Here is a 211005-nt window from a genome sequence, read left to right as displayed (position 1 = left end):
TATTCAAAGATATCTGCCTCCCTATCGCAAACAGAAATCACATCAAACATTTTAGAACCCAGACGGTTCTCTAACTCTCGGGTATTCCTTTCCCATTTATAACTTTCTTTCTCTGTATATAACCTTATTGCGGAACACAAATTTTAAAACCAGGAAGGTAGCAAATGAGGGTGTAAGTGCAATTTCGCTTTAGATTTTGCACGTAGCTCCCGAAGAAGTCCCGAAGTGGGTTTCTAGGGGTTTAAGGTATCAAGTGTAACTGATTGATTTTACTGGCTTTAATTGGTGGGCCCACTAGGACTTGAACCTAGGACCAACGGATTATGAGTCCGCTGCTCTGACCAACTGAGCTATGGGCCCGAAGAGGGTGTCATTTTAAACTTAATTTACTTAATGTGCCAGTTTTTTTTTATTTTTTTTAGAAATTCACATCCTAATATTGAAAATGAGGATAAGAGATTTAAGTTGTCTTTATCCTCATTTTCAATTTATGAGTTTATCCTTCATCACCTTCGAGAAAACTTCTTAGTTTTTCTGAGCGTGAAGGGTGACGTAATTTACGTAATGCCTTAGCTTCAATTTGACGAATGCGCTCACGAGTTACGTCAAATTGTTTTCCTACTTCTTCCAGAGTATGGTCAGTATTCATTTCGATACCAAAACGCATACGAAGTACTTTAGCTTCTCGTGGTGTCAGCGTTTCCAGGATTTCCAGGGTAGCTTCGCGTAGTCCTTCCGCAGTAGCCATGTCGATAGGCGATTCTATGTTATTGTCTTCAATAAAATCACCTAGGTGTGAATCATCATCATCGCCAACTGGAGTTTCCATCGAAATGGGTTCTTTAGCGATTTTTAAGACTTTACGAATTTTGTCTTCGCTTAATTCCATTTTTTCGGCGAGTTCTTCTGGAGTTGCTTCACGCCCCGTCTCTTGAAGAATTTGTCGGGAAATTCGATTGAGTTTGTTAATGGTCTCAATCATATGAACCGGTATACGAATAGTACGTGCTTGATCAGCAATAGATCGGGTAATAGCCTGCCTAATCCACCAAGTCGCATATGTAGAGAATTTATAGCCACGTCGGTACTCAAATTTATCTACGGCTTTCATTAAACCTATATTTCCTTCTTGAATTAAATCAAGAAATTGCAAGCCACGGTTGGTGTATTTTTTAGCTATTGAAATCACCAGCCGTAAATTTGCTTCGACCATTTCTTTTTTGGCACGGCGTGCTTTCGCTTCACCAATAGACATTTTACGGTTAATTTCTTTAATTTCTGAAATTGATAAGCCGTATTCTAATTCGAACGCAACTAATCGAGATTGGATGCGTAAAATTTCCTCGGTGTTTTCCTGAATACGATTCATGTCAAGTTTTTTGCTATATTTCGCAATAATGGTGTTGAGCCACTCAAGATCGGTTTCTTGGCCGGGGAAGGTATCTATAAATAACTTTCTTGGAATACGTGCTTTTTCAATGCAAAGACGCATGATACCGCGCTCATGTTCTCTGATGTGATTGCGTAATTGACGAAAATGGCGGGTTAAACGATCTACTTGTCTTGACGTGAGCTTAAGCTTTAAAAATGACTCCGACATTATTTCTAATGCTTTAGTGGTCTTGGCATGAGTTCTGCCGTGTTCTTTTAATGCAACTATTGCTGCTTCATAAGTTTCACGTAAATCATCAAAATAAATTTTCGCTTGCTCGGGGTTAGGGCCATCATCAACCTCAACCATGCCTCCTTCACCATCTTCATCTTCCTCATCAGATAAAAGAATTTCTTCTTCCTGTTGCTGATCTTCGTCAAGCATAGAGCCAATGCTTGAAGCAGGGGCTATTTCATCTTCAACATCAGCAAAGCCGCTAATAATTTCATTAAGACGAATTTCTTGTGCATTGAAGCGTTCATAATCATCAAGAACGAGTTGTACTGTTTCTGGATAATGAGCTAAAGACTTCAGTACTTGGTAAATGCCTTCTTCAATGCGTTTAGCAATACGAATCTCACCCTCGCGAGTTAATAATTCGACTGTACCCATCTCACGCATATACATACGTACAGGATCTGTAGTGCGGCCAGTTTCCTTGTCCACTGAAGCGAGTACCATTGCCGCTTCTTCAATATCAGGTACTTCTTCGGTATTCAGCAGGAGCGCTAGTTCATCATCACCAGGCGGTAACTCAAACACCTTGATATTCATGCCTTCTAGCATGCTAATAATGACATCAAAATGTTCCGTATCAACTATATTCGGCAGTAAGTCATTGATTTGACTGTAAGTCAAATAACCCTGCTCTTTTCCTAGGCTAATGACTTTGGTTATCTGTGAGCTTTGCTGTTCTTGATCGTTTATGGTCATAGGCACTTCTCTAGGCACAATTGGAAAAAATCCTAAAAAAACAATTCAATCCTTAGCATTAAAGCTAAGGATTGAATTTTGATTGTTTTTTTAGGATTACAAAATCCTATAATTATAAACCGGGTAGAAGCAACATACCAGTAATTTTTCATTGCTTTTTTGGAGTTTTCGTAATTTTGTGTAATTAATTTCGTATAAAGATAACTCAATCAAGTATGTCTTTCTTTTAACATTTCTTGTAATTTGAATTTTTCTGCTTCATTTAATCCATGTTGGCGTGATTTATTAATAAGCTGGCGTATGGTTAATTCCCGATTCTGCTTTTGTAAAAAGAACATGATATCAATAAATTCTTTAACTAGTTCTGGCTCAGGTACTTGATGCTCCCATGCTGCTAATTTATTGATAAAATCGAAATAGGGGTGGTTGCGCCATGCTTCAATTAGCGTTGCAGTATTTGCTTTTGGATTTGAGGCCAATTGATTCAACAATTTGAGCAGTATTTCATGTTCTTGGGCATCGAAAAGTTCAGGTTTCATTTGCAGCATACTTTGTGTATAAATTTCCGGATGCTGAAGTAAAAGTGCTACGGCAATACGCATGGGGGTGCGTGTAAGAGTCATCATGGGTTCTGGAGAAGGATTTTTCGTTTGATCTGTAATGAGTTGATTGAGCCTATGGGGCTCAATATGCGTCAAGCGTGCAAGATCTCCTATGAGTAATTGTTTGTATGATCCTTCACTCATCTTTTGTAAAAAAGGTTTGGCTAGATTAATAAGTTGGGTTTTACCTGCTGGTCTAAGCAAATTCAGATCTTTGCTCAAACTGTCAAAGAAAAAGCGATTTAGGGGAATAGCTTGTTTTATTTGATTTAAGAAATGTTCCTTGCCCTCTTTTCTGACCAGACTATCCGGATCGTGGCCGTCAGGTAAAAACATAAAACTAACATCCAAACCTAGATTTAAATGAGGTAAGCTGCTTTCCAGTCCTCGCCATGCAGCCTGTTTTCCTGCATTATCTCCATCGAAGCAGAAAATTAGCGATTTAGCATGTTTGCTCAGTAACTGAATATGATAAGTGCTCGTTGCTGTGCCCAATGTGGCTACTACATTTATAATTTCATGCTGAGCCAGGGCGATGACATCCATATAGCCTTCAACAATAATTATAGAATCTATTGATTTTTGCTGGCTTAAAACTTGATGCAACCCATACAATTCTCGGCTTTTTTGAAAAATTACTGTTTCTGGAGAGTTAAGGTATTTGGGTTTTTGTTCTGAATCTAAGACGCGTCCACCAAAACCAATAATACGTCCATGGCGATCATGAATAGGGAACATAATCCGATTACGATAGCGATCATAAATTTTTCCATCTTCATTTTTAATGAGCATGCCTGTTGCAATCAGTTCACGTTGATTGCGAGGAAATGCTTTTTCCAGGTTATGCCATCCTTCGGTTGCAAAGCCTAATTGATAAAGTTTGGCTACTTCTCCACTCAGACCTCGCTCGCGTAAATAATTAATGGCAGGTTGTCCTTCATGCTTTAATTTTTTTCGATAATGAAGACTGACTGCTGACAGCAGTTTATAAAGATCACGCGATGTATTCTCTTTTTCAGTTTGTTTTTCCCGGGGGATGGTTAAGCCAATACGTGTAGCAAGGGTTTCAATGGCATCAACAAATCCCTGATTGAAGTACTTCATTACAAAACTAATAGCATTTCCCGAAGCGCCGCAACCAAAACAATGATAAAACTGTTTTTTGGCAACAACATTAAAGGAGGGGGATTTTTCATTATGAAAAGGACAACATGCGACATGACTGTTCCCTCTTTTTTTTAAGGGAACATAACTGTCAATAAGTTCAACCAAATCCGTGCGTTGTAGGAGATCATCAATGAATGGCTGAGGGATTAAGCCAGACATGGTGCTCCTTAATTTAATTTAGCCTTAATCAATGCGCTAACCTGTGCCATATCAGCACGCCCTTGTAAATTTGGTTTTAATAAAGCCATGACTTTACCCATATCAGCCATTTTTGTGGCACCAGTTTCTGTAATGGCAGTATTGATCATTTTTTCGATTTCAACAGCAGATAATGGTTCAGGCAAATAGTTTTTTAAGACATCTAGCTCAAATTGTTCTTGTGCTACTAAATCATCTCGATTAGCTTTTTCATATTGTGCTATCGACTCTTTACGTTGTTTGCTCATTTTATCCAAAATCACCAACATACGTTCGTCATCTACTTCAATGCGCTCATCGACCTCAACTTGTTTCACTGCGGCAGTGATTAAACGTAAGGTAGTAAGTAATTCTTTTTCCTTGGCACGCATAGCTTCTTTGATATCATTATTAAGGCGTTCTTTAATAGTCATTTTTTTATTCCTTAAAAAAGAAAAAGGCCACATTCGATGCGACACCTTAGTCAATTTATATGTGACCACGCGCAGTATATGTGACCTTAGTAATAATACAGGACAGAGAAAAATCCTATTTACGTCGGCGTTTTGAACCTTGTTGTCTCGCAGAAGCGTCTCGAGAAATTTTCTTTAAATGACGTTTTACTGCAGCAGCTTGTTTGCGCTTGCGCTCAGCAGTTGGTTTTTCATAAAATTCACGACGGCGTAATTCGGTTAAAATACCGGCTTTTTCACAAGAGCGCTTAAATCGGCGCAATGCATATTCTGGGTTTTCGCCTTCTTTGACGCGAACGGTAGGCATTAAACTGATCCTCTGGTTATTTGACTTATTAGGTGGGCAATTCTAGTGCTAGTTGAAGCACTCGTCAAGTTTTAAATAGATAAATTTATTAACGCTTAGTCTATCCTAAGATATACATAATTACAAAAGTCATTTTTTAATTCTCAAAGAGAGTTAGAAGTCTTCTTGGCAAATTAATGTGTTACAATGATAAGTTTTATTTAGACTTTACCTTTGGATTAGGCTGTTTATGTTTGTTTTAGGCATTGAATCTTCTTGTGATGAAACTGGTGTAGCTCTATATGATTCAAATACTGGTTTGTTAGCACATGCTTTGCATTCACAAATTGAAACCCATCGAGTTTATGGAGGCGTTGTACCTGAACTTGCTTCACGTGATCATATCAATTATTTGATTCCCTTGGTCGATGAGGTTCTTCTTCGAGCTGGGCTTGATAAGAAATCTTTAGATGGGATTGCCTATACAGCGGGCCCCGGTTTAATTGGTGCCTTACTGGTAGGTTCTTGTTTTGCAAAAAGTTTAGCTTATGCTTTACAGATTCCTGCATTGGGCATTCATCATTTGGAAGCACACGTATTGGCTGCAAAAATGGAAACGCCTTCTCTTGAATTTCCTTTTATTGCTCTTTTGGTATCAGGTGGCCATTGTCAATTAATTGAAGCCAAAGGCTTAGGTGTTTATCGGCTGCTTGGAGATACCATGGACGATGCTGTAGGTGAAGCCTTTGACAAAACGGCGAAACTTATGGGAATTCCTTATCCAGGAGGGCCTGTATTGGCAGCACTTGCAGATCAGTGTGAATCAACTCCTTATCGTTTTCCACGGCCTATGACAGACAGGCCCGGGCTTGATTTTAGCTTCAGTGGATTAAAAACATATGCATTAAATACGTGGAATCAAAGTACAAAAGATGAGCGTGCACGTTCGGAAATTGCTAAAGCATTTCAACAAGCTGTTGTAGATACTTTAATGATTAAATGTAAAAGAGCACTACAAGAGTCCTCACACAAACAATTAGTGGTTGCAGGTGGTGTCGGAGCGAATAAGTCATTACGTTTAGGCTTGCAGGAATGGATTCAAAGTATAGGTGGAACAATTTATTTTCCAGCCCTGGAATATTGTACTGACAATGGGGCTATGATTGCTTATGCAGGGTGCTTACGGATGCTACGAGGGGAAAGGGACTTAAATTCAGGAGTAGAAGTTAGGGCAAGATGGCCATTGGCATGATTTAAAATGTCTTACCCTATCACTATAATCATTCTTCTTTTTGTTTCTTTAGTTTAGGTTTTGATGGAACAGTTTTTTGGGCTTTTTTTGTTTTCTTTTCGGATGTATCCGCTGGTTTATTCTTTAGTTTAGGTGGTGTTCCTACTTTAGTTGGTTTCGGTTCTTCGACTATAGTTTCTGTAATGACCACAGTTTCTATTTCGATGTCTATTTCTGGGGGAGGAGTTGGCTGGTGTGCCCTATGTGTTGGTTTATGTTCCTCTTCCATGATTTCTTCAATAACATTTTGTTTTAGTTTGATTTTAGATTCCGTTCCATCTATTAAGCGATTAATGTTATCTTTGTGTTTATAAAGGATCAGTAAAGCTATGGCAAAGATGGGTAGAAAAACGCTCAGTTGCTGGATAAGTAAAAGTGAGTATAAAGGAGCTAAACCAACAGAAGTTATTGATGCTAATGAAGAATAACGAGAAAATTTAGCGACTAATAGCCAGGTTGCAGCAACAAGGACTCCAACAAGAAAATACAAACCTAGTAATGAACCTATTGCGGTTGCAACCCCCTTGCCTCCTTTAAATCCAAAAAAAATGGGGTACATATGTCCAACTACTGCTGCTAAAGCAGTAAAACTTACTGTTGCTGGATCGGCATCCAAAATTTTAGCGATTAAAACTGGAATAGTACCTTTGAGAAGATCTGCTGCCATAACTAATGCGGCATATTGCTTACCTGCCAATCGTAATACATTGGTCGCCCCTGGATTTTTTGAGCCTTCCGTGCGTGGGTCGGGAAGAGAACACGCTTTGCAGATAATAACCGCAGAGCAAATAGACCCCATTAAATAGCCAAGAACCACCAAAAATATAGGTAACATCACTGTTCGCTCCTTTTTCGGAAAGTATTTTTAATTATTAATTAATCCTTATTTACAAGCAAGTAAAGTAACTTCACTTTATAACTATGAAAACATATTCATGTTTACTATAAGTATAATGCTTGTAAATCATTTGTGTAACGTCTTCCTAAAGGCGTGACTTGCCAGTATGTTTCTGCCAAAGTAATTAAATTTTTCTTTTCAGCCATTCTAAGCTTGGGAAGTAGCTCTTTTAGTTCCAGTCCGGTGGTTTGTGTAAATAATTCTAAGGGTATGATTTGTTCAAGACGTGTTGTATTGAGCATAAATTCAAAAAGAAGATCCTTTGTATTTACGGTTTCCATGTGTGCTAAAAAAGGTTTCTGGGTGTCTAAATATTCTTTGGGTTGACGATGTTTCCGTGTTCTTATGATTCCATTTTTAGTGGTTATCTTTCCATGCGCTCCTGCACCTATGCCTAAGTAATCACCAAATAACCAATAATTTAAATTATGTCGAGAACGATGATTTGGTTGAGCAAAAGCAGAAATTTCATATCGTTCAAACCCGGATGTTTTGAGTAATGACAATCCTTCTTCTTCCAGAAGACAAGATTCATCCTCAGAGGGTAATGCAGGTTTTTTTTTATAAAATAGGGTATTAGGCTCCAAGGTTAATTGATACCAAGATAAATGCTCTGGTTGATGGGCTAATGCAGAACGTAAATCTTCCATTCCTTGGATAATACTTTGTTGGGGCAAGCCGTGCATAATGTCTAAATTTAGGTTGGTAAAACCTGCATTTCGTGCTGATTCAATGGCTCGGTGTGCTTGCTGACCGTCATGAATGCGGCCCAATGCACGCAAATGGTCGTGATTAAAGCTTTGAATACCTAAGGAAAGACGATTAATGCCTAATTGTCGGTAATCCGTGAAACGCTGTTGTTCCACGGTTCCTGGATTCGCTTCCATTGTGATCTCTATGTCTTGGGACAAGGGCAGTATGCATTGGAGTTCAGTGAATAAAGTTTCATAGGCTTGCGCAGAAAGCAAGCTGGGAGTGCCCCCGCCAATAAAAATAGAGCCAATTTCCCGTATTTCAAAACGCTCTAAATCAGCTTTAAGGTCTGCAATCAGTGCTTGAATATAACTTTGCTCCGGCAAAATATCCGGGCTTTTATGTGAATTAAAATCACAGTAAGGGCATTTACGAATGCACCATGGAATATGAATGTACAACGATAACGGAATCATTATTTTTTTTGGCTGGCTTGTTTGAACCTGCAATAGTATACTTCGCCCAGCTCCAATTTGAAGTTTTTCTCAATAGTAATTAAACAAAAACTTCAAATTGGAGCTGGGCGAAGTATATCATACTTGCGAGCTTTATCACAAAAATTATAATTATTCATTTTACTTTTCTTATAAATAGAATAAAAATTTGAGATGTTATACCTAATAAAAAAGGAAATCACATGGCGAATAAACGAGTAAGAGTTGCTGTTACTGGAGCAGCAGGACAAATTGGTTATGCTTTATTATTTCGAATTGCTTCTGGGCAAATGTTTGGTGCAAATACAGAAGTAGAATTGAATTTACTTGAACTTGAAGCTGCTCTTCCTTCTTTGGAAGGGGTTGCTATGGAACTTGACGATTGTGCTTTTCCCTTATTAAAGCGAGTGGTTTGTACTGCAGATATGAATAAAGCGATGGATGGGGTAAATTGGGCTTTGCTAGTGGGCTCCGTTCCTCGTAAACAAGGAATGGAACGCTCTGATTTATTGCAAATTAATGGCGGAATATTTACCAAACAAGGCTTGGCAATTAATGAACATGCAAGTGATGATGTGCGTGTATTTGTAGTTGGTAATCCTTGTAATACAAACTGCTTGATTGCCATGCATCATGCTAAAGATGTGCCCAACGATCGCTTTTATGCGATGACTACATTGGATGAATTAAGATCACGCACCCAATTAGCTAAAAAAGCAGGTGTTGATGTTACTGCTGTGACTCAAATGACTATTTGGGGTAACCATTCTTCTACTCAATATCCTGATTTTTATAATGCAAAAGTAAATGGTGTCTCTGCGGCGCAAGTTATTGATGAGGCTTGGCTAAAAGACACTTTTGTTTCTACAGTACAACAACGCGGTGCTGCGGTAATTAAAGCTCGTGGCTCTTCTTCTGCTGCTTCTGCTGCAAATGCGATTGTTACTGGAGTGAATCATTTAGTTAACGATACTCCAGCCGGAGAATCATTCTCTATGTGCCGTTGTTCAGAAGGTGAATATGGTGTTGATGAAGGTTTGATTTTTTCATTCCCTTGTCGTCGTGAGCAAAGCCAATTAAAAGTTGTTGAAGGTTTAACCTTTAATGATTATGGTCGCGATATGTTTAACAAAACTCTGGATGAGTTGAGACAAGAGCGTGATACCGTTAAATCTTTAGGTTTATTAGATTAAGAATTATTTCTAATTTCGAGCTTTGCATGAATGGCAAGCGTGAATTAAATGAGGTTATTTGACTCTTATTTCTATATCCTGTGGCTTGTACACGGGATGTAGGATTTCATCAAGGCATCAAAGCCTGCGTATGGATGTGCGAAGCATCAAGTTGGATTTATAATTTAGGCTTTAAATGTTCCTCTTCGGCTGTGAATATAGGGTGGGTCTGTCGATTTTTGTATTCATCTGTTTGATAGATACAAAAAAATTCAGAACGTTCTAAAATAGATTTGGCTTCCGTATTACGCAAAAGAGTAGAAATGGAGCGCCCGTTAGATAATATTTCATTGACCTTATCTACTAATTGTTCTACTTGCATGAATGTATCTGGGTGTTCTTGGAGCAAATTAGGTAAGTATCTAATTATTGCGCTAGCTATCTGTTCATCAGTTAAATAAAGAATCAGGCGCGTATTTGCAATTTTGATGAAATCACTTTCTGATTTCATAATCAAACGGAATAAAAATTCTGGATCTTTTTCCAAGTGTGCTCTTAATTTCTGGCTAAAGCCAAGATGTTCTCTATGAGCAATTAAGATAAGAGTTTGTTCACTGGATGCGAATTGAGTGAACACTTTTCCTGATTGAGTGTTTAGCCAGGGGATAAGTTCCGCATCTTGCTGCTTGACAGCCTGAGCATTAAAGGTAAATCTAGTTGAAGTCCTGGAATGAGGCAGAAATTTATCCCAATTAACTCGGGGCATTTGGTGCGTTGCTGCCATGAGATCAATCGAGGTTTTTACAGATTCGAAATTAACCCTTAACTTTTCAAAATGAGGTAATGCTGCTCCAATTGCTTTTACCAAATGAATAAATGTTGTTTTTTTTCCTATATTGTAATTGACACAGGCTTCTTTTAAATGCTGGATTTCAGGATAAGTAAATTTACCGTTTCTCGTTGGTACGGAATGGAATGCGGATTCTAATGCTGCTTTTAGCGCATGAAAAGGGTCATCCATCAAATTATCCTCTGTAGGCCCTTATTTAAAAGTAGTTTATAAAAAGCGTAAATGCCAAAAATTTTGCAAATTGATCGCTGGCGGGCTTCGTGTTTAAAAAAGCCGCTTATGATTATCACTTAGATTGAAATTCCTCTGTTTATCATTATAAGGATTGTATATTAAGTGCGTTATTTAGATGAGATAACAACGTTTATTGAAAATTCTGCTAAAATAAGAGCATTTATTTAGTACGGATGTAAACAATGCAGTCTTTGAAAGTGGTTCTAGTTGTTATTATTGTGATTGTCTTGTGGGCTTCGGCATTTATTGGGATACGAATAGGATTAGCTGATTATTCCCCTGGAGCACTTGCACTCTTGCGATTTATGATTGCATCACTTTGTCTTTTAATTATTTATTATAGTCTAGGCATTAAAAAACAGGTTGCATGGAAAGATCGTATCCAGTTGCTTATTGCGGGAATGGCTGGAATAGGTATTTATAATATTTGTTTAAATTATGGTGAGCTTAGTGTTTCTGCGGGGATAGCCAGTTTTGTAATTGGTTTTATGCCTGTGATGACTGTAGTGCTGTCACTTATCTTTTTACAAGAAAAACTAAAACCCAGTGTTTGGTATGGTATCTTGATTAGCATACTAGGTCTGATGCTGTTGATGCTTGGTGAACAGTCTGTTCCAGGAATGCAGCAGGGTGTTTTAGCGATTTTAATTTCTGCTTTAATGGGAGCTATTTTAACAATTGTACAAAAGCAATTTGTACGTGTTTATCATCCAGTGGCAATTATTGCTTGGGTAATGTGGGGTGGGACATTATTGTTGGTTGTTTTTCTACCTGATTTACTAAGGCAAATTAAGATTGCCAGTATTCAGACAACCATGGCTGTTGTTTACATGGGAATTTTTCCTGCAGCACTTGCTTATCTGGCCTGGGGATATGCATTGAAATATTTATCTGCTTCCAAAGCGTCAATTACGTTATATGCACTTCCAATTGTATCAACATTAATGGGATTTTTATTATTAAATGAACAACCTTCTCTTCTTTCATTGATTGGATGTAGTATTACTTTGTTTGGTGCTTTTATTGCCAGTCGCTCTCAAGTAGGTGCTTCTTTACCTTATAAGGAACCTCTAAAAATTGAATAGTTTTCTCTATAACTTTAAAGATGTTAATTAATTCTCTGTAAAAAGCTTCAAACTGGGTTTATACTTTTTATTTTGAAGTTTTTGGCGAAATGCTCATGGAATTGAGAATTGATAATACTCCGTTTAAAGCCCTATTCCAACCTTTGGATTTAGGTTTTACACAATTAAAAAATCGTTTATTAATGGGATCGATGCATACTGGTCTTGAAGAAGATAAAGACAGTTTAAATCGTTTGGCCCAATTTTACAGAGAAAGAGCCCTTGGAGGTGTAGGATTAATAACTACGGGTGGTTTTGCACCGGATCGAGTAGGTCGTTTGGCTCCTTTTTCTGCTAAATTGACGAACAGTAAAGAACAACAACGCCATGAATTAATCACCCATACGGTGCATGAGGCTGGAGGTAAAATTATTCTGCAGGCCTTACATGCCGGACGTTATGGTTTTCACCCTTTTATTGTCGCGCCTAGCGGAATCAAATCGCCCATTAGTCCATTTAAACCCTGGGTGATGAGTCAATATCGAATTAAAAAAACCATCAAGCATTTTGCCCGGTGTGCCCGCCTAGCCCAATTAGCAGGTTATGATGGGATTGAAATTATGGGAAGTGAGGGTTATTTAATCAACCAGTTCATTGTTACTCATACCAATCAACGTCAAGATGAATGGGGGGGGCATTATAGTAATCGTATCCGTTTTCCTATTGAAATAGTACGGAGTGTCCGTGAAGCAGTTGGCGAAAAATTCATTATAGTTTTTCGTTTGTCCATGCTTGATTTAATTACTGATGGTAGTAATTGGGAGGAAATCGTTATCCTCGCTAAAGCTCTCGAAGAGGCCGGTGCAACTTTAATCAATACGGGTATTGGCTGGCATGAAGCACGGGTTCCAACTATTGCCACTATGGTTCCTGAAGCCGCTTTTACCCATTTGACGCAGCATTTAAAGCCAGAGGTCAAAATACCTGTAATTACTTCAAATCGTATTAATACCCCTGAATTAGCCAATCAATTGATTGAGTCGGGTGTTGCTGATATGGTCTCTATGGCTAGACCTTTTTTAGCAGATCCTTTGTTTGCTGAAAAAGCCAAAAAAGGTGAGAGTGAAGCCATCAATGTTTGCATTGCATGCAATCAGGCATGTCTTGATAGGGTTTTCGTGAATAAAACTGCCTCTTGTTTGGTGAACCCCCGAGCGTGCAATGAAACCGAGCTGGTTTATGAAGTGACTGCAGAACCCAAATCAATTGCTGTCGTAGGCTCTGGGCCCGCGGGGTTAGCTTTTGCTGCAGTTGCTGCTGAGCGTGGACATAAAGTGACATTATTTGAAAGAAATAACCAACTGGGTGGGCAATTCAATTTAGCAAAAAAAATTCCAGGAAAAGAAATCTTTCAATACACTCTGGATTATTTTACCTATCAATTACAGAAATTTAAGGTAACAATTCACTTAAATACAGAAGCAACTGTGGAACATTTGCTGGATTTTGATGAAGTAGTTTTGGCGAGTGGCATTAAACCGCGAGTTCCAGATATTCCAGGCATCGATCACCCCAAAGTTGCCAGTTATATTGATGTAATCACTGGAAAAAAAGAAGTAGGTAAACGAGTTGCAATCGTTGGTGCAGGTGGCATTGGTTTTGATGTGGCTGAATTTTTAACCCATGAACATCATGCTTCCAAAGAGCAGTTTTATAATGAATGGGGTATTGATGTATATGGCAAATATCGAGGTGGGATTAAGCCTCCTGAAAGTACGCCCAGCCCGCGTGAGGTTTATTTATTACAGCGCAAAAAAGAAAAAATGGGTAAACGTTTAGGAAAAACGACAGGCTGGATTCATCGAGCGAGTCTAAAACACAAACAGGTTAAAATGATTTCTGGGGTGGGTTATGATGCTATTGATGATCAAGGGTTACACGTACGAATAGATGAAACACCCCAGGTTATAGCGGTCGATACCGTGGTGATTTGTGCAGGGCAAGTTGAATTAACCGAATTATTTGCTCCATTAAAAGAAGCCAAAAAGATGGTCCATTTAGTAGGTGGAGCGTATAAAGCATTGGAGTTGGATGCACGCCACGCTATTGATCAAGCATGTCGCTTAGCAGCGCTGATTTGAGGTAATTGGTTAATACTTATCAAAGAACAGAGGTTTTTTATGGATTCATCAGATTCTCATGTTCTCATTTAAAAATTGGTTTTTTTCAAACTAATGTATTTTAGGGCGTGTTGACACGCCTAAGTCACTACGTACCATTTCTTTCTTAAATCTCTAGAATGCGCTCTGGGTCAAAAATGTTTTTTTGGATCCAATTTAGCCCCACTCCTATAATTTACCATAAACCACGATTCACAAGGCATTTTTTGCATAAGATTATGTATCAGCTGAATACCCTGAAATTATAGAATTTTTAAAGAAAAACCAACAATGGAAGGATCTCATTAGAGATAATGGAGATATATTATCTACTTTATCTTCTGAATACGCCTCAAAATAAGTTTATAAATTTATGCTTGATTCAGGGGCAGTATACACACAAAAATGGTTGGCTTGGGAGCTTCAAGAAAAACCGGGCAGTAAATATACTGCCATTTATATTGATTTTTTATGTGACAAGCAAAAAAGATAATTAATGAAACATCGGGGGCAATCAATAAGATACAAAATGTCTCTTTGTTATTTGACTCGCTAAGCAAGAGATTCGATCAACTTAAGAATAAACCTAAAGGGGATGACAAGCTGGAATTGCAGGTAGTAAAAACTTGTTTATGTTACTTAATGGGCGCTATAAGTGAAAAAAAATTTAATAAAATTATTAAAGAGATTAACAACGATGAGAAAAATTATGCTTGGCCTTTTAAAGTGAAACAATTAACATCTTCCACATTTAAAGAATTTCAACAATTAGATGATAATAAAAAGCTTGATATGAAACTCTAAGAGTGAATTTTCAGTTTTTATATAATAATACCATTGTAAGCGATGAGTAGCTAAGGTAAGGAAAATCTTAGCTACTCTTGTGCTTTATAAAAATGCTATTTTATTTACTAAACTCATCAAATGCTTCTAATGCTTCAGCTGCATACATTAAAGATGGCCCGCCTCCCATATAAACAGCCATTCCCAAAGTTTCTAACAGTTCTTCGCGAGTAGCTTGCAGCTTGATTAAAGTTTGAGAGTGAAAACCAATGCAGCCTGGACATTGCTTTGCAACAGCCAAAGCCATGGCGATTAGCTCTTTAGTTTTTTTATCTAAAGTACCATCCTTAGTTGCAGCTTGAGCTAGAGCTGAAAATCCAGACATTACTTCTGGCATTTCTTTGCGCATTTTAGCTAATTGTGTGCTGATATCTTTAGTAATATGAGTAAATTTATCTGACATTAGAAAGGGCTCCTTTTTTGAATTACTGATTTTTATGGATTATCCAACCTTGTAAGTTCGAGTAATTATTTTAAATGTAACGCCAAAGAGGCGTTTCTAATTTAACTCATAACATGATTTAGAAAAAGATCTTAATGATTGTTCTATAAAAACAACTGAATTTATTTCTAGGATGATAACGCGCGATTTAAAGTTTCTTTTGCTAAAGTTAAACGCCGCTCGACCTCTCCTAATTCAGATTTTAAATTCAAAAGTGCGTTAGAATCTTGTCGACGCTGTAATTGCGCCAAGCTTTTTATCATCGCTTGCTGTTGGCTTGATAAAGCTCCAATTTCTATCTCAAGATCATTTATCCATTGTTGTCGGGTACTTAACGTTTTGATACCAAAATAATTTTTTCCATCCGGTTTATTTTTCTTATGTTGTATTTGACATAAGATTACTAAAACATTGATCTTTTGACGGATACGTTCCGCTAAGTAAAAGGCACTACGTTTGTTAGTTTGTTTGGATAATGCATGTATGTCCGTTTTAATTTCTGCAATAAATTGGGTAGTAGTTGACTCTGAAGTAGTACGGAATAATCCTTTAGGTAGGCTATGATTTAAAAAAGATATACCCAAGCCATTTATCTTCCATTCTAACTCAGGTAATCGAGCAATTAATTTATTGAGCAACTCATCGGGTTCACGTACCATAGCAATAAAGCCCCTCATTAATCCAAAACGGGCTCCATTTCTGTTGTTTTCCCTTGCATCCATGAACTTATAAACGGCGGTAGGCACATTAAAATTAACCCCCCAATTAGGGTCAGTTCATAACGTACTAAACTACCTACATCAATACCATCTGGGGGAATAAAACTCACTCCTAAAGTAGCACATACACCAATAATGCCTATGCCTGCAACAAATAACATTCCTGCCAATCCACCAGGAATTTTAAAGGGGCGATGATGTTGTGGTTCTGACAGACGTAATTTAATTGCGGCTATAAACATAATAAAATACATTAACATATACAGTTGTGCCGCTAATGCAGTTAGTAGCCAATAAGATCCATTCACACTAGGCATAAACAAAAATAAACCAGAGAGTACAGTGACAATGGTGGCTTGGGTATATAACATAACCGATGGTGCTCCCTTTGCATTGGTGCGCTGAAAATAATCGGGTAAGTTTCCATCTTCAGCAGCAACCAATAATCCTTTTGTAGGTGCAATAATCCAGTTGCTTACCCCTCCAAGTCCACCTAAAACTAACATGACTGCTACCACAGGCATCATCCAGGACATGTGGTAGCTTGAGAAAAATGCTTCAAATGCCTGCATAATCCCTGCTACTAAGTTAATGTCTTTTCCAGGCAAAACAATAGCAATTGCTAACGAACCTAGAATTAGGGTACTTAAAATAATAACTACTGAATAAATTAAAACTTTTGGAAAGGCATGTTGTGGATTTTTTACATCATTTGCATGAACAGTAGCGATTTCTATACCGCAGAAGGACATAATAATTGCAGTTAGAGATACCCACATGGATTTATCCTCTACATGTGGAACAATACTCGGAATATCAAATTGAATCTGTAACGGGTTGCCTTGAGTCATCCAAACCAAACCTAGGCCAATAATTAACGACATAGGCAATAGCAACCCAGCAAGAGAACATAAATTACTAAACGCTGCAGAAGATTTCATACCTCGCAGGTTTAGTATCGTAGTCCCCCAAAAGGAACTGACAATGACAGCCCATAGAAAATAGGGATTACTCGTCAGCGCCGGGTTAATTAAATAGCCAATTGTTCCTGCAACAAAAGATAAAATCGTTGGGTACCAAATAACATTTTCTATCCATTGTAACCAAATGGCTAAAAAGCCCATTTTCTTTCCAAATGCTTGTTTCACCCAAATATAAATTCCTCCTTGCTTTGCCCATCCTGAGGCTAATTCAGCTGAAACCAAGGCAGTAGGAATTAGAAAAAATAACGCGCCTAGAAAAAAGTAAAAGATTAATTGACTACCAAATAAGGCTGTTGCAGGCAAATTACGTATGCTATCCACAGATCCAACTGTAATCATAGTCAAACTGAAAATTGTTAGTGAATGTTTTTTCTCAATCATCGCAGTCCTTCAGTGCAGTTTTTTGGGGCGTGCAGAAGCTTTATTATATAAAAATAAGCTTAAGGAACCCTTAATAATAGGCTAATAAATAAACAAAATGCTCCTAATTTTTGTTTATCATGAAACCTTCATATCGATTGTATGGTAAAATAGCATGATTTAATCAGAAAATCTCTGCATTTTTTCTTAACGTTATGCTAATCAATAGGACTGGTACTTATAAAAAAATGAGTTGTTTTCTTGCACTGTTTCTTTGATTATGAAGGTCTGTCTGTAGTACCCACGAGTAGGGTAGAAGCGACGATATGCAGGGATTTAAAATATTGACCTTGCAAAGAGAGCTGGATAAAAACAGTATTTGCCAGTTTCATACCATAGCCTCTCTATGCTATAGTGGATATTTTTTTGGGCGTACATTATGTTTGAAACCTTAACGGAACGTTTAACCCGTACCTTTAAAAATTTACGAGGGTTAGGGCGATTAACTGAAGAGAATGTACAACACGCTTTGCGTGAAGTCAGACTTTCTCTGCTTGAAGCAGATGTTGCCTTACCTGTTATTAAAGAATTTATAGAGCAAGTAAAGCAAAAGGCTTTAGGACAAGAAGTTTTAACTCATTTAAATCCTGATCAAGCTTTTGTGAAAATTGTACATGACGAATTAATTCATGTCATGGGCGATGAACGTGCCGAACTCAACTTCAAGACTCAACCTCCAGCAATATTTTTAATGGCAGGGTTACAAGGATCAGGTAAAACTACCAGCACTGCAAAACTCGCGCGCTATTTGAAAGAATCTGAAAATAAAAAAGTAATGGTCGTTAGTGTTGACGTTTATCGACCTGCCGCGATCCAGCAGCTTAAAGTATTAGCTGAGCAAATAGGAGTTGGTTTCTTCCCTGCAGAAGTCAGTGAACAACCCTTAACAATTGCTCGTAAAGCCCTGGATGCTGCAAAAAAGCAATATATGGATGTATTGATCATTGATACTGCAGGCCGTTTGCACATTGATGCCGACATGATGGCCGAAATCAAAGAGCTGCATCAGGCAGTAAATCCAATTGAAACTCTATTTGTAGTAGACAGCATGACTGGACAAGATGCCGCGAATACTGCAAAAGCATTTCATGAGGCGCTTCCCTTGACAGGGGTTATCTTAACAAAGACAGATGGTGATGCCCGCGGTGGCGCAGCCCTTTCTGTAAAACAAATTACCGGGCAACCCATTAAATTCATTGGTAGCGGTGAAAAAGTAGATGCACTAGAACCATTTCATCCCGAGCGTGTTGCTTCGAGAATTCTCGGTATGGGTGATATTCTGACCTTAATTGAAGAGGTTGAGCGTAAGGCAGATAAGCAAGCCAGTGAAAAACTTGCTAAAAAATTAAAAAAAGGGAAAAGTTTTGATTTAGAAGATTTCAAGCAACAACTGCTGCAAATGAATAATATGGGTGGTATCTCTGGAATGATGAGTAAGTTACCTGGTGTGAGCCAAATGATGCCCCAGCAAGCAATGAAGCAAGTCAGTGAAAAGGCTATGGCACAAACTATTGCCATTATCAATTCGATGACTCCAAAGGAACGCCGTATTCCTAAAATTATTGTTGGTTCGCGTAAAAAGAGAATTGCTCAGGGCTCAGGAACACAGATACAGGATGTAAATAAGTTATTGAAGCAATTTGAACAAATGCAAAAAATGATGAAAAAATTTACTAAACCTGGTGGAATGCAAAAAATGATGCGTGGAATTGGTGGTATACCTAGATTAAAAGGTATATTACCAGACGATTTTAAATAATTCGCAAGAATTACTTCACATGACGAATTAATTTTCGTACAATACACGGCATTTTTATGCTTAGTGCGATTACTAAGTATGTGTAACCACTCTCAAATAGAGGAAAATAATGGTCGTTATACGTTTATCTAGAGGCGGCGCAAAAAAGCGTCCTTTTTATCACATGGTCGTTACTGACAGTCGCAAACGTCGCGATGGCAGTTATATTGAGCGTATTGGTTATTTTAACCCTATAGCGCGTGGGCAAGAAGTACGTCTGCATATTGATGCAGAAAAATTAAGCCACTGGCAAAAAGTAGGGGCAAAGTTATCTGATCGAGTTTCTGCTTTGGTCAAAGAGTTTAATAAAAAAGGCGAAGCAGCTTAAATAACGTGGATAATCAGAGTTGGATAATAATTGCCCGATTTGGGCGGCCTCATGGTGTTAAAGGTTTTGTTACGGTACACTCTTTTACAGAGCCCCGTGATAATGTTCTGAAATATACAAATTGGCATGCCTTTATTAATAACAAGTGGCAACCTATTAAATTAATGCGGGCTGAAGTACAAAGCAAATCAATTATTGTCCAAATTGAAGGTTATTCTGAGCGTGAATTAGTAGCTCATCTTACTAATATAGAAATTGCAGTTCACCGAGATCAACTGGAAAAATTGAATCCTGGTGAGTATTACTGGCATCAGCTTATAGGTATGAATGTGATTAACCAACAAGGTGAAACTTTTGGAAAAGTCACTGAAATAATTCCTACAGGTGCTAATGATGTGCTGGTTGTAGAAGGTAATAAAAGACATTTAATCCCTTACTTGCCTGGCCAATTTATATTAGATATTGATCCCAACCAGGAGTTAATTACTGTTAATTGGGATGTGGATTTTTAAGTGGTGCTTCATCTTGGAGTCATTACCCTAATACCTGAGATACTTAATGCCTTGAATTATGGCGTATCAGGTAGGGCAATAGATCAAGGGTTAGTAAAAATTGATTTCTGGAATCCAAGAGATTGGTCCTCCAGACCTTATAGACAAGTAGATGATAAACCTTATGGCGGTGGCCCCGGGATGGTCATGATGTATGAACCATTGCGTAGTGCCATTGTGCAGGCACGAAGCCAAATGCCAAGCCATTGTAAGACGATTTATCTAAGCCCCCAAGGAAAGGTAATTCGGCAAAATGACTTAAATCAGGTGGCAAGTGAGAAACAACCCCTGCTGCTTATTGCAGGAAGATATGAAGGAATTGATGAGCGCATTCTTCATCAATATGTAGATGAAGAATGGTCTTTAGGAGATTTTGTTTTAAGTGGTGGTGAGCTGGCAGCCACGGTATTTATCGATGCAATTATTCGCTTAATACCAGGAAGCCTTGGGCATCTCTGTTCAGCAGAACAAGATTCATTCATGAATGGTTTACTGGATTGCCCCCACTACACTCGACCGGCAGAGGTTGATGGATTAGGTGTTCCGCCTGTTTTATTAGGTGGTAACCACAGAGATATTGAACTGTGGCGAAGAAAACAGTCTCTAGGTAAAACCTGGCTTAAGCGGCCGGATTTACTTGAAAAAATACAGTTAAGTGAAGCAGACAAGCAATTGCTTGTTGAGTTTAAGTTTGAGCACGGTGAATCCTAGAAGATGAACCAATTTGAGGAGTAGTCCATGACTAATATTATTGACCAACTGAATGCTGAGCAAATGCAAGGTAAGGAAATCCCTGAGTTTAATCCTGGTGATACTGTTTTGGTTCAAGTGAAAGTAATTGAGGGTAACCGTGAACGCTTACAGGCTTTTGAAGGTGTAGTTATTGCCAAGCGTAATCGTGGTTTGAATTCTGCTTTTACTGTTCGTAAAATTTCTCATGGCGTTGGTGTTGAGCGTGTGTTTCAAACCTACAGCCCAATTGTTGATAGCATTACTGTAAAAAGACGTGGTGATGTGCGTCGTGCTAAGCTTTATTACCTGCGCAACCTGGCTGGTCGTGCTGCACGTATTAAAGAAAAATTACCTGGCAAAAAGGAAGGCTAAGGATTTTATTCTTTGGCTCGAAATTTTGTTAAAAATCATTCATAATCCCCACATTGTGGGGATTATCATTTATGTTCTAAATAAAAATCTTGATTTTCTAAGCTTTTCATCAATCACAACAATATCACCATCTGCTGCTTTTGTGTCGCTTAGATACAGCGTGTAAAGCAATGGGTAAACTGTTTAGTATACCGCTTTCTCATCACGAGTCATCGTATCATCAACGGGCATGCCATTTTTATAAGTTAGAAACTGCTTTAACCACTCGATCTTAAGTAAACCGAAATCTCTAATTGTTCCAGCCTTCACATCCATAAATTGTAGCACTAATAATAAAAACATAATTTTAATTAGCAGATAGCGCTTCATTTTGTAACACCTCATTAGGTTACCTGATTGGATAGAATATGTACCTTATGCTATATATTTATTAAGACTGTATATTAAATGAGGTGTGATATGCAAGATAAGCAAGATAAGCAACAAGGGTATAAATTTGAGAATCCTAAATTATTTTTTACTCTTCCATTCTCAATTATTACGTCAGCGTTAACGGGTGTGAAACCGCCGCAGGATTTTGATTGTCCACATAGAAAAGCATTACATGAGCATTGTTCAAAGGTGCAGGGATTCGATAGTTTTACGGTTCCACCAGTAAATGTTGAGTTGCATCATGAAAAAACACCTTTGACTAAAGAGTCATTTCAGGCTTTAAAAGATGATATGGAGCATACGGCATCGTGGAAACCAACATTTTCAGATAAAGAGCGCGTTCAATTTTATAGGGAACAATCGGAACATCAGACCAAAATTAGTAAAAGCTTTTTTGAAGCCGGTGAACATGAAGGAGCGTTCATGCATGCTCGATTGTCCGATTTTTTTTCATGTAAAGCAAAAACAGTTGATTTTGGGATCCGACTTGGTCAGCAAATAGATCAGGAGATGTCAGGGAAAACACCACCGATAATAACTTCAAGTTGGTAATTATATAAATAGGGGGAATTTATGATACCTAAGGATACAATAATGGGCCGTCAAGGTCCGAGTTCAGGTGTGCACACAAAGGATTGTGCACTTCTTTCTTTAACTCCTAAAGAACAATTTTTTCCGTACATAGTAGATATTGCTGAAGATATGCTTGATTTACCGGAGGAGGAAACGAAAAGATTAGTTGATCCTTCTCTTCTTGAAAGTCATACAGTTCCCGTTTGTATTCCCCTGCTTACTAATCCTAATGATTTACTTTTGTTTATTAAAAATAACAGCAAGATATTATTTGATTTAATGTTAACTGCTTGGCCATTTAAAAACGCGCAATGGGGTTTTACTAATAAAAATAGTGAATTAATTGAAAATCTTGTTGCTATTAAATATTTCCCAATAGTGTATAAAGCGATTACAAAACGGGTTAAAAATACGTTAGATTTATCAGTAACGTTCGTTGGTCCGACTAAGGCTTTGATTGATTATATTATAGAGAGATTGGCCTCAAAAAAAATGACTCGAAATGAAGAGGAATTAAGAGCTTTGCAGTTTATCCTATCGACTGGAATTGCTATTGTCACCAATACATTAGAAAAATCACCAAGTCAGAGTACAGAGGATTATCTTTTGGCAATAAATGATTCGAAAAATTATCTAGGTGCTCTTAAAGATAAGAAATTAGAAACTCTTTTAAATTTTTATTTTAAGAGCAAAGATGAATATCCTCCAAACAGTAGTGATGAATTTTTGCATGTTTGGTTTGATACAAAAACCTATCAGGGAATGTATATGTTTCCTGAACCTTCAATTGCAAAAAAATATGCGTAAAGTGAGAGTGCTTATTGGATCGCGTGGTATGTTAAATTCAGATATGATTAGGCCTTTTTCGATAAAAGTGTTATAAATGTTATAGAGATTACAGAAATCTCTATAACATTTATAAATTCAAACTCAACCTATTCCAAGTTTAAATGATGTGTCTTCATCAAGAGAGTAGCGTTTTTTGAGATATTCCATCATTTCTGGAATAAGTTCATCACATGGTTTCACTCTCTCCCCACCATTAAGGTTTGCATCAAAGAAGCGACATTTTGATGCACTTTGTTTTCCAAGGTATACCTGATGATATTTATCTTTTTGACTTAATTCAAATGTCATTAACATATGGTCTTTATCTTCTAAAGTTTTACTGACTTTTTCCGGGGTTAAACTTTTAAGAGAATGCTGTTCGTCTCGATGCTCGACCTTATTTTTATGAAAAGCATGATGCTCATCTTCGCCTGGATTTTGGGCTCTAAAATCAATCTCTTGATTTTCTTCAATTATCGATTTCTTTAAAAATTGCTTGCCATCTTGTAATTCTTGGGTTGGATCTTGTTTATTTAGTAGTAAATCTAAATAGTGATTGGACATTGGTTGACACATCCCAACAGCCTCACCATCATCGTTAATGGCTTGCCCACTTTCCATTAACATATCAAATTGATTCGTGAATGGCTTGATACCTTGCAGTCTTTTAAATAATTTTTCTAGCATGTAAAACTCCATATTAGTGAGCAACAAATAATGTTGCACGTAATTAATACTGAAACAGACAACACTTATTATACAGAGTTGTACAATATTAAGTCAAATTTATTTCTATTACTACAACAATTACTTCGTGATGACTTTATATGAGACCTCTTCGTAAACGTGTATTCATGTATGCGTTTTGTGAAAACTCCTTAACAAGGAGCATCATGAAGTATGAAAGAATAAAAGAACTGGAAAACGAAGAATTTCATATCTTTCTAACCCTTAATTACCTAAAGAAAGGACAAATAAAAGAAGATAAAGGTAAAAACCTCGAGTTATCAAACCCACGTGTATTAAATGAAAATATCATTTATGCTTACTGACACAGCAGTCGAAAAAAAACAGGCATGAAAATATGCTTACGTTCCCATGCATGTTATTTGAAACCTTAGAAAATAGTACAGTTCATGCTATTTTGGTTTTGGCCTTCTTGTAAATCAACAGATGGCATTTTTAGTCCCAGTTCATTAGGTTGTATTAACGAAACCAGTTCTAAATGTTTAGCAGAAATTTTACCGTTCTCATCTATAAGATCACTTTTTGCATTTAATAGAACTTCGGCTTTAATAATTACAGGGGTATGCCAAACGGGATCACTACCGTCAATACTATCTACAGAGGACTGATAGGTAAAGTTTAAGTCTGAATGTCGTTTAGAAATTGTTAACGCATATTCTTGAGCCTCTTTTTCAGAGCCAAATATCTTAACTTTTTCACTTTTTTTAGGCAGCGAATTAATAATATCCTTTGCGGGATCCTCATTATAAAGGTATTTAACTCCCCTTAATATTCCTCCTGAGATATTATGCATTTCTACAATCCTGTTACTCACGACATAAACGGGACTTTTTCCTAAACCTGCTTCCTCTAAGATCTTTATTTTAATAAATTTAGAAGGCTGAGCGTCTTTACTAATAGCTTTTTTAATGGCCATTAATGCAGTTAATGTCGCGTTGTTTCTCGCAAAAATATCTTCTTTAGCTCTCATGCTAATCTCCTGTGGTTATGCTAAAAAAGGTTTTTAAAACGAAGGGAATACGGGATCGTATGTTTCCTTGGTTTTAAAACCAGAAAATCACGATATACCCGTTTAATGAAAGCGATTAAACTAAACACCCGCAGTATGATGCCAGTCCTCTGACTTGCTCAGAGAAGATATTATCATTTTTTATCACAAAATTAAGCGCAATAATGCCACAACAAATACAAAAGTCAATCTGTATGTATAATATTGTGTCTAAGCGTGAGTGATAGCTCATTGTGTGATCAGCATCTATGTTAGACGACTTTGCTTCTTGCAAATGCCTAGATGAGGTAGATTTACCAGAACAAATAGACAGTGGAACCAAAATATCAATAGACGCTAATGGAACGCTTTTATCTTACTAAACAGAAGGAATTAATCACATAAATAATAGGTAGGAGAAAAACGGATAGAATTAAACTTGAGGAGTCTCTGATTGCCCTGAAATCAACTCCCCAATAGATTTCTTATGCAATACCAAGTTAAAAAAACTTATTCCTATTCCCGTTACCCAACGCCAGGTATTATCCAATGCTGATGGTGGTGAAAGGGCATCTAAACGTTCTTCTTCCCATTTACCAGGGTGAAGTTGACGCAATGCACTCACATATTTCGTAATTTCATCGGCTACTTTGGGAGTAAATTCGAGCTGCTCGTAGATATAGGTAAGAAAACGCTTTGCCAAGCTTAATCTAGCCGTGTAAAGCTCATCTTGTTCTTTCTTTGAGTGATCCAAGTGTAAAATATAATCTTCAAGAAGATATCTGAGTCGAGTAATTGCGTAAATTTTATCAAAAATGAGAGTTACTTCATGTTTATCGCTATTATCTACCCACTGAAAAAAATCGGTTTGTACCTCAACTAAGCTACTTCTGTAAAGGGAAGGAGAAAGCCGTTTACCGATTTGTTCTATTAGTTGATTGATTTCTCGACAAGTTATATTGGGAGAATCAGAGTGCAGACATAAATTATGTTTATGAAAAACCATGCAGAGAAATAAAGCTACAATAATAGTTTTGAATGCATAATCTAATTTTCCTTGTAACGGTTTTAATTCTAAATCATATACTGCATGTAAGCGAGCCAAGTTTTTGGCATCTTCTTCTGAGAAACCATTATTTAACCATTCGAAAATCAAAGAATTTGTTGTATCGTCTGCATCTAAAATATACCCATCATGAGTATATTTTTTTGTAATAAAATCAACCCATTCTAAAAAAAGAAGATACTTTCCCTCACGAAGTGCTTTAAGATATTCAGAACTGGATGAAAGCATGAGTGTCCTTGGCTACTTTTTCTCAATCATATCCTATAATTAAAAAACATAAACATGGAAATGGTGCACACTATGAAAAGGAAATGGTATGTGACTGTTGCTTTATCTCTTTTGCCCCTTCATTTATCCTTCGCGGTTAATTGTGATATAACACATTTTCGTTGGGAATGTGATTTACCTATTCATGTTAAACCTAAACCTAGAGTTTCATCACTTGTATATTGTGGCAACTCTTACGGGTATATAACAAAACAAGAATATGACATACTCGCACGTTACCAACGCGCTAATGTCAATATGGTTTTAGATATCAATGGTGAATATATAGACAGTCCTTGTATTGGTGCACAAAGATAGTAAAATAGGCAATGAATTAACGTGAGCTTCGGGAAAAAATCTATTTAGATTCTGTCTCCATTTCGAACCGTTAGGGCTGATACAGCGTTATGAGCTGTTTTAGCCCTAACGGTTTGAAGTAAAAACACGTTCTCTTTTAAGTCGCGCGCTCTTGTTTTATTTCGCGGTACATCAACTTAAACACGACGAATAATATGATCATTGAATTGGACGGCATTTCTATTGAAATAACGCGTAAACAAGTTAAAAACATGCATTTGCGTATTTATCCTCCCGATGGTTTGGTTAAGGTAAGTGTACCTCTTAAATTTAGTGAGCAGTTAATTCGGCAAACACTGCAAACGAAAGGGGCATGGATTCATCAACAACGTGAACGCATTCGTAGCCGCTCAGTTATTGAAAGTTCTGAGTTAGAAACAGGAGCTACTGTCGTTTTTAAAGGTAAACAATACTTACTCATTGTTGAAGAGCATCACGGTCCGGAGCAAATTAAGATAAATGATGAGTTAATGTACTGCTATACCCAACCCAATAGTTCCCATGAACAAAAGCAAAAACTTCTTGATAATTGGTATCGATATCAAATGCAAATCTTATTGCCTGATTTAATTCGGTATTGGGAGAGTGTTGTTGGTGTAAAAGTGTCTCAGTGGGGAATAAAAAAAATGAAAACACGCTGGGGCTCATGTAATACTAAAGTAGCTCGCATATGGTTAAATCTTAATCTTATAAAAAAACCACAAATCTGTATGGAATATGTACTTGTACATGAATTAGTACATTTGCTTGAGCCCAGCCATAATAAACGTTTTTATCAATTAATGAGTAAATTTATGCCTGAGTGGCGCCAATATGAATTTCTACTGGAAGGACGTGCACCTTGAACGATTCTGATTTACTTATCCACAATCTTTGTACTCAAGGATTCCATATCATCGAAGATTTTCTTGAGCTTGATCAATGCCAGCTCATTCAAGAAACAGCTCAAGAAATGTATGCACAAGGGTTATTTCGTGGAGCAAAAATTGGTCTCAATTTGGGGTCTCATAAAAATAAGACTATTCGCGCTGATGAAATTTTTTGGTTGGATGAACATGAAGAAAATTCAGCAATACAAAGTTATTTAAAACGAATTCAGCAATTAGCTCAGCTCCTGAATCAAGAACTCTATTTAGGTTTACACGAATTTGAAACTCATCTTGCAGCCTATCAACCTGGCTCTTATTATAAAAAACATGTAGACCAGTTTGCTACAAAAAAAAATAGAAAAATTTCTTGTGTCTATTATTTAAATAAAGACTGGAGTGCTGCATCAGGTGGGGAATTAAAACTTTATACTCAAGAGGACCAACTCATTCAAGTTATATTACCACAAGAAAATCGTTTCATATGTTTTAATAGTGATTTGCCCCATGAAGTATGCCTTACTCATCAACCTCGATACAGTATTGCTGGATGGTTGAAGACTCGTTCTGAGTTCATGTGTTAAAGAATCAATTTGATTTTTTAAGATAAAAAATAATCTAACTTTCAATTTAATCAATATGTTAAATGCGGATTGCTGCTACTTGTAAATGAGGCGGCATAATTTGTAGAGTCTGTGCTAAAATAGGGCTATTTTTAAATTTAATTATCTAGGTATAGGGGAGCAATTGTGAAATCTCGTCAAGAGAAACATGATTTTTTAGAACGGCTATTAACAAACCAGAGTCTGAAATTGAGAAAAAAGTTCAATTAATAAGTAGCTCTATAAATAATACTCAGCATGAGATTAATATAATCCAAGAGAACATAGATAAATCACAAATTGGAATAAAATTGTTACAATTATATGATCAAATACAAATTAATGAACAAACTTTAAAATTAGCGATAGAGGAAAAAAAAGAAGGATTGCAAGCTTTAGCCCAGGAATCACTTAATATACATAAGAGCGAATATAAAATTCTTGAAGAGCAATTGACGAAGCTTGACAATCAACTTAATGGATCAAAAAAGTTATTGGAGGAACTGGATCAACAATTAAAAGAAGTGTTGCAATCCGCTGTGAACATTAAACCATTATAAGAAGCAATAAAATCAGGGATCTTCTTAAACAAGGTGGAACATTTTTTCAGGATAAATCTGAGCGTGTGGCTTCATTTTTCATGATGGATTAAGTTTTAAAAATCTTCGCAATTTACCAGACGGGAGGTATTCAAACTCGGATACCTCTATCAATTTAACTTGAGGTTTGACAATACCCAGGTTGCTTAATTGATCACAAATATGGTTCTTTAATTGGATCTTATCCACATAACCGGTGGTTAAGACTTTAATGTCTACTCCATTTTTTGTTTGAATTACTTGATACTCACGAACATTTTTTTCATGTAAAAGTGGGGTTACAAAAATTAAATGATGTACAAAAATATTTCCAGGATAAATGAAATCAAACTCTGGACGGCCTTGGGGTTCGGCAATAAGTTGATGCTGGATTCCACAAGTGCATTTTTTATCCAGGAAAAATAATTGATCAGATACTTCATAACGAATAATGGGTAATGTATAGTTATATAAATTAGTAAAATAAAGTCTATAAGGTATAACTTCCTTCCGCACTGGCCTATTCAATTCATCAACAGGCTCAACAATGCACGCATCATCGTTTAAGTGCATGACTTCACTATCTGCACAACAATTCATTCCAAATAGCCCTTCAGATGTTCCATAAGTATTAAAAATAAAGACATTAGGCCAGACTTTTTTGATTAGTTCGCGGATTGGCTTATATAAAGGTTCTCCTCCAACACAAATAACCTTGGGTTGAATGCGGAGATGCTCTTTAAGCGCTTCGAGGCATAATTTATGGATGGTGCTTGGTGTACCTTGCAAAATATCCGCTTGGGTTGTATTGAGATGGGCAATAATTTGATTAAGTGGTAATGTAATTGGAAAATAATGAGTTTTTATATTATCAAATTTGTAAGTTAACGAAAGTGAATATATGGCATAAACGGTATTAGTAACAATAACTTGAGCAATTGTAGTTTTTTGTGCAGGATCAATTAAAATTTGACTGCGATCATGATTATAAAGGGGATGACGTATAATATATAAGTAATATTTATTCCATTCTTCCCAATCATAGATAAAAACCCCTCTTGTCCCAGTAGAGCCACCACTCGCCAATACATGATAACGATCGTGAAGATATAACAGGTTATTGTGACGCCTCATTTTTGCAATATGCTTTTCAACCAGCGCTAATGAAAGTTTCCGATCAGTAACAATTGAATCCCAGTTTTTCATGAAAGTCATTTTATCCATGATGGGAATTTCACTTAACCGTTCTTCTGTGAAATTCTCAACATTAATATGCGCCAATGCTTTTTGATACCATGGAGAATTTAATTTTGCATGGATGAGTAATTTCCTAAGTTGTTCGTCTCGCATTTGTTGTAGTTTTTCGGGGGAACAAAAAAGCGCATTCTGGTACTCTTGGTATTTTGCAAGCATATCGCTTGTTTGCTGAATGGTCATTCGCTCGGTATCTTGGTGTCTATATAAAATCGGATTTCGAGTAAGTGTTCGATTTAAGCGATGTATAAAATCAAATAAAGACACATTTCACTCCTGTATCAATGTTTTCTCTTACGTGTCAATTCCTGCTTAATTATTTCCAAAAGATCATCCATGCTTTCAAATGTTATATCAGGATATACATAAAATAGGGGTTGCTCCTTATTGATGAACTTATTTCCATTACCCGGTTGCTTTGCAAACCCTTCCCCAGAGGATAGTTGCTGTGTCGGCATTGTGTTTACTACCTGTGTATGCATCCGCGCTTCGTGCCCTGAATTTCCTTGCGCTTCTGTAGCAAGTTTTCGAAGAATGCTATTTTCCATGATGACAGGGATCGCGTTACTTCCTTCCAATGCTAAGACTGGTAGTGTATATAATTTGATTTTATTATTTTTAGTACGCATAAACACCCCTACCCCATGCCATGGTTGAACAGGGTCACCAAATGCTGTAGTTGTTAATACGGCCAATTGCCCAGGTTTAGCATGAATGGTCCACCTGATATGCTCAGGAAAACAGGTACTAATTGGTTCTTGGGGTAAATCTCTATCACTGCGAACCTCTGCCAAATAACATATAGTAGCGTTCCATGCTTCCTGAATCATGGATTGTCGTAGATATTCAAAATGTTTTTCCTGAGGTATTTCAAATGCTTGAGGATTTGTAATTAATGTTTCAACTTGCTTAAAATCCAATGCAGTTAATCGAGTATAAGGCTCAAATAGATGTTTGGTCAGCTCAACATAAAGTGCTTCATAATTTTTCTTATGAGTATGAGCATAATTTGAAAGAGTTGCATAATTAATCGTATAAATCATTGACTTGAATAAAGGGATATACCTACCTTCAGGATTGCATAATTCAGGCTCAGGATCAGCCTCAATCGCTTTATAAAGTACGTGGTGCATGTCATAGGGATCTAATAATGGCTGCATTAAATTAAAATAAAAATCCCGTACATGTGTTCTAATCGTTGCTTTCTCTAATTGCATTCCGGATGGAAGAAAATCCAAAATAACATCTTGATAATCAATTATTTCTATATAATTTGCGATATTTAATTTTTTTATCCACCAACGTAGCTGAGTTTGATAAAGATCAATTATATTTTCAGGTTCATTTAAAAAATGATTAAAACGTCTGCCATCACAAATAATTGTAAATAAAGACAGTGTTCTATTCATATCAATTACTTCTTGACGGTAAATTGAATCAATGGTTTTGGCAATTTCATATAAACCAAGTAAAAAATTGATTTCAGACAAATCAGGTAAAGGTCCCCTGGATTTAAGCGGAGAGGAAGACTTATAAGGCAAGGCAGGAATCACCATTTTTATGGGCTTGTTCTCATTCACTAAGGTCCTTATTTTTTGAGCTAAAATGATTCGTGAAGAATTTGCTTTTGAACCTTTTAAAAATTGACGATCAAACATGACTTCAGTTATTTCTTCGCAAATACTTATATTGTTTGGAGACTGTAAACCATAGTCTTTATAGTTCTTTTTAGCTCTTATTTGGGCAGCAGAAACCCGATCTAAAATAAATTTCTCCGATTCCTGTAAAAGTATAGGCAGTAGATGTTCAAAAAATAGATCTTCACTTATGGGAACAGCCCTCTGATCAAATTCTTGGGAGCTATAAAGTTGAAAATGGGACTTATGATTTATTTCGTGCATAAAATGAGCACTGATAACAGCCTCACGTTTTTTATTTAAACCAATCTTATAGACTGATTCAGTGTCGTCAACAGTTTCGTTTTTCATAAATTTACTAATCATTTCACTTCAGTATTTACAGATATATTGATTTAAATCCCTCATTTCTTGAAGGGTACGACAACCTGTTAATTTCATTACGGCTTCAAATTCTTCGCGCAATAAAGTCAGCATAGAGTGAACACCCTGTTCTCCATCAACAGCTAATGCCCAGAGAACGGCTCTACCGAGTAATAAGGCATCTGCGCCTAATGCGAGAGCTTTGAACATATCTGTTCCTCTTTGAATCCCACCATCCATCAATACAAGTGTGCGTCCAGCAACCACTTTGACAATATCAGGTAATACAGTAATTGTAGCCTGGGCAGTATCAAGTTGGCGGCCTCCATGATTGGATACAACCAGGCCTGAAACTTTTAACTGGCAGGCTTTATCTGCATCCAAAGGATTAAGAATTCCTTTTAGAATAACAGGTAGCCTGGTTAGTGATTGGACCCACTCGATATCGTTCCAGGTGACAGAGGGATCAAGCTCATGGGCAGTAAAGTTATAAAGTACTTGATCGCTTACTGCGCTTTTAAAATTACCAGTGGTCAGATGACTAGGAAGTACGAATTGGTTACGAACATCCCTGTCTCTTTTCCCTGTAATTGGAGCACCTACAGTAATAAGTATGGCTTTATAATTTGCATTTTCCGCACGTTGAATTAACTCTTGTGTTAATGCTCTATTTTTAAAAATATAAATTTGTAACCAAAGACTCTCATTATTTGAGTAAGTTGCGATGTCTTCAAGGGCTACATTTGACATGGAACTTACAATCATGGGAATGCCACATGATTTAGCAGCCTTCGCGGTACTTACCTCACCTCGTTGATCTACTAATTGATGGAATGCTGTTGGCGCAATGAGTAATGGGATGCTTAATTCATCATTTAATATTTTAGTCGACAAATCAACAGTTGAAACATCCCGCAAACACAATGGTCTTAAACTAATATTATCAAAAGCCTTTCGATTGTTTCGCTTTGTTATTTCATCACAAGCACCTGCATCAATGAAGTCAAAAGTTTTTTGAGGAAGTTTTTGTTTTGCTAACAATCTGTAATCAGATAATTTTACAGGATTCATTGTGATACTCGTTATAGGTTGAGTGGACTCTAATAGGGGCATTTCGTTGTTATCCAATTTGTTTCTCTTTAAATGGAAAATAGCTCTAATAGGGAACTTAGCATGGATTATCTCCTTATCCAAAGAATAGCGTTTCTTATTGTTTTTTCCACTTTAATCGCACGGATTAAATCCTTATGAAATTAGATTGCAATGAGACTAAAAGCCTTTATCAGATTGAAATTATGAAATAATTTTTAAAAGTTACACTGCTTACACCATATATTTTTTGTAATTTACAGAGAAATTTGATACAAATTTATTGAATTTTAACCGCAATCAATATTAAATGGACTTGTATGCCTCCAAGGAGAGGGAGAATTAACATGGCAATTAGTAAAGAATTTTTTAGAATATATGGCCATTTTGTTATGAATTACAAACAAAATGGCACTCCGGCATTTTACAATTGGGCTAAAGAACATAATCACAGCATAATTAGCCTTTTCTTAGAAGAAATTCTTTCTCTTGTGACTTTAAATCAGGATACGCTGCATGATGCAAGTATTATTGAGAACTTGAGTATTACCATCCTTCTGTCTGCTAAAAGCAATCCCTATTTACTGAATTGTTGGGTAAATTTTCTTGATGAATATAATAGTGCAGCAAAACAATATGCTCCAATAGGGACTATAGAAATGAGTATTGGTCCTTCTGGAGTTCCTTCTGAAAATTTGATCCGTAATCTCAAAGACGCATTAATTGCGCAGCAAACAGCATTGGTTTCAACTCAAAAAATACATCAAGCTGAAATAGAACAACTAAAGAAACAAATTTCAGATCTACAACAATCAAATTATCAATTAATGTTACAAAATGATCAATTAAAGATTCTAGTGGGTGATCGAAAGGCTGTAGAAGAAATGCATGATCAAATAATAACCGCTTAAAAGCAATTATTATCTGTATCTCAGTTACTTGGCACACTTTTTGATACTACAAAACAAAAGCCAGTGATTGAAATTCTTTCTCCTTTACTAACTACTTCGATTATGCAAAGTCCCCAAACTCCAGAAATAGGACAATTAACTCAAGCTCCTCTACCTAAAACTATCGAAAGAGATATGGCTATGCAAAATGAAATAAGCATTATCCCTTCTCAAATAGAAGTGTTCGCTCAAAAAGATCAACTCCAACCAAAAATTCCACCAGCCCCCCAAATTCCTCTTCCTCCAGAAAAACCACCAATACAACCAACATCTGCAAAGGAAACTAAAACAGCGGCAAAACCAATTTTGGCCAATCAATCATTTTTTACACCGTTAAGCAATAATGATCTCCTTGATGGAATAAATGGTGCCCTGGAAAAAATGAAAAAGAGGAAGGAAGCACAAGTGTCACAAATAAATGATGAAGAAAAAAAAAAATTATCCACCCAGTGATAGTGGGCCGCCTGAACTAGTGGCTCTTTTTAAAAAATTACGAGAAATTAGAAGTGCAATAGAAAATGAAGATTCATCACCAGAAAACTCGGCCGTGGAATCAGATTGGTGATGTCCCAATTTCGAATAAATATGATTATTGTGTATAATGATATTTTTATTTTCACTTAGTCCTTATGCACGCTATAGAGATTAAACAGCTATCCAAAACTTATGCTAATGGTGTTCAAGCGTTGAAAGGCATTGATTTAACCATTAATACAGGTGATTTTTTTGCTTTGCTGGGAGCCAATGGTGCGGGAAAGTCAACAACCATAGGTTTGTTAACTACGTTACTCAAAAAAACATCTGGTAGCATCTGTATTTATGGTTATGATTTAGAAACTGAGCCCGAAAAAGCAAAATCCTGTATAGGACTTGTACCCCAGGAAATCAACCTTAATATTTTTGAAACCTGTGAACAAATCTTATTGAACCAAGCGGGTTATTATGGAATTTCCCGAAAAAATGCGCGCCCCCAAGTTGAATCATTATTGCATCAATTAGGCCTTTGGGATAAACGGTTTTCTATAGCACGCCATTTGTCTGGGGGTATGAAACGTCGACTTATGATCGCCAGGGCTTTAGTGCATCAGCCTAAGGTATTGATTCTTGATGAACCCACGGCTGGCGTAGATATAGAAATCAGGCACAGTATGTGGGAGTTTTTAACGCGCACTAATATGGAAGGAACAACAATTATTCTTACGACCCATTACCTTGAAGAGGCAGAACAATTGTGTAAGAACATTGCCATCATTGATAAAGGAGAAATCATCAAAAATACCTCGATGAAAGCTTTATTACAGACATTGAGGCATCAAACTTTTATTTTTAATACAGAAGCTCGCATTACAACTTTGCCTGATTTGCATCCTTTCAAACCATCACTCATTGATAGTACTACTATAGAACTAAGAGTAGATAATCACTTAAATTTAAATGACGCATTTGCTCTCTTCTCCAAGCAAGGAATAAGGATTCATAGTATGCGCAATAAAACCAATCGCTTGGAAGAGCTTTTTTTGGATCTCATAAAAAATGGCCATTAGAAAACAACTTATTGCACTTTATACGTTGGTTAGGCGGGAACTTGTTCGTATGTTTCGTATTGCGTCGCAAGTATTTTTGCCTCCGGTAATCACAACCACACTTTATTTTCTCATTTTTGGGAGCTTAATTGGACCTCGGATTGGTAACATTGAAGGAGTGAGCTATCCCATGTTCATTGCTCCAGGGCTAATTATGATGTCAGTGATAGTTAATTCTTATGGCAATGTATCCTCTTCATTATATAGTGTTCGTTTTCAAAGAAGTATTGATGAAATGCTTGTTAGTCCTATGCATCATGGTCTTTTACTTTTAGGCTATGTTTTAGGTGGAGTATTTAGAGGGTTAATTGTCGCCATTTTAGTCTTTCTTGTCGCCAGTTTTTTCCTAACCATTGAATTAAGTCATTTACCTATGACCCTGCTAGTAGTTTTATTGGTTGCTGCAATATTTGCATCAGCTGGTTTCACTAATGCCATGTTAGCTCGCAATTTTGATGACATTATGCTGATTCCAACATTTGTTTTGACGCCACTTACTTATCTGGGGGGGGTATTTTATAGTATTACTATGTTACCTGAACCCTGGCAAAAGATATCCTGGTTTAATCCTATTTTATACATGGTTAATGCACTGAGACATGCAATGATAGGCCAAAGTGAAGTAAGCATTTCTTTGGCTATAGGCATTATTTTGATTATGTTAGTTTCAATTACAATTCTCAACATGATTCTATTGAAAAAAGGAATAGGATTACGTGAATAATCTCATTAGATTATGACCTGAGCACATGCTCATCCCTGGGTTGAAAATATTGGTAGGTATACATAAAATTCGGGGATGCTTCTTGAAACTCTGGGAGTTTCATCATCCATCCATTGATAAAGGTAAAAAGAAGCTGTCGAGTGTATTTGTAATCTGGTTCTATCTCGGGTATTTCTATTGCCAAATACTTCTTCTTATTATTTCCGAACATTTTTTGCCTTATTGCAAGTTCTTGCTTCACTAAACCGTGATCAAATTGTCCTATAATATCAAAAATGGGCACGTTTATTTCAGGCTTTTTATTTATAGTTAGTTGTGTATGGTAGGCTGAAAGTAGAATCAATCCCTCTATTTTTGGTACTTGCGGTTTGCCAAAATAATCTAGAGTCTGCTGTAATTGATCCCCATAATGCAACACCACGATTTTCATGAACTTTTTCTGTCTCAACGTCACAATTGCCGAAGGAAGCTGTTTTATCCATGGTATGGCATTATTTTTATCATCCTGAAGTAAAGTTACCATCCATCCATTTTCAGCTAATCGGTGCACTAAATCATCCAATACAGTTGAGGATCGAACGTCACTTCCGCCAGCAACAAGAAGTACAGCTCCAAGCTGTTTTTTTTGAGAAAACCAACAAGGGACGTGAATATGCTTACCATCAACATTAATTTCAAGCATATTTGTATAGGCAGCCGAGGCTATACAACACCAAAGCAACATTATCCTTATTGTGTATTTCATATCATCCTAACAGATTGCGATTGGAATAAATTTATAGAAATTGACAACTTTAGTACGCGTAGCCCGGATTAGGCTTAGCCGTAACCGGGCAATTGAGATAGCTTAAATTTAATCTGAAAATACTATACCCTGTTGATCTAACATCAACCTTGCTTTGTCTGCTAGAATTTTATGCGCTAATCCTGTGGGATGTACCAAATCAAAAAATAAATAACCTGTACAAGCATCCTCTTTCATCTGGGGTTTAGCTGCAGCAGTCATTTTTAAGACTGATGTTTTGGTTATATTTTCATCAAATTGAACACAGGTTTCCGTTATATTAGTAAAGCCATAGTCTTGTGGACGGTTTATAACTTCTTCAAAAGCTTGATGCAGATCATAATAGAGCCATTCTACATCCGGATAGGTCTGTTTAAGATTATCAATTGATTGACTTAATATACTATTGTGTTGTTTTGCAAAGTAGGTCATCTCATCTATAGTACCAAATTCAATCGCAGCTGGAGTTCGCCCCAAATCTGGCAAATTCACGACCAGAATATGTTTTGCACCTTTTTTCACTAAACGATGTAAACTATTTCTAATTCCAAGATTAACATCCTCGAGTGTTTTTTCAACTTCAGAAGGCAATCCAAGATAATTATTAGCACCTATCCATATCACAAAAAGGCTGTCTTCTCTGGCTTTATCATCATGTGCCAATAAATAATTATTAATTTCCCTTCTTAATGTAAACAATACTTCATCATCTTCTTCCTCTTCAGAAACACCAGCGCCTCCGAAAGCATAATCCAATAAATGAGCGTCAGGATTTTCAGGAAAATAAGAGGCGATCACATGTTCTATCCAGACAGGACCATTGGTAAATCGACCTTCGTAATAGGGGGGAGATTGCGGAATTTGTTTTTTCATAAATTCATACAAATTACCATTATCAGATAAACTATCTCCAAATATAACGATATTATGAAGTGGTGTTGCTGAAATAATCCCGGAAAATAAAAAAGCACTTATAGTTGCTAACAGTCTCATGAATACCCTTAATCTTAATCCTAAAAAAGCAGTAGTCTTTTATCACTATGACAGACTTTCTGCACTGAATTTGAAGAGTTTATTTGATTGTTTAAAAACAAAAACATCGGCATTATAGTATGAAAAATCATGGATTAGCAATTTTTATTACCTCAATAAGTGCAATGATATTTTTAATTAATTATCATAATGTTATGTTTATTTGCTTGTTATGTAGGTTACTAAAGAAGATAAAATTATGCTTATTTGATGGACAAACTCAATAAAATAACTCTCTATAGAAAATGAAGTTATTCCGATGTGAGACACTATATAGAAAGAGATAATTAGAAAAAAGTCGGCATTTGTAAAAACAGCTGATTACTCTACGCATCTCAATAAAACAGTTTTGCTCTATTTTTTGACTTTATGTGGCATATCAGCACGATTCAGGCGTGCGGCATAAAACACCGGATGCCACAGGCAAGCTACAGAACATCAATAGTGAGGCAAAAAGGAAGGATACGATAGGGTAAATTTTTGAGAAAGCTTTGTTGCTCCCAAAACCCTGCTCTACATAGATAATACTCTCCCTAACGTCACCCCCCGCAAGGTGGAGGGGCTAAAAAGCAGCAATCCTTGCTGGAAATTTCATCTTGATGAGCTTGCTGACCAACTAAATTAAGCATTACTACTGATTAAAGTTAATTTTAACTGACGTCCACATACCCAGGCTTTGGTTAATCCACTCATGATTTCTTTAGGCATGCCTTTGGGAAGGCGTACAATAGAATGGTCATCAAGAATTTTAAGACCGGTAATGTGCTTACTTTGTAGACCTGCTTCATTAGCAATAGCACCAACAATATTCCCTGGTTTAACTCCATGAACTTTACCCACATCAAGACGGAATAAATCTTGTTCTACGTCTCCAAATTTTTTACGGTTATCTTTGGGGCTTTTCTTATCTGAATTAAAACTTTTTCTTTCGTCGAAACGAGAAAACGAACGCTCAAATTTACCATTACGTTCTGGACGGTTTTCTTTTATTGAACGTGATTCTTTAGGTAAAGCTTGTTCTTTTTGCCATGGCATATCTTTATGCAATAATAAGGCAAGCGCAGCAGCAACATCGACCGCGGAAGCATCATTTTCTTTGATGTACTCCTCAATAATCCGTTTGTAAGAAATTATGTGTTCATGTTCCAGGCGTGCGGTAATATTTGCCATGAAACGTTGTTGACGTGTCACATGGATCATGTGGTCTGTGGGCACAGCTACCTTAGTAATACGCTGACGGGTATGTCGCTCGATACTTGTAATGAGTCGACCTTCCTTAGGTGTTACAAAGAGTATAGCAACTCCAGAACGCCCGGCTCTTCCTGTTCTTCCAATCCGATGAACATAAGTTTCATTATCATGGGGTAAGTCATAATTGATTACGTGAGTGACTCGCTCTACATCTAAACCACGTGCGGCAACATCTGTAGCAACCAAAATATCAATTGCTCCTTGTCTGAATTGAGCAATAATTCGTTCACGTAACGCTTGGGTAATATCACCATGTATGGCCATAGCGCGCAGTCCTTGTTGTTGCAATATTTCTGCTACTTCTTCGGTACTGCTTTTAGTTCGCACAAATACAATAACACCCTGGTAGTCTTCCACTGCTAGTACGCGTAATAATGCATCATACTTTTGATGTCCTGATGCAAATAGGAAGCGTTGTTCAATACTTTTGACAGTGGCGGTTTCTGCGCGTATTTCAATCGCTGCAGGATTATGTAAATAAGTATTCGCAATTTGTCGTATGCGATGAGGCATAGTTGCAGAAAATAAACCTATTTGCTTTTTTTCGGGTAATTTGGACATGATGGTTTCAATATCCTCAATAAACCCCATACGCAACATTTCATCTGCTTCATCAAGAATAAAAGTACGTAAATTATCTAAAAGCAAAGTTCCTTTATCGAGATGATCCAGAATACGTCCTGGAGTCCCAACTACTATCTGAGCGCCAGCTCGTAATTGTTTTAATTGACGTCCATATTCCTGGCCACCACATAAAACTGCAACTGTGATGCTGCGTTGATTTGCACTTAATAATTCGAATTGCTCTGCAACTTGAATCGCTAATTCTCGCGTAGGTGCTAAAATTAAAGCCTGGGTGCCGTGCACAGACGAGGATAAATTTTGCAAAATTGGTAATGCAAATGCAGCGGTTTTACCTGTTCCTGTTTGCGCAAGAGCAATCGCATCTCGTCCTTCTAACAGTAAAGGAATCGTTTGTGCTTGAATTGGTGAAGGAGTAGTAAACTTCATATCCTCTAATGCTCTATTTAAGGCATCAGAAAAATTAAAGGCAGCGAAGCTGGTGATTTCTTGAGACATAAAAATCCTGATTGAGTAAAACGTAGCCTATAAAGGCAAGGTGATATAAAATTTGAACATTATAATAACAAAATAAACAGGAAAAAGCACTATTTTTTTAGCTAATGAAGTTATTTGGCCAATAATGTAGTGTTGCTCAGAAAAGAATTTTCCGTGAAACGCCCCGAGTTTTGCTACCCTAATCCAGAACTAAAGCTGTAAATTTATAGCTGCTAGGACTGTCCAAGTGCTGCAGATACATGAGCCATTTCATTTTTAGCTGCAGTGTTTGGTTGACATGGATAACTTTTGCTTGCGCCTAGCCAAGCGACCTGTGATACAGTCATCGAATCTTTATCACTTTGTTGACTTGATATTTCTTTATAAGTTTGTTGCAATAATTGACACAGTGTGGTTGCATTAAGCTGAACATTTGTAGGAAGACAAAAAATAGGATTACCTTGGTTTTTAGCAATTTCGTTTGCTTGAAGCATTGTTTCTGCAATATTTTCACAGGTTATGGTTAGAACATGTCGCGCTGAACGAGCCCAAGCTTGAGCTTGTGGATCTGCTTTAATTTCCATCTGAGGGATATTATCGGCAATTTTCATGTAATTTTTTATGGTGTCTGCATGAAGGCAGTGACAAAAAAATATAAAACTGATGAATAATATACGCATAATAAATCCTTATTTAAATGCCATGGGGTTTAATTAATCCCAGTTTAAAAGCAATTAATAAAAATATAAATAAACTAACAGAAATACTTATTCTAATGGTCAATGCCCTAACAGCGCGTTTAGAGTTTCCAGAGTCACGAATGAGGAAAATAAGACCGCTTGCTAATGAGCCGGCGATAATAATCATGGCCAAGATGATGATAATTTTAGTGATCATTTGTTATACTCCTGAAAATTGCCGTCAGATTATGGCCAACATTTAAACAATTGATGAACCATGCCTAGTGTAACCTGTTTTAAATTTCGTTTCACCCCAAGTTGGATGATGCTAATGCTCACCATTATATTTTTTTCATTATTTGTGCGTCTAGGTTTTTGGCAAATTCAACGTGCAGATGAAAAAAGAAAAATGATTGTGGCACAAAAAAACCAAGAACAGCAAAAACCTTTTTTTTGGACTAACAGTCAAAAACTTCCCTTACAATACGAGCGAATTATACTTGAAGGAACGTTTTTGCCGCAGATATTTTTATTAGATAATCAGCATCACCAACATCAATTTGGCTATGATGTCCTGTCCCCTTTGGAACTTCCTGATGGTACAGTTATTATGATTGACAGGGGGTGGGTCCCGGGGGAGTTAAGCCGCCGAATTTTTCCTAACATTATAATTCCCGATGAATTTGTGACATTACAGGGCTCTGCATATTTTCCAAGTAAAAATCAATGGGTTTTAGGACCTTCTCTAGAAAAGAAGGGAAATAAATTAGTTATCCTGGAACGGTTGGATACACAATTGATGAGCCAAGTTTTGCAAAAAGCGGTCTCTCCGTTTATTATTCGCCTCGACAAACAAGATGCAAATGGATTTGTGCGTGAATGGGCGACTGTATCTATGCCTCCACAGCGGCATTTAGCCTATGCTTTGCAGTGGTTTGTTATGGCATTGGTTGTCCTGATTATATTTGTAGCATTAAATCTGAAGAAAAAAAATGAAAAAACAAATTTCTAAGTATTACATTTTATTATTGCTCGTTCTAATATTCGCTACTCCTGGAATTGCTGCTTTGATGTTTTATAAACATCCGTCCTGGTTAGGAACAGCAAAAATTAATAGAGGAACTTTACTAAATCCACCTGTAGCATTGAATTCTCTCAAGGAGTCTGCAAAGTGGCGTATCATTTTTTGGAGCCCAGGCGTCTGTGATAAAACATGCATGCAACAACTGGAGGTTTTAGCTAAGGTACGTTTGGCTTTGGGGCGTAAATTGTATCAGGTTGATCAATGGTTAATTCTTGGTAATAATTCACCTGCATTGTCTCAAGAACAACAATCCCTGTTAAGTGAAATTGATTTTAAGGTGACGGAATTATCTGCCTCCGAAATCAATGCCAATCGAGTATTGTTTTCAAAGGCAAAAATTTTTTTAGCGGATCCCAATAATTATTTGATTCTGAGTTATTCACCACAGCTTAATCCTGATGATGTATATAAGGATTTAAAGTTGTTGCTCAATACAACAGAAAAAAAGGGTGATAAATCTAATGCAAAATAAATTATTACGCTACGCAGTAACCTGCGCTGTCCTTTTATCTTTATTTGTCGTTATGTTAGGCGCTTATACGCGACTTACGGATGCAGGTTTAGGTTGCCCAGATTGGCCTGGTTGCTATGGACAGATTGTTCTTCCCAGTGCTCAGGAGAAATTACAGGCTGCACAAACCCAATACCCCCAAATTCCTATTGAGACCAGGAAAGCATGGACTGAGATGGCTCATCGCTATGTTGCAGGCACATTGGCGTTATTGATTTTTTTTGTAGGTTTTTATGTCTTACGTAAACGTTCCCAAGGTAGCCATTTACCTTGGCACTTGCCTATCGCTTTATTATTCTTAGTCGTTTTTCAAGCCGCTTTGGGTATGTGGACTGTCACTTTAAAGCTCTTACCCGTTGTAGTGATGGGTCATCTTCTCGGGGGTATATTAATTGTTGCTTGTTTATTTAGATTTCGTTTTCAAATCAGCGCATTAACTGGCCAGGATTTACCGCAATGGCGTCCATGGTTACGTTTAGGAGTCATTATTGTTCTGATACAAATTGCTCTGGGTGGATGGGTTAGTGCTAATTATGCAGGAATTTCATGCATTGGTTTTCCGACATGTAATGGAGCTTGGTGGCCTGATTTGCATTTTGCACAGGGCTTTAATTTATTTTCTCCAGTGGGAGCGAATTATCAAGGTGGACTACTGGAACATGAAGTGCGAGCAACTATCCAATTTATTCATCGATTGGGCGCAATGATAACTGCTGTTTATGTGGTGACGCTTTCTTTGTTTATCCTATTAAAAAGCCATTTTAATTATCTTAAAACAGCGGCGGTAGTGATGTTTTTTCTGGTATTAATTCAGTTTACTTTAGGGATTCTCAATGTGATTTATTTACTTCCAATTACGGTAGCTGTAGCTCATAATGGGATTGCTGCTTTATTGCTGGCTGCTGTATTTAGCACATTGCACTTTACGCGTAAGGGGCAGAATGATGCATGTTGATCCTATAGCGCAACCAACATCATCCGTTTGGCGTAATTATATTGAGTTATGTAAACCTCGTGTTGTGTTATTGATGCTCTTGACCGTTGTAGTTGGGATGTATCTTGCAACTCCAGGATGGGTGAATTTATTTCTATTGAGTGCTTCGTTGCTAGGTATTGGGCTATGTGCAGGCAGTGCTGCGGCAATTAATCACCTTGTTGATAAACGAATCGATGCGATTATGGCCAGAACGAAAAAAAGGCCTGTAGCAAGTGGCCAGGTTTCAGTGCGCCAAGCCTTATGGTTCGCTTTAATCATGGGGACAATTGGACTAACAGTTTTAGCTGTTTTTGTAAATGGATTAACTGCATTACTCACTTTTATTACTTTAATTGGGTATGCTGGCATTTATACCGGTTATTTAAAACGAGCAACCCCGCAGAATATAGTAATAGGTGGATTGGCAGGCGCAGCCCCTCCATTGTTAGGTTGGACCTCCGTAACCAATCAATTGGATCCACAAGCATTGTTGTTGGTGTTAATTATATTTATTTGGACACCGCCTCATTTTTGGGCTTTAGCGATTTATCGCTATGAAGAGTATCAACATGCGCAAATTCCTATGCTGCCTGTAACTCATGGTATCCAATTTACTAAGTTAAATATTTATTTATATACGATTTTATTAGTGGTGGCTAGCGTATTACCTTTTGTTATTGGGATGAGTGGCTTATTTTATCTGATAGGTGCTTTAGTCCTTGGTGCGCGATTTTTATTCTGGGCGTATCAATTATATCATAATGATAAACCAGTTATTGCAATGCAAACATTCAGATTTTCAATAGTTTATTTGATGTTGCTGTTTGTCTTTTTATTGATTGATCATTACTTATAATAATTATGTATGAGATAAGTTTCATTATAGGGTGTTGAATTTTTGTCAGGTAACTTATTTCATTCATGTTCCTTTAAAGGGGGAAATATGAGTTTAAAAACTAAGGGTGTGACTTTTACTGTAGTTATGTTGTTGGCGCTTGCTGGGTTGTTTTCAGGAATATTTGTAGGTCAACATATTCATTTTAAAAAGAAAATAGATACTAGCAAGTTCAACGGCACTTATCTTGAGCATCCACGGCCTGTCAATAAATTTAATCTGACAGGAATTGATAACAATACTTTTGATAATAATAGCTTGCAAGGTAAATGGACTTTAATATTTTTTGGTTTCACTAATTGTGGCTATGTTTGTCCAACAACTATGGCTGAATTGGCTAAGATGTACCGTATCCTTGAAGAAAAAGGAGTTAAGGATTTACCTAGGATAGTCATGATATCTATTGATCCGGAGCGCGATACCCAACAAAAATTGGGCAATTATGTAACCTCCTTCCATCCTGATTTTTATGGGGCTCGAGGAGACGAAGAATCGATTAAGTCGATGACTCGAGAAATGGGGATTGCGTATACAAAAATAATTGAAGTGAATAATGATTCAAAAAATTACGACATGCAGCATAGTGGCGCATTGATGTTATTTAATCCTCAAGGAGAACTTAATGCATTTTTTACTACACCCCACCATGCTGATCTTTTAGCAAAAGATTATTTGTTATTGGTATCTTAGTTAAGAATTTTTAAATGAAAATTTTTTATTAAATCTCAATGTGGTTTTAAATTTTTTAGACTAGGCTTTATTTATATGAATCATTTATAAAGAAATGTTTTGACTCATCAAGAGCGTTTAAAATAAAAAAAATAAGAAATAGTTATATTTAAGGAATGCGTGTTACATGAAAATTGCGATATTGGCTACGAACCCACATTTGTATTCTCATAAGCGTCTTAAAGCTGAGGGTGAAGCTGCTGGCCATGAGATAAGCTTTATAAATCCATTATATTGTTATATGAATGTTGCTGCTTCCTGTCCAAAAGTTCATTACAGGGGAGGAGCACCTTTACCCCATTTTGATGCTGTAATTCCACGAATTGGTGCATCAAATACGTATTATGGTACGGCGGTGTTGCGCCATATGGAAACTATGGGTATGTATACTTTAAATGAGTCCATTGCCATTTCTCGTTCTCGAGATAAACTTCGTTCCCTCCAGTTATTGGCGCGTAAAGGAATCCCAATGCCTTTGACTAGTTTTGCGCAGTCTCCTGATGATACAGAAGATTTGGTTCGGATGGTTGGTGGTGCGCCTTTAGTGATTAAATTGTTAGAGGGAACTCAAGGGAAAGGAGTAATTTTAGCAGACAGCCATCAATCCGCGGTGAGCATTATTAATGCTTTTAAAGAAATGCGTGCCAACATTCTAGTACAAGAATTTATTGAGGAATCGCGTGGCGTTGATATTCGTTGTTTTGTTGTGGGCGAGAAGATTGTTGCTGCTGTAAAGCGACAAGCAAAAGAGGGTGAATTTAGGGCAAATGTGCATCAGGGAGGCACTGCAGTTAAAGTGAAATTATCTCCTGAAGAAAGAACCATTGCTATTAGAGCTGCAAAAACCATGGGCTTAAAAGTGGCAGGTGTTGATTTAATTCGTTCTAATCATGGCCCCCTGGTTTTAGAAATTAATTCGTCACCAGGTCTTGAAGGTGTAGAAAAGGCCACGGGGATTAATATTGCTGGAAAAATTATTGAGTACATCGCGAAGCATGCAAGACCCATTAGTGCAAACGATCGATTTCATGGTTAAGCAAACTATTATCTCTACAGGTAATAAATCATATGTATGTAATTTGATTAAATCTATTTCGATAAGTGTAATTCCTTATATATTAAGTTGAGCTGGTTTTTATTTTCTAAGGCGTGTTGCCCCATTTATCCCAACCCGCTACGTGCCGCGACTTGTTCGCGGCATCCATGCGCTCTTAATCAAAGGCAGATTTTTTCATCTAGATTACGCCATTCTGGATTAAGTTCCTCAACTTCATTTAACTTCCATTGCCTGCACCAATTTTTTAGCTCTGTTGATGCGCCCCAACGATACGGCCCTCAATAAATTCCCATTCAAGATAAGGATCATGTATGAGATCTTTAAGAATCTTCATCAATTTGGTTTTGAGGACCAACGATTAAATTGTTGCTAGCATAGAATTCCAGAATCCAAATTCTAGGGGTAGATCTCGCGAATGACAGCGAATACGCATACGCGATAACATTGCTTCAACAATCATACGAAGATTAGGCATGTCATAAATCTCAAGTTGTATCAAGATCTCCTGCAGGTTTAACTACAGTTCATCATTGAGCATCATTCTGGCTATAGAAAACTCATTTTATTGTTGACATTAAAATCGTGCTATTATGAGGTTACACTTATGAATCAATCGATTAGAGTAATCTATTGGGTTCATTAAATAGGACTATCTCCGGGATACGCGAACAAGTCGCGGCACGTAAGCCGTGGAGACGAATTGGCAACACGCCTTAATTAGAATGTGGTACTAAAATTAGCTTCAACTTCCTTCCCATCTTTAAAATATTAAATAATTTGATATCCCATATTAGTATAATCAATTTGATTTGTAAGTTCATGTGCGTTTAAATTTTACACATTGATTCCTGGTTTTTTACACCTTGAATCTGAAGTTGGCTCTATGAAACTTAATTTAATGGAGCTCGATGTAAAATGGCTTAGAACGTCCATTTGTGCGAATAAACGTAGATTATCAATAAATCTTATTTTACGTGGGATGGGCATATTCGAGCTGCCGTTAATTAAACATTTCACATGTTTGCAGATTTTCTCTTAGGGGGTATATTTACTATGAAAGACAAGACAGAGATAACAGATAGAACAGATAGAACAGATCATTATTTAGTAAAGCTCTGTGAAACAATTAAGAACGCCCAAGAAAAAATAAAATTAGAAAAAGATAATGAGCAGTTAGAGTCAGTATCCGCAATAATAGCGCAGGTTGAGCAAACACAAGATACCGCAATACAAAAAAGGCTAATTAGCACGGCTCATATCCAAGCTAAAAATTTTCAATTAGTTCTAATTGATTTGATGATTGCAAGTTTTAGCAAGTTATCAAAAAGCGAAGAGTTCGAGAATCACCCTGTACAAGAATTAAAGGATAATCAACAAGATGTAACCCCCTTACTAAATAAATTATGGGGTAATATTCAAGATTCAATCAATACGTTTTCCAAAACGATGGACTATTTTTCTACACAATTCAATGAAGATGTTATTTTTATTAAACGCCTTGAAGAAGCAAAAAATTCGCTGGAAAACAGTGATCCGGACCAGGAAATTGAATTGGCTGATTTTAATGATCTTATTAATACTTATGCAATAATACTTGAAAAGAAAAATGGGAGCTTTTCAGCTGCAAAAGCAACAGATTTCTCCTCAGGCGATAATATCAATCAATCCAATGAACGTAAAAAAAACCTAACTGAACTTACATCTGAATTAGCTGAGTACTCGAAGCAATATGTGTTCCAGGTCAACGAAATTAGGGCACTTTATCAGGGATTCGAAGAAAAGATCGCGTTGGTAAAGAGTGAGCTCGACAAACAAGTATTATTGAGCCCATATAATTCTCTACTACAACAAGCAGAAGAGGTTATTGGTGAAAGAGAGAAAGAATTTATGGATGAAGCCCCTCATTCCATTGAGCAAGTCAATATACAAATTGCCATTACACAAAATGCACAAGCAACATTAAAGCAAATACATCAAAAATTGAATGAATTTTTAGAGAGTACACTTAATCCTGCCATTGTTTCAGCAGAAAGGAAAAGAGTTGAGTACTCATCATCTGCTCTGCAGTCTACACAGAATGCACTTATGAATTTTAAGAAGCTACTAGAGCTGTGTGAGAGGGATAATCAACTGAAAAAGCCTTTGAAAAATTATGAGAATGATATAGAAACAGCACTGAAGAACACTCATTCTGCAATAGATGAATTGTCGACAAAAAAATTAACTACAGAACAGATTGAAGCAAAGTGCTGGGAAACTATAACGAGCCTTAATCGAACTAAACAGTTATTAGAGGGACAAATATCCAAAATAAATCGATTTAGGGAGACAAAAGCTAGTTTGGAAGAACAACTAAATGCCTTAGAAGAAGAATTGCAAACATCTCCTCTTGTTGAAATGTGTAGGGATAACATTAACGCCCTCTATCAGATAAAAAAACGCTTGCAAGAGGAAAAAGATATTTATTTTGGGATACCGGCAGACATTCCCAATGGAATTGTAGGTATTAAAACTAAATATAATAATTTAAAAAATGAGTATAATTTAAGGAGTAGTTCAAACGAAGTGATTCAACTTAACCAGTTACTCTCTGCTATTGATATCCTTCAAAGATCTAATAATACCCCTGATTGGGTAAAAACATTAAAATCTGAGTTAGAGGAAATTAAATTAAAGTATTTGGCATCTAAAATTAATCGAGAACAGTTCAAATTTCATTCTGCTCAAGCAATAGCCACTAATGTTACTGATACAGAAGTAAGACAATTGACTAACAAGCATGAGAGTGCAACCCACTTCGGAAATTTCTTTCGCGCCCTGGCAGAATTCATCGTTGCGATTGGTTATTCCATTAAAGGACAAGAAAAACCTCTTTATAGGCCGCAGTTTTTTGCTTCACATCAAGAGAAAGAAATTGCTGGTAAACTCAATGAGACCTATAAGCTTTTAAATAATATAGAGGACCCTGAAAATCAGCTATCGAAATCAATGTTAAATAATTAGCTTTTAAGTGTATCTCAGTTTTTTAACGGTATCCCCGTATATAGTACCACGTATTTTACGGGGAGCATTTTTTGAGCTTGCTACACAAAAATTAGGTGAAATTAAGTACTTTCCCCTTCATTTTGTTACATTAATGAGAAGACTCATCACTCTTGCCTACTAACCAATCAGCGCTTACCTCAAATTCTTGGGCCAGGGCATTGAGTAAATCTTGGTCAGGATTAGTTGCCCCGTTAAGTAATGCTTCTGCTTTAAATTTAGGAATTTTTACTAATTTTGACAATACCTCGATTCGCTCTGCGCTTGATTCTGGCACACCAATATTATCCAATTCTTTATTCAGTCTTTCTGAAAATCTTTTATTAAGCATCAGATTCTCCTAATAATAATTTAGGGTTTAGGTAAATTAGAGTGTTCACATTCTTCGATCATTCTACGCCAAACTACGAGTAGCAGGCGGAAGTAAATAAGTACCTTAATATTTCATATAGCATAAAAATTAATTTTTGCAATAATACCTTCGAATATTCAGGGTGTTAAACAGTTAGAATAAAACAGTGAGCTTTTTTGGAGATAAGCGGGATTTAAGTTGATCTGTGCTATCTTTCAATTTAGTATTTAACCCTCAAAATATGATTGAGTTTAGGATAAAACATGATCGAAGAAGTCGCTGCAACATATCCTTGTGATTTAATTCTGTTTGGTGCCTTGGGAGACCTGTCTTGTCGCAAGTTGATTCCTGCATTGTACCAGCTTGAATGTTCAAACTTACTTCATGCAAATACCCGTATCATCAGTTGCGCCCGGGAACCATTAACGCTTACCGCGTATCTTGAGTTTGCAAAAACAAAAACTCAAATGTTTACAGGCAAAAATATTGATGAAAAAATTTGGTCACGTTTTGTTGAAAAAATCCTTTATTGCCGACTTGATTTGACACAGCTTGAAGATTATAAGCAATTAACTGATCTTGTCGCTCCTGATGAGCGAGTAACTATTTCTTATTTGGCGATTCCACCTTCTTTGTACGCGCAAGCATGCCAAGGGCTTTCAAGTATAGGTTTAACAAAACAACCTTCCCGTATTGTCCTGGAAAAACCAATTGGTCATGATTTACCTTCATCCATCGCAATTAATAATGAAGTTTCCCATTTCTTTGCTGAAAATCAAATTTATCGAATTGATCATTATTTGGGTAAAGAAACCGTATTAAATCTTTTGGTACTTCGCTTTGCTAATGCCATTTTTTCTTCAAATTGGGATAATCAGTCAATTGATAAAGTAGAAATTACTGTTGCAGAAGAAGTTGGGGTAGAAGGACGCTGGGCATATTATGATAAATCCGGCCAAGTAAGAGATATGTTGCAAAATCATTTATTACAAATATTGTCTTTATTGGCAATGGAACCTCCCATCAGCTTGTCTGCAGAGTGTATACGGAGCGAAAAACTTAAGGTATTAAAGTCATTACGTCCGATCAGTGATCTTCAGGTGCATGAACATACAATTCGCGCTCAATATGTGGAAAATGTAATCAATGGTCAGAACGTATTGGGTTACCTGGATGAAGAAGGGGCACATCGAAGCTCTACTACAGAAACATTTGTTGCAATTAAAGCTTATATTGATAATTGGCGTTGGTCCGGTGTTCCTTTTTATCTACTGACAGGTAAGAGGTTATCAAAAAAACAAAGTGAGGTGGTTATTTACTTTAAGCCACAACCTTACAATATTTTTAAACCCCTAAAACAAAAATTATCTCCTAACCAGCTTATTATAAGGTTGCAACCTGATGAAGGTGTAGAATTGCGCATGATGAATAAAATTCCAGGTTTGAGTGATTGCATGCAATTGCGCGACAGTAAATTGAATTTAAATTTTAACCATTTGTCTAATTCTCAAAGAATTGCAGATGCTTATGAGCGATTATTACTAGAGGTCATGTTGGGGAACCAGTACTTATTTGTCAGTCGTGAAGAAGTAGAACAAGCTTGGAAATGGATTGACGATATAAAACAGGCTTGGGAAAAACAAGATACGCCACTTTATACTTATCCTTCAGGAACATGGGGCCCCTTGGAAGTAATTCGTTTATACAACGGCAAAGCACATGTATGGGGTGAACAAAATGCAGTTACATAGTTTTAGTGAGGCACATTTATTAACCGAAGATTTGGCTGAACAATTAAAGCATATTCTTTGCAGGGCTATTGCCAAACGCGGCCATGCCTATATGGTGGTTTCGGGAGGGAAAACGCCTGTTGATTTATTCAAAAGCCTCGCAAAGATTGATCTTCCCTGGAATAAAGTTACTGTAACATTAGCTGATGAACGTTGTGTTCCACCAGATAACCCAGATCGAAATGAACGCCTGGTTCGACACTACTTATTGCAGCATCAAGCGGCGACAGCCCGTTTTATAAGCTTGTATCAGGAAGGATATTCCGTAGAAGAAACAGCAAAAATGATCGCATCTTTACCGACTTTCGATGCGGTAGTTTTAGGTATGGGGGAAGATGGACATACGGCGTCTTTGTTTCCTTGCGCACATGAGCTTGCTTTGGGATTAGATGATAATGCTGCTGCAGTATTGCAAATTACTCCTAAAAACGCGCCATATCAACGAGTGAGCTTGTCGAAACGGAGATTATTAAATAGTCGTGTGATTTTTTTTCATTTAGTCGGCCATAAAAAATTGGCAGTATTGCATCAAGCAATGGCACAGCATGATCCTACAGTTATGCCCGTTAGTGCTTTTTTAAACAATCTTGATGCAAATGTTCAGGTGATGTATGCACCTTAAGGAAAGAGAATGCATCCTGTTGTAGCTAGAGTTACAGAGCGTATTCGCAAACGAAGTTTGCATAGTAGGGCTTCCTATTTAAATGATATGGAGCGGGCACGAAGCAAAGGACCTCAACGTGGTTCACTTCATTGTGGAAATTTAGCACATGGTTTTGCGGCTTGTCCGAAACAGGATAAGATAAATCTAAGTGGCATGACTAAAGCAAATATTGCAATTGTTTCTGCATATAACGATATGCTTTCTGCTCATCAGCCTTATCTTACATACCCTTCTTTAATCAAAGAGGCTGTTTCTGCTGCAGGCGGGGTAGCTCAATTTGCAGCAGGTGTACCTGCAATGTGCGATGGAATTACTCAAGGTCAGCCAGGAATGGAGCTGAGCTTATTGAGCCGTGATGTTATTGCTATGTCTGCATCAATTGGTTTGTCCCATAATATGTTTGATGGCGGCCTGATGTTAGGGATTTGCGATAAAATTGTTCCTGGTTTATTGATGGCTGCTTTAAGATTTGGGCATTTGCCTTTTATTTTTATTCCAGCTGGCCCTATGCCTTCAGGAATATCAAATCAGGAAAAAGCGCGTATTCGGCAGTTATATGCTGAAAGAAAAGTTGATAAAAGTGCTTTACTTGAAGTTGAAACTGCTTCATACCATTCTCCAGGTACTTGTACTTTTTATGGCACTGCCAATTCGAACCAATTAATTATAGAAGTTATGGGCTTGCAACTTCCAGGCTCATCATTCATTCATCCGGGCACCTTATTACGAGATGCATTAACTAAATTTGCCGCTCAGCAGGTTTTGTCTTTAACATCTTTAGGCAAACAATACATGCCCATTGGGCAGATGATGGATGCAAAAAATATTGTTAATGGGATTGTCGCATTATTGGCTTCTGGTGGCTCCACGAATCACACCATGCATCTTATCGCTATTGCTTCAATGGCTGGTTATTTAGTGAATTGGGATGATTTTGCTGATTTATCTGCCGTGACTCCTTTGATTGCCAAAATTTACCCCAATGGCTATGCTGACATCAATCATTTCCAGCAAGCTGGTGGCATGGCTTATTTTATTCATACTCTTTTAGAGTCTCAGTTATTACATGAAGAGGTACATACGGTTATGGGTTATGGCCTGCATCGATATACCCAACAGCCATTATTGGATAATGAGCAATTGGTATGGGTGGCTGGTCCTTCAGCTTCAAAGGATGAACAAATAGTCACCTCTGCAAAAAAACCCTTTAAAGCCCAAGGTGGTTTACAAGTTTTAAGTGGAAATATAGGACGGGCAATTATTAAAACTTCAGGTCTTTCTGTTGAGAAAACCAAGATTAAAGCTCCAGCAGTAGTTTGTTCGAGCCAGGAAGAATTTAATCAACTTTTCGAGGCAGGAGTATTAGAACAAGATTGTATCGTTGTGGTGCGTTACCAAGGGCCAAAGGCATGTGGTATGCCTGAGTTACATCAGTTAACCCCCAAACTTGGGGTGCTTATGGATAAAGGGTATCAAGTTGCATTAGTCACAGATGGACGTATGTCAGGCGCATCCGGTAAAGTTCCCGCAGCAATTCATGTTACTCCTGAGGCAATCGATAATGAAGTTCTTTCCCGCATTGAAACTGGGGATATGATTTTGATAGATGCAGAAGAAGGTGTATTACAGTTATTGGTTACTGAAGAGGTGCTGGGACGAAGAAACAAAGCACAGCACAATGATCATGGGCTTTATCAAGGTAGTGGTCGTGAACTATTTGCTAGTTTAAGGTCACAATTTTCAGGCGCGGAGCAAGGGGCTTGCAGTTTGTTTCAAGGGAAAGAGTCTTGTTATGAGTCTTGATGCTTTGCAATCATACGCTATTGTTGCGGATATAGGTGGAACTTTTGCACGTTTTGCTTGTGTCCATTTAGATAAATTAACCATAGAAAACATTGAAATTTATACTTGCGCCACGTTTGATAGTTTGGAATCCGTATTATCAACCTATCAAGAGCACTATAAATTACAAGAGATAAAGCAGGTGGTTATTGCTATTGCTTGCCCAGTATTTGACGATATGATTTATATGACTAATACTCCCTGGCGGTTTTCTATTAATGCATTAAAACAAAAATTGAACTTAAATGAGCTTAGAGTTTTAAATGATTTTAATGCTATAGCAATGAGTTTACCTGTTTTATCTGATCAGCAACTTTTTCAAGTAGGAAACGGGAACACTGACAGAGACGGTGTAAAAGTAGTTGTAGGGGCCGGGACCGGGTTAGGTGTGGCTTATTTAATATCTAACGAACAAGGTTACTCTGCCCATGCTGGTGAAGGAGGTCATGTCAGTTGGGGTGCAAAAACGGAACAAGAATGGTTTATTTATCGTTATCTAAAGAAACGATACGCTCATATATCTTATGAGCGCTTATTATCTGGCCATGGCTTGGAAAATTTATATCAAGCATTAGCCGCTTTAAATCAAAAAGATGATACTCCTATCCCGGCAGCTCAAATCATTGCTATGGCATTAGCAAATCAAAGTGCAATTGCACAGGCTGCAGTAGCACAGTTTTTGGCAATTTTAGGTTCTTATGCGGGAGATTTAGCGTTAACATTTGCAGCTTTTGGCGGTATTTATATAGCTGGCGGCATCGTGCCCCGCTTTATTTCACTACTTCATCATAGTAATTTTAGAGTTAATTTTGAAGAAAAGGGTCGGTTTAGCGAATTTAATAAGCAAATTCCGACTTTTATTGTTACTGCCGAACAACCAGGAATATTGGGGGCTGCAGTTTATTTAAAACAATCGCTGGCTAGAATTAAAGAAGCAGAATACCCAATGATATAAATCTGGGGTTCGCTTCAAATTGACTACAGTGGACTATAAGGAGAAGTTCATGACATTTCCTAATTGGATGGTGCAGCCGGAATCCGTATTTTGTACATCACCTGTGATTCCAGTTCTTGTTATTAAAGAACTGGAGCATGCAGTACCTTTGGCTACAGCACTATTTGCAGGAGGTATTCACATACTTGAAGTAACATTACGAACATCAGTAGCTTTAGATGCGGTAAAATTACTTACAAAAACCTTCCCAGAAGCTTTAATTGGTGTAGGAACCATAACTACACCAGAGCAATTACATCAGGCAGCGAGTATAGGCGCAAAATTTGCTTTAAGTCCGGGAAAAACCCAAGCCTTATTAGAAGCTGGTTGTTATGCTTCTATCCCTTTAATTCCAGGTATATCTAGTGTTTCAGAATTAATGGAAGGATTAGCGTTGGGATATACGCATTTTAAATTTTTCCCCGCAGTTGCTGCTGGAGGAATCAATATGTTAAGGGCAATTCATGGCCCTTTTCCTCAAGCAAAGTTTTGTCCAACAGGAGGTATTAACGAAACTAATTTTGCTGATTATTTGAACCTCCCCAATGTTTCTTGTGTAGGAGGCTCATGGATTGTCCCTGAAGAAGCAATTAAAAATGAAAATTGGCCACTCATTACTGATTTATGCTTTTCTGTACGTCAATTTATAAGAGGGTGGGATTAAGGATTACTTAGAGTTCAAGGAGTTGAGTATGACATGGGTTGTTGCCATTATTGGTTCAGTTGCTGGTTTTTTATTTGGATATGATGAAGGGATTATTGCTGGTTCATTGGAGTTAGTCAAAAATCATTTTGACCTTTCTGCAACTCATATTGGTGTAATGGCTTCTGCACTACCTTTTGGCGCTTTGTTAGGGTCGATGTTGATTGGCGCAATTACGGCATCAAAAGGAGTCAAACGTTTTGGTCGCAGGACGTTACTATCTTTTTCAGGAATGTTATTCTTTTTGGGGGCATTGGGAGCAGGATTTGCTGACTCTATTACGGTTCTTATTATTTCTCGTTTAATACTTGGTTTGGCGATAGGGGTTGCATCAGTAATGGCCCCATTGTATCTCGCAGAAACCGCAACTTATGAAAAACGAGGTGCTGTGGTTGCTATCTATCAATTAGCCATGACGGTAGGAATTGTCTGCTCCTATTCAGTAAATTATTTGCTCCTTGAAAATCATGATTGGCGAGCGATGTTTGCTTCAAGTGCTTTCCCAGCGTTGGTTTTAAGCCTGGGTATTTTACTGATGCCAGAGTCACCTAGATGGTTGTGTAGTGTAGGTCGACGTGATGCAGCGTCCAAAGCTTTGAGAAAGTTACGTAAAAGCGATTCTATTGAACATGAGTTAATTGATATTGAAGCAACTTTAGGGAATGAACCCAAAAAAGGGAGTTGGCTGTTATTGTTCAGAAATCCTTTATTGCCTGTATTGTTGTTGGGTACAGCTTTGTTTTGCTTACAACAGTTAAGTGGGATTAATGTAATTATTTATTTTGCTCCCGAAATTTTTAAAAATTTAGGTTTAAATAGTACTACAGGCCAAATACTGGCAACTATCGGTATTGGTATGGTTAATTTGCTGGTGACGATTATTGCAATACTTAGTGTGGATAAGATAGGGCGTCGCAAACTGTTGTTATTTGGTTTTTCCGGGATGTTCATTAGCCTGTTGGCTTTGTGTCTGTTCTCCTTAAATCAAGTAGTCTGGCTCCCTTATTTGTCTGTTGCTTGCTTAATTCTTTATATTTTTTCTTTTGCTGTAAGTGTAGGACCAATACCCCATATTGCCATGGCAGAAATTTTTCCTTTACACGTCCGCGGTGCGGGAATGGGGTTGTCTGCTATGAGCAACTGGACTTTTAACACAGTGGTTATTTTTAGTTTCCCACTTTTAGAAAAAATGATGGGTATCGAGTATACATTTGCCCTATATGCGGTGATTTGTCTTGCGGGGTTAGTCTATTCTTACTTTTACATGCCGGAGACAAAAAATATGAGCCTGGAGCAGATTGAAAATTATATAATATCAGGTAAACCCTTACGTCTGTTGGGACGTGAAAGAGAACGTCCAGTTGAGGAAATTAGGAAAGCAAAATCTACTTACATTACTTCGACCTAATAGTAAGCTGGTTGGGGATGATAATCTTCAACTTTCTTTTAAAAAAAAGCACTTGTAGCGACTTCTTTTTTCCTTAAATGTAGAAAATAGATAACTAATTCAGATTTTCCCGAAAAGGATGCATCATCTTTAGTGGTGTATCCTAAAATCGCATTTACACATATCTTGGGATTTAAAGTGCCAGAGGCCCATTTTATGCCCTTATAAAGTTTATAGTAATTCGAAGTCTTGAAAAAATTTCGAGACACGGCTGTTACTCCGCCTCCGGTTTGCTGCGTTAATTTAAGAGATACATGCTCAATTGATGTCCCGCAGTTTATCTGCGGGAGCCAATGATGGTGAAAATTTATGGATCTTTACTGCTTTATATTTTGACCCTGTCTCAGGACATGTCGAAGTGCATAACTCGTTGAGGCCAATTGTCAAAATACTTTAATTGGAATTTAATTTATTTATTAATTTATCTCTATAATCAATCGCATGTAAAACGGCCACATAACTCCAGGTAAGCGATGATGCTCCTTGTTGTGCTCCAGTATTTAAGTTAATTTGTTCGCTCAATTGCATATCTGGCGCATATTTTTTTATGAGTTTCAAATAATTATCACCGGCTTTAATGTATTCTGCTATTTGGGATTGATTTTCCTCGATCATCGATAAGTTACTGGCCAGTGTATAATAATATTCGGCCATTGTTGCCGTTAAAATAAACCAGGGATTGCCTATACTGTTCGTTTGATAACCGTCATAAGTATCCCCTGGATAACGGCCAAATAAAATAGCACCAGGATTATTCTGGTTAATCGGAAACATTAAATTGAACTGTTCATGTAAGGCTTGAACTGTATTTTGAACATAGAAGCTGTTAGGCGAGAAGTCCCCATTTTTTTGTGGATTAAATAAGACGCCAAGAATCACTGCAGAGTCCAGTTCCAATGTTTTTTGAGGGCCTGGATGAGGTAAAAGAGTTGCTTGAATGATTTGATGATTCTTATCCAGGTGTTGGCGAAGACGGGAATCTATTTGTTGTGCTTGTTGTTCATAATAGACCGCAGCACCATTATCATTAAGGCGGCGTGCAAGAGTTGCTCCTTCAAGAAGTGCTTTTTGTTGTAGCATTGCAGTAAAAAAATGATCTCCATAGACTTCTTCCCAAAGATCATAGTTGGGGTCTGGCCAATGATGTGATATATATTCCAAATCCATTTTAATCACACCCATGGTATGGGGATCCATAGTGTTACTATATAAACGGGTTTTAACATATTCTGTTTCATGATTGTCTAGTAACTGTTGTGCAAAATGAATCAATACAGAGGCTCTTAAAGCGGGGCCATCATTTTGAGGCCTTCCCCATTGTTCATTAAAAGGGTAACCATTAACATAAAATTTAGGTTCCCCTAATATATCGTATCCATGATTTGGATTATCTTGGTGTTGAAGTATTTGCGTCCAATCTACATAATGAAACAAACGCTCTTTATATCCATAAGCATGAGTTGACTCGTACCATGTTTCAATTAAATTCATAGCAATTGCGGAATCTCTTATCCAATCGTAATAATAATTAGGATTTTGTTTTGAGGGTGAAGCTACTATTGCGCCGTTAGGCTGAATGTTAGAAAAAAAGTGCTGCTTTAACTTTTGTACCTCTTCGAGGCTAAATACAGAACTTATTGCTTGGGAAACAAATAAAAATAACATTAAAAAACAGATCCTTTTCAACATAATCTCCTATATGTAAAGACAAACTTTTTCATAGTACATTAAATTAATTAAGGAGAGTAGGCAATTTTAAAAAGAGGCATATATACGCTTTAATTGTACAAAAATAGGGGGCTTTTATCCGATTAGGAGCAAAATTTTTGTTAATTTAACCTGTTTACTTTTTAATTTCTCGAAGTTAGCATTGGCAATGCTTTGTGAAATCATAAAATAAACGGTAGGAAGCACAAATAGAGTAAATAATGTACCAATGCATAAACCACCTATGAGCACTATACCTATGGCATGTCTTGCTTCTGATCCCGCGTCATGTGAAAGTACCAAGGGAATGGCACCAAATACCATGGCTCCAGTGGTCATAAGAATAGGACGCAACCTTAACGCACAGGATTTTTTAATTGCATCTGTCAAGGCGAACCCTTCTTTTTGTAATTGATTGGCAAATTCTACTATTAAAATACCATGCTTACTGATTAAGCCGACTAAAGTCACTAAGCCAACTTGCGTATAAATATTTAATGACTGACCTAAAAGATACGCAAATAATAAAGCACCAAAACAAGCTAAAGGTACTGTGAACAGAATGATTAATGGATAAATAAAATTTTCAAATTGAGCAGCTAAAATGGCATATATAAAGAGTAATGATAAAACGAATAACAGGAGCATGGTTTGTGATGATTCATTATACGCTTTAGCGGATCCTGACCAACTCAGTTTATATTGGCTGGGAAGATTCTCTTTTGCTGATTTTAAAAGCTTGTCCATTCCGTTTTTAAAGGACTGTCTTTCAGGTAATTGGGCATATAGAGTTGTGGAGCGCATTTGATTCACATGCTCTAACGCAGTGGGCTGGGCACGTCTTTTCATTTGGGCTACGGAACTCAAGGAAATTCGCTTTCCTGAGGGGGTAGTCAGATACAGCTCATCTAACGTCCAAGGTTTGGATGAGCCTTGTAATGAGAGGTTATAAGAGATTCCATCTTTTTGAAATGATAAAGATTTATCACCACTGAAAAATACCTCTATGGTTTTAGCAACTTGGGCAGGGGTTAAATCTAATTGTGCCAAGGCATTTTTATCTATATTTATGGAATATCCCATAGCGTCTAGCCGTAAATCATATCGAGTTGAGGCAAACTCTTTGTTTTGATCCAGAATTTTTTTAAAATGCTCAGTAGCTTCAAATAATTGTCGAAAATTTTCAGTAGTTGAGATGACGAGCTCGAGTTCAGAATTATTACGGGTATCATCGATTCCAGGTAATCCAGAATCCCAACTCCAGACGGAGGCATCTATGGAGGGTAATTGCTCTACCTTGGGTTTTAAGGTGTGAATAATTTGTTCGGCTGAGCGCTCTCTTTGCTGATGGGATTTTAAAGGGATTACAATACTACTGCCCCAGTCCCCTAAGAAGGTTAATGTATTTTGAGCCTCAGGTATTTTACCTATGGATTGCTGTACCCGTTTGGTATTTTGCTCCATAGTATCTAAATTATCCCCGGATATAGGTGGTGTATAGACGCCTATTAACCCCCGATCTTCTTTTGGGGCTGTTTCACCAGGCATTATTTTATAAAATAATAAGCTGGAACTAAATGAAAGCACCAGTATAAAAAGAATCGTTTTTTTTCGATAAATGATTATGTTGAGTATTTTATAGTAATACTGAGATAAATGGCCCAGGGCACTATCGATTATTGGCCATAACTGTTTCGTATTTTTATGGAGGAATGTCGCACACATTAAAGGAGATAGCGTCAATGCGACTACACCGGAGATAAAAACACTTCCTGCTAAGGCCACTGCAAATTCTATAAACAATTGGCCAAGTAAGCCATCAATAAAACCTATAGGCGCATAAACACTGGTTAATGTGAGTGTCATTGCAATAATGGCAAAACCTATTTGCTTTGCTCCTTGCGATGCGGCATTCATTGGGGAAAGACCTTCTTCAATATGGCGCCAAATATTTTCAAGAACAATAATTGCATCATCAACTACTAGCCCTACAGCTAATACCATGGCAAGAAGGGTCATTTGATTAATACTAAAACCAGCAATTTTCAAAAATAATAAAGAACCACATAATGAAATTGGGATAGCAATTAACGGAATAATAGTGGCTCGTAGATTCCTTAAAAAAATGAAAATAATTGCTAAGACTAAAAAAATAGATTCTAAAATTGTAGATTGAATGTTTTTAAGAGAAGCCTGGATAAACTCAGATTGATCAATAATAATATTGATTTTAAGATCCTCAGGTAAGTTTTTTTCCAGGGCTTTTAATTCTTTACGTACATTTTGTGATACATCAATAGGATTTGCATCATTAGAGCGATTAATTGCAAGTACTAAGCCGGAATGGCCATTAACTTTAACGCGAAATTGATTATTATCCGTTGTTAATTGGACTTGAGCGAGTGACTTAAGAAAAACAGGATGGTGATTTTGGGTCTTAATTACTAAATTTTCATAATCTTCTGGAGTTTTCAACTCAAAATCAAGCGTGGTTGGAATTTTATTTTGATAATTTCCTGCGGGTAAAGACAAGCGATTATTGGCAATTGCATGGGCTACTTCATCAACATTAATACCATATGCATGCAATTTTCTTTGATCAAACTTAATCGTATAAGTAAAAGGTTGCCCCCATACCTCCACTGATGAGACGCCTTTAAGGCTACGAAAAACATTTTTTAAATTCAGATTTGCATAATGGGTCAGTTCACCAAAATTTAAGGAAGAGGACTCTAAAGCAATTCCTATAAACGGTAAGCCATCAGAATGCTTTTGACGTTCAATTACAGGTGCTTTTACAGCCGCTGGAAGTTGGGCTTGGGCTAATCTTGCCGCCTCATGAGTGGCATTAAGTGCTTTTTCCATAGGCATTCCAGGACGAAAGCGTAGCGTGATGTAAGAGTTTCCTGTATTCGAGCGCGATGTTATTGATTCCAACCCTTCAACACCTGCAAGTTGTTCTTCTAATGGATTGGTTACTACTGATTCTACTAATTCGGGGCTGGCATTAGGATAGTTAGTACTGATGGTAATTACTGGAAAACTGATATTAGGATACTCCCTAAGAGGTAAAGAATTAAAGCAAAGTATTCCTAAAAGTAGAATCATGCAATTTAGAATAATTGCAATAACAGGATGTTTTAGGAAATAACTCGTAAATTTCATGATAGGTGTTTAGCCTTTGTAAATTGAGACGTTCATTCCTGGATATAATCGTTCTGGATTTTTGCTTACTATTTGGTCACCCGATTTTAAACCTGAAATAATTTCTACTTTTTCCTTTTCCTGTAAGCCTGTTTTGACCGCAACAAGTTCTACTTTATTCTTAATCACTTTATAAACATGTGTCTTGCCTTTCTTTAAAAATAAAGCCTGTGTAGGAATAACTAGCACATCTATTTTTTTACTCACTACAAGATGTCCAGTTACATTGGTTCCTATCAAACAATGAGGGCATTGGATTTCTGCATCTGCAGGACACATGTGTGTTTCATCATCTATCATTTTCTGTACATGGTTTAAATGATAAAGCCGGTTCAATATATAAATGGGTTGATTAGCTTCAATAGAATTGTTATGAGTGCATGGAATATCCATTTCAACAATTAAAGAGTTTGGATCGTAAATGGTTACTACTGCTGCACCTTCGGTGACTTGAGCACCTTCTTTGATTTTAAAAGCACCAATTACACCGTTAAAAGGAGCATAAAAGCGCATGTTTTTGAGCTCAATTTTAGTTTTGGCTTTTTCCTTTTGAGAATCAATCCAGGCTCTCTTTTTCTCCTCTACTTCACGGGCACTAACGAACCCGCTTTTCTGTAAGCTTTTGAGGCGTTGATATTGAATGCTTTCTAATTGTTCTGTCTCTTTGGAAAGTTGATAACTTTTTTCAATATCTGGATTAGTAATTTTTGCTATTAAGTCACCCTTTTGAACATTTTGACCTGAAGTCATGAGTGTATCCAGCATTCCAGAACCTTTGGCAATCAAAATGGTTGCATGTTTTGGACGAATAGTTCCTATAAGTTTTATTGTTTTTTCGATAGTAGCAGGAGACACAGTGGTGATCTCAACTACTTTAAGAGAGGGGGGATGAGGTTTGGGTTTTGGATAGTAGAAAAGAAAATAAACACCTAGGATGATAAGTACCGTACTGAGCAACCCCATGAGTTTTAGTTTTGAAGAGAAGGTGTTAGGAATTAATCGTAGATTCACAAGATGCTCCTATACGGGAATCAGGTTGCATGTGCGTTATTTCAACAATAGCCTTTACCCATAATGGATTCGTATTCATGGATGGAATGACAATCAACTCTTCCCCTCCCAGGTCCAGCCATTGTTGTTTGGCTTTGATCCCTATTTCTTCTAGGGTTTCCAAGCAATCAGCCACAAAGGAGGGACAAACGACAATGAGCTTTTTGATACCTTCAGCACTTAGTTTAGCGATAGTTTCATCAGTATAAGGTTGAATCCAAGGGGTTTTTCCAAGCCTTGATTGAAATGCTGTGCTGTAATTTTCGGTAGATAGCGCTAATTCTTTGGCTAACAATCGACTGGTGTGATAACAGTGTGCCCTATAGCATTCTTGAATCTGTTCTTTAGAAGTAGAGCATGGCGTGCTGCAAATCATTTTACAACTGTTTTTAGTGATTTGTCGTTCAGGAATCCCATGATAACTAAAAAGAATGTGGGCCGTGCCATCAAAATGGTCTTTAATAATTTGTGTTTGGGCTTTAATGTACGCTGAATGCTGGAAAAAATCTCGAATAATTGTAATTGAGGGAATTAGATCCCATGAGTTGATAATCCGGAAAACTTCGGCAATTGCTGAACCACTGGCTGCTGAGGAGTATTGGGGGTACAACGGCAAAATTGTGATGGATTCACAATCTTTTAATCGATTTAATGCATCCCTAATAGAGGGTGATCCATAGCGCATTCCCAAGGCAACTTTACTGTCTGCTCCAACAGCATCTTGTACTTGTAACATTAAATTTTGACTATGAAATAATAAGGGCGAACCTTGTTCAGTCCAAATCGACTGATAAGCAAGAGCGGAACGTTTTGAGCGAAACGGTAAGATAAAAGCGTAAACTAATATGTAACGAAGCAAAGCAGGTATATCGATTACACGCCTATCAGTCAGAAATTCGCATAGGTATCTCCTGACAGATGATACATCTGTACTTTTAGGAGTGCCTAGGTTGATAAGTAATAAACCACGTTTCACAATTTATCTGGCTTTTAAATGAATTTAAGCGATCATACATGAAGAAGATTCTTAATGCATTAACATGCAAGCTTTAAATAAATTGCAACTAATGGACGCAGCACCATAGGATACTGCGTTAACTTAATTAAGCCATTTCAACTTCGACGCTTTCATTAAGTACAATAACATTAGCAGCATGCAGACCTTTGTCACCTTGTTCTACGTCGTAGTTGACTATTTGTCCTGGGGCTAATGTTTTGTAGCCTGTACCATGAATTGATGAAAAATGCACAAAAATATCATCACCCTCATTTTCTGGGATAATAAAGCCCCAACCCTTGGCATTATTAAACCACTTCACTTCACCTCTAGCCATATTTTCTCCTTAACTAAAGCTCTATTACATAGAGACTTGGTAGTTTCTCAATTGCTCTGGTCTTTATTTAGAGCTTTTGTCTAAACCGTATCATTTGCTTGGTAACTGCCTTGTCGCTATTTATACGTTGCATTTAGTCGGTATAAATTTCTATTATCCTTGCAACAGCATCATGTTCTAAAGCAAATATCTACAGGTTAGGCAAGAGCCCCATTGTGAGCTGAGCAATTGCATTCGTCCATAAATGACAATTGAACCTATTTTTTATAGGTTGTTTTAACATAGCGAAAATAAACTGACTACTCAATAGTATTTTTTATAAAAATATTTAATTATCTTAATAATTCCTTAAGTTGTTTGTGTTAATTTATAGTGATAGATGCGATAAGAGGAGTTTAGATGAGTAAAAACAGCACTTCTACGATGTTAGGAAAACTCGCTGTTGGACAGAACGAGCCTCGTACTGAGGTGGTTTTGGATCAAAAGTCAGAAGATGTGGGAGAGGTTTTTGCTGTCCCTCAATTAAAGCCATCTAAGCAGCCTAAAATGGAAGAGGTTCTTACAAATATATTAGGAGCGTCTTTTTCTAAAGGCTATTCTCCGATGGATAAAAAATAATTATTATTTCTATTACGCAGTCATCCACAGGCAGTCATCAGTAAAAATATAAAGCCCTTTCTAAAACAATGGAAAGGGCAAAAATCCTAATGTCAAGAAATTTTATCAACAACACAAGTTATTGCAACATTAAACTTTTTTCAGATTGAATATACCCCATTAAATCAATTATATTACTGAAATTGAGGTGCGAATCCCTTTTTTTAGGTATATACTTTTTTTAAAGGATAACAATTTTTTTGAGGCATTAAGTATGGCAGGGGGCTTTGCTGAAACAGCACATTGGAGAGATTCTGCACGAAGTGCTCGATTCTTTATAGTTGATGCGCGCGCGGCGTTTCCTTTATTTTTATTTCTAATGCATATCAGAATTTGGACAGGTATATTTGTTTTGGTTTCTGCGGTATTGTTCGGTATTATTGAACATTATGGCTTCACAGTGCCCGTTTTTTTACGATGGATAAGAAGCTTCCTGGCAGGTTCTCTCAAATCTTCACAACCTTGGTGGCGATAGTTAGGTATGGAAAGGGATATTAGTAAATGTATGGCAGTAATTGCTGCAAGTTTAAATGCTAAATTTTATCTTAATGATCGATTTGTTAGTTTTGAAGAGGTTTTTGCAGATACAGGGTTATTACCAGCAATCGCGAAGCGTGCCGATCAACTATGCTCTTTATGCCTGGGTTATGGCTTGGGGGCTACATTTGACGAAGCGGAAGGAGCATTGTTGGGGTTGAGGGTTGTTTTTGATGAAGTGACACCAAATGTTTTACGCTTGTTGTGTATGACTGATGTAGTAAATGAATTAATTCAGGGGGGGCCAAGTCGTGATTATACCCCCTTAGATGAATTAATGTACGACTAGATATTTATTTGTGCATCTATTTTTAAATATTATTGTAAAGAAATCGAAAGAAATCTTAGTTTTAAATTTATGTGTAATTTTTTTTGTTATTCTTGGATCAAAATAAGAGTTATGTGTTGAGGGGGTAGTAGTATGGCATATGCGAAAGGTTTTTTTAGCGTGTCTTCAAGTTCTGCGAATGAAACAAGTGATGAGAAGGCCACTACCGAAGATGCCGCATTTTTGGCCAATACTCTTGAAGCATTGGAAAAGCGAATCACTCAAATAATGAAAGTGAAAATACAAACCCAAAATACTGCAGAAGTTGCTGATTGTGAGAGCGCAATTCAACAATTAGAAAAGTGTCGCCAAGAAGTTGTATCTCATGCTCAGATAAGTCATTCGCCACGTCCTTGGTAGGCGCAAGAACGATTTTCATCATTTCTTATATTTTTGCGTAGCAAAAATTAATTTCTTATGATTTTCTCTTTTTAAAACAATAAATAATAATTTGCTGTTATAATTTTACAATGATTCATAAGTTAGAGGTTATGTTTGATGTATGAAAGATATACTCAATGATGAGCAAAATAAAGCCATTCTTGAAGCATTAGATGAGGCAATTAAAAATGGACCTTGGGATAAATCTAATTTTCTACGGGCCATAGGTAAGAATTTAAATGAAATCCGTGATGATTTTGTAAAGAAAGCCAATGCGCGAAGTAGAGAACAAGTTAAAACGGATATTTATTTAGCAAGCCGGCTTGCTTTAAGAAGCAATCAGCAAGAGATTTTTGTTTCTTTATATTCTGCAGATGGTTCCAATCTTCAATCTTGGGAAAGGATCATTGTTAATTTACCGCGCCAAATGATTTCCAGGCCAATATATGCAGAAGAAGAGCAAGTGAAAGCATTGTTAAAAACCAAAGAAAATAAGCAAAATGAAGCTTATGTAGCCATCTATATTAATTCTACAGATATTATTCCCCCTCATCCCGATAAAGCAATTGTTGACAAACTAGGTAATACTTTATTGACCCTCAAAGACAAAACATTGCATCTGGAAAACATTAGCCGTTTTGTTCATATAAGTGGTGTTTACCAGTTTTCACGTGGTCGTTTGATTAAAGAGCAGTGATATTGTTCTAATGTTCCATTTTTTTTGTTCCTTAAGCAGATAAACGTTTGTCAATCTCTCGCAAAATTAGCCTAGAGCAGTATATACTTAAAATAAGTGAACTTTTAAAGTAACTATTAATGGCACAACAAGGTGGTCAACAATCAGGTTCCGATAATTCCATGGCTCCAATATGGATCATGGTGCTCGTGTTTATAACTGGATATATGATTTGGAAAATGGGGCATAAATATATTGTAATATTTGTTTTCCAAGTGAATATCTTGCAAGCAAAATTAGTTAACCTTTTTGTTCATAATGAGCAGTTATCTAATCTGATTTATCTGATGCAAACAGTAGACCCTAATGCTGTGGATTGGGGGCAGTTAATGGCCACAACACAGGAAGTTGGCGATTTTATGCGTTATCCAGTCGTTGTTCTACTTCTTACTTTAGCTGTTGTTCTTTACCGCTCTAATATTACTTTAAAGTTTCGAAAAGTTTATAATATGAAAAAACTATGTGAACAAGAACAGTTCAATTGGCCTGCAATTATGCCTATTGTTAAGGAAGACTTAGTAAGCCAGGATGTGAATAAAGGTCCTTGGGCTATGGCTATGACTCCAATGGAATTTGCCCGTAAATACAATTTACTCAAAAAAGAAGATGCCTTGTTGGATAGTCCAGTTCCTGGGCAAGAAATGACAGCAGGTGTTCGTAGAGGGGATGCAAAACGTGTCTTTACGCTCCAGTTGGGACCGTATTGGGATGGTTTTGAGCATTGCTCGCCACAGGCGTATGCATTAGCTGCTGTATTTATTGCCAGAATAAACCGTGATAGAGATGCTGCTAATAATATTTTAGCAACTATAGACAGAACTTATGTTGCTGGTAAGCCTGACTTTTTTGTTGCAAGACCAGTAATAGAAAAATATAAAAATACTGAATTAGTGCAGGAAGTCACTTCAAAACATGCCTATACTTTAACTGTAATAGCTTCATTACTCGAGAAAGCACGGCTGGATGGTGTTGTGCCGGCTTCAGAGTTTTTGTGGTTAAAACCTATTGATAGACGTTTATGGTATATGCTTAATTGCGTCGGTAGACAAACTCCCTACGCAGAAGTTGCGGGGGCTTTCGCTCATTGGAAAGCTGAGAAAGAAATGGGACGACGTTCTTTGGTACCGATGATTGATGAAGCAATAAAAGCATTGGAAGTTGCCATAAAAGAAGTTAAGTTAACACCTCGTCAAATGGAGGAATTAGAGCCATGATGCGCGGTATTGAATCACGTCATGAATTAGACCCTACCCAGTTACTCAGGGATACACGAACTCTGACCCAACGCCTGTCAGATTTTTTTGGTGATCCCACAAATATCTCGATTGTACTTTTTACATTATCGGCGATGTCCTATTATTTTTCGGAAGCAGCAACCCTTTTGATGCTTGTAGGAGGGGCGTGTTTTCTTTACAGTTATACGCGCAAACAAGGCTTACCATTTCGTCTTCCCCAGGTTTCTCGCGTAAAAGATTACAATGATATGAAACCCGGTATTAATCAGCCCAATACCGCACGTGGAATAACTTTTTTTGGTAATGACCGTAAAACAGGCCACGAATTATGGTTTGCTAATGATGATATGCGTACTCATGCATTAATTTTTGGCTCTACAGGTAGTGGTAAAACAGAATGTTTGGTTTCTATTGCTTTTAATGCCTTGGTACAAGCCAGTGGTTTTATTTATGTGGATGGTAAAGGCGATAACTCTCTTTACGCTAAAGTTTTTTCTATGGTCAGAAGCATGGGGCGTGAGGATGATTTACTTTTGATTAATTTCATGACGGGTGCGCGAGATATTATAGGTCCACAAGAGAAAAGACTTTCTAATACTTTTAATCCTTTTTCCCAAGGTTCTTCCAGTATGTTGACTCAGCTTGTAGTAAGTTTGATGGGAGATTCTAAAGGAGGTGGCGACGGGGATATGTGGAAAGGCCGTGCGATTGCTTTCGTCGAAGCATTGATGCGTCTTTTGGTATATATGCGTGATGAGGGAGCAATACTTCTCGATGCGGATACTATTCGTAACTATTTTGATTTAGTGCGATTAGAAACTATAGTAGTTGATAAAATCTTTCCCCGAGATAATCAGGAAAGCGTTAACATTGAATCGATTCCTAAATTAGTTACAGACCCCTTGCGTAACTATTTAGGTACCCTGCCAGGTTATAATAAGGAAAAAAAAGGAAAGCAAGTATCGCAGGTTTTGGAGCAGCATGGTTTTATCACGATGCAGTTGGTAAGGGCGTTTTCATCCCTGGCAGATACCTATGGCCATATTGTCCGCACTAACCTGGCCGAAGTGGATTTTAAAGACGTAGTATTGAATCGAAGAATTTTAGTCGTACTCTTGCCTGCATTGGAAAAATCTCCTGATGAGTTGTCCAACTTAGGTAAAATTATTGTTTCCTCATTAAAGGCCATGATGGCAGCAGGTTTGGGAGAGGATGTTGAGGGGGATTATCGTGATGTAATTTTAAGAAAGCCAACAAATGCTCCAACCCCTTATATGTGTATTCTAGACGAGTACGGGTATTATGCAGTTCAAGGTTTTGCGGTTGTGCCTGCACAAGCGCGTTCACTTGGGTTTTCGGCAATTTTTGCAGGACAAGATTTACCTGCTTTTCAAAAAGCATCTAAAGAAGAGGCTGCATCAATTGGTGCAAACACAAACATTAAAATATGTATGAAATTGGAAGATCCTACAGAAACATGGGATTTCTTTACAAAGACGGCTGGTGAGGCTTATGTAACTAAAGTAGATTCATTCCAGGCGAAAGATTCCAGTATGGCAAATACTTATATGGATAGCAAAAGTTCTTCGTTTGAAAAAAGAGCTCGTGTTGACCTATTAGATCTTAAAGAACAAACAGAAGGTGAGTCGCATATATTCTTCAAATCAAAAATTGTGCGGGCTCGAATGTTTTATGCGAATCCCAAACCAGTCAAGCAATTAAAAATTAATCAATTTTTAAAAGTAGAAGCGCCCCCTGATGACTACTTAATGAAATTACAAAAGCAATTAGCTTCTTTTCAGGAAATTTTGGATAGTGGTGATTTGTCGATCGATAAGCCTGTTGAAAATGAGGAAATAACGCTCATAAGTAAATTATTAAGAGAGTCAGTGGTTGAAGAGCCCATTGAGCGTGGTGTGGCTGCTTTAATTGCTTTCCATAACTATAACGAGCCTGAGCCAGTTGAAGACTTGGTTGAAGAAGAAATTGAGGGAATATTAACCATCTTTAGTCCATTGCGATTTAATCCAAATGATCCCCCAATTTTGGTCAGTGATAAGGCTGCATTTTCCGAATCCTTACTACCTATTAACGAAACACGTAATCAGATGATGAACATTGAGCGTTTAGCTGGAGCTAAAGATAAATATGCTGGTACAGTTTCCAATGAATTGATTAAAGATTTTCAATTAGCAACCAGTTATCCACCAGAAGAACGAGACTTTATTGCACCAGATGAATTAACGGATATAGTTAAAGCATTAACTGAAAAAATAGTGAGCGAGCGTCACAGAGCAAATCAAAATTCTGAAGAATATTCTTAATGCTCTATTTTTTGTTATAAAATTTAAGGCGTGTTGACTATTCATCCCCGACTCCTGCATGTTCGGAATGAATAGTCAACACGCCTGAGTTTAGCCATATTTTTCATGGCTAAAACTTTTCTTTCTCAAGCTTTCTGCAAATGAGAATTCTTTGTAATATTATAAAAGTGTTTATCCACCGCATTAAGAGCCAACACTCTTTTCTCCCTTAAATTTAGAAAGTTTCTCGTTTGTTTGAATTCACATCATCCAATAATTTTAAGGATGAAATGAATTTAAAATGAATGGGGCAATGGATTTTTGAAAAAAAACAAACCCGAGTGGCTTGTTTTTTTTCAAAAAATGATAAACCAATAAATAAATTTTTAAAAAAATAGATATTTTCTTGAATTCATTGTAACGTAATGATTTATAGAATTTTCTAAAAGATAAAAATGCAATAAAACTACAGTCAGAATCTATGGTTATTATTTTGAAATATGAGGATAACGAGTGAGAGTGGTGCGGATTAATCTAATTCGGGCTGTTGGATTGGCTGCCTTATTAATGGTAACTTCCTGTAGTCGTGATCATTGGGCTCTTGATAAAGAGGAGCCGAAATACCCCTGCAAAGTTTTAGGGGCTTGTGATGCTACTATTATGAAGCTCGCAAAGAACTTAAATAGAAAAGGGGTAAAAGTAATCACTATTGGCCAAGATTACATGATTAGTATTCCCGCAAGTTATTTATTTGAGTCAGAAACCCCTCATTTAAAATGGAAGTCATATGCATTGTTAAATGAAATAGCTGTATTCCTGAAGCAATTTCGCAAAATAGCAATTAATATAGCGAGTTATAGCAGCAAATATATCTCACCACAAAGAGAGCACGCGTTGACGTTAGCTCGCTCACGAGTAGTCAGCGAATATCTTTGGTCACAAGGCGTCGATAGCCGATTTATATTTACGCAAGGGTTAGGGAGTGATAAACCTATAATTGCATACACAGAAGGTGGTGATAGTTCAGTAAATGCTCGAGTAGAAATTACCTTTAGACGTGCTGTAGCATAGGGGATGCGATGAGTCGTGAAACCTGGAATTTGATCAAGAAAAGTAAAAGGTTTGATGTTAATGTATATAGACGCGGGCTAGTTGCATTGATTTGTTCTTTAATACTGAGTTGTATTTTTTGCCTTTCATTGTTTTATATATATTTGACGGAGCCCGAACGGGATTTTTATGCAACGAGTGGAGTAGCACCACCTATTAAGTTAAAACCAATGCTATCTCCAAATTATTCAGCACAAGCATTACTTCCTCCTGATCCTGTATCGGATAGTGAGGATAAATTAATACCGGAATAAGCGATATACGAGGATATTATGGCTCAAGATGCCTTGACAACTGTTGCATTAAGAAACACCTTTTATAAGGATAGTCAGCGTAAGGTAATCCTTGCGTTGCTAATTGCTCTTCTAGTAAATATCATAATGGCATTTATGCTGGTGTATATGATTACACATCCTCCAGCCCCTAAATATTTTGCTACAAGCATCAATGGTCGAATTACACCACTTTTCCCTTTAAATGAACCTAACCAGTCAGACTCTGCAGTTTTGCAATGGGCCAATCAGGCTGCAATCGCAGCATTTACATATAATTTCGTCAATTATAGAGATGAGTTGCAAGCTTCTTCCGGTTTTTTTACTCCAGAAGGTTGGGACCAATTTCTAAATGCTTTGCAACAATCAAACAATCTGGATGCAGTAAAAGCTAAAAAACTTATTGTGTCTGCAGTTGCTACACGAGCGCCTATTATTTTGCAAAAAGGGGTCTTAAATGGAAATTATTCGTGGCGTGTTCAAATGCCTATATTAGTAACCTATCAAAGTGCTAGTGAATTTACCCAACAAAATAATGTGGTAACTATGTTAATTACACGCGTTTCTACTTTAAATTCGCCTAGAGGAATTGGTATATCACAATTTGTAGTCGGGCCTGCCGCTGGTGGGGTATCCTAATGAACAAATTGAATTGGTTTGTAAAGTTTTGTTTTCTCTGTGGAACTTACTCCATGACTGGTTTAGCTTTTGCACAGGATGATAGTGCACAACAAGCGTTACAGCAGTTACGGTTGTTGCAACAACGCTTGTCACAAAATCAACCGGCAGGACCAAATCAGGCAGCTCAAGGAGGCCAGAGTTCGGCTATAACGCCAAATCCCGCACCTGCTCAAGACCAAAATAATAATATTCCTATTCCATTAGCGAATGAAATATATAAGGCTCCCAAAGCAAAACCAGTGCCCCAACCTACTCTTCCTCCTGCCGCCACGAATCAGCAGGTGGTGACCCAGAGTGATGAAGAGGTAATCAACAATAAAGCGTTTAGAGATATGACAAAAAGTTTGTATCCACTGAATACAGAACAAGTGGTGCAATTAAAGCAAATGAATGACACGATGGAATATGCTAAGGCTTCGCCCGCAGGGACACCTCCAAAGCCTACAGCAACTTCCCAATTCGTTAACTTATCACCAGGTTCAACTCCACCTGTCATTCGTTTGGCACAAGGTTTTGTTTCTTCGTTAGTATTTCTTGATTCTTCAGGTGCTCCTTGGCCGATTGGGGCATATGATTTAGGCGATCCCAGTGCTTTTAATATTGTATGGGATAAAACGAGTAATACGCTTATGATTCAAGCAACGAAGGCCTACAATTATGGCAACTTGGCTGTTCGATTAAGAGGCTTAAATACTCCAGTGATGCTTACCTTAATACCTGGTCAAAAGGCAGTAGATTATCGAGTGGATTTACGTGTCCAAGGTTATGGGCCTAATGCTAAAACAATGCCTTTAGAGACGGGAATTCCTCCATCAGCAAGTGAGTTGCTTCTTCATGTCTTAGATGGAGTGCCACCTCCTGCAAGCAAGCGTTTGGTAGTTACAGGAGGGGATGCTCGCGCTTGGTTAGCCAACGACAGAATGTATGTTAGAACCAATCTTACTATATTGTCACCGGGCTGGTTAGCAAGTATGACTAGCGCAGATGGGACGCATGCATATGAAATGCAAAAATCTCCGGTATTATTAGTTTCCTGGCATGGGAAGGTCATGCAGCTCAAGGTAGAAGGGTTATAAATGGCTGGAAAAAAAGAAAATTTAAAGTCGCTTTTTTCGAATACGCGTACTCGGGTTATTATTATATTTACATTATCCTTACTAATTGTAGCGGTAGTTATAGGATATATAAAATTAAAAGGGGCTGGTTCTGGGCCATCAGCTACAGCAACGCTTAGCCATGCTCCAGGAGCTATTCAATCAATTCCTGGCGTCCTTAATCCCACAGCACAATATGCTCGATTGCAGGAAGAGCAAAATGTAAGCCAGGCACAAAAAGCAGAGAAAACTGGTGGGAGTGCTATTCCAACAATCATCAGAACCCAGGCACTGGGTGAAGGTGTTGGTGTGATTGGTTCTCAAGGCGGCCAAACTGGTGTTGGATTTGTAAGTTTAGCCAGAGAATATGATGAGGGCGCTCAAAAAAGTCTTTGGTTGCAAGCATTACAAAATGGAGGATGCTCTAAATCCGCTGTGTCTCAGGTTGTAAGTCAAGGAGCTCAATTAAGTGATTTAAAGGCCGCGTGCAGTTGTGCACAGCTAAAAGATAATGGTTATGGTTTGAAAGATTTAGGCCAAGTGTGTCCCTGTAAAGAGTTGAAAGCGGCAGGATACAATGCAAGACAACTTAAAGATGCAGGTTATAGTGCTTCTCGATTAAAGGATTGCGGTTTTAATGCTTGTGAATTACGTAATGCAGGATTCACAGCCCAAGAACTCAAGGATGCTGGTTTTTCTGACGATGAACTTAAGGGGGCAGGATATTCTCCAGAGGAAATCGCTAAAGCCAGTGGTTTACCTACCGGAGTGAGTGCTGATGATGTTTTAAAAGCAGGATGCAGTGTTGATGCTTTAACTAAATTACGTAAGTCAGGTGTAACTGCCTCAGCTATACGCCGGATTAGTGGGTGTAGTGCAGCACAATTAAAAGCGGCAGGCTTTACTGCAAAAGAGTTACGTAATGCAGGATTTAGTGCAGCAGATCTAAAAAGAGCGGGTTTTTCACCTGAAGAACTAAAAGCAGCAGGGTATTCTGCTAGAGATCTATTGAACGCAGGATTTACTCCGGATGATCTTGCAAACTTAGGCTATTCTCCATCAGATATAAAAGCAGCAGAAACAGAGTTGCCTCCTGGAATTACCCCTGACGATGTTAAAAAAGCTGGCTGTGATGTTGATTCATTAAAAAAAGAAAGGGCGGCAGGAGTTAGTGCTGCGCTTATTAAGCAATATGCGGGATGTAGTGCCGCAGCATTAAAGGCAGCAGGTTTTACTGCAAATGATTTGAAGAATGCTGGTTTCAGTCCTAAAAATTTAAAAGATGCAGGATTTAGTCCAGCAGATTTGAAGGCAGCAGGATTTAGCGCAGCCGACTTGAAAGAGGCGGGGTTTAGTGCTCAGGCTTTAAAAAACGCAGGATTTAATCCAGCTGACCTAAGAGCAGCAGGATTTAGTGCAAGGGATCTAAAGAATGCGGGATATACGGGTGATGCATTACAGGCTGCAGGGTTTTCTCCAGCAGATATCAATGCAGCGCAAGGTTTGCTACCTCCAGGAATTACGCCTGATGACATAAAGAAGGCAGGGTGTGATGTTGAAGCCTTGAAAAAGGAAAGAGCAGCAGGAGTTAGTGCGGCGCTTATCAGACAATATGCAGGATGCAGCGCAGCACAATTAAAAGCAGCAGGATTTACCGCAGCTGATTTAAAAGATGCAGGTTTTACTGCTGCTGAATTAAAAGCAGCAGGGTTCAGTGCAGCAGATCTAAAAGCAGCTGGGTTTAGTGCAGCGGATCTAAAAGCAGCAGGGTTTAGCCCAGCTGATTTAAAAAATGCAGGTTTTAGTGCTGCTGATTTAAAAAATGCAGGTTTTAGTGCTGCTGATTTAAAAGCTTTAGGATTTACAGCTGCAGATTTGAAAAATGCTGGATTTAGTGGAAGAGATCTGAAAAATGCGGGCTTTATCCCTGCGGAATTAAAGGCAGCAGGATTTACTGCCAGAGATCTATTAAATTCTGGTTTTACGCCAGAGGAACTTACTAGGACAGGTTATTCTCCAGCAGATATCAATGCTGCACAAGGACAATTACCACCAGGCATCACACCTGATGATATAAAGAAAGCGGGATGTGATGTAGATGCTTTAAGAAGAGAAAAAGCCGCAGGAGTTAGCGCCGAACTCATTACTCGGTATGCAGGGTGTAGCGCAGCGCAGTTAAAAGCAGCAGGATTTACTGCTGCAGATTTAAAAAATGCAGGGTTTAGTGCGACAGATTTGAAAAATGCGGGATTTAGTGCTGCAGACTTAAAAAATGCGGGATTTAGTGCCTCTGATTTAAAAAATGCAGGATTTAGTGTTAAGGATCTGAAAAATGCAGGCTTTACTCCCGCAGAGCTAAAGGCGGCAGGGTATACTGCTAAAGATTTGTTAAATGCTGGTTTTACACCGCAAACTATTGCTAACGCTGGTTACTCTCCAGCAGATATCAATGCGGCACAGGGTCCATTGGCCTCAGTATTTTCTCCTGACGCTATTAAGAAGGCAGGTTGTGATGTTGCGGTGCTACAAAGAGAAAGAGCGGCTGGAGTCAGTGCGGCACTTATTAGACAAAATGCAGGGTGCAGTGCTGAACAGTTAAAAGCAGCAGGGTTTAGTGCGGAAGATTTGAAAAATGCAGGATTTAATGCAGAAGATTTAAGAGGCGCGGGATTTAGCGCTGCTGAATTAAAAAATGCTGGATTTAGTGCAGCTGATTTAAAAAATGCCGGATTTACAGCATCAGATTTAAAAAATGCAGGGTTTACTGCCAAGGATTTGAAGGATGTTGGGTTTACTGCCGCAGATTTGAAAAATGCGGGATTTGGCGCTCAATCTTTGCTTGATGCCGGTTTTACGCCCTCTCAGCTACTTTCTGGTGGATACACGAATAAGGACTTGGCAAATGCGGGACTTACCCCGGCAGATACTATCGCTGCTGGACGTGTGGCAGATTGCAGTGTTGAATCTTTGAAAAAAGCAAGAGCGGCTGGTGTTAGTGCTTTGGCAATAAAGAAAACTCTAGGGTGTTCTGCCAAGGCATTAAAGGATGCCGGTTATACAGCTAAAGAGCTCAGAGAGGCAGGTTTTACTGCAGCTGAATTAAAAAATGCTGGCTTTACCGCGAAAGATTTGAAAGATGCTGGCTTTAGCGCGAAAGAATTAAAAGACGCGGGATTCAGTGCAAAAGAATTAAAAGATGCGGGATTTAGTGCAAAAGATTTAAAAGATGCGGGATTCAGTGCTACAGATTTAAAAAATGCGGGTTTTAGTGCTAAAGAACTGAAAGATGCAGGTTATAGTGCTAAAGAATTGAGAGATGCAGGTTTTAGTGCTGCTCAATTAAAAGCTGCGGGTTTTAGTGCCAAAGAACTAAAAGACGCGGGTTATAGTGCTAAAGAGCTAAAGGATGCTGGATTTAGTGCTGCTGAATTAAAAGATGCAGGTTTTAGTGCTAAGGATTTGAAAGATGCAGGATTTAGTGCAACACAGCTAAGAGCTGCGGGTTTTGGAGCTAAAGATTTGGTTGATGCTGGATATAGTGCGGACGAATTAAAAAATGCGGGGTTAAGTGCTTCTCAAATACAAAGTGCTGGATATAATCCAATGTCATCAGAAGTAGCTGGATTAGGTAATCCAAATCTGCAGCAAGGGGCATTTAATCTCAATGGTATACCAACTGTAGGGCAGGGAGCCGCAGCTGAGACAACTCAAGGCGCTGCCGCCAATAACAGTAATCAGCAGTTACAAGCAATATTAAATAAACAGAACCAGCTCGCTGCAGAACAAAAATACCAACAAAAAATAGCACAAAAAAGCAATGATATGTTAAACGCAGCAAATGCATTGTTAAACGAATGGAAAGGTGTGGCTACGCAATCTTATAGTGAAGGAAATAATACAGAAAAAGCTGTAGCTGTTGCTGCAACAGGCGCTGTTGCATCAGAAGGTACTACTACTCAGACCACAACAACTGTGGTATCAAATAATGATGTAAATATGATTAAAACCGGTGATGTTCTCTTTGCCGTAATTGATACTTCAGTCAATAGTGATGAGCCAGGACCAATTCTTGCTACTATCATTTCAGGAAGACTTAAAGGTACTAAGTTAATTGGCAGCTTTAATTTGCCTTCAAACGCGAACAAAATGGTTATTACATTTAATACAATGTCAATTCCAGGTGCACCAAAAACAATTTCCATTTCTGCCTATGCAATTGATCCAAATACGGCAAGAACAGCTCTTTCAAGTAAAACCAATAATCATTATCTAATGCGTTATGGTTCTTTATTTGCGTCCTCATTTTTAGAGGGATTTGGAAATGCATTCCAGTCCGCGAATACAACAGTAACTATTGGTGGTACAGGTACGGGGAATAATGTGACCATTGCAAATGGCGTTGGTCGCTCTACCTTGGAAAATGCGGTAATTGCGCTGGCAGATGTTGGTAAGACATGGGGACAACAGGCCCAGGTATTATTTAATACACCTCCCACCGTCGAGGTTTATTCAGGAACTCCCGTAGGGGTTTTATTTACTCAGGACGTAAAAACTATTTAATGGCGGGTAAAAATGGCAGATAATGATCAAAATGATGAATATAAATTCGCTGAATTAGATTCTCTCGAAAATGATTCCATTGAGAATCCGGAATACAGCCCCAAAAGTACTACTTCTATGGGGCAAGGCGGAGCAGAGCCGAGAAAGAACATTAAGCGTAATGCCTTGATAGCTGTAGGTTTTGTTGTATTCATTATGTTAATGTATAAATTTGTTGGAGGGATGTTTTTTGGAAAATCCACTAAAGTTCCTACAGAAGAGAGTATCACTCCTGCTCCTGTAGCTGAAATAACTCCATCTCCTCAGCCTCAGCAGCCTCCTCAAACGGAGATTCCACAAGAGCCCATACAACAACCGCAAGTACAGGCAATTCAACCACGCATTGTTGAAGAGAGCAGAGAATTGAAACAGAAAGTAGCCTCTATTGAAGCGACACAACAAACAGTTCAAACAGAGGTTAGTTCAGTGAATCAGCAAGTGGGTAATGTTAACAATAATGTCAATGCCCTAAGCGCGCAAATAGCTAAACTTAATCAGGTAATTAGTGATTTGAGCAATCAAGTAGCAAAACAATCTGAAGAAATTAATGTGCTGATGGAACGTACAAAACCTAAATTAATCAAAAGGATAATTCATGTTCAACCACCAGCACCCCAAATAAATTACTATATTAATGCAGTAATTCCTGGTCGAGCTTGGCTAATTGGCACAAATGGTTCTACACTTACAGTAAGAGAAGGATCAAAAATCGAAGGATATGGGGTAGTTAAACTAATCGATTCTTTACAGGGTCGCGTGTTAACAAGCTCTGGTCGAGTAATTAGGTTTAGTCAAGACGATAGTTGAGGTTTAGTATGGCTGATACATGTACAGGCGGAACAGCGGCGTGTTGGTTATCAAGTGAAATAAATATTCTAGTGAATGTTGCAAATAATTTAATACCTGTAGAGCGTTTAATTACAGGGGGAGCTTATCTAATTGGTTGTGCTTTTTTGTTTAAGGCGATTTATAGTTTAAAGGTATATGGTGAAGCACGAACAATGATGTCGAGTAATTCGAGTATCAAAGAGCCTATAATTTATTTGTTTGTTGGCGCGTTATTTATTTATTTTCCATCTGCATTTGAAACAATGATGCAAACGACGTTCGGTTATACAAATGTTCTTCAGTATGCACCAACAGGCGGTAGCAACCCAACGCTAGACACGCTTTTTGGTACTTCAAGTCCAGTTGGAAGATCTCTAACGATTATTATTCAAGTCATTGGCTTAGTTGCCTTTGTAAGGGGGTGGGTGTTGATTGCACGTTCTGCTTCACAGGGACAACCACCAGGGGGGACTGGAAAGGGCTTAGTCCATGTTTTTGGAGGAATATTAGCAATTAATATAGTAGGTACTATTCAAATGATTAATAATACCTTGTATGGTTCTTAATTGTACAGATTGTTTTGGTTTAAATTTAAAATTGGGGAGAAATATGGTGAAAAGTAAAGTCATGAGTAAATCAGGTTATAAATATTGGTTATCCAGTATGGTTTGTTTGGGCATATTGGCTTTAGTCAGCCAGGATGCAGCAGCAGGTGGTATGAGTGTAGGTGCCATGGCATCACAGATTACATCATCATTTACAAACTTAACCAAATTAATCACTGCTGGTTCTTATCTAGCTGGTCTGGGGTTTTCCATTGGTGCGATTATGAAATTTAAACAGCACAAAGATAACCCAACCCAAATTCCAATAGGAACACCGATTGCTTTAGTGTTTATCGCAGCTGCATTATTGTTCCTGCCTTCTATCTTAAGCGTTACCGGATCAACAATGTTCGGTTCAAGCGGTGGTACAACAGCTGGTCCTACTGGTACCGTTTATACTAGTGGCTAGAAATGGCTTCCTTGTATCATAATGGGATTGGTTTCAAATATCCTCTCTCAAACGAGAGAGGATGTTTTAATAAAAAGACAGCGAATAATTGCCAGTAAAATAAAGCATTCATGTGAGCCTAAATATGGCGGTTAATCAAGAAAAATTCAAATTAAAATTAATGGCTACACCAGGTTCATGGCGTTTATATTCAGCCAGAAAGGTTGATGAGCGCTTTAAAGCTTTTGAACAAAAGATATTTCAAAGAGATAGGTATACCTGTAAGTTTTGTGGATTTCAGGCTCGATTATTTCAAGAGATAGTTAATCTTGATAATAATTACACAAACAATAAAATTGATAATTTAGTGACAGCATGCTGCTTTTGTGCGCAATGCTTTTTTATTGAGTCAGTAGGTGTTGGTGGTTATGGTGGAGGAACTCTAGTTTATCTTCCAGAACTTAGCCAAGCTGAATTAAACAGTTTATGTCATGTATTATTTTGTGCTATTACCAATGACACAGGTTATAAATCTAGTGCACAAAATATATATCGTGGATTTAAATTTAGATCCCAAATAGTTGAAGAAAAATTTGGTGAGGGAACAAGTGATCCAGCTATATTCGGGCAACTGCTAATTGATGCCGGTATACAAGATGAAGAACGAAGATCCAGGTTATTTAAAAACATACTTCTATTGCCTTCCAGAGCAAAATTTCGTAAACAAATTGAAAAATGGGCTGCTAGTGCTTTAGAAGAAATTTCAAGTTAAATGTGAGGAACACAATGGCGCATTGGTCAGAATCTTTTTTCGAGGGAGTAGATACTTTCTTTGCCTGGCTAAGTACTTCGCTTAAGCAAACAACAGAATCATACATCGATTTAGAAACAGCCGACAGTCCGACAGTATTAGTAAATCATGACGGCTCTTTATTATCGGTGTTAAAAATAGAAGGTATATCAGCACTTGCAGGAAGTGCAGAATTCGAACACTTGATTGCAGGGTTAACAAATGCTTTTCAAGCTGCAATGGGACGCCCAGGACATTCTTTACAAGTTTATTTTAGTCATGATAAACAAAATATAAAAAAGCTAATTACTGATACTTATGAGCCAGCTGTTGCAACAGCTAAGCGACTCGAATTGAATTTAACAGATTTATTTGAGGAGCGGGTCAACTATATGTCGTTGTATTGTGCGGAAGAGCGTACTTATTTTGTGCTCATTACACGACCATTTAATTTAACTTCAGAGCAATTAAAAGCAGCGAATAAAGCTAAAGCACAGATGATTAAGGAGCGCAAGGCTCCTCCATTCAAGAATACACAAACCATCTATGCAGCGATACCGGAGTTGCGTGATACTCATGATGCCTACGTGCGTTCTATCATGAATGATCTAGAGTCGTTGCATATTTTTGCAAAATTAATGGAAGTCCATGATGCAATACATGCAATTCGCATGACTGCTGATCCAGATTATACTGCTGATGATTGGCGCGCTAGTTTGCCTGGCGACAAAGTTACAATTAGAGAAATTAATGAATTTGAAGGGGATCCTTCTGACTTATTATGGCCTTCTTTAGCAAAGCAGGTTTTCCCCCGTGATGCAGAAGTATTAGATCTACGCACAGTTCGAGTTGGCGATAAAATTTACTCCTCAACATTTATTGATCTCTTTCCCAAGGATGTAAGACCTTTTATTCATCTATTTGCACGTATATTACCTTCACATGTTCCATGGAGAATTTCATTTCTAATTGAGAGTGAAGGACTTTCAACTATCAAACTAAAAGGGCTTTTAACTGCAATTTTAAGTTTTAGTTCGGCACAGAATCGTCTGATTAGTGATTCAGTAAATTTATTAAAATACATACATCTTAATACGGATGAATCAATCGTTCGCTTAAGAGTTGTTGCGACAACCTGGGCACCTGAGGACAAATTGGCATTATTGCGTCAAAGAAGTTCTGAATTAGTTAAAGCGATCGAAGGATGGGGTTCAACAGATGTTTCTGAAATTTGTGGCGATCCTTTTGGCGGATTTGTTTCCAGCATGTTAGGAGCTACGCTAAACAGCACAGCAGTTCCCACTGTGGCTCCTCTCAGCTCAGTCATTTCCATGCTGCCTATAACACGACCGGCCTCGCCTTGGTCAAAAGGTGCATTACTCTTTAGAACACCTGATGGAAAGCCTTGGCCTTTTCAGCCCGGCTCAACCGAGCAAACCACTTGGATTGATTTGGTTTATGCACGCCCAGGTTCTGGTAAATCCGTATTATCAAATGCGATTAATCTGGCTTTATGCTTATCCGGTGGTTTATTACGCCTTCCGCGTATCGCAATCATTGATATTGGTCCATCAAGTAGTGGACTTATTTCATTATTGAAAGAAGCATTACCGGCTTCGAAACGTCACTTGGTTGCTTATCATCGTTTAAGGATGACCCCAGAATATTCTATTAATCCTTTTGATACGCAGTTGGGTTGTCGGTATCCTACTGCATTGGAACGTGCATTTTTAGTTAACTTTATTACTCTGCTGACTACACCTTTAGGTGCCGAAAAGCCTTACGATGGTATGCCTGATTTAGCAGGCATGGTAGTGGATGAATTATACAAAAGTTTAGCCGATGAATATAATCCTTCACCCTATTCTCCGGGAGTAGAAGAATTTATTGATAGTATTTTGGAAGAAATTGGTTTTGTCCGTGATTCGAAATCAACTTGGTGGGAAGTTACAGACTCACTTTATTCAGCCGGTTTTACGCATGAGGCCTTGTTAGCGCAACGTTATGCAATGCCTTTATTGGCTGATGCAGCATCAATTTGTAGAACTCCATCTATTGAAGATTTATATGAAAGAATTACTGCGCCTACTGGCGAATCATTAATCAATGCATTTTCGAGAATGATCTCTGCAGCTGTTAGAGAATACCCTATATTGTCACGCGTCAGTAGTTTTGATATTGGAGATGCACGAGTTGTTTCTCTAGATCTCGATGAAGTAGCTAAAAGCGGTGGTGATGCTGCGGACAGACAAACCGCGGTTATGTATATGTTGGCGCGTTATGTTTTGGCAAGACATTATTATTTAACTGACGAAAGTTTAAATAATATACCTGAACAATATAAGGAATATCACAAGCAAAGAGTTCAGGAAATTCGAGAAGATCATAAACGTATTGTGTATGATGAGTTCCACCGCACTTCAAAGTCCTCCGCAGTTCGTGAGCAGGTAATTATTGATATGCGTGAAGGACGTAAATGGAAAGTACAAATTGCATTACTTTCACAGTCGGTAGAGGATTTTGATCCTGTAATGATAGATTTTGCTACTGCTATTTATATTATGGATGCCGGTCCATCACAAGCGATAGAGAAAACAACGTCAATATTCGGGCTTTCTGACACTGCAAAAACAGCTTTACGTACCAGAGTACATGGACCCAGGGAGGGAGGAGCAACGTTCCTTGCCCAATTTGCGACGAAAACAGGCGTTAATGTGCAGTTACTGACCCTGACTTTAGGACCAGTAGAATTATGGGCCTTTAGTACTACAGCTGAAGATGCCACTGTCCGGAATCACTTATATCGTCACCTTGGTCCTGGAGAAGCCAGGCGTCTTTTGGCAGTGTTATTCCCAAATGGTTCAGTTGCCAGAGAGGTGGAAAACCGGTTGAATACAATGAAAGAAAAAATTGGTTTAATTGAAGATGAAATAAAGGAAAGTATCATTGAACAATTAATAAACGATATTCTTGATGCATATTCGAAAAATCCTGATGTTAGGAGTTTACCGGCTAAAATCACTTAACGTTTTTTAAAGGAGGTTTTATTGGTAAGCTAACAACTACCTTTAAGCCACCTTGAATATTATTAGTGAGCGTAATATCACCTTGATGCATTTGAATAATTTCTCGAGCTATGGTTAATCCAAGACCGGTTCCGCCGGTGCTGCGTGAACGTGAATTTTCACCCCGATAAAAAGGTAAGAAAACCTGCTCTAAATCAGATTCTGCTAATCCTGGTCCTTGGTCAGTAATTGTAATTTCTATTTTATTTTCCAAACAAGAAAGGTGAATCATAGCCTTATAACCGTAATGCACCGCATTATTAATTAAATTATTAAAAGCTCGTTTCAGTAAATTAACAGTACCGAAATAAACTAATTTGGGATTGTCGCTAATAAAACTTACATCATAATTGAGTTCAATAGCATCTTCTTTTAATGAAGAAATTAAGGCAACCAGATCAAAAAGCTGAGGCTTTTCTTCAACATTTATATCTCTAAAATAATCGAGTGTTTCCCGAATCATAAGTTCCATTTCATTGATATCAGCCATTATTTTATTGTAATTAGGATCGTTTTCTAAATATTCTGCTCGCAATTTTAAGCGGGTAAGAGGAGTGCGTAAATCATGGGAGATTGCAGTTACCACACGAGTACGATTGGCCAAAAGCTTATTCACTTTTTCTTGCAGATCATTTATTTTTTTAAAAATAGCTCTTTGGTCTTGATTACCTGTCACGGGTATCGGTAACCAATTTTCTTGATGCTCACTATAATGAAGGCTTTGAATTAGGGTCTGTATGGGTTGATTTAAGGTTTTAACGGCCCAGTAGTTAATAAAAAATAAGACACCAATTAAGATAAGAAATAAGCTAATTACTGAGTTTGTTTCTCTTGGAAAAGGAGAAATAACACGGACGTTAAGCCAATTATTTTCTTTTATAAATGCAGAAAACTCTAATTTATTATTTTGCTTGATTAAATTAAAAAGTATGGAGGTTTTTAAAGTCAATAGAGCATTTTTTTTGAATAAAGGCTTAGGGGATAAGGTTATCTCAGCCCAGGACGTGCTTCGATTGCGTAAAATGACAGGCCACAAAGATTGAGGATTCTTTTGTAACAGAGTCACTAACTGAACTAAAGATCGAACAGCTTTGGGAGGAAGGGGAGAACGAATATTTTCATAATAATATTGACCCAACTGCATAAAAGAAAAGATAATTAAAAGGTTACCCAGTATTAATCCAAATAATGTCTTTTTTGCAGTTTTAGTAAGTTGGCTCATGCGCAATCAACCTTGGTTTTGAATTGATAACCTCCTCCACGAATTGTTAATAATAATCGAGGATTACGTGGATCAATCTCGATTTTTTTACGCAATCGTCCAATTAGTACATCAATTGTCCTATCTTGTGAGTCAAAGTTCTTATCGTATAATAAGTCCATTAATTGATCACGGCTTAAAATACGTCCTGGATGCTCTAAAAAAATGAGTAACAGCTCATATTCGCGATGGCTTAAAGGAATTGCAACAGAATCTTTGTCAATCAAGGAATGTGTATTGCGATCAAGAATCCAATTATCGAAATGTATTTGTTGTAATGGCGTAAGTTTTTTACGATCAATATCAAGTTCACCTTGAGTTCGCCTTAATTGTGCTTTGACTCGGGCTAATAACTCACGAGAGCTAAAGGGTTTAGATATATAGTCATCTGCACCTAACTCTAATCCAGCAACTTTATCTGCTATGCTGTTTGCTGCACTGAGCATAATAATAGGCATACTATGAGTTTGTCGAATCGTCTGGCATAAATTCAACCCGTCGATTCCTGGCAGCATAATATCTAATATAATCAAATCAAAATTATTTTCTCTTAATAACTGTTTGATGTTCAAACCATTTAAAGTCCATGTAGTGCGAAAACCATTTTTAATTAAGTAATCGTTTATCAAATGTGTAATTTCTTGATCATCATCAATAATCAATATATGACTTTTTCTCGTACTCATGAATCACCTGAGAAAAGATATAACTGAAGCGCGCTTATAATTTTGAAAAGATTGTGCATAAACTTCATTTATTATTTGAATCCTCTTCATTATATACCAATAAATTGTTTTGCATTTAGTATTGTAACATTGGTGTTACAAGAAACAGTTTATTTGTCATATTCCTATTACATTGTTTCATTACACTCAATATTGAAACAAATAGGAGAAAAAAATGAATATTAAGCGTTTTTTATTAATTAATAGTATGGCTTTGAGTTTATTGGGGGCTTCAATTGCCTCAGCCCAATCAACGGTAAGTAGTGCGGCTGATTCTCTGAATCAATCATCACAATACCGCCAATCTATTAATAAAATATTGCCCCCGCAACAGCGCGCAGAGTTGGTTAAAATCAAAAAAAATTTGCGAGCGCAAATGATCCCCTTAATTAAAGAAAAACGTGCGCTTAGTTTGCAAATAAAAGGGAAAATAGCAACACCAAATGCAAAATGGAGTGATATATCAGTTTTGCTGGAAAAAAGAAACGCAGTGGAATTGAAAATAAGTATATTATTGGCTAAAGCTCAATTACAGACTTATCAAAAATTGGGTATTTTATTACCAATTCATCATCGCCATCATCAGTGCCACCTCCAAAATAAAAATGTGGCAAAAAAATAACAAATTACTATGACATGGTTTCGTATGTGAATACGAAACCAATAATTTTGAAATGAATTTCTGTCCAATAAAAATAGACCTACTGTGGTATATAAATCTATTTTCCAAAAGCAGCCAATCTGTCAGAAATAATTATAGCTCCTGGCAAAGTTGGATCTTGCATATAACACACAACATATGGCAACACACTCTAAAAAACAGACTATTTGCGCTAAAAATAAGATCAATTTAGGTGATTTAACTTAACAAGGCGAATCAATTTTCGCCCAGATTAGGTTATAGGAAAAAAAAGAGAATCGCATGAAATCAAAAATTGATAGAAGCTCATTTTTCTGCTCCTCTAAATCTCATACCATGACTATAGAGACGGAACAGGAACTTCATTTAGCCCGAACTGCTTGTGTTATCCAGAGATGGTGGAAGCAGTTGCATTTAAAACGAACTGCTTTAGACTCATTTCAATATGTACATGAAAATTTAGAGCGCTTCATAGTCTCGATCCAAGAATGCTGGAACTATAGGAGGGGTATGGTCATCAACAAGAAACGCTAAGAACAAGGCGTCAATCTTTAGTGGGTGAAGAAGGCATCCACATGCTTTCAGAAGAACTAAATAATCTTCAAGATTCATTTGAGGCAAATAAATGGATAACATCACCTAACGATGCATTAATCCATGAACTCGTATTAAATCCAAAATTATTACTTTCTTCATAAGCCTGCATCATACATCCCCGAAAGGATATTAATGCAGCGATAGCAGCATTAACACAAGAGTGCGCAAATGTAGATTTGATCTTTGGTGTATTGGGTGAAATACGTACTACCTTAGGGGCATTTACACCTAATAACAGACAAAAATTCATTAAATTACAGCATAATTTTCATATTAATCAATCAAGTGGATTAATTTCGAGAAATATCGTTGCTTTCGAGCAAGAGAATTTTCAGGAGCGATTATCCGGAAAGCAAGTTAATCTTCAATTTGTTTTGGGATGGATTGATAAGTTTGTGAGCGCACCACAGGATTATCGACTGGATCTACCCATTCTATGTTCGCAACATATTGGATTTTATGTATCTTCTGCATTATTACGGGCAGTTTTGCAGCAACCTGAAAGCACTGTGTTGCATACTATTCCAGAGACTTTTTATCTGGATCGCATAAGAATAGTAAATTGGCATGCTGAATATCAAAATTTAATATATACAGCCACTTTCTTAGGCTATATAGAATCATTCCGTCGCGATTATGGTGTGGTGCTTTCTTCTAAAGAATTATTGCAACAAAAAAGCAGTTAGAAGGGGGAATACTTAATTCCCCTCAAGAAAAAGCAGATGAGCTTATAGAAATCATAAATCGATTGTTAATAAAAAATAAAAAGGAGTTAACCTTTACTGACCAAAACACCTTCAAGGGATTAGTTGAAATATGCTGTTTGGGTACGAACCAGGTGGCCCAAATTATTAATAAACGCTTAGGGGAGCAGCTGTCGTTTTATTTATTGAAAGGATATCTCCCGGAGCACGCTATTTGTCTAGTTAAAAGGTATGGCTTGAGACTGAACTTAATAAGTTAGGTAAGGAAATATTACCGGTGTTGCGTCTGCATACTAAAGTTCATGGTGCGTTTTATCAACATAAAATGGAACAATGTTTATGGAGTCCGTTGTTTAATGTACTGAGAGAATCTGCAATTCCAACCACATTTTCTCGCTTATTCTCACCTGAACGGGAGAATATTTGTAGTACCTATACTTTCTTACATAAACTTGCTTTTGTTCTTAGTGGATTAGCATTAATTCAACAAGCGGTTGTTTATTCCGATATGTGGAATTTAAATCTAACGATAAACAATACTACTCTAAAAGAGCTCGCTGTTTCATTTGGCTTAATCGATATGATAAAAAATTCAAATATGGCTAAGGACGCTATTGAAAGTCGGCTAATGGAGTTAATGCAACATGTTGCCAATGAGTATGAACTTCCTTATGACGCATCGGATAAGCGCGAAAGCACGGATGATGCGTTTGGCAAAAGATGAAAAATCGGTAGGTTGTAAAGCATTTATTGATGAATTGGCTAGTCAGGCTAAGCAGTGTGTAATGGAGGATAAGATCCAAATTAATCCCAGTAATCTAGTTGGGGCGTTTAGAGAATTAATTAGTCAAATTGGCATAAAAACAAAAGATCTGATCCAACAAGTTAAAAACGCTCATCACCCATATGAGAGACTTCCAGAGGCAGTACCTCTTCCTTTGCTTTGCTCAGGAAGAGCAATTGGGGAATAAAAAAAATCAATTAGGGCGTAATTATATTTATTTTGAATCAGCGCATTTTTCAATGACAATTTGTGCTATTAGTTCGGCAAATAGGTTATAGCTTTGTATCCTGTGAGAAGTACCTCGCCAAGCGACACCAATGTGTCTATAGGAATGATCATTTTTCAAGGGAACAGCAACTAAATCCGTGTTTGCAAGAATACGACTGTTAATCGCCAGGTTAGGCAAAAAGGTAATGCCTGGGTGGTGATTTACCATCTGGATTAATGTATGCAAACTGGTTGCAAAAAATGAATTGATTTTTTTACTTTCTTTAAGTTGGCAGGCTTGTAATGTATGTTCTGTCAGGCAATGTTCTTTTTCCAATAGAAAGATGCTGTTTTCCGGAAGCCTCGATATTTCCGTATCAAATCCTTGGCGCAACCACCTTTTGGGCAAAACAAGTTTAAAATAATCATTACATAATATTTTTGTTTGCAAGTTTGCTGTTGGATAGGGTAGGGCCAGGATAGCAAGATCAAGTTTTCCTTCACCCAAATAGTTTAAAACATTATCTGTTGTATCTTCTCTGATGAAAAGAGATAAATCAGGATAAAGCTGCTGACATAAAACCTGGAGATCACTTAAAATAAATGGGGCAATGGTGGGGATAACGCCAACATAAAAATTTCCCTGCATTGCTTTTCCCTGATTTTTAGCATAATCGACTAATTCATAGTTTTGTTGAAGCATCAATCGACCACGACGTACAATTTCTTCCCCTAAAGAAGTAAATAGAAATGTTTTATGATCTCTTTCAAGCAAAGGAGCATCGAGCGTTTCTTCAAGATTTGTAATCGCCGCGCTCAAAGTGGATTGGCTAATAAAACATGCCATAGCCGCACGACCAAAATGTTGGTGATCATATAGGGTAATCAAGTAATGGAGATGTTTTAAACTAATTAACTTATTCATCGCTTTTTTCGATTAATTAAATCAATTTTATTCACTTTATATAATTATACACCCTATCTATAATTTAATTAACAAATAAATGAGGAGAAATTTATGTTAACAGTTGGTCAAAAATTGCCGGAGTTTTCTGTAGTTGCCGTAAAACCCGGATTTAATAATCATGAAGAGAATGGGGCAAGTGCTTTTGAATCTATTACTGAAAAAAGCTTTCCAGGAAAATGGAAAATAGTGTTTTTCTACCCTAAAGACTTTACCTTTGTATGTCCCACAGAAATTGTTGAATTTGCAAAGTTAAATGGTGAGTTTAATGACAGAGATGCAGTGGTATTAGGGGGAAGTACAGATAATGAATTTGTGAAATTGGCTTGGCGCAGAGAACATAAGGATTTACATCAGCTGAATCAATATAGTTTTGCAGATGTTCAAGGAAAACTAACGGATGGTTTGGGTGTTCGTGATGAAGAAAGTGGTTGCGCGTTAAGGGCAACATTTATCATTGATCCAAATAATGTGATTCAGCATGTTAGCGTGAATTCCCTTAATGTAGGTCGTAATCCACAAGAGGTTTTACGTATTTTAGATGCGTTACAAACGGATGAGTTGTGTCCTTGTAATCGCCAAATTGGTGGTGAGACATTATAAAACAAGATACTCCTGCGGGTAATGCTGGAGTATTGTGAGGAGAGGATTATGTCGATTGAACAATTAAAACAGGCCATTCCTGATTTTGCTAAAGATATTCGCCTGAATTTGAGTACTCTATTTGGTAATATTGCTCAGTCCGGTTTAACGGAAGCTCAATTTTATGGTGCCGCTCTGGCTGTAGCTTATACCTTGAAAAATAAAAGTATAATCAATGCGATTAAAACGGATGGAGCAATCTATATTTCAGCTGAATTAGAACATGCCGTAAAAACAGCAACAGCTTTAATGGCTATGAATAATGTGTATTATCGTGCAATTCATTTAGCAGAAAATAAGGAGCTTTCCACTTTACCTGCTCATTTACGTATGAATGGTATGTTAAATCCAGGTGTGTCCAAAGCTGATTTTGAATTGTTCGCTTTAGCAGTATCCGTAATTAATGGGTGTGGTATGTGCATTGGCTCACACGTAAAACAGTTATTAGAGCATGGGTTTGATAAAATTGCTGTGCAATCGGTACTTCGTATTGCTGCTGTTTTAAATGCCTCATCATTTGTTCTGTCACTCGATGAATGAAAATTGATTAGGGTTTGTTGAGCGCGGCCCTCGTGTCGCGCGCTTCATGCACGACAATCCAATACAGGAAACTAATTCAATTAGAATTTTATCATCGTTTGGCTCCCTGAATCGTGTTCGAAATGCGCCATATGAAAAACGGAACATTCCTGATTGTTCTTTAAAAATGCAACTCATATAATCGTTTGCCGCAATCATATGCCGGACATGCTACCCAGACAATAAAGCGCTCAAAACATGTAAAAATGACATGCCAAGAACGGCTAAATTTCATGGTAAAAGTCCTCGAGTAATAATGACTAACAAGAAATCAGTTTATGCAAAACAGAGATGATTTAAACAAGAAAAAAGTAAGCGACAATGGGGCGTTTAATCGAATTCCCAAAGTCCTTCTTAATTATATTTTTGAATTTTTTCCTCGAAATCATGATCCGAATAACCCTAAAAAATTAAATCCTGAACTTAGAAACTTGCGATTGACCAATAAAAGCTTTAATGAAGTAGCAACTACGGTTTGATAAACATCTGTTATTTAAAAGCCCATTTATAACAAAAATGGTGAAGGCAGACGACGAATATTTTGCAGTGAGTAATCTCTCTTATTATGTTAGTAGTTATTGGGCCCCTTATTCCCCTTCAATGAACGAACTAGCGGAAAGAAAGCGCTTGGACACAGAAGAGCAGCTTGCAACTGTTTATAACGCCACTCATTTTTATTTATTTAAAACGCAAAAAGAAGCATTGGCATTTAAAGAGAACCTGCCTGAAGCAAAGATGGCAGACAGTCATGAATCAAGAGTCATTACAAAAGCGGTTATAAAGAAACATACGAAGCTTTTGGAGTTGTCTTACAAGACATCAATTCTAGATGAGCTGCATCAGCAAATGCATGAAAAATTCAAAGAATGTAATGAAGCAGTAAGAAAAAAACTCGATCAACAGCTCCTTTTTAAGCTATGGGGTGAATTAGAACAAATAAATGATAAAATTAAAAATCCTCAAAACCATACTGTTTCTAACCTCATGCTGAGAGCTGAACGAGCGGATCTGAAATTGATCGGTATTTATACTCCTCATAACGATGAACCTATAGCATATTATGATGAGAATTATGTTCGAGAAGAGTCAAAAACAAATCCAACACACTTTGGACAAAAAATCAGTGATCAAATAGAATCAAAGTGTATTATTCTCTAATGAGATAATTCATCAGCACTATTTTCTTTCGATATAAAAAAACGTTGTTATTGCAATGAAAAGAAAGCAATCCAGATTCAAATTTTCAATGTGAGATGATTCTGGATTGTTTGCCAAGGCACACAAGAAATAAACATTACAATAATTTGGCATACTGCAGTTGAGATAAGCATGTGCTATTGGTCAGTTTTTATCCCGGTCTCAAATACCGGGAATTATTTTTCCTCTTGATTAGGCATCTTGCCAGCCTTCGGGTTCTAAGGGAATGATTATCCATAAGATAATATAGGCAATAAATGCAGCTCCTCCAAGTAAGAAAAAGATAACAAAAATTATTCTCATCCATACTGGATCTACACCAAAATAAATGCCTAATCCGCCGCATATTCCAGCAATTTTTCGATCTTTACGCGAACGCCATAATTTTTTATAAGGTGGATGCTTACTCATAACTTACCTTGATGTTGAGTGTGTAAACCATTTTTTGCCCTCCACAAAACGGGCAATTATCATGCAGCTTACACTGTTACATGTTACATTAAGCATTGTAGCAAGTGGATCAATGATAATACTTATTGCAGCAATAATCATTAAAACCGAAGGAGGAAAACCATAAACACTTAAAATAAGCAGTTCTCCTAGCATTCCCCCACTAGGAATCGCCCCCATTACGGTACCAACCATTAAAGAAACTCCTAGTGCAGTGAGTAAAACACTAGGCTCAGAAAAATTTAAATGAAAAATTCCAAATAGAAAAGCAATTTTGAATACCCCACCGATTACAGAACCATCTTTGTGAATAATAGTACCTAAAGGAATTACTGTTTCGTAAATTTCTGGAGCCACTTTCATATTTTTGACGCTAATCAAATTGGCAGGAATACTTGCAGCACTACTACATGTTGCAATAGAGGTAACTGCGGGGAGGAAGATGTTGCGCCAAAATAATCTTATTCCCCAAGTTTTTCCAGCTAAATAGGCAAAGAAGGTATTGATAAGAATAAAATATAGGACTCCAAAAGAATAATAAAGAATGCCAACCCGAAGATAATTCGTCATTAGTTGCGGGCCTAAATCGTGAACTAAAACGGCAAAATAAGCAAAGAACCCAAACGGGGCATAATACATAATTAATGTAAAAACACGCATGAAAATCTCTTCGCCTGCTTGTAAAAAATCAGAGAATGGTTTTGCTTTTTCATGCGTATGGGATGTGGCAAGTCCAACAAAGATTGAAAAGACGATTAAAGCAAGAATATGTTTATGCGAAAGTAAATGACTGAATTCAGATACAGTAAAAATTTCTGGGATCTGATCTATAAAACTCAGCGTGGATGTTTTTACAGGAGCCGTCAAGGGTAAAACAACGTTTTGAGCTGGTGGAAAAATATGTACGACAAAAAGAGCATAAATTGCTGCGATGATACCCGTAAATAAAAAAGTCATTGTCATATAAAAAGCAATTTTGCTTAATTTCCCCATAGAACCGATACGTGCAATCGCAGAGCTGACACTAAAGAAAATTAATGGAACAATTGCCGTAAAAATGAGATTAAGAAAAATGTCACCAAAAGGTTTTAAATAGTGTGTGATTTTACTAGAAAAACAACCGGTGAGGCCTCCAAGGAGGATTGCTGAAATTAAAATCAGCGAAAAAAGATAGGATTCAGAAACTTTTTTTGCCTCAGCCATTGCGCAACATCCTTAAAAGCGTTTTATTGTTGATTTAAGAAATTTCTATTGTATCTCTTTGCTTATCGATTGTGCCATAGCAGGAATTTTCAGAGCACGAGGTATCTTTGATCATAAAATATCATCATTGAATTAATAATTTGCAGCATGTATAATGCGTAGCGCTTCGAATATAACCCCTTGGAGGATCGTTATGCCCGCAGTTAGCCCTGTAGTTTACAATCAAGCTAATCTTTTTTCTTGGCAACAAGAGCTACCTCAAGTACAGTCACAAATATCGGAAAAATCACGCATAATTGAAGAGCAAACACAGCTTCTTAGCCCACTTCAACGGCAATTGGATACTATAAATCGACTCATTTCAATCACGCAAAGACAACTTACTAACGCGGATATCAGTTCGACTCAAGATATGCTCCATCATATGCATGATCATCATCATGATCGGCACCACCACCATCATCATAGAGATGGGCTGTTGCATTATGTAGGTGATTTCGCAAGAGAATGGAACCGAAGTCAATTACAAACTGAATTAGGGCGTTTACAAGCAGAGCGTATCTCACTCCAAAATCAAATGCGACCTTATGAGCGAGTAATCGATGAAGCGAATGCTGAATTGACTCAGCTTAATTCTCGTAAATCATTTTTAAACAATCATATACGTGGTGCTGAAATATTTTTACGGACTTTGCAGGAAAATCCCTTAGAGTTAGTGCAAACATTAGCCACTAGGCTGCAAAAAGCATTTAATGACTACGAAGATACTCATCTTACAGGCCTTTCTCCGCAAGTACGAATTAGCTTGATTGCCGCACGTTATGGGTTAGGTGAGTTAACTCGTTATGAAAGTGGATATAATCCAGAGGCATTACAACTCCAGCCAATACATAGATCTAACTATTTGCGCTTATGTGGCTTTATCTGGGATATGTATACGCGAGTAAGACAAGAAAACCTAGATACTGCATTTGAAAAAACGCTAGCGGATCTTGTTGAAAGTACCCATGTGCTTCAACAGGGGGATTTGCCCGATCACTGGCAAACAAATTACAGTGCAAATGCATGGTTTGAGGTCTCTAAAAACGCAAATTTAGGGGTTTTTGCAATTCAACCAGCACAAATAGACAACATAGAAGAGCAAATTTTTAATGACAAGTTGGTTCATTTAAAACGAAACAATATTTTATCCAATAACATACAAAGACATATTATGAATGCGGCTGAATTAATTGAGGCTGAAGTCGCAATGAAAAAACAAAAACAGGAATCCATAGATTACCATTTTTATGGCAGAACAGTTTGTGTTTTAACAGACGCGCTTAATAATCCAAATGATGTGCAAGCTATAAAACGTTTAGGTGATATTGCTGAATGTGCTTCTGGAAGTCCTTCAGTAGGGAAACAAGTGTTAGGGGGGTTACTAATTGCTCTGGGCGTATTGCTTATTGGGGCAAGTGTTGCTGGTATGGTAACAACATTTGGCTCTAGTTCTGCATTAAGTGCTGTAGGAATAGCTTTGGGACTGAGTTTATTGCAAACCCAGGTTGTTTTAGGGGTTACGTCTACTGTAGCTGCTGCCACAGGAATCGGACTAACTTTTTTTACAGGTCCAAATACAGTCAAATCTGGCCAACGCCAAGGTTTATCTCAGGGACTTATTGATGTTAAAGAAGATATTGAGCATTCTGTTACCTACCATTAATTCAATTCTTGCATGAGAACATTTTGCCATGCTCTATACTTTAAAGTATGGCAAAAAAAATTTTGGAACTTTAGTAAATAACAGTCCAATCTCCTTTACTTCCAGGATAATCAAGATGATGCATCAATATTTCTTTAGACAACGAACTTCTTCTGAGGTGCAGGAAGCAAATATTGAAGATTGTTGTATTCAAATCCCTTCTGTAAATGATATCGAACAAATGCATGGAATGCCTGCTGGTGCTGGAGAGGATCAGTTCAATCGCTTAAAACATATGACCCAACTAATTTCAGAAATTTGCGATAATGACTCCGCTTTATCAGTTTTGGATACAGATCAAGTCCAGTTGCCTCGCTGTTGGAATCAATTATTTGCTGCAATGTATAAGGGAGAAGCTCATGCTGCATTAAAATGCTTTGCTAAAATTCCTGAAGAAGATACGATACTTAACGCCATATTAAAAGTTCATACCCCAGAATACCTGCAACACATTATTATTGATTGTATTCAAGCGCACCATAATGGGCAAAAGCAATTAAACTCAGATATTGTGATCACTCCTAAAACTCTAGAAATCTTAATTAAAGATATCGCAATGACCTTAGAGCACCCGGGAAAAATCCATTTTTCTTTTGGGCTACCAACGCATCATGCTTATGCCAATGAAGGCAGTGGGTTTTGTATTTTGAATAAAACAGCGATTTTACTTAAATATGTTCAAAGTTCATACAGAAAACCACTCAAACACATTATTGTAGGAACAGATGTTAATCGTGATGATGGTTTGTGCCATATTTTAATGAAATCTGCTACAGATATGGATATCTGCCATATAGATGTTTTTGACTCTCGTGTTTATCCTCAACAGGATAATTTGTTTATCAATAAATTATTTAAGAAAAAGGGTAAGGATGAGGGACAAGATATCCATTCATGGGCAAAAGGCGGTTTATGCTATTTTGCTGTAGATTTAAGCACAACACAACGTATACGTGGAACCGTGCATCCTGCATTAGTTTTTGCTCTAGAGGAAATCGAGTCTCAAATACTAAGCGCAAAAGAAAATGGCCAGAAAATAGCACTTTTTTTACCAACAGGTTGGGATTCTCATGAAGCTGAAACAGCATATTGTGGGAAATTTGTTGATGGCAAGTTAATGAGTAAAGCCGAAGCAAAAAAAACGCGTTTTAATGAAACGGATTTAGTTTATTTTTATGAAAATCTCTTTCAAATAATTCAAGGAAATAAGGAAGATATTGAACGAGTTTATTGGGGCTTGGAAGGGGGCTATGAACGTTCCATGTATGAGCAACAAATCCGTTTATTGATGTCCCTTATTTTAAACAAGTTGGTACATCAGAATAATGATCACATTAATTCTGATGACAGCACCATGAGAATTGATTAAGGTAAATAATAATAGGGATTTGGTAGTTTAAATACCTTTTGAGCATATCCACCCTTTAGGTCGCTGTATTGATCACCTATAGAGGCTACAATTGTATAACCTTTTTCTGTGATTGTTTTGCGTGTATGCGATTTAAAGGGAATGATGGATTTGGATGAGTAGCTCATAGGTCGTAAGTAGAGTCCCGCCCATTTACTATAACCCTCTTTAATTAAATTTTGCTCTGTAGCTTTTCGTTCTGATTCATTTCGTCCGGTGACGAAAAATACGTTGACATTATGGGCAAGTGCATCTTGATATAAAGCAAGCATAGGCTTAATGGCGGGGGCATTCGCAGCCATTATATCTTGATGATATAGCGTACGATTCCCACCGAAATCACGTTGAATCATAGAGTTATAATTGGATAAACTCGTCTCATCAATATCTAAAACAATAGCGAGCTTCTTAGGTAGTTTTTCTTTTTCATTTAGGCTGGATTGCTGATTGATATACTTTTGTGCCTTAAGGATAACTTGTGTTAGCTCTTTTTGGTAAATCCCAGAATCATGGTAATTTTTGAGCTCATTTTTTGCTAAAGTCAAATTAGGGGGCTCTGCAAAGGTTGAACCCGAAAATAGTATCACTGTACCTAATGTTATTGCGCTAAGTGATCGAATAACTAAATGCTTCATTATCTATCCAATTTGCATCAAATTGGATGTGATTATATAAATGTTTTTATTCTTGTCAAATTAAGAGGCAAAACAGATCCAAACTTATGGCGATATTATAAGGTTCTATGCTTGTATAGATAGCCTGCTCATCCTCAGTTATAATGGTACTTTATTTTGTTTAAATTGCTATCCCTATGCATCTGAAACAATTGAAGTTAGCGGGTTTTAAATCTTTTGTTGATCCCACGGTAGTACATTTTCCGAGTCAATTAGTGGCGGTAGTGGGTCCAAATGGTTGTGGAAAATCAAACATCATTGATGCCGTACGTTGGGTTATGGGGGAAAGTTCTGCACGAAATTTACGCGGTGAATCAATGACCGATGTTATTTTTAATGGTTCTTCTCATCGTAAATCTGTAGGCCAAGCCTCAGTGGAATTAGTATTTGATAACAGCCTTGGACGTTTAACCGGACCTTTTGCCAGCTATGGTGAAATTGCAGTCAAGCGCGTGGTTACTCGTGATGGTGATTCTTCTTATTATCTAAATGGAAGCCGCTGTCGTCGTAAAGATATTACTGACATTTTTCTTGGTACTGGCGCAGGCGCTCGTGGTTATTCAATTATTGGGCAGGGTACTATTTCTCAACTTATTGAGGCGAAACCCGAGGATCTGAGGGTGTTTCTTGAGGAAGCTGCTGGGGTTTCTAAATATAAAGAGCGTCGACGTGAGACTTTGCAACGTATTGAGCATACTCGTGAGAATTTGACCCGTGTCGCAGACATCCGGGATGAGTTAGACAAACAACTACAGCGCCTGGAACGACAATCTAAAGCCGCGGAACGTTATCTCATTCTTAAGGATGAAGAGCAATTATGTCGTGCAGAAATTTTGGCACTCAAATGGCAAGATTTGGTAAGTCAACAAGAAGCAAAACAACATCAATTGCATGATTTGGCGGTGCATTATGAACAGCAACAAAGTGCGCTTACCAAAGTGAATAAAGATCGTATTATTTTAAATGAAAAAATTTATGATGTAGATGAGCAAACCCAGCAGATTCAAGCCAGTTTTTATCAGTTAGGTACTGAAATAGCGCGTTTGGAAGAAACCATCCAGCAACAAATGCGTGAGAAGAAACGTCTGGAACAAGACCAGCAACAAATGCAATCGGATTGGCAGGCTATTGCGGAACGATGGCAAGAAGATAAAGAGGATTTGCTTCGTTGCCAACAAAATACTCAAAATCTAGCAGAGAGGCTCGAACAATTAAGCGTTCAATTTAAAGATCACGATACTGATTACCAGGAAATGCAAAAAAAACAGACCCAATGGGAGCACCATTGGCAAGAAGTGCAAGCCCATGCAAACAATCTGAAAAGAGAATTTCAAGTAGCGCAAGTGAAAGCACAGCATTTAGAGGAAAAGTATCAGCAAACGCTTTTAAGATTAGAAAAACTTAAATTAGAGCAAGAATCTATCTCTGTAGATGACTTGCAACAGTCACAACAAAAATTACAAGAGCAGCGTATTAAGCTCATTGCCGATCAAGAATTTGATGAATGCCAATTAACTCAAAGCCAAGAAAATACGGATCAATTGCGTACTAAATTACAAGAAATCGAGCAGCAGTTACATGCAGTGCAAGATGATTTTCATCGAACGAATACGGAGTATGCTGCATTAACAGCGGCTCAGCGTGCGGCGCGACAAGGCATCAAAAAAAATAAAAAAGGTATTCCAGATTGGTCTGAAAAACCAAGATTAATGGATGTTTTGCAGGTTGAGAATAAATGGCAAGCTGCTTGTGAACGTGTATTGAATGAATCATTGCATGCTTATGTTTTAGAAACCTTTGATGAATTATGGCCGCAGCAAGTAAATTGCGAGCGCCAGGGGGAATGCATTGTTACTTTAAGAAATAGAAGCACCAGGTCTGATTCACGCCCAAGCCTTATGGACAAAATACATGGAAAAATACCTGCAAATGTATCTCCTTTAGAACATATTTATACTGCGGAACATTTTGACGACGCATTAAGCTGGTTACCAGAATTAGAGGAATATCAATCGATTATTACCCCAGATGGTTTTTGGATAGGACAAGGATGGGTAAAATTTGTGAATCCTGAAGAACAAGATGACGTAGGTATTTTGGTACGCCAACAAAAAATCGCCGATCTGTCATTGGTCGTTCAAGAGTTACAACAAAGTATAGAGGCGCTGAGAGTCGAGCGTGATGATACTCATCTACAATTACAAAAGGGTTTAAAGAATATCGAACTCCAACAGCTCAATGTTAATGCAAGTAATGAAGCATTAAGGGCAAACAGTTCAGCGTTAAGTAGTAATGAACAAGCGATATTCCATGCAGAAAAACAAGCAATTACTCTAACTATTGAATGTGAAGAATTGCAGTTTCTTCTGGAAGAAACTGCAGCTGAACAATGTATTATCAAAGAAAAATTACATTCTTTAGAAGAGCAATGTCGCGAATATGAACAACGTCAAGAAGCATCTTTACGTGAAAAACAAGAATGCTTGGATGGCTTGGCATTAAAAAAGAAACAAGTGGAAGAATCTCGATTTCAATTCCATCATGCAGAGCTGGAATATGATAGGGAAAAAAACAAAATACAACAACTTGAAGATCGTATTCAGAGAGAAAAAGAACGCCTGGATACTTTGCAAGAGCGTCTTGAACATATAGCGTTGCTCAGTTTACAGACGGAAGAACCAGGGCTGGAACTTAAAGGCCAATTGGCACAACAGTTACAAAAGCATAGCGAGGTAGAGTCGCAATTAACTTTAAGCCGAGAGCAATTGTTGCAGTTGAGAATGGAACTTGAAGATTGTGAGAAAAATATTTTAAACTGTGACTTTGAGGTCAAACGCATTCAAGAACTCATCGCTCAAGTTCGCATGGAGGAGCAAGCTTTAGCCGTGCGAGCAAGCTCAGTACAAGAATCATTAGATGAAACTGGATTACAAGCTCAAGTCGTATTAGAACAGATACCCACGGGTATAACACAAAGCATAAGAGAAGATGAATTAATTGCTCTTGCAGAAAAAATTAAACGCTTAGGGGCAATTAATCTGGCGGCAATTGAAGAATTTGCTACTGAGCAGCAACGTAAAGTATATTTAGACGAGCAATATAATGACTTAAGCCAGGCTTTGGCAACGTTGGAATCAGCCATTGAAAAAATGGATAAAGAAACTCGATTGCGCTTGGAAAATACTTTTGAGGAAGTAAATACTTCATTCAAAGCACTTTTCCCGCGTTTGTTTGGCGGAGGAAGAGCGCAGCTTGAATTAACTTGTGATAATCTGTTGGAAGCTGGTATTGTAGTAATGGCACAACCTCCGGGTAAACGCAATAGTACAATTCATTTGTTATCTGGAGGGGAGAAGGCAATGACTGCAGTAGCATTGGTATTTGCTATTTTTCAGTTAAATCCTTCACCATTTTGTATGTTAGATGAAGTGGACGCACCTTTAGATGATGTAAATGTAGGACGTTTTTGCACTTTAGTGAAAGAGATGTCACAATTTGTTCAATTTCTCTTTATTACGCACAATAAAGTTACGATGGAGTTGGCAGATCATTTGATTGGGGTAACTATGCGTGAACCTGGGGTATCTCGCTTGGTTGCGGTTGATGTAACACAAGCTTTGGCGATGGAGTAGATGATGCAGGCAAATTGGAGCTTAATTCTTAATGTCCTGTTGTTGATTGGTGTCATTGTAGCAATTTGGCGCTTAATGAAAGCTCGAAAACAGAGCTTAAGCCCAGAACGTTATCAACCCAGTCTGGGAGTATCAGAGAAGAATGTAACTGGTGCACAGAATTATAATGATGACATTATTGCGGTACGAAAAGTCAATGTAACTTCTGATCTCGATAATGAAGTAAAAAGAAATGAGGACGTGCAATTATTAAAAAAGTCTACTGAAAATGTTTCGTCCCCTCGTTTGCTGCCAGAAGATGATGACAATGAAGTCAAGTTAAAAATTGACTCTAAACCAGAACCAAAAATAGAAATACAAACGACATCAAAGGATGAAGCTCCCTCTACTTTAATGATATTTCTGCTTGCAAAGGAAAATAGACAATTCGCCGGATATGAGTTGTTACAGACTGTTTTAGCAGTTGGTCTCCGTTTCGGTGAAGGGCATTTATTCCATCGTCATCAGTTCTCAAATGGCCAGGGGCCGGTTTTGTTTAGTTTAGCAGCGGCAACAGCAACAGGCGTTTTTGACTTACAAAATATAGGCGCTTTTAGTGTGCGCGGTTTATGTTTATATATGCACCCTTCAAAAAATTCAGGTATCGATAGAGAGCGGTTGGCAGTTATGATAGAAACCGCGCGACAGTTAAGTGAAGAGTTAGATGCTTATTTGCTTGACGATCGACGTAAGCCCTTAACAGAGGAGAGGGTTTCTCGTTATTATCAGTCATTACAAATAAATCCATCTTTTGAATCAGTGGCTGTATCATCTTGACTTATTGAAATAGAGGGTTGGGCTACGCTATTCTACACAGCCCAACTTACCGCAACTATCTTGATGCCCCTGTTGGTGCTTATGTGCAACAATTTATAATATTATTCCCCTTGAACTCTAAGCTCAAGTGTTAGTACACTAGAGTTTTAGCCATGCCTTATTATTATGAATCTAAATACAGTTGCTGCATTACTCGCTCAATCATGCCAGATTAGTACTGAACTTACTGGTATTTGTATTGATAGTCGCGAACTCAAATCAGGTAGTTTATTTATTGCTATCCGTGGGGAGCGTTTTGATGGCCATGATTTTATTAAAGAAGCTGAAGCTCGAGGTGCGGTAGCTGCAGTAGTAAGCCACAGAGTAGAAGGAGTGCATATCCCACAGTTTGTTGTTCCTGATCCAATTCAGGCACTGGCTAAGATAGCAGCCGCTCACCGACAGAATATACATTGTCCCGTTATTGCGCTTACTGGTTCTAATGGGAAAACTACCACCAAAGAAATGATTGCTGCTATTTTACCTTCCCCTTCACATTCCACGAAAGGAAATCTCAACAATCATATTGGCGCCCCATTAAGTGTTTTTCAGCTAAATAGCCAACATCGTTATGCCGTTTTTGAATTAGGGGCAAATCATCCAGGTGAAATTGCGCATACGGTAGCAATTGTTCATCCTGATGTTACTTTAATTAATAATATTGCTCCGGCGCATGTGGAGGGTTTTGGTTCTATAGATGGTGTGGCCCGTGCTAAAGGTGAAATACATCAAGGTTTATCTTCTGCTGGGACTGCTATAGTCAATGATGATGATGCTTATGCGCATTTCTGGGATGAGTTGTTACTGGATAAAAAAGTACTTCGTTTCTCTATAGAACATCCTGCGGATGTTTATGCTCAAGATGTTCAATTGGATAGCCAGGGCTGCGGACATTTTTCTTTAATAGTTCCTAATGGAAGAGCTGATATCCATTTAAAAGTTCCTGGTTTACATAATGTTCGTAATGCATTAGCTGCTGCTGCTTGTTGTCATGCCATAGGCCTCTCTGCAAAAGAGATTCAACAAGGGTTAAATCTTTTTAGCGGAGTAAAAGGCCGGTTAACTGTTCTTACTGGAAAAAATCAATCTACAGTAATTGATGATACTTATAATGCAAATTTACGTTCCGTTTTGGTTGCGTTAGAGGTATTAGCAGAGCATCCAGGGAAAAAAATTTTTGTGTTTGGTGACATGGGGGAGCTGGGAGTTTGGGCGACCCAACATCATCAAGAGGTTGGTATTGCTGCCCGTCGTTTGGGAATTGATCAACTCCTTTGTTGTGGTTCCAAAAGCAGATTGGCTGCTGAGGCATTTGGAGTTGGTGGTGAATATTTTACCAGCCAAGAACAACTTGTACAAAATCTGGTTGCAAAATTATCAGCAGACACTGTGGTTTTGGTTAAAGGTTCTCGTTCTAGTGCCATGGAAAAAATTGTGCATCAGCTTGTATAAATAAAATGGAGTCTGAGTTCGTTCATCAAGAGACTTTTGTACGAATGTCCCGATTAGCATCGCACAAAGGGATAAGTGTTTCTAGTTGTTAAGGTTTATATTAAGAATAAATGGTACAGAAGAAAACGTACAGCGTCAGATTGAGGATAAAAATGTAGGTCTTCATTTGGCGATTGAATGAATTGAATTAAGGGTTCAAGAATTTTTTTACAGAATGCTGAATGGATTGTCGGTTTATGGTATGCTTGGCCGCTTTTTGGCCCATTAACCTGATTGGGCATTATTTAATAAGAACCCATCATTGGGCGCTAACGAGAGGAACAGTTTATGCTTTACTGGCTAACGCAGTTATTTCAGGGACAATATCATGCGTTACGAGTTTTTCAATACCTGACGTTTCGATCTATTTTAGCATCTTTAACTGCACTTATAGTAGGATTAGTGTGTGGTCCTATTATGATTCGTTGGCTACGTGGCTTGCAGATAGGTCAGATGGTACGAGATGATGGACCGCAATCACATTTATCTAAAGCAGGCACCCCAACTATGGGAGGGGTGTTAATTGTATTAGCAGTTACTGTGAGCTGTTTGCTATGGGGCGATTTGCAACAGCCTAGTTTATGGCTTGTCCTTTTAGTGACGTTAGGAAATGGAGTTGTTGGCTGGGTTGATGATTATCGCAAACTAGTATTAAAAAACAGTAAAGGCTTACCTGCTCGTTGGAAATATTTTTGGCAATCAGTAGTAGCACTCATCGCGGTGATCTATTTGTATATGCATGCAGATTTACCAGTGCATACACAGTTAACTGTACCTTTTTTTAAATCGTTGACTATAGGCTTAGGTATATTTTTTCCTGTTCTGGGTTATTTTGTTATTGTGGGAAGTTCCAATGCGGTGAACTTGACTGATGGGTTAGATGGATTGGCTATTATGCCCATAGTCATGGTTGCAGGGGCTTTAGGTATATTTGCGTACGCGTCAAGTAATGCAGTCTATGCACCTTATTTAGGTATACCCTATGTTCCCAATACTGGGGAGTTAACTATTTTTTGTTCTTCAATTGTAGGTGCAGGCCTTGGTTTTCTTTGGTATAACAGCTATCCTGCCCAAGTATTTATGGGGGACGTAGGATCTTTAGCCTTGGGAGCTGCGTTAGGTATTGTTGCTGTAGTGATTCGAGAAGAGTTAGTTTTATTAATGATGGGTGGTTTGTTTGTTATTGAGACAATCTCTGTTATTTTACAAGTAGGATATTTCAAGTACACTCATGGTAAACGATTATTTCGAATGGCACCTTTACATCACCATTTTGAATTAAAAGGATGGTCGGAGCCAAAAATAATTGTCAGATTTTGGATTATTACTGTAGTGTTTGTTTTATGCGGATTGGCGACTTTAAAACTTCGATAAAAAGGTGCACTCATGAATCCTCCGTTGTATTTAATAGCAGGTTTGGGTAAAACTGGTTTATCAGTAGCACGGTATTTACGTAGAAATAATAAACCATTTATTGCTTTTGATACACGTGCACAGGCTCCGGGTATTGCTGAGTTTACTCGAGAATTTCCCAATGTTTCTCTTTATATCCAAAATATTCCTGATGAAATAATCTTTCAACTTTCAGATATTGTTGCAAGTCCAGGTTTGTCTTTAGATACACCTTTTTTAAAAAAAGCCATGAAGGCAGGCGTAAGTATTTATGGTGATATAGAGTGTCTGGCTCGAGAGATTCATGCCCCAGTCATAGCAATTACTGGAACAAATGGAAAATCAACAGTCACTACTTTAGTTGGAGAAATGGCAAAGGCTGCAGGATATAAAGTTGCTGTCGCCGGGAATATTGGAACACCGGTTCTTGATATGCTTAATGATGAGCATCAATATGATCTTTGGGTTTTGGAGTTATCGAGCTTCCAATTGGATTTAACTTATTCATTGGAGCCGATTGCCGCTACAATTTTAAACGTGACTCCTGATCATTTGGATAGGCATCATACTATGGAGGCCTATATCCAAGCCAAGCAACGAATTTACCATAAAGCACGGGTTGCATTATTTAACCGCGATGATTTTTATACAGTTCCTATGACCTCGAGCCATGACGACGCAAAAATCAGCCAAGAACTCAGCACGAACAAGACCTCATCCATACTTCGGGAACCTTTATCGCATGCCTGCAGCGAAAGGGAAAAGGAAGAAATTCATTTGAGGGGGAATGTAAATCGAATTTCTTTTGGTAAAGATGCTCCTGAAAAAAACAATTGGGGTTTAATTAACCAGGAGAATAAAATATACTTGGCAAAGGGTCATACTTGCTTTTTGCCTGTTGAGTCTGTATTAATCAAAGGAGTGCACAATTGGTTTAATGCACTTGCCGCATGTGCTTTAGCCGATATAGCAGGTATTACACAGCAACACATTATTGAGGTATTAACCACATTTACGGGCTTGCCCCATCGTTGTCAATGGGTGCGAACCTTGGATGGAGTAGATTGGATAAATGATTCAAAAGGGACAAATATTGGTGCAACAATCTCTGCAATTAATGGAATAGGAGGTTCTATGCAAGGAAAGATTGTACTTATTGCCGGTGGGCAAGGAAAAGGGGCTGATTTTAAGGAATTGACTCAACCAATTGCTGATTTTGTAAGATCTATAGTTTTAATTGGTGAGGATGCAGATAAAATAGAAGCTGCATTGGCGAATGTAGTTCCAATATCACGCGCCTCCTCATTAGATAACGCGGTCGAAGTTGCTAAGTTACAGGCAAAACCAGGCGATGTTGTTTTATTATCTCCTGCATGTGCTAGTTTGGATATGTTTCGCGATTTTAATCATCGCGGCGAGGCTTTTGCTTCTTTAGTAAACGGGTTATAAACCGATGCGACCAAGACATGTGAATCAAAGAGGTAAACCTGTTAGCAAACCTATTTCGCTTTATGATAAATGGCTTATTAGTGTCGTTATTGGTTTGTTGATTATCGGGCTTATGATGGTTGCCTCAAGTTCAGTCATGATTTCTACTAAATATTTTCATCAGCCGTTTCATTTTTTGATCCGTCAAGTGTGTTATTTAGCTGCAGGAATAATTGTTGCTTTAATAATTGTAAGAACCGATAGTAGTGTTTGGGAACGTATTAGCATGCCAATGCTGATCATCTGTTTGCTCATGTTACTGATTGTATTGGTTCCCGGGATTGGACGTTCGGTCAATGGTAGTCGACGATGGTTGGCATTAGGGCCTATAGGAATACAAGTTTCTGAATTGGCCAAGCTCACTATGATTTTTTATTTGGCAGGTTATTTGGTTCGTCAGCAAAAGGCGGTCAGTACCAGTATTTTGGGCTTTATCAAGCCAATGGTTATTTTAGGAATCGTATCACTATTGTTACTGAGGGAGCCTGATTTTGGAGCTACGGTTGTGATTTCAGGAACAGTGATGGCAATGCTGTTTTTAGCGGGAGTAAAATTACGTTATTATATAGGTTTGATGTTAGTAGTAGTGGGAGCATTAGCCTTTTTGGCAGTTTCGTCCCCTTATCGAGTTGCTCGTCTGACCGCATTTTTAGATCCTTGGGCAGACCAATATAATAGTGGTTATCAATTGACTCAATCTTTAATTGCATTTGGACGTGGAGGATGGTTTGGAGCTGGTTTAGGCGAAAGTATCCAAAAATTATTATATCTGCCTGAAGCACATACTGATTTCTTATTTGCTGTCTTGGCAGAGGAATTAGGTTTGGTAGGTATTTTAACGGTTATGGCTTTATACAGTATTTTAGTAATTAGAGGTTTGACCATTGCATACAACGCTTATATACAGGAACGATTATTTGCTTCTTATACAGCGTACGGATTAACCTTTTGGCTGGGTTTACAAGCAGCTATTAATATGGGGGTTAATTCGGGTTTGTTACCTACAAAAGGATTAACTTTACCACTGATGAGTTACGGTGGTGCCAGTATGGTTATTAATTGTGTTGTAATTGCGTTATTATTGCGCATTGATCATGAAAATCGTTGGCAGGCTCTTGGGTTGAGGCCGCTATCAACCTAAATAACTATCAGAAAAAATACTTTTTTGATAGTAAGTTTAGGTAAACATAAGGGGGAATTGTGGGCAATTCGAGACAATTTATATCTTCACGTATGGGTTGCGTAGAGCAAATACATTTTGTTGGGATTGGTGGTGTTGGTATGTGTGGAATTGCTGAGGTTTTACACAACCAAGGGTATCGCATTACAGGTTCGGATTTAGGTGAAGGGAGTACGGTACAACGATTAAAATCTTTGGGGGTTCCTGTTTATTTAGGACATAAAGCAGAACATATAAAAGGAGCCGATGTTGTTGTTCGTTCTTCAGCTGTGGAGTGGAATAATCCTGAAATAGTAGCAGCTCGCGAACAAATGATTCCGGTTATTCCTCGAGCAGCAATGCTTGCGGAGCTGATGCGCTTTCGACATGGTATCGCTGTAGCTGGAACTCATGGCAAAACAACAACTACAAGCTTAGTAAGTAGCGTTCTAGCCGAAGGAGGATTAGATCCAAGCTTCGTAATTGGTGGAAAACTAAACAGCCTGGGGATTAATGCCCAACTTGGCCAGTCTCCCTATTTTGTTGTTGAGGCAGATGAAAGTGATGCATCATTTTTATTCTTAAAACCTATGATGGCGATAGTGACTAATATCGACGCAGATCATATGGGAACTTATGAAAACAATTTTGAAAAACTAAGAACCACTTTTCTTGAGTTTCTCCATCATTTACCTTTCTATGGTTCGGCCGTGGTATGTATTGATGATCCTGAGGTGCGCAAAATTCTACCATTTATTGAGAGGCCTACGTTAACCTATGGTTTTACGGAAGAAGCTCATTATCGTGCGATAGATTGGACACAAAACGAACTTATTAGTGAGTTCACAGTCATTCGCCCAAAATCCTATTCTCCCCTAAAAATCCAATTTCAGTATCCAGGTCGTCATAATGTATTAAATGCGTTAGCTTCGATTGCAATTGCTACACAGCTAGGTGTTGATGATAATTCTATTATTCGAGCCTTGGAAAAATTTCAGGGTGTGGGTCGTCGTTTCCAAATGTTAGGCGAGAAAAAATTCGAGAAGGGCTCTGCTCTTGTTGTGGATGATTACGGACATCATCCTCAAGAAATTCTATCAACCATAGATGCGTTTCGTCATGTATGGCCAAATAAGCGGTTAGTACATGTATTTCAACCGCACCGTTATACACGAACTCAAGAGTTACAAGAGCAATTTGTTGATGTGTTAAGTCTTGCTGACGAGTTGTTTTTGTTTGATATTTATTCTGCAGGGGAGTCTGAAATCCCAGGTGTAAATAGTGAAAGCCTGGCAGAAAAAATAAGGAATAATGACAAAAAAGTTACTTTGGTAGATGAACGATCACTTAAAAAAAATTTAGATCAATCGGTTAAAGAGGGTGATGTGATACTGATTCAAGGTGCTGGAAGTATCGGACAAATTGCGGTGAACTTGATGCAAGAATTATGAGAATAAAATGAGCACAATAGAGAATGATTGCGACTTTACCGATAAATTACAAGGCACTTTGCTTTATAATGAGTCTTTGGCAGAATATACTACTTGGCGTGTTGGGGGGCCTGCCGCCAAGCTCTATAAGCCTGCAAATATTGCTGATTTATCGTTATTCCTTCGTCAGCTCCCTGAAACTGAGCCATTGTTGTGGTTAGGATTGGGTTCCAATTCTTTAATTCGAGATGGTGGTTTCTCCGGAACAGTTATCCTTACCCAAGGATGTTTAAAAGAAGTAGCACTGCTGGATGCCCAGACAATTAAAGTAGGTGCCGGGGTATCTTGTGCAAGCATGGCGCGTTTCTGTGCACGTAATGATTTGTCTGGTGGAGAGTTTTGGGCTGGTATTCCTGGCACGATGGGAGGGGCTTTACGAATGAATGCCGGTTGTCATGGGGGTGAAACTTGGCAATCTGTAATAGAATTGCAAACCATGACACGAAGGGGTGAAATAAAAATTCGTAAACCCGAAGAGTATGAAGTTGCTTATCGCCATGTTTTAGCGCCCTCTGATGAGTGGTTTGTTTCAGCGACATTTAAACTTAATCCTGGTAATAAAGAAACTTCTTTGCAAGTTATAAAGGATTTGTTAGCCCATAGGGCAAATACACAGCCTACAAATGAATACAACTGCGGGTCAGTATTTAGAAATCCTCCTGGCGATTATGCAGCTCGTTTGATTGAATCTTGTGGGTTGAAAGGATTCACCATAGGTGGGGCAGTAGTTTCTCAAAAGCATGCCAATTTTATTATCAATCATCAAGGATCGGCAATCGCAGCGGATATTGAAGCATTGATACATTTAGTACAAACTAAAGTTCGTGAGCAGACAACAATTGAGTTGATGCGCGAAGTACATATTATTGGAGATTATTAATGTCTAAGCTTATCAATCTGGTTCTGCTCTATGGTGGGAAATCTGGAGAGCATGAGATTTCATTGATTTCAGCCGCATCTGTTTTAGCGCATTTGGATGATAAAAAATACAATATTATTCCTATTGCCATGGATAAAGATGGATTATTGCATCAACATCAATACCAGGATTTATTAGCATCTAAAGAAAAGCTTCCTGTTGTGACTGAAAAATCAAAGCCCTTAGCAGGCTTACTAATCAATGGGCGTTTATCTGTTGATGCAGATATTGTTTTTCCTATAGTTCATGGACCTCTATATGAAGATGGCTGTTTACAGGGAATGCTTGAGTTATCAGGGGTAGCCTACGTCGGTTGTGATGTGCTTTCTTCTGCTATTGGCATGGACAAAGATATGACAAGGCGTATCGCTTGTATTAATGGTTTAAAATCAGCGGATTATAAGGTTTTATCGTGGCATACCTCAACATCCGAGAGACAACGTTTTTGTCAAGAAGTTGCTGCAGAATTTGGTTGGCCTTTATTTGTTAAACCTTGTGCCATGGGCTCAAGTGTAGGGATACATAAAGCAAAAAATATGGATGAACTTATCAATGCTGTAGAGGATGCGCTACGTTATGACGAAGAAATTTTAGTCGAAGCATTCGTGACAGGGAGGGAGATTGAATTATCCGTTCTTGAGAGTGTTATTCCAGCAGGAAAGCCAAGAGTCAGTTTTGCAGGTGAAATTCGAGTAAATCATCCTGACGGTTTTTATTCTTACTCAGCAAAATATTTAGAGAGTGGAAAAACTGATTTAATAATACCTGCTCATTTAAGTCATACTTTGTATGAACAATTAAAACAAGCAGCAGCGGATATTTTTCTTCGATTAAAATGTAAGGGTATGGCGCGTGTTGATTTTTTTGTTAATGAAAAAACTGAGACAATTTATTTTAATGAAGTAAATACTTTACCAGGGTTTACTTCGATCAGCATGTATCCAAAATTATGGCAGGCAAGTGGTTTAGCCTATCCTGATTTGCTTGACGAACTGATTCGGATTGCAATGGTACATCAGAACTGTCGTCGACATATAGTAACCAATTACCTGTGAATGTCATGGATAAAAATAGGAGTGTTGTTTTCGGGAATTTGCGTTATATTTGTTGGTTATTAGTATTAAGTTTAAGTGCGATATTTTTGACCTATCGTTTGGGTTATTATTATATGTCTGATGCAGAACGTTTTCCAATTACTACGGTTAAAGTCTCTGCGAATTACGAACATGTAACTCATCAGGAACTGGAACATATATTATCAAAGCATTTGATTAATAGTTTTTTTACTTTTCCAGTAAGTGTATTACAGGATGAATTAAATGCGATAGGTTGGGTGGATACTGCGAGTGTTGAGCGTATTTGGCCTGATACTTTAAAAATAAAACTTGTTGAAAAAAAACCGGTTGCGATTTGGAATAATGCTTTAATGACAGAGGATGGCAGATTATTTAATGAAGATGCTGTCCCTGAAGATCTAAATATCCCTCGCTTAAAAGGTCCTGTATCTCAACAAGTAGACGTCTTACAAGTTTACAAAAAATTGAGTAAGATATTATCAATGTATGATGTGAAAGCCACTGGACTAAATTTAAGTGAAAACCAATCATGGGTATTGCTTTTAGGCAATGAAATCAAGATATATTTAGGAAAGAAAGAGCTTGAAGCACGGTTGCTTCGTTTTTGTAAGGCATATCCTGCGGTATTTGCTGAAAAAATAGAGCAGTTGGCAAGCGTGGACCTGCGTTATCCACGTGGTATGGCAGTGCAGTGGAAACAACAAACGGAACGATAATGGCAAAAAAAATAGAAAAAAATATTATCACTGGATTGGACATCGGAACTTCAAAAGTAATTGCATTAATTGGTGAAGTTACCTCTGATGGTGCAATAGAAATTATCGGAATAGGTCGTCATCCTTCTCGTGGTTTAAAACGCGGTGTTGTTGTGGATATAGAGGCTACTGTAAACTCCATACAACGAGCAGTTCAAGAAGCAGAGCTCATGGCCGGATGCGAGGTGCGAACGGTTTATGCAGGGATCGCAGGAAGCCACATTCGTAGTTTGAATTCACATGGGATTGTGGCTATTCGTGATAAAGAGGTATCGCAGGCTGATGTAGAACGAGTAATTGATGCTGCAAAAGCTGTAGCAATCCCTGCAGATCAAAAGATTCTTCATGTTTTACCTCAAGAATTTATCATTGATCACCAAAATAGTATCCGCGAGCCTATAGGCATGTCTGGCGTGCGGCTTGAGTCTCGGGTGCATATCGTTACTGGCCTAGTAAGTGCCGCACAAAATATAGTCAAGTGTGTGCGCCGATGCGGATTGGAAGTGAATGATATTATCCTGGAACAATTGGCTTCAAGCCATGCGGTTCTTACTGATGACGAAAAAGATTTAGGTGTGTGCCTCATTGATATTGGTGGTGGAACTACAGATATAGCCATATTTTCTGAAGGCGCAATTCAGCATACAGCAGTAATTCCTATTGCAGGTGATCAAGTCACTAATGATATTGCCATGGCTTTACGTACACCGACTAAAGCAGCTGAAGCCATTAAGTTGAATCATGCTTGCGCATTGTCTGAATTAGCTAATGCAAACCAAATGTTAGAAGTGACCAGTGTGAATGATAGGCCTGGCCGAAAAATTTCAGCCACTGCTCTATCTGATGTGGTTGCTGCACGATATGAGGAGTTGTTTACTTTGGTTCGCAATGAATTACGACGCAGTGGTTTTGAGGATCGGATGGCAGCTGGTATTGTTCTTACTGGTGGCGCCGCAAATGTACAAGGGGGTATTGAGCTTGCAGAGCTCTGTTTCGAAATGCCAGTACGAAAAGGGTTGGCACATTCTGTATCGGGTCTAGCTGAAGCAACCGAAAACCCTTCTTTTGCTACGGGGGTAGGATTATTGTTACATGGTTATCAACAGCAGTATCTATCGAACTACAGTGCACCTACAATGAATGATAGTACTCGCAGTTTGTGGGCACGTATGAAAGAATGGTTCCAAGGTAATTTTTAGATAACAAAAAAGTTTTTAATTAAATCAGCAGATGTTTTCGTTAGAGTTATTACTGCTGGATTAGACAAAGAATAAACATATGAGGGGAGCGGGGTTATGTTTGAATTAATGGAAAGCCAACATTATACCAATAATGCTGTAATTAAGGTCGTTGGTGTAGGTGGTGGCGGTGGTAATGCCGTTGAACATATGGTCGCAGAAAATATTGATGGCGTTGAATTTATTTGTGCTAATACTGATGCACAGGCACTAAAAGGGTCTAATGCAAAAATACATATTCAACTCGGTGATGAACTTACCAAGGGTTTAGGCGCTGGAGCAAATCCACAAATTGGACGAGAAGCAGCAGAAGAAGATAGAGATCTTATCCGAGAAATTTTGACCGGTGCGGATATGGTTTTCATCACTGCAGGAATGGGGGGGGGAACTGGAACAGGTGCGGCACCTGTCTTTGCAGAAATTGCTAAAGAATTGGGTATTTTAACTGTTGCTGTAGTGACTAAACCATTCTCCTTTGAAGGTAAACAGCGTGCATTGGCTGCGGAAGAGGGGATACGCCGTCTGGCAGAACATGTTGACTCACTGATCACGATACCTAATAACAAATTACTGAGCGTTCTTGGGAAAAATATCAGTCTTCTTAATGCGTTTAAGGCGGCGAATAATGTTTTACTCGGTGCAGTAAAAGGGATATCTGATTTAATAACTCGCCCTGGTTTAATCAATGTGGACTTTGCAGACGTTCGTACTGTCATGTCGGAAATGGGTATGGCAATGATGGGTACAGGTAGCGCTGTGGGTGAACAACGAGCACGCCAAGCAGCCGAAGCCGCTATTGCTTCTCCATTACTCGAAGATGTGAATTTTTCTGGTGCTCGAGGTATTCTTGTCAATATTACCGCAGGTCTTGACATGTCAATTGGAGAATTCGAAGAAGTAGGTGATGTCGTTAAAGAATTTATTTCTGATGATGCTACTGTAGTGGTAGGGACTGTAATTGATCCTGAAATGACTGATGAAATGCGTGTTACTGTTATTGTTACAGGTTTAGGTGATACGAGACAACGTCATCAACAGGCTCAACCACAACAATCCCATCGTGCTCGTTTGCTTGAAACAACACGAAGCGATGGTTCATTAGATTATCAACAATTTGATAGACCAGCTGTGGTTCGTAAACAGGCTCAGACAAATGTATCTTCCACTTTAAAGCAAAATAGTGATAATGTTCCTGATGTAGATTATTTAGATATCCCTGCATTTTTGCGTCGCCAGGAAGAGTTATAAATTTGAACTCCTTCTTCTGTTATAGGAGAAGGAAATTTCAGTCTTTGATACAAAAATAATTAGACTAAATAATAAAATATTGATAGGATCGCGAAGTTTTGCGCGCAAAGTAAATAAATAAAAAATCTGATATTATGAAGAACAAGGTGAGCACTGAATGACAAAACAAAGAACTCCTAAAAAAGTGATCCAAGCGACAGGGGTAGGATTGCATTCTGGCGAAAAAGTGCTCTTAACCTTGAGACCAGCTCCAGTGAATACAGGTATCGTTTTTAGACGAGTGGATCTTGAGCCTGTAGTAGAAATCCCAGCATCTTATGAGCATGTTGGCGATACAATGTTATGTACTACTTTACATCAGGGGCCGATTAAGATTGCAACTGTAGAACATTTGCTTTCTGCCCTGGCAGGTTTGGGCATCGACAATGCTTATATTGATGTGAATGGACCTGAGCTACCTATTATGGATGGGAGTGCTGCTCCTTTTGTTTTTCTAATCCAATCAGCGGGTATTCGTGAACAAAATGCCCCCAAAAAGTACATTCGAATTATTAAGCCAATTCGAGTTGAAGATAATGGAAAATTCGTTCAATTCTATCCTTACAATGGATATAAAATTACTTTTACTATAGATTTTGATCATCCAGCTTTTAACGATAAGCCGCAGACAGTGAGCTTTGATTTCTCTACGACTTCGTATGTGAAAGAAGTATGTCGTGCACGGACTTTTGGTTTCCTCTCTGATTATGAGAAATTAAGGGAATGTGATTTGGCTAAGGGCGGCAGTTTAGATAACGCGATAGTAGTTGATGATTATCGTGTCCTTAATGATGATGGACTTCGCTTTGAATCAGAATTTGTTTCTCATAAAGTTTTAGATGCAATTGGTGATCTATATTTGTTAGGTTCTAGCCTAATTGGTGCTTTTGAAGGTTATAAATCAGGCCACGAACTTAATAATAGGTTATTGCGAGAGTTAATGGTTAGAAGAGATGCTTGGGAATATACTTATTTTGATACAGAGGAGTATCTTCCTGCACTGCAAGCAGAATTTTATCCTATTGAAGCATAATAGGAGCTGTTAAAAAGGAGGATTCTGTCATGAGACTTAATGTAGGTCTTATTTTTGCTTTGGTATGTAGTTCATCGATTTTTGCTGCAAGTACCGAACCCCAGAAAAGCGCTACTGAAGAAGCGCTTCATATGAATTGGTTAAATACTAATATCTCACCCAGCCAAGATTTTTATTCCTATGCTAATGGTAATTGGCAAAAGAATAATCCTATTCCCCCTGATTATTCAAGTTGGGGAAGTTTTAATATTATCAGCGAGAAAGTCCAGAATATTATCCATCAAATGCTCATTAATGCAGCTAAAGATACAACGGCAAAGCCAGGTAGTATTGAACAAAAAGTAGGGGATTTTTACTACAGTGGCATGGATGAAGAAAGTATTAATCAACTAGGTATTAAACCCTTACAACCCGAATTTGATCGTATCAATAATTTGAAAAACCTAACTGACTTACAAAATGAAATAGCTCATTTACATCAAATAGGAGTTGATGCTTTTTTTGATTTTGGGAGTATGCAAGATTTTAAAAATAGTAGTGAGATGATAGGGGCATTAGTGCAAGGAGGTTTAGGCTTGCCCGATCGTGATTATTATTTAAAAGATAATATTAAATTCAAACAAATTCGTGATGCATATGTGGATCACATTGCTAAAATGTTTGAATTATTAGGAGATGCACCAGATAAAGCAACAATTGAGGCTAAAACAGTAATGAAACTAGAAACGCAAATGGCTAAGGTTTCTATGTCTCAAGTGCAACAACGTGACCCTAATGAAATTTATCATATAATGAACTTAGCTCAATTGGCACAATTGACTCCAAACTTTTCCTGGCCTGCATATTTTGCAGCTATGGGGCAAGATAAACTTAAGCACGTCAATATGGCAATGCCTGTTTTTTTCAAGGATCTGAATAAACAATTAACTACAATTTCTTTGGAAGACTGGAAGACGTATTTACGTTGGCATTTGATTGATTCTTTTGCTTCTTATTTATCAAAACCTTTTGTGGATCAAAATTTTAAAATGGTTTCTGTGCTTACTGGAGCAGAAAAAATATTACCGAGATGGAAGCGAGTTGTAGCTACAGAAAATGCTGCTTTAGGATTCGCTATTGGTAAGATGTACGTGGATAAATATTTTTCTCCAGAAGATAAAAAGCAAGCTTTGGACATACTTAAGAATATTCGTACCGTATTAAAAGAAGATATTAATACTTTATCATGGATGACACCAGCCACACGCAAAGCCGCTTTGAAAAAATTGGATTTAATGGAGGAGCGAGTAGGATATCCTTCAAAATGGTGGGACTACTCTAAGTTGAAAGTTAATCGGGGACCTTATGTATTAAATGTTATTAGAGCTAATAAATTTTTAACAAATCGTGATCTTCATAAAATAGGAAAGCCTATAGATAAAACTGAGTGGGCAATGACTCCACAAACTATTAATGCTTATTATGATCCATCAATGAATAATCTAAATATTCCAGCAGGAATTTTACAATCCCCATTTTTTTCCCCCGATGCCCCGGCAGCAGTGAATTATGGAGCGATAGGGTTTGTCATGGGACATGAAATGACCCATGGGTTTGATGATCAAGGGGCAAAATTTGATGGTTATGGCAATTTAAAAAATTGGTGGACACCGAGTGATTTAGCAAAGTTCCAAGCAGCTACACAATGCATTGTGAATCAATATTCGAATTATGTTGTCGATGATTTACATGTACAAGGGAAATTGGTTGTAGGGGAAGCCACTGCTGATTTAGGAGGTATTATCTTGGCTTACAGGGCATTCCAGCATTCTAAGGAATATAAAAATGCACCTACAATCGCGGGAATGACTCCGGATCAACAATTCTTTTTAGCAACAGCGCATGTCTGGGCTATGAATATTAGACCGCAACAAATAAGAAATCAAATTACTACTGATCCTCATCCTCCTGCACAATATAGAGTAAATGGAAGTTTAGCTAATATTCCACAATTTCAAGCAGCTTATCATCTATCTAATGATAGTCCTATGGTTAATAAAAATCGTTGTGTGATCTGGTAAGTTATAAAGTGAATGTATTATGCTTAATTTCAATAAATGAATTACAATGTGGTTGAATATTAACTTTTTAGGAGATAATAATGACTAAAGAAGAAATGATTTGCCGTATTGTGCGATATGTTACTCAAAAACCAAGCATGAAGAAAACATGTTGTGGCTAATAAGATAGAATTACCGGATATATTACTTTATCAAAATAAGACGGTTGTAACGTATTTTTGTTATCACCGTCCTGAGCTTACCCTGCAAGAGGTAAATGAATTATTTACTGATTTATTGTCTTGGATGTGGTTGCACGACCAAAGAGCTAAATTGGGAAAAAGAACATACCTTTTTGGCCCTTTACTGCTTCTTGATGATCTTTGGCACGCTTTTATCTTACATACACGCGATTATGTCGATTTTTCAATGCATTATTTTGGAGCCTATTTTCACCATGATATAGAGCCCATTGGTTTTGAGCATGTTATGAGCGAAGACGAACTAGCTGATTATTTGCAAGATTGTTTTACTTATCTTGGTGTAGAGTGGGTGTCACGTCGATTTGAGAAGGCTCTCTTAGAAACTATTTAGTACGATTGTCTACAAGCTAAGCGGTTCTTTACACATTGCAGCATAGGTCTGAGTATTTTTGAAATAAGCAGGAACTTACCAAAATATTCAAATGTTCATGGCAAGGATCTAATAAAGAATTGTATTTAAGCGCAGGAAGCTCAATGAAAAAAAAAGTATGGTTTCATTTTTTGTATTCAATGAGGCATATAATTGCTTTTCTTTGCGCCATGCTTGGTTTTATTATTATTAAGCAAGTTGCACTACTGATATATGTAAAACCCTATCAGCCATTGGATGCTTTTACATTTTATAGAATGCTATGGAGTTCCAGCAGTTTGTTCTTACATATAATTTTACTATTTAATATTTTCATTAAGCCATTATTTATTTATTTTATAGTACTTTTCATATTTTTTATTTTAAAATAAAAAATGATATGACGAGGTAACATTAATTTATGATTATCCCCAATATGATATTTATCACTTTTTAGCAAAAGTTCCCTATGCTTTTGGATGCGAATTTATAACATTTTAAGGCATATTAAATTCCTTGTTATCTAAAAAATTTATAACTCATATAAATTGAATCAATTGGATTAATGTAGATCAATTTGATTAAATATAATTACTATGAATTAACGCAGCGAATTATTTGCTAAAGAGAGAGTAAGTATGAGTTCTAAATTGGGATTTATTGCCATTGATATTGATGGAACTACTTTAGTAGAAAAAATCGATAAAAATCCTTTATATGGGTGGCGAAATACTGAGAGCAATATTAGAAGTTCATTAAAGGAGTACATGAAGTGGGCTCAAGAGAAAGGCTATGACATTATTATCCTCACCGCACGGCCTGAGATTGTAGAGCCCGCCCTAAAAAATATCAAACTAGGAACCTTACCCACAATGGACATACTGCAACGTTTAGTCCATGAAGAAAATATAACGATTAAACAAATTGCCAGAGCCCCAGCTGGGCTTAAAGGTGCAAAGATGCAAGAGCTTCTTACCCAATATCAAAACGAAAGCAACGAGCATGAGAATGCTATAGGCATACTGTTTGATGATCAATTAAAACAAGTTCATGATGTCAAAAAACAAAATAATCCGCAATTATTGGCTTTTGACATTAATAGCAAAGAAGATTTGGAGAAATTTGCTGAAATTGTTGAACTCCCTGGAACTCATGCTTGCCATCCTTATGCAATAACATTAAAAGTTCTTACTGAACATTCCGATCTATTTAATTTAAAAGCAAGTATCAACAAATTAGATCCGAATCAACATTTTGAGGTCATGAATCTTCTTAACCATGTGGTAGACGACCTTTGCATTCGTATTGATGAGGCGAGATTGCATGATTACAAACCCGAAATAAAATGGGTAGAAACGACCGTGAGGCACATGCATTCACTTATAGATAAAATATATTTTGATACTCAGGAGCTGACTTGCAAGGATCTAAAAAGCGCTAGTAAGGAAATTTTTGGTCACGCAAATCCTGATAAGGTGAAACCCAATTCAAAATGCGATGTGTTAGTACAAACTATGCTCTTAAAAGCAATGGAAGATGTTCAGGCAAACGAACTACAAGGAGCTCGCAGTCGTTTTGAAAATATCAAACAAAAACTAATGGGTATTAAGAAAGAAAATCAGGATATCGAGCTTAAAGTAGAAGAGAGCCTGGGCGGAATAAAGCCTAGCTAGAGATAGCGATGCATTAAATATTGCACAGATAAGAAAAGCTGGCTTGATAATAAGTATGCTAGAGCCAGCGTTTTCCACTGGACAGATGCTTATATCATCACTTATTTATTTTTCTTCATGATCTGCTAAGCGTAATAATGCTTTTTGTAATGGTTCATATGTACACTGTTGACTTTCATGAACAATGGTAGCTTTAGCTCTCTCTGATAATGCATTTTTATGAAGTTGAATATGTTCTTCTTGTTGGAAACTTGGTGTATTGACGGTGACTTTAATTGATGACAGTTGGTATAGGCCAGCCTCCTTACGCAGACGATCACGGAGCTCTGGAAGAATATAACGCAGTTGTGTTGCCCATACAGCATTGGTAGTGGTGAGTATTAAGCAACCTTTATTAAAGCTCCCTACATAACATTCTTTAACTAAATTTTCTGGAAGTAATTGTTTTACTTTACGAGAAAGTTCTTCTAGCTGAAAAGAGCGTTGACAAATTTCTGCAAGTTGTTTGTTAAGGCAATGGCTGATAGAACGCATTTTAAATTTAGAAATTTTAATTAGATAACTATAGAATAGCAAATTCATGCTAAATGGAATATCATAATTTTTAGCAAAACACTCAGGACCATAGGTGGAAACTAATGTTTGAAAAGCAGAATAATAACAATCCTAAGGATATTATCTTTTTTACCCGAATGCATTGGATTATATTTTTTTGGCCTGTACTCAGCTTATGTGTTGCTTTAGCAATTGTCCATAATACTGATCTCGCTCTATTAGAAAAAGTAGGGTATGGTGCAGCTGCTTTGGCTTTACTATGGACTGGTATGACGTGGATGACTTATTATTTTTCATCTCTTACGATTAAAAAGAATCATGTCATTATTCGTACAGGAGTTATAGTCCGGCAAACTATTGATATCCCATTAAGTAAGATAGAAGCAATTGATATACGTCAATCTATCCTGGGGAGTATTTTAAGTTACGGTTTGGTTTGTATTACCGGTACAGGCGGAACTCGCCGCATTATTAACTTTCTACATCACCCACTTACTTGCAGGCGATATATAGAACAGCTTATGGGTGAGTTACATCGGGATTAATTCGATCTAAATAAAAGTGGTTCGATATAAAAATGGTACTATTTTTATATCGAACTTGTATTTACTTAAATTCTTGCAATTAACTCTGATTTTGTTTGGGAATCAACAAAAGCAGCTTCAATTGCCAATCGTGTAATTGAATTCATTGTTTGATCATCATAATTATAAGAATTTTGTACACGGCTATATTCGTGGCCTAGCGATGTGCTCATGAACGGTGGATCATCTGAACTGATGCTGATCTTAATTCCTGCCTCATAAAATTTAGGAAAAGGATGCTCACTCATATTTTTAAAAAGACCAAGAAAGATATTGCTGCTGGGACAGATTTCTAAAGCAATTCCTTTATCCTTTACCCTTGCCATAGTGTTTGGTGAATAGATTGAATTAACTCCATGCCCTATGCGTTGAATGGGGAGATAATCCATAGCTTCATCCATTCCAGCTGCGGAAGCAAATTCACCCGCATGTACAGTACACTGCAATCCAGCGTCAGCTGCAATTTGATAGGCCTTTGTGAATAATTTGGGTGGAAATTTTGCTTCATCACCTCCTAAACCAAAACCAGTAACACATGGAAATTTATCTTTATGCGTCTGTTGTGCAACACGTTCTACAGCTTCTACACCAAAATGACGAACTGCAGTAACAATAATTCGTCCTACAATATTGAATTGTTCTTTAGCATCGTCAATTGCTTGTTGAATTGCTGCTAAGTGCTCTGCAGAAGGTATTTTGCTGGAAAGTTCAGCATGGTCAGGAGAGTACATCATTTCAACATAGATAGCATCCTCTTGGGCACGGGCTCTTAAATAATCAAAAGTAATATCATAATAATCTTGAGGCTGTTTTATTACCGCAGCTAAGGTATCGTACACTTTTAAAAAGTCGAGAAAATCCTTTGATAAATAGCTTTTCCCATCAGGAGCGACAAGTCCTTCGGGCAAAATTAATTGATTTCTTCTCGCAAGCTTAGCAGCTAATTCAGGAGTAATAGTGCCTTCTAAATGAACATGTAACTCTGCTTTTTTTAAACTCATGTTGTTGCCTCTTTATCTTTAAAATGGGGAATCCTAAAAAAGCAATTAAGTTGATGGTATGCAAGCAGAACAAATTGAGAGGTAAATTTTGCGAATATTTTTTTGAACTCAATAACCACAGCTATAGTGTATAATAAATTCAAAGCAAACATAGGGTTGATGTCTTTAGCTTGCAACAAAACTTAAATTGCTTTTTATAGGGTAATGGTAACTTAGATAAAAAAGCTATAAAATACCTTAATAAAATTAAAGTTACTCTGGATTTGTTATGAACTCAAATGATATAGATAAAGCTTATGTTAGTCCTTATGATAAATTTTTATTTGAATTTGATGCAACTCATTCTAAATCAGCATCACAAATAAAAGAAATTAATAAACATAAGCGTATTTTTTTGATGCGTGATAATAAAGATTATAAAGATGAAAAAGGTGAAATTTGGGAAGAATTTTAATCGTCTACAATTCCCTATGCGAAGGTACTCATTAAGATAAACCATCTATTTTCGTCTGAATCTTCTACATTACTAACCGAAAATCACTCGAAATGCACAGCCATCCATGCTGTGCTTTCGATAAATTTTTTATCTATCTTGAATGCAAAGTTGGTTTTAATCTGGATTTTCAATGAGTTATCAAAAGATTTCATTTTCTGGGTGAAAAGATTTCTATATATGCAAACCTAATCCGTTAGGTTGCTCTTTATCCGTTTTACTATATCTTTATTGCTTGGGTATTTATCCAAGGAATGCATGTAATAACTTATAAGATAAAATTGTTAAAATTGAAGCGGCAGGTAAGGTCAATACCCAGGACATAAAAATATTCCGAATTACAATTAAATTCAAAGCACCAATACCTCGCGCTAATCCTACTCCAAGGACAGCGCCAACTAAAGTTTGTGTCGCTGACACCGGAATTCCAGTACTCGTAGCCACTACAACCGTTGTTGCTGCAGAAAGCGTTGCAGCAAATGCTCGACTAGGTGTGAGCGCGGTTATTCCGCTTCCTACTGTTTCAATAACTTTTCTACCATACATAAGAAGGCCCGTAACCACCCCGACACAACCCAATAATATAATCCAGGCGGGATAAATATTAGCATTAAAAACATGAGGTGAGTTCATTACCAGGCTGTGGATTATTGAAAGTGGCCCCACGGCGAGTGCAACATCATTTGAACCATGCGCAAATGCCATAGCGCAAGCCGTCATTGCCATAAGTACCGCAAAATATTTTTCGACTTGTATAAAACGTTCTCTACGTCTTATCCGATGATGCTCAGGAATTCGCTTGATGATGATGATACCAATACCAGTAATGAGGATACTGGTTGCCAAGGTAACCGCCAAATTTTGTTTAAAATTAAGGTGGATGTGAAAGTGATTCAGTCCTTTAAATACAGTAATAAATGACAAAATAGAACCAATAAGAAAAAGATAAATGGGAATATATAATTTTGCTTTGGTGAGCGGGTTGCTTTTGACAAAGATGGTTTGCTGAATACTCGTAAATAACATAAATGCAGTAACACCTGAAATCATTGGCGACGTAATCCAACTGATGGCAATGCGGCTAACTTGGTTCCAATGAATTGCTTGAGGTCCTAATACTATGGTCCCAAAACCTACCATTGAGCCTACTAAGGCATTGGTAATGGAAACAGGAAAGCCAAGATAGCTTGCAAGATTCATCCAGATGGTACAGGCTAATAAAACACCAAGCATCCCTTCAATAAGGATTAGTGGTTCCCCAGATAATTCGCTAGAGTTTATAATCCCATCGCGCATTGTTTCTGTGACACCTGTTCCTCCTAAGAAAGCACCGGCAAATTCAAAAATAATAGCGATTAACATGGCTTGTCTGACAGTAACTGCTTTAGATCCCATAGTTGTACTCATGACATTTGCCAAGTCATTGGCACCAACGCCCCAAGTCATTAGAAAACATAAAACAATTGCTGCAAGAAGATATATGATTGAATAATCCATAGAGTTTGACTACCGGGCAATTAAAATCTGGAGACGACTGCCTACATGTTGGGCATCATCAGCTAAATCATCAATCCACTGGACCAATTTGTAGAGAAATATTGTATCAATGGCAGATAAATCTTTTTCAATTTCAAAGATACGATGCCTTAGATCCGCAAGGCGTGCATCGCTATCATGTTCGATTTCATAGAGTTTCATAATCATTTCTTCAACTATTTTGACTTCAGAACCTCTAAAACCTGTTTCTAATAATTCATCTAATTCATTAATTGCTTTACATGCTTGCTTGGATGCATCAAGACAGCGGTTTAAAAAAGGCATGAAATCAGGAACTAAGGATTCAGGGATGGTCATTTTCCTGCTAGTGATTAATATTGCGATATCCTCAGCTTTATTGGCGATGAGATCTTGGGCACTGAGAAGCTCAAGCAGATCCGTTCGTGAAACGGGTAGGAAAAGCCCAGTAGGCAAATGAAGACGTAAATCACGCTTAATTAAATCAGCTTCTTTTTCGAAATCAAGAATTTTTTCTTTAATTTTATTCGCTGTTGTCCAATCTTTTTTTAAAACGGCTTCAAAAAAAGGGTAGAGTTGTTTCGCGCATTGGTGTACTTTACGCATGTGCTGTTCTATAGGCCTTATTGGTGAAGGACCAAACATATTAAATATGCTGCTCATGATATCGAGTCTCTTAAGCAAATTTTTGTGAAGTATACCCAAACTTTTACAGGAACAAAACTGTTGAACTTAAGTTCAAGGACTTTTTTTCTAAACGTGCTCTATCTAACGTGAAGTTCATTTTTTAAAAATTATGAATTAAAAGCAATCAAATCTGTTTATAGTATATACTTAAAGTAAGAGACAGATAAGTAAAAATTACTTTTTCGGGAGGGTCCATGGCAATTATAAGCTCCTTAGCGAATCACTTGCTGATTGCTATGCCGTCTCTCAATGATCCAAACTTTGAAAGAACAGTAATCTATATTTGCGAGCATCATGAACAAGGTTCAGTTGGTCTCATTATTAATCGACCCATGCAGTTTCCTTTGTCTATAGTTTTTGAGCAGTTACATATTGAGCCTATACATTCAGAACAAAGTTGTTTACCGTTAATGTTTGGTGGCCCAGTACAGCCAGAAAGGGGGTTTGTCATTCATAAACAGCTTGGTACTTGGCGATCCAGTTTATTTCTGCAAGAAGAAGTGACGGTAACGACATCAAATGATATCATTCGTGCCATTGCTGAAGACAAGGGTCCCAAAGAAGTTTTAATTACCTTAGGTTATGCTGGATGGGTAGAACATCAATTGGAAAAAGAAATTCTCGAGAATACTTGGTTGGTTTGTCCTTATCGCTCAGAGATTCTGTATGAGATACCCTTTGAAGATCGTTGGGAATATGCAGGATCAACTTTAGGAGTCAAAATGAATCAACTTAGTTCAAATATTGGCCATGCCTAGTTCTGTTTATTTAGGTTTTGATTTTGGTTATAAACGTATAGGCGTGGCTGTAGGTCAGCAACTCACTTGCAGTGCCTCGCCTTTAGCAACCCTTAGTGCTCGCTCAGGTGTACCCAATTGGGATGCTGTAGCGAAAGTTATTGCCCAGTGGAGCCCTCAAGCGTTAGTTGTTGGTATACCAACATGTATTGATGGTAGTGAACTATATACAACTGTTCCTGCTCGTCGATTTGCTCAAGAATTACATAAGCGTTTTGTCCTCCCTGTTCACTTGGTTGATGAGCGGCTTTCAACGGTAGCGGCTAGAGAGCAATTGTTTGCGCAAGGGGGATATCGTAAAATCAAGCAATCTGAGGTGGATAGTGTAGCGGCTTGTGTTATACTTGAACAATGGTTACAACATCCGGAATAACTTCCAGGGATGTATCCTGAGTAAGATTGGACGTAGGGAAAATTGAAATTGCTTTGCATTCGTTTAATCTTGCGATGATGCATTCTAAAGAACAGCTTAGGGTTTTATGAATCATTTCCTAGAAATTAGTCAATTATCACGACAACAAATTGAATCCATTCTGCAACGTTCTATTTATTTTAAGCGTAATAATAATTATCCTTGCTATAGTAGCGACACGGTTGCTCATTTATTTTATGAAAACAGTACTCGAACCCGAGTAAGTTTTGAGTTGGCTGCTAATCGTTTATCAATGCCTGTTGTTAACCTGGATCTTCAAAGTTCTTCTGAATCTAAAGGGGAGGCCATTGAAGATACCGTGCGTACACTTGCAGCGATGGGTATCCAATTTTTTGTGATTCGTCATGAGCAAGAAGGATTGCAACAAAGTTTGGCAGATAAAATCGGCAATTTGATTCATATCATTAATGCGGGTGATGGAACGCATGCACATCCAAGCCAGGCTTTGCTTGATATGATGACAATCATTGAACAAAAACCGCGATTAGATCAAATAAAAATAGCAATTTTAGGAAATATAAAGCATTCACGAGTAGCAAATTCCTTTCAATGTATTTGCGCGCAATTGGGTGTTGGTGAACTTGTTTTAGTTGCCCCAGAACTTTGGCAGCCTAGGACATTGCATTATGGTCGAGTGACATCGAGCCTGCGCGATGGCTTAACTGATGCAGATGTAGTGATTTGTTTACGTGTACAACGTGAACGTCTATTGGAATCGGAGCATTTGGATTTAGATTCTTTTAGGCGGAATTTTGCGTTAACAAAAGACCGGTTGGATTATGCGAAACCTGATGTGATGGTGATGCATCCGGGCCCTATAAATCGTGGTATAGAAATAGACAGTGAAGTAGCTGATGGCGCAAGCTCCTTTATTTTGCAACAGGTTACCAATGGAGTGTTTGTACGAATGGCAATTTTTGATGCTTTGATTGCATAGTTCAATCATATGCATTCACAGGATGTAATTTTTTATTAGGAAGATATGGATGATGAGCTTTCGTTATCAACAAGTATGTTTTAGCATAGCCTTGCTAAGTATTTACTGCATACTGCTGTTTTTTATTTTAACCCATCATCAAAAATTAGATTTTTCTTCTTTTTATTCAACAGCCAATGCATTATCACAAGGCGGGAATCCCTATACAGCATTAACTGCCTCTTTTCTACCTAAAAACAATCAATTATCTGCTAATTTAAATCCACCTATAGTTTTGTGGCTTTTTAAACCATTAACTAGCCTTGGTTATTCTACTGCTTTATTAGTTTGGACTGTTATTTCTTTAATACTAGGAATTCTCGGTGCAGTCATTGTTTTTCATTATGCTTTCTCTACGGTATTTTTGCGGAACAATTATTTGAATGTATCTCTACTTTACTTTGCATTTTTTGCCACCTTGTTGAATGTTACTACATTGCAATTAGGGACCTTGTTATTTTTTTTCATCATGGTGGGGTATTATTTTTATTTGCATCATCGAGATTACTTGGCGGGAATTTTCTGGGGCAGCATTATTGCGATGAAACTATTTCCTGCATTGCTATTTTTTTATGTCTTAAAACAAAAACGATTTAAGGTGCTAGGTGTGATGATTATTACCCTGGCAATCGCATGGTTAATTCCCATGTTGGTTTATGGGGTAACAATTTATAAACAATATTACACTATGATGTCCTGGGTTTTTTGGTATGGTGCAGGTTGGAATGCTTCGATTTATGGCTTTATTTGTCGTTTATTGAATTATACAGGTAGTGAAAATCATTTATTGTTCGTCAAGTTTCTTTATTTGTTTTGTTTTTGTATCTTAATTATTTGGTATTTAAAAACACTTGGTCCAAAAGAGCGGGATCCGGTAAATCATCAACCTTTTTGCCTTACTTTGGCAATGATGTTGTTTTTGAGCCCATTGGGCTGGGTTTATTATTTTTCTCTATTAATTTTACCTCTAATTTTAACCTGGTTTGTTGCTTTCAATGATAAAGATACTAAAATGATGTATGTTTGGTTTTTATGCTTTTTTTTAGTTAATTTCCCTATGGATTATGTCAAAATGGAAGATATGCCTAATTTTTGGGGGCGGATAGGTATTTTTTCGAGCTATTTTTATGGGTTATTATTTTTAATTTATCTTTTAGGAAAAAGAAAAAAAATCTATGGAAATAATAAAATCCAAATGAATGGAGGAAATAATCATTTTATGCCAGTAATTGTTATTATCCTGGCATTTGGACTGATTATTCCTACGATTTGTTTTGTAATGCGCCTATTAAAACTGGATTTATATTTAGTGACGGGAGCATGACATAACTGTACCTGCCCAATACTAAATCACGGCTAAGCATTTTACTTATTCAACTCATTTAATATGTAGATTATGCTTAAACGATACGGCTTGTTGTAAGTGATGGAGGCATACATTAGGGCTGTTATCTATATCTGCTATCGTTCGTGCTACTTTAAGTAGACGATGATATCCTCGTGCAGACAGTTGCATTCGCGTCATAAATTGAGTTAAAAAATGCTGTTCCTCGATTCCTGTCCTACAAACTTCCTCACACTCTCTTGCACTTAAAAAGGCATTAAGGCAATTTTGCCGCTCCAATTGTCTTGATCTTATTTTGATTACTTTCTCTCTAATTAATTCACTTTGTTGATGAGGACTATCATTGGGAGCAACTAATTCTTCCTGGGATAGTGCTTGTACACAAATATGCATGTCAATTCTATCCATCAGGGGTGCTGATATCTTGGCATGATAACTTTTAATGCGATCAGGGGTACATAGGCAGTTCGCATATGGATTGCCTAATTGACCACATGGGCAAGGATTCATTGCTGCAATAAGCTGAAATTTAGCTGGAAATTCCATCTGAACTGCAGCCCGAGAAATACATATTGAACCCGACTCCAGGGGTTGCCTCAAGGTTTCTAAAACTTGGCGTTTGAATTCAGGTAATTCATCCAGAAATAAGACTCCTTGATGTGCTAAAGAAATTTCTCCTGGTTTAGGTGGGTTTCCGCCACCAACTAAGGATACTGTTGACGCTGTATGATGAGGGGCACGAAAAGGAGGGGAACGCCATTCACGAAAATCAGGTAACTTACCACGCAGGGAATTGACAGCTACACACTCGAGCGCTTCTGTTTCAGATAATTGGGGCAATAAAGTAATAAACCTTTTTGCTAACATGGTCTTGCCACTTCCAGGAGCACCACTAAGCAGAATATTGTGTCCTCCACAAGCAGCGATTTCCATCGCTTTTTTTGCATGCAACTGTCCCTTGATGTCAGACCAATCGAATCCATACTGTGTAGTGCAGGCTTCTGGTTTTGGGGGGAGGGATGACAAAGGGGTGTTTTGACAAAGATAGCTGCAGATTTCGCGCAAATTATTTGCGCTATAAATATTTTGATATCCAGTTAAAGAAGCCTCATAGGCATTGGCTTTAGCAATAATGAGTAAATTTTTGTCTTTATGCACCGCAAGGATCGCAGGAATAATGGAAGAAATACCCCTAAGTTCTCCATTTAAAGCGAGTTCAGCAATGAACTCATGATGGCTTAATTTATCTTGGGGAATTTGGTGAGAGGCAGCAAGAATACCAAGAGCTATCGGTAAATCGAAGCCGCTTCCTGTTTTAGGTAAATCAGCAGGACCAAGATTTACTGTAATTTTACGACAAGGGAATTCGAATTGGCTATTGACGATAGCAGAGCGGACTCTATCCTTACTTTCTTTTACAGCAGTTTCGGCGAGGCCTACTATGGTAAATCCGGGCAAACCATTTGATAAATGGACTTCTACGGAGACGGGATGTGCTAACATCCCTATGGTGCTACGTGCTTTGGTAAATGCAAGATTCATCTTATTCCCTATTCGATGTTGGACAAGTCAAACGACAAAACTTCCTATTGTCGTTGTAATTTAGTCAGTTCGATATAAAAATCAAATGAAGTTCATATCGAGCTTTTTTACTTAGAATTCGATCCTATATAATTGCGGTACGTTGTATAGGATAAAGTTTGTTAACGGCATAAAAGGGTTTCCCTGGCCTTTTATGTCAGGCTCCCATTAATTTAAATGGAGCCTATTTTTTTTCTTTATTGAGTTGAACCATTAAAATATTAACTTGTTTTTGAAGCTGATCTAGTTTTTCTCGTGTTCGCGCCAAGACTTTGGTTTGTACATCAAATTCTTCGCGAGTGATAAGATCCATGTGAGCAAATGCCGATTGTAAAACTTCTTTAAATTTTTCTTGAATGTCTTTTTCAATATTTTGTAGACTGGGCGGTAGTGCAGCAAAGAGTCTTTTTGCTAAGTCATCAAATTGTTTGGGGTCGAACATGATTACTCCATGGTTTTTGCAATGAGTCTAACAAAAGTATAATACCTTGTCTCTCCTAAAATGGGGGTTTTTTGATGAGACATCATATATCACGGTGGAATATATTATGAAAATGATTATGGCAATAATTAAGCCTTTTAAACTCGATGATGTTCATGAGGCGTTAATGGAAATTGGGGTCCCAGGAATAACCATTTCTGAAACTCGTGGTTTTGGAAGACAAAAAGGGCATACAGAATTATATCGTGGAGCAGAATATGTTGTTGATTTTCTTCCCAAGATTAAAATTGAATTGGCTTTACCTGATGATATGGTAGAGGCTGCAATTGAAGCCATTTGTAAGTCTGCTTATACCGGTAAGATTGGGGATGGAAAAATTTTTGTATATGAATTGCAACAAGTAGTACGGGTACGTACTGGGGAAATAAATGCAGATGCTTTAACCTAATAACTGAGTTTTGTTCTAATAGCAAACATTAAGGTTACCCCCCATGCCAATAAATAGCACGTTGGGTGATTACTGCATTAAGTGGAATATCCCAAGGCTCAGGATCAATATAATCAACCCGTTGAAATTGGTAAGCGACACCAAACAGGAGGCAATCTTCATTGTTTTTAAAAGTACGATCATAGTAACCAGCACCCATTCCTATACGAATGCAACGGACATCAAACGCAACTATAGGGACTAAAGCCAAATTTATTTCTTCCATTGGGATGGCTAAAGAGTGACTCACATCGGGCTCATCAATTCCATAGCGATTCTTTTTGAAAATTGTATCGGGTGTTGCAGGTAAAAAAGAAAGGGTTAGATTATCTTCATTAATGACAGGAAAATAACAGAGTTTGCCTTGTAAACATGCGCTTTTCCATAGCTCATCTAAGTCGATTTCTCCGTGTGCTGCAGAATAGAATGCAATTTTTTGAGCATCCCTGTACTGTTCCAAAGAGCGAATTCGCGTGCAAATTTGATTTGAAGCGGTAAGACGATACGATGCCGTGAGCTTGGAGCGTATTTGTTTCATCGTGTCTCTTAAAGCTTTTTTGACTGAATTGGTCATACTTGTATTAGAGTTTTGTTTCACTTAAGAAAAGTTAGGTTATTTATATCAATTTTATTTGAAATTATCGTTTTTTTATATCTAAACTTCAAGGTCTTGAAATATTCTTAGAAATTTGTCACCCTCAAATATCTAAATGATTTGCTAAAGTTTTTTAAAAGGGCTAGGCAAAAATAAAAAAATAAGGTATATAGCCGTCCTAGTTTTTATTATCCAATGTTTGGATATATTGTCGCTTGTAGTAGAGTTCATTGAGAGAAAGGGTATGAGTGATTTGTTTGAAGAAGATGAAGATAGCGTTGTAGAGGTTGGTGAGGATTTCGATTTAGATAATGATTTAGATATAGATACTGATGTTATTGAAACGGTTCCTCAAGGTTTGGATGCGCGTAGACGTTTGGAAAATATGTTAGATGAAAAGCGCTTGCGTGATGAACTGGATGATTTTGGTGACTATTAATTTAATTTAAGATAAATAGTCAATGTAACGAGTAAATTCTTTTTAAGTACGTTAATGATACGAACACGAGTACTCTCTGACGGAGGGGAAAACAACCTTGCCTTTCCAACAGATGATCGCATCTTTTTGGGAGAGGGCTTATTCGAAACTCTTAAAGTAGAGAGTGGAAAGCCGTGCTTTGCATTTTTACATTGGCAACGATTGAGTGAATCCGCTGAAAAGTTGGGCATCCCGTTTGATCTCACTTTTGAACATTGGCTGGAGCACCTGCTTCATAAAATAAAAAGTGATAATTTATACCATGGTGGTATAAAAGCAATTTTAAGTGGTGGATCTGCGCCTCGGGGGTTAGCAGTGCGTGGACAGATTAGTCAATTGGTGCTACAAACCTTTAATTATACAGTGGAAACCTATCCCCTAAAACTAGTTAGTGTTCCTTGGTTGCGGGATGCTGCTAATCCTGTGTTTCAAGTGAAATCAGTCAATTATCTAGAAGCGATACTTGCTCGTCGTTATGCAATTGCTTTGGGTGCAGATGATGCTTTGTTTTTTAATTTACAGAACCATGTTACTGAAACTACAAGTGCTAACTTATTTATGATTCAAAAACAATGTTTGCTGACGCCTCCCATAACTGATGGAGTTCTTCCTGGTATTACTCGGGCACGAATTTTCAAACTTTCCAAACAACTCAATATTAATTGTATAGAGGCTTCGTTGACAAAATCTATGTTAAAAGATGCTGAGGTGGTTTTTCTGGTTAATTCTTTACAAGGGATTCGTTTAGCCAGTTCTTTGGATGATATAATTTTTGCTACTGATCATCCTTTGCTTAATCAGTTAGCCTCTTCTTTGAGTGTTGGAAGTACAATTTAGAATTTAAAAATTTGATGGCATAACATCAAAAGAGCTAAACCAGATAATTAGAATTCTACAATTTCTATTATATACGCCGCAATTTTAACTAGGGATAACCAAAAGCGAATTTCACATGGGAAATAAGATCATGGAACATGTTACGTGGAAGGAAAGACAAAAACAACGAGTTCGCGATTGGATAAAAGCAATTTTACAATATTGGTTTAAAGTGGAGTTGCGGGGAAATTATCAACCTGATCCTAACTCCGTTATTATTGCCAATAGAACTTCAAAAATTGATTTACTTTTACTAGCTGCTTTTTTACCTGAACGTTTAACTGTTGCTTTATCGCCACATACTTCCAGTAAAATCTGGTGGAAAATGATGTTGCTTTTTGCGGATGTGATTGCAATCGACGCAACAAATGCTCTTGCCGCTAGAGCTTTAATAAAAGCAATACGAGAGGGAAGGCGTTGTGTTATTTTCCCGCAGGGAGTGAAATCAGACGAAGAGAGTTTAAAGGTTTTTGATAGCCCCGGACTCGTATTGCAAAAAGCAGGTGCATCAGTGATTCCGATTCGGATTGATGGCGCTCAATACACTATTTTTTCTATAAGTAAGGACAAACATCTTATACGTTTGTGCCCTAAAATAATTTTGCATGTGTTGCCTTCCTTATCCTATGTGGAAGAAAAAAGTAATTCTGTTGATAGAAATACAATGAGTATTCGTTTATTTCATTTGATTAGCGAGCTCACATTTGCAAATAGTTTCCAACCCATGCCTTTATTCAAAGCTCTAATTCATGGAGCAGCACTAGGCACTAAGAATAAAGCAAAAATTGAGGACGCTAATCGTACACCTATAACGTTTAAGCAATTTCTGGCTCGTTGTTTTATTTTGGGACGTCAGATTAAAAATCAGACACAAGTAGGTGAGCATGTGGGGATAATGCTGCCTTCAACAATTGCAGGGATGGTCACTTTTTTTGCGCTTCATGCATATCGACGTATTCCTGGGATGCTTAACTTTAGTCTCGGTTTTTATAATTTAATTTCTACGTGTACAGCCGCACAAATAAAAACGATTTATACGTCAAGACAATTCATTGCTACAGCAAAGTTAGAAGAATTAGTCGAAAATTTACAGAAAGAAGGAATAGTTATTTATTTTTTAGAGGATTTTAAATCTTCCATTAAATTAAGCCATAAACTTTCAGGGCTGATTAAGGGAAAATTTCCTTGCTGGGCCTATCAATTAATTGGTGAAGAAGTTTCCCCGAATGAGCCTGGTGTGATTTTATTTACCTCTGGTTCAGAGGGTGTTTCTAAGGGAGTGGTTTTATCTCATGCTAATTTATTGGCTAATTGCTGTCAGTTGACCTCAAGGGTTGATTTTTCTTATCGGGATAAGTTTTTTGATGCTTTACCTATTTTTCATTGTTTTGGTCTGACTACAGGCGCTATTCTGCCGTTAATACAAGGAATTAGCTGCTTTTTTTATCCGTCACCTTTACATTATAAAATAATTCCAGGATTAGTTTATCAAACTGGAGCTACCATCATGTTGAGTACGGATACTTTTTTAACAGGTTATTCTCGTACGGCAGAAAGGCATGATTTTAGTAGTGTCCGTTATATTTTTGCTGGAGCTGAGAAGGTTAAACCAGAGACAATGCGCCATTGGATAGATGCTTTTGGAGTAAAAATTTATGAGGGGTATGGTGCAACAGAAGCCGCTCCAGTGATTTCTATGAATTGTCCTTTAGCTTCTAAACCTGACAGTGTAGGGATGTTACTCCCAGGAATGGAAAGTAAAATTCAGGTGGTCGATGGAATTGCTCAAGGAGGGCGATTAATACTACGTGGCCCTAATATCATGATGGGGTACCTATCTTCAGAGAAGCCAGGAGTCATTCTTATCACAGAAAGTGGCTGGCATGACACTGGTGATATTGTAACGATGGATGAGGAACGATTTATTACAATAGCTGGCAGAGCGAAACGTTTTGCTAAAATTGCTGGTGAAATGATTTCTCTTACTGCAGTAGAAAGTGTTGCCGCATCTATTTGGCCCGAATTGTTACATGCAGCGGTAAGTAAAAAGTGTGAAAAAAAAGGGGAGCGGATTGTATTATTTAGCGAAGCAGAGAAAGCAGATAAAACTACCTTTATCAAAAAAATTAAAGAATTAAGCTATTCTGAATTGTTAATTCCTCAACAGATTTTTCCAGGAAGCAAGATCCCTGTTTTGCCTTCAGGAAAAATAGATTACATAACAATTGAAAAAAAGTTAGAAGAGAAAGTCACCTAAAAAACAATAAACTTGCTAAAGATTTCAGTTTGCAGCATAAACTTTAATAGATCTCCCGCTTTTGTGGGACTGTGTATGATTTACAGTTCTCATGCGCTCGCAAGTAGTTGCATCTACATTTTTGCCGTCATGGTTCTTTGCACCGGTAATTTAAGTTTGATCTAATACCTTATTTTTTCAAAACATAGTTCCCCGGTGCATCCATTAATGGTGTTAATGGTAATTGTTCAAAAACAGGGGCGGGTATGAGTTTGCCAGAATGTGATTTTAACCATTTTAACCATTCGGGCCACCAAGAGCCTGGGTGTTCTGTTGCTTGTTCCAACCATTGATCGGCATTTGGAGGTGAATGATCATTTACTTTATAGCCGTATTTTTTTGCTTCGGGTGCATTAATAATCCCTGCTATATGTCCTGATCCTCCTAGAACAAAACGTTTGGGCCCTTTCATAAGTTGGAAACCGATATAGGTAGTTTTCCATGGGGCGATATGATCTTTTTCTGTTGAGAGGAAAAAAGTGGGTATATCAACGCGAGTAACGTCAATTGGAATATGGTTAAGATGAATTTTACCTGGTTTTGACAAATTATTATGTAAATACATCCATCTTAAATATTGTGAATGCATCGTTGCTGGCATATTTGTACAGTCTGAATTCCAATATAATATATCGAAAGGAACTGGATTTTTGCCACGCAAATAATTTTTAATAAAAAATGACCAAATTAAGTCATTGGCGCGAAGTGAATTAAAGCTTGATGCCATAAATTTTCCAGCAAGATAACCTTTGGACTTCATTTCGTCTTCAAGTTTTATTATTTGTTGTTCATCTATAAATACTGAAATGTCGCCAGGATCACTAAAATCAATCATTGACGCTAAAAATGTTGCGCTGTGAATCGAATTATCTTGGCATGCTTTATTGTAAGCAAGAAGCATAGAGAGAAGTGTCCCACCAATGCAAAATCCCATCGTGTTGACTTGATTAACATGCAGTTGTTTTTGAATGATTTTAATTGCTGTTATTGGCCCTTCGTTTAAATAATCATATAAACTTTTATGAGAGAAGCTGGCATCTGGATTAACCCAGGAAATCATAAATACTGTAATTCCTTGTTTTACTAACCAGCGTACTAACGAATTATGAGGGCTTAAATCCAGGATGTAATATTTGTTAATCCAAGGTGGAATGATGAGAAGGGGTATTGATTTAACTTTAGTGGTTTGCGGTGTGTATTGAATCAGTTCCATCATGTTGTTGCGAAAAATAACTTTTCCGGGTGTTATCGCCAGATTCTCACCAAGTTTAAAAGCCTCCATATCGGTCATTTTAATCATTAATCGTGAGGAACCTACCTCCAGGTCTGAAAGTAGATTATGTAATCCACGCAACAAATTTTTTCCACGGCTTTTTAAGGTTTCATCCATTATTTGAGGATTAGTGTGGAGAAAATTTGCTGGAGATAAAGCATCCAGATATTGTCTGGTAAAAAATTGCAGACGTTTTGCCGTATTTTGATCGGGGTATTCTACTGTTTTAAATAAATTATTCATGTGCTGGCTGGCCAAAAGATAATGCTGGAGCATCATGTTGAAAAATGGATTGTTCAACCAGTCCTCTTCTCTAAAGCGAGGGTCATCAATAGGCATCGGTTTTCCTTCTAACCAATGTTCTAATTGGATTTGTGCTAAATTGAACGCATCTTGCCAATAAGCAAGCTGCATTTGCCAGATTTTTTCTGGATTTTTTAAAAGAATACTCATCACATTTTGAAAGTGTTCTGTTAATTCAATGTATTGATTGATGATAATGGAGAGCTGTAGGGGAGTTTTTTGTATATCTGAAATTATTTGCAAACTTTTTTCAGCTATTGCTTTAAGTAATTCACTAAGTTCCGTGTCGTGGATCATCCTAACTCCTGAGGACAAATATATTTGTGTCTATTTTGGTTTGTTTATTCTTATTGATCAAGAGCATAATGTTTAAGTCTAAAAAATTTTCTCTAAAAAACGGAAATGAATTTTGAATGTTGATATCCCTTCTATTCTTTTTATAAGTTATAAATTACCAATCTCTTATTGTTCCTTCGTGCCAAAAAGAACCGCTTACCTTTTTCTTATTGACTAGATTATAAATTTCCAGCGCTGCTTCTGAAGGTAGTTTTGGTGCATTGTTTTTTCCCATCTGAGTTTTGACCCATCCCGGATCAAAACTAGAAATAGTGATTTTGGGCAATCTTTTTGTCAAAAGTACCGTATACATATTTACACATGTTTTTGACATTTTGTAGTGTGGTTGATATGCAGAATCATTTGAACTAAAAGTTCCCCAGCCCGATGATATATTAACAATTTGCGCATTGGTATGTAACTTCGGGATGCATTTTTCGGTTAATTCAATTGTACCAAATACATTTACTGCAAAAGTTTCTTTTAATTGCTCCAGATTGATTTTTTCTTGATTCCAATTCTCAAGAAGTACGGCGGCATTATTAATTAACACATCAAATTTTGGTAGTTTTTCTGCAAAATGGTTAATTTGTTGTGAATTCTTTAAATCAAGTTTGTAAATTTTTAAGTTTTTATGATTTAAAGGGGTTTCGCCATGGGTTGAGGTTCCGATGACATGCCAGCCATTTTCCAAGAAAATTCGAGCCGTTTCTAATCCTATTCCGCGGCTGATGCCAGTAATTACGAGGGTCTTATCCATTTATGATTCCATATAGATGAATTTTGATTCCGCGCATGTCCAAAGAAACTCATGCGCTTTTTTGAATCACGGGTAACTAAGTAACTTATGGAGTTGATTCATAATATTCTTTAATTGGATGCATCAATGTTTAAAATGACGAACTCCAGTAAATACCATAATAACCCCATGCTCTTCAGCACACGCAATCACGTGCGCATCTCTGATTGAGCCTCCTGGTTGGATAATGGCAGAGATCCCCGCTTTTGCGGCAATTTCTACCGTATCAGGAAAAGGGATGAATGCGTCGGAGGCCATCACTGCGCCATGAGGATCAAATCCCATTTGGGTTGCTTGCCAAAGACCAATACGAGCACTCATTACTCGACTCGTCTGGCCACCTCCCAAGCCGATAGTTGCAGCATCCTTGGCATACACAATCGCATTAGATTTCACGTGTTTTGCTACGAGCCATGCAAACATCAAATCATTCATTTGTTGTTCGGATGGCATGATTCGAGTTACAGTTTTTAATGCATAACTTCCTAAAGCCAGAGAGTCATGCTCTTGTACCAGTAAACCCCCATCTACTTTTTTCATATTTAAACTGAAAGCATTATCCGGTTGCCATACTCCCGTTATTAAGACACGAATATTTTCTTTGCTGGCGAAAGTTTTTTTTGCTTCATCACTTATCTGTGGAGCAATAATTACCTCTACAAACTGTTTTTCGAGGATTGCTCTTGCTGTCTCACCATCTATTGTTTGGTTAAAAGCAATAATGCCACCATAAGCTGATGCTGGATCACATTGGTACGCTTTAAGATAGGCATTAAGGAGGCTGTCCCCTAAAGCAACCCCACAAGGATTAGCATGTTTTATAATGGCACAAACTGGTTTATCGTGGGCAAATGATTTAACGCAATCTAAAGCTGCATCAGCATCCAAAATGTTATTATAGGATAGTTGCTTGCCTTGAATTAATTGGGCTCCGCCAAGGGAACCAGCTGCGGCATTTTTATCTCCATAAAAAACAGCTTGTTGATGTGGATTTTCTCCATAACGTAGATCAGTAATCTTATTGAATTGACATGTAAGTACTTCTGGAAACCCAGAGGGAGTATATTGTCCATCTAAAGTAGTCAGATAATTAGCGATTGCTGCATCATAAGCTGCCGTATGCGCAAAAGCTTTTTTAGCTAAGGTAAATCCCCAGTCCAAAGGTACTTTCTTGGAATTGATGTAATCAATAAGCTCCGCATAGTCTTCTGGCTTTACTACGACAAAAGTGTGTGCATGATTTTTTGCTGCGGAGCGAATCATAGCCGGACCCCCAATATCAATATTTTCAATTGCAGCATTAAAATTACAATCAGGGCGGCTAATGGTTTGTTCAAATGGATATAAATTAATAATGAGTAGATCAATTGTTTTAATGGAGTGCTTTTGTAATGTTTCCTCATCTTTATTTTTGCGGGCAAGCAATCCTGCATGTATTGCGGGGTGTAACGTTTTAACCCTACCATCAAGCATCTCTGGGAAGCCTGTGCATTCACTGACATCTGTCACCGGTAATTGGTGTTCTTTAAGCAAGGCAGAAGTATTACCTGTTGCAATAAGTTCTACTCCATGTTGATGAAGGACCTTGCCAAGTTCAACTATTCCTCTTTTATCGGAAACACTAAGCAACGCTCTTTTAGGTTTAAAAGTAGAATATTTTTGTGCTGCGCTCATTGGTAGCTACCTTTTTACTTATAGGGCATGTTTCCATTTCTACTATCCCGTCCAAATAGGCAAGCAAAAGGGAAACCGATCCCGATACTGCATTAAAAATCATATTACTTTCGTACAAAAGCTAATAATGACCACCCATTAAGCTTTTCTTGATGTAAAAGAGCAAACATGGAATCATAAGTTTTTATAATTTCAGAAGTTTGCTCTTCGAGTATTCCTGATACGATTAGTATTCCTTCGTTCTTTAAAAGACGATGAAAACGTTCTTTCAAGGTGAGTAGCGGCGCTAACAAAATATTAGCGATGATCAAATCTACAGGATGTTGTAATGCATCAGGTAAACTCACCAATAGTTGATGCTCTCCTAGTTGATTCGTTAAGGCATTATTATTGGTGGCTTGCAACGCTTGTGGATCAATATCAACAGCATATACTTCCTTGGCTCCTAATTTTAATGCCGCCAGAGAAAGAATTCCTGAACCACAACCATAATCAATAATTGATTTATTGCTTAGGTTTGCTTGCTCAAGCCAGGTTAAACATAACGCTGTGGTAGGATGGGTTCCTGTACCAAAAGCCAAGCCTGGATCGAGCATTAAATTAACTGCATTTGGTTCTGGTGGAGTTGACCAGGTAGGGCAGATCCATAAACGTTGTCCATAACGCTGAGGTTTAAAATCATCCATCCATGCTCTTTCCCAATCCCTATCCTCCAAAACTTCTAAAGTACATGCTAATGCAGGATAAGTTTGGATCAACTGGTCGCGAGTATATTGCGCTTGAAATGCTTCTGCGAATAAAGCATGGATAATGACCTCAGGCCATAAAGGAGTGGTTCCTGGTTCTGGCTCAAGAACAGGATTGTCGTTTTTATCAGTAAGCATTATGGATAATGCGCCAAAATTTTCTAACTGATCACTCAGTTGTTCAATTTCCTGACTAGGACAATGTTCTACTTTTAATTGAAACCACATAGTAATTAGCCCTTAAGCATTTTTTCCAAATAGTGGATATTTGTGCCACCAGCAATGAAAGATTGATCATGAAAAATGCGTTGATGTAATTCGATATTTGTTTTTATTCCATCAATGATAATTTCATCCAGTGCATTGCGCATTCTTGCAATTGCCTCAGCACGGGTGTTTCCATAACTGATGAGTTTACCGATCATCGAGTCATAATTGGAGGGTACCTTATAACTGCTGTAAATATGTGAATCAAAACGAATGCCTGGACCACCTGGTTGATGTAATAATTTTATTGTTCCTGGTGAAGGCATAAACGTTTTAGCATCTTCTGCATTAATTCTACATTCAATTGCATGACCGCGTAAGTGAATATCTTGTTGAGTCAGTGTAAAAGGTTGATCACTTGCAATTTTGATTTGTTCTTTAATCAAATCAATCCCAGTGATCATTTCAGTTACTGGATGCTCAACCTGGATTCGCGTATTCATTTCGATAAAATAAAAACAGCCATCCTGATAGAGAAATTCAAAGGTTCCTGCACCACGATATTTCAAATCCTGGCACGCTTTAACTACTGAAGCGCCTATTTTATCTCTAAGCTCGGGACTAATCCCCGGAGCAGGCGCTTCTTCTACTACTTTTTGATGGCGCCTTTGCATGGAACAATCGCGCTCACCAAGGTGAATTGCATTACCCTTTCCGTCACCCAAAACCTGGAATTCGACGTGACGAGGATTTTCCAGGAATTTTTCCATATAAACGACAGGGTTATTAAATGCTGCTTTAGCTTCACTGCGTGTTAGTGCAATCGCATTGAGAAGGTGGGACTCACTATGGACAACACGCATACCACGCCCACCTCCACCTCCTGCTGCTTTGATAATAACAGGATAGCCAACCTTTCGGCCAATTTCTAAATTTTTATGATCATCATCAGTTAAGGGACCATCTGATCCAGGAACACAAGGAACTCCCGCGGCTCTCATGGCATTAATTGCGGATACTTTATCTCCCATGAGACGAATTGTTTCACCTCTCGGACCAATAAAATGAAATCCACTTTTTTCTACGATGTCTGCGAAATCAGCGTTTTCTGAGAGAAAACCATAACCAGGATGAATGGCTACGGCATCAGTAATTTCAGCAGCAGAAATAATAGCAGGGATATTCAGGTAGCTTTTTTGTGCTGGAGCAGGTCCAATGCAAACCGTTTCATCAGCGAGACGAACATGTAATAAATCTTTGTCTACGTCTGAATGTACGGCTACTGTCTGAATGCCAAGCTCTTTACAGGCACGCAAGATGCGAAGAGCAATTTCGCCTCTATTGGCAATAACAATTTTACTGAGCATGTATGCATCCTCATTCTATAATAAATAAAACCTGGCCGTATTCTACAGGTTCTCCATTATTGACTAAAATTTCTACGATTTTACCAGCCCGATCTGCTTCAATTTCATTAAACATTTTCATTGCTTCAACGATACATAAAACATCACCTGCCTTGACTGTTTGGCCAATAGTGACAAAAGGAGGGCTTTCTGGTGAGGGTGAGGTATACATCGTCCCTACCATAGGTGAATTAATTTGGTGGCCAGAAGTTGTGGATGCAGTCGACTTACTTTCTTGGGGCGTAGTTCCTGCAGTAGAATTAGAAGTAGATCCAACGGGAAGTGATGCGGCTTGTGGTACTGGGGGTACAGCATAATGTACCTGTGGATGCTCTACAACAGGAATACTGCTGTGGCGACTGAGCCTAAGTGATTCTTCACCTTCTTTTATTTCAATTTCTGAAATGCCCGTTTCTTCCAGCAATTCGATTAATTTTCTGATTTTACGAATGTCCATTATTTGCTTCTCTTTCAATAATTGAGGTTAATGCTAACGAATACCCTTGTACACCTAAGCCACTGATAATACCTATGGCTATATCAGAAAAATAAGAGTGGTGACGAAAAGTTTCGCGGGAATAAATATTACTGATATGTACTTCAATAAACGGAATTGCAACAGCACTCAATGCATCCCTTAAGGCTATACTGGTATGAGTAAATCCTGCGGGATTGAAAATTATATAATCGATTTTATTAGTACTTGCTTGATGAATCGATTGAATTAAATCCGCTTCAGAATTACTTTGATAACATTGCAGCGCAAACCCTGCTTTGGTTGATTCTGTAGTTAAACGGTTATTGATATGTTCCAGCGTTGTACCTCCATAAATGGAAGGTTCTCGTGTTCCCAAGAGATTTAAATTAGGTCCATGTAACACCAGAATTTTTTTCATGTTTTAGTCTAAATCGATAATTTTGGCAGATTTTGCCTGATCTCTGTAATGTTGTCTATATATCTCCGAGGATATCTACATGTTCTCTGCTGTTTTTATATTTTATATCTTAATATTTAGAGAAAAAGTTGCTTGCTTTACTGCATTAACCTAGACTTTATTGAAACAAAGCAGTGTTTTGATTTTAAGCCTAAAAAGTAATTGTGTTTATCCAGGCAAGGGCATAAAGCCAGCAGGATTGTTTAGATTAGTTATTCACAGTAATTCTGGCTACTGATTAAACAAAAATTCAGCGCTGTCAAGCGCTCCCTTATATCGAACTCACTGCGGACTTAACTGTTTTTTTAGTTTCAAAAATGAAAGAACGCATAGGATTTTTGATGCAGGAAAGATGCAAACAACGGTTAGACGTACCAAAAGTACAACCAGAAATTTATTTTGTCATTTTCATGATGATGATATTGGTACAAATCTCTATAGATCAATATGTTCCATCATTACCTGCAATTACTAAATATTTTCATAGCTCAGAATCATCAATTCAATACACGCTCTTTCTTTTTCTGTTTGGACTGGGGAGTTCTCATCTATTTTTTGGTCCCTTATCTGATAAAATTGGCCGTAGGCTTCCCCTTATCTATGGTATAGGGATAAGTATCTTAGGTAGTTTGTGTTGTTTTCTTGCACCATCAGTTATGATTTTAACTTTTGGGCGCTTTTTACAAGGATTTGGCATCGGTTCTTGTAGTTCAGTCGGACGCTCTCTAATGAGTGACCTTTTTAAAGATCAGTATTTATCAAAAATCAGTTCTTATGTTGGAGTGGTCAGTACTGTATTATTAGTTGCTTCACCAATATGGGGAGGATTTATTCAGGAATATTTTGGGTGGAGAGCAAATTTTTTATTTATCTTTATTGTAGGGTTGTCTTTTTGGATTTTTATTTTACTGGCTTTGCCTGAAACAAATAAAAACCTTAATCCTAATGCAACAAAAGTAAATGTTCTATATGAGAATTATTATAGTTTATTAAGGTCTAGAATTTTCTTGGGATATACGCTTTGTGCTTGTTTTGCTTGTTCGGGTTTAGTTGCCTATATTACTATCGCTCCGTTTTTATTCCAGAATGTATTGGGATTAACCCCTTTAGAATATGGGCAATTGTCAATTTTCATAGCCGGGGCGATTTGCCTTAGTGGCATTATTAACAGCCAGTTAATTATGATCAAGGATGTATCCTACCTGTTGTTTCTTGGTGTGTTGCTAATGATTGGCGGTGGGTTGTTAATGTTTGTCTTTGCATTATTAGGTATAATGCATGTATTAAGTATCATGATTCCCATTACTTTATTTAGTATGGGTGCAGGCTTTACTTTCATTAACGCTTTTGCAGGAGTTTTTCTTCCTTTCCCTCAAATTGCAGGAACAGTGGCTGCCTTATACGTTAGTATGCAAGATTTTACCGCCGCATTAACCAGCGGCATAATTGCCATTACTAAGGTGCAGGGACAGCTGCCGTTATCCATTGCATTATTTCTTCTAGGGTTAAGTGCTCTAGCTGCCTGGTATTATCAACAAGCATGAAATAATAATTTCAAAAAATCTAAAATTATGCTAGTTTGGTTGGGTTTTAGATTTGTCAGTTGTATTTTGTAGGTGTAACTCCCTGTTGAATTCATTCAAGCTTTATAACTTGCTTTTAAGGATATATTGGATTCAGCAGAACATGGGTTGCTTCAATATTTTCAATTAAGTTGCAAAAAGGAGTGGATTTCAATGCATCATAATTACTATTTATCTCCCTTAGCTGTTGCTCTGGCCCTAGGAATGGTATCTCCCGCGAAAGCTGCAGACCCCATACTTTTACAAAACGCATCCTTTTCGGAAGTAAAGCAAAAATTTGCTTTATCAACACAAGGTGTTGCTGTTGCTAAAGATAGCTTGAGCTTCGTAAGTGAGCATACCGATCGAAATAAAGTTACTCATGTCCGTATGCAACAAAAATATGTAGGATTTCCAGTTTATGGTGGTTATGCAATCATGCATAGCATGAATACAGCAAAGTCATTAGCCGCCACTACTCAGTCTACAGTTGAGATGAATGGTGTTGTTTATCAGGGGTTGCAAACTGAATTAGGCCAGCCAGACGCTTCTTTTGTGCAAAATGCAGATAAAGCACTACAGCAATTCAAAGCCAAATATGCTAATCAAAATGTAGGTGATGAAAAAGTCATTCCTATGGTATATATCGATAAAGATAATCAAGCACACTGGGCTTACAAGGTAAGTATTCGTGTTAATCATCTAGATAAAGCTCCAGAACGTCCAACAGCAATTATTGATGCTCGAACTCAGCAACCTTTTGTACAATGGAATGATATTAAAACAGAGAGAGTTTCTGTAAAAGGTTCTGGTTTCGGAGGAAATAAGAAAATGGGTTATTACGAGTTCGGTAAGGACTTTCCTTATTTGGATCTAACTCGTGATGCAAACAATGCTACATGCTACATGGAAAATGAATCTGTAAAAGTCATTGATATGAAACACAAATACAGTTCTGTCAAAGCTGCGATGTCATTTGCCTGCTCAACAACTGACTCTGATATTTATTCCACCGGGTATCGTGAAGATAATGGAGCACTTTCTCCATCAAATGATGCATTATATGCAGGATATGTAATCAAACATATGTATACTGACTGGTATGGCGTAAATGTTCTTTCTAATTCTAATGGATCTCCAATGCAATTAGTCATGCGCGTTCACTATGGCGATGGTTATGAAAATGCTTATTGGGATGGAGAGCAAATGACTTTTGGTTGTGGTGACAGGATGATGTATCCTTTGGTTTCTCTCGGTGTTGGTGCTCATGAAATTAGCCATGGATTTACAGAGCAGCATTCAGGTCTCGAATATTACGGCCAATCTGGTGGAATGAATGAGTCTTTTTCTGATATGGCAGCCCAAGCAGCTGAACATTACTCAGTAGGTAAGAGTAGCTGGCAAATTGGCGGTGAAATAATGAAAGAAAGCAGTGGCTATGATGCTTTGCGCTATATGGATAAACCAAGTCGTGACGGTGAGTCTATCGATACCGCAGATGAATATTATAGTGGCCTGGACGTTCATTATTCAAGTGGCGTATACAACCATTTATTTTACATATTAGCGACTAAGCCTAATTGGGATACTCGTAAGGCTTTTGATGTTATGGTTAAAGCGAATATGGATTATTGGACACCCTATTCAAGTTTTGATGAAGGTGGTTGTGGTGTATTAAGCGCAGCTAAAGATTTAGGTTTTTCTTTAAATGATGTGAAAAGCTCATTACAAGCCGTCGCTATCAACTATAGCAAGTGTCATTAATTTGTATTTATCATAAAATCGGTCAGAAGTTGGCTTACAACTTCTGGCTGTTCCATGTGAATATGATGTCCACCATCTACTTTTTTAAGCGTTAAATTTCTTACAGCCCTAATGCGATCTCGAATAATTTCAGCGTCAAAAGAAAAACCCTGATTTGCTATTAATAAATAAGTTTTTGCTTTAATCTCCATTAAGCAAGAAAGAATTTGCATTTCTGTCATGCGCAAAGGGGAGCGCGCCAGTAAACGCTGATCATGTCGCCAGTAAAATCTCCCCTGCTTTTCTACTAAACTTCGTTCACACAGAGTTTTTGCGATATCTATGGAGACATATCCTTTAAAGGCACGAGCAAGCGCAGCACTCTCTAAGTGATCATAACCTTTAGATTTTTTGCTTTTTTGTGTGAGAAAATGGGCATACTCTCTTAATTGTTGACATGCTGTTTCCCCTGGATGGGAAAACGGACCTAAGCCTTCAATCAGCATTAGTGAAAGGAAGCGTTCGGGAAGAACTCCTCCAACCAAGCTGGCCAGACATGCCCCCATAGAGTGGCCTAATAAATGGACTTTATCGATTTGTAGTGCATTGAGTATTTCAATGACAATAAAAATCCCATCAAAAAAATGATAATGGCATCCTGGAGGTAGGTGTGATGAATGACCATGTCCAGGCAAATCAACTGCAATAAGATAAAAATCATTCTCAAGGTATGGGGCTATAGGCAGGAAACTATTTGCATTATCTAACCAGCCGTGCAGAGCCAGGATAGTTGGTTTTTCAGGATTCCCCCAGGCTTTGCAAGCTATAGAAAAGCCAGGAATCTTAAGATTTAGTCTGTCCATATCATTTAATATTTATATATTTTATTAAGTAGTTATTATTATATCCCTTCTAAGAGCAGTAGAGCTATAATTGATTAGATAGGTTGGAGATTTGTAGGACATTGGTTACAGTTTTTTCCATATGAATTGAAGAGTTCATTTTAAAACAGTTAAGATAAGGCTATATGGCGATTTTAATATGACTCGTAATTCTGCTAAGAAGAAAACCTGAACAGGGTAAGGCATGCAACAAGATAAACGTAGTATCTCATTAATAACTTATAATATTCACAAGGGATTTGGCGTGGGCGCCATACGCTTTTTGCTTCCTAAAATGCGTGATGCAATAACGAGTTTAAATCCTGATTTTGTTTTTTTGCAAGAAGTCCAGGGAGAACATATAAAGCGACAAAAGCGGATTAACGCATGGCCAGCTTCCCCACAATCTGAATATATAGCCGAAAACATATGGCCGCATTATGTATATGCGAAAAACGCAGTGTATCAATCCGGGCATCATGGGAACGCGATTTTAAGTAAGTACGCTTTTGAGCGATTTGAGAATATTAATCTTACACATATTCGTAGAGCTTCAAGAGGGATACTGCATGCGCAATTGAAGCTGGATAATGTAACGATTCATTTATTATGTGTTCACTTAGGTCTATTTAAAGCAGAGCGTAACGTGCAATGTAATACTTTAATGCAACGAATTAAAGATGTCGTTCCTCAAGATGAACCTTTATTAATGGCTGGTGATTTCAATGATTGGCGTACTATTATTTCCAAGCCACTGGCTGATTACTTAAATATAGAGGAGGCGTTTGTTTCTATTGAAGGGCAACATGCACGTTCCTTTCCTGCAATTAGGCCCTCCTTGTGTATTGATCGGGTTTACTTCCGCGGTATGAAAGTACAAGAGGTAGCTTGTTTACAGGGTAAACCGTGGAGAATGCTGTCCGATCATTTGCCACTTTATGCGCGTTTTGAATTGAAGTAGTTTCAATTCACAAGAGTTAAATATAAAAGTCAATGAAATGTTTTTTTAGGGGGAGCTGTCTTTAAATGACCGTAATGCTATGGATCCTAGTTGCAATACATCAGTAGCCTTGTAATATAAATGATACAACAAGGGCACTAATAATGTCACATATATTTGTAATTCACTAAGTCATTAAGATCAAATATAATTCTAGTGGTGCTTTATCAGCGCTGTAGAAAGCCTCATGCAAAGTAAATTTATACAGTTACCGAGTGTACTATTAAATAAAATCACTAAAAACTTCACAACAAAAGAGTTATTTCAGTTCATGCAAAACGATAAGTCGACCTAGAAGCCCTTTAAATCTGGCTCATCAAACCATATCGACTCAATGCTTCTCAATCGATTTTTAGGTCATGTTGTTCGAGGTGAGCATACGCTGTGGAGCGAATGCTTAAGCTACGTCCAGACTTGCTCTATCGACAGAGCGAATTAGGGGATTTATCAGGCCGAACTTTTGAGAATATGAGTGGTTTTGAATACGCGATGTGGGTGTGACGTATACCCTGCATGGTGTAAACCAACATTATATGCCTGACCCTATAACGAAGACAGATCATCATTTTGATTTTGAAAACACAATCATTAAAGAACTTCAGGAGTATGTTGATAAAAATGTTGTTAATCAATGGGTAACTGGTGTTGGTGGTGCACAACGATTATTACCCATTCATATTGTAGAAGAATACTGTAGTGACGTACGTTTTTATCCCGTTCCTGCATTTAAAGAACAATCCAAATCATCGAGGCAATTTTATAATGGGTTGAATCATGGTGAGAAGAAGTCTTGGTTTTGTGAGGGCTCTAAGCTCGGGATTAATTTTGCAATATTTAAGGGCGGCATCCGGCGGTCGTGGACGGGCGAATACACGAGTAGGAGTGCCGAGGTGCCGATTTAAATGCCCTAAAGGCTCTATGTGAAGCCAGAACAAATGATTTTATTGCGCTAGAAAATGGACTCAAGCCTTGCACCTTGAATGAAAATCGTCATATCCATAGAGCGTGATGCGTGCTGTTGTAGAAGTTCTGCAGGAGACCTGTCCCAACAAGCCTTGAAAAACAATAAAAGTCATACGCAGTGTAGCCACAACCAAGTCTCGCCTCGATTCAGTAACTATTTTCGTGATTCATTTAAACGCATGACACTCAAAAAAAGAACTCTCCGCTTTCGCGAAGAGCAGCGAATATCTCTTGAAATTTTTGGGGGGATGAAGTTGTCATTTTCTGAACGAAATACCCCCCAAAAAAAGCGGGGAGGTGACGAACTATTCCATCCCGATATTATATTCACCCATACAAGCCAAACTATTCAAACGGGCGCGATTAAGTAATGCTTCTTGTGCTGTAGCAATGTTGGAACTTTTGCCACCCCAGGCAGATAAGCAATCTTCTTGTAAGGCCCTGCCAAAGGAAAAACTCAGCAACCAGGGTTGATGATCAATGCTGTTGATTGCATTTAAGTTCGTTGTAGCTTGTTGGGGTGTTTGACCACCAGATAAGAAATTAATTGTGGGTACCGCGGCAGGAACATTATTACGGAATACACCAATCGTGTAATCAGCAACTTCATCGGGTTCACTAAAGGGTTGATTTTCTTTGCCACAGGTTACCATGCTTGGTTTTAAGATGATATGTTCCAGTTCAACCTGATGAATAAACAAGGCATGAAATAGTTCATGGAGCACAATTTCGCATACTTCAGCGCAGTGCTCAATACTGTGATTGCCATCCATAAGTACTTCAGGTTCAACAATAGGGACTATACCTGCTTCTTGACAGGCCGCAGCATAACGTGCCAGATTTTCTGCACCTGTTTTTACTGCGGTCAAACTTGGTGTATATTCAGAAATAGAATAAACATTACGCCATTTAGCAAATTTTGCCCCTAGTTTTTTAAAATGCTGCAAACGCTCTGACAAGCCATCCAAGCCTTGAGTTACTTTTTCCTGTTCTGTGTTGGCTAAATTGACTAACCCTTTGTCTACTTTAATTCCAGGAACAATACCTTTATCAGCAAATAATTTAACAATAGGCGTCCCATGTTCATCTGTCTGGTTAAAGGTTTCTTCAAATAAAATAACACCATTGATATAATTTTCTAAATCGGGTGTTGTGGCAAGTAATAATCGATAATCCCTGCGATTTTCTTCAGTATTTTCAATACCAATTGAGGAAAAGCGTTTACCTATAGTTGCATTGCTTTCATCGGCAGCTAAAATTCCTTTACCTACCTGAAGCATTTGTTCCATAGTGCTGGATAATTCTTCATAACTCATAATGTGCTCCTGATCATCATCTAGATATATATTTTTCACGAATAATTTGTTGCATGGCAAAACCTTGATCTTTTAAAGAATTAAAAGCCTCATCAATCATACCTGGATTTCCACATAAATAAATAATATCTTTTTCGGGATTAAGGTTTAGAGATGGAAAAGCATGTTGTACATAGCCGCTGAATTCATTTTCAACTAATTCCTCTTTGGGTTGGCGGCTTAAGTAAGGTCTGAATGCAGCTTGGGGATATTTTTGAACGAAATCTCGAAATTCATCAGCATAAAGAATCTCTTCGCGTCGTTGTACTCCCTGGAGAATAACTACCTGTAGTTCAGGATGTTGGTTCATGAGATTTCCAAGATCCTGGAGCATTGATCGGTATGGAGTAACCCCGGTACTTGTGGCTACCAGGATGAAACGCCCAAAGTGGCCTTCTTTCATCGTTAACCGGCCGTAAGGGCCACTGACTTGTATGGAATCACCAGGTTTTAAATGATACAGCAATTCAGTACCTGGTCCATTTTCAAAATAGCCTGCAGCAATCTCAATTTTATTATCCTGTTTAGGGATATTGGCTATACTATAACTACGCTTTAATGTTTTACCTTCATGTTCAAAATGAATGGTAATAAATTGACCAGGAGAATAGTTAAAATATGGAAAAATCTGGCAACTGAAAATAAAGTGTTTTACTTTAGGTGAGATCATAAAGGATTCTACTAAAGTGATGGGAAAAGTATTTATTTGCATAATGAGTATAAACTTTATTATAAAGGTTGAGATTATAACCTTGAAATGAAGTTAATATAAGCAAAAATTATGCATTATAAGTTTTAACGGCATATAATTATATTATGAACACACCAGATCTCGTTACAATGATAGGCAATTTAAGCCGTTCTTTATATCCGGTACAGCATTTTATTACCGGTGGGGCTTATATTCTAGGTATTTTATTTTTTATGACCGCTATTGCCAAACTACGAAAAATAGCTGATTACAGGGCTCAGTCGTCTTCCCAGGAAAAGATGTATGGTCCAATGATGTATTTAATATTTGGAGCACTCCTGCTTTATTTGCCTTCTGCTTTGGACGTAATGGCCAACACGGCCTTTGGAGTAGGGAATATATTAACTTATAGTTCCTACAATCCGTCAAATATATTTAGTTCAATGGGATTACTCATTCAAACGATAGGGATATTATGGTTTGTCCGTGGTTCCGTTTTAGTAGCACATTCAAGCCATCCAGGGACTGGGCATGGGCCAAAAGGATTAGCATTTATTTGCGCAGGAATTTTAGCGATGAATTTTGATAATACGATAGCTGCTTTGAACTATGTTGTGAATAATTTTGTGAGTTGGACGCTTTAAAAATAAGTCATGGCCTTTTTTTAATATCCTTTAGTCTTCTCCACATATCCTGAGATTATTTGCTTTAGCAAAATCAAGAATTGATTGATATAATAAAGGGCTAGACTCCTTGAGTTTAGGGTCAAGCAAAACGCATTGATAGCCTTCACTATTTACACTTGGGCGCAATAAAGGAGAATAGCGAATACGACTATTTTTGAAACTTGCTAAAGAACCACTCATTCGTTCCGCCCAGTCACTGGGCCTGAATGTTTTTCCTTGATCGGTTATTCCTTCAATGATAATAGTTTTATTTTCTGCGGCAACCATGATGCTATGCAATTTAAATACAGTGTGCTAAGTATAACATCATATAGTTAATGCTGTATTGAAATTTATTCATTTTGTTGAAATAAATTTGTGTTAAATATAATTTGCAAAAGTAATTTTTATCCCTATTATGTCAAGATATTTTATTCAGGGGTTTTTTAAAGGTTATTACGAATGGAAAAAGATAGTCATTCTGGTATTTATTTGTTGCCAAATCTGTTTACAACAGCAAGTTTGTTTGCCGCATTTTATTCTCTTGTTGCATCAATGAAAGGACAATATGAAGCATCAATCATTGCAATATTTATTGGAATGATTGCAGATGGATTAGATGGTCGAATAGCACGTTTAACTCACACGCAGACCGCATTTGGTGCCGAATATGATAGTTTATCTGATATGGTCACATTTGGAGTGGCTCCTTCACTTTTAGTATATAATTTATTTTTAAGTCACTTAGGGAAAGTGGGGTGGTTAGTTGCATTTGTTTATACAGCAGCTGTTGCTTTGCGTTTGGCTCGTTTTAATACCCAGCTCGAAACAGCAGATAAAAGATATTTTCAAGGATTGCCTTGTCCACCTTCTGCCGCTGTAATGGCTTCTTTTGCATGGTTATGCTATCAAAATGAGTGGCAAAATATTTTCGTTGCGGTATTAACTGCAATCTTATCGTTAATAACGTCCACATTAATGGTTTCTAACATTCGTTATTATAGTTTTAAGGAAGTCGATTTTAAGGGAAAAGTTCCTTTTTTGTATGTATTACTAATGATCATTTTATTTGTAGCTATTGCGGCTGAACCCTCATTAGTTTTATTCGTTGGATTTACAATTTATGCGATTTCTGGATTAATTATGACTTTAATTTTTTTACATAAAGTGAGAAAGCAAAGAAGAAACATGGAAAAATAGCTCCATTCTCAAAGGATTCATTTGGCATATGTTGAGTAAAATTAAAACTGAGGAGAAGTTTCAGTGACTGATGTATGCTCCATTTTCTCAGTATCATTGTCGCCAGGCCTGCGCTTATTCTATCCATTCACCAAGCGGCAAGTATACTCCCTGCTGAGCAGATACATTTTGGTAAAGGGTAGGTTGAAAATAATACACAGTACGCCTTTTACTGTTTTTAGCTAAATAAAGTTGTATACAAGGGGGGCGATTAAATAATGCTTGCTACTCTCCTTCACCAAAAAAATTATTAATTAAGTGAGATAACGCTTCATTCATTTGAACTTCATCAGGGCCGTTTATATCCATGGTGATTTCAGCTCCTTGATTTGCGGCGAGCATCATCACACCCATAATGCTTTTTCCATTAACGGTTTGTGAATTACAGGTTACATCAATTTGGCTTTGAAATCTTGCCGCCGTTGAGACAAATTTTGCTGAAGCCCTTGCATGTAAGCCCAATTTATTAATTATTTTAATCTTAGTTTTTATCATAGCGCGTACAATGTATCATGAACTGTAGAATAAGTGTAGCCTGATAGGGATAAAACACGGTTTCAATTAATAAGTGCACGAGCACCTGGGATGGATTTCCCAGGTGGCTCATTAAAGCTTCTTGCTTAAGCATCTCTTTTGCTTGATTGCTGCGTTTTCTAAGTACCCCAGTCCATTCACTTCTATATAAGCTCGTTTCATCAAAACACTTATGCCTTGCATCCAGGCAAAGTATGCTGATTATGCAAGAAGCTCAACCTTAATCATGATGATTACGGATTTTTTCTTTATGTTTAATCAGTTGCCGATCTAATTTATCAATTAATGTATCAATAGCGGTGTATAAATCATCTGATTCCGAACTTGCATGCAGTTCACCTTTGGCTATATAAACCGTTGCTTCAGCAATTTGTCTTAATTTCTCCACTCCAAAAACTACATTAATGGAAGTGATTTGATCAAAATGACGCTCTAACTTATCGAATTTTTCTTCGGTAAATGCTCTGATAGCAGGAGTAACATCCATATGATGTCCTGTGATGTTAATTTGCATAAAAATCTCCTAGTTGCTTTTAGAAATCATGACTGGCTTTGATTTCTAATAATTAATGTGAGTTCAATAAAAAACAATATTATTTTTTATATCGAATTATGTTTCTTAAAATTGGATCCGGTATAAATGCTACGTATTTTACTGTACTCTCGTCAGTTATCAATTACTTTTCTTTCATTAGATGGAGCAATTCCCATTGCTTCACGATATTTTGCTACGGTTCGTCTTGCTACTTGAATCCCTTGTTTTTCCAATAACTGGGTAATTTTACTGTCACTTAATGGTTTTTTTCTATTCTCCGCGGCAATTAATTTTTTAATGACGGCACGAATCGCTGTAGAAGAGCATTCCTCGCCAACATTTGTACTAATATGGCTAGAGAAGAAATATTTAAGTTCAAACACACCCCGCGGAGTATGAATGAATTTTTGCGTGGTAACACGCGATATAGTTGACTCATGCATTTCCAGGGCTATAGCAATGTCATTAAGAATTAATGGCTTCATTGCTTCTTCACCATATTCTAAAAATCCTTGCTGATACTGCATAATGCAGGTAGCTACTTTGAGTAGCGTTTCTTGTCGGCTTTGAATGCTTTTTAAAAACCATCGTGCTTCTTGCAGGTTATTTTTTAGAAATAGATTGTCTGCACTATTGTCAGCTCGTTGAATAAGCGATGCGTATTGATTGTTAATGCTTAAGTGAGGAAGCACACTTTGATTTAAGTGAACTTGCCATTGATTATTGATCTTTTTAACAGTTAAATCGGGAATAATGTATTCTGTAATGTCTTCATGAATTAAATTCCCTGGTTTAGGATTTAATTTTTGGATAATTTTTAATACTGAATCAATTGTCTTTTCAGTAATCTGATGATTTTTCATCAGTTGTCTGTAATTATGCTGACCAAGTAATTCAATGTCTTTAGTAATTATCTTTTTGGCCAGGGCTAAATGTTCGGTATCCTGAGGAAGTTGCTCCAGCTGTATTAGCAATGTTTCAGCCAAATTGATACAAGCACATCCTACAGGATCAAATAATTGGAGGCGATGTCGAACTGCCTCTATTTCATCCAGGTCGAGGGGATGCTCTTCACTTGTCAGACTTGCATGTAACTCAGTAATGCCCATACTTAGGAATCCATCACTGTTCATTGCATCGATAATGGCAGTAGCTATTGCTCGATCTATATCGCTCATAGGGGAAAGGTTAAGCTGCCATTTTAAATGATCCTTTAGGTTTGTTGTTGTACAATGCAGGTTGTCAAAATTATAATCAACATCATCAAATGATGTGCGTTTATCTGAGCTTTGGTATAATTCAGACCATTGAAAATCACTTTGATCATTCTCTTGCTGTCTTGTTTCATCGATTGCGATTTCTTCTTTGTCTTCGTTGGGCGTTGCTTCGAGCAAAGGATTTGATTCAAGAACAAGTTGAATTTCTTGTTGTAAATCAATGGTTGATAATTGCAAAATTCTTATCGCTTGTTGTAACTGGGGAGTTAGGGTTAAATGCTGGCTAATACTTAGTTGCAATGATGGTTTCATGCAAATCCTCTTTGTTTTCATTGCTATTTACTATCAGTGTAAACGATTCGTAAGGATTATCCAGTATTTCGCAGGGTTATTTAGAATAAAATCGGGAAGTGAAAAAGCCCCTTGGCGGGGCTTTAGATTTTTATTTTACTTTTTTCTCTTTAAAGAGCACATGCTTACGTACTTTTGGATCATACATCATGAGTTCCATCTTTTCAGGATGGTTCCGTGGGTTTTTCGTTGTGGTTTTGTAGTATCCAGTTCCTGCTGTGGACTCCATTTTCACCTTAATAGTGACAGCTGCCATGGTTTATCCCCTTAAATTATATTTTTTCGCCTTTAGCTCTGAGTTTATCCAGAACTGCTTTTATACCTAATTTGTCTATAATACGCATACCCTTGGTACTAAGTTTTAATGTGACAAATCGCTTTTCTTCTTCAACCCAAAAACTATGGTTTTGAATATTGGGCAGAAAGCGTCTTTTAGTTTTATTGTTAGCGTGCGACACTTTGTGGCCAGTCATGGGTCGCTTGCCAGTTACCTGACATACTCTAGACATTATGTTACTCCAAAATAGGTTTTAATGTGCTTGTCTTTGTAAAATTCTGGGCAAATAGCCGGATGTGAAATACAAGAGCGGTTTTATATCAAAAAAATGCATTAGTTGCAAGATTTTTGTAAGAACATATAATTCCACGCTTTAGATAAATTGGGTATAAAGATGCAACGTCAGATAAAAAGTTATGTGTTACGTGCTGGGCGATTGAGTAATCGACAACGTCAAGGTTTAGATCTTTGGCTAAAAGATTATGAGCTCACTGTAAGTGGAAATCCCTGGGATTTGGATAAGGAATTTTCGCGATCAGCTGATACTATAGTTGAAATAGGATTTGGGATGGGAGCTTCGTTGCTGACTATGGCAAAGAATAATCCTGAACTTAACTACGTCGGAATAGAAGTACATCTTGCAGGTGTGGGGAGTTTGGCGGCTGATTTGCATGAGCATCAATTAACCAATGTGCGTATTGTACCTAATGATGCTGTAAAGGTATTTAATACTCAATTACTCGATAATTCACTTGCTGGGGTGCAGATTTTTTTTCCAGACCCCTGGCATAAAAAACGTCACCATAAAAGACGTTTAATTCAGACAGCATTCATTCAATTACTCGCACAAAAAATTAGACCTGGAGGATTTATTCACTGTGCTACCGACTGGCAAGAATATGCAGAGCATATGCTTCATGTTTTATCTATGGAGCAATCTTTAAAAAATCTCCAGACCGATGGCGGATATTCTCCAAGACCTTTATCGCGTCCTTTGACAAAATTTGAGAATCGGGGGGAGCGTTTAGGGCATGGCGTTTGGGACCTGATTTTTACTAAGTCAACCTGATCTCGACATAAAAGGCATAGAATTTGATCTTCTATTGTTCAATGTGTAATATAAATCCGGAAGTAACTTACAGAGGATGTAATCATGGAATTTATAACGGAAATCAATGCAGCTGTAAAATCGGGGTTGCAAGGATTTAAACTGTTTATTGAACAAAAGCTTTGCGTAGAGCCGAATTACTTAGAGCATCCATTTTGGATTGAAAATGGTGAACAAGTGACCGTTTTGAATTATTTAATTCAACAGCATCAAGAAAAAGAAGGGAAGCAGATTCACAAAGGCTTTTCTTCTGATTTAACGCAGTTTGTTGATTTTATTCTGAGTAAAGTAAAGGATAAAAATACTGGTGAACCACTTCATCAGGCGCTTGCTCTTGGAAAACTGAAGTTAGCGCTTCATCTCTTTGATACGGGTGTTTTTGATGTTAATAGGCGTGATCAAGAAGGGCGAACTTTATTATCGTTGGTTGTAGAAACAAAAGATCGACGTTTATTAAGAAGATTATTAAAGAGCCATCCTGATGTAAATGCAACTACGCGGATGACAAATGCTCGTGTTTCGTTTCAGCCATTACATCAAGCTATAGCATTGGATTTCGCTTTTGGAGTAAAGAGTTTGGCGAACGCTGGAGCGGATTTATCGAATCCCTTAGGGGCGATGAAGGATACGCCAGTATTATTGGCCGCACGGCAAGGTAAAATAAAAGCACTTGAAGCTTTATTGGAGTTTCCCGTAAAAAAACTAGATCTTGAAGCAGAAAACAATAGATTATCTGCGGATAAAATGACAGCGGATAATGCGATTGAGTCACTTTGCAAACTATTAGCAAACGATAAAAATAATAAGGACCTGATTCGAGGGGTTGCAATGTTGCTTTGTCGGGGGGCTGAGCCGCCACGAAAAGAGTCTATGTGTCAGTTATTAGCAGATAAACGTACTGATTTGCTTAAAGAAATTGACCGTTATCTGAATTCTCGACCTGAACTCGTTGACCCTTTTGTGAATCGGTGTCATTTGGCAGAGAGTCCATTACATAAAATAATTTATGTTGATAACTCCTGGGGTAATACTTTACGCCAGTTATTTGGTAGACCCAGCGAGGCTGCTTTTGTTATTGAGCGATTGGTTACACGCAAATACAGTCGCCATCAAGAAGGAAGCCCTGAAACTCCCTCGTTATCAACTATTGCTGCAGTACCATTAAAGGGGGATGAACCTTCTCATAAACTTTATGCAGAATTTGTTCGACGTTATAATGAGGCTTATCAGAACCAACGAATTACAAACCCCTGGAGTACTATGAGATGGATGATTGCTGAAGGAAAATGTAATTGGGAAATGGTGAAGCAATATGCACGTAGTCATCCAGGAACCAGGACACAGATTATCTATGATGATATGTTTAAAACATTACCCAAAATGGAGATGCATGAACAAATTGGGAATACAACTGGAACTCTGCATTGTAATGTCAGACTTTAATGGAGTTACAGTTTGATCAGGGAGATAACGGAGCCAAAATTAAGGATTAATTAAGATTATGATATAGTAATTGAGTTTGTTGTTTGGGGTATACGGTATGAACGTGAGTTTATTGCTATTAATCTTAATTTGTTTTATTGGAATGATTAGTCCGGGGCCAGATTTTTTATTGGTGACAAAAAATGCGCTCATATACCCCAAACGCCAAGCGTTGGCTACCGCTTTTGGTATCGTTTCAGGATGTCTTTTTCACGCTACTTACTGCATTTTGGGTTTGGGATTAATTATTACTAAAAGTAGTATAATTTATACCATTGTGAAGTATGCAGGAGCCTGTTATTTAATTTATCTTGGATTTAAAAGTTTAAGTTCCAGGAAAATGAAAAATGCAGATTCCGATATTTCCTGTTTAAAAAATATTACGCTTTTGAGAGCTTATACAGAAGGCGTTTTATGCAACGCGTTAAATCCTAAACTCGCTTTTTTCCTATTAAGTTTGTTTACCCAGTTTGTTTCAATTAATGCAGCATTTAGTGATAAGGTTTTAGTGGCGGGAGTTGTTGTCGCTGAATCGGCTCTTTTTTGGCCTCTTTTGGTGTTATTTTTACAATCACAGCATATCCGAAAGTTATTTACTCATTTTCAGGCTTCTTTAAGTCGTGTATTTGGTGGATTGTTGGTTTATCTAGGCTGTCGAGTGATGTTAAGTACCAATGTTTAAATTGCATTCAAGCAAAGTCAGTTTTCACGTGCCAACACTTTTTTAAGAGAATAAACAGCAATTGCGAGGATTCAGAATGCCAGAATTAACTCTAGGAATGAAAAAAACAGAGCTTGACACACCTTGTTTAGTGATTGATAAAAATATCCTGAAGACCAATTTAGAAAAAATGAAAAAACACGGGATTGAAAATGAAATAAATATCAAGCCTCATTGTAAAACGCATAAGTGCTCAAAACTAGCTGGATTACAGATTGAATATGGGGCAATAGGCGTATGCGTTGCAAAAATTTCAGAGGCAGAGGTTCTTATCAAGGAAGAGATACCCAATATTCTTATCACCTCACCGGTTATCACAAAAAATAAAATTTCTAGACTGATTGCTTGTTTGGAAAAAGCACCATCTACTATGGTTGTGGTGGATAGTAAAGAAAACATTCTTGCTTTAAATGAAGCAGGCGCACGCCATAATAAACGGATTCATGTGCTCCTTGATATCGATCCTGGTATTGGGCGCACTGGAATAAAACCAGAGCATGCTTTAAATTTTGCAAGGGAACTCCAACGATTACCCTGGTTACATTTGATGGGAGTTCAATGCTATGCAGGTAATTTACAGCATATCCCTTCTTTTAATGAGCGTAGAGAGCGATCCTTGCAAACGATGCAGATGGCAAGCGAAGTTGTAAAAAATCTCAAAAGAAGTGGTTTTAATTGCCCAATATTAACAGGAACTGGAACAGGAACTTATGACATAGATATTGAGGCAACCGAAGTTACTGAAATTCAACCCGGTTCTTATACTGTAATGGATGTCCAGTATACTAATATCGGCTCTCGGAATAACGACAAACAATTTGATCTATTTAGACCTGCGATGACCCTTCTTACTACCGTTATCAGTAATAATAGAACGGAACATGTTACTGTAGATGCAGGAACCAAATCGATTTATGTAGATCACCTGAAACCCAAGATAATAAGTCATCAGGGATTGACCTATGATTGGGGAGGATTTGGTGACGAACATGGTAAAATTTCAGCAAAAGACTGCTCAAAATTACCTACTTTGGGGGAAGTGATTGAGCTTGTAGTCCCTCATTGTGACCCAACCATTAATCTTTTTGATCAATTTTTTATTACTGAAAATGATGTTGTGACCGATGTTTGGGAGATTGATCTTAGAGGAAAATCTCAGTAGGAAGCTTGCTTAAACTTCATATACCCCCTAGAATTCTATTTTTCTTAAAATTGGCCAGGAGAGTAGTACATGGGGTGGAATGAGCCGGATAAAGGCAAAGAGCCTTGGAAGGGTAAAAATCAGCCTCCAGATTTGGATGAGGCGCTGAAGCGTATTCATGAGAAGCTGAAGAAGATTCTTTTTGGTGGTACTGTAAAAACAAATAACGAGCCTTCTAAGAAATCAAATGGTGGATTAGTCACCATGATGATTGTTCTATTTGCTTTTCTTATTTGGGCTCTCTCTGGCATTTTCATTGTTGATCCTGCAGAACAAGCAGTTATTCTTCGTTTTGGTAAATATGTGGAAACAGTGGGATCAGGGCCACATTGGATACCACGAATCATTTCCTCCAAAATTATTATGAATGTGGATAGGGTATTGGATTACTCCTATTCTGCACAAATGCTTACCAGTGATGAAAATCTGGTTGCTGTCTCTTTAGCGGTACAATATCGTATTGGTGATTTAGAACAGTACTTATTTAACGTAGCTAATCCAGAAGAAAGTTTGCAACAAGCTACTTCCAGTGCTTTAAGACAGGTTGTAGGTGCTACTACGTTGAACCAAATGATTACTGAAGGACGTGAAGTCTGGGGAAGTCAAGTTCAAGATACCCTGGTAAAAATTCTTAATTTATATAACACAGGTATTGTAATTGTTAATGTGGCACCTCAACCTGCTCGAGCTCCAGAAAGTGTCCAAGAGGCCTTTGATGATGCTATCAAAGCTCAAGAAGATGAAAAGCGTTTTAAAGCACAAGCGAATGCTTATGTAGCGAAGGTAATTCCGATTGCAGAGGGTAAGGCAAGCCGCATTCAGCAAGAAGCGGAAGCTTATTCAAAACAAGTTGTTTTGAATGCCCAAGGTGAGGTCTCTGAATTTTTGGCTTTACTTTCTCAATATAATGTCGCTCCCGAGGTTATGGCTGAACGCATGTATTTGGAAACCATGCAAAAGGTATTGAATAAAACCAGTAAGATTATTGTTGATAGTAAATCAAGTAATTTATTGTATTTACCTTTAGATAAATTATTTACAAAGTCGTCGGGCCCTCTGGAGACCGCAAAAAATAATAAAGCAGGAACTGATGAATCTAATGAAATAGAGAATTTAGTCGATGGACGAGAATTCACAAGACCTGTTTATCGACAAGGGAGAAATTAACAATGAAGAATACTGGCAGAGCCCTTGGCATATTGATATTTTTAATATTTCTAGTATTACTTACAACGGTATTTACCATAACTCAAGGACAACACGGTATTCTTTTGCGTTTAGGGCGCTTGGTAAATGAGGGGGAAACCAATAAAGTTAAGGTATTGAATCCTGGGCTGCATTTTAAAGTACCGTTTATTGAAAATGTACGTATTTTTGATACTCGGATACAAACTAAGGATATTAAATCAACTCGTATTGTCACACGGGAAAAAAAGGATGTGATGGTTGACTATTATGTTAAATGGCAAATTGTTGATTTAGCACAATATTTTAAATCAACAGGGGGAAGTGAATTTAAAGCTGAAACCTTGTTGGAACAACAATTAAATACTTTATTACGGGCACAATTTGGTAAACGTACTATTCCTGAGGTAGTATCAGGGGGGCGTGATGATGTGATGCAGTTGCTCCGTAAGGCAGCTCAAAAGCAAGCAGGTGAATTAGGTATTAATGTTGTAGATGTACGTATTAAAGGTATCGAGTTGCCAGCAAGTACCAGCAACGAAATTTACCAACGTATGCGCGCCGATATGCAGGAAATTGCGAACAGGCACCGTGCTGATGGCCAGGCAGCTGCCGAACAAATTCAAGCGAAAGCGGATGCTGATGTTATGGTTTTATTAGCAAAAACCCGCAGCGCGGCGCAAAAAGTCAGAGCGATAGGACAAGCGAAAGCGGCATCAATCTATGCAGAGGCATATAGTAAAAATAAGGAATTTTTTGCCTTATATCGTAGTCTGCTGGCTTATGAGGCTAGTTTTACAAGTAAAAAGGATATTTTGGTTTTGGATCAAAGCAGCGCATTTTTTGATTATTTTAAGCAAGCTACTCCAAAAAATGATGGTGTACCTGTTAAAAAATAACTATAATGACCAATTTTGTTGAAATCGGGTTCAGAACTTTTTCAATTAAGAGCAATAAAGAGCATTTTGCAAATTAAGAGTGGATCATGGGTAAAAACGTTGTTGTTTTAGGAACACAGTGGGGCGATGAAGGCAAAGGTAAAATTGTCGATTTATTAACGCAAGATGCACAGGTCGTTGTTCGTTATCAAGGCGGGCATAACGCCGGTCATACTTTAAAAATTAATGGGGTTAAAACTGTTTTACGCCTCATTCCTTCAGGTATGTTAAGGCAGCATGTACTTTGTTATATTGCAAATGGGGTAGTGCTCTCACCAGATGCATTACTGAGTGAAATAAAAGAACTGGAAAATACGGGGATTGATGTTCGCTCTCGTTTGCGTATCAGCAAGGCTTGTCCCTTAATTCTCCCTTGCCATGTAGCGATGGATAAAGCACGCGAAGCACACATGGGAAATTCTGCTATTGGTACGACTGGGAGAGGTATAGGCCCGGCTTACGAAGATAAAGTAGCTCGTCGTGCATTGAAGGTAAGTGATCTCTTCCACGCGGAGCGCTTTGCCACAAAATTGGAAGATCTTCTTGATTACTACAATTTTATTTTGACCCAATATTTCAAGCAACCTGCTGTAGCGCTTCAACCTTTATTGGATGCTGCCTCACAATGGGCTGAAGAATTGCGCCCCATGGTTTACGATGTTTCGACGTGCTTACATGAACATAGAGAACGAGGGGATAATATTCTATTCGAGGGAGCTCAAGGTGTATACCTCGATATCGATCATGGTACATATCCTTTTGTAACCTCTTCGAATACCTGTGTGGGCTCTGTAATCAATGGTGCAGGATTTGGTCCAAAATATATCGATTATGTTTTAGGAATTACGAAAGCTTATACTACTCGAGTTGGGGGCGGTCCTTTTCCCACGGAACTTTTCAACGATGTAGGAAAGCGAATCGCTGAACGCGGCCAGGAGTTTGGTGCCGTTACTGGTAGACCACGACGATGTGGATGGTTTGATGCCGTATTATTAAAGCGATCAATTGAACTGAATAGTATTACAGGTCTGTGTATTACCAAGTTAGATGTTTTAGATAACTTGGATGTACTGCGTATTGCTGTCGCTTATAAAGACAGTAAAGGTAATTTAATCTCACGACCGCCACAAGCTGCTGTTGATTTTGAAGATTTGGAGCCTGTTTATGAGGAAATGCCGGGCTGGCAAGAATCTACTGCTGACATTAAAAATATGAAGGATTTACCTGATAATGCGATTGCTTATCTAAAACGAATTGAATCGTTGCTGAATATACCTATTGATATACTATCAACTGGTCCTGAGCGTGATTCGACAATTATTTTACGTGATCCATTTAAAATTTAAAACGTATTGATAATCCTTCCTACTCTCTTTGTGTCGGGCTTTATGCGCGGCACCTAAACTTAGCAAGAATCTAACGCATGTTGACCATTCATCCCCACCACCTACCCGCGACTTGTTCCTGAACAAGGCGCAGCACGTAGGTCGTGGGGATGAATGGTCAACACGTCTTAATATTGGCTTAAAAATAGATCCAGGCGAGTGAATTTATGTTTATTTTAGATATACAGGCAAGTTTTTATTTGAAGTATTATCTTGAAACCCTTTATTTGCATTGAGTAGACAATGTGTGTTCCAGAGGTGGTTTTAATTGAAGCACATCAAATATGGTTTTTAGTGTGAGTCATTTAGAAAAGTATCTCCCTACGAAAGCAGGGGTCTATTGAAAGCATGCTATAGGTGAAGTTTATAGCAGTGCTAGTTGTTTTTTAGACCCGCCGCTTTCGTGAAAATGAAAAAACATCAGTCAATGTGACACTCAGCTCCTGCAACATATGGGCTAAAACTTTTTCTCAAACTCATGCAGTTTTTGTTCTAAATTCCACTGCAATTGAGCTTTTTCACTAGTTTTAATAAATTGTTTGCAGTTTTGACTGTTTAAATCCTGACAATCCTGAATAGGCTGAGCTTTATTCGCATCTGCCCAAATGCTTTTTCCGGGTAAAAATGCATAAGTTAGTGCATTTCTATTGATTTGTTTTATGGTCTTATAATCTAACCCATGGTGCAACACAGCTTCTACATATTGTTGGCTTAAATTAGTTCTTAATATCCCTTCATCATCCGTAGACAAAACGACAGGAACATGGTGTTTCAGGTAATAATTAAGAGGGTGTTCCCGACCAGAAATGTTTAATATTTTCAGATTACTAATTAAATTAATTTCTACTGCTTTGTGTTGAGTTGCCATGTAGTCCAATGTATCTTTTACATCACTCTCATTGGCGATATCTACGCCATGTCCAATTCTTTGGGCTTGGCCAGTAAAAAGAGCATCATGTATGTGATAATCTAAATCTTTAGGGGTAACAATTTCTTGAGTTAATTCGCCAGCATGTAACGCAATATTTACTTGCGGGTAAATTTTATGAAGGTACTGATAAATCTGCATTTGCTGATGATAATCCCGTAAAGAAATAATTCCATCTTCAGGTTGTACTAAATTAACTCCAACCAAGACTCCGTTATTTTTCATGGATTTTGCTACAGCCTCAAACGCATTAAGTGTTTGAGCAAACAAGTTATTTGGAGGTTGCTCTCTAAGTGAGTAATATAAAAATTTTACCTGTATTTGGCAGTCTTTCTTTTCTGGATAAGCTTCACAACCCAATTTCTGGCGTGCTTTTTGGATGATATGTTCTGCTTCTATAGCCGAATGGCTGACGTTATTTTGAAAGTCTTTATTTGCTAATAAGAGCGCTCTTTTTTCATTAAAGGTAGTTGTGTTTTTAAGTAAATCACCAAAACTCAGTGCATGTGCATTATCAGGTAAAAGCATTAATTCCATATATTGCTCATTTTGTTGTGCTGCAACTTCCATTACAGCCGCTACTAATTCAGGCTGATAATCCTCTACTATAGCGTTGAATTTATCAAATGAATTAAAAAAATGATCATGTCCTGACTCTTTTCCTGGAACAAAGTCCTTCATAGACCAGCTTTTCAGCGTATTTGCATAAATGTCTGGTTGTTTGAGTAAATTTTTAGTATCCATTTCATTACAACCAGTGGATTTTTTACTCACTTTAGAGGTCACTGTATTCAAGCAATAATCTTTTTTAGATGCGAGTTCTAACATTATTTCAGGGTATGCTCCCCCTGCTAAATGATAATGAAGCTCACCACCTTTGGGCATACTTTTAAAAAATGCATATAAAGAATTAGGATCGTCTTTTATTTGATCAAAGTGAGATTGCACACTTGCTTGAGCAATCGACAAGAAAGAGAAACTGAGAAAATATAAAGTTGACTTTAAATAATTCATGGTGAGCTTCTGGTTGTCATTTTGTGGTTGAATTATTGCATAATTATTATTAATTCCCAACCATTGTATTTAATTCCTATTCATAGCAAAATAATTTTGTCATTGTTTTGTTCGGCTTCTTGGAAGTGCAATGAATATAGAGGATTCTTATAGCAACCAGTTACTACGCAGGCTAATCAATTAGGAAAATAAATATGAAACATTTTTTATCAAAATTCATTGTTTTAAGCTCATTTTTTGTCTTTTTGATGACAGGATTCAATGTGGCCGCATCTAACTCAGGGGATACGGCAAAACGAATGACGATTAATGTAGGCATTTATGCCCCTTTTACTCATGAATCTGCTGTTATAGGTAGAAACATGTTGGGGGCTATGGAAATCGCGCGTGATCAATTAAAATCTTCTAACATTACTTATGAGTTTTATACTCTGGATAAGATGCCAGATAATACTCAAGCCACAACAACATTACAAAAATTTATTGATACACATCATATTAATGTACTCTTGACCGAAGGCACTGATAGCGGCGCTTTAGTGGCACCCTTAGCAAAAAAGAATAACATCATTCATTTTTGTTTAACCAATGATTCGGTAATTACTGATGGCAAAAATAACTTTCTAGCACAAGGTGCTCATCATCAGCATGCGGTCGCTTTAACTAAAACAACCAAGCCTGAGTTTATTTCACAGTTTAAACAAGAATACTTTAGCCATCCTGTTACCCAAGCAGGTTATGCTTATGATATATTCCATATTGTTCATAATAGTGCCGTGCTTGCAATGAAAACCAATACGGACTTCTCCAGTCAAGCCCTTGCCACACACCTATTAGCCCTTGAACCAGGGGTTGGCGTCATGGGGACATTTAATGTGGATAAAAAAGGAGTTTCCTATAAAAAGCAAGTACTGACTGCATAAACTTTACTTATGGTTCTTGCTCGATTAATTAAAAGCACTAAAAGCCGTTAAAACCGGCTTTTATTTTATCAAAAAATTTTCTTTTAGGTGCAGCCCAACATGAGGTGAGTGTTATACTGCATTTGATACGCAGTGTAATTGCAACCGTAAATGTGTAAATTAGGAAAAAGCTATAATCTCAAAATTATGGATATTGGCAATGACTCCATTTTCCCATCCGCCAATAATTAATTTATCGGCATTATTTTTTAATAGGGTAGCTACTTTTCCAGAAAAATGGATTGTTTGGCTATCGCTATCTGGAAAAGTATCAAAGATTGCATAAGTATCTGCATCGGCTTTCAATGCGACCCAAAAATAGGTTTGGGGTTCTGTAACATCAATAATTTGCGCGGCCTTTTGTAAAAACAGTTCAATTTCCCTATTTTTTCCGGGTTTTACTTTGAAAACTATTAAATTAGCTACCTTAGAAGTTAAAATTTTACTTTTATCAAAATGATTAGTAGTGAGCAGGTCAAAATTATTAATATTTTGTACAACTCCGTTTTCCCAGCCATTTTGTACTAATTCTAATGCCTTTTCTTTTAAGGCTTTAGCTACTTGACCAGAAAAATGCAATTTTCTGCAAGTTTCGTTATAAAAGAGATCAAAAATTGCAAAATGTTCTTTCTCTTTTAATCCAAACCAAAGAGGAGTTCCTGGTTCAGTCTGACGTACTACTGAGCTTCCTTTACGTAAAAATTCCTCTAACTGCAATGCTGTTTCCGGTTTGCTTTTTAAAGGGATATAAGTGGCTTTTTCAATGTTTATAGTATTAGTGCTCATAGTTTTTTGCTCGCATAGTAATTCGTTAAAAAAATCAAAGTTAAGAGAAATGTTGTGAAAAGCAATCTAAGATTCATCGATATTCCTACAATGCCTATCTATCAATAGATAGATTAAATGAATAAAAAAATTTAACTAATTTTTTTGATAAATTGTTTTACAATTTCTATATAAGAGAAATCATGATACAAGCGTGACATAAGCAAACCTCCTTCTATGTGGATTAATAAATATTTTGGTAGATTGTCCTTTGAATGTAATGGCTCAACAGGGTTATGTGTATAATTTTCTATATCGAGCAACTCTTTTATCCATTTTTCGAGTACGCTAAAAAAATGACGTACTTTATTTTTAAGTTTTTCGGACAAAGAAAGTACATCAGATGCTAGAATGCCTCCCAAACACATTTTCATTTCATCATGAAGTGTCAAAGATAAAATTATATCAACGACATGCAGCAGCTTTCCTTGTAATGAAAGTGTGGCATTGCATTTAAGTTCATTTAATACAATGAGCAAACGCTCTAGTTGCCAATCAATTACAGCGGCAGCAAGATCTTCTTTGGTTGGGTAATAGTAATGAATACTTGATGTTTTAATTCCTACTATCAAGGCGATATCTTTATAGCTAAAACCATTATAACCCATTTTCTGGATTAAACTCTCTGCTGTATTTAGTATTTTTTCTTGCATTAATGTCAGTTTCATAAGGGTATTCTATCTATTGGTAGGTATATGTCAAGTATTAATTATTGAAATGGATTTCCACTCGCTTGTAAATTACAAAATTTTTGAGTCCATGGGTCAGGAAGCGATGATTATTAACACATTGCTCTTAACCTAGCCACGCGTTCTGCTGTTAAGGGATGTGTTGAAAATAAATTGGCTAACTTTTCTCCATTTAATGGATTAACAATAAACAAATGTGCTGTTGATGGGTGTGTTTCTGCTTCATTAAATAATCGTTCATGGCTTGCCTTATCTAGTTTTAATAAGGCATCAGCAAGCCATCGAGGATTACCACAAATACGTGCTCCACCAGCATCTGCTTCAAATTCACGAGAGCGTGATATAGCCATTTGAATTAATCCTGCTGCCAGAGGAGCAACTATCATCATAATAATTCCAACAACAGGGTGTACCCCTTCTTCATTATTTGAATGGTTACCAAACATGGAAAGCCACATAAACATATTGGCAATCCCGCTAATTGCCCCTGCAATTGTCGCACTTACTACGCTAATTAATGTGTCATGGTGAATTACATGAGCTAGCTCATGAGATAAGACACCCGTAATTTCTTCTCGGGTCAATCGCTCTAATAAACCTGATGTGACCGCGATACTTGCATTTTCAGGATTCCTTCCCGTTGCAAACGCATTTGGGGTCGCGTTATTAATCAAATAAACTTTGGGCACAGGCGCTCCTGCTCTATGAGCGAGCCCGGATACAATATTGGAAACAAAATGAGTGTCAGATAAAGGCTCAGCGTTATACATTCTTAACACGATAGTATCTGAGTACCAGTATGCTGAAAAGTTCATAATCCCCGCAAATATTAATGCAATGAGCATGCCGTTGGTTCCCCCAAGCGCTCCACCAATAAAAATAAGCAGTGCAGTTAGAGAGGCAAGCAAGAAAAAGGTTTTTAGATTATTTATCATGTTTATAACTCATCGTTAATCCTCATTATTTATTAAATAATGAGGGCAGATATTAAAATTTCAACTCTAATGGTCTTATCGGGCCTTGTTGAAGTCATTCCAAATGATACAAATGCATACAAAATAAAAAGCCTGGGATTTTTCTTTACCCAGGCCATAACCCCCAAGATTATTGGGAAACTAAATCGATTATCTGTTTGCTAAAGACATTCCTTCTAATACGGTTAATGCCGCATAGAGTTGGTAGTCACTGTGCATTAAGTCATCTAATACAGCTTTAGGACTTTTTGCTTTTGTATTTTTTACGCTTTTGTTAAGTATATGCCCATTCAGATCTGCTTCACTAAATCCAGTTGCATCAGCAGGTTTAGCTGCATTTTTTGGAATTTCTACTTCGTTTACCACTATATCAGGGATAATCCCTGTTGCCTGAATTGATGTTCCAGAGGGCGTATAGTAGAGTGCGGTAGTAAGCTTAATTCCTGTTTTATTATCTAAAGGTAATACAGTTTGTACAGACCCTTTACCAAAACTTGTTGTTCCCAGAATTACTGCTCGCTTATTGTCTTTAAGTGCTCCAGCGACAATTTCAGCAGCAGAAGCAGAGCCATTATTGATGAGCACAACCATCGGTGCATTATGTAAAACGTCCATTCCTTTTGATAAAGCAGTGAAATCTGAGCCAGGTAATCGTCCTTTAGTGGAAACAATAGTCTCTGGTTTTCCTGACTTATCTTTGCCTAGAAATGCATCAGAAACCTGAATGGCTGAATCAAGTAAACCTCCTGGATTGTTTCTTAAATCAAGTATAAGACCCTTTAAATTACCGCCAGATTTTTGTTTAAGTTGAGCAATCGCTTGCAGCATATCTTTTCCAGTTAAAGCTTGGAATTGAGTTAAACGAATGTAACCGTATCCTGGCGCTAACAATTTGCTTTGAACACTTTTAATTTGGATCACTTCTCGGACCATATCAAATGTAAGCGCTTTATTTACTCCTTTACGTAGTACAGTTAATTCAATAGTGCTTCCAGCTTTACCACGCATTATGTTTACGGCGTCTTTTAAAGAGAGCCCTTGAACTGATTCTTTTCCTATTTTAATGATATAGTCGCCCGATTTAATTCCTGCCTTAAAGGCGGGTGTATCAACAAGCGGAGTTACCACTTTGACAACGCCGTCTTCCATGGTTACTTCTAAGCCCAGACCACCAAATTCACCGCTGGTAGATGTTTGTAACTCTTTGAATTCCTCTTCATCAAGAAAGCTGGAGTGAGGATCAAGCCCACTGAGCATACCACGAATGGCATTATCAAAAAGTTCTTTATCATCTATAGGCTTAACATAATATTTTTTAATTTCGCCAATTGCATTTGAAAATCTTTGCACATCTTCTAATGGTACTGCTTTGGAGTCTGAATTAGAGGCATTGCTTGATGTATCTGTATTCAATTCATCATCTGCGAATACTGGCAGAGACAACATTAGAGTCATTGCATACGCAATTGCAAGCGAGCACGAGTGTAGTTTTCTTAGCAACATAACGATCTCCTCAGATACAGGCTAGAATTTAAGCCATTTTCTTTTGTTATAATTATTGAAATGCAATTTAGGTGCCAGGGATCAAAAAACCTATGACAACCAGTTTAATGGCGGAACAGCCTTTCCCTTCAATCTTATTTCAAAGTATAGACCGTTTTGTTTAATTCCGCCGCTATGGCCTACACTCGCAATTTGCTCATTTTGATTTACGTATTGTCCTTTTCTTTTAAATAAAGACTGATTATGGGCGTATAAAGTCATGAAACCTTGTCCATGATCAATAATAAGAAGCAATCCATAGCCCTTAAGCCAATCACTAAACACTATTTTACCTGGGTAAACGGCAGTTACTACGGCTCCTTCTTCGGCAAAAAATGTCACTCCTTGATGCATTTTGCGAAATGATTGGCCTTGAGTCTGCACTGGAAGCGGCAATTTTTTGCGCATTTGACTAAATGGCCTACTCGTTTGAGTGATGCTTTGTTGCGATAATGATTTTAATAAGCGGGCTAGATTCTCCTTATTTCTTTTGGCCTCATGTAATGTATTTTGTTTGTCTTGAATTTCATGATTAAGGGATTGGATTAGGGCGGTATGATAACCTTTATTCTGGTTTAGTTTTTCCTGATGTTGTGTTAATTCGCTCTTAAGTTGTTTATTGGCTGTGAGCTCCGATCGGAGTTTTTCCTTACTTTCATTAAGATTTTTACGCGTTTCATCGATTTGGGTGATAAGTTGTTGTCGTGATTTAACGATATATTGATAATAGGTTAAAACCCGACTTACTTTATTTGGATCATCTTGATTAATCAGCAATTTAAGCGGTTGATATTCTCCCATGTGATAACGTGCGCGTATGTGATTCGCCAGTAATTGTTGTTGCGTAGTAAGTTGTTTGTTTAATTGATTGACTTGATCTTGTAATCCAACAATTTTATTTTCTGTGCTATTTATATCATTTTGAATTGAGCGTAGCTTTTGGACACACGCACCTATTTGTTTTTCAGTTTCTGATAATTCCTTATTTATAACACCACGTTTATCATGCGCAGAATTTAACATTTGTTGTAAGCTGCTAATTTGGGCATCTAGTTGTTTGAGTTTATTTTGTGTTTGCAGAACAGCGGGGGATGATCCTGCATAAAGATTAAAGCAAAACAGTATGCTCAACAATGATTTGTTAAAATAATTAGCTGCTTTTTGCCAATGGCCAAGTATTCGTTCTTGATTTATTTTAACCAAAGAGAACAAACGACTTCGCTTGGTATCTGCCTGAATGGATCTACAACAAATAGTACAATTACGTTTATTCATGAATATTTTTTTCTAATAATGAATGACCGGTCATTTCCGTTGGAGGAGTAATTCCGAGTAAGGTCAACATAGTTGGCGCAATATCAGTTAAACCTCCTTCACTGCGGGTAAAATGCCAAGGCCCTCCAACGTATACCAAGGGTACAGGCTCACTTGTATGAGCAGTATGTGCTTGATGGGTTTTTTCGTCAAACATTTCTTCAGCATTGCCATGATCTGCTGTAATCAGTAATTGACCTCCTTGTTTGGCTAATGCATGCCATACTTGACTCATACACCGATCCAGGCATTCTATCGCAGAAACAGTTGCTGCAAAATCTCCACTATGACCAACCATATCTGCATTAGCATAATTACAAATAATGACATCATATGCATGGCTGTTAATCGCCGCAACTAAATGATCTGTCAATTGTGGGGCGCTCATTTCAGGTTGTAAATTATAGGTGGCAATTTTAGGAGAGGGTATTAGAACGCGTTCTTCATGGGGAAAAACATTCTCATTACCACCATTAAAGAAAAAAGTGACATGGGCATATTTTTCGGTTTCTGCAATACGTAATTGACTTAATCCATGGGCGGCAAGAACTTCTCCTAGAGTATTATTTAAGTGAATCGGAGGGAAAGCAGCTGTCGTTGGTAAGTTTTTATCATATTGAGTCATACTCACAAAATAGGATAATTGGGTATTTTTTGTTCGGTTAAACTTATTAAATTCAGGATCAAGAAAAGCTGTAGTGAGTTGGCGGGCTCTATCTGCACGAAAATTAAAAAATAAAACGGCATCACCGTCTTTCATTGGGTGCGGCTCGCCAATTTGGGTTGGAGGTATGAATTCATCCGACAGATTTTCCAGATAATACGACTTTATTGCGGTTTCGGCATCTGCAAAACGGGACTTGCTTACACTTTGGGTTAATAGGTTATAAACTTGCTCTATTCTGTCCCATCGATTATCTCTATCCATCGCATAATAACGCCCACTAATCGAAGCTATTGTTGCTATTGGATGAGTTCTAAGGTATGCATCGAGGCGCTCTAGGCTTGGTAATGCGCTTTGAGGGGGAGTATCGCGTCCATCTAGGAATAGATGCAGATAAACCGACGTAAATTTTTGTTGTGCGCATAAGTCAAGTAGAGCAAATAAATGCTGCTCATGGCTATGAACCCCTCCTGGAGAGAATAATCCCATAATATGTAACGTTTTTTTCGTTTTTTGTAATGTAGTGAGAACGTTATGAAAAACAGGATTTTCCGCAAACTCCCCATTTGCTATACTTTTATTGATCCGGGTGAAATCTTGTTCTATTACTCGGCCTGCGCCAATATGCATATGCCCTACTTCCGAATTACCCATTTGCGCATCAGGTAACCCTACAGAATCACCAGAAGCTTGCAAAAGAATATGTGGGCACTTTTCCCACCACTCATCCCATTGAGGCGTCTTGGCTTGGGCAATGGCATTGTATTGGTTATTTTCGTTATATCCCCAACCATCCAAAATCATAAGCAATAATGGTGCTTTTTTTTGCATGTAATACTCCGCAAAACAGGATCAAATTCAGAAGAAAGATTATACATGACTTAATTGGTAATGCATTCCTTAGTTTACGAGAAATCCCCGACAAAATCAGAATAACTTTATATGTGATAACATGCTTTTAGACATAAATCTGAGCCTGTCTGAAAAGTATTAATTAATATAAGTTCGATATTACAATAAACGACAATTTTTTATATTGGACTGATATGATTTCGAACTGGATTATGCATAAATACCGCGCACCCTGCTTTATCTGGGGGCGATCTTGATGAGGTAATGTTTGTTTCGTGATGTGAGGGCAGCATTGAAGGCCTTTACGTCGAACTCAAGTTATTTAGATAATTTTTGAGTAGTGACAATTTTATGCTAAAGCAGTTAGACTATGCACAATTTATTAGTTTGAGAAGAATAGTGTCAGAGCAAAAAATTCCTCAGCATATTGCTATTGTTATGGATGGAAATGGTCGTTGGGCTGAAAGTAGAGGATTGGCTCGTATTGAGGGTCATAAAGCAGGCGTTGAATCTGTAAAAAAAATGATTCGTAGCTGTATGACAAAAGGAGTGCCTTATCTTAGTTTATTTGCTTTTAGCTCTGAAAACTGGTTACGTCCGGTTGAGGAAGTGAGTTTTTTGATGGAATTATTTCTAGAGTCTCTGCGCAAAGAAATAGCAGAACTAAATCAGCATGGAATAAGGATGCGGTTTACTGGAAATCGGAGTTCTTTATCCCCTGTATTGCAAAAACAAATGCATGAGGCAGAGGCTTTAACGGCAAAAAATGAGCAATTCACTTTGAATATAGTTGTTAATTATGGTGGCAAATGGGACGTAGCGAATGCAGCCAAAAAGATTGCACAAGCAGTTTTGCGTGGTGAGTTGACGCTTGATGAAATTAATGAAGTTAGTTTTGCGCATTATTTGGATACCGAAGGGTTGCCTGATCCTGATTTATTTATTCGTACTAGTGGCGAGCTGAGGATTAGTAATTTTTTCCTGTGGCAGCTTGCCTATACGGAGCTTTATTTTAGCGAAGTTAATTGGCCAGATTTTGGAGAGAATGAATTTGAGTTGGCTTTAGCATCCTTTAATAAAAGAAAAAGAAGATTTGGGCAGATTTCTTAATTAATTTTTAGACCATAAGGACAATATCATGTTCCTACAACGCCTTATAACTGCATTGATTTTAGCTCCCTTGGTATTGTGGCTGATTTTTTTCGGCAATCAATGGATTTTAGCTGCAATTGCCTTAATCATATATATTGCTGCGGGTCGAGAATCTTTCCAATTAATTCCTATAAAAAAAATCAGTGCTCAAGTTGGATTTCTTTTGTTGCTGCTTTTGTGTTTGTGGGGCTGTGGTTATTTATTTTCTTATTGGCTGGTCTTAGGCCTGGTTATATGGGGCCTCGTTATTGTTGCGATTCTTACTTTTCCTGACTCCCAGAAATATTGGGGTTATCCTGTTATTGTTGCTGCCGCCTGTGTATTGCTATTGCCTTTATTTTTGCAAAGTCTTATCCATTTATATGGTTTATTCCAGGGTAAAGAGCTATTAGTTTACTTATTGTTTTTAATTTGGGCATCAGATTCAGGTGCTTATTTTAGTGGTAAAATCATGGGAAAACATAAGCTAATTCCTCAAGTTAGCCCAGGAAAATCTTGGGAAGGGGTCATTGGCGGCGTGGTTTTATCCATGATCATTGCTTGGGGTGGTTATTATTATTTTAAACCTGTTGCTCAGGTTCATTGGTTTGTTTTGGCCTTATGTACTATAATAATTGCAATCTTCGGAGATTTATTTATCAGTATTTTGAAGCGCAGGTGTCATTTAAAAGATACAGGCGCCATAATTCCTGGTCATGGGGGTATCTTAGATCGTTTGGATAGTTTGATTGCAGCTTTACCTTTATTTTATTTCGGATTAACTATGTAACCTCTTGAGTTAACCTTTAAAGCTGTTTGGACTTAATAATTTATCAAGAAACAGGATGTGTTGGTAGGTCACACCGTAGGTGGGCGCCTACTTTTATATTTTTGCAAGTCTAAACAATTGGAGAGCTATCAGGGGTGTTACTACTATTTTTTAGGATAGCACTATGCTTTCAACTTTGCTTTATTTTTTCTTGGCTTTAATCTTATTAGTTACAATTCATGAGTACGGTCATTTTCAAGTGGCACGTTGGTGCGGTGTTAAAGTACTGCGATTTTCTTTTGGTTTTGGCCCTATTTTGGCGCGATGGCAAGGTAAAAAAGGAACAGAGTACGCCTGGTCGTTAATCCCATTGGGGGGATATGTCAAAATGCTTGATGAATCAGAGGGGGAGGTACCAGAAAATGAGCGTCATCTAGCATTTAATAACCAGCCACTCTGGAAAAGAGCAGCTATTGTTTTTGCAGGCCCCTTATTTAATTTTTTATTTGCTTTTGTTGCATTATGGCTGGTATTAGTTATTGGGATGCCGTCTTTAGCACCTATGATTGAATCTGTAAAACCGAACAGCATTGCGGCCCATGCGGGTTTGGAGGCGAAAGAAGAAATTATTGCCCTCAACGGCAGTAAGATAAACAGTTGGCGTGATTTTCAATATGCTATCATGCCTCTTGTCGGTTCTGAGGAAACCATACAATTAACGGTTAAGTCATTGGTTGATGGACGTCAACATCAAGTACTTTTACCTCTAGTGAATTGGCAATTGGACAGCAAAAAACCTGATCCACTCCAAAGTTTGGGTATAGAACCCTTTATCCCTTCTATCCCGCCAGTTGTTGGTGAAGTAGTGCCCGATTCTCCTGCAGCAAAATCTGGATTACAAAATGGCGATATCATTTTAAGCGTCAATGGTAAGTCTTTCAAAGACTGGTTATTCCTTGTTGATTTTGTGCAGAAACATCCAGATAAATCAATAACCTTAACTATTAACAGGAATAAAACGATACAAGAAATTATGGTACATACTGGAAGCCTGGAAAATAAAGGTAAAATTGAAGGCTTTTTAGGTGTACGCTCACAGAAAGTGAAATGGCCTGCACATTGGTTACGTTTGGAAAGACAAGATCCTATTACAGCAATAGGCACGGCATTAAAACAAACAACTCAATTAACAACGGCAACATTTACATTAATGGGGCGTCTGGTAATGGGTAAGCTAGGGCTAAACAGTATTAGCGGCCCAGTTGGTATTGCACAAGGGGCAGGAGATTCCGGAAGAAATGGATTGGCTGCTTATTTGTTTTTTCTTGCACTAGTGAGTATCAGCTTAGGTGCATTAAATTTATTACCCATCCCTATGCTTGATGGTGGTCATTTATTGTATTATTTAGTCGAAGCAATCAAGCGTAAGCCCTTATCCAATGGTTTAAAATCAGCAGGAGCATATTTTGGTTTAGTACTGTTAGTCGTGCTTATGTTTATAGCAATAACCAATGATTTATCCAGGCTTACAGGTTAAATATAGTACTATATGCTCCAAAGGATTGGAGCAAAACCTTGACAGTAGTTTCTACTTCCTATAAAAAGTGATTCAATTTTTAGTGTACCGATTTTGGTATTAAAAGTGCACGTAGTACTGGGCGTAAAATAATAATGAAAAAAATCAGTAGTAAATTAATATTAGGCATTTGTTGTTCCTCGCTTATTGCTTGGTCTTCACAAACAATCGCAGCGGATACTTTTGTTGTTAAAAGTATTAAAGTTACAGGATTACAACGCGTATCCACCGGAACAGTCCTCAATTACATCCCTGTGCAAGTAGGAGAGGAAGTTGGCCCTGAATCTACTGCTGAGATCATTCGAGCTCTTTATGATACTGGTTTTTTCCAGGCGGTTTCCTTGGAGCGTCAAGGTAATACTTTAATAGTTAACGTAGTGGAAAGAGCTACTATTGGCTCAATTAGTGTTGTAGGGAATAAAGAAATTCCCAGTGACAAAATGAAAGATTTTCTCAAGGAAATGGGGCTGGTCAAAGGCCGTGTTTTCCAAACATCCACTTTAGAGCGTTTAGAAAAGGAACTTAAGCAAGCATATAATGCCAGAGGAAAATATAACGCACGTATAGAAACTCGAGTTACTCCATTAACAGAGAATAGAGTGGGGATAACTGTTACTATTTCTGAAGGACGAGTATCAAGAATTAAACAGATCAAGATAATTGGTAATCATGATTTTACTACTAATGAATTGTTACCAGAGTTTGCCTTATCTAAATCGGGTATTTTTACCTATTTTACTAAAAAAGATCAGTATTCAAAACAAGGTATGGATGCTTCTTTAGAAGCATTACGCTCATTTTATTTGGATCGAGGGTACTTAAAATTTAAAATTGTCTCGTCACAGGTTTTACTCTCACCAGATAGGAAAGATGTTTACATCAATGTCCATATTGAAGAAGGGCCACAATATCACTTTTCAGGCTATAAAGTAGTAGGCAAGCCTATATTGCCTCCGGAGAAAATTGAATCATTAGTCCAAGTTAAAAAAGGTGCGGTTTTTTCTCGTAAAAAAGTGACTGATACTATTTCTTCGATTGGATTAGCCTTAGGGGACATCGGCTATGGATTTCCAGCAATTAATGCGGAACCTCAGTTAGATGAGAATGAGAAAACAGTATTTATCACCTTTATTGTGCAGCCTGGCCGACATGTTTATGTCCGCCGTATTAATTTTCATGGTAATACCAAAACGAGTGATTATGTGTTACGTAGCGTTATTCGCCAGGATGAGGGCGGGTTGCTCTCTTTACATAACATTAAAGAGTCAGAAAGGCAGTTGCGCTTACTGGGATATTTGAAAAATGTTGATGTAAAAACCACCCCGGTTCCTGATGCAAATAACCAGGTTGATCTGGATGTCCAGGTAGAAGAAGCTCCTTCTGCTGAGGCAAGCGCTTCTATTGGATATGGTACTAATGGCTACCAATTGAACGCTTCGGTGAACCAACACAATTTTATGGGAACGGGACGAGCAATTGGGGCAGCATTTACAGCAAGTAAATGGGGACAAGATTATACTTTAAATTATTATAATCCTTTTTATACTGATACAGGGATAGGGCGAGGGATTAACCTTTATTTTGCTCGAGTTGATCCTAAAAACCTAAATGTAAGTACTTATAGCTCCAACCGCTTTGGTGGGGATGTGAATTATAGCCTGCCATTAGGTGAGATCAGCAGGTTACAGTTTGGATATGGATATCAGGATATAGATATTAAAAGTGTAGGTTATGTTGTTCCTATTCAGAATTTTGTAAATTTATATGGAAAAAATTTTCACGAAATTCGTTTATCTACTGGATGGAGCCGTAATACTTACGACCAATTTCCTTATCCCACTCGAGGTATCAACCAACAAGCAGCTGCTGTAATTGCTTTACCCGCTACTTCGGGATCTTTATCTTATTATAAAGGCTCTTATCAGGCTCGTTTGTATCAACCCATAACTCATGGGTGGATTTTTTCTCTGCAAGGATTTGCAGGCTATGGAAACTCCTTTAATAATAATGGGTTGCCATTTTTCGAGAATTATTATGCGGGGGGTACTGCGCAACCAGGTCAAGTACGCGGATATGACAGTTATTCTTTAGGTCCTTTAGACAACTACCGAAATTCAGTAGGGGGTAACTTATTGCTTAGCGGAACTGCAGGAATTATATTGCCTTATCCTATAAGTAGGGACAATGTACGCACAACAGCTTTTGTTGATGCAGGTAACGTATTTGCAGTGAATACACTACCTACTTTAACTGGAAAGTATGAGGGGCCTTTAAGATATTCAGCGGGTATTTCTATTGAATGGCGTTCTCCTTTTGGTCCATTAGCCTTTAGTTTGGCTAAGGCATTGAATCCTCAACAATTCGATCAACAGCAATTGTTCCAATTTGCATTGTCCTCCGGGTTTTAATTATCTATTTCACAATTTTTCCTCACTATGTGAGGAAAAATTGGGGTTGTTAACAGTCCCTGGAGTGATTTAGATTTATAGAAATTATTATTGAAAACTCGTATTGTACATATCGCAACCTATATCGATTTGTGCTAGCATCATGCTCTTTAATTTAGGAGATAGTTATGAAGCGGTTTGGTTTGGTTTTATTGACCTTTATTTTTAGCGTGTTTGGCGCTAACGCATTTGCTGATACAGCAAAGATAGGAGTGGTTGATTTACAAAAAATCATGCAAACTTCAAGTCAAATCAAAGAAATTCAACAAAAATTAGAAAAAGAATTTAAGCCACGTCGTGATAAGTTATTAGCTGTCGAAGCCAAGATAAAAGCTGATATGGAAAAGTTCAAGCGTGACAGCGCAGTTTTGAGTGCTTCTCAAAAGAAAGAAATGGAACGAAAGATTGTCAGCGCACAACAACAATTTGAGCGAGATGGCCAGCAATATCAACAAGAGTTGAGCACTGCAAACAATGAAGCCATGGAAAGTTTGTATGCGAAAGTACGTGCAGCAATTTCTAAGGTTGCTAAAGATGAGAAATATGATCTTATCGTACAAAAAGATGCAGCTCCTTTTAGCTCAGATACCCTTGATGTAACTGACAAAGTCGCTAAAGCGATTAATTAATTTGGCGGTGTACGTTGCTAACGGTAGCACAACTTGCTGAAAAATTAGGTGGCGTGTGGTATGGTAATGGAGAGCACGCCATTTTTTCGTTTGCTTCTTTAGCTCGAGCTACACATAACGATGTAGCCTATTACGATAATTCTATATTGCAAGGCGCTTTAGAAAACACTTCCGCCGGCCTAGTATTACTTAAATCAGAACATAAATATCTTTACCAAAAAAATTGTATTATTGTTTCCAATCCCTTACAAGCAATGATTCAAGCCACGCAATTTTTATCAAAACCAACAATCCCGTATTCTGGTATAGATCCTACCGCTCAAATTCATCATTCAGCTCAAATAGGTGAAGGAGTATCTATAGGAGCATACAGCGTCATTCATGCGGAAGCTCGATTGGGTGATCATGTTGTAGTCGGAGCGAATACTGTTATTGAACCGTCTGTTGCGATTGGAAAAAATAGCCAAATTGGCCATGATGTAGCACTACATGCAGGTTGCCAGTTGGGAGCTCAGGTCGTCATTGATTCTGGTTGTGTCATTGGTGCTTTTCCGTTTAATTATTTAAAACAACAAGGTCATTGGCAGCAAGGTTTGAGCGTAGGCGCGGTAATTATAGCGGATAAGGTACGTATTGGGGCTAATACCGTAATTGATAGAGGTTCTTTAAGTGACACCTACATAGGAGAGGGGGTCTGCATCGATAATTTAGTCCAGATCGCACATGATGTCCTGATAGGGAAAAATACAATTATTGCAGGATGTGCAGCTATAGGAGCTTATGCCCAAATTGGTGCAGACTGTATTATTGGTGGAGCAAGCTCTGTTGCTGCTTATGTATGTTTAACAGAAGATGTTGTGATTACAGGTATGTCTACTGTCAATAAATCACTTACTAAGTCGGGAATTTATTCTTCAGGAACCTTAGTCCATGAACATCAACGTTGGCGTCGCAATGCAGCACGTTTTCGACGATTAGATGACTATATAGAAAAACTTAGTGCTTTAGAGAAAAAATTAAACAAAATAAATACAGTTGAGTCTTTTTCTGAAGATTAGATGTCTAACAAATTTAACTGTATCCTGAGATAAATAAAGTAGGATTAGGACGGACAAGTTTTTAACAATTAATAATTGATTTGCACCTATTAAAACTGGATAATGCATTTTTCATTGAGGCCAGCTAAATAGACTGATTAAGCGAGAAACTGCGTATGAGTGAACCTATAGATATAAAACAAATTTTTAGTTTGTTGCCCCATCGTTACCCAATGTTATTGGTAGATAGGGTATTAGATTTTAAAGCATATGAACATTTAACGGCTATAAAAAATGTGACGATTAATGAGAACTTTTTTGCTGGCCATTTCCCAGAAAGTCCAATTATGCCGGGAGTATTAATGCTTGAATCTTTGGCTCAGGCAGGTGGTCTTTTTGCTGGATTGTCTCAGCCACCCGAAGAAAATGAAGGAATTTTACATTTTTTTGCAGGTATTGATAATGCAAAATTTAAACATGTAGTGGTTCCTGGTGATCAATTACGTTTGGAAATAAAATTATTAACGAGAAAAGGAGTTTTTTGGCGTGTGCATGGCGAAGCTTATGTAGGCGATAAACTGGCCTGTTCTGCAGATTTATTAAGTGCAGCGAAGGAATTTAAAAAGTGATAGATGAACGAGCTATAATTCACCCCTCTGCAAAATTAGCAGATGGGGTATCAGTAGGTCCTGGCGCTATAATTGGCGCCAATGTGGAAATAGGTGAAAATACCTGGGTTGGTCCTTATGCGGTTATTGAAGGCCCAACAACTATTGGTAAGAATAATAAAATTTTTCAATTTGCCTCAGTGGGCGACGAACCTCAAGATATGACCTATAAAGGTGAACCCACTCGATTAGAAATTGGTGATGATAACATCATACGTGAATATTGTATGATTAGCCGAGGAACTGTTAAAGGTGGCGGTGTTACTCGTATAGGGAATAAAAACTTTTTCCTGGCCTATTCACATGTTGGACACGACTGCATGATAGGTAACCAAATTATTCTGGTGAGTTATGCGGCATTGTCAGGGCATGTCACTGTAGGTGATTATGCAAACATTGGCGGATATGCTGCAGTACATCAGTTTTGTCATGTAGGCGCATATGCTTTTATTTCGCGAGCTTCTTATGTAAGTAAAGATGTTCTTCCTTATCTCATGATTTCTGGTGATACTACCTCGGCTTGTGGTATTAATACAGTTGGGCTACGTAGACGAGGATTTTCATCAGAGGCGATTGATAATTTGCGACGTGCTTATAAAATAATTTTTCGCAAAGGATTAACCGTACAGCAAGCTGTTGCTGAGTTGGAATTGATGCAACACGAATGCCCTGAAGTAGTTCTTATGATTGACGCATTGAATCAAGCTACACGTGGTATTGTTAGATAAAATGATGTAACTGCTTACTTAATCTTTAATTGTGTTCTTATTTTGTGCGTATTGAGTTTAATATTCTTACATATGCTTTGCCGTTTAAATTGTTTGTCCAAATACGCACAAGTTCGAACGCTCATCAAAATTTCCAGGTAGAGAGTTAGCAGTTACAATGGGACGAATAAATTAAGTTAGAGTGATATCTTTATGCTAGACATTCAATTATTACGGGACGAGCCACAATTTGTTGCCACTCAGTTATTAAAAAAAGGCTTTCAGTTTGATGTTTCATCTTTTATTGCCTTAGAAGAAAAGCGTAAATCATTACAAGTTACAGTGCAATCCTTACAAAATGAACGAAATACACGCTCCAAAGCCATTGGGGAGGCAAAGTCTCGTGGTGAAGATATAGAGGGCATGCGTGAAGATATGAATCGCCTTGCCAAGGAGTTAGAACAAAGAAAAGGTGAGCTTGATGATGTGTTACAACAAATTGAAGCAATCGCTTTACGGTTGCCTAACATCCCTCATGAGTCTGTGCCTGTAGGTGAAGATGAGCAACATAATCAAGAAATTAGACGCTGGGGTATAATTCCAACTTTTGATTTTCCAGTAAAGTCACATGATGAATTGGGAGATGGGTTGGGTCAAATGGATTTTGCCTTGGCTGCTAAACTTACGGGTAGCCGCTTTGTGGTTATGAAAAATCAATTAGCTCGGTTACATCGTGGTTTGATCCAATTTATGTTAGATCTTCATACGCAACAACATGGATATCAAGAAATTTACGTCCCATATATTGTTAATGCCGACAGTTTATTAGGTACTGGTCAACTACCGAAATTTGAAGAAGATTTATTTAAATTAACAGGAGATCATGGGTATTATTTAATTCCTACAGCTGAAATTCCAGTAACTAATACGGTTCGTGATACTCTTTTAGCCGAGGAAAATTTACCTATTCGTTACGCTTGTCATTCACCTTGTTTTCGCAGTGAAGCAGGTTCTTACGGTAAAGATACCAAAGGAATGATCCGACAGCATCAGTTTGAAAAAGTTGAATTAGTATGGATTACCAAGCCAGAAGATTCATATGCTGCTTTGGAGCAATTAGTTCGGCATGCCGAAATGGTACTGCAGCGTTTAGAATTACCTTATCGAGTAGTTACTCTTTGTTCTGGTGATATGAGCCCTAGTGCCGCAAAAACTTATGATATTGAGGTATGGTTACCCAGCCAGAATACTTATCGAGAGATCTCATCCTGCTCTAATATGGAAGCTTTTCAAGCACGTCGTATGAAGGCACGCTATAGGCATGAAAAAACACGTGAAATCAATTTAGTACATACATTAAATGGGTCGGGTCTTGCAGTAGGTAGAACATTAGTTGCTTTAATGGAAAATTATCAAGATAAGGACGGCAATATCCATATTCCCATGGCATTAAGACCTTATTTAGATGGTATTGAGTGTATAGAGCGGGTGACGCAATAAAAGCACTGGTTTAGCCTGTGCTTACTCTAAGTCAGGCTAAAATTAAACATGTCCATTCCGACAACTATTAAAGGTTGGTCTGAATGGTATTTCTCTTTTTTTTTCGATTTGTTCTGTTGATGCAAAAAAAATTGAATGCTTGTTAAGCAGAAACCGCTTATGTGTTGAGAGTGGCTTATCTTTAGAATGCTTGCTGTTCTCGAGACTTATCATTTCATGATTAAAATCATTTCTTTTATTTAAGTGTTCTACGAAAAATCTTAATGCAGTTAATGCATAGTCCCTAACATCTGTATCTTGCATAGCTACATTTTTTATTAAGCTCCTTTTTGCAAAATGAATGAAGTAATTCAGGCAATGGTTAAGGTTTTCAATTGGTAGATGATGTGATTTCTCTAAAAGAAATGTGAGTTTGTTATGTTGCTGATGAATTAATTGCAGTAATCGTTTCTTTCTTATTTGTTTTACTTTGTTTTGTTCGCTTTTTGCGCATATCATCGAATGATGTAATCGCGTAATAAAAGATGGCGTACTAAATAATTTTTCGATTACCTCAAATTGTTTTGTGGCAGTTAAAAAAAATAATAGGTTACGCTTGCATAAGCAATTGAATTCATTGTTTATTTGTTCATTTTGATGCAATTCATCGGCTTTATTGAGATTGCTATTAACTCTTCTAATCCAAATGAAGTAAGAAACAAGCAATGGATATGTTTCTTCTGAGACATGATTATGTTTTAAAAGAGATTTTTTTATGTATTGATTTTTCTTTTGTAAATGCACATCCAGTGCTAATTGAATGGAGTCCATCATTCAATTCCTCTTCGTCCTAGTTTTAAAAGTATAGTAGTTTTTGTGAAAAGTGCGCTTAATTTGGGCTGATTGCAATTTTTATGTGATTTCAATAAATTAAGTAATGTTTTGACTGAAACATTTTTTGCTTTTAAGATGTGCTTGTTGTTTTAATTAGAGAAAAATTATGTGCACCAACACACTAATATGTCTTTGTGTGATTCATAAGTGTTAGCTCATGTTTTCTTAAAAACCCATGAAATACAAACCATAGAATTTTTCTTGAGGAAAAACTCGACTGCATTTTTAATTATGCATGATCAGTAATGGCTGAAGATAAGGAATTTATTGTGAAAAAAGGATTATATTGTTTCATCGTTTTGTTTTGTATGCTGACGACTTTTTCTCAAGATGTTTTTTCTACCTGTTCTGTCTTCGATTCTTCTGGTAAACCTGCAGAGCGAACTGATGATGCTTTAGGCCTTATACTTTTTTCAGAACCTCAGTGCCCAAGAGATGTTTTTGCACTACGACAATTTTTAAAAAATGCAGGTTTAAAAATAGAGACGACGATGGTCGCGAATCGAGGGTTTCATAATCCCTCTCAAGGTAGTTTTAGTTTATTTGAGATGGTATTAGGGGAATTACATATAAACGAACATCATTTGTCCATTAATGCCGGCGATTTTTTCTTTGGCCATTTTACCACCGTTAGCTTAACTGGTGAGTTAGTTGCTGATCAAAATCCAGAAAAAAATGCATTAATGATCGAAGCATTTGCATGGGATGCTAAAAAAAAGGTATTTAACTTTTATGAATTACGTGGTGATGGTACTCAAGGTCAATGGTTTTATCGTGGAGATTCTGTAGATATAGTTGCAGATAACGTGTTGCTTCATCGTCAACCCGATCCAAAACATCCCCAGTTTGGTACTCGATTACGTTGTTCTGGCTGTCATGGTGCTGGTGGTCCTATTATGAAGGAACTGGATCAACCTCATAATGATTGGTGGGAGCCAAAACGAAAATTAAATTTTGGTGGGCATAAGCCAGATGCGGTATTGCAGGATATTTTAGAAACACTAGTTGCGCCGGAGCAATTATCCAAAAGCGTTTTACTTGGCCTTAACAAGCTAAATTTTAATGAGAAACTCCATCAAAAAAAGGGGGCTCTTTCCTTACAAGAGCTGCTTCGCCCCTTATTTTGTCCAGTTGAACTCAATTTAATGTCCGATATGTACCCAAATGATGAAGTTCAATCCAAAGTGAGTATTCCCATTGAGTTTTTCATTGACTCAAGATTTTTACCTGATCAAAAAAATCAATCGATTATTATTTCTAGGGCTTTTTATGAGGAAGCATTGAATGTTTTAGGGAGTCATTTTCCTGAAACTTATTTGCAGGATGCGGATCATGCGTGGCTTACACCCGTAAAAGCTAAATCAGATAAGTTGGCGGTGGATAATTTAATTAAGAATAAAGTAATTGATACTAAATTTATGTTGGATGTTTTAGATATAGATAGAACAAATCCAGTATTTTCATCGACACGATGCAGTCTTTTACGTTTGCTGCCAGCAACCCCTACGTTGAATTGGCATGATGTATTTATAAAAAATTTGAGTGAATCAAAAGAATGGGGCGCGAAAAAATTGTTAAGAAATCGCACATCTCCAGAACAAAATATTGAATTTTATCAACAAAAAGCAAGAAAATTTCTAAATAATTGTCAAGAAAAACTAAAAAATAGCAAAAATGTAGAAATGATGTATCGCTTGTTAGTTCAAAGACGAATGGAGGTGGGTACATCAGAAATTTCATTAAATCCGCTTGGACAAATTTTAGAACCTGGATTTCGTGTTATTTTTCCGGAAAATGAAAAAATATTTACGTCAAGTTCATTAAAGCTTACGTCAGCATGTGAGGTAATAGATCAACAGGACAAAACATCATAAGCTGCAAAAGACGAATGACGCTAAAAAGAACGGGCTTATATGGCTAAATTACTGCAATTTATACCTGAATTCTTAGTATGCTTATGACTTCTCTTCATTACAGCTTTTTTAGGTTAATTTTGCTTTCGAATCATCTAGAGCTCGCCGGTACCTGGCTGATGATTTATGGATTTAAACCCCGCTTTTTTATAAGCCCTTATTGCTGCGCTATTCGTGCTTTCTGGATCAGCAAGGACATGGGTATGGGGGCTGGCATGTTCTTTTAAAAATTGATCAATCGCCTTGCTTCCGATCCCCTTTTTTAAAAATTTTTTTTCCCCTATAAATACATCAAAAGCAGCAAGGTTTGAGGGTAATCCGGTTAAAGGGATGGAGCGCATAAAGTCATAAGCATTATAGAATTGGATGTATCCAATAGGATTTTCATCTGCCAAAATAATATAAGCACTAATAGGCTTCATTACACCATTTTCAAACTTATATCCTTTGATGTAACTCCCATATTTTTTTTCTATCAAGTCGTATGTCCATTGTGTTTCTTGATCCCACCAAGCTTTCACGTGGGGCTCTTCTAACCATTTCAGCAGCAAAACCAAATCAGTCTCAGCAAGAGGTTTAAATGTTATTTTCATTGGTTTTTCTCTAACATCATCTCGCGCCTAATTTATTTAAAAATAAACATATCAAAATATGTGACGCATAACCTAAGCAATTATATTTTATTATCAAATATGTTTTTCATTTCCCTAAACCACTTCAGAACGCAAAGAATTGGGATTTATTCAACAGGGAGATAATCTGAAAGCACTCGTATTTCATGCTTTAGGAGATATTCTTTCAGAAATGCATCAAATAAATACGACCTAAAATCCCTATGATGTTATTGTAGATAACTATATTCACGATTTCCTGTTTTTGAAAGAGTTTTTTATGACAAAGAAAGATAAATGGTCTCAAAATGTTACTTTAAAGAGTCATGCTTTAGACTTGGAAAAAGGTGTGTTTACCTGGAAAGATCCAAAAAAAATTGCTAACTCTTTAATTCTTTCGGCTGAAAATAGTACTCGTAGAAAAGGTTCAATTTATCAATCAGCCATGTCTATGCTTAGTTTTTATATTAATCGAGCTGGAAAAAAACTACATCAGGAACAAAAAGACATCTTAAATAAGGCAAAAGATGAGTTAAGAAAACTAAAAGAGATGAACAACTTATAAGTATCTTTACTCGTTAACCGGATGGTAGAAAATGGAAATGCCCAAATAATTTGGGGTGTACTAATCACCATAACAAATTATGGTTTCATTTCAAGCTGATTTAGTAATTTTAATATCAAGTATGCGAAGATTGTTTCATTGTTACTAGAATATAAATATGAAAGAAAGGAGACTCTGATGCCCTATAAAAAAATCAATCAACTACCCGATAGCGTAAAAGATAACTTGCCTAAACATGCACAGGAAATTTATAAGGAGACATATAATAATGCGTGGGATCAGTATGATGAGCCAGAAAAAAGGCAAGGGGGGCGTGATAGGGAAGAGACTGCTCATGCAGTTGCCTGGAGTGCTGTAAAAAAAGAATATGAAAAAAACTCTGCGGGAGAGTGGGTAAAAAAATAACTGACGCGGGGGTACTGTGGAAGTTGATCAATGCCTTTATAAACAATAAACGTGCACATTAGTTTGAACTACTACAACTGATGTGCTACAACGACACAGTCGTTTGGTAATTAATCCGACAGTTTCCAGCGGTAATGACTCTACTACAGATTATGATGGATAAAATTGTTCATTTATACTTTTGTTCTATGGGCTTTAAACGAATTCCTTTTTCTTCAATATTAATAAAACCTTTTTTATAAAGTTGCCCCAATGCACTTTTAAAATTTTTTTTGCTCTCAGAAAATATCTGCTGAATTTCAGCTGGAGGACTTTTGTCATGCAAAGCTAAAAAACCACCGGATTGTTCAAGCCTGGAAATGATACGTTGTGCTAATTCATTAATACTATTTTGTCCTATTTGTCTTAAGGCAACATCAATTTTGCCATCTTCACGTACCTTCTTAATGTATCCTTTAACCTTTTTGCCATAAGTTAATGTTTGAAAAATATCATCTGTATGAACCAATCCCCAGTGACTGTTGTTGATAATAACTTTTCGTCCTAACGGAGTACTATCAGCAATAAGTAGATTAACTTCTTCACCTGACTTAAAGTTAGCGGTTGTCTTATCCAAAAAATAATCGATTTTTGAGCTTGCAATAATGCGTCCTTGATTATCTTGTTTTAAATAGACAAGGTAAGATTTTCCCTTTTCCATAGGGCGGTGTTGTTCTGGCTTGGGTACCAATAAATCTTTGTCTAATCCCCAGTCAAGAAAAGCCCCGACAGGATTCACATCAATCACTTTTAAAAAAGCAAAGTTACCTAATTTGGCGTGAGGACGCATCGTTGTCGCTATAATTTTGTCGTCTGAATCAAAGTAAACAAATACATCCAGCACATCACCAACCAATGCATTTTTAGGTACAGATTTATTGGGTAATAAAATTTCTCCCCACTCTCCTCCTTGAAGATACACCCCAAATGGGGCCTCGCGTACCATTTTTAATTTATTAAATTCCCCAACTTTTATCATGACCAGGCTCACTTTTCTTATATGAGTCAAGCTTAACACAGAAAAAATAATGTGTTTATTATTTATTAATGTTGTTGCAAAATTACTGCAGATCGAGTTAGTTATCTTCAATTCCACAGAAGCAATGGGCACGTTCAGTTTTTAAGTGGGAGTTTAATCACACTGGCGAAGCAGTGGACCAAATCAGACGCGAGCAAAATCAAATACTGCAAAAAAATCCTACTGTGCAACAAAATATAAATCAGATCAAGAAATTAGCTAAAGCTAATTATTATGTTCACTGTATTGAAGCGAATTCTAAAACGAATCAAAACATTTCATGTGTTAGAGAGTGGAGCGTTTTATAGAATAAAAATTAATAAAAACAAGAACCATTGAGCTAGCACGCATAAAAATTTATTATTTAATCCAAAATAATTTCTTATGAATAAATTAATGCTTAATGATATCAAGATTAATACAATTCCAATCCATGAAAACAATGAACCTCTAGTGGATTTAAAGGATCAACAATATTTGTTATTTGGCTCTCCACCTGATACCCCATTAACATATAATGATTACACAAAAATTCGAAAATCAGTTTATGAAAAACTTCTTATCGCTCAAAACATGCTTCCTTGTAATTGGAAATTTAAAGTATACGAAGGATTGCGAAGTCTACGTGTTCAAAAAATATTATTTAACCAACAAATCAATAGGTTAAAATCCCAAAAGCCTCACAGAAATGAAGAGGAACTTTTCATTGACGCCAGCAAACTTGTTTGTCCAATATACTCATATGATGGTACACCGATTATTCCACCACATAGTACAGGTGGCGCAGTTGATTTAGAGTTAATTGATATCAATGGCAATTTAATTAATTTAGGCATGGAAATTAAAGATTGGTATAAAGTCGATCCCGATATTTGTAAAACGCACTCTAAAAATATTTCAAGAGTAGCATTTAAAAATAGAATGATTCTTTTAGAGATAATGCTCGATCTTGGTTTTGTTAATTATCCTAATGAATGGTGGCATTTCTCATATGGTGATCGATTATGGGCTGCCTTAACAAATGAATATAAAGCCATTTATGGAGCTATTGCCAGTTAATCCAATTTTTTATCTATCCCAAACTTTTGAGTTTTCATCTATTAGGGTGTGTTGACAAATGGTACCCAAAATCCAGGAAACGTTTGAATGAAATTCGGCGCTCTAATGGATTGATAAATAGTAGTAAACCCATATTAGGGTAGTTCTCATAGCAACTACTCAAACGGGTTTGCAATGGCGATACTCATGCTAAGTGATGAGCTATGATTAAGCTACAGGAGAGCAAGCTACAACATAGGAATTATAACAAGCCTAAACTTCGTACGATGATTCAGGGGATGTTGCTTTTTAGTTGATCAAAAACTATTCTGTCAAACTCAGAAACGATTATTATTACCGCTAAAAAAAACTCTATCAAAATAACACACATTAACTTACACATAAAATGAGAAGAGTTAAAGATTGAATTATGATGATTGCTTAAGTAGTAATATAATTCAACTCATCTGAGTAGAAAAAGTGATATAAAAATGCGATTCACTGACAGAGACTGTTTTCTAGAAGAGTTACCTGAACAAGTTGATTTTGGTTGGTTGTTAAGATTAATTAAGGTTTGGGTAGAGGCAGAAAATCTACCCTTTATGATGGGGGGTTTAGCCACAGTAGATGAAAATGGATTGCCAAGAAGCCGCACAGTAGCTATTCGTGAAATAAACGAACACGGGTTTCTTTTTTTTACGCAGCTGGGTAGCGCAAAAGTAGCGCATATTTTTGTTAATCCCTATACTTCTTTTACTTTTATGTTACCGAATACACAAAGACAAATTACGGTTTTTGGTAGAGTAAGGGCACTTGGGGAACATGAAAATTTAAAAAACTGGGATACTTATGATCAAGAGCGCAGGTTACGTTTTTTAGTCTATGGCACAAAGTCTGGGCAATTGATAAAGAAACAACAGGAGTTAGATGAAGAGTTATTTACCTTAAAGGAGCAATATAAAAAAACACTCCCAGAACGACCGCGAGAGTATATTGGTTATATGATTGTTCCTGACGAGATAAAACTTTATCAATTAAATGAGCATCGGTTGTCGGACTCAATAACTGCAATATGTACTGATGAAAATTGGACTTTACAGCGATTTGTTCCTTAACTTTTACATTTAGGAACAAACACCTGCAATTGAACATATGCCCCAAAATCTCAAGGTATACATTTAAGGGCGTTAGCTGATTAATCTTATTTATTCTTACATTCACGCCAGGAATTTTTGTTGCTTCCGCGGCGACATTATCATTGACAAGAATATCCAATCTACTCAGTGCTGATAAGCAAATTCAAACACTCAAAATGAGTGTCTGATAATTAAACTCCATAGTCCACTATGATGATTCATATTGAGGTAAGGTAATCCCATTCGAAATTGATTTTATCATGGCTAGGATTTTGTTCGAGCGTTCTTCTGCAATTTCCTTGGAAACTTCATCTTTTACAAGGAATGATTCACTGACCCAAACACCAAATTTTTGATTGGCATCAACGAAGGAACGTAGCAGTGCATTATAACGAGTAAACGCTCGGGTATAATTTCCATTAGCAACTTTTAATTCTCCCGCCAGTATATATGCTCCAACGAATGCCAAATTATTCCCTTGGCCAGATAACGGAGAAGGACAATAGCCTGCATCACCGACAAGCGCTATTCGACCTTTGGTCCAACTATTCATTTTTACTTGCGTAATCGCATCAAAATAAAAATCATTGCTTTCTGGCATTCGATTTAAAATATTTTGTGTTTCCCAGCCAAAATCGCGAAAAGTATCACGTAGGAATTGCTTTTGTTCCTGCTCATCACGGATGTCATTCAGGAGATGCTGGGAACGGAACATAAATCCTGCTCTTGCTATTTCAGGATTGTTATCGCTATTTATTGAGACTAATTTATTATTAGCCTCACATTCCAGATCTATGTGACTCAAGCCAAGGTAATTTGGAATGGTAAATGTACTGAGATATGCGCCAAGGTGAATTAACTGATATTCATTTTTTTCAAAAATCATGCGCCTTATAGCAGAGTGAATCCCATCTGCAGCGATCACCAGATCATATTGTTCAATCCTGCCATCCATGAAAATAACGGTAACGTTATCAGCATTCTGCTCAATGCTAATAATGGATTGATTGAAATAACAAGGGACATCAGCAATTGTTTTCATCAGGATTTCAACCAAATCACCACGGAGAATTTCGACTTCGTCATCTTGCCTAAACCCGAATTTCTCACCCTGTTCTTCATGCAGCACTTTACCCGATGAGTCTACAAAGCGACCGCGCTCTATTCGCGTGCGCATCTCACATATTTGATCATAGATACCCATTTCTCTGGCGATATGAGTTGCTATGCCACGAACATCCAGTGCCTGACCCCCTTTTCTAATAGACGCATATTTTTCAATCAAAACAGGAGAAAAACCAAACCTTCTTAGCCAATAACAAACAGCAGGGCCAGCTACACCAGCGCCAATGACGAGAATTTTGATATTTTTAGACATTGATAATTACCTTATTAGATTTAATTATTTTAAATAACTCATTTTTGATATTTCTGTTATTGTATATTGAATAAAATTGATTGCTTTATTGCTGAATGCATTCCTCGCCCATATTCCTGTGGATACTAACGTCAATTGCAGTTTCACTTCTTAATGCTGCAGAAAGCATGGCAATACCTTGTTCTTTAAAAACATAGGGCAAATATCTTCTACCCTTCATGCCAACTTGAGATATCTATTGGTGATCAAAAGCAATCAAACTCAGTTTCATTAAGTTGGAACATGAACTCATCAGGAAATTTATCAATAGTTCGTTTAATTGCCTGGTTAAAAAATTTTGAGACAATTCCATCGACCCTTAGAGGCTCGCTATCCAGCATTACTTTTAAATTGCGTACATGATAAATTTTTTTGGTGTTGTTGGTTTTGTTATCTACAGCATCTTGAAGAGCAATCAAACTTTAGCTTTATTATACCAAATTGAAAGATCTAATGACATCGTTCACATGATCAGGATGTTTTACTTGTGAATGGCTTAATCCATTGCAAAAAGGGGAAAGGGGAGTAATTCATGAGGTGAATTGATACAAACGGCTCAGGTTGAAACCATTTCGCCGGCGGATCCCTTTTAAGAGAAGAGGTAACTAATAAAATACAAAAAAGGATACAATGGCACTTTTGGGGTTCGTTGTATTCCAGAGCTAGAGCAGTCCTTTCTTTATTTGTGTATACATGATAGTCGATTGCTGGATATGTCTGATCTTTTCGGTAATCTTGAAACTTATTTTTTATTATTGGATTCAAATTTTATTGGGCTTATTATGGTTTACTCGAGGATCATGATTCCATAGAGCCATAATAGCTAAATATTTATTGGTAACCCCGAGTTTTTTATTGGCGTTTTGTAAATGAAAATTCACGGTACGCTTACTAATTTTTAATAATTGTGCAATCAGTTCCAAACGGAATCCCTCGGCAGTTAGTCTCAAGCATTCTTGTTCACGTTTTGTCAGAGGCACTACACCTATTTTTTTTTCATTCAACAGTAACCTTAAAAAATGAAAATAGGTGTGTAAGATGCCAAGCCAAGTATCCACATGATTTTCCCAATTTTTTAAACCATGTTCATTAATTCGCTGATGTAACACCAAAATGACAAATTCACCTTTAGGACCATGTAAAGGAATGCATAATCCCTTATCAAGCCCAAAGATAAGAGACTCTTGTTTAAACCGCCGCATTCTTTTATTTTTAGCCAAACGTAATTGTTCTTTCACATCCCAAAAAATAGGCAATAAAGATTGTTCTGTGGCTTCAAGAGTACGATCAATATCAGCATAACCTTCTTGCAGATAATATTTATGCCACGCATCCAGGGGTGTAGTTGCCCACTCATATACCAATTTGCTTCCTGTTTTGGTGTGTTGATTATAATAGGTAAAGGCAAAGCTTTTTATACTTATACTCCAAAAATAATTTTTTAATAGAGTATTTAACTCATGTATTGACTTTACTTCTGCCATTCGTTTTTTTATGCTTTGCATCATTTATCCTCAAATTCATACTCATTCTTAACTTTATAAAGTTTGAGTTATAGATGGATTTTTTGATTCATCGAAATAAATAATGAATCAAATAGTTAAAAAAAACCTCTATTGAGTTCACTTGAATTATATATTTTCCTTACATGGCCTTTTTGTGATTGCTCATTTGAATTGATTTTACATCTAACAGTTTAAATAGGATTGGCAATTGATGTCTTAAATAGCCAATCCCTATAAGAAATTATTTCATACTGCATTACTGTAAATTGCCATAAAAAGCAGTTAAGTTAACTGTATTCGCAGCAATTCCCTTTATTAAAATATGATAATTTCCGGCGGCAGGTTTTTTGATATTAATGTATTCATTGCCTGTAAATAGAACTTTTTTTAAAGTCCCATCTTCATAACGAACATACAATTGAGCACTATTTTTCGCGTTATTTTGATTGTCTGTTACTTGAATGGAAAGAAGGTCATAACTAAAAGGATATTTATTCAGCACGGGTACCTTAATGAGATATCGATGTTCATCACCTGCAACTAATTTAATGTTATTTATAATGGTCCCATTGGATATTTCAATTTCGGTACCGGTTTCCGGATCATCTATATTACAATTAGCATCCACGCCCACGACACTAAAACTGGCAAGAACGTCATTTATTTCATACCCAAGATCAGCCGCTGCCTTAGCTACCCCACATGCTGCACTATTAAAAGTGGCTTCGGGTTGCCAATACATTTGATTCGCAAGTAAGAAGGTACCAAATGCCTTTCTAATATCCCAACTGGGGGTTGTAGACAAAGTATAAAAGGCTTTATTAAATACTCCTGATGTATGATGTACATCCATGGATTCATTATAATTTTTAGCATTGTCTATAGACATACCATCAAGGGTAGGATTCTTAAAATAACGCATTGCAACTTGATTTTTCATTATAGTAGCTCCTCCTAACCAATCATTTTCTTTTCCTAATGGGGCGTTCACATAATACTCTGCTGTTTCCCCAGCCATATCCGAGAATGCCTCATTGATTCCTCCAGATTGACCTTTATATAAAAGTCCTGAATTAAACTCAGTGACCCCGTGACTTACTTCATGTGCCATCACATCTATGGCAGTAAAAGGATAGGTATAAGCCCCCCCATCCCCAAAGGTCATTTGTTGACCATTCCAGAACGCACCCTCATAGTTTGTCGCAAAATGTACCCGTACCTGGAATTTGGATTGAAGCGGATTAAGGGAAAACCATTTTCGATACATATCAAGGACAATTCCCGCAAAATAATGGGCATCATTAAGGGGGGAATATGCCCCATTTATTGCTTTTCCATTATGTACTGGTCGGTCAGTCTTACGGGAAGGGCAGGCAAATTGATAAATAGTTCCCCCTGTCACCTGATTATTCATGTCATATGTATCTACATCTTGATTCGTCATTTGACAGGTATCCGATACATTCAGGAAGCCATAGTCTCTCCCATAATAATAAGCCCCAGTCTTCTGATTCCCCCCGGGTCCTTCTGCGTCTCGAGTTGTGAGTCCATTCCAGGAGGCTATGATCTCTCCTGTATGTGCGTTAACCATAGAGTAAGGTCTTTGAACGTTATAGCCTTCTACATTAAAAGAAACTAAATAAATCAATTCTGCCTTATTGTTCTCATTAATTCGTACATAAAGCTGTGCACTCTCATTTGTAATAGGGTCATTTTTTTTCAGTGCTGCATTCTTTTTTGCGATTTTTAAAACTTCCTTGAAATTTACAGTGGGTATTGTATTGGGAATGTCTTTCTTAATATCGATCATCATTTGGCCATACCAATGGTTTTCCACGTTATTTAATTCAGAACTCGTTAACATTGCATTAAATACCGGAATCTCTCTGTAATATAGGCTGTATTTTTTTTTAATAACGCCGTTGGGTAAGGTGACTTTGTTAGATAATACAAATTGATAATCACTATTTTTACCGACCAGTGAGTGATTATTTTTTGTTAAATAATGGTGCATGTTGTTCCCGTCAATAAAGACTTTGGATGCGGCTTGGGAGGTCATTGAAAATATGAAAGCACTCGATAAAAAAGAATATATTTTTAATTTATTCATCACTTTCCTTATGTAATTTGGATTAGAGGATAAAATTCCCTTAAAAAATAATAATTTATTACCTAAAACGGGGAAAACCTGATATTTGTTACAGGTTTTTAGACTTTATAACCGGATGGAATGTATTTTTTTCTTGGATTGAGCATTTTTTGAGTGATCTGAATAGCACATTCGGAAGATGCACGTGCCTACTGTGTACCATTGCAAGCCATAGCTACATACTCCTATAACTGTATGGGATTTTCCGTTTTATGGCATAGCTTGATGCCACAAACAGTAAATTGACCATCGATTGCTAAAAGAGTGTTTTCTATTTCCGAAGTTAAAGTCATTGTTTCAACGCTATTTACAGCAGCCGTGAAAAGTTGAAGTGAACAATCTGTAGAATATCCAGCAACTGTATCAGTAAAAACAAAATTCTTATTTTTATTTCATAGAAACCGAAAAAATGAGGATGATGAAGATTTGCCGAATGTGTGGGCAACTTTATTGAGAAGTGTGCTGATGTTGCTTTATTTACTTAAGAAATTATTGGTCTAGTTCATAATATTACATCAATTCTCTTCAGTCTTGCTTAAAGAAGATGTCACATTTTCTTAAGAATGATTTACTAAACTTTATATAAGTCTGAAATATGATAAATAACAAGAGTGAGCATGAGAGACAAGGTAGTCGACGAATTAGAATCTGACGGATTCTTCAATGTTTCTATCGCTTAGTCGATAGGTAAGCATCCATCTCACAGCCATCAATATTAAATGTGATCATTATTTTTGTTAGGCGATAGTGTTAACTGTAATTCCTATTTTCGACAGAACATTCTTCTTCATAAATCTTCTCGTTTTTCCACATATGCAATTTTTTCATATCGCATATAAAAATAATTGGTTGGATATTTAATGCCTATAAAGATTAATATTTAGTCATAAAGTAGTTTTGAGTCTCCAAGAAGCAGAAAAGTACATGGACGTAAAAGAATAACCGGAAGCACTTCAATTTCTGCACAAGTGTCTAAAACAATTTAGGCAAGATATTGAACTTATTGAGGTTAAAAAAATGGTTCAAACAAATCACAATTTAGATACACAGATTAACGATTTAGATACACAGATTAACACTCTTAAAGTAAATTTAAACCGATGGAACAAAAATAATGAAAAAGAGCTTTTGCTAAGAGGCTATGATGTATTAAGAGAAATTGAAAAAATCAGAAAGCTAAATAATCAAGAGGATGAATCGAAGTTATTAGGCATATTGCAAAAAACTAATAAGATTTTAATGAATCGAGAACAACCTGAACAAGTAATTCAAGGTGCTCAGGAGCTAGCTAAGCTAGCAACTGATGCGTCAGGAAAACCTTCTACCCTCTGGAAAAGTTTGGGTACAAGTTTAGTCTTATTTGCTTATGCCGCACTTGTAGTTGCTGGTATAGCATTAGCTGTACCTACTGCTGGGGGTAGTTTATTACTCTCTGCGATTGGAACCATAGGCTTAACCGGCTCTATTGGCGTCGGCGCCGGTGTTGCTGCAACAGGCGCACTCGGTGCTTCCGCGCGTTATTATGGGGGTGAAAAAGGACTGGCCAAATCAATAAATGCGTTGAAGGAGGCGTGTATCGATTATTACGAAAATCCAAATACACACAATTCAAAGAAACTTAGTACTCCAACAAATGCCCCAACGCAGCCGACAACTTCCAAAGCTTCCTTCGAGACTATGACTTCTATCTCTCAGGAAATTAGGGAGCAAATAAAAACAGCGATTAATGGAAATATTGCTGGAACAAATAAAGATCTTCTTAGTATAACTGTAGAAAACATAGATACCACTCTAGAACATAATTTACAAATATTCGAACGACTCAAACATCCTATACCATGGACGTACACTAGAATTGATCCAACTTCTCCAAATGACAAAACCATCATTAAAATAAAATATGATCCAACCCAAGAATTAAATGAAGAAAATACAAAAATTCAATATTCCATCAAAACTAGAAAGTTAAGCATTATAGGTGGTGTTTTAACTCTTCTAGATCATCAAGGTTACGCACCTCATGAAATAGCTAACATTAAAAAAGTCCTCGCTGATGAATGTAATGAAATATGTGATGATAAAAATCAAGCAACTTTGGATCCCAAAACTGAAATAGATCATTTTGTCAGAAAATTAGCTGCTTCTATTGAACAGGAAATTCGTACAAAGGATCGCAATATAATACGAGAGATTCGCGAAGCAGAACGATATTTTGTAGCTGAGCACAATAAAAATCAGATTCTAATTGTCGAAACAAAAACGTCTGAGAATGAAACCATTTATCAGATAGATGTTGAACTTAATCATCAACTTACTTCCGAACAAAAAAAGGAGTATCTAAAAATACACCGTCAGGGGGAAGAACCTGAATGGTTTACTGAGCTCAGTAAAGCTGAACAAGAGTGGTTTAAATCTAAAATACCTCAATCGCTTGAGCCAAGCGATGCAAAATGGCACGACTTTGAATCTCTATTTAAATCTTCAGCCATGACGCATACTCCCGGTTTACCAAACGCTAGAATCAATTATTTAATGCTAAAGCAAGGGAATGAGAACCCTGAAGTCATCAATTGCAGTGTTAAATCGGCAACTCCTGTGAGTTATGAAATGCCTGAAGTCGGACAATCAAAAAACACTCAAGATAATGCCAAACAATTGTTAGAGCTTACGCAAAAAGTAGCTCAAGAAAATCATAAACGTTTATGGGGTAAATTTTTTGATGCCCCTAATATTCAACCTAAAATTCCCGTATTGATGCAATCGTTATTAAGCGACCCCATTAAACCCTTAGGTGTTCCCCTTATGAAAGCAGACGCCTCCTTAATTCAAGGCCAAACAGATGCCATGAATTTTGCAATTCAAGCAGAGAATAAGGCCCCCTCAAACTATTTTTGCATGTATCACAACAATGGCACTAATGGTTATTCACGAGGGAATAAGATCAGCATGCAGGGTGATGAGCAATTTCAGGGCTTAGTAACTCAAGCTAATATTTTTTTAGAATCAGTAATTCAGAAATTGAACTTAAATCAAGATATAGGGGGCTTATTTGACACGAAAAATACAGATCAAGAAAATAAACTTAATGAATTCATTCAAACGATTCAAAATTGCAATTTAACACCCCAACAAAAAGAAAGTATTACCAACATATTGAGGGTTTTAGACGAATATCATCATGAAAAGCAAGAAGCTCCTTCATTATCGCGCAATAAAGCGGAATATATCATTGCTTTAAAAAAATTATTAGTCGAATCAATGGGAGGAGCTGTAAGTAATAATTGTAAAAGCGGAAAAGACAGAACAGGGCAAAGCGAAGTATACCAACATGGTTTTATCTTATTTACCAAACTTCATTCCAAAACAAGCAAGCTTTTACAATATGATGAGATCGGTTACCGCAGAGATTTATTTTGTAAAATTAATGGAACACTGAATGCATCCCAAAAAATTCAAGAAGCATCCGGATTAAATACCCCAGGTTGCGTAGGAACTAAATCAGGTAAAGTGTCTTTGATTATTGATAACGGCATTCGCAATTCTTTTGAACGACTACATTCCTTAGGTTGCCGATTAGCAAGTATGAATAAACCTAAAATTTTTAGTGACGATGAAAACAAGAAAAAGAATGAAAACAAGAAAAAGAATGAAAATATCAAAAATGATGTAAATATCAAAAATGATGAGCGCGCGAATCTAACACAAAAATATAAAAGGAGATATAGTGAAATACAAATAAAAGACTCGGTTGAAGCCCGTCCTCGCAGATTCTCATTCTAAATTTTGAATACATAGATGCGGTTAAAAAATATGAGCCAATAAATACAGAGGAAAAGACGCATTTTACAAGGAGATTAAATAGGAGAGTGAAACAAACAGAATTAAAGATTCAAGGAGTTTTTAATTGCGCTTTTCATAAGAGATAAATGGTGACGTCAATACCTTAATTGTGTTGTTGCATGAAGACATTCTCGTATTAAATAAAGAATTTTTATAGGGGCAAATTCTTTGAAAATGATAAAAATTTTAAGTATGTCTAGATAAATTCAACGAACTGGATTTCATCGCTTTTTAGGTGGCACCTATCGCGGATTACGCGCCTCGACTTTCAGCCTTCCATGGCGCGCAGCGAGAGTACGGTTTGATAGTTCCAGCTTTGACTCGTTGCTCTCACCTACCAAAGCCGCCATGCATTCAAGTAGCATCTGATTTGCGAGGCAGAGAACCCATCGATAACCATAAGACTAACTTGTTCACGAGGCGCCTATTTTAAGCATTTTGAGCAATCCAATTTACAGCATGATCAACATCAGCAATTTTTTCTTCGCTTGTGGTTTTGCTCTTCTGGAAAAAGAACAATGCGCGATTTTCTGTTACTTTTGAGTGAATTAATTGCCCAGCAATGAATAAGAGCCCAATACCTGTCAAAGCAATTGCGATATTTCCAATTATTGTTCCCCATGAAATACGGTAGGCACTCATTTCTTGGTCTTTGCTGTGTAGTAATGCTGAAAATCGTGATTTAAATTCTGTAAAATTACGTTGTTCGGGTTCCTGGTCAAAAAATTCATTTGCCATGATCGTCAGTTTATTAGCTAAATCAATCGCAACTTGGCCTTTCGATGCACCTTGATCTCTAAGCAGTACGCCATAATCATACATAGCTTGAATTTCATGCAAAAATTCAGCCTTAGGATTCTCTAAATAAGGAACTAAGTCATAATATCCCTTTAAAGCAGCAAGTACAGATGCTCTGAGGCCACTATTATTTTTAATAGTGAGATCTGCTCCATTACGAGCCAACAATTCAACCATCACACGGTTATTTTGCTTGCTCGCACGATGCAATGCTGTTTCACCAAATTGATCTTTTGCATTTATATCTATTTGTTTAGTATCGATCAACCATTGGATCAGGCTCACATTACCAGACGACACAGCACAATGAATAAGAGTCTCATTTCTGTTTGTTAATGCAGTTAAACTCAACCCTTTGCTAACAAGATAATCAACGGCTGGTAAATTTCCAGAATAACATGCAGTATGCAGAAGCGTAGCTCCCTGGTTGTCTACAAGATACAAATTAGTTTCTGAAAGTAATTGTTCAATAGCGTCTATAGTTGCATTGTGATTTTCCGACAATAATAAATGAATTGGTGTGCGGCCGAAATAATCTTTGCCTTCCAAAACTGCCGCGTTTAGACCCACTAGCTCAGCGATCTCGTTATTATTTGCACCATTCTGATTATGATGAACAAGAATATGGAGTACAGTAGGTTGAAAGCCAGAGCGACCTCCCGCTGTAATATCGGCTCCCTGTCTCGCCAAGGTCATTGCTGATTGTTTGAAACTATCAAAGCTACATAGCTCAAGTTCGATAGCATCCAGTAGTGATTGCCATGCAGTTTTATTAAAATAATCTTTAGCTGTTAAAACAGCGGCGTTTAAACCCACTAGCTCAGCGATCTCGTTATTATTTGCACCATTCTGATTATGATGAACAAGAATATGGAGCACAGTAGGTTGAAAGCCAGAGTGACCTCGCGTTGTAATATCGGCTCCCTGTTTCGCCAAGGTCATTGCTGATTGTTTGAAACTATCAAAGCTACATAGCTTAAGTTCGATAGCATCCAGTAGTGATTGCCATGCAGTTTTATTAAAATAATCTTTAGTTGTTAAAACAGCCGCGTTTAAACCCACTAGCTCAGCGATCTCGTTATTATTTGCACCATTCTCATTATGATGAACAAGAACATGGAGCAAAGTAGGTTGTGAGCCAAAGCGACCTCGCACTGTAATATCTGCCCCCTGTCTTGCCAAGGCCATTGCTGATTGTTTGAAATTATGGCTAGTCGTTCCATTCGATAATAATTCTTTTAGCTGCTCTGTTGGTGTAGGCATACAATAACCCCCTGAAAAATCACAGTGCGCAATAATAGCACAAATCTTGCTGTGAGATCCATTTATTAGAATTCATCGAACCTCCAACCTCCTGGTTCGTAGCTTTCTACTTGTTATTTATAATATTTAATAATCAACATATTGTGATGCATGTATCCTTTATCCTGCTCCAATTAGCGATTTGCTAATGGAGTGCACCCTAAATGAGTTGGTACAATTAAAGTGGTCTCATAAAGTCTTAAATGAATGGATTGATAATTTAATAAAAAATAGAACGGATTAAAGCAGAGCGCGGTTGGAAAAAACAAAAAACGATATGATTGATGCTTTATTAGATTGTTTGGTTGAGGATTATGACTTAATTGAAAAGGACCTAATGTTGCCAGATGTACATGATAGACATGTATTAGCCGCTGCGATTGCTTCTAAATCCAAACTAATTATTACAGCTAATTTGAAAGATTTTCCGCAGGAATATTTATACCAGTTTAAAATAAAACCTTGTCATCCAGATGATTGTCTTCGGAATAGACCTGATTTCATTGGTCGGAGTGACAGGAGTTGAACCTGCGACCCCTGCCTCCCGAAGGCAGTGCTCTACCAGGCTGAGCTACACTCCGTGTTGAAAATGAAATTTTCCACCCTAGAGATACTCTCTAAGTTAATCCTGAAATTAATAACTTCTTAATAATGCAAATTGTGCGAGCTCTATAAGCGCATTTTTATATTTTGAGTCAGGCAGCAGGGCTAAGTTGGAAATGGCAGTATTCACTTCCTTGGCAGCAATTCCTTTAGTGTATTCTATAGCTTTTGTTTCTTCCAACGCACCGAGAATTTCGGGTAAGAAGTCTAATGTGCCGTGTTTCAAGCTTTCTTCAATTTGCTGTTTTTGTACTTCTGTTCCATGTTGTAATGCATAAATTAAAGGTAAGGTTGCTTTTCCATCCGCAAGATCATCTCCTATATTTTTACCAATCGTTTTGGCATCAGAGCAATAATCCAGGGCATCATCTATGAGTTGGAACGCATTGCCTAGATGTAAGCCATAGGCATACAGAGCATTTTGCATTTCTTTAGAAGAGTTGCTTAGTATTGGGCCTATGCATGCGGCAGCTGCAAATAATAAGGCTGTTTTGGCACGAATTACATCAAAATACTCCTCAAAGGTTAATGCAGGATTATGGCGATTCGTTAATTGCTTCACTTCACCGCAACTGATTTCAAGCGCTGTTCTGGCGAAAAGCTTAAGCACCTCTGGGTTATTTATATCAACCATTAATTCAATGGATTGAGTAAAGAGATAATCGCCAACTAAAATGCTTGCTTTGCTTCCCCAGATATTATTTGCTGTTTGACGTCCTCTTCTCAATGTAGATTCATCAATGACATCATCATGCAATAAAGTTGCTGTATGAAAAAACTCTACCATTGCAGCGAGGTCAATATGATCTTGACCTTGATAGCCACAGGCATTGCTTGTTAGAAGAACTAACAATGGACGTAATCTTTTTCCACCACTCTCAATCATATGGTGGGACATTTTATCAATTAGGCCAATTTGCGATTCAATTTTATTAATAATTAAATTATTAACGGCATTAAAATCGTCATTAATTAGCGCGCGTATACTGTCAATCGCCATTGTTTGTCCTCTACGACTCAATCAATAAATGCTAAAGTTGAGCATAAGAATTGTCAAGTGAAACTGGGCTTGGATTCATTATACATTAAAGCGAAAATGCATGATATCACCATCGCAAACGATATATTCCTTACCTTCTAAACGTAATTTACCTGCTTCTTTAGCACCTTGCTCGCCGCCGCATTGAATAAATGCATCATACGCTATAACTTCGGCACGAATGAAGCCTTTTTCAAAGTCCGTATGGATTACTCCTGCAGCTTGGGGGGCAGTAGCTCCTTTAGAGATGGTCCATGCTCTTACTTCTTTAACTCCCGCAGTAAAATAAGTTTGTAATCCTAATAGTTCATAGCCTGCTCGAATTACCCGATGCAATCCAGGTTCACTTAATCCTAAATCTTCCATAAACTCTTGGCGATCAGCCTCATCTAACTCTACGAGTTCTGCTTCAGTTGCTGCGCATAGAGCAACAATACTTGCTTTCTCCTGTAGCGCCAATTCGCGTACCTGCTCCAGCAACGGATTATTTTCATATCCATTATCATCAACGTTTGCGATATAAAGCACGGGCTTTGCTGTGAGTAAGAAAAGTCGACGTGAAATGTGCTCTTCTTCAGCAGTGAGTTCAAGTGTACGAACTGGGTAACCTTCATCAAGATGCGCTTTAATTTTTTCTAATGTTTTCACTTCAAATAGCGCTTCTTTATTTCCACTACGACTGTTTTTTCCAGCTTTTAATAAGGCTTTTTCGAGAGTTTCCATGTCTGCTAAAGCCAATTCTGTGTTAATGACTTCAATATCGCTCAATGGATGAACATGTCCTTCTACATGAACTACATCCGTATTTTCAAAGCAACGTACTACATGGGCAATTGCATCTGTTTCACGAATATTTGCTAAAAACTGATTGCCTAATCCTTCTCCTTTTGAGGCTCCTTTAACAATACCTGCAATATCAACAAATTGCATGGTTGCCGGGAGCACTTGCTGAGGGTTGACTATTTTACTTAAGGCGTCAAGCCGTGGATCCGGAACAGTCACAATTCCCACATTGGGCTCAATAGTACAAAAAGGATAATTTGCTGCTTCAATGCCTGCTTTAGTCAATGCATTAAACAAAGTTGATTTACCAACATTGGGCAAGCCCACTATTCCACATTTAAATCCCATATGTAGTACCTCTAAAAATGTTAAATTTAGGATGCGTGCAAAAATTACACAAACCCTTAAGCGTTTAATTGATTCATTGCTTTGGCAAAATCACCAGAGAAAATGAATGGCATTACAGCAATACCTCTGTCAATCGCATCATAAGTTAATTGTCTTTCTTGTGCTGTAGGTTTACTGAGTACAAATTGATGGACCAAGTCTTTATGTCCAGGATGGCCAATCCCAATACGCATACGGTGAAATTCCGCACTTCCTAATTGAGCAATTATATCTCTCAAGCCATTATGACCTCCATGGCCTCCACCTGTTTTAAGTTTAATGCGCCCTGCGGGTAAATCTAACTCATCATGGACGATTAATATCTCATTAGGTTGAATACGATAAAATTGACTTATAAGTCGGGTAGGTTGACCACTATGATTCATAAAAGTAGTGGGTAATGCCAATTTATACAGATGTTGATTTAATTCTAAATCAACCAGCTCAGCCTGCATCTTTTTTTCGAGTTTAAAGAAAATACTATATCGTTGTGCTAATGCTGAGATTAGCCATTGCCCTGCGTTATGGCGAGTATGCTCATAAGCTGGGCCTGGATTACGTAAACCGATAATTAGTTTAATGGCCATGGATTGGAAGCTCTTTTTGCTATGATCGTAATTTTGGGCTTATGTTGCTTGGGTGAAGCTCGGTGGGCAAGGATAAAATTAAATAGGTTTCCAAGCCGCTCCGAGTTCACCCAGGTTCTATTTATTGTATTACGTAACAATAAGAATATAAATTTTTATTATTCACTTTTCTCAGAGTCAACAGTAGGTACAGCAGAGGCTGGAGTCTCTGCAGTTTCTTCTTCTGATGCTGCACTTACTTTAGGCATATGAATACTTACCACAGGTGCATCATGACTTCCATCAGTAACATCAACGGTAAGTTGTACTCCTTTAGGTAATTTTAAGTGAGATAAGTGAACTATATCATCAACTTTAACTTCAGACATATCTACATTAATAAATTCAGGTAAGTCTTTTGCTTGGCAACGGACTTCTACTTGAGTCATTGTGTGGTTGATGATACCACCTGCTTTAATACCAGGAGCTTTTTCTTCATTAATAAAATGAATCGGCACTAATTTAACAAGAACATCAGTTTTAGAAACACGTTGTAAATCCATATGCATCACAACAGGTTTATAAGGATGGCGTTGTAATGCTTTTAAAATAACGTGTTCTACTTTACCATCAACAGTAATATCAAAAACACTTGAGTAAATACTTTCAGTTTCTAACGCTTTGATTACTTTGTTATGTTGAAAATGAATAGAAGTGGGTTTTTTATCGCCACCATAGATTACGGCTGGTACTTGATTTTCAAGACGACGTAGGCGGCGGCTCGCACCTTTCCCCATATCCGTTCTTGTTTGAGCTTCTAAAAGGATGTTTGACATTATATACTCCTAAAATTGATTAAGTCCTTTGAAATTTAATCCGCGACCAGACTAAATACCGGATAAAAATCCGGAAAGGGTGGCGAAGTATACAATATTTTAAAATGAACTTGAAGTCATAGTCATAATTTCATAGAATATGCGACTTTATTGAATTTTTGATAGCCAAGCAGGCGAGTTGGAGAAAAATTATGTATGCAGTAATCAAAACTGGCGGTAAGCAATACACCGTGAAGGAAGGTGATGTATTAAAAATTGAATTACTGCCTGAAGATGTTGGCAATGAAATACAATTTAAAGAAGTATTAATGCTCGCTGATGGCGATAAAATTGTTTGTGGATCTCCCCTAGTCGATAAGGCTACAGTGAAAGCTGAAGTGCTTGATCATGGTCGCCACAAAAAAGTTAAAATTATTAAGTTTCGTCGTCGCAAGCACCACAAGAAACAAATGGGGCACAGACAATATTATTCGCAAGTTAAAATTACTGCGATAAGTAAGTAAGAGAGGAATAGCAATGGCTCATAAGAAAGCAGGTGGTAGTACTCGTAACGGCCGCGATTCGAATCCCAAGTATCTTGGTGTGAAGCGTTTTGGTGGTCAATTTGTTAACGCTGGTGAAATTATCGTAAGACAACGTGGTACGCGTTTTCACCCAGGCCCTGGTGTTGGTTGCGGTCGCGATCATACTTTGTTTGCTTTGGTTGAAGGTTTAGTACAATTTGTTGTTAAAGGAAGCAAGAATCGTAAGTATGTTACTATTGTTGCAGAACAAAAAGAAGAAGCTGCAAATTAATCTGAGCGATTCAAAGTACATATGAATAGATGAATTGTAGCTTTGCTGCAATGTTCTCAGGTTTAAAAGCAAAAAATTTCCAGTTTTTGCTGTATTAGGTTTTTTTTATCCCCTAATGCAGTGTCGTCTTTGGCCCCGGCAACGGGGTTTTTTATTTTTGAGGTAGGCCATGAAATTCGTTGATGAAGCAGTAATAAAAATAGAAGCAGGCCATGGAGGAAATGGTTGCTTAAGCTTCAGACGCGAAAAATTCATACCTCGTGGTGGTCCCGATGGAGGAGATGGCGGAGATGGTGGTAGTGTTTACTTTGAAGCCAGCACTGATTTAAATACACTCATTGATTTTCGTTATATGCGTCACTATAAAGCAGGTAATGGTCAGCAAGGAATGGGTGGAAATTGTACGGGAAAAAAGGGCGATGATTTAATTATTAAAGTTCCGGTTGGAACTCTGATTTATGATATGGATACTGATGAATTGTTGGGTGATATTAAAGAGCCTAATGTTCCGGTATTAATTGCTCAAGGTGGTTTTCATGGCCTAGGAAATACGCGCTTTAAGAGTAGTGTTAATCGTTCACCACGCCAAACAACCCAAGGAAGTTTAGGGGAATCAAGGAATTTACGGCTGGAATTGCGCGTCTTGGCGGATGTCGGATTATTAGGATTACCTAATGCAGGAAAGTCAACTTTAATTCGTGCTGTTTCAAGCTCAAAAGCTAAAGTTGCTGATTATCCTTTTACCACGTTACATCCTAGTTTAGGTGTTGTGAGTGTTTCTTCTCATAAGAGTTTTGTCATGGCGGACATCCCTGGTCTAATCGAAGGTGCTTCTACCGGAGCAGGTCTTGGACATCGTTTTTTAAAACATCTTTCTCGTACTTGCGTGCTGTTACATGTGATTGATGTAGCACCTATAGATGGTAGTGATCCTGTCGCTTCCGCCCAAACTATCATTAACGAGCTGGCACAATATAATCCAGAGCTACTCAAAAAAAATCGGTGGTTGGTGTTGAACAAAATGGATACCTTACCTGACACTAAAAGTCGAGAGGAAAAGATCCAGTCTATAGTGACAGGGCTTAATTGGAAAGATAAAGTGTTTGCTATTTCAGCCATCAGCGGTGAGGGAACACAACAATTATGTTATTCACTTATGCAATTGATTGATGAGATGAAAGAGTTGGAAGAATAACTGTTTTGTCGCTTGTGTTACCATGAATACAGGTAAGTTTTGAGAGAATGAATTTTGATTTGTTTCGGGTCGCTCAATAGCTCAATCCCATTTCTGGACTTTTCCTAAGAGTACCCTAGTTCCAATCGTAACAGCTTTTGTAATGCAAACTTGAATCCTAGTAAAAAAAATTCTTAATATTTTCGAAGACCTAGTATTGATTTCAGCGTATATAGCTCTGGGATGGCTTTACAGTATCTTTTTCTGTGTCTATGATATGTGTAACAGAAATCAAAAGAGATCATCATGTCTCCACGAGGTGGAAAAAGAGAAGGAGCTGGACGTCCCAGAGGCGAACCAACCAAAATTATTCGTATACCCGTATCTCAGCTTGCGGATTTTGTGCGATTAAAAAACCAACCGGATTACCAATTACCCATATTTTCCAGTAAAGTGCAAGCAGGATTTCCTTCACCTGCTGATGATTACATCGAGGGTTATTTGGATTTAAATATGAAGTTTATCAAGCATCCTTCCGACACATTTGTGGTACAAGCGATAGGTGAGTCTATGGTAGAGGCAGGTATTTTTTCAGGTGATTGGCTTTTAGTCGATAGAAGCATAGAACCATCAGACGGCCGTATTGTGATTGCGGCAATTAATGGTGAACTAACGGTAAAACGCTTGTTCAAAAAGGCAGGCAAGGTACAATTGCTTCCTGCTAATCCCCAATTTAATCCTATTGATATTAATGAGGATAGTGAGATGGTGATTTGGGGTGTGGTTACTTTAGTCCTTCATGAGTTACCCTAAGTGTTTCATATCACTTCTCATCGCGAGAAGTTATTTAAGTCGGAGATATATGCGGTCTCTGGCCACAATAGGAAAAAAATTAATTTAACGAGGAATTTATCAACGAAAATTGGATATGTATACGGCTGTATTAACTGTGCTCTCTATCGATGGCATGCTTTAAGCGAATAAACAAGACAATCTATGGAACTTATAAACCCAATCAGAAAAATAATCCATATTGATATGGATTGCTTTTATGCCGCGATTGAAATGCGAGATTTTCCTCAGTTGGCAAATAAGCCTATTGCAGTAGGAGGGGATGCCAACCGTCGTGGGGTTATTGCCACTTGTAATTATATAGCCCGCCAATTTGGAGTACGTTCCGCAATGCCAACAGCACAGGCAATTAAATTATGTCGACAGCTCATCTTGCGACCCGTTCGAATGGACGTTTATCAAAAAGAAAGCCACTACATTCGCGCTTTATTTGCAGAATACACGGATCTTATTGAACCGTTATCCTTGGATGAGGCTTATCTTGACGTCACTCATTCTATGCAATGCAAGGGAAGCGCGACTTGGATAGCACAAGAACTGCGGGAGCGAATTTATCGAACCCGAGGACTTACGGCGAGTGCCGGTATTGCTCCAAACAAAAGTTTGGCAAAAATCGCCAGTGATTGGCATAAACCTAATGGGCAAATGGTGATTAGACCAGAAGAAATTACTGCATTTATGCATCATTTACCGGTGCGTAAATTATTTGGGGTAGGGCCCAGGATGGAGGAAAAATTAAATGCATTAAATATTAAAACATGTGGTGAACTACAGCACTATTCAATTGACGCTTTATACAAAGAATTCGGCGTTATGGGACAAAGACTCTATGAATTAGCTCGAGGAATTGATCATCGTCTTGTCAATCCTGATCGCATTAGAAAATCCATCAGTGTAGAAGAAACTTATCTCAAAGACTTGCCTGATGGAGCGGCGTGTTTGGCTGCTTTGCCCAAACTGATGGCACGTCTGGAATTACGAATACAACGGCTAGGAAAAATTTCTGGAATTCATAGTTTGTTTGTTAAACTGAAATTTAATGATTTCCAGAAAACTACGGTGGAATGTGTACACGATAAGATGGACTTTATTATTTTACAACAGCTCATTCAAGAAGGTTTTTCCAGAAAATATATGCCTGTAAGATTATTGGGTATAGGCGTTAAATTAAGGCAAGAAAAAATAAATGAGATGATTCAGCTTCCTTTGTTTGACTTATAACCCCTTGTGACCGAAAAACAATAGGTACATGAGCGCTTGTCCTGTAGATTTTTGTATTAATTTATTAAAATAATCAATAAATAACTGAAAAATTAATAGTAGATATACATAAAATTGATGTGTTTCAATGCTGATATTTTTGTATCATTACAGAACAAAATATTCACAATGGGATGTATCATAATGCCAAGTCAGGTAGTAATATAGCCAACGCATAATAAAATGATTATTGGCAATGGGTTTGAAAAAGTTGATCAATGGTACAATTAGTTTTTCTACGAATGGATTTAGCTTGTGCCCACTTATGCTCAATTGGATTAAGATCTGG

At 37.4% G+C, this 211005-nt stretch carries 199 protein-coding genes, 2 tRNA genes and 2 pseudogenes; 124 read left to right on the top strand and 79 right to left on the bottom strand.

Annotated features, from left to right (window positions below):
* Nucleotides 1-283: 283 nt before the first annotated feature.
* From EKG34_RS10155 to rpsU, 5 genes are all read right to left on the bottom strand, one after another.
* Nucleotides 284-360 (bottom strand) — tRNA-Ile (locus tag EKG34_RS10155).
* Between the two features lie 136 nt (nt 361-496).
* The gene (rpoD, locus tag EKG34_RS10150) at nt 497-2365 is read right to left on the bottom strand and encodes an RNA polymerase sigma factor RpoD (protein ID WP_003634983.1); all 1869 of its coding nucleotides are present in this window, start codon (nt 2363-2365) and stop codon (nt 497-499) included.
* 209 nt (nt 2366-2574) lie between these two features.
* Nucleotides 2575-4293 (bottom strand): DNA primase, encoded by a 1719-nt coding sequence (dnaG, locus tag EKG34_RS10145; protein ID WP_003634987.1) that lies wholly within the window; start codon nt 4291-4293, stop codon nt 2575-2577.
* 8 nt (nt 4294-4301) lie between these two features.
* Entirely contained in the window at nt 4302-4745 is a 444-nt protein-coding gene (locus EKG34_RS10140; RefSeq protein ID WP_012979385.1) for a GatB/YqeY domain-containing protein, read from the bottom strand.
* 115 nt (nt 4746-4860) lie between these two features.
* Nucleotides 4861-5091: a 30S ribosomal protein S21 gene (rpsU, locus tag EKG34_RS10135; RefSeq protein WP_003634990.1), complete on the bottom strand. Its 231-nt coding sequence runs from the start codon at nt 5089-5091 to the stop codon at nt 4861-4863.
* A gap of 229 nt (nt 5092-5320) precedes the next feature.
* On the opposite strand from rpsU, the gene tsaD reads away from it, so the two are divergent.
* Nucleotides 5321-6322 (top strand): tRNA (adenosine(37)-N6)-threonylcarbamoyltransferase complex transferase subunit TsaD, encoded by a 1002-nt coding sequence (gene tsaD / locus EKG34_RS10130; protein ID WP_003634992.1) that lies wholly within the window; start codon nt 5321-5323, stop codon nt 6320-6322.
* 28 nt (nt 6323-6350) lie between these two features.
* On the opposite strand, the gene plsY is transcribed toward tsaD, so the two are convergent.
* Entirely contained in the window at nt 6351-7196 is an 846-nt protein-coding gene (gene plsY / locus EKG34_RS10125; protein WP_003634995.1) for a glycerol-3-phosphate 1-O-acyltransferase PlsY, read from the bottom strand.
* Between the two features lie 107 nt (nt 7197-7303).
* Nucleotides 7304-8428 (bottom strand): radical SAM family heme chaperone HemW, encoded by a 1125-nt coding sequence (gene hemW / locus EKG34_RS10120; RefSeq protein ID WP_012979384.1) that lies wholly within the window; start codon nt 8426-8428, stop codon nt 7304-7306.
* Between the two features lie 221 nt (nt 8429-8649).
* Here hemW and EKG34_RS10115 point away from each other — a divergent pair, with 221 nt between their 5' ends.
* Nucleotides 8650-9639, top strand: coding sequence for a malate dehydrogenase (locus EKG34_RS10115; RefSeq protein WP_003634998.1), 990 nt, complete (start codon nt 8650-8652; stop codon nt 9637-9639).
* Nucleotides 9640-9796: 157 nt separating this feature from the next.
* On the opposite strand, the gene EKG34_RS10110 is transcribed toward EKG34_RS10115, so the two are convergent.
* Complete coding sequence (locus EKG34_RS10110; protein WP_003635000.1) at nt 9797-10639, bottom strand: hypothetical protein; 843 nt, start codon at nt 10637-10639, stop codon at nt 9797-9799.
* A 245-nt stretch (nt 10640-10884) separates the two neighbouring features.
* On the opposite strand from EKG34_RS10110, the gene EKG34_RS10105 reads away from it, so the two are divergent.
* The 3 genes from EKG34_RS10105 to EKG34_RS18220 all read left to right on the top strand — a co-directional run bounded on the left by EKG34_RS10105 (nt 10885) and on the right by EKG34_RS18220 (nt 14729).
* Nucleotides 10885-11787, top strand: coding sequence for a DMT family transporter (locus EKG34_RS10105; RefSeq protein ID WP_003635002.1), 903 nt, complete (start codon nt 10885-10887; stop codon nt 11785-11787).
* Between the two features lie 95 nt (nt 11788-11882).
* Entirely contained in the window at nt 11883-13907 is a 2025-nt protein-coding gene (locus tag EKG34_RS10100) for an NADPH-dependent 2,4-dienoyl-CoA reductase (protein WP_003635004.1), read from the top strand.
* Between the two features lie 660 nt (nt 13908-14567).
* Entirely contained in the window at nt 14568-14729 is a 162-nt protein-coding gene (locus tag EKG34_RS18220) for a hypothetical protein (protein ID WP_003635007.1), read from the top strand.
* 100 nt (nt 14730-14829) lie between these two features.
* Here the strand turns inward: EKG34_RS18220 and EKG34_RS10095 are convergent, their stop codons facing one another.
* The 3 genes from EKG34_RS10095 to EKG34_RS10085 form a co-directional block, all read right to left on the bottom strand.
* Nucleotides 14830-15171 carry a carboxymuconolactone decarboxylase family protein gene (locus tag EKG34_RS10095; protein ID WP_003635010.1) on the bottom strand — a complete coding sequence of 114 codons (342 nt, stop codon included), beginning with the start codon at nt 15169-15171 and terminating at the stop codon, nt 14830-14832.
* Nucleotides 15172-15338: 167 nt separating this feature from the next.
* Nucleotides 15339-15869, bottom strand: coding sequence for a hypothetical protein (locus EKG34_RS10090; RefSeq protein WP_035905159.1), 531 nt, complete (start codon nt 15867-15869; stop codon nt 15339-15341).
* 17 nt (nt 15870-15886) lie between these two features.
* Nucleotides 15887-17293, bottom strand: a complete 1407-nt coding sequence (locus tag EKG34_RS10085) for an APC family permease (protein WP_003635014.1) — start codon at nt 17291-17293, stop codon at nt 15887-15889.
* Nucleotides 17294-17711: 418 nt separating this feature from the next.
* Between EKG34_RS10085 and ffh the strand changes: the two genes are divergently transcribed.
* From ffh to rplS, 5 genes are all read left to right on the top strand, one after another.
* Entirely contained in the window at nt 17712-19091 is a 1380-nt protein-coding gene (gene ffh, locus EKG34_RS10080; RefSeq protein ID WP_003635021.1) for a signal recognition particle protein, read from the top strand.
* Between the two features lie 109 nt (nt 19092-19200).
* Nucleotides 19201-19458: a 30S ribosomal protein S16 gene (gene rpsP / locus EKG34_RS10075; protein ID WP_003635023.1), complete on the top strand. Its 258-nt coding sequence runs from the start codon at nt 19201-19203 to the stop codon at nt 19456-19458.
* 5 nt (nt 19459-19463) lie between these two features.
* Entirely contained in the window at nt 19464-19970 is a 507-nt protein-coding gene (gene rimM / locus EKG34_RS10070) for a ribosome maturation factor RimM (protein WP_003635024.1), read from the top strand.
* Nucleotides 19971-20720 carry a tRNA (guanosine(37)-N1)-methyltransferase TrmD gene (trmD, locus tag EKG34_RS10065; RefSeq protein ID WP_003635026.1) on the top strand — a complete coding sequence of 250 codons (750 nt, stop codon included), beginning with the start codon at nt 19971-19973 and terminating at the stop codon, nt 20718-20720.
* A gap of 27 nt (nt 20721-20747) precedes the next feature.
* Entirely contained in the window at nt 20748-21113 is a 366-nt protein-coding gene (gene rplS / locus EKG34_RS10060) for a 50S ribosomal protein L19 (protein WP_003635029.1), read from the top strand.
* Between the two features lie 183 nt (nt 21114-21296).
* Here the strand turns inward: rplS and EKG34_RS10055 are convergent, their stop codons facing one another.
* Complete coding sequence (locus EKG34_RS10055; protein ID WP_003635032.1) at nt 21297-21482, bottom strand: DDE transposase family protein; 186 nt, start codon at nt 21480-21482, stop codon at nt 21297-21299.
* Between the two features lie 90 nt (nt 21483-21572).
* Between EKG34_RS10055 and EKG34_RS10050 the strand changes: the two genes are divergently transcribed.
* Both EKG34_RS10050 and EKG34_RS10045 read left to right on the top strand, forming a co-directional pair.
* Nucleotides 21573-22097 (top strand): hypothetical protein, encoded by a 525-nt coding sequence (locus EKG34_RS10050; protein WP_003635034.1) that lies wholly within the window; start codon nt 21573-21575, stop codon nt 22095-22097.
* A gap of 21 nt (nt 22098-22118) precedes the next feature.
* Nucleotides 22119-22925 (top strand): hypothetical protein, encoded by an 807-nt coding sequence (locus tag EKG34_RS10045; RefSeq protein ID WP_012979382.1) that lies wholly within the window; start codon nt 22119-22121, stop codon nt 22923-22925.
* 123 nt (nt 22926-23048) lie between these two features.
* On the opposite strand, the gene EKG34_RS10040 is transcribed toward EKG34_RS10045, so the two are convergent.
* Nucleotides 23049-23633, bottom strand: coding sequence for a hypothetical protein (locus tag EKG34_RS10040; RefSeq protein ID WP_003635037.1), 585 nt, complete (start codon nt 23631-23633; stop codon nt 23049-23051).
* A gap of 206 nt (nt 23634-23839) precedes the next feature.
* Here EKG34_RS10040 and EKG34_RS18215 point away from each other — a divergent pair, with 206 nt between their 5' ends.
* Nucleotides 23840-23998 carry a hypothetical protein gene (locus EKG34_RS18215; RefSeq protein ID WP_003635040.1) on the top strand — a complete coding sequence of 53 codons (159 nt, stop codon included), beginning with the start codon at nt 23840-23842 and terminating at the stop codon, nt 23996-23998.
* A gap of 65 nt (nt 23999-24063) precedes the next feature.
* On the opposite strand, the gene EKG34_RS10035 is transcribed toward EKG34_RS18215, so the two are convergent.
* Both EKG34_RS10035 and EKG34_RS10030 read right to left on the bottom strand, forming a co-directional pair.
* A complete protein-coding gene (locus tag EKG34_RS10035) occupies nt 24064-24663 on the bottom strand; it encodes a hypothetical protein (RefSeq protein WP_003635044.1) in 600 nt (199 codons plus the stop codon).
* 451 nt (nt 24664-25114) lie between these two features.
* Nucleotides 25115-25975: a helical bundle domain-containing protein gene (locus EKG34_RS10030; protein WP_003635047.1), complete on the bottom strand. Its 861-nt coding sequence runs from the start codon at nt 25973-25975 to the stop codon at nt 25115-25117.
* Nucleotides 25976-26047: 72 nt separating this feature from the next.
* On the opposite strand from EKG34_RS10030, the gene EKG34_RS10025 reads away from it, so the two are divergent.
* The 4 genes from EKG34_RS10025 (at nt 26048) to EKG34_RS10010 (ending at nt 28399) form a co-directional block, all read left to right on the top strand.
* Entirely contained in the window at nt 26048-26332 is a 285-nt protein-coding gene (locus EKG34_RS10025) for a hypothetical protein (protein WP_012979380.1), read from the top strand.
* Between the two features lie 194 nt (nt 26333-26526).
* Nucleotides 26527-27216: a M48 family metallopeptidase gene (locus EKG34_RS10020; RefSeq protein WP_003635053.1), complete on the top strand. Its 690-nt coding sequence runs from the start codon at nt 26527-26529 to the stop codon at nt 27214-27216.
* On the top strand, nt 27213-27821 hold the full coding sequence (locus EKG34_RS10015; protein WP_003635055.1) for a 2OG-Fe(II) oxygenase: 609 nt from the start codon (nt 27213-27215) through the stop codon (nt 27819-27821). Before EKG34_RS10020 ends, EKG34_RS10015 begins: the two co-directional genes overlap by 4 nt.
* A gap of 329 nt (nt 27822-28150) precedes the next feature.
* A complete protein-coding gene (locus EKG34_RS10010) occupies nt 28151-28399 on the top strand; it encodes a hypothetical protein (RefSeq protein ID WP_003635057.1) in 249 nt (82 codons plus the stop codon).
* 78 nt (nt 28400-28477) lie between these two features.
* Here EKG34_RS10010 and EKG34_RS10005 read toward each other — a convergent pair whose 3' ends face one another.
* Genes EKG34_RS10005 through EKG34_RS09995 form a run of 3 tightly spaced genes read right to left on the bottom strand, consistent with a single transcriptional unit; the run spans nt 28478 to nt 32799 of the window.
* Nucleotides 28478-29938 (bottom strand): phenylacetate--CoA ligase family protein, encoded by a 1461-nt coding sequence (locus tag EKG34_RS10005; RefSeq protein ID WP_003635059.1) that lies wholly within the window; start codon nt 29936-29938, stop codon nt 28478-28480.
* Nucleotides 29939-29952: 14 nt separating this feature from the next.
* On the bottom strand, nt 29953-31659 hold the full coding sequence (locus tag EKG34_RS10000) for an L-tyrosine/L-tryptophan isonitrile synthase family protein (protein ID WP_003635060.1): 1707 nt from the start codon (nt 31657-31659) through the stop codon (nt 29953-29955).
* 21 nt (nt 31660-31680) lie between these two features.
* Nucleotides 31681-32799 carry an alpha-hydroxy acid oxidase gene (locus EKG34_RS09995; RefSeq protein ID WP_223800050.1) on the bottom strand — a complete coding sequence of 373 codons (1119 nt, stop codon included), beginning with the start codon at nt 32797-32799 and terminating at the stop codon, nt 31681-31683.
* Nucleotides 32800-33107: 308 nt separating this feature from the next.
* Here EKG34_RS09995 and EKG34_RS09990 point away from each other — a divergent pair, with 308 nt between their 5' ends.
* The 4 genes from EKG34_RS09990 (at nt 33108) to EKG34_RS09975 (ending at nt 36017) form a co-directional block, all read left to right on the top strand.
* The gene (locus EKG34_RS09990) at nt 33108-33671 is read left to right on the top strand and encodes a hypothetical protein (protein ID WP_003635063.1); all 564 of its coding nucleotides are present in this window, start codon (nt 33108-33110) and stop codon (nt 33669-33671) included.
* 63 nt (nt 33672-33734) lie between these two features.
* Complete coding sequence (locus EKG34_RS09985; RefSeq protein ID WP_012979378.1) at nt 33735-34163, top strand: hypothetical protein; 429 nt, start codon at nt 33735-33737, stop codon at nt 34161-34163.
* Between the two features lie 176 nt (nt 34164-34339).
* A complete protein-coding gene (locus tag EKG34_RS09980) occupies nt 34340-35254 on the top strand; it encodes an ABC transporter ATP-binding protein (RefSeq protein WP_003635068.1) in 915 nt (304 codons plus the stop codon).
* Entirely contained in the window at nt 35244-36017 is a 774-nt protein-coding gene (locus EKG34_RS09975) for an ABC transporter permease (RefSeq protein WP_003635070.1), read from the top strand. Before EKG34_RS09980 ends, EKG34_RS09975 begins: the two co-directional genes overlap by 11 nt.
* A gap of 10 nt (nt 36018-36027) precedes the next feature.
* On the opposite strand, the gene EKG34_RS09970 is transcribed toward EKG34_RS09975, so the two are convergent.
* The 5 genes from EKG34_RS09970 to EKG34_RS09950 form a co-directional block, all read right to left on the bottom strand.
* Nucleotides 36028-36762: an ATPase gene (locus EKG34_RS09970; RefSeq protein WP_012979377.1), complete on the bottom strand. Its 735-nt coding sequence runs from the start codon at nt 36760-36762 to the stop codon at nt 36028-36030.
* Between the two features lie 108 nt (nt 36763-36870).
* A complete protein-coding gene (gene plaA, locus EKG34_RS09965) occupies nt 36871-37794 on the bottom strand; it encodes a GDSL family lysophospholipase PlaA (protein ID WP_003635076.1) in 924 nt (307 codons plus the stop codon).
* A 660-nt stretch (nt 37795-38454) separates the two neighbouring features.
* Nucleotides 38455-40164: a DEAD/DEAH box helicase gene (locus tag EKG34_RS09960; protein WP_003635080.1), complete on the bottom strand. Its 1710-nt coding sequence runs from the start codon at nt 40162-40164 to the stop codon at nt 38455-38457.
* A gap of 212 nt (nt 40165-40376) precedes the next feature.
* Nucleotides 40377-40823, bottom strand: coding sequence for a hypothetical protein (locus EKG34_RS09955; RefSeq protein WP_003635082.1), 447 nt, complete (start codon nt 40821-40823; stop codon nt 40377-40379).
* 13 nt (nt 40824-40836) lie between these two features.
* On the bottom strand, nt 40837-41040 hold the full coding sequence (locus EKG34_RS09950; RefSeq protein ID WP_027269565.1) for a twin transmembrane helix small protein: 204 nt from the start codon (nt 41038-41040) through the stop codon (nt 40837-40839).
* A gap of 60 nt (nt 41041-41100) precedes the next feature.
* Between EKG34_RS09950 and EKG34_RS09945 the strand changes: the two genes are divergently transcribed.
* The 6 genes from EKG34_RS09945 (at nt 41101) to rimK (ending at nt 46054) form a co-directional block, all read left to right on the top strand.
* The gene (locus tag EKG34_RS09945; RefSeq protein WP_012979376.1) at nt 41101-41835 is read left to right on the top strand and encodes an SURF1 family protein; all 735 of its coding nucleotides are present in this window, start codon (nt 41101-41103) and stop codon (nt 41833-41835) included.
* Entirely contained in the window at nt 41816-42379 is a 564-nt protein-coding gene (locus EKG34_RS09940; protein WP_012979375.1) for a hypothetical protein, read from the top strand. Before EKG34_RS09945 ends, EKG34_RS09940 begins: the two co-directional genes overlap by 20 nt.
* Nucleotides 42369-43373 carry a COX15/CtaA family protein gene (locus EKG34_RS09935; protein WP_012979374.1) on the top strand — a complete coding sequence of 335 codons (1005 nt, stop codon included), beginning with the start codon at nt 42369-42371 and terminating at the stop codon, nt 43371-43373. Before EKG34_RS09940 ends, EKG34_RS09935 begins: the two co-directional genes overlap by 11 nt.
* Nucleotides 43363-44250, top strand: coding sequence for a heme o synthase (gene cyoE, locus EKG34_RS09930; RefSeq protein ID WP_003635089.1), 888 nt, complete (start codon nt 43363-43365; stop codon nt 44248-44250). The genes EKG34_RS09935 and cyoE overlap by 11 nt, the downstream gene beginning before the upstream one ends.
* Before the next feature lie 87 nt (nt 44251-44337).
* Nucleotides 44338-44979, top strand: a complete 642-nt coding sequence (locus EKG34_RS09925) for an SCO family protein (RefSeq protein WP_012979373.1) — start codon at nt 44338-44340, stop codon at nt 44977-44979.
* Nucleotides 44980-45145: 166 nt separating this feature from the next.
* Entirely contained in the window at nt 45146-46054 is a 909-nt protein-coding gene (gene rimK / locus EKG34_RS09920) for a 30S ribosomal protein S6--L-glutamate ligase (RefSeq protein ID WP_003635093.1), read from the top strand.
* A gap of 268 nt (nt 46055-46322) precedes the next feature.
* On the opposite strand, the pseudogene EKG34_RS18980 reads toward rimK, so the two are convergent.
* Nucleotides 46323-46586 (bottom strand): annotated as a pseudogene (locus EKG34_RS18980) (transposase); the annotation flags it as partial.
* A gap of 542 nt (nt 46587-47128) precedes the next feature.
* Between EKG34_RS18980 and EKG34_RS09915 the strand changes: the two are divergent.
* On the top strand, nt 47129-49078 hold the full coding sequence (locus tag EKG34_RS09915) for a hypothetical protein (RefSeq protein WP_012979371.1): 1950 nt from the start codon (nt 47129-47131) through the stop codon (nt 49076-49078).
* Nucleotides 49079-49208: 130 nt separating this feature from the next.
* Here EKG34_RS09915 and EKG34_RS09910 read toward each other — a convergent pair whose 3' ends face one another.
* Nucleotides 49209-49448: a hypothetical protein gene (locus tag EKG34_RS09910; protein WP_003635097.1), complete on the bottom strand. Its 240-nt coding sequence runs from the start codon at nt 49446-49448 to the stop codon at nt 49209-49211.
* A 284-nt stretch (nt 49449-49732) separates the two neighbouring features.
* On the opposite strand from EKG34_RS09910, the gene zwf reads away from it, so the two are divergent.
* The 6 genes from zwf to EKG34_RS09880 are packed head-to-tail and all read left to right on the top strand — an operon-like array spanning nt 49733 to nt 56870.
* The gene (gene zwf, locus EKG34_RS09905; protein ID WP_003635098.1) at nt 49733-51220 is read left to right on the top strand and encodes a glucose-6-phosphate dehydrogenase; all 1488 of its coding nucleotides are present in this window, start codon (nt 49733-49735) and stop codon (nt 51218-51220) included.
* A complete protein-coding gene (gene pgl, locus EKG34_RS09900) occupies nt 51207-51881 on the top strand; it encodes a 6-phosphogluconolactonase (protein ID WP_003635099.1) in 675 nt (224 codons plus the stop codon). The genes zwf and pgl overlap by 14 nt, the downstream gene beginning before the upstream one ends.
* A gap of 9 nt (nt 51882-51890) precedes the next feature.
* Nucleotides 51891-53726: a phosphogluconate dehydratase gene (edd, locus tag EKG34_RS09895; protein ID WP_003635100.1), complete on the top strand. Its 1836-nt coding sequence runs from the start codon at nt 51891-51893 to the stop codon at nt 53724-53726.
* Nucleotides 53716-54720, top strand: a complete 1005-nt coding sequence (gene glk, locus EKG34_RS09890; RefSeq protein ID WP_003635101.1) for a glucokinase — start codon at nt 53716-53718, stop codon at nt 54718-54720. The genes edd and glk overlap by 11 nt, the downstream gene beginning before the upstream one ends.
* Before the next feature lie 49 nt (nt 54721-54769).
* The gene (locus EKG34_RS09885; RefSeq protein ID WP_003635102.1) at nt 54770-55423 is read left to right on the top strand and encodes a bifunctional 4-hydroxy-2-oxoglutarate aldolase/2-dehydro-3-deoxy-phosphogluconate aldolase; all 654 of its coding nucleotides are present in this window, start codon (nt 54770-54772) and stop codon (nt 55421-55423) included.
* A 28-nt stretch (nt 55424-55451) separates the two neighbouring features.
* Nucleotides 55452-56870 (top strand): sugar porter family MFS transporter, encoded by a 1419-nt coding sequence (locus EKG34_RS09880; protein ID WP_003635103.1) that lies wholly within the window; start codon nt 55452-55454, stop codon nt 56868-56870.
* A 432-nt stretch (nt 56871-57302) separates the two neighbouring features.
* Here the strand turns inward: EKG34_RS09880 and EKG34_RS09875 are convergent, their stop codons facing one another.
* The 5 genes from EKG34_RS09875 to EKG34_RS09855 form a co-directional block, all read right to left on the bottom strand.
* Nucleotides 57303-58574, bottom strand: a complete 1272-nt coding sequence (locus tag EKG34_RS09875) for a glycoside hydrolase family 15 protein (protein WP_003635106.1) — start codon at nt 58572-58574, stop codon at nt 57303-57305.
* A gap of 138 nt (nt 58575-58712) precedes the next feature.
* On the bottom strand, nt 58713-61781 hold the full coding sequence (locus EKG34_RS09870; RefSeq protein ID WP_003635107.1) for an efflux RND transporter permease subunit: 3069 nt from the start codon (nt 61779-61781) through the stop codon (nt 58713-58715).
* A 9-nt stretch (nt 61782-61790) separates the two neighbouring features.
* Nucleotides 61791-62831, bottom strand: a complete 1041-nt coding sequence (locus EKG34_RS09865) for an efflux RND transporter periplasmic adaptor subunit (RefSeq protein WP_003635108.1) — start codon at nt 62829-62831, stop codon at nt 61791-61793.
* Nucleotides 62809-63846 (bottom strand): ferrochelatase, encoded by a 1038-nt coding sequence (hemH, locus tag EKG34_RS09860; protein ID WP_003635110.1) that lies wholly within the window; start codon nt 63844-63846, stop codon nt 62809-62811. Before hemH ends, EKG34_RS09865 begins: the two co-directional genes overlap by 23 nt.
* 127 nt (nt 63847-63973) lie before the next feature.
* A complete protein-coding gene (locus EKG34_RS09855; RefSeq protein WP_003635112.1) occupies nt 63974-64204 on the bottom strand; it encodes a cold-shock protein in 231 nt (76 codons plus the stop codon).
* Between the two features lie 399 nt (nt 64205-64603).
* Here EKG34_RS09855 and EKG34_RS09850 point away from each other — a divergent pair, with 399 nt between their 5' ends.
* From EKG34_RS09850 to EKG34_RS09770, 17 genes are all read left to right on the top strand, one after another.
* A complete protein-coding gene (locus EKG34_RS09850; RefSeq protein WP_003635113.1) occupies nt 64604-64822 on the top strand; it encodes a hypothetical protein in 219 nt (72 codons plus the stop codon).
* A gap of 253 nt (nt 64823-65075) precedes the next feature.
* Nucleotides 65076-65336 (top strand): IcmT/TraK family protein, encoded by a 261-nt coding sequence (gene icmT / locus EKG34_RS09845; RefSeq protein WP_003635115.1) that lies wholly within the window; start codon nt 65076-65078, stop codon nt 65334-65336.
* Nucleotides 65337-65342: 6 nt separating this feature from the next.
* A complete protein-coding gene (locus EKG34_RS09840) occupies nt 65343-65687 on the top strand; it encodes a type IV secretion IcmS family protein (RefSeq protein WP_012979368.1) in 345 nt (114 codons plus the stop codon).
* Nucleotides 65688-65819: 132 nt separating this feature from the next.
* Complete coding sequence (gene ligB, locus EKG34_RS09835) at nt 65820-66086, top strand: protein LigB (RefSeq protein WP_003635118.1); 267 nt, start codon at nt 65820-65822, stop codon at nt 66084-66086.
* A 142-nt stretch (nt 66087-66228) separates the two neighbouring features.
* Entirely contained in the window at nt 66229-66804 is a 576-nt protein-coding gene (gene icmQ, locus EKG34_RS09830) for a Dot/Icm secretion system protein IcmQ (protein WP_003635120.1), read from the top strand.
* Nucleotides 66805-66923: 119 nt separating this feature from the next.
* Nucleotides 66924-68057 carry a type IVB secretion system coupling complex protein DotM/IcmP gene (gene icmP, locus EKG34_RS09825; protein WP_003635122.1) on the top strand — a complete coding sequence of 378 codons (1134 nt, stop codon included), beginning with the start codon at nt 66924-66926 and terminating at the stop codon, nt 68055-68057.
* Nucleotides 68054-70402 (top strand): TraM recognition domain-containing protein, encoded by a 2349-nt coding sequence (locus EKG34_RS09820; protein ID WP_003635124.1) that lies wholly within the window; start codon nt 68054-68056, stop codon nt 70400-70402. The genes icmP and EKG34_RS09820 overlap by 4 nt, the downstream gene beginning before the upstream one ends.
* 492 nt (nt 70403-70894) lie before the next feature.
* Nucleotides 70895-71452, top strand: coding sequence for a type IVB secretion system protein IcmN/DotK (icmN, locus tag EKG34_RS09815; protein ID WP_035904990.1), 558 nt, complete (start codon nt 70895-70897; stop codon nt 71450-71452).
* A gap of 8 nt (nt 71453-71460) precedes the next feature.
* The gene (gene icmM, locus EKG34_RS09810; RefSeq protein ID WP_003635130.1) at nt 71461-71745 is read left to right on the top strand and encodes a type IVB secretion system protein IcmM/DotJ; all 285 of its coding nucleotides are present in this window, start codon (nt 71461-71463) and stop codon (nt 71743-71745) included.
* 18 nt (nt 71746-71763) lie between these two features.
* The gene (locus EKG34_RS09805) at nt 71764-72402 is read left to right on the top strand and encodes a type IVB secretion system apparatus protein IcmL/DotI (protein ID WP_003635131.1); all 639 of its coding nucleotides are present in this window, start codon (nt 71764-71766) and stop codon (nt 72400-72402) included.
* On the top strand, nt 72402-73520 hold the full coding sequence (locus tag EKG34_RS09800; RefSeq protein WP_012979366.1) for a DotH/IcmK family type IV secretion protein: 1119 nt from the start codon (nt 72402-72404) through the stop codon (nt 73518-73520). The genes EKG34_RS09805 and EKG34_RS09800 overlap by 1 nt, the downstream gene beginning before the upstream one ends.
* The gene (gene dotG / locus EKG34_RS09795; RefSeq protein WP_003635135.1) at nt 73521-78098 is read left to right on the top strand and encodes a type IVB secretion system protein DotG/IcmE; all 4578 of its coding nucleotides are present in this window, start codon (nt 73521-73523) and stop codon (nt 78096-78098) included. It begins immediately after the preceding gene.
* A 12-nt stretch (nt 78099-78110) separates the two neighbouring features.
* Nucleotides 78111-78944: a type IVB secretion system protein IcmG/DotF gene (gene icmG / locus EKG34_RS09790; protein WP_003635137.1), complete on the top strand. Its 834-nt coding sequence runs from the start codon at nt 78111-78113 to the stop codon at nt 78942-78944.
* Nucleotides 78945-78952: 8 nt separating this feature from the next.
* On the top strand, nt 78953-79531 hold the full coding sequence (locus tag EKG34_RS09785; RefSeq protein ID WP_003635139.1) for a hypothetical protein: 579 nt from the start codon (nt 78953-78955) through the stop codon (nt 79529-79531).
* A 43-nt stretch (nt 79532-79574) separates the two neighbouring features.
* Nucleotides 79575-79979 carry a hypothetical protein gene (locus EKG34_RS09780; protein WP_003635141.1) on the top strand — a complete coding sequence of 135 codons (405 nt, stop codon included), beginning with the start codon at nt 79575-79577 and terminating at the stop codon, nt 79977-79979.
* A 124-nt stretch (nt 79980-80103) separates the two neighbouring features.
* Nucleotides 80104-80730 carry a type IVB secretion system protein IcmJDotN gene (gene icmJ, locus EKG34_RS09775; RefSeq protein WP_003635142.1) on the top strand — a complete coding sequence of 209 codons (627 nt, stop codon included), beginning with the start codon at nt 80104-80106 and terminating at the stop codon, nt 80728-80730.
* Nucleotides 80731-80744: 14 nt separating this feature from the next.
* Nucleotides 80745-83774 carry a hypothetical protein gene (locus EKG34_RS09770; protein ID WP_003635145.1) on the top strand — a complete coding sequence of 1010 codons (3030 nt, stop codon included), beginning with the start codon at nt 80745-80747 and terminating at the stop codon, nt 83772-83774.
* On the opposite strand, the gene EKG34_RS09765 is transcribed toward EKG34_RS09770, so the two are convergent.
* Nucleotides 83767-85035, bottom strand: coding sequence for a sensor histidine kinase (locus tag EKG34_RS09765; protein ID WP_003635147.1), 1269 nt, complete (start codon nt 85033-85035; stop codon nt 83767-83769). The two genes, EKG34_RS09770 and EKG34_RS09765, sit on opposite strands and share 8 nt — an antisense overlap.
* Nucleotides 85032-85760 (bottom strand): response regulator transcription factor, encoded by a 729-nt coding sequence (locus EKG34_RS09760; RefSeq protein WP_003635148.1) that lies wholly within the window; start codon nt 85758-85760, stop codon nt 85032-85034. The genes EKG34_RS09765 and EKG34_RS09760 overlap by 4 nt, the downstream gene beginning before the upstream one ends.
* Nucleotides 85761-85974: 214 nt before the next feature.
* Here EKG34_RS09760 and EKG34_RS09755 point away from each other — a divergent pair, with 214 nt between their 5' ends.
* The 6 genes and pseudogenes from EKG34_RS09755 (at nt 85975) to EKG34_RS09735 (ending at nt 88711) form a co-directional block, all read left to right on the top strand.
* Nucleotides 85975-86421 (top strand): hypothetical protein, encoded by a 447-nt coding sequence (locus EKG34_RS09755; protein WP_003635150.1) that lies wholly within the window; start codon nt 85975-85977, stop codon nt 86419-86421.
* 300 nt (nt 86422-86721) lie between these two features.
* Nucleotides 86722-86973, top strand: a complete 252-nt coding sequence (locus EKG34_RS09750; protein WP_125461287.1) for a hypothetical protein — start codon at nt 86722-86724, stop codon at nt 86971-86973.
* A 41-nt stretch (nt 86974-87014) separates the two neighbouring features.
* Entirely contained in the window at nt 87015-87137 is a 123-nt protein-coding gene (locus EKG34_RS18825; protein ID WP_012979363.1) for a hypothetical protein, read from the top strand.
* 90 nt (nt 87138-87227) lie between these two features.
* Nucleotides 87228-87722, top strand: a complete 495-nt coding sequence (locus tag EKG34_RS09745) for a hypothetical protein (protein WP_003635154.1) — start codon at nt 87228-87230, stop codon at nt 87720-87722.
* Between the two features lie 265 nt (nt 87723-87987).
* A pseudogene (locus tag EKG34_RS09740) lies at nt 87988-88464 on the top strand (TCP11-related protein); the annotation flags it as partial.
* Nucleotides 88451-88711 (top strand): hypothetical protein, encoded by a 261-nt coding sequence (locus tag EKG34_RS09735; RefSeq protein WP_125461288.1) that lies wholly within the window; start codon nt 88451-88453, stop codon nt 88709-88711. The pseudogene EKG34_RS09740 and the gene EKG34_RS09735, both read left to right, overlap by 14 nt.
* Nucleotides 88712-88738: 27 nt before the next feature.
* Here EKG34_RS09735 and EKG34_RS09730 read toward each other — a convergent pair whose 3' ends face one another.
* Nucleotides 88739-89656: a hydrogen peroxide-inducible genes activator gene (locus tag EKG34_RS09730; protein WP_003635160.1), complete on the bottom strand. Its 918-nt coding sequence runs from the start codon at nt 89654-89656 to the stop codon at nt 88739-88741.
* A 93-nt stretch (nt 89657-89749) separates the two neighbouring features.
* Here EKG34_RS09730 and EKG34_RS09725 point away from each other — a divergent pair, with 93 nt between their 5' ends.
* From EKG34_RS09725 to EKG34_RS09710, 4 genes are all read left to right on the top strand, one after another.
* Nucleotides 89750-90298 (top strand): peroxiredoxin, encoded by a 549-nt coding sequence (locus tag EKG34_RS09725; RefSeq protein ID WP_003635162.1) that lies wholly within the window; start codon nt 89750-89752, stop codon nt 90296-90298.
* A 48-nt stretch (nt 90299-90346) separates the two neighbouring features.
* Nucleotides 90347-90877, top strand: a complete 531-nt coding sequence (locus EKG34_RS09720) for a carboxymuconolactone decarboxylase family protein (RefSeq protein ID WP_003635164.1) — start codon at nt 90347-90349, stop codon at nt 90875-90877.
* A 317-nt stretch (nt 90878-91194) separates the two neighbouring features.
* Nucleotides 91195-91395: a hypothetical protein gene (locus EKG34_RS09715; RefSeq protein ID WP_003635167.1), complete on the top strand. Its 201-nt coding sequence runs from the start codon at nt 91195-91197 to the stop codon at nt 91393-91395.
* Nucleotides 91396-91432: 37 nt separating this feature from the next.
* Nucleotides 91433-92074, top strand: a complete 642-nt coding sequence (locus tag EKG34_RS09710) for a hypothetical protein (RefSeq protein ID WP_003635169.1) — start codon at nt 91433-91435, stop codon at nt 92072-92074.
* 231 nt (nt 92075-92305) lie between these two features.
* On the opposite strand, the gene EKG34_RS09705 is transcribed toward EKG34_RS09710, so the two are convergent.
* A complete protein-coding gene (locus tag EKG34_RS09705; RefSeq protein ID WP_003635171.1) occupies nt 92306-92524 on the bottom strand; it encodes a PspC domain-containing protein in 219 nt (72 codons plus the stop codon).
* 3 nt (nt 92525-92527) lie between these two features.
* A complete protein-coding gene (locus tag EKG34_RS09700) occupies nt 92528-93766 on the bottom strand; it encodes a dicarboxylate/amino acid:cation symporter (protein ID WP_003635174.1) in 1239 nt (412 codons plus the stop codon).
* Between the two features lie 193 nt (nt 93767-93959).
* Here EKG34_RS09700 and EKG34_RS09695 point away from each other — a divergent pair, with 193 nt between their 5' ends.
* Together EKG34_RS09695 and EKG34_RS09690 are read left to right on the top strand one after the other, a co-directional pair.
* Complete coding sequence (locus tag EKG34_RS09695; RefSeq protein WP_003635175.1) at nt 93960-95471, top strand: hypothetical protein; 1512 nt, start codon at nt 93960-93962, stop codon at nt 95469-95471.
* Nucleotides 95472-95586: 115 nt separating this feature from the next.
* Nucleotides 95587-96879, top strand: a complete 1293-nt coding sequence (locus EKG34_RS09690; protein WP_003635177.1) for an arginase family protein — start codon at nt 95587-95589, stop codon at nt 96877-96879.
* Here the strand turns inward: EKG34_RS09690 and EKG34_RS09685 are convergent.
* Entirely contained in the window at nt 96876-97553 is a 678-nt protein-coding gene (locus EKG34_RS09685) for an HAD family acid phosphatase (RefSeq protein ID WP_003635179.1), read from the bottom strand. The genes EKG34_RS09690 and EKG34_RS09685 overlap by 4 nt on opposite strands.
* Nucleotides 97554-97729: 176 nt before the next feature.
* Between EKG34_RS09685 and smc the strand changes: the two genes are divergently transcribed.
* From smc to EKG34_RS09595, 16 genes are all read left to right on the top strand, one after another.
* The gene (gene smc, locus EKG34_RS09680) at nt 97730-101224 is read left to right on the top strand and encodes a chromosome segregation protein SMC (RefSeq protein WP_003635181.1); all 3495 of its coding nucleotides are present in this window, start codon (nt 97730-97732) and stop codon (nt 101222-101224) included.
* A 3-nt stretch (nt 101225-101227) separates the two neighbouring features.
* A complete protein-coding gene (locus tag EKG34_RS09675) occupies nt 101228-102040 on the top strand; it encodes a cell division protein ZipA C-terminal FtsZ-binding domain-containing protein (protein WP_003635183.1) in 813 nt (270 codons plus the stop codon).
* Between the two features lie 165 nt (nt 102041-102205).
* Nucleotides 102206-103531: a UDP-N-acetylmuramoyl-tripeptide--D-alanyl-D-alanine ligase gene (locus EKG34_RS09670; RefSeq protein WP_003635184.1), complete on the top strand. Its 1326-nt coding sequence runs from the start codon at nt 102206-102208 to the stop codon at nt 103529-103531.
* Nucleotides 103532-103858: 327 nt separating this feature from the next.
* A complete protein-coding gene (gene mraY, locus EKG34_RS09660; RefSeq protein WP_003635187.1) occupies nt 103859-104944 on the top strand; it encodes a phospho-N-acetylmuramoyl-pentapeptide-transferase in 1086 nt (361 codons plus the stop codon).
* Between the two features lie 12 nt (nt 104945-104956).
* The gene (gene murD / locus EKG34_RS09655; protein ID WP_003635189.1) at nt 104957-106411 is read left to right on the top strand and encodes a UDP-N-acetylmuramoyl-L-alanine--D-glutamate ligase; all 1455 of its coding nucleotides are present in this window, start codon (nt 104957-104959) and stop codon (nt 106409-106411) included.
* Nucleotides 106412-106415: 4 nt separating this feature from the next.
* Nucleotides 106416-107591 (top strand): putative lipid II flippase FtsW, encoded by a 1176-nt coding sequence (gene ftsW, locus EKG34_RS09650; protein ID WP_003635191.1) that lies wholly within the window; start codon nt 106416-106418, stop codon nt 107589-107591.
* A 59-nt stretch (nt 107592-107650) separates the two neighbouring features.
* Complete coding sequence (murC, locus tag EKG34_RS09645; protein ID WP_012979360.1) at nt 107651-109060, top strand: UDP-N-acetylmuramate--L-alanine ligase; 1410 nt, start codon at nt 107651-107653, stop codon at nt 109058-109060.
* A 7-nt stretch (nt 109061-109067) separates the two neighbouring features.
* A complete protein-coding gene (gene murB / locus EKG34_RS09640) occupies nt 109068-109979 on the top strand; it encodes a UDP-N-acetylmuramate dehydrogenase (protein ID WP_003635195.1) in 912 nt (303 codons plus the stop codon).
* Nucleotides 109979-111073 carry a D-alanine--D-alanine ligase family protein gene (locus EKG34_RS09635; protein ID WP_003635196.1) on the top strand — a complete coding sequence of 365 codons (1095 nt, stop codon included), beginning with the start codon at nt 109979-109981 and terminating at the stop codon, nt 111071-111073. The genes murB and EKG34_RS09635 overlap by 1 nt, the downstream gene beginning before the upstream one ends.
* Nucleotides 111074-111078: 5 nt before the next feature.
* Nucleotides 111079-111810: a cell division protein FtsQ/DivIB gene (locus EKG34_RS09630; protein ID WP_003635198.1), complete on the top strand. Its 732-nt coding sequence runs from the start codon at nt 111079-111081 to the stop codon at nt 111808-111810.
* On the top strand, nt 111810-113048 hold the full coding sequence (ftsA, locus tag EKG34_RS09625; protein ID WP_003635200.1) for a cell division protein FtsA: 1239 nt from the start codon (nt 111810-111812) through the stop codon (nt 113046-113048). The genes EKG34_RS09630 and ftsA overlap by 1 nt, the downstream gene beginning before the upstream one ends.
* A gap of 96 nt (nt 113049-113144) precedes the next feature.
* The gene (gene ftsZ, locus EKG34_RS09620; RefSeq protein WP_003635202.1) at nt 113145-114335 is read left to right on the top strand and encodes a cell division protein FtsZ; all 1191 of its coding nucleotides are present in this window, start codon (nt 113145-113147) and stop codon (nt 114333-114335) included.
* 157 nt (nt 114336-114492) lie between these two features.
* On the top strand, nt 114493-115407 hold the full coding sequence (lpxC, locus tag EKG34_RS09615; RefSeq protein WP_003635205.1) for a UDP-3-O-acyl-N-acetylglucosamine deacetylase: 915 nt from the start codon (nt 114493-114495) through the stop codon (nt 115405-115407).
* Between the two features lie 29 nt (nt 115408-115436).
* Nucleotides 115437-117467, top strand: coding sequence for a M13 family metallopeptidase (locus tag EKG34_RS09610; protein ID WP_003635206.1), 2031 nt, complete (start codon nt 115437-115439; stop codon nt 117465-117467).
* 153 nt (nt 117468-117620) lie between these two features.
* Nucleotides 117621-118040: a glycine-rich domain-containing protein gene (locus EKG34_RS09605; protein WP_003635208.1), complete on the top strand. Its 420-nt coding sequence runs from the start codon at nt 117621-117623 to the stop codon at nt 118038-118040.
* A 656-nt stretch (nt 118041-118696) separates the two neighbouring features.
* Nucleotides 118697-119731 (top strand): HAD family hydrolase, encoded by a 1035-nt coding sequence (locus tag EKG34_RS09595; protein WP_003635212.1) that lies wholly within the window; start codon nt 118697-118699, stop codon nt 119729-119731.
* A gap of 105 nt (nt 119732-119836) precedes the next feature.
* Here EKG34_RS09595 and EKG34_RS09590 read toward each other — a convergent pair whose 3' ends face one another.
* The gene (locus EKG34_RS09590) at nt 119837-120265 is read right to left on the bottom strand and encodes a DUF721 domain-containing protein (RefSeq protein WP_003635214.1); all 429 of its coding nucleotides are present in this window, start codon (nt 120263-120265) and stop codon (nt 119837-119839) included.
* Nucleotides 120266-120369: 104 nt separating this feature from the next.
* Between EKG34_RS09590 and EKG34_RS09585 the strand changes: the two genes are divergently transcribed.
* On the top strand, nt 120370-120831 hold the full coding sequence (locus tag EKG34_RS09585; protein WP_003635217.1) for a PH domain-containing protein: 462 nt from the start codon (nt 120370-120372) through the stop codon (nt 120829-120831).
* Between the two features lie 65 nt (nt 120832-120896).
* On the opposite strand, the gene EKG34_RS09580 is transcribed toward EKG34_RS09585, so the two are convergent.
* On the bottom strand, nt 120897-121871 hold the full coding sequence (locus EKG34_RS09580; RefSeq protein WP_003635219.1) for an adenosine deaminase: 975 nt from the start codon (nt 121869-121871) through the stop codon (nt 120897-120899).
* A gap of 268 nt (nt 121872-122139) precedes the next feature.
* Between EKG34_RS09580 and EKG34_RS09575 the strand changes: the two genes are divergently transcribed.
* On the top strand, nt 122140-122325 hold the full coding sequence (locus tag EKG34_RS09575; protein WP_003635222.1) for a CBU_0585 family protein: 186 nt from the start codon (nt 122140-122142) through the stop codon (nt 122323-122325).
* Nucleotides 122326-122607: 282 nt separating this feature from the next.
* Here EKG34_RS09575 and EKG34_RS09570 read toward each other — a convergent pair whose 3' ends face one another.
* Together EKG34_RS09570 and EKG34_RS09565 are read right to left on the bottom strand one after the other, a co-directional pair.
* Nucleotides 122608-123861 (bottom strand): inorganic phosphate transporter, encoded by a 1254-nt coding sequence (locus tag EKG34_RS09570; protein ID WP_003635223.1) that lies wholly within the window; start codon nt 123859-123861, stop codon nt 122608-122610.
* A gap of 9 nt (nt 123862-123870) precedes the next feature.
* A complete protein-coding gene (locus EKG34_RS09565) occupies nt 123871-124542 on the bottom strand; it encodes a TIGR00153 family protein (protein WP_003635225.1) in 672 nt (223 codons plus the stop codon).
* A gap of 218 nt (nt 124543-124760) precedes the next feature.
* Between EKG34_RS09565 and EKG34_RS09560 the strand changes: the two genes are divergently transcribed.
* From EKG34_RS09560 to EKG34_RS09545, 4 genes are all read left to right on the top strand, one after another.
* Nucleotides 124761-125324, top strand: coding sequence for a YqgE/AlgH family protein (locus EKG34_RS09560; protein WP_003635227.1), 564 nt, complete (start codon nt 124761-124763; stop codon nt 125322-125324).
* A complete protein-coding gene (gene ruvX / locus EKG34_RS09555; RefSeq protein WP_003635231.1) occupies nt 125317-125736 on the top strand; it encodes a Holliday junction resolvase RuvX in 420 nt (139 codons plus the stop codon). The genes EKG34_RS09560 and ruvX overlap by 8 nt, the downstream gene beginning before the upstream one ends.
* A 106-nt stretch (nt 125737-125842) precedes the next feature.
* The gene (locus tag EKG34_RS09550) at nt 125843-126733 is read left to right on the top strand and encodes an aspartate carbamoyltransferase catalytic subunit (protein WP_003635233.1); all 891 of its coding nucleotides are present in this window, start codon (nt 125843-125845) and stop codon (nt 126731-126733) included.
* Nucleotides 126734-126782: 49 nt separating this feature from the next.
* Nucleotides 126783-128096, top strand: coding sequence for a glycosyltransferase family 87 protein (locus EKG34_RS09545; RefSeq protein ID WP_003635235.1), 1314 nt, complete (start codon nt 126783-126785; stop codon nt 128094-128096).
* Nucleotides 128097-128150: 54 nt separating this feature from the next.
* Here the strand turns inward: EKG34_RS09545 and EKG34_RS09540 are convergent, their stop codons facing one another.
* A complete protein-coding gene (locus tag EKG34_RS09540) occupies nt 128151-129659 on the bottom strand; it encodes a YifB family Mg chelatase-like AAA ATPase (RefSeq protein WP_003635237.1) in 1509 nt (502 codons plus the stop codon).
* Between the two features lie 223 nt (nt 129660-129882).
* Nucleotides 129883-130140 (bottom strand): ubiquinone biosynthesis accessory factor UbiK, encoded by a 258-nt coding sequence (gene ubiK / locus EKG34_RS09535; protein WP_003635238.1) that lies wholly within the window; start codon nt 130138-130140, stop codon nt 129883-129885.
* Nucleotides 130141-130246: 106 nt separating this feature from the next.
* On the opposite strand from ubiK, the gene EKG34_RS09530 reads away from it, so the two are divergent.
* On the top strand, nt 130247-130588 hold the full coding sequence (locus EKG34_RS09530; protein ID WP_003635241.1) for a P-II family nitrogen regulator: 342 nt from the start codon (nt 130247-130249) through the stop codon (nt 130586-130588).
* Between the two features lie 34 nt (nt 130589-130622).
* Here the strand turns inward: EKG34_RS09530 and EKG34_RS09525 are convergent, their stop codons facing one another.
* On the bottom strand, nt 130623-131201 hold the full coding sequence (locus EKG34_RS09525) for a 5-formyltetrahydrofolate cyclo-ligase (RefSeq protein WP_003635244.1): 579 nt from the start codon (nt 131199-131201) through the stop codon (nt 130623-130625).
* Nucleotides 131202-131466: 265 nt separating this feature from the next.
* Between EKG34_RS09525 and EKG34_RS09520 the strand changes: the two genes are divergently transcribed.
* The 3 genes from EKG34_RS09520 to EKG34_RS09510 all read left to right on the top strand — a co-directional run bounded on the left by EKG34_RS09520 (nt 131467) and on the right by EKG34_RS09510 (nt 134833).
* On the top strand, nt 131467-131661 hold the full coding sequence (locus EKG34_RS09520; RefSeq protein ID WP_003635246.1) for a PA3496 family putative envelope integrity protein: 195 nt from the start codon (nt 131467-131469) through the stop codon (nt 131659-131661).
* 54 nt (nt 131662-131715) lie between these two features.
* Nucleotides 131716-132537, top strand: coding sequence for an aminotransferase class IV (locus tag EKG34_RS09515; RefSeq protein ID WP_003635248.1), 822 nt, complete (start codon nt 131716-131718; stop codon nt 132535-132537).
* Between the two features lie 130 nt (nt 132538-132667).
* Nucleotides 132668-134833: an AMP-binding protein gene (locus EKG34_RS09510; protein ID WP_003635250.1), complete on the top strand. Its 2166-nt coding sequence runs from the start codon at nt 132668-132670 to the stop codon at nt 134831-134833.
* A 169-nt stretch (nt 134834-135002) separates the two neighbouring features.
* Here the strand turns inward: EKG34_RS09510 and EKG34_RS09505 are convergent, their stop codons facing one another.
* The 7 genes from EKG34_RS09505 to aroQ form a co-directional block, all read right to left on the bottom strand.
* Nucleotides 135003-136745: a PHA/PHB synthase family protein gene (locus EKG34_RS09505; protein WP_003635251.1), complete on the bottom strand. Its 1743-nt coding sequence runs from the start codon at nt 136743-136745 to the stop codon at nt 135003-135005.
* A gap of 154 nt (nt 136746-136899) precedes the next feature.
* The gene (locus EKG34_RS09500) at nt 136900-137544 is read right to left on the bottom strand and encodes an SDR family NAD(P)-dependent oxidoreductase (protein ID WP_003635252.1); all 645 of its coding nucleotides are present in this window, start codon (nt 137542-137544) and stop codon (nt 136900-136902) included.
* Nucleotides 137545-137667: 123 nt separating this feature from the next.
* On the bottom strand, nt 137668-139257 hold the full coding sequence (purH, locus tag EKG34_RS09495) for a bifunctional phosphoribosylaminoimidazolecarboxamide formyltransferase/IMP cyclohydrolase (RefSeq protein ID WP_003635255.1): 1590 nt from the start codon (nt 139255-139257) through the stop codon (nt 137668-137670).
* A 104-nt stretch (nt 139258-139361) separates the two neighbouring features.
* On the bottom strand, nt 139362-140231 hold the full coding sequence (prmA, locus tag EKG34_RS09490) for a 50S ribosomal protein L11 methyltransferase (protein WP_003635256.1): 870 nt from the start codon (nt 140229-140231) through the stop codon (nt 139362-139364).
* 5 nt (nt 140232-140236) lie between these two features.
* Nucleotides 140237-141577 carry an acetyl-CoA carboxylase biotin carboxylase subunit gene (gene accC, locus EKG34_RS09485; protein ID WP_003635258.1) on the bottom strand — a complete coding sequence of 447 codons (1341 nt, stop codon included), beginning with the start codon at nt 141575-141577 and terminating at the stop codon, nt 140237-140239.
* Nucleotides 141578-141587: 10 nt separating this feature from the next.
* Nucleotides 141588-142073 carry an acetyl-CoA carboxylase biotin carboxyl carrier protein gene (accB, locus tag EKG34_RS09480; protein ID WP_003635261.1) on the bottom strand — a complete coding sequence of 162 codons (486 nt, stop codon included), beginning with the start codon at nt 142071-142073 and terminating at the stop codon, nt 141588-141590.
* Nucleotides 142060-142512 carry a type II 3-dehydroquinate dehydratase gene (gene aroQ / locus EKG34_RS09475; protein ID WP_003635263.1) on the bottom strand — a complete coding sequence of 151 codons (453 nt, stop codon included), beginning with the start codon at nt 142510-142512 and terminating at the stop codon, nt 142060-142062. Before aroQ ends, accB begins: the two co-directional genes overlap by 14 nt.
* A 380-nt stretch (nt 142513-142892) precedes the next feature.
* On the opposite strand from aroQ, the gene EKG34_RS09470 reads away from it, so the two are divergent.
* Both EKG34_RS09470 and proA read left to right on the top strand, forming a co-directional pair.
* Entirely contained in the window at nt 142893-144095 is a 1203-nt protein-coding gene (locus EKG34_RS09470) for a multidrug effflux MFS transporter (protein ID WP_003635264.1), read from the top strand.
* Between the two features lie 192 nt (nt 144096-144287).
* Nucleotides 144288-145877: a zinc metalloprotease ProA gene (gene proA, locus EKG34_RS09465; protein ID WP_003635269.1), complete on the top strand. Its 1590-nt coding sequence runs from the start codon at nt 144288-144290 to the stop codon at nt 145875-145877.
* Here proA and EKG34_RS09460 read toward each other — a convergent pair.
* Nucleotides 145874-146719 (bottom strand): alpha/beta fold hydrolase, encoded by an 846-nt coding sequence (locus EKG34_RS09460; RefSeq protein ID WP_003635271.1) that lies wholly within the window; start codon nt 146717-146719, stop codon nt 145874-145876. The two genes, proA and EKG34_RS09460, sit on opposite strands and share 4 nt — an antisense overlap.
* 223 nt (nt 146720-146942) lie before the next feature.
* On the opposite strand from EKG34_RS09460, the gene EKG34_RS09455 reads away from it, so the two are divergent.
* Both EKG34_RS09455 and EKG34_RS09450 read left to right on the top strand, forming a co-directional pair.
* Nucleotides 146943-147698 (top strand): endonuclease/exonuclease/phosphatase family protein, encoded by a 756-nt coding sequence (locus EKG34_RS09455; RefSeq protein ID WP_003635272.1) that lies wholly within the window; start codon nt 146943-146945, stop codon nt 147696-147698.
* Between the two features lie 572 nt (nt 147699-148270).
* Nucleotides 148271-148639 (top strand): hypothetical protein, encoded by a 369-nt coding sequence (locus EKG34_RS09450; protein ID WP_003635276.1) that lies wholly within the window; start codon nt 148271-148273, stop codon nt 148637-148639.
* A 366-nt stretch (nt 148640-149005) separates the two neighbouring features.
* On the opposite strand, the gene EKG34_RS09445 is transcribed toward EKG34_RS09450, so the two are convergent.
* Both EKG34_RS09445 and EKG34_RS09440 read right to left on the bottom strand, forming a co-directional pair.
* A complete protein-coding gene (locus tag EKG34_RS09445) occupies nt 149006-150016 on the bottom strand; it encodes a class I fructose-bisphosphate aldolase (protein WP_003635278.1) in 1011 nt (336 codons plus the stop codon).
* A gap of 16 nt (nt 150017-150032) precedes the next feature.
* On the bottom strand, nt 150033-150767 hold the full coding sequence (locus EKG34_RS09440) for a ferredoxin--NADP reductase (RefSeq protein ID WP_003635281.1): 735 nt from the start codon (nt 150765-150767) through the stop codon (nt 150033-150035).
* 104 nt (nt 150768-150871) lie between these two features.
* On the opposite strand from EKG34_RS09440, the gene EKG34_RS09435 reads away from it, so the two are divergent.
* A complete protein-coding gene (locus tag EKG34_RS09435; RefSeq protein WP_003635284.1) occupies nt 150872-151390 on the top strand; it encodes a hypothetical protein in 519 nt (172 codons plus the stop codon).
* A gap of 30 nt (nt 151391-151420) precedes the next feature.
* Here the strand turns inward: EKG34_RS09435 and EKG34_RS09430 are convergent, their stop codons facing one another.
* Nucleotides 151421-151699 (bottom strand): DUF3579 domain-containing protein, encoded by a 279-nt coding sequence (locus EKG34_RS09430; protein ID WP_003635287.1) that lies wholly within the window; start codon nt 151697-151699, stop codon nt 151421-151423.
* A gap of 174 nt (nt 151700-151873) precedes the next feature.
* Between EKG34_RS09430 and pssA the strand changes: the two genes are divergently transcribed.
* Nucleotides 151874-152611, top strand: a complete 738-nt coding sequence (pssA, locus tag EKG34_RS09425; protein WP_003635288.1) for a CDP-diacylglycerol--serine O-phosphatidyltransferase — start codon at nt 151874-151876, stop codon at nt 152609-152611.
* A 264-nt stretch (nt 152612-152875) separates the two neighbouring features.
* Here pssA and EKG34_RS09420 read toward each other — a convergent pair whose 3' ends face one another.
* The 5 genes from EKG34_RS09420 to rpmB all read right to left on the bottom strand — a co-directional run bounded on the left by EKG34_RS09420 (nt 152876) and on the right by rpmB (nt 155796).
* A complete protein-coding gene (locus EKG34_RS09420; RefSeq protein WP_003635290.1) occupies nt 152876-153145 on the bottom strand; it encodes an HPr family phosphocarrier protein in 270 nt (89 codons plus the stop codon).
* Between the two features lie 259 nt (nt 153146-153404).
* Complete coding sequence (gene hpf / locus EKG34_RS09415) at nt 153405-153698, bottom strand: ribosome hibernation promoting factor (RefSeq protein ID WP_003635292.1); 294 nt, start codon at nt 153696-153698, stop codon at nt 153405-153407.
* A gap of 152 nt (nt 153699-153850) precedes the next feature.
* Complete coding sequence (locus EKG34_RS09410) at nt 153851-155248, bottom strand: RNA polymerase factor sigma-54 (protein WP_003635293.1); 1398 nt, start codon at nt 155246-155248, stop codon at nt 153851-153853.
* A 130-nt stretch (nt 155249-155378) separates the two neighbouring features.
* The gene (gene rpmG / locus EKG34_RS09405) at nt 155379-155543 is read right to left on the bottom strand and encodes a 50S ribosomal protein L33 (RefSeq protein ID WP_003635328.1); all 165 of its coding nucleotides are present in this window, start codon (nt 155541-155543) and stop codon (nt 155379-155381) included.
* 16 nt (nt 155544-155559) lie between these two features.
* Nucleotides 155560-155796 (bottom strand): 50S ribosomal protein L28, encoded by a 237-nt coding sequence (gene rpmB, locus EKG34_RS09400; RefSeq protein ID WP_003635329.1) that lies wholly within the window; start codon nt 155794-155796, stop codon nt 155560-155562.
* A gap of 162 nt (nt 155797-155958) precedes the next feature.
* Here rpmB and trmB point away from each other — a divergent pair, with 162 nt between their 5' ends.
* The 7 genes from trmB to EKG34_RS09365 all read left to right on the top strand — a co-directional run bounded on the left by trmB (nt 155959) and on the right by EKG34_RS09365 (nt 163545).
* Complete coding sequence (gene trmB / locus EKG34_RS09395; protein WP_003635331.1) at nt 155959-156633, top strand: tRNA (guanosine(46)-N7)-methyltransferase TrmB; 675 nt, start codon at nt 155959-155961, stop codon at nt 156631-156633.
* 84 nt (nt 156634-156717) lie between these two features.
* Nucleotides 156718-158115, top strand: coding sequence for a Dot/Icm T4SS effector AnkC/LegA12 (gene ankC / locus EKG34_RS09390; protein WP_003635333.1), 1398 nt, complete (start codon nt 156718-156720; stop codon nt 158113-158115).
* Nucleotides 158116-158212: 97 nt separating this feature from the next.
* A complete protein-coding gene (locus tag EKG34_RS09385) occupies nt 158213-158836 on the top strand; it encodes a LysE family translocator (protein WP_003635335.1) in 624 nt (207 codons plus the stop codon).
* Between the two features lie 76 nt (nt 158837-158912).
* The gene (locus EKG34_RS09380; protein WP_003635337.1) at nt 158913-160037 is read left to right on the top strand and encodes a DSD1 family PLP-dependent enzyme; all 1125 of its coding nucleotides are present in this window, start codon (nt 158913-158915) and stop codon (nt 160035-160037) included.
* A gap of 69 nt (nt 160038-160106) precedes the next feature.
* Nucleotides 160107-161243 carry an FtsH protease activity modulator HflK gene (gene hflK / locus EKG34_RS09375; protein ID WP_003635342.1) on the top strand — a complete coding sequence of 379 codons (1137 nt, stop codon included), beginning with the start codon at nt 160107-160109 and terminating at the stop codon, nt 161241-161243.
* A gap of 2 nt (nt 161244-161245) precedes the next feature.
* A complete protein-coding gene (gene hflC, locus EKG34_RS09370) occupies nt 161246-162160 on the top strand; it encodes a protease modulator HflC (RefSeq protein WP_003635344.1) in 915 nt (304 codons plus the stop codon).
* Nucleotides 162161-162246: 86 nt separating this feature from the next.
* Nucleotides 162247-163545 carry an adenylosuccinate synthase gene (locus tag EKG34_RS09365; protein ID WP_003635346.1) on the top strand — a complete coding sequence of 433 codons (1299 nt, stop codon included), beginning with the start codon at nt 162247-162249 and terminating at the stop codon, nt 163543-163545.
* A gap of 496 nt (nt 163546-164041) precedes the next feature.
* Here EKG34_RS09365 and EKG34_RS09360 read toward each other — a convergent pair whose 3' ends face one another.
* Entirely contained in the window at nt 164042-165526 is a 1485-nt protein-coding gene (locus EKG34_RS09360; RefSeq protein ID WP_012979357.1) for an adenosine deaminase family protein, read from the bottom strand.
* 194 nt (nt 165527-165720) lie between these two features.
* Here EKG34_RS09360 and EKG34_RS09355 point away from each other — a divergent pair, with 194 nt between their 5' ends.
* Nucleotides 165721-166449 carry a type 1 periplasmic-binding domain-containing protein gene (locus EKG34_RS09355; protein WP_012979356.1) on the top strand — a complete coding sequence of 243 codons (729 nt, stop codon included), beginning with the start codon at nt 165721-165723 and terminating at the stop codon, nt 166447-166449.
* 159 nt (nt 166450-166608) lie between these two features.
* On the opposite strand, the gene EKG34_RS09350 is transcribed toward EKG34_RS09355, so the two are convergent.
* The 6 genes from EKG34_RS09350 to gpmI form a co-directional block, all read right to left on the bottom strand.
* Nucleotides 166609-167274 carry a hypothetical protein gene (locus EKG34_RS09350; RefSeq protein WP_003635352.1) on the bottom strand — a complete coding sequence of 222 codons (666 nt, stop codon included), beginning with the start codon at nt 167272-167274 and terminating at the stop codon, nt 166609-166611.
* A gap of 131 nt (nt 167275-167405) precedes the next feature.
* Complete coding sequence (locus EKG34_RS09345) at nt 167406-167981, bottom strand: TetR/AcrR family transcriptional regulator (RefSeq protein ID WP_012979355.1); 576 nt, start codon at nt 167979-167981, stop codon at nt 167406-167408.
* Between the two features lie 113 nt (nt 167982-168094).
* Nucleotides 168095-168937 carry a zinc metalloprotease HtpX gene (gene htpX, locus EKG34_RS09340; protein ID WP_003635356.1) on the bottom strand — a complete coding sequence of 281 codons (843 nt, stop codon included), beginning with the start codon at nt 168935-168937 and terminating at the stop codon, nt 168095-168097.
* A 189-nt stretch (nt 168938-169126) separates the two neighbouring features.
* Complete coding sequence (locus tag EKG34_RS09335) at nt 169127-170479, bottom strand: S41 family peptidase (protein ID WP_003635359.1); 1353 nt, start codon at nt 170477-170479, stop codon at nt 169127-169129.
* A gap of 90 nt (nt 170480-170569) precedes the next feature.
* Nucleotides 170570-171793 carry a murein hydrolase activator EnvC family protein gene (locus EKG34_RS09330; RefSeq protein WP_012979354.1) on the bottom strand — a complete coding sequence of 408 codons (1224 nt, stop codon included), beginning with the start codon at nt 171791-171793 and terminating at the stop codon, nt 170570-170572.
* Nucleotides 171786-173327 (bottom strand): 2,3-bisphosphoglycerate-independent phosphoglycerate mutase, encoded by a 1542-nt coding sequence (gene gpmI, locus EKG34_RS09325; RefSeq protein WP_003635363.1) that lies wholly within the window; start codon nt 173325-173327, stop codon nt 171786-171788. Before gpmI ends, EKG34_RS09330 begins: the two co-directional genes overlap by 8 nt.
* A gap of 372 nt (nt 173328-173699) precedes the next feature.
* Between gpmI and EKG34_RS09320 the strand changes: the two genes are divergently transcribed.
* From EKG34_RS09320 to serS, 9 genes are all read left to right on the top strand, one after another.
* Nucleotides 173700-174458 carry an isoprenyl transferase gene (locus tag EKG34_RS09320; protein WP_003635368.1) on the top strand — a complete coding sequence of 253 codons (759 nt, stop codon included), beginning with the start codon at nt 173700-173702 and terminating at the stop codon, nt 174456-174458.
* 28 nt (nt 174459-174486) lie between these two features.
* The gene (locus tag EKG34_RS09315; protein ID WP_003635370.1) at nt 174487-175269 is read left to right on the top strand and encodes a phosphatidate cytidylyltransferase; all 783 of its coding nucleotides are present in this window, start codon (nt 174487-174489) and stop codon (nt 175267-175269) included.
* A 163-nt stretch (nt 175270-175432) separates the two neighbouring features.
* A complete protein-coding gene (rseP, locus tag EKG34_RS09310; protein ID WP_003635371.1) occupies nt 175433-176785 on the top strand; it encodes an RIP metalloprotease RseP in 1353 nt (450 codons plus the stop codon).
* Between the two features lie 134 nt (nt 176786-176919).
* Complete coding sequence (gene bamA / locus EKG34_RS09305; RefSeq protein ID WP_003635373.1) at nt 176920-179232, top strand: outer membrane protein assembly factor BamA; 2313 nt, start codon at nt 176920-176922, stop codon at nt 179230-179232.
* Nucleotides 179233-179399: 167 nt separating this feature from the next.
* Entirely contained in the window at nt 179400-179900 is a 501-nt protein-coding gene (locus EKG34_RS09300) for an OmpH/Skp family outer membrane protein (RefSeq protein WP_003635375.1), read from the top strand.
* 14 nt (nt 179901-179914) lie between these two features.
* The gene (gene lpxD / locus EKG34_RS09295) at nt 179915-180958 is read left to right on the top strand and encodes a UDP-3-O-(3-hydroxymyristoyl)glucosamine N-acyltransferase (protein ID WP_003635377.1); all 1044 of its coding nucleotides are present in this window, start codon (nt 179915-179917) and stop codon (nt 180956-180958) included.
* A gap of 155 nt (nt 180959-181113) precedes the next feature.
* Complete coding sequence (fabZ, locus tag EKG34_RS09290) at nt 181114-181566, top strand: 3-hydroxyacyl-ACP dehydratase FabZ (protein ID WP_003635379.1); 453 nt, start codon at nt 181114-181116, stop codon at nt 181564-181566.
* Nucleotides 181563-182333 carry an acyl-ACP--UDP-N-acetylglucosamine O-acyltransferase gene (gene lpxA / locus EKG34_RS09285; RefSeq protein WP_003635381.1) on the top strand — a complete coding sequence of 257 codons (771 nt, stop codon included), beginning with the start codon at nt 181563-181565 and terminating at the stop codon, nt 182331-182333. The genes fabZ and lpxA overlap by 4 nt, the downstream gene beginning before the upstream one ends.
* 192 nt (nt 182334-182525) lie before the next feature.
* Complete coding sequence (gene serS / locus EKG34_RS09280; RefSeq protein ID WP_003635384.1) at nt 182526-183812, top strand: serine--tRNA ligase; 1287 nt, start codon at nt 182526-182528, stop codon at nt 183810-183812.
* Between the two features lie 42 nt (nt 183813-183854).
* Here the strand turns inward: serS and EKG34_RS09275 are convergent, their stop codons facing one another.
* Entirely contained in the window at nt 183855-184625 is a 771-nt protein-coding gene (locus EKG34_RS09275; protein WP_012979353.1) for a hypothetical protein, read from the bottom strand.
* 329 nt (nt 184626-184954) lie between these two features.
* Here EKG34_RS09275 and EKG34_RS09270 point away from each other — a divergent pair, with 329 nt between their 5' ends.
* The gene (locus EKG34_RS09270; protein ID WP_012979352.1) at nt 184955-186559 is read left to right on the top strand and encodes a hypothetical protein; all 1605 of its coding nucleotides are present in this window, start codon (nt 184955-184957) and stop codon (nt 186557-186559) included.
* Between the two features lie 134 nt (nt 186560-186693).
* Here EKG34_RS09270 and EKG34_RS09265 read toward each other — a convergent pair whose 3' ends face one another.
* A complete protein-coding gene (locus EKG34_RS09265; RefSeq protein ID WP_003635390.1) occupies nt 186694-187191 on the bottom strand; it encodes a GNAT family N-acetyltransferase in 498 nt (165 codons plus the stop codon).
* A 298-nt stretch (nt 187192-187489) separates the two neighbouring features.
* On the opposite strand from EKG34_RS09265, the gene EKG34_RS09260 reads away from it, so the two are divergent.
* Complete coding sequence (locus tag EKG34_RS09260) at nt 187490-187774, top strand: DUF3175 domain-containing protein (RefSeq protein WP_003635391.1); 285 nt, start codon at nt 187490-187492, stop codon at nt 187772-187774.
* 177 nt (nt 187775-187951) lie between these two features.
* On the top strand, nt 187952-188179 hold the full coding sequence (locus EKG34_RS09255; RefSeq protein WP_003635393.1) for a ChaB family protein: 228 nt from the start codon (nt 187952-187954) through the stop codon (nt 188177-188179).
* Nucleotides 188180-188348: 169 nt separating this feature from the next.
* On the opposite strand, the gene EKG34_RS09250 is transcribed toward EKG34_RS09255, so the two are convergent.
* The gene (locus EKG34_RS09250) at nt 188349-189197 is read right to left on the bottom strand and encodes a CvfB family protein (RefSeq protein WP_003635395.1); all 849 of its coding nucleotides are present in this window, start codon (nt 189195-189197) and stop codon (nt 188349-188351) included.
* A gap of 423 nt (nt 189198-189620) precedes the next feature.
* Between EKG34_RS09250 and EKG34_RS09245 the strand changes: the two genes are divergently transcribed.
* Nucleotides 189621-190295 (top strand): M15 family metallopeptidase, encoded by a 675-nt coding sequence (locus tag EKG34_RS09245; protein WP_012979350.1) that lies wholly within the window; start codon nt 189621-189623, stop codon nt 190293-190295.
* A gap of 470 nt (nt 190296-190765) precedes the next feature.
* Entirely contained in the window at nt 190766-191389 is a 624-nt protein-coding gene (locus EKG34_RS09240; RefSeq protein WP_003635401.1) for a pyridoxamine 5'-phosphate oxidase family protein, read from the top strand.
* A 229-nt stretch (nt 191390-191618) separates the two neighbouring features.
* Here the strand turns inward: EKG34_RS09240 and EKG34_RS09235 are convergent, their stop codons facing one another.
* From EKG34_RS09235 to EKG34_RS09220, 4 genes are all read right to left on the bottom strand, one after another.
* The gene (locus tag EKG34_RS09235; RefSeq protein WP_003635403.1) at nt 191619-192788 is read right to left on the bottom strand and encodes a tetracycline destructase Tet(56); all 1170 of its coding nucleotides are present in this window, start codon (nt 192786-192788) and stop codon (nt 191619-191621) included.
* 245 nt (nt 192789-193033) lie between these two features.
* Nucleotides 193034-193246: an ORF6N domain-containing protein gene (locus EKG34_RS09230; RefSeq protein WP_003635408.1), complete on the bottom strand. Its 213-nt coding sequence runs from the start codon at nt 193244-193246 to the stop codon at nt 193034-193036.
* A 342-nt stretch (nt 193247-193588) separates the two neighbouring features.
* Nucleotides 193589-194335, bottom strand: a complete 747-nt coding sequence (locus EKG34_RS09225; RefSeq protein WP_012979349.1) for a helix-turn-helix transcriptional regulator — start codon at nt 194333-194335, stop codon at nt 193589-193591.
* A 253-nt stretch (nt 194336-194588) separates the two neighbouring features.
* A complete protein-coding gene (locus EKG34_RS09220; protein ID WP_003635412.1) occupies nt 194589-196442 on the bottom strand; it encodes a M4 family metallopeptidase in 1854 nt (617 codons plus the stop codon).
* 1056 nt (nt 196443-197498) lie between these two features.
* Here EKG34_RS09220 and EKG34_RS09215 point away from each other — a divergent pair.
* Nucleotides 197499-200261, top strand: a complete 2763-nt coding sequence (locus EKG34_RS09215) for a hypothetical protein (RefSeq protein WP_003635416.1) — start codon at nt 197499-197501, stop codon at nt 200259-200261.
* A 489-nt stretch (nt 200262-200750) separates the two neighbouring features.
* Here EKG34_RS09215 and EKG34_RS09210 read toward each other — a convergent pair whose 3' ends face one another.
* Nucleotides 200751-202382 carry an ankyrin repeat domain-containing protein gene (locus EKG34_RS09210; protein WP_012979348.1) on the bottom strand — a complete coding sequence of 544 codons (1632 nt, stop codon included), beginning with the start codon at nt 202380-202382 and terminating at the stop codon, nt 200751-200753.
* 295 nt (nt 202383-202677) lie between these two features.
* Here EKG34_RS09210 and EKG34_RS09205 point away from each other — a divergent pair, with 295 nt between their 5' ends.
* On the top strand, nt 202678-202947 hold the full coding sequence (locus tag EKG34_RS09205) for a hypothetical protein (protein WP_080619950.1): 270 nt from the start codon (nt 202678-202680) through the stop codon (nt 202945-202947).
* On the opposite strand, the gene EKG34_RS09200 is transcribed toward EKG34_RS09205, so the two are convergent.
* From EKG34_RS09200 to EKG34_RS09180, 5 genes are all read right to left on the bottom strand, one after another.
* Nucleotides 202926-203002, bottom strand: a tRNA-Pro gene (locus tag EKG34_RS09200). The two genes, EKG34_RS09205 and EKG34_RS09200, sit on opposite strands and share 22 nt — an antisense overlap.
* Before the next feature lie 53 nt (nt 203003-203055).
* Entirely contained in the window at nt 203056-204024 is a 969-nt protein-coding gene (locus tag EKG34_RS09195) for a polyprenyl synthetase family protein (RefSeq protein ID WP_003635421.1), read from the bottom strand.
* 78 nt (nt 204025-204102) lie between these two features.
* Complete coding sequence (ychF, locus tag EKG34_RS09190) at nt 204103-205194, bottom strand: redox-regulated ATPase YchF (RefSeq protein ID WP_003635422.1); 1092 nt, start codon at nt 205192-205194, stop codon at nt 204103-204105.
* A 56-nt stretch (nt 205195-205250) separates the two neighbouring features.
* Nucleotides 205251-205820, bottom strand: coding sequence for an aminoacyl-tRNA hydrolase (gene pth, locus EKG34_RS09185; RefSeq protein WP_012979347.1), 570 nt, complete (start codon nt 205818-205820; stop codon nt 205251-205253).
* A 158-nt stretch (nt 205821-205978) separates the two neighbouring features.
* Nucleotides 205979-206635 (bottom strand): 50S ribosomal protein L25/general stress protein Ctc, encoded by a 657-nt coding sequence (locus EKG34_RS09180; protein WP_003635425.1) that lies wholly within the window; start codon nt 206633-206635, stop codon nt 205979-205981.
* Nucleotides 206636-206826: 191 nt separating this feature from the next.
* On the opposite strand from EKG34_RS09180, the gene rplU reads away from it, so the two are divergent.
* From rplU to dinB, 5 genes are all read left to right on the top strand, one after another.
* Nucleotides 206827-207138 (top strand): 50S ribosomal protein L21, encoded by a 312-nt coding sequence (gene rplU / locus EKG34_RS09175; protein ID WP_003635427.1) that lies wholly within the window; start codon nt 206827-206829, stop codon nt 207136-207138.
* A 13-nt stretch (nt 207139-207151) separates the two neighbouring features.
* On the top strand, nt 207152-207430 hold the full coding sequence (gene rpmA, locus EKG34_RS09170; protein ID WP_003635429.1) for a 50S ribosomal protein L27: 279 nt from the start codon (nt 207152-207154) through the stop codon (nt 207428-207430).
* A gap of 169 nt (nt 207431-207599) precedes the next feature.
* A complete protein-coding gene (cgtA, locus tag EKG34_RS09165) occupies nt 207600-208625 on the top strand; it encodes an Obg family GTPase CgtA (RefSeq protein ID WP_003635431.1) in 1026 nt (341 codons plus the stop codon).
* Between the two features lie 285 nt (nt 208626-208910).
* A complete protein-coding gene (locus tag EKG34_RS09160) occupies nt 208911-209417 on the top strand; it encodes a LexA family protein (protein WP_003635433.1) in 507 nt (168 codons plus the stop codon).
* 192 nt (nt 209418-209609) lie between these two features.
* Nucleotides 209610-210677, top strand: a complete 1068-nt coding sequence (gene dinB, locus EKG34_RS09155) for a DNA polymerase IV (RefSeq protein ID WP_085956292.1) — start codon at nt 209610-209612, stop codon at nt 210675-210677.
* The last annotated feature ends 328 nt before the right edge of the window (nt 210678-211005 follow it).

Source organism: Legionella longbeachae (assembly GCF_004283175.1).
GTDB classification, from domain to species: domain Bacteria; phylum Pseudomonadota; class Gammaproteobacteria; order Legionellales; family Legionellaceae; genus Legionella; species Legionella longbeachae.
The sequence above is the reverse complement of the archived record's forward strand: the minus strand, read 5'-3'. Positions and strand labels throughout refer to the sequence as shown.

Coding starts and splice junctions, on each gene's coding strand:
- EKG34_RS10055 (WP_003635032.1), bottom strand. CDS start 21,482: ATGAAGCGCTATCTGCTAATTAAAATTATGTTTTTATTATTAGTGCTA.
- EKG34_RS09575 (WP_003635222.1), top strand. CDS start 122,140: ATGAACTCAAATGATATAGATAAAGCTTATGTTAGTCCTTATGATAAA.
- edd (WP_003635100.1), top strand. CDS start 51,891: ATGCATCCTGTTGTAGCTAGAGTTACAGAGCGTATTCGCAAACGAAGT.
- EKG34_RS09590 (WP_003635214.1), bottom strand. CDS start 120,265: ATGCGTTCTATCAGCCATTGCCTTAACAAACAACTTGCAGAAATTTGT.
- EKG34_RS09275 (WP_012979353.1), bottom strand. CDS start 184,625: ATGATGGACTCCATTCAATTAGCACTGGATGTGCATTTACAAAAGAAA.
- cyoE (WP_003635089.1), top strand. CDS start 43,363: ATGCATGTTGATCCTATAGCGCAACCAACATCATCCGTTTGGCGTAAT.
- EKG34_RS09225 (WP_012979349.1), bottom strand. CDS start 194,335: ATGATGCAAAGCATAAAAAAACGAATGGCAGAAGTAAAGTCAATACAT.
- EKG34_RS18215 (WP_003635040.1), top strand. CDS start 23,840: ATGAAGTATGAAAGAATAAAAGAACTGGAAAACGAAGAATTTCATATC.
- ruvX (WP_003635231.1), top strand. CDS start 125,317: ATGCCTAGTTCTGTTTATTTAGGTTTTGATTTTGGTTATAAACGTATA.
- EKG34_RS09350 (WP_003635352.1), bottom strand. CDS start 167,274: ATGAGCACTAATACTATAAACATTGAAAAAGCCACTTATATCCCTTTA.
- EKG34_RS10115 (WP_003634998.1), top strand. CDS start 8,650: ATGGCGAATAAACGAGTAAGAGTTGCTGTTACTGGAGCAGCAGGACAA.
- EKG34_RS09980 (WP_003635068.1), top strand. CDS start 34,340: ATGCACGCTATAGAGATTAAACAGCTATCCAAAACTTATGCTAATGGT.
- EKG34_RS09595 (WP_003635212.1), top strand. CDS start 118,697: ATGAGTTCTAAATTGGGATTTATTGCCATTGATATTGATGGAACTACT.
- hflK (WP_003635342.1), top strand. CDS start 160,107: ATGGGGTGGAATGAGCCGGATAAAGGCAAAGAGCCTTGGAAGGGTAAA.
- EKG34_RS10025 (WP_012979380.1), top strand. CDS start 26,048: ATGAAAAGGAAATGGTATGTGACTGTTGCTTTATCTCTTTTGCCCCTT.
- EKG34_RS09635 (WP_003635196.1), top strand. CDS start 109,979: ATGTCTAAGCTTATCAATCTGGTTCTGCTCTATGGTGGGAAATCTGGA.
- EKG34_RS09820 (WP_003635124.1), top strand. CDS start 68,054: ATGATGCGCGGTATTGAATCACGTCATGAATTAGACCCTACCCAGTTA.
- rpoD (WP_003634983.1), bottom strand. CDS start 2,365: ATGACCATAAACGATCAAGAACAGCAAAGCTCACAGATAACCAAAGTC.
- rpmG (WP_003635328.1), bottom strand. CDS start 155,543: ATGGCAGCTGTCACTATTAAGGTGAAAATGGAGTCCACAGCAGGAACT.
- smc (WP_003635181.1), top strand. CDS start 97,730: ATGCATCTGAAACAATTGAAGTTAGCGGGTTTTAAATCTTTTGTTGAT.
- accB (WP_003635261.1), bottom strand. CDS start 142,073: ATGGACATTCGTAAAATCAGAAAATTAATCGAATTGCTGGAAGAAACG.
- EKG34_RS09950 (WP_027269565.1), bottom strand. CDS start 41,040: ATGATCACTAAAATTATCATCATCTTGGCCATGATTATTATCGCCGGC.
- zwf (WP_003635098.1), top strand. CDS start 49,733: ATGATCGAAGAAGTCGCTGCAACATATCCTTGTGATTTAATTCTGTTT.
- EKG34_RS09440 (WP_003635281.1), bottom strand. CDS start 150,767: ATGCAAATAAATACTTTTCCCATCACTTTAGTAGAATCCTTTATGATC.
- EKG34_RS10045 (WP_012979382.1), top strand. CDS start 22,119: ATGATACCTAAGGATACAATAATGGGCCGTCAAGGTCCGAGTTCAGGT.
- EKG34_RS09530 (WP_003635241.1), top strand. CDS start 130,247: ATGAAAATGATTATGGCAATAATTAAGCCTTTTAAACTCGATGATGTT.
- plsY (WP_003634995.1), bottom strand. CDS start 7,196: ATGTTACCTATATTTTTGGTGGTTCTTGGCTATTTAATGGGGTCTATT.
- bamA (WP_003635373.1), top strand. CDS start 176,920: ATGAAAAAAATCAGTAGTAAATTAATATTAGGCATTTGTTGTTCCTCG.
- EKG34_RS09420 (WP_003635290.1), bottom strand. CDS start 153,145: ATGATAAAAACTAAGATTAAAATAATTAATAAATTGGGCTTACATGCA.
- EKG34_RS09180 (WP_003635425.1), bottom strand. CDS start 206,635: ATGTCAAACATCCTTTTAGAAGCTCAAACAAGAACGGATATGGGGAAA.
- EKG34_RS09460 (WP_003635271.1), bottom strand. CDS start 146,719: ATGGACAGACTAAATCTTAAGATTCCTGGCTTTTCTATAGCTTGCAAA.
- EKG34_RS10040 (WP_003635037.1), bottom strand. CDS start 23,633: ATGCTAGAAAAATTATTTAAAAGACTGCAAGGTATCAAGCCATTCACG.
- EKG34_RS10085 (WP_003635014.1), bottom strand. CDS start 17,293: ATGATTGAGAAAAAACATTCACTAACAATTTTCAGTTTGACTATGATT.
- EKG34_RS09410 (WP_003635293.1), bottom strand. CDS start 155,248: ATGAAACCATCATTGCAACTAAGTATTAGCCAGCATTTAACCCTAACT.
- EKG34_RS09355 (WP_012979356.1), top strand. CDS start 165,721: ATGAAACATTTTTTATCAAAATTCATTGTTTTAAGCTCATTTTTTGTC.
- EKG34_RS09380 (WP_003635337.1), top strand. CDS start 158,913: ATGCCAGAATTAACTCTAGGAATGAAAAAAACAGAGCTTGACACACCT.
- rimK (WP_003635093.1), top strand. CDS start 45,146: ATGAAAATTGCGATATTGGCTACGAACCCACATTTGTATTCTCATAAG.
- EKG34_RS09540 (WP_003635237.1), bottom strand. CDS start 129,659: ATGAATCTTGCATTTACCAAAGCACGTAGCACCATAGGGATGTTAGCA.
- EKG34_RS10020 (WP_003635053.1), top strand. CDS start 26,527: ATGATCATTGAATTGGACGGCATTTCTATTGAAATAACGCGTAAACAA.
- EKG34_RS09505 (WP_003635251.1), bottom strand. CDS start 136,745: ATGATCCACGACACGGAACTTAGTGAATTACTTAAAGCAATAGCTGAA.
- EKG34_RS09240 (WP_003635401.1), top strand. CDS start 190,766: ATGCGATTCACTGACAGAGACTGTTTTCTAGAAGAGTTACCTGAACAA.
- pth (WP_012979347.1), bottom strand. CDS start 205,820: ATGGCCATTAAACTAATTATCGGTTTACGTAATCCAGGCCCAGCTTAT.
- EKG34_RS09770 (WP_003635145.1), top strand. CDS start 80,745: ATGGCGCATTGGTCAGAATCTTTTTTCGAGGGAGTAGATACTTTCTTT.
- EKG34_RS09970 (WP_012979377.1), bottom strand. CDS start 36,762: ATGAAATACACAATAAGGATAATGTTGCTTTGGTGTTGTATAGCCTCG.
- EKG34_RS09320 (WP_003635368.1), top strand. CDS start 173,700: ATGCTAAAGCAGTTAGACTATGCACAATTTATTAGTTTGAGAAGAATA.
- icmG (WP_003635137.1), top strand. CDS start 78,111: ATGGCAGATAATGATCAAAATGATGAATATAAATTCGCTGAATTAGAT.
- ftsW (WP_003635191.1), top strand. CDS start 106,416: ATGCGACCAAGACATGTGAATCAAAGAGGTAAACCTGTTAGCAAACCT.
- EKG34_RS09855 (WP_003635112.1), bottom strand. CDS start 64,204: ATGGCTAGAGGTGAAGTGAAGTGGTTTAATAATGCCAAGGGTTGGGGC.
- EKG34_RS09850 (WP_003635113.1), top strand. CDS start 64,604: ATGAGTAAAAACAGCACTTCTACGATGTTAGGAAAACTCGCTGTTGGA.
- EKG34_RS09875 (WP_003635106.1), bottom strand. CDS start 58,574: ATGTTATTTTTATTTGTTTCCCAAGCAATAAGTTCTGTATTTAGCCTC.
- murB (WP_003635195.1), top strand. CDS start 109,068: ATGAGCACAATAGAGAATGATTGCGACTTTACCGATAAATTACAAGGC.
- EKG34_RS09720 (WP_003635164.1), top strand. CDS start 90,347: ATGTCGATTGAACAATTAAAACAGGCCATTCCTGATTTTGCTAAAGAT.
- EKG34_RS09255 (WP_003635393.1), top strand. CDS start 187,952: ATGCCCTATAAAAAAATCAATCAACTACCCGATAGCGTAAAAGATAAC.
- EKG34_RS09685 (WP_003635179.1), bottom strand. CDS start 97,553: ATGAAGCATTTAGTTATTCGATCACTTAGCGCAATAACATTAGGTACA.
- EKG34_RS09250 (WP_003635395.1), bottom strand. CDS start 189,197: ATGATAAAAGTTGGGGAATTTAATAAATTAAAAATGGTACGCGAGGCC.
- EKG34_RS09945 (WP_012979376.1), top strand. CDS start 41,101: ATGCCTAGTGTAACCTGTTTTAAATTTCGTTTCACCCCAAGTTGGATG.
- EKG34_RS09345 (WP_012979355.1), bottom strand. CDS start 167,981: ATGAAACTGACATTAATGCAAGAAAAAATACTAAATACAGCAGAGAGT.
- EKG34_RS09840 (WP_012979368.1), top strand. CDS start 65,343: ATGGAAAGGGATATTAGTAAATGTATGGCAGTAATTGCTGCAAGTTTA.
- icmT (WP_003635115.1), top strand. CDS start 65,076: ATGGCAGGGGGCTTTGCTGAAACAGCACATTGGAGAGATTCTGCACGA.
- EKG34_RS09520 (WP_003635246.1), top strand. CDS start 131,467: ATGAGTGATTTGTTTGAAGAAGATGAAGATAGCGTTGTAGAGGTTGGT.
- rplU (WP_003635427.1), top strand. CDS start 206,827: ATGTATGCAGTAATCAAAACTGGCGGTAAGCAATACACCGTGAAGGAA.
- gpmI (WP_003635363.1), bottom strand. CDS start 173,327: ATGCAAAAAAAAGCACCATTATTGCTTATGATTTTGGATGGTTGGGGA.
- EKG34_RS18825 (WP_012979363.1), top strand. CDS start 87,015: ATGCTTTCAGAAGAACTAAATAATCTTCAAGATTCATTTGAGGCAAAT.
- EKG34_RS09695 (WP_003635175.1), top strand. CDS start 93,960: ATGCCCGCAGTTAGCCCTGTAGTTTACAATCAAGCTAATCTTTTTTCT.
- prmA (WP_003635256.1), bottom strand. CDS start 140,231: ATGTGGTTTCAATTAAAAGTAGAACATTGTCCTAGTCAGGAAATTGAA.
- EKG34_RS09470 (WP_003635264.1), top strand. CDS start 142,893: ATGCAGGAAAGATGCAAACAACGGTTAGACGTACCAAAAGTACAACCA.
- EKG34_RS09160 (WP_003635433.1), top strand. CDS start 208,911: ATGTCTCCACGAGGTGGAAAAAGAGAAGGAGCTGGACGTCCCAGAGGC.
- dnaG (WP_003634987.1), bottom strand. CDS start 4,293: ATGTCTGGCTTAATCCCTCAGCCATTCATTGATGATCTCCTACAACGC.
- EKG34_RS09500 (WP_003635252.1), bottom strand. CDS start 137,544: ATGGATAAGACCCTCGTAATTACTGGCATCAGCCGCGGAATAGGATTA.
- EKG34_RS09870 (WP_003635107.1), bottom strand. CDS start 61,781: ATGAAATTTACGAGTTATTTCCTAAAACATCCTGTTATTGCAATTATT.
- rpmB (WP_003635329.1), bottom strand. CDS start 155,796: ATGTCTAGAGTATGTCAGGTAACTGGCAAGCGACCCATGACTGGCCAC.
- EKG34_RS10110 (WP_003635000.1), bottom strand. CDS start 10,639: ATGGATGACCCTTTTCATGCGCTAAAAGCAGCATTAGAATCCGCATTC.
- EKG34_RS09785 (WP_003635139.1), top strand. CDS start 78,953: ATGGCTGATACATGTACAGGCGGAACAGCGGCGTGTTGGTTATCAAGT.
- EKG34_RS09510 (WP_003635250.1), top strand. CDS start 132,668: ATGGAACATGTTACGTGGAAGGAAAGACAAAAACAACGAGTTCGCGAT.
- EKG34_RS09235 (WP_003635403.1), bottom strand. CDS start 192,788: ATGTCTAAAAATATCAAAATTCTCGTCATTGGCGCTGGTGTAGCTGGC.
- EKG34_RS09450 (WP_003635276.1), top strand. CDS start 148,271: ATGCCTGACCCTATAACGAAGACAGATCATCATTTTGATTTTGAAAAC.
- hpf (WP_003635292.1), bottom strand. CDS start 153,698: ATGCAAATTAACATCACAGGACATCATATGGATGTTACTCCTGCTATC.
- EKG34_RS09630 (WP_003635198.1), top strand. CDS start 111,079: ATGGATAAAAATAGGAGTGTTGTTTTCGGGAATTTGCGTTATATTTGT.
- icmM (WP_003635130.1), top strand. CDS start 71,461: ATGAGTCGTGAAACCTGGAATTTGATCAAGAAAAGTAAAAGGTTTGAT.
- lpxC (WP_003635205.1), top strand. CDS start 114,493: ATGACAAAACAAAGAACTCCTAAAAAAGTGATCCAAGCGACAGGGGTA.
- icmP (WP_003635122.1), top strand. CDS start 66,924: ATGGCACAACAAGGTGGTCAACAATCAGGTTCCGATAATTCCATGGCT.
- EKG34_RS18220 (WP_003635007.1), top strand. CDS start 14,568: ATGGGCGCTATAAGTGAAAAAAAATTTAATAAAATTATTAAAGAGATT.
- purH (WP_003635255.1), bottom strand. CDS start 139,257: ATGAGCGCAGCACAAAAATATTCTACTTTTAAACCTAAAAGAGCGTTG.
- EKG34_RS09910 (WP_003635097.1), bottom strand. CDS start 49,448: ATGCTTAATAAAAGATTTTCAGAAAGACTGAATAAAGAATTGGATAAT.
- EKG34_RS09330 (WP_012979354.1), bottom strand. CDS start 171,793: ATGAATAAACGTAATTGTACTATTTGTTGTAGATCCATTCAGGCAGAT.
- EKG34_RS09545 (WP_003635235.1), top strand. CDS start 126,783: ATGATGAGCTTTCGTTATCAACAAGTATGTTTTAGCATAGCCTTGCTA.
- glk (WP_003635101.1), top strand. CDS start 53,716: ATGAGTCTTGATGCTTTGCAATCATACGCTATTGTTGCGGATATAGGT.
- EKG34_RS09335 (WP_003635359.1), bottom strand. CDS start 170,479: ATGTTGCTAAGAAAACTACACTCGTGCTCGCTTGCAATTGCGTATGCA.
- EKG34_RS09690 (WP_003635177.1), top strand. CDS start 95,587: ATGATGCATCAATATTTCTTTAGACAACGAACTTCTTCTGAGGTGCAG.
- EKG34_RS09580 (WP_003635219.1), bottom strand. CDS start 121,871: ATGAGTTTAAAAAAAGCAGAGTTACATGTTCATTTAGAAGGCACTATT.
- EKG34_RS09730 (WP_003635160.1), bottom strand. CDS start 89,656: ATGAATAAGTTAATTAGTTTAAAACATCTCCATTACTTGATTACCCTA.
- EKG34_RS09385 (WP_003635335.1), top strand. CDS start 158,213: ATGAACGTGAGTTTATTGCTATTAATCTTAATTTGTTTTATTGGAATG.
- EKG34_RS09215 (WP_003635416.1), top strand. CDS start 197,499: ATGGTTCAAACAAATCACAATTTAGATACACAGATTAACGATTTAGAT.
- EKG34_RS09585 (WP_003635217.1), top strand. CDS start 120,370: ATGTTTGAAAAGCAGAATAATAACAATCCTAAGGATATTATCTTTTTT.
- tsaD (WP_003634992.1), top strand. CDS start 5,321: ATGTTTGTTTTAGGCATTGAATCTTCTTGTGATGAAACTGGTGTAGCT.
- ankC (WP_003635333.1), top strand. CDS start 156,718: ATGGAATTTATAACGGAAATCAATGCAGCTGTAAAATCGGGGTTGCAA.
- rseP (WP_003635371.1), top strand. CDS start 175,433: ATGCTTTCAACTTTGCTTTATTTTTTCTTGGCTTTAATCTTATTAGTT.
- EKG34_RS09960 (WP_003635080.1), bottom strand. CDS start 40,164: ATGTCTCAAGAAATCACCAGCTTCGCTGCCTTTAATTTTTCTGATGCC.
- EKG34_RS09365 (WP_003635346.1), top strand. CDS start 162,247: ATGGGTAAAAACGTTGTTGTTTTAGGAACACAGTGGGGCGATGAAGGC.
- EKG34_RS10100 (WP_003635004.1), top strand. CDS start 11,883: ATGGAATTGAGAATTGATAATACTCCGTTTAAAGCCCTATTCCAACCT.
- serS (WP_003635384.1), top strand. CDS start 182,526: ATGCTAGACATTCAATTATTACGGGACGAGCCACAATTTGTTGCCACT.
- EKG34_RS09755 (WP_003635150.1), top strand. CDS start 85,975: ATGAATATTAAGCGTTTTTTATTAATTAATAGTATGGCTTTGAGTTTA.
- EKG34_RS09715 (WP_003635167.1), top strand. CDS start 91,195: ATGCAAAACAGAGATGATTTAAACAAGAAAAAAGTAAGCGACAATGGG.
- EKG34_RS09705 (WP_003635171.1), bottom strand. CDS start 92,524: ATGAGTAAGCATCCACCTTATAAAAAATTATGGCGTTCGCGTAAAGAT.
- EKG34_RS09800 (WP_012979366.1), top strand. CDS start 72,402: ATGAACAAATTGAATTGGTTTGTAAAGTTTTGTTTTCTCTGTGGAACT.
- EKG34_RS10140 (WP_012979385.1), bottom strand. CDS start 4,745: ATGACTATTAAAGAACGCCTTAATAATGATATCAAAGAAGCTATGCGT.
- mraY (WP_003635187.1), top strand. CDS start 103,859: ATGCTTTACTGGCTAACGCAGTTATTTCAGGGACAATATCATGCGTTA.
- trmB (WP_003635331.1), top strand. CDS start 155,959: ATGCAACGTCAGATAAAAAGTTATGTGTTACGTGCTGGGCGATTGAGT.
- EKG34_RS10050 (WP_003635034.1), top strand. CDS start 21,573: ATGCAAGATAAGCAAGATAAGCAACAAGGGTATAAATTTGAGAATCCT.
- EKG34_RS10030 (WP_003635047.1), bottom strand. CDS start 25,975: ATGCTTTCATCCAGTTCTGAATATCTTAAAGCACTTCGTGAGGGAAAG.
- EKG34_RS09560 (WP_003635227.1), top strand. CDS start 124,761: ATGGCAATTATAAGCTCCTTAGCGAATCACTTGCTGATTGCTATGCCG.
- ligB (WP_003635118.1), top strand. CDS start 65,820: ATGGCATATGCGAAAGGTTTTTTTAGCGTGTCTTCAAGTTCTGCGAAT.
- EKG34_RS09780 (WP_003635141.1), top strand. CDS start 79,575: ATGGTGAAAAGTAAAGTCATGAGTAAATCAGGTTATAAATATTGGTTA.
- hemW (WP_012979384.1), bottom strand. CDS start 8,428: ATGATTCCGTTATCGTTGTACATTCATATTCCATGGTGCATTCGTAAA.
- EKG34_RS09515 (WP_003635248.1), top strand. CDS start 131,716: ATGATACGAACACGAGTACTCTCTGACGGAGGGGAAAACAACCTTGCC.
- EKG34_RS09315 (WP_003635370.1), top strand. CDS start 174,487: ATGTTCCTACAACGCCTTATAACTGCATTGATTTTAGCTCCCTTGGTA.
- htpX (WP_003635356.1), bottom strand. CDS start 168,937: ATGATAAATAATCTAAAAACCTTTTTCTTGCTTGCCTCTCTAACTGCA.
- fabZ (WP_003635379.1), top strand. CDS start 181,114: ATGAGTGAACCTATAGATATAAAACAAATTTTTAGTTTGTTGCCCCAT.
- EKG34_RS09360 (WP_012979357.1), bottom strand. CDS start 165,526: ATGAATTATTTAAAGTCAACTTTATATTTTCTCAGTTTCTCTTTCTTG.
- EKG34_RS09525 (WP_003635244.1), bottom strand. CDS start 131,201: ATGACCAATTCAGTCAAAAAAGCTTTAAGAGACACGATGAAACAAATA.
- ubiK (WP_003635238.1), bottom strand. CDS start 130,140: ATGTTCGACCCCAAACAATTTGATGACTTAGCAAAAAGACTCTTTGCT.
- proA (WP_003635269.1), top strand. CDS start 144,288: ATGCATCATAATTACTATTTATCTCCCTTAGCTGTTGCTCTGGCCCTA.
- plaA (WP_003635076.1), bottom strand. CDS start 37,794: ATGAGACTGTTAGCAACTATAAGTGCTTTTTTATTTTCCGGGATTATT.
- EKG34_RS10105 (WP_003635002.1), top strand. CDS start 10,885: ATGCAGTCTTTGAAAGTGGTTCTAGTTGTTATTATTGTGATTGTCTTG.
- icmJ (WP_003635142.1), top strand. CDS start 80,104: ATGGCGGTTAATCAAGAAAAATTCAAATTAAAATTAATGGCTACACCA.
- EKG34_RS09760 (WP_003635148.1), bottom strand. CDS start 85,760: ATGAGTACGAGAAAAAGTCATATATTGATTATTGATGATGATCAAGAA.
- EKG34_RS09210 (WP_012979348.1), bottom strand. CDS start 202,382: ATGCCTACACCAACAGAGCAGCTAAAAGAATTATTATCGAATGGAACG.
- EKG34_RS09260 (WP_003635391.1), top strand. CDS start 187,490: ATGACAAAGAAAGATAAATGGTCTCAAAATGTTACTTTAAAGAGTCAT.
- EKG34_RS09990 (WP_003635063.1), top strand. CDS start 33,108: ATGGCAATTAGTAAAGAATTTTTTAGAATATATGGCCATTTTGTTATG.
- murD (WP_003635189.1), top strand. CDS start 104,957: ATGAATCCTCCGTTGTATTTAATAGCAGGTTTGGGTAAAACTGGTTTA.
- EKG34_RS09725 (WP_003635162.1), top strand. CDS start 89,750: ATGTTAACAGTTGGTCAAAAATTGCCGGAGTTTTCTGTAGTTGCCGTA.
- EKG34_RS09940 (WP_012979375.1), top strand. CDS start 41,816: ATGAAAAAACAAATTTCTAAGTATTACATTTTATTATTGCTCGTTCTA.
- dotG (WP_003635135.1), top strand. CDS start 73,521: ATGGCTGGAAAAAAAGAAAATTTAAAGTCGCTTTTTTCGAATACGCGT.
- EKG34_RS09700 (WP_003635174.1), bottom strand. CDS start 93,766: ATGGCTGAGGCAAAAAAAGTTTCTGAATCCTATCTTTTTTCGCTGATT.
- EKG34_RS09955 (WP_003635082.1), bottom strand. CDS start 40,823: ATGCGTATATTATTCATCAGTTTTATATTTTTTTGTCACTGCCTTCAT.
- hflC (WP_003635344.1), top strand. CDS start 161,246: ATGAAGAATACTGGCAGAGCCCTTGGCATATTGATATTTTTAATATTT.
- rpsP (WP_003635023.1), top strand. CDS start 19,201: ATGGTCGTTATACGTTTATCTAGAGGCGGCGCAAAAAAGCGTCCTTTT.
- ffh (WP_003635021.1), top strand. CDS start 17,712: ATGTTTGAAACCTTAACGGAACGTTTAACCCGTACCTTTAAAAATTTA.
- pgl (WP_003635099.1), top strand. CDS start 51,207: ATGCAGTTACATAGTTTTAGTGAGGCACATTTATTAACCGAAGATTTG.
- EKG34_RS09925 (WP_012979373.1), top strand. CDS start 44,338: ATGAGTTTAAAAACTAAGGGTGTGACTTTTACTGTAGTTATGTTGTTG.
- EKG34_RS10035 (WP_003635044.1), bottom strand. CDS start 24,663: ATGAGAGCTAAAGAAGATATTTTTGCGAGAAACAACGCGACATTAACT.
- EKG34_RS09805 (WP_003635131.1), top strand. CDS start 71,764: ATGGCTCAAGATGCCTTGACAACTGTTGCATTAAGAAACACCTTTTAT.
- EKG34_RS09570 (WP_003635223.1), bottom strand. CDS start 123,861: ATGGATTATTCAATCATATATCTTCTTGCAGCAATTGTTTTATGTTTT.
- EKG34_RS09430 (WP_003635287.1), bottom strand. CDS start 151,699: ATGGTTGCCGCAGAAAATAAAACTATTATCATTGAAGGAATAACCGAT.
- pssA (WP_003635288.1), top strand. CDS start 151,874: ATGGAAAAAGATAGTCATTCTGGTATTTATTTGTTGCCAAATCTGTTT.
- EKG34_RS09675 (WP_003635183.1), top strand. CDS start 101,228: ATGCAGGCAAATTGGAGCTTAATTCTTAATGTCCTGTTGTTGATTGGT.
- EKG34_RS09455 (WP_003635272.1), top strand. CDS start 146,943: ATGCAACAAGATAAACGTAGTATCTCATTAATAACTTATAATATTCAC.
- ftsZ (WP_003635202.1), top strand. CDS start 113,145: ATGTTTGAATTAATGGAAAGCCAACATTATACCAATAATGCTGTAATT.
- EKG34_RS10090 (WP_035905159.1), bottom strand. CDS start 15,869: ATGGTACGTGAACCCGATGAGTTGCTCAATAAATTAATTGCTCGATTA.
- ftsA (WP_003635200.1), top strand. CDS start 111,810: ATGGCAAAAAAAATAGAAAAAAATATTATCACTGGATTGGACATCGGA.
- rpsU (WP_003634990.1), bottom strand. CDS start 5,091: ATGCCTACCGTTCGCGTCAAAGAAGGCGAAAACCCAGAATATGCATTG.
- EKG34_RS09710 (WP_003635169.1), top strand. CDS start 91,433: ATGGTGAAGGCAGACGACGAATATTTTGCAGTGAGTAATCTCTCTTAT.
- EKG34_RS09915 (WP_012979371.1), top strand. CDS start 47,129: ATGAAAGACAAGACAGAGATAACAGATAGAACAGATAGAACAGATCAT.
- EKG34_RS09975 (WP_003635070.1), top strand. CDS start 35,244: ATGGCCATTAGAAAACAACTTATTGCACTTTATACGTTGGTTAGGCGG.
- EKG34_RS10095 (WP_003635010.1), bottom strand. CDS start 15,171: ATGTCAGATAAATTTACTCATATTACTAAAGATATCAGCACACAATTA.
- cgtA (WP_003635431.1), top strand. CDS start 207,600: ATGAAATTCGTTGATGAAGCAGTAATAAAAATAGAAGCAGGCCATGGA.
- EKG34_RS09245 (WP_012979350.1), top strand. CDS start 189,621: ATGAATAAATTAATGCTTAATGATATCAAGATTAATACAATTCCAATC.
- EKG34_RS09445 (WP_003635278.1), bottom strand. CDS start 150,016: ATGAGTTATGAAGAATTATCCAGCACTATGGAACAAATGCTTCAGGTA.
- rpmA (WP_003635429.1), top strand. CDS start 207,152: ATGGCTCATAAGAAAGCAGGTGGTAGTACTCGTAACGGCCGCGATTCG.
- EKG34_RS09550 (WP_003635233.1), top strand. CDS start 125,843: ATGAATCATTTCCTAGAAATTAGTCAATTATCACGACAACAAATTGAA.
- EKG34_RS09265 (WP_003635390.1), bottom strand. CDS start 187,191: ATGAAAATAACATTTAAACCTCTTGCTGAGACTGATTTGGTTTTGCTG.
- EKG34_RS09750 (WP_125461287.1), top strand. CDS start 86,722: ATGAAATCAAAAATTGATAGAAGCTCATTTTTCTGCTCCTCTAAATCT.
- rplS (WP_003635029.1), top strand. CDS start 20,748: ATGACTAATATTATTGACCAACTGAATGCTGAGCAAATGCAAGGTAAG.
- EKG34_RS09935 (WP_012979374.1), top strand. CDS start 42,369: ATGCAAAATAAATTATTACGCTACGCAGTAACCTGCGCTGTCCTTTTA.
- aroQ (WP_003635263.1), bottom strand. CDS start 142,512: ATGAAAAAAATTCTGGTGTTACATGGACCTAATTTAAATCTCTTGGGA.
- ychF (WP_003635422.1), bottom strand. CDS start 205,194: ATGGGATTTAAATGTGGAATAGTGGGCTTGCCCAATGTTGGTAAATCA.
- EKG34_RS09670 (WP_003635184.1), top strand. CDS start 102,206: ATGAATCTAAATACAGTTGCTGCATTACTCGCTCAATCATGCCAGATT.
- EKG34_RS09300 (WP_003635375.1), top strand. CDS start 179,400: ATGAAGCGGTTTGGTTTGGTTTTATTGACCTTTATTTTTAGCGTGTTT.
- EKG34_RS09610 (WP_003635206.1), top strand. CDS start 115,437: ATGAGACTTAATGTAGGTCTTATTTTTGCTTTGGTATGTAGTTCATCG.
- EKG34_RS09565 (WP_003635225.1), bottom strand. CDS start 124,542: ATGAGCAGCATATTTAATATGTTTGGTCCTTCACCAATAAGGCCTATA.
- EKG34_RS09220 (WP_003635412.1), bottom strand. CDS start 196,442: ATGAATAAATTAAAAATATATTCTTTTTTATCGAGTGCTTTCATATTT.
- accC (WP_003635258.1), bottom strand. CDS start 141,577: ATGCTCAGTAAAATTGTTATTGCCAATAGAGGCGAAATTGCTCTTCGC.
- EKG34_RS09435 (WP_003635284.1), top strand. CDS start 150,872: ATGAACACACCAGATCTCGTTACAATGATAGGCAATTTAAGCCGTTCT.
- icmQ (WP_003635120.1), top strand. CDS start 66,229: ATGAAAGATATACTCAATGATGAGCAAAATAAAGCCATTCTTGAAGCA.
- EKG34_RS09195 (WP_003635421.1), bottom strand. CDS start 204,024: ATGGCGATTGACAGTATACGCGCGCTAATTAATGACGATTTTAATGCC.
- EKG34_RS10000 (WP_003635060.1), bottom strand. CDS start 31,659: ATGAAAAACGAAACTGTTGACGACACTGAATCAGTCTATAAGATTGGT.
- EKG34_RS09880 (WP_003635103.1), top strand. CDS start 55,452: ATGACATGGGTTGTTGCCATTATTGGTTCAGTTGCTGGTTTTTTATTT.
- EKG34_RS09765 (WP_003635147.1), bottom strand. CDS start 85,035: ATGAGCCAACTTACTAAAACTGCAAAAAAGACATTATTTGGATTAATA.
- EKG34_RS09885 (WP_003635102.1), top strand. CDS start 54,770: ATGACATTTCCTAATTGGATGGTGCAGCCGGAATCCGTATTTTGTACA.